The sequence below is a fragment of the Ensifer sp. Root558 genome, assembly GCF_001427045.1.
GTDB lineage: Bacteria > Pseudomonadota > Alphaproteobacteria > Rhizobiales > Rhizobiaceae > Ensifer > Ensifer adhaerens.
Genome location: NZ_LMGC01000037.1, coordinates 1 through 220,241 on the forward strand (window position 1 = coordinate 1; position 220,241 = coordinate 220,241).

Below are 220,241 nucleotides of genomic sequence, written 5' to 3' on the forward strand. Positions count from 1 at the left end.
TCTCCAATGAAAGAACGCAAGGGGCAGAACGCCTTGAGTTGGCGGCTTTCCTTGGGTTCGGTTTTGTTCTGACCGGCCTTTTTTGCCGATCGGCTCAATGGTCTTCGTTCCGCTGGACAGGGCCGTCCTTCGGTTCTGAACCATTCTCCAATGCGTGACCTGATGGCTTGGCTTCGGTCACAGAGTGGCGTTCGGCTCCCGGCTTCCCATTCTCCTTGAGGAGCGCAGCCCGGCACTGCTAGGCTCGCTAGAAAGTCATCAGGACAGTCGGGATTTCATTGACGCGCCTTCCGTGATGATGCTTTCGCCGCGCGGCTCGTAAGCGCGCTGGTCGCGCAGGATCTGGAAGGCGATCGTCAAAAGCTTGCGCGCCATCGCCACACGCGCCTTGTTGGTTCCTCTGATCTTCAGGTGCTCATATTGGGCGCGAAGCTGTGGATCGCTGGCGATCGCCGGGGTGACCGCYTCGACAAAAGCCCAGCGCAGCCACTTGTTGCCCTGCTTGATGATCTTGCCGTGATAGGTCTTGCCGCCGCTCGAATAGGTCGAGGGCACCAGCCCSGCATAGGCGGCCAGCTTCTTCGGGTTGCGGAACCGCGCTATGTCATCGATCTCCGCGTCGATCAGACGGGCGAAGAACTCGCCGATGCCGGGGATCGTCTTCAACAGCCTCACGTTGGGATTGGCCTTGGTCATCGCCCGGATCGTCGCTTCCGACTGCTTGATCCGCTCATYGATGKCGCCAATGAAAGCGAGGCCACGGTCGATCTGGATGCGGTCGATCTCAGAGACGTTGACCTGCGAAAGCTGAATGCGGCCGGCCTTACCAAACAGATCGCCGAGCGTCTTCAGTTGCGCCGTCTGCTCCGGATAGCGATCAAACACCGTGACGATGCGGTTCTTCGTCATCGTGCGCAGCCGCACGTAGAACATCCGCTCCCGCAGGGCGACACGCAGGTCCCGCGACCGCTCGCTTGGCGCCCAGGCTTCCGGCACCAGGTCGGCGCGCAGCAAATGCGCCAGCACGGTCGCATCGATCTTGTCGGTCTTGATCTTGGCGTCGGCGATCGCCTTGACCTTCAACGGGTGGGCGAGAACGACATCATCACAAATGTCGTCGAGCCAGTCGTAGATAACCATCCAGTTGCGCGTCGCCTCGACAACCGCATGGCTGTTTTCGCGGTACCGCTCGAGAAACCCGCCGAGCGACTGGCGATCGTTCTTCACCCGGCCGGAGCGCAGCGTCTTGCCGCTGCTGTCCTGCACCACCAGATGGCTRTAGGATTTGTGGTARTCRACSCCGATATGGTAATCATAGGACGCAGTCATGCTTCCAACTCCCGTGTTGAGATCTCCAAAACCCCAACAGGATAAGCCGAAAGGCCGGAAGCGTGGCTGTCCCTCAATCATCACCTGCATCTCAGTGATCCGTTCTCTCAGCGGACGCGGTCTCTTTCATGCCACCTCCTTCGTTGAAGCATCCTTGCGGCCAAGATATTGAGACGATCTTGGTGAAACGTCCTAAGCCGAAAGGCCGGAAGCGTGGCTGTCCCTCAATCATCACCTGCATCTCAGTGATCCGTTCTCTCAGCGGACGCGGTCTCTTTCATGCCACCTCCTTTCGGTTCTTGTCGCCCGGAGATCTGGCTCTTGCTGATAACCGGCGTGAACCCTGCCTGAGGGTCTCACTCTGAGCCCTGAGGTCAACGCCTCCTTTCGAGCTAGTTGCACTGCTGACGGCCTCGGAAATTAAAGATGAGTACAATACTCATATTTGTTGTGCGCACCGCACGGGCGCGCTAATGAACGCCGGCGCTGCCTCGTCTGCACCGCGCCCTGTCTCTCATCTTCGCTCTGCCGACGGCTCCGGATCGGCCCTGAAACCTATCATGCCAGAGAAATCATCTTCGCATTTGATGCTCGACGACGCGATCGTCGCCTACTACGACGAGCTTTGCGCGATGACGCGGCGGCGTGGTCACCAGGCGGCAACCGCGAACGAGGTCGTTCACGAGCTTTATGTTCGGTTGGTCGATCGGCGCACGCCGCTTGAGGGCAAGTCGTCGCTCAGGGCGTTTCTGCGCCGCGCCTGTGCCAATCTCGGTATCGACCGGCTGCGGCGCGACCGCTTCGAGTTCAAGCTTTTCTCCGGTAGCGAAGAAGACGCTCTGGCTGTCGCCAGCGATATCACTGCGCCTGATGCCAACATCGATCTTCCCCGGCGGCTGGCGATCCTGAAGAGGGCGATCATGGACATGTCGCTGCAGCGGCGGCGCGTCTTTCTCGCAAGCCGCATCGGCAACCTCACCTCGGACGAAATCGCCATGCGCACAGGGATCAGTCGCAACATGGTCGACCGGCATCTGCGCAAGGCCTATCTGCATTGCCTCGACCGGTTGGAGGAGGTGTTGTGACGGCGCGCGACAGGAGGATGCGCGAGCAGGCGGTGGATTGGCTCGTCCGCCTGACGGGTGATCCCGACGGTGAAGCGTTGCAGCTCGCCTTCGAACGCTGGCGCGCGGAGGATCCTGCCCATGCCGAGATTTTTGCGCGCGCTCAAAGGGCGATCGGTGACGCATCGCTCTTGATCCGGCGCGAACCGGAATTCGCCCAAAGGGCGGTGAAGCGGACAGGGACGCGGCGAAAAACCGCAACAGCGCTGGCGGCCATCGTCAGCGTCGGCGCCGGCATTTTTGTTGCGCTCGACGGCGCCCTGTGGATGCAGGCGGACGTCATCGCCGGCAAGGGTGAAAGGCCGATTCTTACCCTTGAGGATGGCTCGACACTGCAGCTCAACGCCCAGTCGGCCGTCGCCTATCAGTTCACTTCCGCCGAGCGGCGGATCGTGCTGCTGCGTGGCGAGGCCTTCGTCCAGGTCGCGGCCGACAGCCAACGGCCCTTTGTCGTTAAGGCCGGAGGCGGCACGACGACGGCACTCGGGACGGCATTCGACGTCAACCTCACCGACGACGGCACCAGCGTCACCGTTCTCGAACACGCCGTATCGGTCGCGACGGACGCGGCAATGCCGCCGCGCCGCGTCGCGGTCAACGAGCAGGTCAGCTACGACCATGACGGCCGGCTCGGCGATGTCACGCCGGTCGATCCATTCGTGGCAGCAGCATGGCGGCAGGGGCGCCTGGTTTTCGAGGAACGCACGATCGCGTCCGTCGTCGAGGAAATCGGGCGCTACGTTCCCGGCAAGATCCTGATCGCCGATGCCGGCGTCGGCGCCAGGCGGGTGTCCGGCAGCTTCGATCTCTCCGATCCCGTCGGCGCATTGCAAGGTCTTGCCGAAGCCTTCGACGTCAAGGTCACCCGGATCGGACGCTACGTCACGATCCTGCGCTAAAAAAATCGAGGACGAGGTGTCCCTGAACCGGCACCTCGTTCGTCCAGAAACCAGACCCCGGCCGTTTCGGCCATCTCTCTGTCTGGAACCATCATGTCATATTCGAATACGACCGGCCGCCGCCGCCAATCCGGAATTCTCAACCTGCTGATGGCAGGCACCGTGTTTGCCCTCACCACCACCATCGCTCTTGCGCAAGATGCGGTGCGGCATCACGTCGACGTACCTGCGGGCAAGCTGACGACGGCCGTCAATCGCCTGGCCTCACAGCTCAAGCTGCAGGTGGTGTTCGACAGCTCGGTCGCCTCAGGGGTCACCACGCCAGGCCTTTCCGGCGAGATGACGGCCGAAGAGGCGCTGGCGCGGTTGCTGAGCGGAACGGGCGTCCGCTATCGTTTCGTCGGCAGCTCGACGGTGAAACTGATGGGTGCGGTGGAAGCCGCGACGCCGGCAGACGGCGAAGGCACGAAGCTCGCGCCCATTGTCGCCCGCGGCGACGCCAAGGACGGTGACCGCGCGCCGAACATCGCGGTCCTTGATGCTGAGGACATCGAAAAGGCCCAGGCATCGAGCCTTCCGGAATTGCTGCAGAAGACGCCCGGCGTGTCGATGGGCGGTGGCGTGCGCATCGAAGGACAAACGCTCGCCATCCGCGGCTTTGCCCGGCAGTCTGACGTGCGGATCATCCTCGACGGCGCGCCGAAGAATTTCGAGAAGTACGACCAGGGCACAGTCTTCATCGAGCCCGAACTGCTCAAGCGCGTCGAGATCGAAAAGGGCGCGACATCGGTGCGCTACGGCAATGGCGGCTTCGGCGGCACGGTGCTGATGGAGACCAAGGACGCGGCTGACATGCTCAGGCCCGGCGAAGAATGGGGCGTCTGGGCCAAGTCCGGTTTCCAGAGTGCCAACAAGCAGTTTCTCGAAACCGGCGCGCTCTACGGAAAGTCGGATTTCGGCGGCCCCATCACCTATGATGGCCTTCTGGCCGGCACATGGCGCAAAAGCGACGACATGCGCGTCGGCGGCGGCGAGGTCTACAACTATTCCAACTCGAAGCTGACCACCCTGCTTGCCAATGTCGGTGCCGCATATGACGGCCACGAGATCAGGGGGACGGTCGCCTACGGCCAAAACGACAATTGGGGACCCGTGGCCGCCATCCGCGGCCAGTCGGCGCCGTCGGACTACAACATCACCCGCTACGGCTACAAGGAAGCGATGCGCCGGCTTCTCACCTGGCGTGAAATCGAGGATTTCACCTCGACGCTTACCTATAGCTATACGGGCGACAGCGACCTGGTGAATTACCGCATGATGGGGAGCTTCTCGTCGACCGGCCAGCATGCGAAGCGGCCCGACATTCCGGGGCTCAACCCCAGCGCATCCGTCGGCGGCTACGAAAACGATGCCACCTACACCGACATCAAGTTCGAAGCGGAGAATACCTCCAACTTCACGCTCGGCGGACTGTCGCACAGCCTGAACTATGGCATTCAGTACCTGGATCATGACCGGGACATCTGGATGTATGACATCGCCAACCGCACCCAGGCGCAGTACAACTACGGCTCCTACGCCCCCTGGTTCATGCCCGAGGGCTCGCAGAAGACCTTTGCCGCTTTCGTTCGCGATCGGATCGGACTGACGGACACGTTTGCCGTGACGCCGGGCCTGCGCTACGACCATGTGCGCTCGAAGGGCGTGCCGAACGAGGCGCCGCGGTTAAACAATCCGCTGGCCGGGCACGACTATTCCGCCGTGTCGCACCAGGGTGTGACGCCGGCGATCAGCCTGTCATGGGAAGCCACGTCGTCGGTGCGGTTCTTTGCCGACTGGGCCTATGCGATGCGGGTGCCCAACATTGACGAAATCTATTCGACCCAGAGCGTGCTTACCAAGGCTTCCGGCACCAGCCGTGATCTGGAGGTCGAGCGTAACAGCACCTTCAACATTGGTGTCGACTTGAGCTTCAACGACGTGCTGACGACCGACGACATGCTGTCGACGCGTATTTCGGTCTACAACAACCACGTCTCCAATCCGGTAACGCGCCGGTTCGGCACGGCCAACCTCGCCGACGTTACCGGCAACGTGCCATTTTACTGGAACACGCCGTCCTACGATATCCGCGGCATCGAGTGGCAGGCGCACTACGAGACCGAGCGTATGTTCGCCGATCTCGGCGTGTCCTGGATGACCGGCGAGCGGACCGGCGCCGTCAACAACGTCTGGGGACCGGACACCTATATCAACGATCTGGCGCCCCTGACCGTGATCGCGACGGCCGGGATCAAGGTACCGGATCAGGACCTCGCCTTCGGCTGGACAGGCACCTTCGTCGACGACCAGAACCGCACGCCCTACAATCAGGGCGGACAGACCTACGCGCGCCCGCCGAGTGCCGGCTATGCGGTGCACGGCCTCTTCCTCGACTGGACGCCGACATCGGGCTTCATGGAGGGTGGCGAAGTGCATCTCGCGGTCGACAATATCTTCGACAAATACTACGAGCCCTATCTCAGCGACGGGATCTCGGCGATGCCCGGCCGCAACTTCAAGATCGCGATCAGCCGCAAGTTCTGACCGGAACATGGACCCGGCCGGCCGGCATGCGGGCCGGCCGAATGTCCTCCTACGCGCCTCCGCGCAGCAGTGGCGCTTGATTGCGGTGCTCCACCCGCCTCTGTCTGTAAAGTTGCGTATAATAGGTTGCGAGCTTGCCAATCCTTGCTTGACAGCCGTCGATTGCCCGTATCTTAATCATGCTCTCAGATTGAGCATGATCAATCCATTCACATGACCTCGATGGTCGACGGGCAGTTTCGCCCCATGATGCCCCCATCTTCGATGGGCCCGGCGTCGTGGGGTTTTTGGTTTTTGGCGGGTACATGAGCGGCGCGGTAAAGATCGGCATCCTCTATTCGACGACCGGGCCCTACGGGACGATGGGCCGCGACTGTCGCGATGGCGCGGAACTGGCGATCGAGGAGATTGCGGCAAGCCATCCAGGCCGGATCGAGCCGGTTTTCATCGATCCGGAAGCCAATATCGACCGTTATCTCGAAGGCGCCAGATCGCTGCTGCGCGACCACGGATGCCGCCACATCATCGGCACCATCACCTCGCTCGCTCGCAAGGAGGTCATTCCGCTTGTCGAAAAGCACGACGGCCTGCTCTGGTACATGTGCCCCTATGAGGGCTTCGAGGCAAACGACAACGTGATCTATACGGGCGGCTGCCCGAACCAGCATTTGCTGCCCTTGCTCGACTATCTGCTGCCGCGTTTCGGCAACCGGCCCTATCTGATCGGCGCAAACTATGTCTGGGGCTGGGAAATGAACCGCCTGGCGCGTGAGCTGGTGGAGGAAGCCGGCGGCGCAATCCTCGGCGAGCGTTACCTGCCGCTCGAGGAAACCGCGGTCGAGCGGATCGTCGCCGAAATCGAGCAGCGCCGGCCGAGCTTCATCCTCAATAATCTCGTCGGTCCTTCCAGCTACGCATTCCACGCGGCGATCCGGGCGCTCGCCGTGCGCGATCCGGGGTTCCGGCCGGAAAACTGCCCGGTCGTCAGCTGCGACCTTCAGGAGTGCGAGCTGACGGATATCGGCCTCGGGGTCGCGACCGGCCAGCTCTGTGCCGCCTCCTATTTCGACACGGTGGTTTCGCCCGACAATGCGGCCTTCAAGCTGCGCGTTGCCAGTCGCTTCGGCCCCGGGCGGCGCATCTCCAGCCTGTTTGCCAGCGCCTATGCCTCCGTCAAGCTTTGCGCCGAGGCGATCATCGAGGCGGGCGTCGACGATCCTGCGACGATCACGCAGCTTGTTTCGGCAGCGGCGCATCAGAGTGTGCTCGGCCCGCTCAGGATCGATCCGCAGACCCACCATGCGGCGTTGCCGTTCCATCTCGGCCGCATCAGCGACGACGGAGGCTTCGACATCGTCACATCGCTGCCGTCAATTGCCGCCGACCCCTATCTGACCGGCCAGCGCAAGCGCAAGGCGCCCCAATTGCGGATCGTCTCATGAGGGAAACACCGAACTTCACCGGCTGGCGTGCGGCAATCCTGCACCGCGAAGACCAGACGACGGAGCGGCTGGTGCGACAGCTCAAGCTCTTCGGCTTCGACGTCACCGTACAATGGCAGCCGCTCGATGCGCGCGACCTGCCCGATATCATCCTCGTCGACGCTGACCAGGGCTGGAGCGGGCTCTTGCCCTGGAAGGACGAACAGGCGCCACGGCCGCTGATCGCCTTGCTCGGCTCGGAAGCACCGGGCCGGGTCGCCTGGGCGATGGGGCAGGGGGTTGCGGCCATCATCGCCAAGCCGGTCGCGTCCTCGGCGGTCTACCCGGCCCTGGTGTTGGCGGTTGGGATCCACGAGGAGCGCCGCGCCGTCGCCGACAAGATCGCCCATCTCGAAGAACGGGTGCGCATGCGCCCGCTCGTTCATGCCGCCGTGCAGAAGATCGGTCAGGCCTGCCATGTCAACGAAGAACAAGCCTATGGAATCCTGCGCAATTGCGCGATGAAAAAGCGCCTGTCGATGGAGCAGATCGCCGGTTCCATCCTCGGCGGTGCCGAGCCCCTGCCGGAGGCCGGTTGATGCAGGTTTTGAAATCCATGTTCAGGCAGCCGGCGGCGCTGTTCGGTCTCGTCGTCGTGGCACTGGTCGTCATGCTCGCTGTGGCCGCTCCGCTGGTTGCCCCCTATAGCCCGGACGAACAGATGTTCGACGGGCTGACGCTCGAAGGCGCGCCGTTGCCGCCGAGTGCTCAGTTCCTGCTCGGTACCGATACGCTCGGCCGCGACCTCTTTTCGCGCCTGCTCTACGGCGCCCGAACTTCGCTCGTCATCGGCCTCGTCGCCAATGGCGTTGCCGTCTCGATCGGGCTCATGATCGGCATTCTCTCGGGCTACATGCGGGGCCTTATCGGCAGCGCACTGATGCGCTTCACCGACCTGATGATGGCCTTTCCGGCGCTGCTGCTGGCGATCGTGCTTGCCGCACTGCTGCGCCCAAGCCTCTGGATCGTCGCCATGGTGATCGCGCTCGTCAACTGGGTCCAGGTCGCCCGCATCGTCTATACCGAGACCCGTGGCTTGGTTGAACGCGACTTCATCCTCGCCGAGCGCTCGCTCGGTGCCGGCCACGGGCGCATCCTGTTTCACCACATCCTGCCGCATCTGGTGCCGACGGCGATCGTCTGGGGCACGCTCGGCATCGCAACCACGGTGCTGCTCGAAGCGACGCTCTCCTTCCTCGGCATCGGCGTCCAGCCGCCGACACCCTCCTGGGGTAACATCATCTTCGAGAGCCAGAGCTATTTCCAGGCCGCGCCCTGGCTGGTGTTCATCCCCGGCGCCGTCATCCTTTTGACCGCGCTCTCCTTCAATCTGGTCGGCGATGCGCTCCGCGATATCCTCGACCCGACGCAACGCGGGAGGGGCTGAGATGGCATTCCTTCTGCTGCGCCGTCTCGTGCAGACCGCGCTCATCCTGCTCGGCGTTGCCGCCATCACCTTCCTGTTGCTCTATGCGCTTCCCGCCGACCCGGCGCGCATGATCGCCGGGCGCAGCGCAACGGCGCAGACGGTCGCCAACATTCGTCGGGAACTCGGGCTCGACCAGCCGCTGCTCGTTCAGTTCTGGAGCTATCTCCAGGGGCTGGTGCAGGGCGATCTCGGTCGCTCCTACGCGCAGAAGACCGATGTCGGTACCTTGATCGCGGCGCGCCTGCCGGCAACGCTGATCCTGATGGCGGCCGGAATTTTCGTCGAAGTCCTGCTCGGCGTGTTTCTCGGTGTCGTCGCGGCCATCCGGCGCGGCGGTTTCGTCGATCGGCTCGTGATGATGGCATCCTTCGTCGGCGTCTCGGCACCGCAATTCGTTGCGGCCCTTTTGCTGCTCTATGTCTTCGCGGTCACGCTCGCCTGGTTCCCGATGAGCGGCTTCGGCAGCTTCGCCCATGTGGTCCTGCCGGCGCTGACGCTCGGCATCCTCGGTGCCGGCTGGTATGCGCGCATGGTGCGCTCGGCGATGATCGACGTCTTGAACCAGGATTATGTGCGCACCGCACGTGCCAAGGGCCTGTCCTCGTTCCGCATCATCTTCCGCCATGCGCTGCCGAACGCGCTTCTACCCGTCATCGCCATGATCGGCATCGATATCGGCCAATTCATGAGTGGGGTCGTTGTCGTCGAGGCCGTCTATGGCTGGCCAGGCATCGGCCAGCTCGCCTGGCAGGCGATCCAGCAGGTCGACATTCCGATCATCATGGGGGTGACGCTCGTCTCGGCGCTCGCGATCGTGCTTGGCAACCTCCTTGCCGACCTCGTCGCGCCGCTCATCGATCCGCGCATCCGCGCCCGCTAATCCGAAACCAACCAAAAAGGGGAACAACAATGTTCAAAAGCTGGCTTCGAACTTCAACCGTCGCTGCGGCACTGCTCGCAGCACCGCTCTCGGCCCTTGCACAGGATGCGCCGAAACAGGGCGGAGATATCGTCATCACCTACAAGGACGATATCGCCACGCTCGATCCCGCCATCGGCTACGACTGGGTCAACTGGTCGATGATCAAGAGCCTGTTCTCGCGCCTGATGGACTACAAGCCGGGTACCACCGAGCTGGTGCCGTCGCTCGCCGAAACCTTCGACGTCGCGCCGGATGGCCTGACCTATACGTTCAAGCTGCGCAAGGGCGTGAAATTCACCAACGGCCGCGAGATCGTCGCCTCGGACGTGAAGTATTCGATCGAACGGGCGGTCGACCCGAAGACGCAGGGGCCGGGCGCCGGTTTCTTCGGCGCGATCAAGGGCTTCGACGATCTCTCGGGCGGCAAGGCGGCGACGCTTGAAGGCATTGAGGCGCCGGATGATGCGACTGTCGTCTTCCACCTGTCGCGCCCGGACGCAACCTTCCTGCACGTGCTCGCCGTCAACTTCGCCTCGGTCGTGCCAAAGGAAGCGGTCGAGGCTGCCGCCGGCGACTTCGGCAAGAAGCCGGTCGGCTCCGGCACCTTCGTCCTTAGGGACTGGACCGTCGGTCAGAGCCTGACCTTCGAGCGCAACCCCGACTATTTCGTCAAGGACATGCCGAATATCGACAAGTTCACGGTCGAGGTCGGCCAGGAGCCGCTGGTGGCGCTGCTGCGACTGCAGAAGGGGGAGGTCGATATTGCCGGGGACGGTATTCCGCCGGCAAAATTCCTCGAAATCAAGAATTCGCCTGAAGGCGCCGAGATTATCGTCGATGGACAGCAGCTCCATACCGGCTATGTCACGCTCAACACCAAGGTGAAGCCCTTCGACGACGTAAAGGTTCGTCAGGCCGTCAATATGGCGATCAACAAGGAGCGTATCACCCGCATCCTCAATGGTCGCGCGACGCCCGCCAACCAGCCGCTGCCGCCGCTGATGCCGGGTTACGACAAGGCGTTCACCGGTTATGACTATGACGTCGAGAAGGCGAAGGCCCTGCTCGCCGAGGCCGGACATGGCGATGGCTTCGAGACGGTGCTCTATTCGACCAACACCGACCCGCAGCCGCGCATCGCCCAGGCGATCCAGCAGGATCTGGCCGCCATCGGCATCAAGGCGGAGGTGCGGGCGCTGGCCCAGGCCAACGTCATTGCCGCCGGCGGCACCGAAGGCGAAGCGCCGATGATCTGGTCGGGTGGTATGGCCTGGATCGCCGACTTCCCGGACCCGTCGAACTTCTACGGCCCGATCCTCGGCTGCTCCGGTGCGGTCCAGGGCGGCTGGAACTGGTCGTGGTACTGCAACGAGGCACTCGACAAGCGCGCCGTTGCCGCCGATTCCATGTCCGATCCGGCAAAGGCGGCCGAGCGACAGGCGGAATGGGGCAAGATCTTCACCGACATTATGGCCGATGCGCCGTGGGTGCCCGTCACCAACGAGCGCCGCGTCGTCGCCAAGTCGCCGCGAATGGGTGGCGAGGGCGAGATCTACGTCGATCCGACCCGGGTCATCAACTACGACGCGATCTTCGTGAAGCAATAAGCGTCGGGCTCTCCGGAGGTCGTCTTCGGGGAGCCTCTTCATGAGTTTGGGAGAGATTTCATGTGCGTTGCCTGCACACACACCATCCATCGCGCCAAGCATCATTTCGGCTGGAACCGCGACTTCGAGCCGACGCTGATCGCCAAGCCCGGTGAGACCATCCATTTCGAATGCCTGGATTCTTCCGGCGGGCAGCTCGGCGCTGGCTCGACGCTCGACACATTGGCCTCGCTCGATTTCGAGAAGATCAATCCGGTGACGGGGCCTGTTTATGTCGAAGGTGCTGCGCCCGGCGACGCGCTGAAGGTGACGATCCGCCGCTTCGTGCCCTCGGGCGTTGGCTGGACGGCCAACATTCCGGGCTTCGGCCTGCTCGCCGATCAGTTCACCGATCCGGCGCTGCACATGTGGTCCTATGATGCGAATACCATGGCGCCGGCGCTCTATGGACCGGGCGGCCGCGTGCCGTTGAAGCCCTTCGCCGGCACGATCGGCGTCGCGCCGGCCGAACCGGGCCTGCATTCGGTGGTGCCGCCGCGCCGGGTCGGCGGCAATCTCGACATTCGCGATCTCACATCGGGCGTCACCCTCTATCTGCCGGTCGAGGTGGAGGGCGCGCTGTTTTCCATCGGCGACACCCACGCAGCCCAGGGCGACGGCGAGGTCTGTGGCACCGCGATCGAGAGCCAGATGGAGGTCGAAGCCACGATCGAGCTCGTCAAGGGTGCCCGTCTCGCCAGCCCGCGGTTCACTACGCCGGGTCCGGTGACCCGTCATCTGGATGCTGCCGGTTACGAGGTGACGACCGGCATCGGCCCGGATCTGATGACCGGCGCGCGCGAAAGCCTGATGCGCATGATCGACCTGCTTGGCGCCGAACACGGCTTGAGTCCGGTCGATGCCTATCTGCTCTGCTCGGTCTGCGGCGACCTCCGCATCAGCGAGATCGTCGACGCTCCGAACTGGGTCGTTTCCTTCTACTTCCCGAGGATCGTCTTTTCGTGACAACGGCAGCACCCGTGCTCGGCATCGATGGCCTCTGCGTCGATGCGCTGACGCCGCAAGGGCCGCGAAGGGTCCTTGATGCCGTCAGCTTCAACCTCATGAGCGGCGAAACGCTGTGCATTGCCGGCGAGAGCGGCTCGGGCAAATCCGTGACTTCGCTTGCTGTCATGGGGCTCCTGCCGAAAGCCTCGCTGCGGATCGCCTCCGGCAGCATCAAGCTCGAAGGGCGCGAACTCTCGAAGCTCTCCAACAGTGCGATGCGCAGCGTGCGCGGCGGCGATGTCGCGATGGTCTTTCAGGAGCCAATGACATCGCTCAATCCCGTGATGTCGATCGGCGAGCAACTGACCGAGGCCATTCGCGAACATCAGGGTTCCGAGGGGGGAACGGCGAGTGCCGTCGCCCTGCGCATGCTGGATGCGGTGCACATCACCGAGCCGGCGCGGCGCATGACGCAATATCCGCACGAGCTTTCCGGCGGCATGCGGCAGCGCGTGATGATCGCGATGGCACTCTCGTGCCGACCCAAGGTGCTGATCGCCGACGAGCCGACGACGGCACTCGACGTTACCGTGCAGGCGCAGATCCTGACGCTGATGAAGGAACTGAAGCGGGAATTCGGCGCTTCGATCGTGCTGATCACCCATGACATGGGCGTGGTCGCGCAGATGGCGGATCGCGTGGTCATCATGCAGCAGGGCCGCATCGTCGAGCAGGGCGACGTGCTGCCGATCTTCCGCTCGCCGCGCGAGCGCTACACGCAGGAGCTATTGGCGGCCGTACCGAGGCTGGGGGCGCATGCCGGCACCGACGGCCCGCCGCGCATCGCCGCAACGGCTGCGGCATCCGTCCCGCGGGCGGCGAGCCCGGTCCTGTCCGTGCGTGACCTCGCTGTCCACTACGGAAAAAAGCCCAGCGGACTGTTGGGCGGAAAGAAGCTGGCCGCCGCCGTCAGCGACGTTTCCTTCGACATCTTCCCCGGTGAGACGCTGGGGCTCGTCGGCGAAAGCGGATCGGGCAAGTCGACCACCGGCAAGGCGGTACTCGGCCTCATTCCATTCGATGGCGATGTGGCGATCGACGGCCAGCAGATCGGCGCGCTGTCGCAACGCCAGATGCGGCCCGTGCGCCGCTCCGCGCAGATGATCTTTCAGGATCCCTATGCCTCGCTCGACCCGCGCATGGCGGTCGGGGCGGCGATCGCCGAGCCGCTGCTCATCCATGGCATCGGCAATCGCAGCGAACGCACGGATCGCGTCGCCGATCTGTTGCGCCGTGTCGGGCTTGGGCCCGATGCCGCCAGCCGCTATCCGCACGAGTTCTCCGGGGGACAGCGGCAGCGCATCTGCATTGCCCGCGCGCTGGCGGTCAATCCGAAGCTTATTGTCGCGGATGAAAGCGTGGCCGCGCTCGATGTGTCAGTGCGGGCACGCGTGCTTGATCTGATGCTCGAACTGCAGGAGACGATGGGTCTTGCCTATCTCTTCGTCTCGCACGACATGGCTGTGATCGAGCGGATGTCGCACCATGTCGCCGTCATGCGCGGCGGCCGCATCGTCGAGATGGGAACGCGCCGCGCCGTGTTCGAGGATCCGCAGGACGCCTACACCCGGGCGCTGATGGCCGCGGTGCCGCTGCCGGACCCGCCGATGCGGAAAAGCGCTTAGAGCGAGACGACAAAACGCGTGCGGTCTCCGCCCGCATCCCCTCTGTTTGAAACAATCCCGATCGCTCACGGCGCGAGGCCTTGCGACAATACGATGCGAGCCGAGAGGCCGCCGGTCGGTCGGTTGCGCAGTTCGAGTTCGGCGCCGGTTCGGTCAAGCGCACGCTCGACGATGCTGAGGCCGAGCCCGCTGCCGGCCGCCGCCTTGAACCGGCCGCGGAAGAAGCGCTCGGTCACGCGCGGCATTTCCTCCTCGGGGATGCCAGGCCCCTCGTCGTCGATCGCGATTGCGAGATGCTGGCCTCGTATCTCGGCGTGGCAAGAGACCATTGCGCCCGGTGGCGAATGGTTGATGGCGTTTTCGAGCAGGTTGCGCGCCGCGAGCCGGAAGAGGTCCGGATCCATATTGATCCTGAGACCGGACATCGCCCCGTCGACGACAACATCGACGCGACGCGCCTGGCCGGCGAGTTCGGTGCGAAGACTTGTCAGCATCTCGCCGACATCAAAACCGGCCGCCGGCCTGCCGCTCTCGGTGGCTTCGACCGAGGCGATATCGAGCAGTTGCCGCACCAGCTTGCCGGTCCGGTCGACACCGGCGACGATCTGGCCGAGCGCCTTCTCGCGGATTTCGCCGTCGTCGCTGGCGAGCGCCACCTGCGCCTGCGTCTTGAGGCCCGCCAGCGGCGTACGCAACTCGTGGGCGGCAAACGCGATGAAATTCTGCTCGCGCTCGCGGGCGCCGGCGACACGGGCAAAAAGGCCGTTCAGCGACTTCAAGACCGGGCTGATCTCGCGCGTCGTGCCGGTGTCCTCGATCGCGTGCAGGTCGGAGGCTTCACGCGCGGCAAGGTCGCCGGCAAGCTTGCGCAGCGGCGCGAGGCCCCGCCCGACGCAGAGCCAGATCAGCACGGCCAGAAGCGGAATGATCAGCAGCGCCGGCAGCAACAGCCCCTTGACCAGGTCGTTGACCAGCCGGTCGCGGATGCGCAGGTTGTCACCGACGAGAACGCGCACGCCGAGGCTCGCATTCTCCACCGCAAAGACACGCCAGGTCTCGCCGTTGATGACGGTTTCGGAAAAGCCCATGGCGTGGGGCGCAAGCGTTGTGTCGGGCGCGCTGTCCGACTTGCCGATCAGAGTTCCGTCCAGCGACCAGATCTGGCAGGAGAGCTGCCGGTCGTAATGCGGGTGCTCCAGCAGCGGGATCCTGATCGCGCTCTGTGCCGGGCGGTTGGCATGGGTGTCGCCTTCTTCCTTCATCATGTCTGGGCTGACGATCAGCGAATTCACCATGCGCGCCGCCTCCATCAGCCGCGCGTCGAGCACGCGCTCGACTTCGGCGCGGGTGCTGAGGAAGATCCAGACGGTGGCCGATAGCCACAGGAGCCCCGTCGTGATCAGGAGGATGGCGAAAAGCCGGGCGCGCAGCGATTGCATCAGCCGGCTCCGCCCAGCCGGTAGCCGATGCCCCGGATGGTTTCGATCAGTCCCGGGCCGAGCTTGTTGCGCAGATGGTGGATGTGCACCTCCACGGCGTTGCTCTCGATTTCCTCCTGCCAGCCGTAGAGTTTGTCTTCCAGCTTGGTCTTGGAGAAGATCACCCCCGGGTGCGACATCAGCGTATGCAGGATGGAATATTCGCGCCGCGAGAGTTGCACCGGCTTGCCCGCCTGTTCCACCGATTGCCTGGCCGGATCGAGCCTGAGCGTCGACCATTCCAGCGCGGCGCTCGCCCGGCCGCTGGAGCGTCGCGCCAGCGCCCGAAGCCTGGCGGCGACCTCGTCGAGGTCGAAGGGTTTGCCGAGATAGTCGTCGGCGCCAGTGTCGAGGCCGGCGACGCGATCGCGCACGGTGTCGCGTGCGGTCAACAGCAGCACCGGAATGTCGCTCTGCCTGGCGCGCAGGTCCCGCAGAATGTCGAGACCGGAGCCGTCGGGCAGCATCAGGTCGAGCACGACCGCGTCGAAGCCGTTGGCGGCAAGCGCCGTCGCGGCCGCATCGCAGGTGCCGACGGCATCGGTGGTGAAGCCCGCCAGCGCCAGGCCGACCTTCAGGCCGTCTCTAAGGATATCGTCGTCTTCGACGATCAGGACTCGCATCGCTACTCCTAACATTTCTGAGAGCGCGATCCTTTAATCGCTCCCTTAAGGCAGCCTTAAGGTAGGACTTCCCTCTGAGGCGGCATTGCAACAATCGAATCGTTGAATGCCCGATATGACCGAAGCACACGAGCCTTCTTCCTCCACGGCCGATCACAAGACCGGCATCACGCTGACCCGCCGCAGCCTTGTCATCGGCGCGGCCTCGCTGATCGTCACCGGCTGCGCGACCGCCCGCCCGACACCGGCGGTGGTGCCGGCAGCCGTCACGCCCGTCCGCCCCTCAGCCGGCCGGACGGTGCCGCCGATGTACTATGCGATGCCCGACGAGCAGTTTCCGATCCCTGAGGTGAAGATCGCCGAGGTCGATCCGAAGTTCTGGCGGCAGGAGGTGGATTATCCGACCAGTGAGCGGCCCGGCACGCTGATCGTCGATACGCCCGCGAAATACCTCTATCACGTGCTGCCGGGCGGGCGGGCGATGCGCTACGGCATCGGCGTCGGGCGCGAGGGCTTTGCCTGGTCGGGCCGGGCGATCGTCGCCTACAAGCGCAAATGGCCGCGCTGGACGCCGCCCGACGAGATGGTCGCGCGTCAGCCGAAACTCCAGCCCTACAGCATCGCCAATGGCGGCATGCCCCCGGGCATCAAGAACCCGCTCGGCGCCCGCGCGCTCTATATCCATAAGGACGGCAAGGACACGCTCTACCGCATCCATGGCAGTCCCGAGGCATTTTCGATCGGCAAGGCGGTCTCTTCCGGCTGCATTCGCCTGCTCAATCAGGATGTCGTCTACCTCCATGATCAGGTCCGCGACGGCAGCACCATCGTCGTCATTCCGGATCCGACCAAGGGCGACATGGCGATCGGTTAGGTGAGGGCAGGCAGCGAGCGCGGGAATTCTGCAACACTTCGAAAACGAGTACCGCCTCGCGCAAGCGATCCACGCCAAAGAAAGATTTTCACCACATTTCGGTCACGGTTCGGCCCAACAGCCTTGGGCCTCCCCTCGGACCTCCCAACCGAAATCTCCAACCCTGGAATTGAATACAGTGTCGATGAATTTGTCCCGCCGGTCGCTGCTCGCGGTGATCGCCAGCTCTGTTTTGAGCGCCTGCACGCAGATCCCGAAACCCGAACCGAAACCGAAGCTGATCGAGCCGATCGGCGGTGATGGCGGCTCGCCGGAAAAGGCGGCGGATGCGGCGGGCGTGCCGACGAAGACCTTCGACTATGCCAGGATCTACGCGCCGGTGAAGGACGAAGGCTACGACGTCCCGGGCATCCAGCACACCGAGATCAAGCCGCAGTTCCTGCGCCAGGAAGTGGCCTATGCCACCAACGAGCCGCCCCATTCGATCGTCGTCGATACCCAGACGATGTTCCTCTACTACGTCCTGCCCGGCGGCCGCGCCATCCGTTACGGCGTCGGTCTTGGTGCGGCCGGCCGCGCCTGGAAGGGGCGTGCCGTCGTGCATTGGAAGCGCAAGTGGCCGCGCTGGACGGTGCCCGACGACATGGTCGCACGCCAGCCGCACCTCAAGAAATACGGCATCGATGCCGGCGGCATGGATCCGGGCCTCGACAATCCGCTCGGCGCCCGCGCCATGTATATCTTCCAGGACGGCCAGGATACGCTTTACCGCATCCACGGCTCGCCGCAGTGGCGCTCGATCGGCAAGAACGCGTCGGCGGGCTGCGTGCGGATGCTGCAGCAGGACGCGATCGATCTCTATGATCGCGTCAGAGGCAAGACGCCGCTGCTCGTCCTGTGATGGGCGACAATCTGGCGTAATTTCTGCGCCCTTGCCGGACGGATTGCCTCAAAGTGGCTGCGGAAGCGGCAGCCCGTCCGGCCCCATCAGCATATAGTCGGGCGACCGCTGCACCGGCTGGGAGTCCGGCAATGGTTGCCCATCCGGCAGGGGCTGCGCGTCCTGCATCGGCTGCGATTGCACCATGCCGCCGCCCGAGAGATCGGTGACGACGATCGGCGTGCCGTTCGGCACGCGGTTGTAGAGATCGACGACGTCCTGGTTGATCATGCGCACGCAGCCCGACGACACCGACTTGCCGATCGTCCACCATTCCGGCGAGCCGTGAATGCGGTAGAGCGTGTCTTCGCCGTTCTGGAAGATGTACATGGCGCGGGCGCCGAGCGGGTTCTTGAGGCCGGGATCCATGCCGCCCGCCTCGATGCTGAATTGCTGCAGCTCGGGCTGGCGCGCCACCATCTCGTTCGGCGGCTTCCAGCGGGGCCATTCGCGCTTGTACTGGATGACGCCGCGCCCGGCCCAGGCGAAACCGGCACGCCCGAGGCCGACGCCGTAGCGCATCGCCTGGCCGCCTTCATAGACCCTATAGAGAAAGTGGCTGCCGACGTCGACGACCAGCGTTCCCGGCTTTTCGCCGGTCGGATCGGCGACCATCTGGCGGTAGAAGCGCGGATCGATCTTCTCGTAGGGAATGGCCGGCAGCGGGTAGGGCTCGTTCGGCTTCTCGCCGTACATGTCGGCCAGGAACGTGTTGGTCTCGGGAACCGGTTCCGGCGCATAGGAGCGCGTCACAGTAGGCCGCGGCGAGGCGCAGCCGGCGAGACCAACGGCCGCCAACCCGGCGGAAAGCTGCAGGAAGGCGCGGCGGCGGAACTCTCTTTCGGGCATGTAATCCTCGATCGTCCTCTATTCGCTACCGGCGATGCAACCGACCTTTTAAGTCAATTGTGCGTCGCCAGCCGACGGAACGATCACAGGCCGGCGTAGGGGTCCGCCAGCGCCGCTTCGGGTCGGCTGATAGGGTACTTAGTTCCCGAGATCTTCGCGGCCAGCTTTTCAGCACCGTTTTTCTCAAGAAGCGCCCGGAAGCTCGGATGCATGCCGCCATCGACATAGGCGTTCAGCGGCGCCGACGTCTGGTTGGTCATCATGCCGGCGAGCTTCGCGTCCTCCGATTGCAGTCGTGCCACCAGTCCGGCATCGGGCGTGGAGATCGCCGCCGGGCAGGCGGCAAGCGGGTCGGACGGTTCGCCATCGGCGAAATCGGTGTTGAAGACGTAGCGGCGGCCGCAGGCCGAAACCTTCGGCTGGCGCTTCGTCGCCTCGAAGATGTCGTAACCCTGCTTGATGTTCTTCCAGAAGTCGAAATTCGGGTCGCCGCGGTGCTTGGCCATGTTCTCCGCCGTCATGCGGAAGGGATAGGCCTGAACCTGGAACGTGCCCTGGCCGCCGGCGAGCGCGCGTTGCACCACGGAATAGATTTCGCCGACACCCTGGTCGGTCATGGCGTAGCAGCCGGACGACGAGCAGGCGCCGTGCACCATCAGCGCTTCACCGGTGTAGCCGAGCGCCGATTCCAGCCGGTTCGGGTAGCCGAGGTTAAACGACAGGAAATATTGCGATTTCGGGTTCAGCATGCCGGCGGAGACGTGGTAGAAGCCCTCCGGCGCCTGGCGGTCGCCCGACTTCATCTTCGGGCCGAGCTTTCCCGACCAGCGGCACATGGGATAGGTCTTCAGCAGCGCGTACTGGCCCTGCTTATTCTGTTTCCAGACTTCGAGTTCGCTTTCCTGCTTGAAGATGCGGATCAACACCGGGCTTTCCGGCTTGCTGCCGTTCTTCGCCATGGCGGCGATCAGCTTGGCCGGGATCGGCGGTGGCTCGCGCACGTCGTCGGCGTCGAGCGCCATGCAGCCGGACAGCGCCAGGGCCATCGCGCCGATCGCCAAGGCATGCCGCATCCGTCGCACCTGCGCGAATATCCTGCCGGCCTGAGGTGTCTCGGAAGAAGGGCTCTTGATCGTCTCGCGCCGCATGCGGGCTCCTGGAAATGCTTCCGCCACCAAGCGTCCTTCGTGTGGCGTGTGTGCCGGCCGGTTGCGTTCGACGCAGTTCGGTTCAGCCTCAAGTTCAGCGATTAAGCGGTGACAGCCCTGGCTGCAAGCCTTTGTCCCTGGTGCTCGCGATCAAAAATTCTTGAACGCGCGCTGCCATAGCTGACCGCCGATTGGGTCGATGTTGAGACAAGATGGTGAATTTTTTCTCAACGCGGGCGCCGGAAAAGTCCCGCTGCGTCAGTCCCGCGGCTCACTGCCGGGCGCATAGACGGTCTTCTGCTTGAAGGCAAAGACGTTGCCGCAGCGGCAGCGCACCATGTGCTTGGCGGGGTCGGGAGAGGTGCGTTCAGTCGAGAAGCCCTTGGGCATCACGTCGATGGTAAAGCCGCGATTGCTGCCCTTGCCTTTGTCGTTTTCCGACGCTTCGGCGAAGCCGGCGGCTCCGCATTTGGCGCATTCCAGCTTTCTCGAATACCGATCCCGCGATGCCATGTTCAATCACACTCGATAGCGCTGCCACATCCGGGCGGCGGCGCTTGGTTGCCCGAAACACCGAACTATAGGAGGCCGCCCGTCGTTTCAAGTTTGCCGGTGACGGGTTTTGGCGGCAACGCCTAACGATAGCCGGTTGCGTCGGCCGGCTTGTTCGCCTCCATCACCTCGCGCATGTAGCGCCAGCAATCGGGCCGCGAGCCGTCGAGATCGGAAAACCCGTAGACCTGCGCCAGCCCGCCGCTCGACAGCGACTGGCCGTTCCAGCGGGACTTGTCCGGATCGGCCGCGAGCGCCGCGATGGCGCGGCCGACGAAACGTGGCGTTTCCGAAATGACGAAGTGCGGCTGGTTCTTTGTGGCGTCCTGCCAGTTGTCTTCACCGACCTCGAAATGTTCGAGCATCATCTCCGACCGCATCCAGCCGGGCGTGATCGAAACCGCGGTTGCGCCGTGCGGCGAAAGGTCCTTGGCGTGGGCCCAGGCCATGCGGTTCGCTGAAACCTTGGCAAGGTCGTAGAACGGCGACAGCCGGTAGTTCTCGGCATTGTATTCGGCGGTGCCGTCGGTCACCTCGACCAAGAGGCCGCCGGGCTTCTCGATCATCAGCGGCAGGGCATAGTGGGCGGTGATCAGGTGCGTATCGACGCCGAGATGCAGGAGCTTCAACCCGTTTTCGAGATTGTGCTCCCAGACCGACTTGTTCCACTCGAACAGCAACTCGCCGCCCCAGACGTCATTGACGAGGATGTCGAGCCGTCCCTGTTCGCTGCGGATGCGCTCGACAAGCGCCTGTACCTGCGCCGGCTGCAGATGGTCGACTTGGGCGGGAATGCCCTTGCCGCCGAGGCTGGTGACGATCTCGGCGGTTTCCTCGATCGTTTCGGGACGCCCGTAATCGGATTGCTGTTGCCGCGTGGTGCGGCCGGTTACGTAAACGGTGGCGCCGGCGGCGCCAAGTTCGGTCGCGATGCCGCGTCCGCCGCCGCGCGTCGCGCCAGCGACGAGGGCGACTTTTGCTTCGAGTGTCATGATTCTTCTCCTTCGCGGCCGCTTGCCGGCTGGCGTTTTCCTGCTCGGGTGATATATAAATGATTGTTCGGTTATAAATGAGAGTCAAGATGCCTCGCCCAAAAACCATGCCTGACGAAGAGCTGCTGGCCGCCGCCTTCGCATTGATGCGGGCCGATGGTCCAGATGGCCTGACCTTCGCGGCGCTGGCTGCACGTACGGGCCTTTCGGGCGCCACGCTGGTGCAGCGCTTCGAGAACAAGGCGAAGCTGATCCAGCGGGCGCTCAGCCAGGCCTGGGACGGGCTGGACGGGCAGACAGCGGAGCTGATTGCGAGCGTGCCGCGGACGCCGGAGGGCGCCATCGCGCTGCTCGTCGGCCTCTCGGGCGATTATGGCGGTATCGACAGCTATGCCGACGACCTCCGGATTCTGCGGGAGGACCTGCGCGATCCGTTGCTCCGTGCCCGCGGCGCAAAGTGGCGCGACGTGCTCTCGGGCGTGCTCGACGAATGCCTCGCCGGCCTTCCCGCTGCGAGCCCGGGGCTCGGTCTGCTGATGGCGTCGCAATGGCAGGGATCCTTGCTCTGGTGGAGCTTCGACCCGCAGGTGCCGGTCACGGCCTTTGTCGAGCAGAGCCTGACGCGCTTCGTCGAAGCTTTTGCGAGACGGCCGGCAGGCTGACAACTGCGGCAGTGGCGTGCTCACCGGTCTGTCAAATCGCCGTGAGATGGCCGTGCGGTGGATGACGGCGGCGCAAGCTGGTCTTAGATGCTGATCCATGATCAGATTTGTCGCAGTCCTCGTTGCCCGCATCGCCACTTTGGCACTCGTCGTCTCAACGCTTGTCGCCTTGCCGGTCGCGGCTCAGACGCCATCGCCGATTTCGGCCTTGCTGGACGAACTGGCCTCACGGTCAGAGCTTGATCCCCTGAAGACCGTGATCGTCGCCCGCGACGGCAAGATCGTCGCTGAGCGTGGTTACGGCCGCAACCGCGTGACGGACTCGACCAACATCAAGTCGGCGTCGAAATCGATCATCTCGGCGCTGGTCGGCATCGCCATCGACAAGCGGCTGCTCGAAGGTCCGGAGCAGAAGATCGCGCCGATCCTGAAGGAGGACCTGCCGGCCTCGCCTGATCCGCGCATCAACGACATCACCATCGGTCATTTGCTTTCGATGCAGGCCGGACTCGGCCGTCTCTCGGGGCCGAACTATGGGCGATGGGTCGCCAGCCGGAACTGGGTGCGCACGGCGCTTGCCCAGCCCTTCGACGACGATCCGGGTGGTGAGATGCTCTATTCCACCGCCTCGACCCATCTGCTTTCGGCGATCCTGACGAAGGTCAGCGGCAAGTCGACCCTGGCGCTCGCGCGCGCGTGGCTGGGGCCGCTCGAGGGCTTCCGCATCGGGGCCTGGGATCGCGATCCGCAAGGCATCTACCTTGGCGGCAACCAGATGGCGATGAGCCCGCGCTCCCTGCTTGCCTTCGGCGAACTCTATCGCAATGGCGGCCGCACGGCGTCAGGCCAGCAACTGGTGTCGGAAGGGTGGGTCGCGGCCTCCTGGCAGCATCGAACCAATTCGCGCTTCTCCGGCGACGAGTACGGTTACGGCTGGTTCGAGCGCCAGATCGCCGGTGAAGAAGTGCATTTCGCCTGGGGTTATGGCGGCCAGATGCTCTACATCGTGCCGAACCTGGATCTGACGGTGGTGATGACATCGGCCGAAAGTGGGCCGTCGGCCCGCAACGGCTACCGCGACGCGCTGCATCTGGTGCTCGGCGAGATCATCACGAACGTAAAGGCCGATCCGGAAACGGACGGGTGACGCGGCTTCGGCGGCGCTGGCTCGACGCCGCTCCGCGCCAAGCCAGCAACGGCTCCACGACGCCGAGCAGGCATTCGATCGCAGCTTCATTCTTCAGCGCCGCCTCAGACGCTTCGAATTCCGCGAGTTCGATGCCGGCGATCTGCTCTTTCGGGATCGCCGCGAAGATGGCGCGCAAGGTCTGCGGATAGAGGCCATCGCCGATCGCATAGGCGGCCGGCACATGCTTCGGCTCGAGCACGTCCCAATCGACATGGATCCAGACCGGCGCATCGCCGATCAACGAAAGGATGACCTCCGGCGTCGCTTCTGTCGGCGAAAGGATGCACACGCCTGCCTGCCGCAGCAAATCCATCTCCGCGGGGTCGATGTCGCGCGCGCCGACGATGACGACCTTTGCCGGGTTCAGCCCGCTGCCGTGGCCGCTCTCCCAGAGCCCGCAGGCGGCAGCCAGCACCATGCCGCCGAGATAGCCGCTTTCGGTGGTCTGCGGCGTGTTGAAATCGCCATGGGCATCGAACCAGAGCAAGACCGCATCGGCGCGTTCCCGCGCGACGACCGGCAGTGTCGCAAGGCTGGCGGAGCAGGTATTGGCGATGAAAAGTGGTTTGTTGCCCCGCGCAAGTGTTGCGGCAATCGCCGCCTGCAAAGCGGCCAGGGTCTCCCCGGCCTCAGGCAGGCTTGCCGACCAGTCGTCTTCCTTTGCCGGTGACGGGCTGCCGATAACGGTCGGCTGCAGCCCGGTGCGCTTGCTCAGCGCTTCGGCCGTCAGGGCCGCCCCGGGGATAGCGCCGGACGTTCTGTCGGCGATGCGTCCCTGGGAGACGACGAGTTTATAAGGCACGGGCATTCTCCTTGCATTTTCGGTGGGCGTTAACGCCGGTATTGGGCGCACCTGCAAAGCCCGCCTGTTTCAGCGTTTTCGAGGGGATCTGTGGGATTGGTTTGAAGGGAAGCCTCGAAGATTCGATATATCTACGTGGATATATCGATATCGCGCCGCGATCGCAATTTCATCGGGGCGAGCGTTGATGCGATTGCCGTGCACAGGGCGACGCGGGTCGCGGCGACCGCCAATGTCGCTCGGCCGTTTGGCGCGGCGCGGGTGCCGCGGAAATTCCAGAGGTGACAGGTGCTTGCCGCAATCTATGTCGCGGCAAGCGATTTCGTTTAAATCGGCAGCTGGTGCACTTAGGCGGCAAAGCCTTCAATGACGATCTTGCCCTTGGCAGCGCCGGTTTCGATGCGGCGATGCGCTTCGCGCAGGTTCGCCGCGTTGATCGGCGACAGCACCTCGGCAAGCGTCGTCTTCAGCCGTCCGGCATCGATCTCGTCGGCGACGAAGCTCAGCAGACGATGCTGTTCGATCATGTCGGCCGTCTGGTGCATCGGGCGGGCGAACATGAACTCCCAATGCAGGCTCGCCGCCTTGGTCTTCATGCCGGCCATCGGCATCGGCACGTCGGTGTTGTCGATCGAAACGATGCCGCCTTGCGGCCGGATCAGCTCGACAGCGTCGTCCCAGTGGCGCATGTCGTTGAAGATGGCGATGTGGTCGACATGGGGAAAGCCGAGCGCGCGGACCTGCGCGACCAGCGGTTCACGGTGGCTGACCACGTGGTCGGCGCCAAGTTCCTTGACCCAGGCGATGGTTTCCGGCCGCGAGGCGGTGGCGATGACGGTGAGGCCGGCGCGCTTTGCCAGCTGGATACCGATCGAGCCGACGCCGCCGGCGCCACCGACGATGAGGATCGACTGGCCGTCGTCGGCGCCGTCCCGGTCGATGCCGAGCCGGTCGAAGAAGGCCTCATAGGCGGTGATCGTCGTCAGCGGCAGGGCGGCCGCTTCCGCAAAGGACAGGCTCTTCGGCTTGCGCCCGACGATGCGCTCATCGACCAGTTGATACTGCTGGTTGGATCCCGATCGAGTCAGGTCGCCGGCGTAGTAGACGGCGTCGCCCGGCTGGAACAGCGTCACATCAGCACCGACGGCCTCGACCACGCCGCTTGCGTCCCAGCCGAGCACGCGCGGCGTTTCCTCGACCTTGTCCTTCGGCGCGCGCATTTTCACGTCGACGGGATTGACCGCGACGGCGCGGACCGCGACCAGGATATCATGCCCTTTGGGCTCCGGCTTCGGGAGCTCGACATCGAGGAAACTCTCCGGGTCGGAAACCGGGAGATAGCGGGTGAGGGCGACAGCTTTCATGAGTTGCTCCTTTGTGGGGTGAAGAGGTGTGATTGCCGCGGTCATGCCACGCGCTCGAGTGCCGGATAGCTAGAGTAGCCTTCGGCGCTGCCGCCGAAAAGCGTGGCCCCGTCGAAGCTTGCGAGCGGCAGCCCGTCTTTCAGTCGGCGCGGCAGGTCCGGATTGGCGATGAACGGGCGGCCGAAGGCGACGATGTCGGCAAGACCGGCGGCAAGGATCGTCTCGGCCTTCTTACGATCATAGCGGCCGGCGACGATGATGCGGCCGGAATAGGTGGCGCGCAGCTCGCGGCGGAAGTCGTCGGGGATGACGGGCGCATCGTCCCAGTCGGCTTCCACCAGATGGATATAGGCAAGGCCGATGCGGTCGATTTCGCCCGCGGCCTTCAGGATCGTCGGGATGATCTCGTCGTCCTTCATGTTGCGCTGGGTGATATAGGGCGACAGCCGGATGCCGACCCGGGAGGCGCCGATCTCGCCGGCGACCGCCTCGGCGACCTCGACCAGGAAGCGGATGCGGTTTTCGGCCGGGCCGCCATAGCGGTCGTCGCGCCGGTTGGACGAGCGGCGCAGGAACTGGTCGATCAGGTAGCCGTTGGCGCCATGGATCTCGACGCCGTCAAAGCCGGCTTCGATGGCGTTGGCCGCCGCCTGGCGGAAATCTTCGACGATGCCGGCGATCTCGCTCAGCTCCAAGGCGCGCGGCAAGGGGCTGTCGACCATCGCGCCGATGCCGGTTTCTGGATCGGCCACCCAGACCTTTGCGTCCGGCGAAATCGCAGACGGTGCGACCGGGCGTCCGCCGTCGTGGAAACTCTCATGGCTCATGCGGCCGACATGCCAGAGTTGCAGCATGATGCGGCCTCCGGCCCGGTGTACGGCGTCGGTGACGAGCCGCCAGCCGGCGATCTGCGCGGGAGAGTGGATGCCGGGTGTAAACGAGTAGCCCTGGCCCTGCGCCGAGATCTGGGTGGCCTCGGTGACGATGAGGCCGGCCGAGGCGCGCTGGGCATAGTACTCGGCCATCAGGGCGTTGGGCACATTGCCCGGCTGGCTGCTTCGCGCCCGCGTCATCGGCGCAAGCGCGATGCGGTTGGGTAGGGTCAAGGACCCGAGCGGGATCGGAGAAAAGAGCGATGGCATGGTGAGATCCTTTGGGAGGGGCAGTCGCATAGCGGCAGGGCCAAGCGCGGGGAAGCACGTCAGTTGATCAGTGCGCCGCCTTCGATGTCGATGACCGAGCCGGTGACGAAGGGATTGTCGATGGCGAAGAGATAGCCGCTGGCGATATCTTCCGGTTGCCCGGCGCGGCCGGCAGGCAGTGTTGCAGCGGCGCGATCGAACATCGCGTCGCGCGCCTCGCCGGCCATGCCGGCATAGGCTTCCGTTCGCGTCAGGCCGGGGCTGACGACATTCACCCGCAGCGGTGCCAATTCCTTGGCCAGCACCTTGGCGGTTGCTTCGAGTGCCGCGTTCATCGCCGTCTTGACGAAGGTGCCCGGCACCGATCGGCGGGCGAGAAAGCCCGAGGTGAAGGTGATCGTACCGCCGGGCCGAATGCTCTTGGCCGCCTCGCGGGCAAGCAGGATCGAGCCCCAGTACTTGACGTCGAAGGCGGCCTTGGCTGCTTCGAGGTCGATATCGACGACGGTGCCGCCCGGCGCCGAGGAGCCAGCCGTGACGATCAGGTGATCGAACGGACCGAGCTGTTGGAAATAGGCGGCCACTGCCGCGGCATCGGCAAGATCGAGACCGGTGGCGCGGCTGGCGATCTCTACCCGACCCCGGCGCTCGGCAAGCGCCTTGGCGACGGCGGCGCCGATACCGCTGGTGCCGCCGATGACGACGGAGACGGTGGTGTCAGTGAAAGTCATGGTCATTCTCCGGAGGAAGAGTGGGAAGGGGTTCGGAAAAGACGGCTTCGAGCAGCGGTCCGCCGGGCGCGCGCAGGAACAGCCGCCGCTCGCCGATGTCGGCAAGGTCCATGGTCGAATAGGGAATGGCGAGCCGGTCGAGCTTGGCGCGGAAGGCGGCGTAGCCTTCGAACCGGAAGCCGACATGATCGATCGCTTCGGCCGCACGCTCGAAGCCCACGCCACGGCTGCCGATGAGGTGGACGATCGGCTTGCCTCCGGCATAGAGCCAGCAGCCGGGGATTCGGCGGATAGCTGCCGGACGCTCGCCGACGGTCAGGTCGAAGACCGTCTCGAAGAACGCGCGTGTGGCGTCGATATCGGTGGTGCGGATGGTGACGTGGTCGATGTGCATGGCGCGTCTCCTTTCGCCAGCAAATTTAGCGCTTGCGGCGCATCCGGATAATTGGCTTATTTCCAAAATTATATTTCGGGGAAAGCGAAAGATGCTGCTGGACAATCTGGCTCTGTTCCTTCTGATCGTCGAAAAGGGCGGGCTTTCCGCCGCCGGCCGCGAGAAGGGGTTGTCGCCAGCCTCCGTCTCCGAGCGGCTGGCAGCACTCGAGGCCCACTATGGCGCCGCACTTCTGAAACGCACGACGCGGGCGATCAGCCTGACGGAGGAGGGCCGCCTGCTGGTGGACGGCGCCCGCCGGCTGCTGGCGGAGGCCGACGAACTGGAGAGCGGCATCCGGTCGGGCACGCGCACGATCTCGGGGCCGGTCCGGCTGAGCGCGCCTGAGGATATGGGGCGGCGCTACATCGTACCGATCCTCGATCGCTTTCTCGCGGAGCACCCCGATGTGACGGTCGATCTCAATCTCACCGACGGTTACCTCGACCTGGTCGGCCAGGGCATGGATTTCGCGATCCGGCACGGCGTGCTGGCCGACAGCACGCTGAGGTCTCGGTCGCTCGGGGAGAACCGGCGCGTCGTCTGTGCGGCGCCGTCCTATCTCGAAGCTATGGGTCGGCCGGAGCATCCCGGCGATCTCTCCCGCCACGACTGCATCGTCATGCGCTTCGGCGCCAATCTCGACCGCGAATGGGCCTTTCAGGTGGATGGCAAGCCGCACAAGGTCATGGTGCGCGGGCGTCGCGTCGCCAATGACGGCGGACTGGTGGGGGCGTGGTGCAGGGCGGGGCGCGGCATCGCCCTGAAGTCGGTGTGGGACATCGCCGAGGACCTGGCCTCCGGCGCGCTGGTCGAGCTTCTCAAGGATTTTGCGGTCGGCGAAACCGGGTTGCAGATCGTCTATCCGCCGGCGAACGTCCAGCCACGCCGGGTGCGGCTGTTGATCGAGCGGATCGCTTCGGAACTCGGTTCGATCGAGACTGTCCTGACGCGCATTGGAGACGCATAGGGCCGGCGACACGTCCGCCCGTGGCCGCTGCCGACGTGGCCGTCGTGCAACAGTACCGCCCCCCGTTTTCCAATGCGGCATGCCAGCGCATTGCGGTCGCGCGCGGCTTCACTTATAAAACATGAGTAACACATTCAACATAAGCGGTGGCGCACGGCGCCACCGCTGGTTCCGGCGGCGGCCGCGCGGCTCCCGCGATGGAGAGGCAGATTGATGACCGATGCGATGGTGCAGGGGCTCCACGAACGGGAAGAGGGCAGGATACGCCGTTTCTTCAGCCGCCGCCTCAGAAGTCGCGAGGATGCCGTCGACGCCACGCAGGAAACGTTCATGCGCATGCTGGAGGCATCGCGCTCGACGCTGATCGAGAACCCGCAAGCCTATCTGTTCCAGGTCGCGCGCTCCGTCGCGCGGGTCGCTGCCGAGCGCACCGCGCGCGAGCAGGCGCTGTTCGTTGCCGACGAGGACGGCATGGAGCATGCCGAAGACAGGCCGATCCAGGATCGCATCGTCAACGCCCGCCAGTGCCTTTTGATCATGGCGCGCACCATCGAGGGGCTTCCGAACCGTTGCCAGCAGGTCTTCATCCTCAGCCGCCTGCACGGCCTCAGCAACGGCGCGATTGCCGATCAGCTCGGCATATCGAGAAACATGGTCGAAAAGCACATCATCCGGGCGCTGCTCGAATGCCGGAAAATGCGCGCCGAGATTATTTTCTGAGCCGACATCAGGCAAAACCATCCATACAACTCTAAGATGATGGGAGCGATTCTTTGGGACCGCCCGAAGGCATTTTCAGTTCGACCGGAAGACAGGAATGAGTGGCGATCGCCAGACAATCGATGACAGCGTTCTGCAAGCGGCTGCCGGCTGGGTTGCGCGAATGCAGTCCGAGGATGCGACCATTATCGACCGCCAGGCATTCGAGCGCTGGCTCGACGAGCATCCGGATCATCGGGCGGCCTACGAAGAACTGCGGGCATTGTGGAGCGATCTCGGCGAGGTACCGATCCCCGAAGGGCGGCTCGGGCAGTTGCGCGCACAGCGCCGCCGCCGCGTCGGTGGCTTTGTCGGGCTCTGTCTTGCCGCAGGCGTCGCGATCCTGTCGCTGGCGACGCCCTATGGCGACCGTTGGCGCGCCGACTACTACACCGGTGTCGGCGAGGTCAGGCGCATCGCGCTGGAGGACGGGACGCAGGTGGACCTCAACACCGACACGGCGCTCGTCGTGCGATATGATCAGGGGCAAAGAAAGGTGCGGCTGCTGCGCGGCGAGGCGTTCTTTGCCGTCGCAAAAAATCCGCAGAGGCCCTTCGTGGTCGAAGACGGCTCGATCAGCGCGACGGCGCTCGGAACCCGCTACTCGGTTGGCGCGACGGGGGCGGACCGAGCGGCCGACGTTAAGGTGGAGGAGGGCCGTGTCGAAGTCGAGGCGGCCGGGCAGAAAGCCATCCTGGGCGCCGGCGAAGCGGCAACGATCGACCGGCAGGGTCGCCTGTTCCTGACGAAGACGGATGTTGCCGCCGGGACGGCCTGGCGCGACGGAAAGCTTGTCTTCTCCCGTCGGCCGCTCCGTGAGGTCCTTTCGACGCTCGAGCGCTACCGCCGCGGCCGGATCCTGCTCATCGACGAAAAGGCCGGCGCGCTCGAAGTGTCGGGCATCTTCGATCTGCACGATACCGACGACGCACTGAGCGTTCTCGAAGCCAGTCTGCCGCTCCGTGTCTTGCGGCTCTCGGGCTTCATGGTCCTCGTCCAGTCGCGTTAGGTTGACGCCGACGGCAAGGCGGTTTCACGCCTTACAAGAATCATTTCTGACAAAAATCGTCCGGTGACGTCAGGAGAACGCGCTCCCCACACTCTTAGTCAGCAGTGGCGGCGCTGCACCTGGTTCGAGGTGGCCCGCCCGGAGTTGGAGTAGGGGATCTCGGATGAGAATTTTGCAGGGTCGTGGATCGCGACGCCGGTCTTTTGCATGCTTGGCGCTCGCCAGTGTTTCTTTCATCGCCTGCGCGAGCGCAGTGCAGGCGCAGGCGACGGCGGCACCGTCCGCGATCACGGCGTCCAAAGCGATCTCCGTTCCCGCGGGCTCCCTTGAAACGGGCATTCTCAAGCTCGGCCGGCAGGCCGACCTGCGCCTGCTCTATCCGAGCGCGCTCACCAGCGGCAAGGTGACCAAGGGCGTTGAAGGCAGGCTCGCGACCGAGGCGGCGGTTGCGCAGCTGCTCGACGGGACCGGGCTTCGCTTCCGCATCGTCAGCGCAACGACCGTGCAGATCTTCGATCCGGCGGACGCGACGATCACCACCGGCGCCGTCGTCAGGGATGGCGCAACGCAACTGGAAAAGATCACCGCGACCGGCGAGCGGACCGGCGCCGAAGGCATCGTCGAGACCGACGGCTACGTGGCGAAATCCGCTAGGATCGCCACCAAGACCGATACGCCGGTCATGCAGACGCCGCAGTCGATGTCGGTGATCAGCCAGAAACAGTTGCAGGACCTGAAGCCCCAGAACCTGATGGAGGCGCTGAATTATACGCCCGGCGCCCGCGTCGGCCAGTACGGCGCCGAGCCGCGCTTCGACGCCTTCAAGGTACGCGGCATCGACCTGACGCTGACCGGAATCTTCCGAGACGGCATGCGCCAGATCGCAAGCCCCAACGGCCTGTTCCGGCTGGAGCCCTATGGCGTCGAGGCAATCGCCACGTTGCGCGGCCCGGCCGCCTCCATCTACGGCGCCAGCTCGTCTGGCGGTATCGTCGATATCGTCTCGAAACGCCCGACCAGCGACCCGCTGCGCGAGGTTGAGGTGCAATACGGTTCCTTCGGTCGCGTGCAGGGCGCCTTTGACGTTTCCGGACCGCTCGACGACGAAGGCACCATGCTCTACCGCATGACCGGTCTTGCGCGCGACGGCCGCACCGAGATCGAGGCGGTGAAGGACGACCGCCTGTTCATCGCGCCCGCTTTCACCTGGCAGCCGGACGAGGGCACCAAGTTCACGCTGCTTGGCGAGTACATGGATTCGACCACCGGCGGCACCTGGGGCTACCTCAACCGCTACGGGCCGGACGGCAAGTCGATCGGCGCGATCCCGACCTATGGCGGCGACGCCCGCTTCAACGATTTCACCCAGAAGCAGGGGCGCATCGGCTACGAGCTGGAGCATGAGCTCACAGACAGCGTCACGCTCTTCCACAAGCTGCGCTACTCCGACATTTCGACGCGGCAGGAATGGGTGTTCGCCAAGTATCCGGGCCTGACCGTCGAGGACAACAGCGGCCTTGCCAGCGACACCTATCTGAAGTTCGACTTCGACACGGGTGCCGCTGCGCACCAGCTGATCGCCGGCATCGACTACAGCTACATGAAGTACACCTCGCAGCAGGGCAGCGGGCCGGATCTCTTCACCGACGACTTCACCTATGTGCCGAAGCTGACTTCGACCCAGAAGCAGTCGCAAAGCGGCATCGGCATCTACATCCAGGACCAGATCGAGTATGAGGCCTGGCGCCTGACGGCGGGCCTGCGCCACGACTGGGTGGACAACAAATATTCCGTCGACGGAAGGCGCTTCAACCGCGACGACAGCGAGACGACAGCGCGCGCCGCCCTTGGCTACGTGCTGCCGAATGGCATGATGCCCTATGTCAGCTACGGGACGGCCTTCGTTTCCAACCCGGGCGTGATCCTCAATCTAGGCGGCACCGATACGCCGGCGATGCCGACGCTCGGCAAGCAATGGGAGGCGGGCGTCAAGTACGAGATCCCCGGCCAGAACGCGACGATTACGGCCGCGGTCTTCAACATCGACCAGGAAAACGCCACCGTCTACGAGACGTCATCGGGTCTCAACCTCCTGCGCCAGCTCGATCTGAAGTCACGCGGATTCGAGCTCGAGGGCACGGCCTCGCTCGACAACGGCTGGAACTTCATCGCGTCCTATTCCTACAACGACGTCGAAATCACCAAGCTGACGTCGGAAACGCTCGGCAACCAGCTGAACTCCTCGCCCTACCACATGTTCTCGCTGTGGGCGGACTACGAGGTGCAGTCCGGACCGCTCGAAGGGCTCGGCGTCGGCGCAGGCGTGCGCTATGTCGGCTCGAGCTTCGGCGACAACGTCCACACGCCGGTCCTCAACAACCAGGCGCGCACATTTGTCGATGCTTCGGTGCGCTACGATCTTGGCGCTGCCAATCCGAACTTCGAGGGCGTGCGGCTTCAGCTCAATGCGACCAACCTCTTCGACGAAGTCGAGCAGCTTTGCACAACGGGCTTCTGCTACTTCGACGAAGGCCGCAAGGTCGTCGCCAGCCTGCGCTACCGCTTCTGATGGCGTCGGAAAAGGCAGTCCAGCCAAGGCCGTCGCCGGCCGCGATCTTCTTCGCGGTCGGTGGGCTCTATGTCGCGCAGAGCGTGATCGGCGGGCTGACGATGCTCGGCCTGCCGGCGGTCTTGCGGACGCAAGGCCTCCCGCTCGACCAGATCGGCCTCGTCTATCTGACGGTGCTGCCCTGGGCGCTGAAGTTCCTCTGGTCGCCGCAGGTGGAGCGTTTCCGCCTGCCGGTGGTCGGTCGCAACCGCTCGGCGGTCATCATTGTCGTCGGCGGCACGCTGTCGGCGCTGATGCTGGCGGTTCTCGGGTTCATCGGCCCGGAGCGGCTCTTCCCCGTTCTCGCCTGCCTCGTGTTCATCGCGCTCTTCACCTCGACCGTCGACATCGCCTGCGACGGTTTTGCGGTCGAGACGCTCGCCGAAGAGCATCACGGTTGGGGCAATGCCGCCCAAGTCGGCGGCTCCTATGTCGGCTCGGCGATCGGTGCCGGCCTGTTCCTCGTGCTCGTCGATCGGCTCGGCTGGGCCCCGGCGGTGTGGATCATGGCCGCCGTCGTGCTGGGGCTCGGTCTGCCTTTCCTGCTCGGGCCCGGTTCGCGCCCGACGAACGAGGCGCGCAGCCACACTCCGTCGCTCAAGGCCGCGCTCGCCCGGCCGGAGGTGCGCAAAGGCCTTCTGCTCGCAGCGATCTATGTGTCCGCGCAGAAATGGGGCCTTGCCATGCTCGGCCCTTTCCTGATCGACTACGGGTTCGATCTCGCCTCTGTCGGTATGCTCAATGGTGTCGGCAGCATGCTCGTCGGCTTCGGTGGGGCCTTGTTCGGCGGTCTGCTCGTGCGCCTGTGCGGTACCGGTGCCGTGCTGATCGGCGCGCTGCTCCTGCAGGTGACGATGCTGGTCGCGTTCGCCTATGTCGGCGCCTCCGGTGATGTCTCGCGACCGCTGGTGATGACGCTTGCGGTCGCCAGTTCCTCCGGCGTCATGGCGATCGGCTTCGTCGCGCTCTATGCACAGTTCATGGGCTGGGCCGATCCGCGCCAGGCGGGCGTAGATTTCACTCTGTTCCAATGCATGGACAGCCTTGTCAGCATGGCCGGGGGCTTGGGCGCCGGCTGGATCGCCGAACGGTTCGGCTATTCCGCCTTCTTTATTTGCGCGGCAGGGGTTTCAACGGTTGCGGTGCCGTTGCTGGCGTTCCTCGTGCGGCCGCCGATGCGGGCCGACGCGCAGCGCGCCTTGCGCTGACGCCGGCGCTACCTGTTGTACACGGGCAAGGGACCGGTTAAGGCGCGGATGCACGTGCTGGCCGGTTGCGGAACTGTCGGCGATAGCTGGCTGGCGAGATGGAGAGGGCGCGGGTGAAATGCTGGCGGAAGGAGACGGTGGAGCCAAAACCCGCCATCTCCGCTACGTGATCGACCGAACAGGAGCCGGTCTCCAGCAGGCGCTGCGCCACCGCCAACCGCTGCGCCAGAACCCATTGCGTGAACGTCGTTCCCGTCTTCTTGCGGAAGTGCCGGGTGAAGCTGCGGAGACTCGTGCCGGCGTGATCGGCCAGCCGTTCGAGCGACAGTTGCTCGTCGAGATGTTCGATCGCCCAGGTAGTCGTCGCTGAGAGCGGGTCGCCGCTGCCGGGGGCAGGGAGCGGCGCTTCGATATATTGCGCCTGGTCGCCGTGACGATGAGGTGCGACGACCAGCCGGCGGGCGATGCGGTTGGCGATCTCGGCGCCGTGGTCGTTGCGCACGATGTGCAGGCAGCAGTCGATCGCCGCGGCCGTTCCGGCGGACGTCAGGATATCGCCCTCGTCGAGATAGAGCGCGTTCCGGTTCAGCGCGACCTGCGGGTAGGCACGCTCGAATTCGTCCGCCCAGGCCCAGTGCGTCGAGGCCGCCCGGCCGTCGAGCAGGCCGGCTTCGGCGAGCACGAAGGTGCCGAGGCAGAGGCCGTCGATCTCGGCACCCAGTTGAGGCAGGCTGGCGTCGATACGCTCGTCATGTCAGGGCTGATGACCCATGCCTGCGTTGCCGGTGCAGCGCGTGATGCCGTGCCGCTCGGCTTCAACGTCATCGTCGCTTCGGATGCCTGCGCCACACGCGATCTCGATACGGGGGAAGGTGACGTCGTTCCGCATGCGCTGCTGCATCGCGCATCGTTGGCGACGATCGATGACACCTTCGGCGATATCCTGACGACCGATCAGGTGCTGGCGCTGGCGCGCCGGTCCTGATTGATCAGCGCAACCGGGCCTGTCTGGAGCGCGCTCTTCTGAGAGGTCGCATTCGGACAGAACGGGTCGCCCGACCTTGCTAGGCGGAACCGCGCAGCATGATCTCGGCGCTCAAGAGAATGCGCTCGTCCTCGGGGAAGGCGCCGCCGTCGTCGGTGGTTTCCCCGAGCTTGAACAAAAGCAGTTCGATCGCCAGACGACCGATCTCGTTGTAGTTCTGCGCCACCGTCGTCAGCGGCGGGCAGGTGTAGCGCGACAGCGGATGGTCGTCGTGGCCGGCAACACGCAAATCCGCATCGGCGTCGCGCCCGACCTTGAGGCCCGACTGGAAGGCGGCGGCAATCACGCCGAAGGCGACGCGGTCGTTGGCGCAAAGCACCGTCCTGGTTGGAAAGCCGCCGGAGCCGAGGATGCGCAGCGTCTCGTCGAAGCCGAATTTTTCGAAATCCCAGGCGGCATTCGGCGTGGTTTCGACCAGTGCCGGCTCCATCTTCAGCTGCTGCATCGCTTCCAGATAGGCGTCGCGCCGGGCCATCGCGTTGTTGTTGACCGGCGGCATGCCGAAGTAGCAGGGCGGGCTGCCGGAGCGGCAAAGATAGTCGACCATCAGACGGAAGCTCTGGCGGTTGTCGGTGCCGACGAAGGACGAGCTGTCGTCGAGTGGCGAGTCCACATAGATCAGCGGAATGCTGGCGCCGAGCGCCGTCAGCGTCCGGTGATGCGACTGCACGCCGAGCGGCGCGATGATGGCGCCGGCGACGTTCATCGACTTGAAGGTCTCGATCGCCCGCTCTTCCATTTCCGGCCGCCCGTCGGAGGAGAGCACGAAGGCAAGGAACCCTGCCTGGTTGGCGATGTGTTCGATCCGGCGCGTCAGCGCCATGTAGAAAGGGTCGGTCGAGTTCGGGACGATGACGCCGAGGATGTTGGTGCGGCGGCGGTTCAGGTTGACGGCGAAGATGTTCGGGCGAAAACCCGACTGCTTGATCGCAGCCTCTATGGCATCGCGGGTCTTCTTGCGGACCGAGCCTGGATCATTGAAGTATTTCGAGACCGTCGGGCGCGACAGGCCGACGAACTCCGAAAAATCCTCCATGGTCTTGATCTGTCTGTCCACGGTCGCTGTGCCCCATATTGTTTTGATTTCGTTTATAGGTTCATTTCGAGGGGATAGGCAGTACCGGCTCGCAAATATTCACCGAACAGAGGGCCGGGCGCTAAGCGCGGCAGGCCTTGAAGTAATCCTCGAGAACCCGATCGACGGCAGCAAGTGCCAGCGGTTTTGCTTGAGCCGCGACTTCACCGTCGCGCACGCGCTCGTAATTGCCGGGGAGATACTGGCTGATCAGCGTTTCCGCGATGACGACGCCGTCAAGCAGTGCCAGAAGTTCTTCGACGGCTGCCGCGACCTTCGGATGCGGCCAGTAATAGCGGATGCGGTCGCTATAGGAGAAGTGCCGCTGCAGCCGCTGGGCCTCCGCCGAGCCGTGGTAATACTTGCCCCAGTTGGCCGGCTCCTCGCGCATCACTTCCTCGGTGACGGCCGCCAGCGTCTGCTTGCGCGCCTCGGGGAAAAGGAAGGCGGCGATCTGGTCGAGGCCGTAGAGTGCCTCGCGCAAAGCGAAGGTCAGGCCCGGGCCGACCTTGAGAATGGCAAAGCCGTCGGAAACGAGATCGCGCAGCGCCTCTGGTGTCTGGTAGTCGGTCGAATGCGCTTCGAAGACGACGCCGTCGAGCTGTTTCAGGCTGGCGCTGAGCTTCGCCGCTTTCGCCCGGTCATAGGCGATCACGTTCTCGTTGCCGAACTCGACGCCCGGCTGGACCACCGCGCCGACGACACGTCCGAAGGCGTCGGCAGCGCCGGCCTTTTCAAACGCCTGGCGATGAATGGAGACAGTTTCGACCGCCGCCTCGGGTGCGGTGACTTCCAGCGTGTCGAGTTCTTCCAGTGCGCCGCCCGGAACCGGCACTTCGGTGCCGATGATGTAGACGGGAGCGGTGTGGTTTTCGCCGCGAATAGCGGCTTCGGCGGCAGCCGCCAGCCGCGCGGCGCGCTCCGCCGTCACCGCATCGGGCAGAGCCACCGGCTCGCCGGCGCAGCCCATGCTGGTATCGAGATGCAGCTTGGTGAAGCCGGCCTTGGCATAGGCTTCGATCATCGTCTCGGCCTTGGCCATGGCCTCTTCGGCCGCAAGGTGTTTCCACGGGTTGGGGCCGAGATGGTCGCCGCCAAGAATGATCTTGTCCTTCGGGAAGGCGACACGATCGGCGATCCCGGCGACGAAGCGGGTGAAATCGGCGGGCGTCATGCCGGTATAGCCGCCGTCCTGGTTGACCTGGTTGCAGGTCGCCTCGATCAAAAGCGCGGCATCTTCCTTCAGCGCCCGAAGCATGGCGGCTTCGATCACCAGCGGGTGGGCCGAGCAGACAGAGGGTATGCCGCGCGGGCCGGGGCGTTCGGACCAGCGGGCGATGTCGATCAGAAGGTTCTGTTGCATGGCGGTCAGCCCTTTTTCGCGGTGATGAAGGTTTCGAGATCGGCGCGCGTCGATGCGCCTTCCATCGGGCCGGAAATCATGACGGCGCGCGCGCCCGAGGCATTGGCGAATTCCAATGCTTCAGCGGGCTTGGCTCCGTTCAGCCAGAAGGTGACGAAGGTCGCGCCGAAGCAGTCGCCGGCGCCGGTCGGGTCGATTTCCTCGACCGCAAAACCCGGATGCGAGAGCGTCGTTTTACGATCGAAATAGCTGGCGCCATCGGCGCCGCGCTTGACGACGACCACCTTGATGCCGGCGGCGAGCAGCTCGGCAATGGCTTCCGCTTCGGTCTTTGCCTGCGTGAACAGGAAGAGTTCCTGTCCGCTCGGCAGGAAGACGTCGGTCTTGGCGAGCACCGCCTGCAGCGCCTCGCGCATGCCCGGGCTGTCGAGGATTTCCGGCCGCAGGTTCGGGTCGAAGGAGACGGTGCCGCCGGCTGATTTGATGATCTCGATCGCGGCGATGATGCTCTCGACCACGCTTGGAGCGTAGAGCGACGAGCCCATCACGTGCAGGTGGCTGCAGGTTCCGACCAGCGCCCGGGTCGCCTCGTCGAGCCGGATCGTGCCGCAGGCACTGTGGCGGATGTTGAAGACGAAGGCGCGGCTGCCGTCGGCGCGGTAGCGCACGAAGGCGCTGCCGGTGGTGCCGAGCGGATCGACCGCGATACCCGAGATGTCGACGCCATCGGCCTTGAGCCGATCAAGGTTGACGTGGCCGAAATCGTCGTTGCCGACGCGCGAGATCATTGCCGCTGCCTGGCCGAGCTTGCCGACCTGGTCAATGAAGATCGCCGGCGCACCCGAGGGGTAGGGGCCGATCAAAGGGGTCGCCTGGCGAAAGCCGTCGCCCTTTTCGGTGGCGATGATCTCCACGAGAATTTCGCCGATCGTCAGTATCTTGTGCATGGGTATGTTCTCTTCGGAAAGATCAGCGCTTTGCCTGCTTGGCGCGGACGTCGAGCCAGACGGCGATCAGGATCACCAGGCCCTTGACGATGAGCTGGTAGAAGTAAGGGACCGACAGCATGTTCATGCCGTTGTTCATGACGCCGATGATGAGCGCGCCGATCAGCGTGCCGACCATGGTGCCGACGCCGCCGGCAAGCGAGGTGCCGCCGAGGACTGCCGCCGCGATCGCGTCGAGCTCGTAGCTCATGCCGGCATTGGTCTGGGCGGAGAACAGGCGGGAGGAGAGAAGCACGCCGCTGATCGCCGCCATCACGCCCGAGATCATGAAGATGGTGATCTTCAGCCGGTCGACCTTGATGCCGGAATAGACCGCTGCCTCGCGATTGCCGCCCGTCAGATAGGCGCGGCGGCCGAAGCTCGTCTTGCTCAAAAGGATGTGGTTGACGAGGAAGAGCACGGCGACGACCCAGATGATGATCGGCAGGCCGAGGAAGCTTTCGGTACCGATGGCGGTCCAGGTCGAGTTCTCGATCATCGCCGGCGCGCCGTTGGTCGGCAGGCTGACCATGCCGCGGTAGATGCCCATGGTCGCGACGGTGACGATGAAGGATGGCAGCAGCAGCTTTGCCGTCAGTACGCCGTTCAGCATGCCCATCAGGGCGCCGGCAAGAAGCGTGATGGCGAGCGCCGGCGCGAAGCCGAGGCCGAAGGCGAAACATTGCGCGCCGACCATGCCCGCAACCGCAATGATCGAGCCGACCGAAAGGTCGATCTCACCAAGCAGGATCACCCAGGTCATGCCGAAGGCGGCGATCGCCACCACGGCCACCTGCTGCAGGATGTTCATGAAGTTGACGACCGACATGAAGCGCGGGTTGAGGAAGGAGAAGATGACGCAGAGCATCACCAACGACAAAAGGATGCCGCCATACTGTTTCAGGGCGCGCAGGAAGGCGGCCTGGAGTTCGGATTGCTGCGTCATGATTTAAATCCCGTTGCGTGCGCCATGATCGTTTCCGGGTTGAGTTCGGCGCCGGAAAGCGTTGCGCCGATGACGCCCTCGTGCATGACGACGACGCGGTCGCTCATTCCCAGCACTTCCGGCAGCTCGGAGGAGATCAGCAGGATCGCCGTCCCCTCGGCCGCCAGCTGGCGGATGATCTTGTAGATTTCGAACTTGGCGCCGACATCGACGCCGCGAGTGGGCTCGTCGAGGATCAGCACCTTGGGCCGGGTCAGCAGCCACTTGGCGAGCACGATCTTCTGCTGGTTGCCGCCGCTGAGCGAACCCGAGGGCGTGTCGAGCGAATGGGTCTTGATCGCCAGCCGGCCGACTTCCTGGGCTGCCGCCGTGCGTTCGGCGCGGCTGCGGGTGAAGCCGAGCGGGCCGGTGAAATCGGAGAGCGCCGCCATCGAGATGTTCCAGCCGACGCTGTGGCTGAGGACCAGGCCCTCTTCCTTGCGGTTTTCGGTGACGAAGCCGATGCCGCGGGCGATTGCCTCTGCCGGCGAGCGGAAGCGGACCGGTTGCCCCTCGAAGCGCACAGTTCCGGTCGCGGCCCTCATGCCGAAGAGCGCGTTCATCACCTCGGAGCGGCCGGAGCCGACGAGGCCGAAGAAGCCGAGGATTTCACCGGGCCGGATGTCGAAGGAGATGTTCTCGAACTCGCCGTCGCGGGTGAGGTCGTCGACGGAGAGAACCGGCGTGGCATCCGGCTTCTGCTCGTGTGCCGCTGGCGGATAAATTTCGTCCATGCGGCGGCCGACCATCAGCGCGATCAGCGTCTCGATGGTGACGTCGTCGCGATCATGGGTGGAGACATATTCACCGTCGCGGATGACCGTGATGTCGTCGCTGAGCCGCATGATCTCTTCCATGCGGTGCGAGATGTAGATGACCGCGACGCCACGGCTCTTCAGCCGCGCGATGATGTCGAAGAGGATCTCGGCTTCGCTGTCGCTGAGCGACGACGTCGGCTCGTCGAGAATGACGACTTTGGCCTCGTGGCTTAAGCCCTTGGCGATCTCGACCAGCTGGCGCTGGGCGATCGAGAGATTGCCGACCTTCTCGCTGACATCGATCGGCAGGCCGAGATCGGCGACGATCGCGCGGGCCCTGACGACCAGTTCCTTGTCGTTGATGAAGCCGAAGCGGCGTGGCTCGCGGGTGGCGAGAATGTTTTCGGCTACCGTCAGATTGCTGCAGAGGCTGAGTTCCTGGAAGACGATGGCAAGACCGAGTGCGGCGGCATCCTGCGGATTGCGCGGCTGGTAGGGGCGCCCATCGAGGGCGATTTCCCCCGAGGTCGCCTCGTGAACCCCTGCGAGGATCTTCATCAGCGTCGATTTGCCGGCGCCGTTTTCGCCGAGCAGCGTGTGCACCCGGCCGCGGCGAACCTTGAGGCGCATGCCCTTCAGCGCCGCGACCTGGCCGAAGGATTTGGTGACGTTGTCGATTTCGAGAATGGTATCGCTGGTCGAACCAAACATGGCGGCCTCCTTCAGGTCAGCCGAGAGCAGCGCCTCCGGCCAGAGGACGGAAACGGACCCTGATGGGTTGCCGCCGCCCCTGAGGTGAGGCGGCGGCTGTCCTGGGAGGACTTACTTCGCGGTGTAGACGCCGGGGACGATCGGCTGTTCGGCCGGCACGGTCTCGCCGGCGGCAACCTTGACGGCGGTGTCGACCGCCTGCTTGCCCATCTGGTCCGGGAACTGTTGGATGACGCCGACCATGACAGGGTTCGTGTCGACGGCGTCGCGCGCTTCCTTCATGCCGTCGAAGCCGATGACCTTGACCTGGGATTCGAGACCCGCAGCCTTGACCGCAACGGCAGCGGCAAGGGCGGCATCGTCGCCGAAGCCGAAGATGCCGGTGATATCAGGATTGGCCTGCAGCATGTTCTGGGCGGCGGCCAATGCTTCGGCGCGGGTGATGCCGGTCTGGATCGCGACGATTTCCATGTCCGGATGCTTGGCGATCGCTTCCTTGAAGCCGTTGACACGGTTTACCACCGACTGGACCGTCGGATAGTCGATGACGGCGACCTTGCCCTTGTTGTCGAGAACCTTGGCCATCAGCTCGCCGGCCTTGACGCCGCCGGTGAAGTTGTCGGTGCCGATATGCGAGGTGACGGTCGCGCCATTTGCCGGAACGTCGACGGTGATCACCTTGATGCCGGCCTTCTCGGCTTTTTCGATCGCAGCGCGCACGCCCTGGCTGTCGACCGGCGAGATGACGATGACGTCGACGCCCTTGACGATGAAGTCTTCGACATCGGCGAGCTGCTTGTTCAGATCCTGGTTGGCGATCGAGACCTCGAGCTTGACGTTCTTGGCTTCAGCCTCGGCTTTCATCGCGTCGGCGAGCTCGATGTAGAACGGGTGCTGCTGGGTCAGAAGCGACGCGCCGATGCCGTCGGCAAAAGCCGAGGAGGCAAGGAGCGACAGCGCCGTGCCGGCGACGAGAGATTTCAGAATGCGGGACATGTTCATGGTTTCCTCCCTGGAAACGGCGCGGGCCTTCTTGTGTCTCAGCCAAGCTGGCGAGGCCCTCCCGCCGCCGTCTTGGTGAGGCCGTAAAAATCATAAAAGTTTTCGCGCGTCAACTTTTAAAAATACACGAACAAAATATTTGGAGCGCAGTGTGGAAATTTCTACGTTGCAGCGGTCGTCCTTTCAGTCCTTTTGCGGGTGGCTTGTCTTTCCGGAGCCTTGCGCCAGATTTCATGACAAACGGCAAAGGAGACGAGCCATGGCTGAGACCGGCAAGACGGCGTTGGTCCGCATTCTTGGGCGGGTGCAAGGCGTCAGCTTCAGGGTCTGGACGCGTGACGAGGCGCGCAAGCTCGGTCTGGTGGGATGGGTTCGAAACGAGGCGGACGGGTCGGTGGCCGCCTTGATCAGCGGCCCGGAGGACGCGGTCACCCTCATGCTCGAGCGCCTGCATGACGGGCCGCCGGCGGCATGGGTTTCGAAGGTCGTTGCCGAATTTGTCGAGCCGCCCGGGCACATCGGTGACTTTCGCATCACCAAATAGGCCGGGATTGGTTTTTAGCGCCGGTTGGCGTTAGGCTGCCGAAACCGTTGACGGCCGGCCATAGGCGCGCAGGAACGTCTTCACCGCCCTGCGGGCGCTGATCTCCAGCTCTGCTTCGCTCGGCGTTTCACCGAAGAGCCCACCCATCTGCAGGTCGGCCTTGATCAGTGCGATGAACTGGCGCGCCGCGAGGTCGAAATCGTCGATGTCGAGCGGGGCGATGTGGGTAAGGCGCGCAAACAGCGCCGCCAGCGCCCGATCGGTCTTGCCGGGTCCTTGCTCCCGCCAGAACTGGAAGAGATGCGGATAGCGGTTGCCCTCGGTCGAGATCAGCTTCTGGATGAACTTGGCGTCCTGGTTGCAATTGCAGTTCTTGTTGAGGCGCACGGCAAATTCGGCCAGGTCTTCCTCGAGGTTATCGGCGTTCTCGGGAAAGGTCGCGAGGATGGAGAAAAGCACGCCGTTCACGCGATCCATGATGTCCTGGATCACCGCCATGAACAGCGTCTCTTTCTCGCGGTAGTGATTGTAGATGGTCTGACGCGAGACACCCGCCGCGACGGCGATTTCGTCGATGCTGGCGCCGGAAAAGCCTTCCCGACAGAAAACATCGGCCGCGGCCTCCAGGATCGAGAGGCGTTTCGCGAATTGCCCTTTCTGGGGGCGAGCGTCAGCCGAGGCCAAATCAAATTTCTTCATGGACCGAAGATAGGCGCCATTGACGATTTAGACAATGCTGTCTAATTTGACATGTGTGTCCAAATTAATGGACGGAATAGTCAGCGCAGGATGCGTATCCCCAACGTTCGATCCTGGCACGACGATGTCTTTGAGTTTCAATCCGGGCGGCAGCGATTTCGGCGCCGCGATTTCTGAAAGTTCATTGCCATGACAACGTCCTTCCTCCGCACGGCGATCGTGCTCGGCCTGATCTCGGCGATCGGCCCCTTTGCAATCGACATGTACCTGCCGGCCCTGCCGTCGATCGGCAAGGACCTGACGGCCGAAAACGGCGTGGTGCAGTTCAGCCTGCTGGCGTTCTTCATCTCCTTTGCCATCTCGCAGCTTGTCTATGGGCCCCTCTCCGATATCTGGGGCCGCAAGGCGCCGCTCTATCTCGGCATCGGCCTCTTCACCGTCGCCAGCATCGGCTGCGCGCTTTCGACCGACATCGAAACCCTGATCGCCTTCCGCTTCCTGCAAGGGATCGGCGGTGCCGCCGGCATGGTCATTCCGCGCGCCGTGGTGCGCGACATGCACACGGGCGTCCAGGCTGCGCGGCTGATGTCGATGCTGATGCTGGTCTTCAGCATTTCGCCGATCCTGGCGCCGCTTGCCGGCAGCGCCGTCATCGGCTTCTACGGTTGGCGCGGCGTGTTCTATGCGGTGACCATCGCCGCCTTCATCGGCCTGATCCTGCTCTCGACGCAATTGCAGGAAACCCGGCCGAAGAAGGATCGTGCCGACAGCAGTATCGCAAGTGCGCTTGCCGCCTATCGCCTGCTTCTCTCCGACCGCAATTTCCTGACGCTCACCTTCATCGGCGGCCTCGGCATTTCCGGGTTCCTGGTCTATCTCGCCAATTCGCCCTTCGTGCTGATCGACCATTATGGGCTGACGCCGACTGAGTACAGCATTGCCTTTTCGATCAATGCCGTGTCGTTCTTCGCTGTGTCGCAGGCGACCGGCTGGCTCGGCGAGCGCTTCGGCCTGGTGCGGGTCATGCATCTTGCCGTCGGCGCGTTCGCGCTGACCACGGTCACGATGTTCATCGTCATGAGCCTCGGTTTCAACCAGTTGCCTGTCATGGCCGCGTTCCTCTTCGTCGGCTATGGCGTGCTCGGCCTGGTTATCCCGACCTCGGCGGTGCTGGCGCTTGAAGACCACGGCGAGATCGCCGGCACGGCCTCGGCACTGATGGGTACGCTGCACTTCGTCACCGCCGCCGTCGCCATGGTGGTTGCGACTATCTTCTTCGACGGAACGGCCCTGCCGATGGCCGGCGCGATCGCCGCTTGCGCCCTTGCCGCCTTCCTGCTGACGCAAGCAACGATCGGCCGCAGCCGGGTGGTCGCGGCAGAGTAGGCGCTGCTATTGCTGAACCAAAAGGCCGGCGAGGATGTCCTCGCCGGCCTTTTGTTGTCAGGTATGACCGAATGGACCGTCCTTAAAAATTCCAGTCCTCGTCCTCGGTCGCCACAGCCTTGCCGATAACGTAGGACGAACCGGAACCGGAGAAGAAGTCGTGGTTCTCGTCGGCATTCGGCGAAAGCGCCGAGAGAATGGCCGGGTTGACCTTGCAGGCTTCCGCCGGAAACAGCGCCTCGTAGCCGAGGTTCATCAGCGCCTTGTTGGCGTTGTAGTGCAGGAACTTCTTCACGTCTTCGGTCAGGCCGACGCCGTCATAGAGCGCCTCGGTGTATTTCGCTTCGTTGTCGTAGAGTTCGAGCAGCAAGTCGAAGGCGAAAACCTTGATCTCCTGGCGGCGTTCCTCGCTCAAGCGCTCCAGCGCGCGCTGGAACTTGTAGCCGATGTAATAGCCGTGCACCGCCTCGTCGCGAATGATCAGCCGGATCATGTCGGCGGTGTTGGTGAGCTTGGCGCGGCTCGACCAGTACATCGGCAGATAGAAGCCGGAATAGAACAGGAAGCTTTCGAGAAAGACGCTCGCGACCTTCTTCTTCAGGGGATCGCCGGAGGCATACTCCGCCATGATCAGCGCGGACTTCTTCTGCAGGAACTCGTTCTCTTCCGACCAGCGATAGGCGTCATCGACATCGGGTGTCAGGCAGAGCGTCGAGAAGATCGAGGAATAGGAGCGGGCATGCACCGCCTCCATGAAGGAGATGTTGGAAAGCACCGCCTCCTCATGTGGGGTGGTCGCATCTTCCATCAGTCGGACGGCGCCGACGCCGTTCTGGATCGTGTCGAGCAAGGTGAGGCCGGTGAAGACGCGGATGGTGAGTGTCTGCTCCTCCGGCTTCAGCGTTGCCCAGGAGGGAATGTCGTTGGAAAGCGGCACCTTCTCCGGCAGCCAGAAATTGCCGGTCAGACGGTTCCAGACCTCCAGGTCCTTGTCGTCTTCGATGCGGTTCCAGTTGATGGCGCGGATGCGGCTTGCGGGTTTGGTGTGCATGTTCATGTCGTTGAACCTTTGTGATCGTGTATGCCTCATCGCGCGGTGAGGGGCCGTTACTGGAATGCGAGGTTACAGCGCGCAGGAAACGCAGCCCTGGACCTGCGTACCCTCGAGCGCCATCTGCCGAAGGCGGATGTAGTAGATGGTCTTGATGCCCTTCTTCCAGGCATGGATCTGAGCACGGTTGATGTCGCGGGTCGTTGCCGTGTCGCGGAAGAACAGGGTCAGCGACAGGCCCTGGTCGACGTGCTGGGTGGCGGCCGCATAGGTGTCGATGATCTTCTCCGGCCCGATCTCGTAGGCGTCCTGGTAATATTCGAGATTGTCGTTGGTCATGAAGGCGGCCGGATAGTAGACGCGGCCGATCTTGCCTTCCTTGCGGATCTCGATCTTCGAGACGATCGGGTGGATCGAGGAAGTGGAGTGGTTGATGTAGGAGATCGAGCCCGTCGGCGGCACGGCCTGGAGGTTCTGGTTGTAGAGGCCGCCAGCTATCACCGCCCGTTTCAACTCCAGCCAGTCTTCCTGCGTCGGGATGGAGATGCCGGCTTCCTCGAACAGGCCCTTCACCTTTTCGGTCGCCGGCAGCCATTCGGTCTCGGTGTATTTGTCGAAATAGTCACCCGACGCGTATTTCGAGTTTTCGAAGCCGGCGAAGCTCTTGCCCTTCTCGACCGCCAGCCGGTTCGACGCGCGGATGGCGTGATAGGTCACCGTGTAGAAATAGATGTTGGTGAAATCGATGCCTTCCTCGGAGCCATAATAAATGCGCTCGCGGGCGAGATAGCCGTGCAGGTTCATCTGCCCGAGGCCGATCGCGTGGCTGTCGTCGTTGCCCTTTTCGATCGAGGGCACGGACGAGATGTGGCTCATTTCGGAGACGGCGGTGAGGGCGCGGATCGAGGTTTCGATCGTCTGGCCAAAATCCGGGCTGGCCATGGCAGCGGCAATGTTCAGCGAACCGAGATTGCAGGAGATGTCCTTGCCCATGTGCTTGTAGGAGAGGTCGTCGTTGAACTCGCTCGCTTCGCTCACCTGCAGGATTTCCGAGCAGAGATTGCTCATGGTGATGCGCCCGGCGATCGGGTTTGCCCGGTTCACCGTGTCCTCGAACATGATGTAGGGATAACCGCTCTCGAACTGGATCTCGGCGATGATCTGGAAGAAGTCGCGCGCCTTGATCTTGCGCTTGCGGATGCGGGCATCCTCGACCATCTCGCGGTACTTCTCGGTCACCGAAATCTCGGTGAGGGGCACGCCATAGACCTGCTCCACGTCATAGGGTGAGAACAGATACATGTCCTCGTTGTTGCGGGCGAGCTCGAAGGTGATGTCGGGGATGACGACGCCGAGCGACAGCGTCTTGATGCGGATCTTCTCGTCGGCGTTTTCGCGCTTGGTATCGAGGAAGCGCATGATGTCGGGGTGGTGGGCGTGCAGGTAGACAGCACCGGCTCCCTGGCGCGCGCCCAGTTGGTTGGCGTAAGAGAAACTGTCTTCGAGCAGCTTCATGACCGGGATGACGCCGGATGACTGGTTCTCGATCTGCTTGATCGGCGCGCCCATCTCGCGGATGTTGGTGAGCGACAGCGCCACGCCGCCACCGCGCTTGGAAAGCTGCAGCGCCGAATTGATGGCGCGGCCGATACTCTCCATGTTGTCCTCGATCCGGAGCAAAAAGCAGGAGACGAGCTCGCCGCGGCTCTTCTTGCCGGCGTTGAGGAAAGTCGGCGTTGCCGGCTGGAAGCGGCCGGAGATGATCTCGTCGACGAGATCGCGGGCAAGCCCTTCGTTGCCGCGCGCCAAGGCCATCGCCACCATGCAGACACGGTCTTCGTAGCGCTCCAGGTAGCGCTTTCCGTCGAAGGTCTTCAGCGTATAGGACGTGTAGTATTTGAACGCCCCGAGGAAGGTCGGAAAGCGGAACTTCTTTGAATAGGCATGATCGTAGAGATCGCGCACGAAGTTGAAGGAATACTGGTCCAGCACTTCCTGCTCGTAATAGCCCTCGGTCACCAGATAATCGAGTTTTTCCCGGAGGTTATGGAAGAACACCGTGTTCTGGTTGACGTGCTGGAGGAAGTACTGTTTCGCCGCCTGCCGGTCCTTGTCGAGCTGGATCCGTCCCTCTTCGTCATAGAGGTTCAGCATTGCGTTCAGCGCATGATAGTCGAGCGCTGCTTCCGTCGCCTTCAAGGGGCGTTCGAGTGTCGTGACGTCCAAAATCGTTCCATCCCGTTTTTGACATTGGCGACGTCCTCGTCGGTCCCGAGCAGCTCGAACCGGTAGAGATAGGGTACCCGGCACTTGGCCGAAATCACGTCGCCGGCGATCCCGTAGGTCGCGCCGAAATTGCTGTTGCCCGCTGCGATCACGCCGCGGATGTGAGAGCGGTTGCCCGCGTCGTTCAAGAAGTGGATGACCTGCTTCGGCACCGCCCCGCGGCCATCGTCGCCGCAATAGGTCGGCACGATCAGCACATAGGGCTCTGCGACCGTAAGTGTGTCCTTACCTTCCCTGAGCGGTATGCGTGCGGCGCGATGGCCGAGCTTTTCGACGAAGCGATGGGTGTTTTCCGAGCGACTGGAAAAATAGACGATCAGGCCCATCGCCCGCGTCCTTCAGGAAAGCGCGCTGATCATGTCCGGGCGGAAACCCGCCCAATGCCGCTCGCCGGCGACGACGACCGGGACCTGCCGATAGCCAAGACCCTGCACCAGCGCGAATGCATCGGAATCCTCGGAGATATCGACGATGCGATAATCGATGCCTTGGCGGTCGAGCGCACGGGTTGTGGCGGTGCATTGGACGCAGGCTGGTTTGCTGTAGACGGTGATCGACATGGGTTCCTCGTAGGGTCTGGCAAATGGGCGCAAAAAGTCGTCGGATCGCGCGAACGCGAACCGTGGTGTTGGCGATTGGACACGAAACATCGCTCCCCGGTCGACTCGACCGGAGTTGACGTCGTCAAGCTGGCCCAAGGTCGGTTACGCAACCGGGCCGGCTCGTTTTGGTGGGGCGCTCAGGAATTCCGCGGATGCGGGTTTTCAAGGCGCGGCCTTTCAATCAGGCGCGCAACAACGCGCACCCGTCCGCAGAAGGTGGATCTGAACTGGAAGAAACTGGCATGACTTCACCCCGAAGATTTCGACGGGCTGCCGGGGAGACGTCGAGACGATCGGGCAGGCTCATCCTGCCACGCACTCAACCCCTCCGGACACCCCGCCCGTGGACGTTTGGTGATCGAGGCAGGTCTCCTGGCTTACGGGTCAAAGCTTCCATCCCGACCTTCCCGAGGCCTCATGCCTCAGTGGTCCAAATCCGGACAGTCGCTCGCCGTCTACAGTTGCGGGGGCAGCTACGGCATAGCCTCAGCGGAAACCCGCCGGCGCACCGTATTCCCGTCTTAGCTCCCAATCCTTGCGAATCGGAAGAACCTCGAACACTAGATATAGTAGTTCATCGCAAATCTACGTCAATAGGTGTGAGGTGCCGGACGGCCCGTGCGGAGGGTCTTTTCTTTTGCAGTGTGGATAACGGAGAGTAAACGGCGCTTTGAACCGGCTCTCCGTCGGGGGCTTCGTCTCGCCGCCGAAACGGCAACAAGCGCCGCAGCGCTCGCAGGGTTTTGGGGAGAAATTTCGATGGAGCCATCACGCGGGCCGGATGCTGCACTAGGCGATCCAGGCCCGTCGCGTCTCGGCACTCGCTCAATCGCAGAGCAGGATGCTGACGTCCTTGTTTTTGCCGGGTTGCGCACGCGGCGAGACTGCCATGGCCCGTGGCTTGCTCGCGCCCTTGCAGCCTGCCGAGGTTTGCGGCACGGATGAGGCCTCTTCCTTGGGCCAGTGCCACGGATCGGCTGTATCGCCGATGCGCGGGCGAATGTGCTCCTGGTCCCGCGTCAAGCCGATATCCCGGAGCTGGAACTCGTTGAAGGTATCGATGGCAACGGAGGGGCTGAGGGTCTTATCGGCCCAGTTCAGAACATAGTAAATCGTTGATCGCATTGCGCTAAGCATTGCTATCCTCACTTCTCTAAAAGGTCGTGTGTTCGCGAAAAAAGTGAGGGTTTTTGCCGTTTCGCGCAAAGCGATTTCTCGCATGCTGGCATAAAGAATGCTTATCTCAGTTCCATGAGCAAGATTCCTCCCATGAGTGCGGTGCGCGCTTTTGAGGCCGCCGCCAGGCACCTGAGTTTCACCCGCGCCGCCGAAGAGCTCAGCATGACGCAGGCGGCCGTCAGCTATCAGATCCGGCTGTTGGAAGATCGCATCGGCGCGCCGCTGTTCGTCCGGCTTCCGCGCGAGGTGCGATTGACTGGCGCCGGGCGGCAGTTGGCGCCGAAGGTGACCGAAGCGATCGATCTCTTAGGGGCAGCCTTCTCGGAGATCGCCGACAAGACCGAGCATCACCTGCACATCTCCGTGCTCCCGACCGTCGTTTCGAGCTGGCTCGGCCAGCGCCTCGCCTCGTTTCAGACCGCGCATCCCAATATCAGCATCAGGGTGCACATGTCGACCGAGCTGGTCGACTTCAAGCGCGACGCCGTCGATCTCGCGGTGCGCAGCGGCGCCGGCGACTGGCCGGGCAACGATGTCTTTCCTTTGTTTCCGCTCGATTACGTGCCTGTCTGCAGGCCCTCCTTCCTGGAGAAGCACCAGCTCAAGGAGCCCGCCGACGTTCTGAGGGTCCGGCGTTTCGGCAACGCCAGCTGGTGGCGGCGATGGATGATCGAAACCGGCGTCGAACCGCCGGCAAGCAACGGCACCGAATTGATCTTCGACGTCCAGGCGATGGATGTCGCCACAATCCTGGCGGATCACGGCATTGCGATTGCCGTCTCAACCTTCCTGATGGATGAACTGAAGAGCGGCAGGCTCATCCGGCCGTTCGAGCACGTGGTGCGCGACGGCCGCGCCTATTGGCTCGTCTATCCGCAAAGCACCAGGCGGCAGAAGAAGATCCAGGCTTTTCGCGACTGGGTCGTTGCCGAAGCCGATGCGTCGAATGCGATGCTTGCCACCGTGATGGAGGTGTCAAGGTCGCTTCATCCAGGGGGCAGCGCAAGCGCGCTCACCAAGCCGGAATAGGATTTGCTGAGCGGGGCTGCGTAGGAGCCGCGCTTGCTCGTCGAAAGCCCCTGAGACACCAGTGCTTCCGCCTGCTTGACCGCGGCCGACACGCCGTCGATGACCGGCACGCCGTAGTCGGCCTGGAGCATGCGGGCGAGATCCGCCATGCCGGCGCAACCGAGCACGATTGCCTCGGCGCCGTCCTGATGAAGCGCCAGTTCGATCTCGCTCCGCAGCTTGGCAAGGGCGTTCGAGGACTTGTCCTCCAGTTCAAGCACGGGAATATCGGCGGCGCGCACCTTCGCCCGGCCCGCCATGCCGTAGTGCCGGGTCAGGTTTTCGATCAGCACCCGCGAACGTTCCAGCGTCGTCACGACGGTGAAGCGCTGCGCCACCATGGCTGCGGTTGCGACAGCGGATTCGCATAAGCCCACCACCGGCATGCGGGCTAGCGCGCGCGCCGCCTCAAGCCCCGTATCGTCGAAGCAGGCGATGACGGCGGCGTCCGCGCCCGCGGCTTCGCCGTCACGGATCTCCGCGAGCAGGCCCGGAAGCGCAATCGCACCGTCATAATGCCCTTCGATCGAGACCGGACCGGATTTCGATGTGCGGGCGAGGATTTCCGTGTGGGGTTCGGCGACCGCCCGCGCAGCAGTCGCTGCCTTTGAGGTCATCGAGGCGGTGGTGTTGGGATTGACGATCAGAATGCGCATTGGTCCTAGCTCAGCTTTGCCTGGCGGCGCCGCAGCATCAGTATGACAGCCAGCGCGACTAGGATGATGGTGAAGGAGAAGAGGGTTGTGACCGTGCCGAGCGCATAAAGTACCGGCGTCGTCACGTTCGTCGTCATGCCGTAGATCTCGAGCGGCAGGGTGTTGTAGCTGCCTGATGTCATCAGCGTGCGGGCGAACTCGTCATAGGAGAGCGTGAAGCCGAAGAGACCGACGCCGATCAGGCTCGGGGCGATCATCGGCAAAAGCACATGGCGAAAGGTCTGCCACGCCGTCGCGCCGAGATCGCGAGCGGCCTCTTCATAGGCCGGCGAAAACCGGTTGAAGACCGCAAACATGATGAGCACGCCGAAGGGCAGCGTCCAGGTCAGATGCGCGCCGAAGCCGGAGGAATACCAGCCGGGTTTCAGGCCGAACTGCTGGAAGACGACGCCGATGCCGAGCGAGATGATTATCGACGGCACCACGAGACTGGCGACAGTCAGATAGAACAGCGCGGTCGCGCCGCGGAAGCGCCGGCGGAAGGCGAGGCCCGCAAGCAGGGCGACGACGACATTGACCACCATGACCATCAGCCCCAGCGTGAAGGACCGGCGGAACGAAGCGCCGAAATCACCGACCGCCTGCCTTTCGAACAGATTGTAGAACCAGTGCACGGAGACGCCGTTCAGCGGAAAAGTGAGACCGCCGTCCGGCCCCTGGAAGGCGAGGATCAGCACCGCCGAGAGCGGGCCGTAGAGGAACAGCACGAACAGGGTGAAGAAGGCTGCAAGCAGGTAGAATTCCTTGCCGCGTTTCTCGTGAGGCATGTCAAAGCTCCTTGCGAATGTCTACGACGCGTAGGATGGCGGCGACCATCAGGAGAACGACGATCAGAAGAACCACCGCGTTGGCGGCGGCGGCCGGATACTGCAAGAGCGACATCTGGTTCTTCATCATCAGCGCCACCGAGGCGCTCTGGCCGCCGGACATGACCTGCACGGTCGAGAAATCCGCCATGACGAGGGTGACGACAAAGATCGAGCCGATGGCGATGCCGGGCTTGGCGAGCGGCAGAATGACGTTCCAGAGGATCTGGAAGCCGGAGGCGCCGCAGTCTCGGGCCGCTTCGATCAACGATCGGTCGATGCGCATCAGCGTGTTGAAGATCGGCGTCACCATGAACAGCGTGTTGAGATGGACCATGGCGAGCACCACGGCAAAATCGGAATAGAGCAGCCACTCGATCGGCTGTGGGATGAGGCCGAGCTCGATCAGGGCAGAGTTCACAAGACCGTTGCGGCCGAGCACCGGGATCCAGGAAATCATGCGGATGATGTTCGACGTCAGGAACGGCACGGTGCAGACGAGGAAGAGCACCATCTGCATGGTGGTGGTACGAACATGGAATGCGAGGAAATACGCTACCCAGAAGCCGATCGCGAGGGTCAGTGCCCAGACGAGAACGGTGAATTTCAGCGTGTTGAGATAGGTCTTCCACGTCACCCAGGAGCCAAGCGTGTCGGCGTAGTTCATCGTCAGGAAGTCCGGGTAGAGACCGGCAAAATCATAATCCCAGAAGCTGACGACGACGATCGTCAGGATGGGCAACACGAAGAAGAAGCCGAGGATCAGCGTCAGCGGCAGCGCCTGGATGTAGGAGGCAAGCGCGCGGGGAATGGCGGGGCGACGGGGCGCCGTCTCTGTTCCGATCTCCCCTGACTGCGAAGTGGCTATTGTCGCCATTGTTGGTCCTCTCTTCGATTTTTGGACGAGGGGGTGCCCCTTATCCGCGCGGTGAGGCATTGCCCCTAGTCCGCCTGCCGGCACCTTCTCCCCGCAGGCGGGAGAAGGGATATGCCGCACCGCCTCACAAACATCTGGACCGCAGGTGTGGCACGTCCCCTCTCCGCGCGAGCGGGGAGAGGGTTAGGGTGAGGGGCAAGACCGCTGCGGGCGCAGTCGTACCCGTGCCTGCGACTACGCCGCGATGAATTCGTTCCAGCGCTTGATCATGTAACGGTCCTCGTCCATGACCGAGTTCCAGCAGGCAACTTTACCCATGCGCTGTTCGAACGATCCGCCGTCGCGGACGGCGCCGGCCTTTTCCATCACCTTGCCCTCCGGCGAGAGGATGTCGCCCTTGGCGGGCTTGCCCTCCACCCAATAGCCCCACTCGTCCTCGGACATGAAACCCTTGGCGGTTTCCATCGCGGCGGAATAGTAGCCTTGGCGGTTGAGATAGGCGCCGACCCAGCCCGACAGATACCAATTGATGTATTCGTAGGCCGCATCGAGCTGCGCGCCCTGAAGATGGGCGGCAAGGCCGAGTCCGCCGCCCCAGGCGCGATAGCCTTCCTTCAGCGGCTGGTACTTGCAGGCAATGCCCTTGGAGCGCACGGCGGCGACGGCCGGCGACCACATGGACTGGATGACGACTTCGCCAGAGGCCATCAGGTTGACGCTCTCGTCGAAGGATTTCCAGAAGGCACGGAACTGGCCGTCCTGCTTGGCCTTGATCAGGAACTCGATCGTCTTGTCGATCTCGTCCATGGTCATGTTGCCTTTATCGGCATATTTGATGTTACCCATCGCCTCCATGATCATTGCCGCATCCATGATGCCGATCGAGGGGATGTTGAGGATCGCGGTCTTTCCCTTGAAGGCCGGGTCCATGATGTCGGCCCAGGTCGAGATTTCGCGGCCGACGAGATCGGGGCGAATGCCGAGCGTGTCGGCGTTGTAGATCGTCGGGATCAGGGTCATCCAGTCGGTCGGCGACTTGGCGAAGGTCTTGGAATCCTGGGCGTCAACAAATCCAACGGTGTGCGGCGCGGTGCCTTGCGCGACGACGCTTTCGGGCTTCAGCTTGCCGTCTATGAACAGCGGCACAATCTTGTCGAAGTACTTGATCTTCTTGACGTCCATCGGCTGTATCACGCCGGCTGGGAAGACCTTCTTGGCGATCCAGTATTCGATGTCGGCGATGTCGTAGGAATCGGGCTGCGTTACCGCCCGCTGCGCGGCGGCGTCGGAATCGGTCGCCGTCATCTCCAGCGTGATGCCGAGGTCTTGCTTACACTTCTCGGCGATCGCGTTGATGTTTGAAACGCCGGTGCCGAACTGCCGCAGCGTGATTGGATTTTGCGCCCAGATCGTTGGGAAGCCGGTGATCACACCGGATCCGGCGATCGCGCCGACGGCAGCAACGCCGGTCTTGAGCAGCGAACGCCGTGTTAGGCCGCTCGCAGGTTTCTCGGTCTTGGTTTCAGTCGTCATGTGCAGTTCCCCTTCTTGTGATGGTTGATTAGCTCATGCGGAAAGTTGGCCGAGGGGGACGACGTCCTCCAGGGTCCAACTCAGCGACACCGCGTCGCCGACCGCGACCGGCTTCCTGAAATGGTCGGCGTCGCTGACGATAACCGTGAAGTCGTCGCTGCCGGCGCCGGTGGCGGTGAGCTTCACCGAGGCGCCGCGATATTCGATGTTGGAGACCACCGCCTGGAAGCCGAGGCCCTTCTCACTGGGCGGGGCGAGCCGCACGCGATCGGTGCGGATGCCGATGTCTATCGGCCGACCCACCTGCTGGGCGATATCGCGCACCGTAAAGACCTGGCCCCCGGCCGTCTCCATTTCGACGACGTTGTCGCTGATCGCCCGGACTTTTCCGGAGAGAACGTTGTGGTCGCCCATGAAGCGGGCGACGAAGGCGGTGGCCGGCCGCTCGAACACCGTGCGGGGTGCTGCCGCCTGCTCAATCCGGCCGTTGTTCATGACGACGATCAGATCGGCGAGCGCCATTGCCTCTTCCTGGCTGTGGGTGACGTGTACGAAGGTGATGCCGAGTGTCTTCTGCAGCTTCTTCAGTTCGGCGCGCATGCGGATCTTCAGGAACGGGTCGAGCGCCGAGAGTGGCTCGTCGAGCAACAGCGCCTCCGGCTCGGTGATCAGCGCGCGGGCAAGCGCCACGCGCTGCTGCTGGCCTCCGGAAAGCTGGGCCGGGCGCCTGGTGCCGTAGGCCTCCATCTGCATCAGCTTCAGTATGTCGAGCGCCTTGGCGCGTCTGATGTCACGGGTGACGCCCTTCATCTTCAGGCTGAAGGCGACGTTGTCGATGAGGTCGAGATGAGGGAAGAGCGCATAGGACTGAAACATCATCGCCGTGCTGCGCCTGGCCGGCGGAAAATCCGTGACGACGATATTGCCGAGCCTGAGATCGCCTGAGGAAATGCTCTCATGGCCGGCGATCATACGCAGCGTCGAAGTTTTGCCGCAGCCGGACGGGCCAAGGAAGCAACAGTAGCTGCCGGCAGGGATCTTCAGGCTGATGGAATGCACGGCCGTGGTCGCGCCATACATCTTGGAAACGGAAACGATATCGATCTCTGCGGCTTTCGACATGAGGCTTTCTCCTTGCAACAAGAAGAAGCATCAATCGTGCCAAATTCGATCGTCGTGCCTAAGGCTATGTTTTATAGCGAGAATGGCCGTTTTTTGTGCCGGATTGTGTCGTTCACGGCGTAGGGCGACTGCCCATGATTTGGGCTTTTTGTCGTCAATATGCGCAAATTATTGTATACGATAACGTAAAATTTTGAGCACAACGATCGCGGCGGCTCCACCGGGGTGGGCAAGGGCGAATTTCGCGACCTATTGGCATTCCCGAAGATGACGCTTTCATGGAGAAACTGAAAATCAGCTGAGAACGGCTGTTACCAAACTGACATGGCGGCTCCCTAAAGACTGCGGCCAACCGCAGAGAAGGGAAGTATCAGCCCTTCGACGCGGATACCGCAAGCCATCGTCGGAGGCCCGTTTCCATGAAAATCGTCCAGATCAGCGACACCCATCTCAGCCCCGCCAAAAGCCACTTCAACGGCAATTGGGAACCGGTTCGCGCCTGGATCGAGGCGGTGGCACCCGATCTCGTCATCCACACCGGCGACGTCACCATCGATGGCGCCGACCACGAGGACGACATCACCTTCTCGCTCGATCTGATCGGCCAGCTCTCGATGCCGGTGCTGATCGTTCCCGGCAATCACGATGTCGGCCATCTGCCGGGTTCGCACCAGCCGGTGGATCCAGTTCGGCTTGCCCGCTGGCGCCGGCTCGCCGGTCCGGACTACTGGGGCCGCGACCATGGCGACTGGCGGCTGCTCGGCCTCAACAGCCTGCTGATCGGCTTCGAGGACGAAGAAGAAGACAGGCAGTTTACCTGGCTGGAGGAACAGTTGCTCAGCCGCGACGGCCGCCGGGTGGCCGTCTTTGCCCACAAGCCGCTCTTCGTCGACGATCCGGGCGAAGGCGACACCGGCTACTGGGGCATCCGTCCGCGCCAGCGCCAACGCCTGTTTGATCTTTTCGCCGAAGCCGAGGTGGCGCTGCATGCAAGCGGCCACCTGCACTGGGCCTGGACGGGCAAGCACGCCGGGACGTCGCTCGTCTGGGCGCCGCCGACCTCCTTCATCATTGATACGCTGGAACGGCCGATGCCGGGCGAGCGGCTGGTCGGCGCCGTCGTACACGAGTTTAGCGAAGTCAACGTCAAAAGCGAGATCATCGCGGTGCCGGGACTGACCAGCCACCTGCTCGATCCGATCGTCGAAGAGGTCTACCCGCTGGCGGCCAAGAAGACGGTCCGTGTGGAGGCCGCGCAATGAGCGTGCTTTCGCTAGAGGGTATCACCAAGTCCTATGGCGGCAACGCGATCCTGAAGGGGGTTAGCCTGCAGGCGGAGGCGGGTGAGTTCATCGCGCTCGTTGGTCCTTCCGGCTGCGGCAAGAGCACGCTGTTGCGCATCGTCGCCGGTCTCGATCATGGCGACGGCGGCGAGATCGTCATCGGCGGCCGCAGTGTCGCGCGCATGGCGGCGGCCGATCGCAATGTCGCGATGGTCTTCCAGTCCTATGCCCTCTATCCGCACCTGACGGCGGGCGAGAACATCGCCGTGCCGCTTGCGATGCGGCGGCTGACAGCGGCGCAGCGCCTGCCTGTGATCGGCAATCTGATGCCGGGGCAGAAGCAGATCCGCAGCGATATCCAGCGCCAGGTCAAGGAAATGGCGCTGGCGCTGAAGATTGATCACCTGCTCGACCGCAAGCCCGGCCAGATGTCCGGCGGCCAGCGCCAGCGCGTGGCGCTCGCCCGCGCCATGGTGCGCCGCCCGGCCGTCTTCCTGATGGACGAGCCGCTCTCCAATCTCGATGCCAACCTGCGCGTCCACGCCCGCGGCGAGATCGTCGATCTCCACCGCCGCGCCGGCGTGCCGACGCTCTATGTCACCCACGACCAGTCGGAAGCCCTGTCGATGGCGGATCGAGTGGCAGTGATGATCGGCGGCAATCTCTTGCAACTGGCGACCCCGAAGGAGATCTACGACAACCCCTCCCATATCGAGGTCGCACGCTTCCTCGGCCAGCCGAAGATCAACGTGCTGGAGACCCGCACGGATACGGCGAGCATCGTGCGCTTCGGCGATCTGGTGCTTCTGGCAAGCCGCGGACAGGCGCCGGATGCTTCAGTGAAGCTCGCAATCCGCCCGGAATTCGTGCGCTTCCATGCGGCAAGCGCCGGCCGGTTGAGCGCGCGGGTCGAGCGTATGGAGTTCCTCGGCTCTGAGGTAATCGTTCACGCCCGCCTCGATGCGATCGGCGAGCTGGTCACTGCCAAGTCAGCACCTGCCGAGGCCGCGGCGCTCGCGATCGGTCAGCCCGTTGACGTCGAGTTCATGCCGGAACGGGCGATGCTGTTCGACGGCGAGGGCACCCGGCTGCCAGCCGAGCGGGTCGCTATCGCCGCGACGCTGGAGAAGATCCATGGCTAAGGCGGGTTCCAATCGGGATACGGCGGCAGGGGCGGCGGATTTCGTGGATACCGCCCTCTGCCCTGCCGGGCATCTCCCCCACAAGGGGGGAGATCGGCTGGAGACAATGCCTCAGCATTCATCTCTGCGAGACGGTGTCCAGCCGACGCAGCGGCTGCGGACCCAAACGGCGATCGATGCCGCGACCACCGATCCCGATCGCCGCGAGGCCCGCATTGCCTGGCTGTTAGCGCTGCCGGCCATCACGCTGCTCGTCCTCTTCATCCTTTTACCAACCGCGGCGGTGATCGTTCTCGGTTTCACCGATTTCGAGCTCGGCTACGGCAGCTTCCGCTTTGTCGGCTTCGAGAACTATGCCGAACTCTTCAGCGACCGCACCTTCCGGCGCTCGCTCTGGAATACCACCATCTACACCGCGATCGTCACACCGGTTTCGATCGTGCTGGCGCTGGCGATCGCCATGCTGATCGAGGCGGAAACCAAGGGGCGGGCGTTCTTCCGCACGGTCTATTTCCTGCCGGTGGCCTCGCTGCTCGTCGCCATGGCGACGGTCTGGCAGTTCCTGTTTCACCCGACCATCGGCCCGATCAACACCTTCTTGGCCGTTTTCGGCATTGCCGGCCCCAACTGGCTCGGGGCCTCCGGCACGGTGCTCTATGGTCTGTCGATCATCGGCATCTGGCAGTCGGTCGGCTTCAACATGGTGCTGTTCCTCGCCGGTCTCACCGCCATCCCGCGCGAGCTCTATGCCGCAGCGGAAGTCGACGGCGCCAAGACCTGGTTCGATCGTTTCCGGCTGGTGACCTGGCCGATGCTCGGGCCGACGACGCTGTTCGTCACCACCATCAGCATCATCAACTCAGTGAAGGTGTTCGAGACGGTGAAGACGCTGACCGAGGGCGGTCCGAACAAGGCGTCGGAGGTGCTGCTCTTCACCATCTACCAGGAGGGCTTCGTCTATCTGCGCGTCGGCTATGCCTCGGCCATGACCGTCGTCTTCCTCGCCATCCTCGTCGTCCTGATGTTCCTGCAGTACCGCGTGCTCGACCGGAAGGTTCACTACGCATGACCAACACCATCTCCGTCACCCGCCTCATTCGCCTCGCCGTTCTCTCGTTTGGCGCGCTCATCTTCCTCGCGCCCTACATCTTCATGGTCTCGACCGCCGGCAAGGCTCAGAGCGAGATCTTCTCCTCGTCGCTGTCGCTGATCCCTGAGCAGTGGTCCTATATCGAGAACTTTTCCAAGGCGCTGTCGCGCGTCTCGATGACGACCCTGCTCTTCAACGGCGTTGTCGTCTGCGCGCTGATCTTCGTCATCCAGATCGTCGTCGCCATCCCTTGCGCCTATGCCATGGCGAAGCTGAAGTTTCGGGCGGCCCGCACCATGATGGTGCTGGTCATGCTCGGCCTCCTGGTGCCGATCCACGCAACCGCGCTGCCCATTTACGTGGCCTTCGACAGGTTGTCGGTGCTGAACAGCTACGCAGCGCTAGTGGCGCCGTTCTCGATCTCGGTGTTCGCGATCTTCCTCTTCCTGCAGTTTTTCCGCGCCATGCCCGACGATCTGATCGATGCGGCACGCCTCGACGGTATGTCTGAAGCCGGCATCGTCGCGCGCGTCATCGTGCCAAACGCCTGGCCGGCGATCACCGCCTTTGCAATCTTCTCGGTCGTCGCCCACTGGAACGATCTCTTCTGGCCGCTGATCGTCGTCACCAACCAGGACTATGCGACCCCGCCACTCGGCCTTCTCTACTTCCGCGCCGCAGAAGCCGGCGACGACTACGGCGCGCTGATGGCCGCGACCCTCATCATCACCCTTCCCCTCGTGACCGCGTTTCTGCTGGCGCAGAAGCGTTTTGTCGAGGGCATTACCATGACCGGTCTCAAAGGCTGAACGGTCCAACCTGGAGCGCAACCCATGACACATCTGAGACAGCTTTTCACCGCGGCTGCCGCATCGCTAATCCTCGCAGCCCCCGCCAACGCCGAGACCCAGCTGACGGTGCATTATCCGATGCCCGGCTTCTTCAAGGACGTGATGGATACGATCTCGAAGAAGTTCATGGAAGAAAACCCGGATATCAAGATCACCTTCGCCAATCCGTCGGCGACCTATGAGGAAGGCATCCAGACGATCATGCGTCAGGCCGGAACGGCCGAGATGCCCGATCTCACCTTCATCGGCCTCAACCGCCTGCGCATGGTCAACGAGCGCGACGTCCCCGTTGATCTCGGCCCGTTCATCGCCAAGGACGGCAACATGGCCGAGCAGGGCTTTTCCGAAAACATCCTGAAGCTCGCCCAGGTGGGCGGCAAGCAGGTGGGCCTTGCCTTCGCCACCTCCAACCCGATCATGTATTACAACGCCGATCTCGTGCGCAAAGCCGGCGGCGACCCGGAAAACCCGCCGAAGACCTGGGACGAGGTCATTGCGCTTGGGGGCAAGATCAAGGCGCTTGGCGACGGCAACGAGGGCATCGATTTCCGCTGGCAGGGCGATGACTGGATGTTCTCCGCGCTGCTCTTCGGCGCCGGCGGCGAGATGCTGAGCGAAGACGAAAGCAAGGTTGCCTTCAACGGTCCCGAAGGTGAGAAGGCCGTCGAAGTGCTCGACCGCATGGTCAAGGAAGGCGGTCTGCCGGTTTTGACCAAGCAGGCCGGCGAGCAGGCCTTCGTTGCCGGCAAGGTCGGTTTCGCCTTCCAGACGACGGGTGCGCTGCGCAACACCATCAAGAATGTCGGCGACAAGTTCGACCTGCGCACTGCCCATATCCCGCTCATCGACCCGGCAAAGGGCAAGCTGCCGACCGGCGGCAACGCCGTCGTTATCCTGACGCGCGACGCCGAAAAGCAGGAAGCCGCCTGGAAGTTCGCGAAGTTCGCAGCCGGCCCCTATGGCGCCTCGGTTGTCGTTCCCGGCACCGGCTATGTGCCGAACAACGAGCTGGCCGCCAAGTCGCCTGAGTATCTCGCCAACTTCTACAAGGAAAACCCGCTGTTCCGCGCGGGTCTCGAGCAGATGGCGCTGATGCGCCCCTGGTATGCCTTCCCCGGTAGCAACGGGGTGAAGGTGACGCAGACGATCGTCGAGAACCTGTCGCGCATCGTCGAGCAGCAGGCCTCGCCGAAGGAAGCGCTGGACGAGGCCGCGGCCGAAGTCGAAAGCCTGCTGCCGCGCAGCTGATCCTGTAACCAAATCGATCGACGCCGCCCCGAAGGAAACTTCGAGGCGGTGTTTTCGTGTTTGCTCACGCGAGGTGGCGAACAGTCCCGCCTGCGTAGAGTCGGCAGTCGAGATTGAGATGGCGGCAGCCCGACGCATTCTCGGCCATATCGAGCAACAGAGCCGCCGCTGCGAGCCCCATGTCGCCGTCGGGCATCGAGATGGTGGTGAGTGTTGGCGTCATCAGCCGGCCAAGCGCGATGCCGTCGAAGCCGGCGACGGAGACATCGTCAGGCACGGAAAGGCCTTCACGCCGTAGCGCTGCTATCACGCCGAGCGCCAGCAGATCGTTGGAAGCGATGATTGCGGTCGGGCGGTGCTGCGCAAGAACCGTCGCGAGGTCGAGGTTTTCATAGCCGTCGACGAAGGGGATCTCGACCGCCTCCATCGGCCGGGCGCCGGCTTCCTGCATAGCGGCCAAATAGCCGTCATAGCGCAGGCGCGCCCGGTCGGATGAACGGAAGTGGCCGGAGACGACGAGGATGCGGCGGTGACCGTGGTCGAGGATGTGGCGGGTGAGATCGAAACCGGCCCGGTAATTGTCGACGGTGACGGCGGCAGCGAAACGTGCGACCGGCCGGTTGTTGAGAAGCACCGTCGGCGGCAGCGCCGCCGAAAGCGCCTCGCTGGTCTTGGCGTCGCAGAGCGTCAGGATCAGACCGGTCGGCCGCTGTTCGAGCAGCGAGCGCACGGCGCGCGCCTCGAGTGCGGGATCATAATTGGATTGGGCGATCAGCACGCCATGGTTCGCCGCCTGCAAACGGTGCTGGATGCCGCCGAGCGAGGCGGCAAACACCGGGTTGGTGACGCTTGGCACCAGCACGCCGACGACGGGCTGGCTGCGGTTGGTGGCGCGTCCCGTGGCCGGCGACGGCCGGTAGCCGAGTTCGGCCGCCGCCCGGCGCACGCGACGCACCATCTCGTCGCTGACGGGACCTTCGCCCTTGAGCGCCCGCGATACGGTTGCCAGCGAGCAGCCGGCATGAAAGGCGATCTGTTGCAGGGTAACCATGATCGCGCTCTAACGGGTCTGCGTGACAGCTGATTGAAGGCCCGGACCCGAGGTTTTCCACGTCGCGCGTGAATTATTATTCATGCTGTGAATTATATTGACAGAAGCTGAGTCCGCGGCTTAAATCGCAATCGTCGGAAGTCGAGGAGGAGTTCCGGCGAACTCATACATTCAGCGGCCGCAAACAAACGGCCCTATCGGTTTTTGGGAGGGGCTTCGGCCTCGAGGAGGACGCGTGCGCAAATTTCTCAGCACGACCGCTCTGGCGGTCATTGCAGCTTCGTTTTGGGCAGGTTCGGCAAGCGCCGAAACGGCGAACCCGTTTCGCTGCCAGCCCGGCGAAAAATACGTCATGAACGTCATGGTATCCGGCGTCGAATACTGGTTCCCGGTCTATGAAATGTTCAAGCAGGCCGGCCAGCAGTTCGGCTGCGAGACCGAATATACCGGCACGCCGGAATATGACGTCAACAAGCAGATCGCCACTTTCGACCAGGCGCTTGCCCAGAACCCGGCCGGCATTCTGGTGCACCCGATGAACTCCGATCCGTTCATCGAGCCGATCAACCGGGCGATCGATCAGGGCACGGCAGTCGTCACCTTCGCTGCGGACTCGCCGCTGTCGAAGCGCGTCTCCTTCATCACCTCGGACAACACCCGCGAAGGCATCTATGCCGCCGACGCGATTGCCGAGAAGATGGGCGGCAAGGGCGAATATGCCGTTCTTGAAAACCCCGGCCAGGACAACCACGACAAGCGCATTACCGCCTTCGTCAATCGCATGGCCGAGAAGTGGCCCGACATGAAACTCGTCGGTCGCGCCGCCTCGAACCAGGATCCGAACAAGGCCTATCAGGGTCTGATGAGCCTCATCCAGGCCAATCCGAACCTCGGCGCCGTGTTCATGCCGGAAGCCAACTCCGCGATCGGTGCGGCCCAGGCCAGCAAGGAAAGCGGCGGCAAGGTCCTCGTCATGTGCGCCGACGTCAACGCCAACATCCTCGATATGATCAAGGCCGGCGAAGTCTTCGGTTCGATCAACCCGAACCAGGGCATGCAGGGCTATATGGGCTTCATGCTCCTGTGGATGGCGAAGCACCCGGAACTGATCGATCCGATGAACGACGCCAAGCGTTCCGGCTTCAACCCGATGAGCATCCCCTTCGTCGACAACGGCCTTTCGATCGTTACCGCCGAAAATGCCGATGACTTCTACTGGGACAAGTACCTGAAGCGTCGTGGCACCAAGGGCATCGACGAGTAAGATTGTGAATTGGCTGCCCGGTCGTTTCCGGGCAGCCAGGACTGCGGGTGGAGGACAGCATGACAGCACAACCGGTTCTGGAGGTCCGGCGCGTCACCAAGCATTTCGGTGCGGTGAAGGCGCTGACGGAGGTGGATTTTCGCCTCGAGCGGGGAGAGATCCACGCACTCTGCGGCGAAAACGGCGCAGGCAAATCCACGCTGATGAACATCATTGCCGGTGTGCTGCAGCCGAATGACGGCGAGGTGCTGGTGGATGGAGCGTCCGTGAAAATCGCCTCGCCGGCGACCGCCCAGACGCTCGGCATCGGCCTCGTCCACCAGGAAATCGCGCTCTGCCCGGATGCGACGGTGGCGGAAAACATGTTCATGGCGGCCACCAACCGCCGGCGCTCGCCGCTGATGAATTACGGCGCGCTCGAACGCGAAGCCCAGGTAGTGATGAACCGGCTGGCGCCGATCGACGTCCGGCGCAAGGTCGCCGACCTCGCCATTTCCAGCCAGCAGCTGGTCGAGATTGCCAAGGCGCTGACGCTCGACTGCCGCGTACTGATCCTCGATGAGCCGACCGCGGCGCTGACGGAAGCCGAAGCGCAGGCGCTGTTCGCCATCATCCGCGACCTGAAGGCCGCGGGCATATCGATCATCTATATCAGCCACCGCATGGCCGAGATTTTTTCGCTCTGCGACCGCGTCACCGTGTTTCGTGATGGCCGCCATGTGGTCACCGAGAAGATCGCCGACGTGACTGCTGATGATGTCGTACGCCGCATGGTCGGCCGCGAGATCAGCCAGCTCTATCCGCAAAAGCAGGCGCCGGAGGCGCGGACGGACGAGACCATTCTCTCTGTGCGTGGCTTGAGCGATGGCGACCGCATCGACACCGTCTCCTTCGATCTGAAGCGGGGCGAAATTCTTGGAATCGGCGGTTTGATCGGCTCCGGTCGTACCGAGATCGCCGAAGCGATCTGCGGTCTGAGGGCCAAGTCGAAGGGCGACATTACGCTGCGCGGAAAGCCGCAGCGCATCGGCAACTACCGCGACGCGGTCGATGCCGGCATCGTCTATCTCTCGGAGGATCGCAAGGGCTCCGGCGTCTTCGTCGACCTGTCGATCGCGCAGAATATTTCGGTGCTTGATCTGAAGACGCTGACCGGGCCGCTCGGATTGCTGAATTCCAGGGCCGAGGCCGATCTCGCCCGCGATTTCGTCCGCCGGCTCGGCGTGCGCATGGGCGGCATCGATATGCCGGTCTCGTCGCTCTCGGGCGGCAACCAGCAGAAGGTGGCGATTGCCAAGCAGCTCGCCGTTCGCCCGCAAGTGATCCTGATGGACGAGCCGACGCGCGGCATCGATGTAGGCGCCAAATCCGAAATCCACCGGCTGCTGCGCGAGCTTGCAGAAACCGGCATCGGCATTGTCGTGATCTCGTCGGAACTGCCGGAGCTGCTCGGGCTTTGCGACCGGGTTCTGGTCGTGCGCGAAGGCGCGATCGCCGGCGAGCTTGATGACAGAGAAATGAGCGAGGAGGCGGTGATCCGCCTGGCCTCAGGGGTGACGCAAACGGCCGAGGCTGGCCGGATGGTGGATCATGTCGCCTGAAAGAACTGATAGAGCCGGGGAGGCGGAAATGGCTGTTGATACGATGGTTGCAACGCATGCGCAGGCGCCCGCCTGGAAACGCATCGGCACGATGCGTGAGGCGGGGCTGATCGCGATCATCCTGGCGCTCGGTATCATCATGAGCTTTGCCTCGCCGCATTTTCTCACCTTCGGCAACATGCGCGCCATGCTGATGAGCTTCTCGGTCGAAGGAATCGTCGTCGTCGGCATGACGATCCTGTTGATCGTCGGCGGCATCGACCTCGCCGTCGGCTCGGTCGTCTGCTTCGCCATGGTGCTGGCCGGTTCGCTGTTTCTCGCCGGTGTCGATCCCTGGACGGCCTCGCTGGTCGGCATCCTCGCCAGCAGCATGATCGGCATGATCATGGGCTTCTTCGTCACCGTCGTCGGGCTCAATCATTTCATCACGTCGCTGGCGGCGATGGTGATCGTGCGCGGCCTCTGCCTCGTCATCACCAAGGGCACGCCGCTGTCGCTCTTCACGCTGCCGGTGTCGTTCAAGGCGGTCGGGCAGGGCACCTTCCACGGCGTGCCCTATGTCATCCTGATCTTCGTCGCCGTCGTCGTGCTCTTCGACTTCCTGCTGCGCCGGGCGACCGCCTTCCGCAAGGTCTTCTATACCGGCAGCAACGAGAAGGCAGCGCTCTATTCGGGCATCAAGACCAAGCAGGTGAAGTTCTGGGTGACGGTGCTTTGCTCGACGCTCGCAGGTGTCGCCGGCGTCATCTACATGTCGCGCTTCGGCGCCGCGACGCCCACCTTCGGGGTCGGTATGGAGCTCAACATCATCGCTGCGGCGGTCATCGGCGGCGCCTCGCTCAACGGCGGCTCGGGCACGATCCTCGGCGCCATCCTCGGTATCGCTCTTCTCTCGGTTGTCACCAGCTCGTTGATCCTGCTCGACGTCTCCGTCTATTGGCAGGACATGATCAAGGGGTGCATTCTCTTGGCTGCCGTTTCCATCGACCACCTGCTGCACAAGCGGAAGGCAGCCTGACCATGCCGATTGCCAAACCCATTTTGTCCCAGGCCTCAAGTGCGCGAGAAGAACTCGTCGTCGCGCGGCAGATGCATCAGGCGCTCGTCCTGCATTTCCTCGAAGGACTGACCCAGTCGCAGATCGCCGATCGGCTCGGCATCTCGCAGCCGACCGTTAACCGGCTGATCAAGCGCGGCCGTCAGCTTGGCCTGGTCGAGATCAAGATCAAGTCGCCGATCGAGCCCTTGGTCGACATGGAAGAGCAGTTGCTTGCGATCGGCGGCATCCGCCGGGCGATCGTCGTGCCGACCGTTTCCGACAATCAGCAGACCGCCCTCCAGGCGGTCGGCGAGGCGGCAGCCCGGCTGCTGCTCGAAGAGATCGGCGATGGCGACACGATCTGCATCACCGGCGGCAAGGGTGTCAGTGCCGTCGTCGCGGGGCTGCAGGCGCCGCGCCGCTTCGATGTCGAGGTAATCCCCGGTACCGGCTGCGTCCAGGGCAAGCACTATACGGATGTGAACCACGTCTCGACGATGATGGCCGACAGGCTCGGCGGGCGGTCTTTCCAGATCCACGCGCCGCTCTTTGCCGACAGTGCCGCCGAGCGGGCGATGCTGATCAACATGCGCTCGGTGGCGGATGTCTTCGGGAGGGCGCGCGAAGCGAAGGTGGCGGTGGTCGGCATCGGTTCGATCCTTTCGGACGATTCGAGCTACTACGACCTGCATCCGTCTTCGAGCACGGACCGAGCGGCAATCGAGCGCTCTGGCGCAAGCTGCGAACTTCTCGCCCATCTGCTCGATGATGAGGGACGTGTCTGTGACTACAGCCTCAACCGGTCGCTGGTCTCGCTGACGCTCGAAGAATTCGCCTCGATCCCGACGAAGATCGGCGTGGCAAGTGGACCGAACAAGGCCGGACCGATCCTCAGCGTCATGCGGGGACACCACCTCGACACGCTGGTGACGGACGAGGCGACCGGCGAGCGCGTGCTCGCCATGGCAAGCGAAAAGGGACTTCTGGCATGAGCGGGGATCAATTGATGCGGGAGATCGGCCGATCGGGCGTGAAGGCTTCGGCCGTCGGGCTCGGCACCTGGGCGATCGGCGGCTGGATGTGGGGCGGCACGGACGAGCGGGAATCGATCGCGGCGATCCAGGCCTCGCTGGACGCCGGTGTGACGCTGATCGATACGGCGCCGGCCTATGGCCTCGGCCGCTCGGAAGAGATCGTCGGCAAGGCTTTGGCCGGCCGCCGCGACAAGGCAATCATCGCCACCAAGTGCGGGCTCGTCTGGCATACGGACAAGGGCAAGCACTTCTTCGACCAGGACGGCAAGCCGGTGCACCGCTACCTCGGCCGAGATGCGATCCATCACGAGGTCGAGCAGAGCCTGAAGCGGCTCGACACCGATTACATCGACCTCTACATCACCCATTGGCAGGACCCGACGACGCCGATCGAGGAGACCATGGCCGCGCTCGAAGAGCTGCGCCAGGCGGGCAAGATCCGGGCGATCGGCGCCAGCAATGTCGGCCGTAGCGACCTTGAACAGTACATCGCGATCGGCGGGCTCGACGCGATCCAGGAACGCTTCAGCATGATCGATCGCGAGATCGAGGCGGAGCTTTTGCCGCTGACGCGGCGCAACGGCGTCGCCACGCTCAGCTACTCGTCGTTGGCGCTCGGCCTTCTCTCCGGCGGCATCGGACCGGAGCGGGTGTTTTCAGGCGACGACCAGCGGCGCGACAATCCGCGCTTCTCGGTCGGCAACCGCGAAAAGGTCGCGGCCTTTGCCAAGGCCATCCAGCCGGTCGCAGAAAAGCATGGCGCGACAATCGCCCAGATCGTCATTGCCTGGACGCTCTGCCAGGAGGGCGTGACTTTCGCGCTCTGCGGCGCACGCAATCCGGCGCAAGCGCTCGACAATGCAAGGGCCGGGACGATCCGGCTCGATCACGATGATCTCGCGGGGATCGACGCGGCCATCGCGGCGACGCTCGTCAACATGGACAGCTAACGGACTGCCATCATGAACCGGGAAGAGATTTTCAACGGGCTCCCCAAGAGCCCGAAGGTGGACGTGTGCGTCCTCGGCGGCGGCATCAACGGCCTCAGCGTCTTTCGTGAACTGGCGCTGCAGGGGGTGAACGTGCTGCTCGTCGAGAAGCACGACTACTGTTCGGGCGCGAGTGCGGCGCTGTCACGCATGGTGCATGGCGGTCTTCGCTATCTGGAAAATGGCGAGTTCAGCCTGGTCAGGGAATCGCTGGTCGAACGCGATCGGCTGCTGAAGAACGCGCCGCATTACGTGGCGCCGCTGCCCACGACCGTGCCGATCTTCGACATCTTCTCGGGCCTTGCCAATGGCGCGGTTCGCTTCCTGGGATTGACGCGGCGGCCAAGCCGCCGTGGCGCCGTCGCCGTCAAGATGGGCCTTGGCATCTATGATTTCCTGACGCGCAAGCGGGCGCTGATGCCGAAGCATGCCTTCCGAGGGCGGCGCACGACGCTTGCACGCTGGCCGGCGCTCAATCCCGACATCAAGAGTTCCGCGACCTATTACGACGCCTGGGTCAGCCAGCCGGAACGTCTCGGCATCGAGCTGTTGAAGGACGGGCTTGCCGCCGGTTCTCACGCGCAGGCGCTGAACTACGCCGAACTGACGCTGGCCGCACCCGGACGCTACGAACTGAAGGACGATGTCACCGGCGCGGTCGCTGCGATCGAGCCCGGCCTCATCATCAACGCCACCGGCGGCTGGATCGATATCGCCAACGGCGCACTGTTTCCCGCAACGTCGAAGCCGGCCCCGTTGATGGGCGGCACCAAGGGCTCGCATCTGATCATCGACAATGCCCAACTCATGGAAGCGCTTAACGGCCACATGATCTATTACGAGAACGAGGATGGCCGCATCTGCATCCTCTTTCCCTATCTCGGCAAGGTGCTGGTGGGCTCGACGGACATTCGTGTCGATGATCCCGAAACCGTGCGCTGCGAAGCCGACGAGCGCGACTACATCCTGCAGTCGCTCGCCTTCGTCCTGCCAGACATCCGGATCAGGCCGGAAGAGGTGGTGTTCCAGTTCTCGGGCGTACGGCCGCTGCCGGCGAGCCAGGACAGCTTCACCGGTCGCATCCCGCGCGACCATTTCTGCACCTTCGTGGAGGGTGTTGAGGGCGGTCCGCCGGTGCTCTGCATGATCGGCGGCAAATGGACGACGTTCCGCTCCTTCGGCGAAATGGCGGCCGACCTCACCCTGGAACGGCTCGGAAAACAGCGCCATGTCAGCACCGGAGAACGTGCCATCGGTGGCGGGCAAGACTATCCCTCCGATCGCGACCGATGGGTCGATGATGTTGCGGCAGCCACCGGGCTTTCGCGGGAGCGCATGCAAGTGCTTTTCGTCCGCTATGGAACGGGCGCGCGAGACGTTGCCGATCTCATCGCCGCCGGCGCTGACCATGCCTTGCCGCATCGGGATTACTCCGCGCGCGAGCTGCAATACCTGATCCGCAGCGAAGCCGTCGAACATCTCGAGGACCTGCTGCTGCGCCGCACGACGCTTGCAATCACCGGCGAGCTCTCGCTCGACATGGTGGATGCGGTGCTCGCCGTGCTTGCCATCGAAAAGCAATGGTTGCCGCCGCGTGTCGCGGTCGAGCGTAAGCGATTTCTTGCCCTTCTCGTCGAGCGCCATGGCGTCGACGAGGAAACCCTATCCGTACGGAACGAACAAAGGAGTGCATTATGCGAAACAACAGCAAGGTCCGGATGAACCGTCTGTTCGGCGGTGGACGTTGCCTCGACGTCGCGATCGATCATGGCGTCTGCAACGAACCCTCCTTCCTCAATGGTCTTGAAGACATGTCAGCCGTGGTCAAGGCGCTGGTCGCGGCCGCACCGGATGCGATCCAGATGAATTTTGGCCAGGCGGATCTGTTGCAGGAGGTGCCGGGCAAGGACAAGCCGGCGTTGGTCATGCGTCTCGACATGGGCAACCCCTATAACCGCATCCGCCACCGGCACATGTGGGCCGTGTTGCAGAACGAGGCCGAACCGTTGATCGGCGCGCTGGCGATGGACGCGGCCTGCGTCGTCGTCAACCTCTTCATGCTGCCGGACGAGCCCGATCTCTTCCGCCAATGCGTCGCCAACATCTCGCGCGTGCGGGCCGATTGCGACAAGTACGGCATGCCGTTGATGATCGAGCCCTTGGTGATGCAGCCGGTGACCGAGCACGGCGGCTACATGGTCGATGGCGACGCCGAGAAGATCGTGACGCTGACCCGGCTTGCGCGCGAGATGGGCGCTGACATCGTCAAGGCGGACCCGACCACCAATGCCGAGGATTTCCACCGGGTCGTCGAGGCGGCGCGCTGCCCCGTTCTCGTGCGTGGCGGCGGCAAGGAGGACTTGCGCAACGTCTTCGACAAGTCGGCGGCCTTGATGCGTCAGGGCGCAATGGGCATGGTCTATGGGCGCAACATCTACCAGCACGCCAATCCGAGCGCCGTTGTGCGCGGCCTGATGGCGATCATCCATGAGGATGTAAGCGGCGAAGAAGCCTACGCGCTCTACCAGCGCGGTTGAAATCGCTCAGCCGGAACCGCTTCACCAGCGATGCTCCGGCGCAAGAGGAACGCTGCCGCTATGAGGACACCGGTGGCGTTCCGGCAAATGGATTAAGGACCTTGGGGAGGGGTTCGGCAATGGGTAAGTATCTGCTCGGGATCGACGCCGGGAACACTGTGATCAAGACGGTACTTTTCGATCGTGACGGCAACGAGATCGCGATGGCCGCGGAAGAAGGGCACAGCCATGTGCCGATGCCCGGCCATGTCGAGCGCGGGCTTGGCGAACTGTGGAGCCATGCCAAGGTGGTGATCCGCGCCTGCATCGAGCGCGCCGGCATCGATGCCAGCGAGATCGCGGCGATCGGTTGCGCCGGGCACGGCAACGGTCTCTACGCGCTCGATCGAGACGGAGAACCGCTTGTCGGCATCCAGTCGCTCGACACTCGCGCCGCCGGCCTCGCCGAGGAGTGGCAGGCCGCAGGCGTCGGCGAGCGAACCTATCCGATCGCCGGGCAGAAGCCCTGGCCATCACAAACGCCGACCCTGCTTGCCTGGCTGAAGCGCCATCGGCCTGACCAGTTTGAAAAAATCGGCACGGTGTTTCTCTGCAAGGACTTCGTCATCAATCGCCTGACCGGCGCGCGCGTCAGCGACGTCTCGGACATGAGCGGCGCGGGCCTGCTCGATGTCGCCGGAAGGCGTTACGATGCGGCATTAATGAAGGCCTATGGCCTCGGCGAAGACATGGACCTGCTGCCCGATCTCGCCGAAAGCGCCGATATCGTCGGACGCGTTACCGAGGAAGCGGCGGCGCAGACGGGTCTGGCTGCCGGCACACCCGTTGTCGGTGGGCTCTTCGACGTGGTCGCTTCGGCAATCGGCTCGGGCGTCACCCGCACCGGTGCTGCCTCGATCATCGCCGGCACCTGGAGCATCAACCAGGTGATCATCGACCAGCCTGATCTCTCACGTCCGCTCTTCATGTCCTCGACCTTCGATCGCAAGCGCTACATGGCGATCGAGGCGAGTGCCACGTCGGCGGCCAATCTGGAATGGCTGGTGCGCGAGCTCTTCCCGCACGACGGCAAGGATGGCCGGTCGCCCTTCGATCTCTGCTGCCAGCTGGCAGCCGAGGTCACGCCGGCCTCTGATGACCCGCTCTACCATCCGTTTCTCTATGGCGCTCAGCAGGACGGCAACGCGCGCGCTGGCTTCTACGGCGTCGCCGGCTGGCACGGCAAGGGTCATCTGGTCCGCGCGGTGCTTGAAGGCGTCGCCTTCGGCCATCGCCAGCATATCGCGGCGTTGCGCGCGGCTGGGGCTCGCTTCGAGGAGGCGGTGCTTTCGGGTGGCGGATCGCGCAGCCTGATCTGGCAGCAGATCTTCGCCGACGTGCTTGACGTGCCGGTGACGGTCGCCCGTTCACGCGAGACCGGCGCGCTCGGCGCCGCGATTACGGCTGGCGCCGGCATCGGCCTTTTCGCCGATATCTCCGCCGGTGCTGCGGCGATGGTCAAGACCGAACGCCACTACCGTCCAAACCCTGCACTTGCCGCGCATTATGACAGGCGCTTTGCGCTTTACGGCGAGATCGCCGCTGCCATGGCGCCGATCTGGCGCCGGCTTGCAACGCCCGAGCGATCGGCGCGGGAAGCGGCGGAGTGATCAGGGCAGGGGCATCGGTCTGTCGGGGCGCTGCTGGGAGGAACGTTGCAGCGCCGCCGCAAACCGTCTGACCCGTCAGAAACGCATGTTGATGCCGGCCTTGATGACGTGGCTGTTGATGTCTTTCTCGCTGGAGCCTGAGCTCGTGTGGGTGCGGACATCTGGCGTCGTGATGTAGTTGTATTCGAGCTTGGCGGAGAGGCCGCCGGCAAAGGCCTGTTCCACGCCGGCGCCGAGCAGGTAGCCGCCCTTGAAGCCGACGTCGTTACGCACGTCGCCGCCCTTCTTGTAGCTGGTCATGGCGTAACCGGCCGTGCCGTAGACGAGCGTCTGGTCGAAGGTGAGACCCGCCTTCGCCTTGATGGCGCCGCGCCATTTCTCCTTGAGCTTGCCGCCGTTGACCTTGTGCTCGGTGTCGCCGAGATAGGAGCCTTCGATTTCCGCCCCGACGATGCCGGGGCCGGCCTGCATGTTGTAGCCGGCCTGAACGCCGAGCGCGACGCCATTGCGGTCGGCGAACGGGTTGGGGCTGCCGGTAAAGCCAAGGCCGCCATGGGCACCGACATAGGCGCCGCTCCAGCTGAAGGCCGGCGGGTCCTGATAGGTGGGGGCGGAGAAATCAGCCGCCTGGGACGGCTGTGCGCCGCAGAGGGCGAGAAGGGTAAGACCCGACCAGATGGAAAACTTGCTGGACTGCCGCATTTTCTTGCTCCGTGCATAGGAAACGCGCCTTGATGGCGCTTGCGTCCTCCCATGTGCGCTTCACCCTTGGGGTGGGATGGCGATGTTTGGACGGTACACGGCCTTTGTCGGCCCCACGGATTGCACCAACATTGCGCAACTTGTCTAAGTTACTGATTTTGTTGTTAGTTATCTGTTAACCATACGCCGACTGAGGAAAATCCTAGCCGGCAGGCAAGGTGATGCGGAAGCAGGCGCCACCCTTGGGATCATCGACCACCGAGATGTGACCCTTGTGGCGGCCGATGATCTCGCTGACCAGATGCAAGCCGAGGCCGGCGCCATGGTCCCGCGGCTGCAGGCGGTGGAAGGGCTCGAAGATCCGGGCCCGTTCCCGTTCCGGAATGCCGGGACCTTCGTCGGTGACCTCGATCACGCCGCCGCGCTCCACCCGGATCGTGATCAGGCCGCCGGCGTGTTCGATGGCGTTGCGCACGAGGTTGGTGACCGCCCGCTCGATCGCGCCGGTATCGCCGCGCACGACGACGCGCTCCGTGCCCGGAGCGAAGGAAAGGTCGCAGCCGGCCGAAAGCGCAAGCGGGGCGAGGTCGGCCGTCACGTCGCGGCAGAGCGAAACCAGGTCGAGCTGCCCGAAATCCGTGCCGTCGCGATCGATGCGTTCGAGATCGAGCAACTGTTCGGCAAGGCCGGCAATGCGGTTGGAATCGATCAGCAGGCGGTTCCGGAGCGGGCCGGCCTCCATGCTTTCCAGGCGCGTGTGCAGGATCGCAACCGGGGTTCGAAGCTCGTGTGCCGCGTCGAGGATAAAGCGCTGGCGGCGCTCGTACCCCTCATCGAGCCGCTGCAGTGCGCCGTTGAACGCCTCAACGAGCGGTCGCACTTCGCCGGGGATGCGATGATCGGGCAGCCGGGCACCGCGGCGCTCGACATCGATCGTCTTTGCCTGGTCGACCACTTCGGCAAGACCGGCAAAGGCGCGCCTTACGATGATCGGGATCGCGAAGGCCGGGATCAGCACCACGATCAAGACGATCGGCAAAAGCAGAAGGTTTGCCAGGATGAACACCGCGAAGGACGCGCTCCAGAGCCGCCCTCCACCGGCAAGCACCGTATAGGTGCCGTTGTCCGTGGTCACCGAGCGCACGATCGACGAGAGGGTATAGGGCTCGATGCTGTCACGCATATCGCCAAAGGCGATGCGGTCGAGGTGCTCGCCGATGCTGCGATAGGCGTCCGGCACCGGTCCGCTGCGGATCATGTCGCCGCGTTCGTTCCGTGCGACGAACCAGAAATCGGCGGACTCGGCCCGCATGGCAAGCAGTTGCGGTGTCTCCACCAGCGTCAGCCCACCGACGGGATCCGGCCGGATTGCCCCGGCCGCGATCGACGCGGCGTCGGCGTCGAGGAACTTGCCGCCGAGATCGGCGCGCGTCAGCAAGGCCATGAAGCCGGCGATGACCGCCATCAACAGCAGCACCTGAAAGGTCAGGATCTGCCAGATCAGGCGCTTCTTCAGCGAGTTGGTGGAAGCGTTCGTCATGGAGAGGGTCTCAGAAGGTAGCCAACGCCGCGGATGCTGTGAATTTCAACGCCGGCACCGGTTTCCGAGAGCTTGCGGCGCAACCGCGAAACATGCGCGTCGAGAGAATTGGACTGGATTTCGTCGTCATAGCCATAGACGGATTCCTCCAGAGTCGAACGCTGCACCGTGCGCCCCTGCCGGCGCGCCAAAGCCTCCAGCACCAGCAGTTCCCGCCGCGGCAGGTCCAGCACCCGGCCGTCGACACGAGCCTGTCTGCCTTCGAAATCGAAGATCAGTTGGCCGATGCGGGCGGTGATCGGCGCAATATCAGGTGAACGTCGCATCAGGGCACGGATGCGCGCCAGCAACTCCTCCACGGCGAACGGCTTGGCGAGATAGTCGTCGGCGCCCATGTCGAGGCCCCTGACCCGTTCGTCGATGGCGCTGCGCGCCGTCAGCACGATTACCGGGATTCCCGATCGTAGCGCACGCACCCGCGGGATCAGAGACAGGCCATCGCCGTCGGGCAGTTGCCGGTCGAGGATGATGCCGTCGTGAACCTGGCTGGCCAGCGCCGCCATCGCATGGTCGATCGACGGTGCATGGTCGAGGATCATGTCATAGCGGCTGAGTGCGGCACTGAGTGCTGCCGCCATTTCCAGCTCATCCTCGACAAGGAGCAGGCGCATTGAATATCTCCGAATCCGATAGGCGTGTCTCGTTCACGTCTGGTGGACGAGGATTGCAACAACGTTGCGGCCTTTCGCTGCCTTTCTAGCGGCGAGAACGGGAGCCCGGCAATGCAGAGCGGCCGAGGCTTACCGTATTCGGATGGGACGGAGAGAATAGCCGCGCATTTGCGGGGCGAGCGATCGGACAAGAGCCCTCAAAAATTGCCTTGCGCGGCAGCGCGGGGCGGGCGCTGCCGCGCAAGGCGCAGATCGTCAAACGATGTGTCGCTGCGCAAGGGTACGCAGCGGCACGGGACCGGCCATGGGCCGGCCAAATGACGGAGGTCAGGCGACGGCCATGATCCGCTGGAACGCATCATAGGCCGCAAGCACCGTTTCCTTCTGAGCCTCATGGCCGGCAATGAAGGCATCGCCGTAGATTGTCTCATCCGGGTACTCGGTGATCAGCGTCAGCGGTGCCGTGTGGCGGTCGTCGACGGAGATCATGCAGGGGAAGCCGTTGATGATGCGGAAACCGGTCTCGCCGGCATGCGTCTCGTAAAGCGCGATCTGGGCGTCGTTGTAGGCGAGCAGGCCCGGAACGGCCGCAAGTCGCTCGGTGACTTCCGCGATCAGCTGTTCGGCGCGCGCTTCCCATTCGGCGTGGTGGCGCATGATCAGGAAGAAGCCCTTAGGCAGGGTCCACATGGCAAAACCGCGCGGCACGTAGCCCGAAAGCGGCCGCGTCCACTCATGCGAAGGATAGCCGTGCAGGTTGACGTGCAGCTGCGCGCCGGTCAGCCGCTCCGCCTCCTTACGGATCTCGCGCTCGTTGAGTGCTGCACCGGTGCGGTATTCGAGATCGTCGCCAAGGGCGGTGTAGCGGGCGGCATGGTGCATGTGCAGCGGGTTGTCGATGCGCAGCCGCTGGTGCACGGCATAGCCGTCGGGGTTTTCGAGCGGCGAGATGGTGAAGTGGCTACCGGTGCGGGCGGCGAGCGCCTGGGCGGCGCGAAGCACGCCGACGATGCCGGTCGTCTCGTTCGGATGCTGTCCGCCGCTGATCATGACCGGCGCATCGCTTCCCTTGTGATAGCGGGCCTTCACCGGCCGGCCGGCACGCGACCTGGCCTCGAAGGGCTGGCCGTCGATCGCGGCGAGTTCGGCATGGATCTGCGCCACCGCCAGCGGTGCCTCGGCGGTGTCGAGCGGCAGGGTTTCGCCTTCGACATCCGTCGCCTGCAGCGGCCGCGCCTTGACGACGACGGTGGGCTTCCCGACGCCGAAGACGATCTCCGGCACGATCTGGCCGGGCTTCAGGCCGCGGTCGCCGAGCGGGCGACCGGACTTCTTCTGGAAGACTTCGAGCAGCGAGAAATAGAAGTCCTCGTGCAGCGCTTCGCGAAGGCTGATGACTTCCTCGCCGACGGGCAGGCGGAAGTCGGTGATCGGCAGGGTCACGCGGATGTTGAGCTCTTCGAAATAGGGCTCGCTGTCACCCCAGGCATGATCGGAGATCGCCTGCATCGTGCCGGCAAAAAGCCGCTCATAGTCGGTATCGAGGTGGCATTCGCGATGCTTGTCGCAGCCCTCGTCGAGGCGGATCCAGCCGGTCGGCGACAAAAGCGTCTCGCCGATGAAATCGGTGTGGATGCGGTTCGGTGCGAATACGGCGTGGTTTTCCTGGCGCCCGTCACGGAAGGTAAGCGTGACGTCATAGATGAATGCCTTGGCGCTGCCTGCCTCGAAGCGGATCTCGGCATCGCCGACGAGGGCTGCGAGCGGATAGGCTTCGAGCAGGAAACGGTTCTGAGGCGCGCCCTCATGCTGGGGATAGCGGACGACGACGCTTGCGAGGGCTGCGCGATCCACTTCTTCCAGGAAGAAATGCAACAGCGGCTTGTAGGCGCTCCTGAGCGCCGCCTTGACGCCGAAGCTTGCAAGCTTCTGTTCGGCAGCCTTGCGGCTGGCAGCATCGTCGAACAACCAGGCTTCGAGCTTGGTTCCGCGGGCGGCCTCCTTGCCGTAGGTGGTCAGAAGCGTGTCGAGGGTGCGCTCGAAGGCGCCTTCGAAAATCGTCGTCATCGTGAAGTTCTACCGGTTGGGTCGAGGCTGTCACGCAGCCAGTCGCCGAGAAGATTGAGGCCGAGAACGGTGAGCAGGATCGCAAGGCCCGGGAAGACGCTGACCCACCAGGCGTTCTGCAGGTAGGTGCGGCCGTCGGCCAGCATGCCGCCCCAGCTCGGGATCAGCGGATCGACGCCGAGGCCGAGGAAGGTGAGGCTGCTTTCGAGCAGGATGTTGTTGGCGACGTTGAGCGTCATCAGCACGATCACCGGGCCGATCAGGTTCGGCAACAGGTGCTGGAACAGGATCCTGTAATCGCGCACGCCGATGGCTCGGGCCGACTGGATGAACTCGCGCTCGCGCAGCGACAGGACCGAGCCGCGCACGAGGCGCGCATATTGCACCCACTGCGAGACGATCAGCAGGATGATGGTGTTGCCAAGCCCGCCGCCGACGATGGCGATGAAGGTGATCGCGAGCAGGATGAAGGGGAGCGCCAGCTGCACATCGGCAAAGCGCATGACGATCATGTCCCAGAAGCCGCGATAGTAGCCGGAGACAAGCCCCATGACCACGCCGACGACGACGGCGCCGGCAACCGACGTCAGGCCGACGAGCAGCGAGATCTTGCCGCCGGCAACCACGCGAGCCAGCACGTCGCGGCCAAGCGGGTCGGTGCCGAGCGGATGGGCCCAATTGACGAAGGGCGGCGTCAGCCGCGCCATCAGGTCGATCTTGTCGACGCCGCCGGGAAAGAGCACGCCAGAGAAGAGAACGGCGAGGCAGATGCCGCCGGTGAGCAGCGCTCCGAGGATGAATTCGAGGTTGCGGAAGCGGGCGAAGCGGGTGCTGGAAGCCTTTGACGACATCGGCTCACTCCGTCCGGATGCGCGGATCGACGAGGCCATAGGCGATGTCGACCAGAAGATTGACGAACACGATCATCAGCGAAAGCACGGTTATGACCGCCTGAAGCACGGGGTAATCGCGCGAGGCGACCGCGTCGAAGGCGAGCGTGCCCATGCCCGGCCAGTTGAACACCAGCTCGACGACGACGATGCCGCCGAGCAGGCCGCCGAACTGCAGGCCGAAATAGGTGATCAGCGGGATCGCGCAGTTACGAAGTGCGTGCTTGTAGAGCACCTTGCTTTCGCTGAGGCCCTTGGCGCGCGCGACCATGATGTATTGCGACTGCAAGGTTTCCAGCATCGCGGTGCGCACCAGGCGCACATTGGTCGCCGTCAGGATGATGCCCATGGTCAGCGCCGGCATGATGAAGCTTGCAAAACCGTCCATGCCGCTTGGCGGCAGCCATTTGAGGACGATCGAGAACAACAGGACCAGCATGATCGCAAGCCAGAAGTTCGGGAAGGAAAGCCCGACGAGCGACAGAATGCGGATTGTCTGGTCGGCCCACTTGCCGCGGGCGACGGCGGCGCGGATGCCGAGCGGAATGGAAATCGCGATCGAGACGATCAGCGAGGCGAAGGCGAGCAGCATGGTCGCCGGCAGCGCAGAGGCGATCAGCTGCGAAACAGGCGTACCGCCCATGAAGGAGCGGCCGAAATCGAGCCTGAACATGCCCGTGATGAAATCGGCATATTGCGCCAGGAACGGCTGGTTAAGGCCGAGCCCCTCGCGGATGCGCACGAGGTCGGCCTCGGTGACGCTGCCAGCGCCCTGCGCCAGCATTAGCGCGGGGTCACCGGTGAACCGGATGGCATAGGAGACGGTCAGTGTCACGACGAACACGACGAAGACCGCCTGCAGAAAACGTTTGATCAGAAATCCGGCCAAGTGACCCGCCCTTTTGGAAAAATGGTCCGCCGCCTCAAGCGTGAGGCGGCGGACCGGCCTGTATTACTCGACCGTCACGTCCGTCAGCCGCAGGCGGCTATCCGGCACCGGCGTGAAGTTCTTGACGCGCTTGCTCACGCCGAAGATGGCGTTGAGGTTATAGAGCGGCATTTCGAGCGAACGGTCTGCGGCGTAGTTGGCGATCTGCTTGAGGATCTCCTCGCGCTTTGCCTGGTCGGTGATCGAACGCTGCGACTCGAGCAGCTTGTCGAGTTCCGCGTCCTTGTCGTACGGGTTCCACTTTTCGCCCGAGTGGTACATCGAGTAGGCGGTGTTGTCGTAGTCGAGCGTCCAGCCGCCCCAGGACTGCTGGAACAGCGCGCCGGTCTTGCCGGCCGGGATGATGTCGTTCAAGAGAACGTTGGTTTCATAGGGCTTGATCGTCGCGTTGATGCCGATCAGCTGCAGGTAGCTTGCGATAGCCTGCACGACCTCGTTGAAGGTCGCGTCGTTACCGCGAACGTCGATCTGCACGGAAGCGCCCGGCGCAACGCCGGCTTCCTTCAGAAGCGCCTTTGCCTGTTCCGGATCGTACGGCAGCGGCTTCATCGCCGGGTCGAAGCCGAAGGAGAGCTTGCCCTGGAAACTGGCGATCGGATCCGCCTGGCCGGCGAGGATCGACTGGATGATGGTGTCGCGGTCGACGCCGAGGATCAGCGCCTTGCGGACCTTCGGATCCTTGGTGATGCCGTCGCGCGTGTTGAATCGCAGCGCGTAGACCGTCGGGCCGGCGCTGGAGACGATCTCCAGATTGCTGTCGCCCTGGATCGTCGGGATCATGCCGATCGGAATGGTCGGCGGGATGACGAGATCGACGCGGCCGGCCTGCAGCTCGGCAACGGCGGTCGCCGGCTCCGAAATGAAGCGGTAGTTGAGGTTGGAAAGCTTCGGCGCGCCGCCCCAATGATCTGCGAAGGCTTCGAGCTTGATGCCGACCTTCGGCTCGTAGGAGACGAACTTGAACGGGCCGGTGCCAACAGGATGGGCGTTGAAGTAGTCCTCACCTTTTTCCTGGATGTACTTCGGCGGCACGATCATCGCGCCATAGCCGGCGAGCTTCGTGAGAAGCACCGGATCCGGCGTCTTCAGGACGAGGTCGACCGTCTTTTCGTCGACGATCTCGACCTTTTCGATCACGGCATAGTTGGACTTCTGCGGACCCTTGGAGCCTTCTTCGCCGAGCAGGCGGTCGAAGGTGAACTTCACCGCTTCCGCGTTGAAGGGCTCACCGTTGTGGAACTTGACGCCCTCGCGCAGCGTGAAGCGCAGGCGTTTGCCGCCGTCGAGCTCTTCCCAAGCAGTAGCAAGGCCGGGCACGAGCTTCAGATCCGGACCGCGATAGGTCAGGCCGTCATAGATATTGGTGGCAACCGACGCCCAGTTGACGAGGAAGGTGTCGACCGGGTCCCAGCTTCCCGGATCCTGCGGCGAAGATACCGTCAGCGTGCCGGCGGCAAAGGCCGGGGCTGCGGTCATGAAACTGCCCGCCATCGCAAGGGCGATGAAAGCGGCGTGGATCCCCTTTTTGTTGATCATTTACTCACTCCTGTTTCGACAGCCTTCCTGAGAAGAGAAAGCGGCTCACGCACCCTTGGCCACGTAATGGCCAGGGGCGATTTCTTTGCGCGGCAGCACCGCGGGTTCGTCGCCGACGCGGCGGATCGGGCTCGGGATCTCGCCCTCCAGCATGGCGCGCTCGCGACCCTTGCCGGGCTCGGCGACGGGCACCGCGGAAAGCAGCCGGCGAGTATAGGGATGGGACGGCGTCTCGAAGACCTGCTGGCGGCTGCCGAACTCCATGACCTGGCCGAGATAGAGCACGGCGACGCGGTGGCTCATGCGTTCGACCACCGCCATGTCATGGCTGATGAAGAGATAGGCGAGGCCCTCCTGTTCCTGCAGCTCCATGAACAGGTTGATGATCTGCGCCTGGATCGAGACGTCGAGAGCCGACAGCGCCTCGTCGGCGATGATCAGCTTGGGACGGGAGGCAAGCGCGCGCGCAATGCAGACGCGCTGGCGCTGGCCGCCGGAGAATTCGTGCGGATAGCGCTTGGCGTGAGCTGGCGTCAGTCCGACGCGCTCCAGCAATTCATGCACGCGCTTTTCGATGTCCTTTTCACCGAGGATCAGGCCGTGGGTGCGGATAGGTTCGGCGATCGAGAAGCCCACGGTCTTGCGCGGGTCGAGCGAGGCGAAGGGATCCTGGAAGATGTACTGGATTTCCTGCTTCAGCCGCTGCCGCTCGGCATAGCTCATGGCCGAGACCGGGCGACCGCCAAAGAGGATCTCGCCCGAGGTTGCGTTCTGCAGTTGCTGGATCGTGCGACCGATCGTCGACTTGCCCGAGCCGCTCTCGCCGACCAGCGCCAGCGTTTCACCCGGGAAAATGTCGAAGCTGACGTTTTCGATGGCGTGCACGCGGTGCGTCGCCTTGCCGAAAAGGTTCTTGCGCACGTCGAAGCGGGTGACGAGATCACGCACCGAAAGGATCGGTGCCGCGTCGTAGCGGGCGGTGCGCTGGATATGGGTTTCGCCGACGCGCTTCGGTTCGCCGTCGATCATCATGGTCAGAGGCAGGCGCTTCGGGAATTCCTCGCCGGTCATGCTGCCGAGTTTCGGCACGGCGGAAAGCAGCGTCTGGGTATAGGGGTGCTTGGGGCTTGCGAAGATCTCGCCGACCGGACCTTCCTCGACCTTGCGGCCCTTCCACATGACGACGACGTCGTCGGCCATTTCGGCGACGACACCCATGTCATGGGTGATGAAGATCACCGCCATGCCGAGTTCTTTCTGGAGGTCGCGGATGATCGTCAGGATCTGCGCCTGGATGGTGACGTCGAGCGCCGTCGTCGGCTCGTCGGCGATCAGCAGTTTCGGCCGGCAGGCAAGCGCCATGGCGATCATGACGCGCTGGCGCATGCCGCCGGAAAGCTGGTGCGGATAGCGGCCGATCAGTTCTGCAGAATCAGGAAGGCGCACCATGTCGAGCAGGCGGCGCGTCTCGACGAGCGCTTCGGCCTTGGTCATCTTCTCGTGCAGCATCAACACTTCGGCGACCTGGTCGCCGATGGTAAAGACCGGGTTCAAGGACGTCATCGGCTCCTGGAAGATCATGGCGATCTCCTTGCCGCGGATCGCGCGCATGGTCTTCTGCGGGGCGCTCGTCAGATCGATTTCGCCGTCCTTGCCGCGAAACAGGATGCGGCCGGTCGGAAACTGGCCGCCCATCATGTCCGAGAGCCGCATGATCGACAGCGACGTCACCGATTTGCCGGAGCCGGATTCTCCCACGATTGCGAGCGTCCGGCCGGGCGTCACCGTGAAGCTCAGGTCTTCGACGACAGGATTGCCGTTGAAGGCGACGGAAAGCTTCTCAACGGCGAGCAGGGGCGCAGGCGTATCGACGGTCACGCGGTCTTCCTTGTTACAATGTGGTCGCGGCGCGCGCGGACTGTTCATAGGCGCCCGACATGAAACGCAGGACGGCGGCGATCTCGGAAAGCGTCTCCTCGGAAGGACGCGCTTTGGCGGTGGAGGAGACCAGCAGCCGCTCGCGAATTTTTGCGTAGCGCGTGCAGGCGTCCGACCCCTTGTCGGTGATGAGGATGGTCTTTTCCTTGCCTTCCTTGCCCGTCGTCACGAGGCCTGCGGCTTCGAGCTTGCGGATGGCATAGGTCGCGACATGGGTGTCCTCGATGTCGAGCACGAGACAGATGTCGGCGAGCTTCTTGCCGCGATCGCGGTGGCGGATCGTGTGCAGGATCAGGATCTCGATCGGGGAAAGACCGGATACGCCGGCGGCCGCCATGCAGCGCATCATCCAGCGATGAAAGGCATGCGACGCGAGGATCAACCCGTATTCGACCTCGGAGAGGCCGGGAGAGCCGCCTTCAGCAAGGTGCGCGGAGGAAACGATCGGGCCGATGGCCGCGACCGGCTTTAGATGTTCGGGCAGGGCATTTTCGGCCCATTCCCGTCCTTCGAAGCTATCCTCCGACTTCTTCGTCATTCAGCTCTTCCTCATCTTGACGATTTTATGTCATCATTTTATCGACATTTTGTCAACGAACTGCTTTGATGAATTTCCGGGCTTGCACAATGAAGCGGCTCGCGAATGAGAGGGATGGACAATGAGCGCACGCGAAACCGGCAGCTGGGACTTCTGGATCGACCGTGGCGGCACCTTCACCGATGTCATCGGTCGCGACCCGCACGGGAACCTGCATGCCCGCAAGGTGCTGTCCGAAAATCCGGAAGCCTATCGCGACGCCGCTGTGCAAGGCATCCGCCTGCATCTCGGCCTTGCGACCGGTGCACCGATCCCGACCGGCCTCATCGGCGAAGTGCGCATGGGCACGACGGTCGCCACCAACGCGCTGCTCGAGCGCAAGGGCGAGCCCCTGGCTCTCGTGACGACCAAGGGCTTTCGCGATGCGCTGAAGATCGGCTACCAGGAACGCAAGAAGATCTTCGCGACCGAAATCATCAAGCCGGAAGCGCTCTACCAGGATATCGTCGAACTCGACGAGCGCGTGCTGGCCGACTGTATTGTCGAGCAGCCGCTCGACGAGGCGAAGGCGCGCGCGGCCCTCGAAGACCTGAAGGGCAAGGGCTACAAGGCCGTCGCCATCGTCTTCATGCATGCCTACAAGTATCCGGAGCACGAGGCGGCCGTTGCCCGCATCGCCCGCGAACTCGGCTTCGAGCAGGTCTCCGTCAGCCACGAAGTCTCGCCGCTGATCAAATATGTCGGCCGCGGTGATACCACCGTCATCGACGCCTATCTCTCCCCGGTTCTGCGCCGCTACGTCGCCCAGGTCTCCGGCGAACTCGATATTGCCCGTACCGGCGCACGCGTCATGTTCATGATGTCCTCCGGCGGCCTGACGGCGGCTGAAATGTTCCAGGGCAAGGATGCGATCCTCTCCGGCCCGGCCGGCGGTGTCGTCGGCCTCGCCAAGACCGGCGAAGCCGCGGGCTTCGATCGCGTCATCGGCTTTGACATGGGTGGTACCTCGACCGACGTCGCCCATTTCGATGGTGAATATGAGCGGGCGTTCGAGACCGAAGTTGCAGGCGTGCGCGTGCGTGCACCGATGATGCTGATCCACACGGTTGCCGCCGGCGGCGGATCGATCCTGCACTTCGACGGCGAACGTTTCCGCGTCGGCCCGGATTCGGCCGGCGCCAACCCGGGCCCCGCCTGCTACCGCAATGGCGGTCCGCTTGCTGTCACCGATGCGAATGTCATGCTCGGCAAGCTGATGCCGGATTTCTTCCCGGCGCTGTTCGGCCCGAACCAGGACGAACGTCTCGACGTCGAGACCGTGCGTGGCCGTTTTGTTGCCATGGCGACCGAGATCGGCGATGGCCGCAGCCCCGAGGATGTGGCCGACGGCTTCATCCGCATTGCCGTTGCCAACATGGTCGAGGCGATCAAGAAGATTTCCGTGCAGCGCGGTTATGACGTGACGCGCTATGCGTTGAGCTGCTTCGGCGGCGCCGGCGGCCAGCACGCGTGCCTCGTTGCCGACCAGCTCGGCATGAAGAGCATTCTCGTGCATCCGATGTCCGGCCTGCTTTCGGCCTATGGCATGGGACTTGCCGATATCCGCTCGACTCGCCAGAAGGCGCTCGGCGTCGCGCTCGACGACAAGGCGCCGGCAGCCCTCAGCACGCTGGGCGCCGAGCTGGAAGTCGATTGCCTCGGCGAACTGGAAGCACAAGGAATTGCCCGCGACGAAATTCGCACCCATCTGCGCGCCCATATCCGCTATGCCGGCACCGACACGGTGCTTGCGGTCGACGCGACCTTCCCCGCGCATGACGACATCGCCCGCCTGCGCGCCGAGTTCGAAGAGCTGCACAAGCGCCGCTTCGGCTTCGTCGCCGACAACAAGGCGTTGGTGATCGACGCCGTCGAAGTCGAGACGGTCGGCGGTGGTGCTGCCCAGATGGAACGCGAAGGCGCGTCCGTCACCTCAGGCACACCAGACATCTCGCGCCGCACTCAGTTCTATTCGCAAGGCCAGTTCCACGATGCGCCGGTCCTGCTGCGCGCTGAACTGAGCCCCGGCCAGCGGCTCGACGGTCCGGCGGTCATCATCGAGCCGAACCAGACCGTCGTCGTCGAGGACGGCTGGCAGGCGGAACTGACGGCGAAAGACCACATCGTGCTGCGCCGCGTGAAGGCGCTGCAGCAGCAGAGCGCGATCGGCACCCATGCCGATCCGGTCATGCTGGAGATCTTCAATAATCTCTTCATGTCGATCGCCGAGCAGATGGGCGTGACGCTGCAGAACACCGCCTATTCGGTCAACATCAAGGAACGGCTCGATTTCTCCTGCGCCGTCTTCGACAACCGCGGCAACCTCGTCGCCAATGCGCCGCACATGCCGGTGCATCTGGGTTCCATGGACGCTTCGGTCGCGACCGCGATCCGCGAGAACCCGGTGATCAAGCCCGGCGACGTGTTCCTGATCAACGCGCCCTATAACGGCGGCACGCACCTGCCTGACCTCACCGTCTGCACGCCCGTCTTCGACGACGCCGGACGCGAGATCCGCTTCTGGGTCGCCAGCCGCGGCCACCATGCGGATATCGGCGGCATTTCGCCGGGCTCGATGTCACCGCTTGCCACCAACATCGAGGAGGAGGGCGTCTACATCGACAACTTCAAGCTCATCGATGCAGGTCGCTTCTGCGAGGCCGAGCTTGAAGCGCTTCTGAATGGCGCGCGCTATCCGGTGCGCAACATCCTTCAGAACGTCAACGACCTGAAGGCTCAAGTGGCGGCCAACGAAAAGGGCGTCGCCGAACTCAAGAAGATGATCGCCCAGTTCGGCGAAGACGTGGTCGAGGCCTATATGGGCCACGTCCAGGACAATGCTGCTGAGAGCGTGCGCCGTGTGCTTGACCAGTTGCCAGACGGCGAATTCTCCTACGAGATGGACCAGGGCTGCAGCATCGTCGTCAAGATCACGGTCGACCGCGACAAGCGCGAGGCGACCGTCGATTTCACCGGCACGTCGGAGCAGCGCGGCGACAACTTCAATGCGCCGGCGCCTGTCACCCGCGCCGCCGTACTCTATGTCTTCCGCGTGCTGGTCGAGGCCGACATTCCGATGAATGCCGGCTGCCTGCGGCCGATCCACATCGTCATCCCCGAGGGTACGATGCTGACGCCGCGCTATCCGGCGGCCGTCGTTGCCGGCAACGTCGAGGTCAGCCAGGCCGTGACGAACTGCCTGTTCGGCGCGGTCCAGAGCCAGGCCGGCGCGCAAGGGACGATGAACAACCTGACCTTCGGCAACGACAATTATCAGTATTACGAGACGATCTGCTCCGGCGCGCCGGCGGGTCCCGGCTACAACGGTGCCGATGCGGTTCATACGCACATGACCAACTCGCGGCTCACCGATCCGGAAATCCTCGAAACCCGCTTCCCGGTGGTGCTCGAAGACTTCCACATTCGCGTCGGTTCCGGTGGCCGCGGCCAGTGGCACGCCGGAAACGGCACGAAGCGCACGATCCGGGCGCGGGAAACGCTCGACTTCGCGATCCTCTCCGGCCATCGCCGCGTCGCACCCTTCGGCATCAAGGGCGGAAGCCCGGGTGAACTCGGCCGCAACCTCGTGCGCCGCAATGACGGCCGGACGGAGGAACTGTCGGGCTGCGCCCATACGGTTCTCGAAGCTGGCGAAGCCTTTACCGTCGTGACGCCGACCGGCGGTGGATACGGCCGGTCATAGGCCGGAAAGACTGGAATCTCCCAAGACTGCTGCGGTGGTCTGCGGGCGGGCGAGCGATCGTCCGCCCGTTTTTCGTTCCGGCATATGCACAACAACTATTGCTGCATATGCGAAAAGACGCGATCGCTTTTTTAACCCGAATTTAAATTCGAAATTACTAAGTACTTATTGGTCAGTGCGCGCCCCAGTTCCTCCCCTTGCGGGGCCGCAAACATCCGGTCCTCCTCCCGCCGGTTTGGCTGACCATGTCCCCTCCCATCAGCGCGATTGCGACATCACAGGAGTCACGGCAGTGACGTTCAAGAACCTTTCGATTTTGACCAAGGTCGGCCTTGTGGTCGTGGTCATGGGCATATCCTCCATTCTGATCGCGCTTGCCGGTGCGCGTGGTCTTTCCTCGCTCGGTGCGACGATCGTCGATGTCGGCGCGCGTGAGGAAGCAGCGCGCGAGGCAATGGACCTGCGCGTCGACATCATCGCCATCAGCCGCATGACCTATCAGCTCGCCGCCGCCCCGGAGAACGCCGCCGACTTCGGCGCGGAAACCGAAAAGCGTGCGACCGAAATGCTCGGCCGCCTGACCAAGATCGAGGCGGTCGCCGACGATGCCGAAGACAAGCTGCTGAATGACATCCGCCTGACGCTCAACAGCTACTTCGACGAGATCCGCGCCATGGTCGCCGTCGCCGCCGAGAAGGGCGGAGATGCCGGTGCCGTCAAGGCCGCACTCGACAAGGCGCTCGAAGCGCAAAAGACCGTGACGGCAACAGTCAAGACCTACAGCACCTATTCCGGCGAAGCGCTTTCCGCCGCTCGTGAAGAGGCGCTGAATTCCTCGTCCGTCGCCATGACAATCCTCGCCGCGGCCGCTGCGGCCTGCGTGCTCTTCGGCGTCGGCGTCAGCCTCGTCGTTGCCCGCCGCGGCATCGTCATGCCGGTCCGTGACCTGACCTCGACCATGAGCGAACTTGCCGACGGAAAACTGGATGGAGATGCGACGGACGTTTCCCGCCAGGACGAGATCGGCGAGATGGCCCGTGCCGTCGAAGTCTTCCGCAAGAACGGCATCGCCATGCGCGCGATGAAGGCGCAGGAAGCGGCCCTCCATGCGCGCAGCAGCGACCTGCAGTCCAACATCAGCGTCGTCGTCGCCTCTGCCGTTGCCGGCGATTTCACCGGCCGCATCACCAAGGACTATGAAAACGACGACCTCAACCGCTTCGCATCGAGCGTCAACGAGCTCGTCTCCAGCGTCGACCAGACCGTCACCGAAGTCCGCCGCGTGATTGCGGCGCTTGCCGACGCCGACCTGACGCAGAACATGCGCGGCGAATTCCACGGTGCCTTCGCCGAGCTACAGACGAACGTCAACCAGACGATGGTGACGCTGCGGTCGACCATGCAGAACGTGCGCACCGCGGCCAGCACCATCAACGACAACTCCGCCGAACTGAGCTCGGCTGCCAATGATCTGTCGAAGCGCACGGAACAGCAGGCGGCAGCGCTTGAGGAAACCGCAGCGGCGCTCGACGAAATCACCTCGACCGTGCGCACCGCCTCGGAGCGGGCGAATGAGGCGCATGAGATGGTGCGCGCCACCAAGGAAAGCGCCGGCCGTTCCGGCGCGATCGTGCGCAGCGCCGTCGATGCCATGGGCCGCATCGAGGGTTCGTCCAACCGCATCAACCAGATCATCTCGGTCATCGACGAAATCGCCTTCCAGACGAACCTGCTGGCGCTCAATGCCGGCGTCGAAGCGGCACGCGCGGGCGAAGCCGGCCGCGGTTTTGCCGTCGTCGCCCAGGAAGTGCGCGAGCTGGCGCAACGCTCGGCCAACGCCGCCAAGGAAATCAAGACGCTGATCCACAGCTCGGCGTCGGAAGTCGAAAACGGCGTGGCGCTGGTGCGCTCGACCGGCGAGGCGCTGCTGGAGATCGAGACACTGGTCAACAATGTCAGCGGCCACGTCAACACGATCGCGACGGCGGCGCGCGAGCAGGCGACCGCACTGCAGGAGATCAACACCTCCGTCAACCACATGGACCAGATGACCCAGCAGAACGCGGCGATGGTGGAAGAGACGACAGCCGCCAGCGGCACGCTCGCCGAAGAGAGCCGTCAGTTGCGCACGATGCTGGCGAAGTTCAAGCTGGAAGGTGCTGCAGCCCGCGAAGGCTGGAGCCGCGCCGCCTGATCGAGCGGCGTAATCGCCACGACTTCAAGTGAAGTTCTTGCTGCGGCGGCACTGTCGTTTCTGCACCCCGTGTTGACGGGGACGGGGACAACAGTGCCGCCGAGCATATTGAAGCGCGAGACCGTTTCCCCATCTTTTGCGCCTGAAAATCCAGGCGCTCCTGCGCCTTCTTCCCGATTTGCTGGGAAGCATGCCTGTTAGCCGCTATTCTGGAACGCAGACGTGTGAGTCGTTAATTTGCGGGACAACCGAATGACGCAGCAGTTCGACCTCTTTGTTTCGGACGAGGCAACTTCCAAAAAGGCGGGCGGTGGACCGGCGGTCAAGCGGGCATCGCTGACCGAGGACGATATGGTCCGCCACCTTCAGGCCACGGGTCGCTATCGCCTGTTGCAGCGGCTTGTGCCGCGCGCTGTGGTGCCTGTTGCGCGTCCCGGCTTCCCCCTGCATGGCGTCATTCTCGATACCGAAACCACAGGGCTCAACCATCGCAAGGATGAGATCATCGAGATCGGCCTGATCGCCTTTACCTTCGATGAGAAGGGAAACCTGGGAGACGTGACTGGCGTTTTCGGCGGCTTGCGCCAGCCGTCCAATCCGATCCCTGCGGAAATCACTCGTCTTACCGGCATCACCAACGAGATGGTCGCGGGAAAGACGATCGACCTCGACGAAGTGCGGGCGCTGATGGAAAAGGCCGACCTTGTCATCGCCCACAATGCCGGCTTCGACCGTCCCTTCTGCGAGGCCTTCTCGCCCGTTTTCGCAGGAAAGGCATGGGCCTGTTCCGTCTCCGAGATCGATTGGTCTTCCCGCGGCTTCGAAGGCACCAAGCTCGGTTACCTGATCGGGCAGGCCGGTTACTTCCACGACGGCCACCGGGCGGTCGACGACTGTTTCGCTTTGCTCGAAGTCCTTGCCAAGGATGGCGGCTCCGGCAGCACGCCCTTTGCCGAACTCTGCGAGGCTAGCCAGCGATCACGCGTCCGCATTTTTGCGGAAAACAGCCCCTTCGACATGAAGGATCATCTGAAAGCTCGCGGCTACCGCTGGTCTGACGGAAGCGACGGCCGTCCGAAATCCTGGTGGGTCGAAGTCGCCGAAACCGCACTTGAAGACGAACTCGGCTACCTCCGCTCGGAGATCTATCGCTGGAAGGAAGCCGATCCGCCGATCAAGCGCTTGACCGCTTTCGATCGCTTCCGGGCCTGACACGCGAACGAGCCGCTGCGGCCGACAGGGCAAGCCCTTGGGTGACGCGGGCGTCGCTCGATTAAAACATCCTTTTCCCTCCGATCTTTGCATGACGCGGCCCACCGATCATAGCGCAGGCGCCAGGCTGAGGCTGTCCTGCGCCGGACGCGGGCTGACGGCCCGCTACGCCCCGATTTGCCTGTCTTTCCACATCTGGCAAACAACGCCCGGTTTACCGTTAACCGCTGAATTCACGCACAAAAAGCGTGGACGCCCGACCGAATCCGACTATACGTGCGCAGACTTGACTTTGAAATTCAAGTTTTATGCTGTTGTTATAGTTGATGTTTCAATGTCGATGTTCGCAATCTCGTCCAGTTTTGAGAGTGCTCCCAAGCGTGGGATGACCCGCGCTCGCCGACACTTTGTCTGGCAGCCAGTCTGCATGGGCGCAACCGAACGCGCCGTGACCGAAGGGCCGGTTACGCACCCGCTTTGCCGAAGCGAACTGCTGCGCACGAGACCCGTCTGTCGGTCGAAATAGCCGCAACTGAACGCAATGTCCGGGGCTCGCCCTGCACCGTTGTTCAACGGGCAAGGCGCGTGCGTCGCGTTCTGAGCGGCGGCTGGGTTCGGCCGGCGACAGTGGCGGATACGGAATTCACCTTAATCGAAGTTACCGGGGTAAGAGAATGGCAAGGGGCAGGTTCAATTCGGTTTCGCGTCGGCGAGCCAAAGTCGTGCTGGCGGGCGTGTCGCTGCTGGCAATGTCCGCCGTGGCGGCGTCGTCCCAGGAGGCACGCAAGACCAACCGGGTCGAAAGCCCGGCCCAGGCTGAACGCAGTTCGGGCGGCGCGACGCAGCTGGCCCCCATCGTGGCCGTCGGGCAAGCGGGCGGTCAGCCGCCTGAGACCGGCACCATCGGCCAGCCGTCAGCTCCCTATGCGGGCGGTCAGATGGCGACCGGTGCGCGGCTTGGCGCGCTCGGCAACCGTCCTGTCAAGGAAACCCCGTTCAGCGTCACCAGCTACACGGATAAGCTGATCCGCGATCAGCAGGCGCGAACGGTCGCCGATGTCACCCTCAACGATCCCTCGGTACGCATGGATGCGCCGGCGTTCAGCGAGCGTGATTCGTTCTTCATTCGCGGCTTCTCGGTCACCAATCTGGATACGGCCTATGACGGCCTCTTCTACATCACCAACCCGCGCCGCAGCCCCCTTGAGGGTATCGAGCGCGTCGAGGTCCTGAAAGGCCCGAGCGCGCTGGTCAACGGCGGCGTCGGCCGCGTCGGTGGGACTATCAATCTGGTGCCCAAGCGCGCCACCGACGAGCCGCTGACGCGACTGACGACCACCTATATGTCGGACTCGCAATTGTGGTCGCACCTCGATGTCGGTCGCCGTTTCGGGCCCGAGGGCGAATGGGGCGTCCGTTTCAACGGTTCCTATCGTGGCGGCGACACGGCGCTTGACCACAACGAAAACGAGATCGGCGTGCTGTCGCTCGGGCTCGACTATCGCGGCGATCGGGTGCGTGCCTCGCTCGACCTCAATCATTCCAAGCAGAACATCAATGCGCCGGCCTCGCTGTTCAACGCGGCAGCGCCGGGCATCAAGATCCCGGAAGCGCCGGACGGCCGGATCAACACGTCCAACCCGTTCGAATACCATGACAGTGAACACAATATGGTCGCTGGCCGCGTCGAGTTCGACGTGCTGGAGAACACCACTGTTTACGCCGCCGGCGGCATCAGCCGCTACCGCGAGGACTTCCTGAGCACGTCCTACACCATTCAAAATCCCAATGGCGATGCGCTGGCCGAGTTCGGCTACAATCCGCAGGAGATCCAGGGGGTCTCGGGTGAGGTTGGTCTCCGCTCGGAGTTCGATACCGGACCCGTCGGTCACCAGCTCAGCGTTTCTGTGAGCCGAGCGCTCAACGAGAACAACCGCGGCTACTTCCATCCGGGCAGGCTCGGCTTCAGAAGCTACATGACCAACATCTACAATCCGATCTATGTGCCGAGCGATTGGGTCAATACGGGCGGGCTTCCGCGCTCGAACGACCTGCATGCGTTTTCGGACCTGCTCGCGACCAGCGTCGCGATCTCCGATACGCTTTCCTTTGCCGAAGACCGTTTCCAGCTGACGGTCGGCGGGCGCTATCAGGAAATGCGTGTACGAGGGTACAATACGCGTCCCGGCGCCGTGCCGCTCGGTCAACAGACCTACTATTACGAGGAAGGCCGGTTCAGCCCTGCCGTCGCGGCACTCGTAAACGTCACCGACAGCTTCTCTGTCTACGGCAACTACGTGGAAGCTCTGACCGAAGGGCCGTCAGCGCCGTCCAACGCTCTGAACAGCGACCAGATTTTCCCTCCTGTTGTCAGCAAGCAGAAGGAAATCGGCTTCAAATACGACCTCGGCGAAGTAATGCTCGGCGCAGCGCTGTTCGAGATCAGGCAGCCAAACGGTTTGACAACCGGCGGCGTCTTCGCCGTCGACGGCCTGCAGGTGAACCGTGGCATCGAGCTTTCAGCCTATGGCGAACCGGTTGACGGCGTTCGCTTGCTTGGTGGCATCACCTTCATGGACGCCAAGCTCGATAAGGCAGAGAACTCGAGAACAGGAGAGCGGTTCGATGGCAACCGTGTGCCCGGCGTCCCGACGACCGCGATCAGCCTCTATGGTGAATACGACACACCCTGGGTCGAGGACCTGACGCTCACCGGTCGCCTCGTTTATACCGGCAGCACCTACTACGACCAGAGGAACACGCAGAAGGTCTCGGACTGGACGCGGGTCGATCTCGGTGCGCGTTACTCCTTCGAGCGTGAAAATGCTAAGCCGGTGGAAATCCGGGCGACCGTCCAGAACGTGTTCGACGAGAACTACTGGGCCTCGTCCGCCCGTGGCTTCCTTGCCGCCGGCGCGCCGCGCACCTTCATGGTGTCGACTGCGTTTGAATTCTGAGCCAGAGGAGCTTCAGTCACAAAAAGAAACGGCCGGCATTCTGCCGGCCGTTTCTCGTTTCGGGGGGCGTGCCGATCAGGCTTCCGGCGAATAACCGAAGACGACGGCCGGGTTTTCCGCGGTCTCGACCCAGACGCTCTTCGTCTGTGTATAGGCCATCAGTGCATCACGGCCGGAGGAGCGGCCATAGCCGGAGCGGCCGAAGCCGCCGAAGGGCGACATGACACTGATCGTCTTGTAGCCGTTGATCCAGAAGGTCCCGGCCCGCACCCTTGAAGCGACCCGGTGTGCGCGGCCGACATCACGGGTCCAAACGGCGCCTGCCAGGCCGTACGGGTTGTCGTTGGCGAGGGTGACCGCCTCGTCCTCGTCGTCGAAGACGGTGACGCCGACGACCGGGCCGAAGACCTCTTCGCGGGCGATCGTCATGTCCGGCTTGACGTTGTCGAGAATGGTCGGCGCGAAATAGAAGCCGCCGGAGGCTTGAAGAGAAGCCGGCTTGGCGCCGCCGGTTGCAAGCGTTGCACCTTCGGCAACGCCCTGGCGCACCATTTCCTCGATCTTCGCCCATTGTCGTGCATTGTTGATCGGGCCGATCTGCGTGCTGTCGAGATAGGGATCGCCGACGGGGATGCGCGCGGCAGCCTCGGCATAACGCTCGACGAACTGCTGGTGCACCGAGCGATGCACGAGCAGGCGTGAGCCGGCAACGCAGCTCTGGCCGGCGCCAGAGAAGATCGCCGATTGGGCGCCGACGATGGCGCGGTCGATATCGGCATCGGCAAAGACGATGTTGCCGGACTTGCCGCCGAGTTCGAGGATACAGGGCACGACGTTCTTCGCAGCCGCTGCCGCAATGGCCGAACCGGCAAGCGCCGAGCCGACGAAGACGACGAGTGCCGTTTTCGGATGGGCGACCATCGCCTGGCCCGCCGTTACGCCCTGGCCGGCGATGACGTTGACGAGGCCACGGGGCGCGCCGCCCGCCTCGCAGAGCGCACCGAGCACGAGCGTGCTGAGCGGCGTCAGTTCCGACGGCTTGATGACGACGCCGTTGCCGGCGCAGATCGCAGGCGCAATCTGCCATCCGCCGGTAAAGAGCGGCGCGTTCCAAGGGGTGATCTGGGCGACGACGCCAACCGGCTCGTTGCGGGTATAGTTCAGATGCGAGGTCGGGACCGGGATGACCTCGCCGTGCAGCTTGTCGCACCAGCCGGCATAATATTCGAACATCTCGGCGACCCGGACAGCCTCGCCACGGATGTCGCGGATCGGCCGGCCGGCCGAGCGGCTTTCGAGCTCGGCAATCTCGCCGGCGCGCTCGCGGATCTTGCGGGCGATCTCGTTCATCACCCGGCCGCGCGCCGAAGCGGTCATCGAGATCCATTCGCGCTGGGCGCGCGCTGCCGCCTGCATGGCGGCGTCGACGATATCAGCGCCGGCGTCCTTGAAGGTGGCGAAGACTTCGCCGGTCGCCGGATCGGTGAGCGCCTGCTCGTCGCCGGAACCGGGCACCAGCGTGCCGTCGACATAGCTGCCGATCTCGGTGCCGGGAATGATGCCGTGGAACAGCGCCCGGATGCGCTCGGCCTTGGCGGGCATGGTCATGTCGTTCATCGTCGTTCCCTTCAAGTCTCAGTTGTCGTTGGCCACCGGGCGGAAGGCGCCCATGCGGGTGAAGTCCTCGGCGTTTTCGAGCGGGCTCTCGGCCCAGAGCTTGGCGACCGCGCCCGAGAGCGGCAGATCGGCGCCGGTGCGGGCCGCAAGCTCGCTGGCAAGCCGCACGTCCTTGCGCATCAGGCCCATGGTGAAGCCGCTGTCGAAGCGGCCGTTCATCACCCAGGTCGGGAAATGCACCTCGCTGATCATCGATTTGCCGGAGGCGGCGTTGAGCACCTTCAGCGCCTCGTCCGCATCGAGCCCGGCGGCAAGCGCCAGCTTCAGCCCTTCGCCCGTCGTCACCATATGGGCGGCGGCGAGCAGGTTGTTGACGAGCTTGGCGACGTTGCCGGCGCCGCTCGGGCCGACATGCAGGGCCTTGGCCGACATCGCGTCGATCACCGGGCCGGCAAGGGCGACGTCCGCGTCACTGCCACCGATCATCATCGTCAGCTTGCCGCTTGCGGCACCTGCCGGACCGCCGGAGACCGGCGCGTCGATGAAGCCGTGGCCGAGGCCGGCAAGGGCTGCTGCGAGATCGCGCGAGACATCCGGCTCGGAGGTCGAGGTGTCGATGATGACGACGCGGCGGCCGGCCGCCTTCAGCGCTTCTAGATTGGCCTCGACGACGGCTGCCACGTCCTTGGCGGTTGGCAGCGAGAAGACGATGAAGTTGGTGTCGAAGAAGACGTCAGTCAGAGCCTCGACCGGGGTCACCCCGCCTTCGGCGGCAAGCGTGCGCCGGGCCCCGGAGAGGTCGAAGCCCTTGACGACAAACCCTTTGCCGGCGAGCGTCGTCGCCATGCCGAGACCCATGGCGCCCAAACCCGCCACGCCCACTGTCGTTCGTTCCGCCGTCATGATCCGCTTACCCTCGTATGATCAGAATGATCCGGCGAAGGTGGCATGCGGGCTGGCGAGCGGGTAGACGGCGCGCCTGGTACAATGCGTTGCTGGCGTGGCAACGTCTGCTCGACCGTCGGTGATGGGACAGACGAGCGTTAGCGGCGCGCGGTTTTCATGGAGCCGAGGACGGTCTTCTAAGTCTGGAAGGACTGCATTTCGCGCGCGAGGTGCTGGCCGAGTTTTTCGACCGACAGCGGCAGGCGGCGGTGCGCCCGCACCATCAGATGCGCACTCGCCTCGCTCAGCAGCGGATCGGCGAGGTCGATCGCCTGCATGGACCCGCGCGCGATTTCCACGGTTACGGACGTGCGCGGCAGGAAGGTGACGCCAAGGCTTGCTGCAACGAAGCGGCGGAGCACCTCGATCGAATGGGTTTCGAGCAACGGCGCCAGCGCCAGCCCCGCATCCGCCGCCACCCGCGCCACCAGTTGTGTCACGCCATTGCCCTTGCCGAGCAGCGCGCACGGGAAGGCGAGGCAATCGGCAAGTTTCAGGTCGCTGCGCTCGGACAGGGGATGGCCCGCCGGCACGATGACGCAGAGCGGCTGGCGCGCAATCGCCAGCGCCCGGATGCGCGGTTCGGTCAGGGGATTGTAGGCGATGCCGATGTCGGCGTCGCTGTTGGCGATGGCGTCGACGACGTCTTCGGTGCTGCCGAGTTCGACGATGTAGCGCACATAGGAATATGCCTTTGAGAACGACGAGAGCCCGTGCTCCACCAGGTCGGCCATGAAACCTTCGCCGCAGCGGATGCGGATGCGGGTCTGCTGCACGCCGCGGATCTGGTCGAGCTGCTCGGCAAGCAGCCCGTTGTCCTCGAGCACGCGTTTGCCGTGTTCGAGCACCAGTTCACCGGCGTCGGTCAGGACCGTGCCGCGGGCGGTGCGCTCGAAGAGGGACAGGCCGATGTCGCGTTCAGTATCGGCGATCTGGCGGCTGACGACCGATGGCGCCAGCCCCATATGCTCCGCAGCGCCCCGGATCGAACCGATGCGCGCAACCGCCATAAAGATCCTGAGCGCTTTCGCGTCGAGTACGTCCATGGTGGTCATGGATGCGACGGAATCCCCTTGGGGTCAACGACCAAGCGAGGTCGCGATCAGGCGTGTCCAGAGGTTTACGCCCTGGCCGATGATCGCATCGTTGAAATCGTAGTGCGGCGAGTGCAGGCCGGGGTTAACGCCCTCGCGTCTTGCGCCGAGCCAGAGATAGCAGCCGGGACGTTCGTCGAGCATGAAGGCGAAGTCCTCGGCCGCCATGCTTGGTGGCGCGTCGATGACCGTCAAGGCCGGGTCTGCCGCGGCGACCGAGCGTGCGAGCGCGGCGGCTGCGGGATCGTTGATCGTCGCCGGATAGCGGCGCTGATAATCGAGCTCGGCCGTGCAGCCGAGCCCTTCGGCAAGGGCCGAAACGAGCGAGCGCATCCGGTTTTCGAGCGTGTCACCGACCGCCTTGTCGAACCAGCGCGTGGTGCCGCGGATCACGGCTTTTTCCGGGATCACGTTCCAGGCGTCGCCGCCGTGGATCTGTGTGACGGAGACGACGGCCGCTTCGAGTGGCGAGACGTTACGGCTGGCAATCGTCTGCAAGGCCGTGACGATCTGGGCGCTAGCGACGAGCGGGTCAGCACCCTCATGCGGCATCGCCCCATGGGCGCCGCGACCGGTGATGGTGATTTCGAAGACCCCGAAGGCGGCCATCATCGCGTCGTCGCGGGCCACCACCGAGCCGACGTCGAGCGCCGGCCAGTTGTGCAGCGCATAGACGGCATCGGCCGGGAAATCACGGAAGAGGCCATCGGCGACCATGACGCGGGCACCGCCCTCGGCCTCTTCGGCCGGCTGGAAGATGAAATGCACGGTGCCGTCGAAGTCCATCTCGCTCGCCTGCCGGGCGGCGGCCAGCAGCATGGCGACGTGGCCGTCGTGGCCGCAGGCGTGCATCTTGCCCGTCGTCTTCGAGGCGTAGGCAGCGCCGCTCGTCTCGATGATCGGCAGCGCGTCCATGTCGGCGCGAATGGCGATCGATCGGTTCGATGTGCCACGCCTGAGCGTGCCGACAAGCCCGGTGCCGCCATAACCGTCCTTCACGGCAATGCCCCATTCGGCAAGCCGGCCGGCGATGAAGGCCGCGGTCTGGCGTTCCTCGAAGGCAAGCTCGGGATGGGCATGCAGGTGATGACGCCAGCGGATCGTTTCCTCGATGCGCTCGGGGCTGATGTCGTGGCGTGTCATGGCGTGCGTCCTGTCGTTTGAGGGGATGGCCGGCCGCAGAGCGGCCGACCTGTTTCTCTTACACAATTCCGGACGGAAAACCGCTTCCTGGAATTGCGTGCCGCGTTACTGGCCGAGACGCAGGAAGAGATCGGCGACGACGACCGAGCCCATATAGGTGCCGACCATCACGCAGATCGCGACGATGACGATCTTCCAGCCCGAGCGGCGGGCGATCGCGAACTCGTTCGCCGTCAAGGCAAGGCCGCCATAGGCAAGCGCCGGGGTCGCCAATGCGAGGAAGTTGAGGTGCTCGACCTGTTCGCTGACCCAGGCTGCACCCGGAACGCCCGGGATGGTGATGAGGATCGCGATCAGCGAAACCCAGGCGACGCTTGGCAGGTAGAAGGGCACGAAGCGGGCGAGCGCCAGGCCGACGATACAGGCGGCATATAGCGTCGCCATGCCCGGCAATGCGGTGAGCGGCGACGTTCCGGTGCCGACCCAGTTGGCGACAAGGCCGATCGCACAGGCGATGATCAGCAGGCCGGCATGGCCGATCACGTCGAGCTTGCGTTCGTCCTCGGGGTTCAGCGGGAGATCGTCGGCGTAGTTGGCGGAGGTGTTCTGGTTGGTCATGGTTCTCTTTCCCGGTCAGGCTGCGGTGCGACGCTCGGATGGGCGCGCCTTGTTGTAGAGCCACTCCGTCAACGGCAGCGCCACGAACATGCCGACATAGAGGCCGGTGGCATAGGTCAGGATGTTGCTGGCGGCGGCGAGCGCGAGAATGATGTCCTTCTGGTCCGGCACCGCCGCGACAAGACCGCCGGTGCAGGCCGCCAGCATCGAGCCGGAGCCGACGCCGCAGGACATGGCGAGCGCACGCACGTCGAAGATGCCGAGGCCGTGAACGATCGGCGGCATGATGGCGAAGACGAAGGTGCCGATCAGCGTGCCGGTCGCATAAACGCCCATGGCGCCGGCACCTTCCGGCGAGTTGAGGCCATATTTGTCGGCGATCAGCGCGATGTTCGGCTCGCGGTCGATCGAATAGGTGGCGCCGACGGCTTCACGACCCATCTTTAGAAGGAACACTGCGACCGGGAAGGCGACGATGATCGTGCCGAGATTGCCGAGCTCCTGCAGAACCAGCGCCGGGCCGGCCTCGATGATCTGCGAAATCTGCGGGCCGACCGTCGTTCCGAACTTGGCGATGAACGGCATGATGGCAACGGTGATCATCGCGCCGGAAAGCTTGACCGCATCGCGCGACAGGAACTTGCCGGTCGCCTTGAAAATGGCCGGATTGAAGGCGATGCCAAGCGCGAAGGCGTAAAGGATCGGCAGGAAGATGACGGTGCCGATACCGATCGGCAGACGCTGAATGCCGATCAGCTCGGAGGCGATGACGATCGCCAGCACAAAGATATGCAGATAGAGCGCGCCCGAGGCGGCTCCGGTTTTCCCGGTCATGATGTTCTCCTCTGGTTGGGAGCCAGTTGTTGTTCTTTGCCCAGCGTTCAGAGTAGGCGGTGAGGGCAAATTGCGGCTAGCCGGCCGGCAAGCAACGAAGTGTTGCGATTTGAGCAACGGGCGGGCCGCTGTTCGGGCGGCCATTGGGATCAATCCCGCAGCGCCTTCATGTCATGGCGTCATTCCTGCAGTTCATTCCAGTTGGCGCAACGACGAATCGTCACCGCCTCTGCCCTTGCTGTCGCACAGCGGGGAGGGGGAACCAAGCACTATTGGCTTCTCTCGGTGAGACACTTTCCGAAGTCTATTCTGCCCGCGCCCGACGCTTTCCGTTATCTCCTTGATCCTCCCGGCGGCGGAAAACGAAACCGCACAAAATTCCCTGAAAATGCCCATTGAAATCGATTACATTTTCTGGCTTCATGGTTTTCGCAAGATTTGGGAGGATCTGATGAAGAAATTTATCGCCGCAGCGCTTGGCGCTGTCGCAACCATTGCCATTTCCGCTTCTTTCGCCAATGCCGAGACCTTCAAGATCGGCCTGTCCAACGGCTGGGTCGGCAGCGAATGGCGCACGCAGATGATCGACGAGGCCAAGGAGGCCGCGGCGAAGTGGAAAGAGAAGGGCGTCGACGTCGAAGTCTCCGTCCAGAGCGCCAATGTCGACGTGCCCGGGCAGATCGCGCATGTGCGCAACTTCATCGCCGAGGGCGTGAATGCCATCATCATCAACCCCAACAGCCCGACGGCCTTCGATCCGATCTTCGCCCAGGCGAAGGAAGCCGGCATCCTGGTGATCGCGACGGACGCCGAGGTTTCCTCGCCGGATGCGACCTATGTCGGCATCGACCAGACGGCCTGGGGCGCTGCCGGCGCCAAGTGGCTGGCTGACACGCTCGGCGGCAAGGGCAAGGTGGTCGCCATCAACGGCGTCGCCGGCCATCCGGCCAATGAAATGCGCGTCGCCGGCTACAAGAGTGTCTTCAAGGATTATCCGGACCTGCAGGTGGTCAACGAGGTCAACGCCAATTGGGATCAGGCCCAGGGCCAGCAGGCGATGCAGAACATCCTTGCAACCTATCCTGATATCAACGGCGTCGTTGTTCAGGACGGCATGGCGGCCGGCGCCTGGAAGTCGATCATGGATGCGGGCAAGACCAGCCAGATCGCCGCAACCGGCGAAATCCGCAAGGACTTCATCGACCTCTGGGTCAAGGACAAGCTGAATTCCGGCGCGACCGTCAACCCGCCGGGCGTCATGGCAAGCGCGCTCAACGTTGCGGTGCTGATGCTGCAGGGCAAGGAACTGAAGGAGCCGGCAACGGCTGGCCAGTACAAGAACGCCATGTATCTGCCGATCCCGTTCATCGACAGCAAGAACCTTGGCGACGCCGCCAAGCAACTCGACGGCAAGCCGGGCTATTACTCCTACACCAACGCGCTTTCGATCGACGACGCCACGGCGTTGTTCAAGTAAGTTCGGGTTTCGCCGGGCGACTCTTGTCTTGAGCCGCCCGGCGACCGATGCCGCCGATGGCCACCGACCAAGGCCGATCGGGCGTGAAAGATTGCTGCAGTGGAGCCGGTGCCGAGCGCGAGCATCCCTGAAGATGCGGCAAGCAACCAAATGGACGACAGCCGATGTCGAAACTGAGACTGAACGGCGTGAGCAAGGCTTACGGCGCAACGCTGGCGCTACGCCGCGGCGACCTTGAGATCGCTGCCGGCGAAGTGCATGTGCTGATGGGCTCCAACGGCTCCGGCAAGAGCACGCTGTGCAAGATCATCGCCGGCAGCGTGCGGCCGGATGGCGGCCAGATCCTGATCAACGACAAGCGCGTGACGATCTCCGGGCCGCAAGCCGCACGCGCCGCCGGCATCGGCATTTTCTACCAGGAACTCAGCCTCGCCAGCCACCGGTCGGTCGAGGAAAACATCTGCCTTTCCGCCCTGCCGGTGAAGGCCGGCCTCTTCATCGACCGGGCGGCAATGAAGGCGCGCGCGGCGCGCTACATCGCCTTGTTCTCGGAGGTCTCCGGCGAAGGTTTCCACGCGGAGGCCCTGGTCGGCAACCTCCGGGCGGACCAGCGGCAACTGGTGGAGATCATGAAGGCGCTCGCCAGCGAAGCGCCGATCCTGATCTTCGACGAGCCGACCTCCGCACTTGACCGCGCCCAGGTCGATCGCTTCTTCGAGATCCTGCGCGATCTCAAAGGCCAGGGTCGCGGTATCATCTTCATCTCGCACCGTATGGACGAAATCACCGCGATCGGCGATCGCGTGACGATCATCCGCGACGGCGAGACCATCGAGACGTTGAAACTCTCCGAGACCGACCCGGCAACGGTCATCCGGCTGATGGTCGGCGGCGCCAGCGACATGCCGGCTGCAAGGTCATCGGCACCAGCGGTGGTGGAAACTGGCGCGCAGACGGCGATCTCCGTACGTAGCCTCTCGGGCAAGGGCTTTCGCGATGTCAGCTTCGAGGTGGCAAAGGGCGAGATCCTCGGGCTCGGCGGGCTGCACGGGCAGGGGCAATCGGCGCTGCTGCGGGCCATCTTCGGCGCAAGCACCGTTTCATCCGGCGAGGTGACGATCGGCGGCGAACGCTATGATGCCAAAAGCCCGCGCGACGCCATTCGCCGTGGCTGCGCCTATGTCTCCGGCGACCGCGGTCGCGACGGCGTCATCAGCGGCCGTCCGATCATAGAGAACGTCACGCCGATCCATTATCTTCGCGACCGGCTGATGCTCGCGCGGCCCTCGAGCCTCAAAAACAAGGCGATGCCGGCGCTCGAAGCGATGCACACCAAGTTTGCGAGCCTCTTCCATCCGATCAATTCGCTTTCCGGCGGCAACCAGCAGAAAGTGATCATCGCCCGATGGCTGATCGATCGGCCCGACGTGCTGCTGCTCGACGACCCGACCAAGGGCATCGACCTCCAGGCCAAGGCCGATCTCTTTGCGCTCATTCGCCAGCTTGCGGCCGAAGGCCTCGGCATCCTGCTCTATTCGTCCGAGGACGCCGAGCTGCTCGGCAACGCCAACCGTATCCTCGTCTTCAACGGCGGCTCGGTGACACGCGAGCTGATCGGTGACGATCGCACCCGCTACAATCTCTACCAGGCTGCATACGAGGCCGCATGATGACATCGACCGCGACAGACATTTCCTCTCCAAGGAGCGGTGGGCTGCGCTCCTGGCTCGAGCGCTACCCCTTCCTGCCGGCACTGGTCATCCTCATCGTGCTGCTGGCGCTGAACGGCCTCTTTTCACCCAACAGCCTGAGCTACCGCTCGCTGACGGGTCTGCTCAGCACCTATATGGCGCTGATCATGCTGGCGATCGCGCAGACATATGTCGTCTCCGCCGGCGATATCGATCTTTCCGCCGGCGCGACGCTGTCGCTGGTCAATGTCGCGATCGTCGTCCTGATGGAGCGCTGGGGCGGCGGCGCCGGTGCCGTGCTGCTCGCACTTGCGCTCGGCGTCCTCATCGGACTTGCCTGCGGGCTGGTCAACGGACTGGTCGTCGCAGCACTTCGGCTGCAGGCGATCGTCGCCACCTTTGCGACCAGCATCTTCTTCACCGGGCTGGCGCTCTATGTCATGCCCGTTGCCGGTACGCCGGCGCCGGCACTGTTCTGGCGCACCTATGGCGGCCGCCTCTTGGGCCTGCCCTTCGTCTTCTACGTGCTCGCGGCGCTGGCTGTCCTGCTTTACTTCCTGTCGCGCACGCGCATCGTCACCGAACTGCTGGCCGTCGGTGACGACCAGCAGGCCGCCTATCAGACCGGGCTTCCGGTCGTCGCCGTCCGCATCAAGGGCTACCTTCTGTGCGGGCTGTTCTCGGCGCTTGCCGCTTTCTGCCTCACGGGTGATACAGCGAGCGGCGATCCGCTGGTCGGCGGCAAGATGACGCTCTACAGCGTCGCCGCCGTCGTGCTTGGCGGCAGTGCGCTTGCCGGCGGCTGGACGACGGTGGTCGGCTCTCTGCTCGGCGCCCTGACGATCGGCCTCGTCAATTCCCTGGTCTTCTTCATGGGCACGCCGTCGGAATGGCAGAACTTCGTCCAGGGCCTCGCCATTCTGATCGTCTTGATGGCCGGCGTGCTCGCCGGTCGGAGGGCACGCGCATGAGCTCGGTTACGTCGTTCTTCAAACAGCCGCTGGTCGTGGCGCTCATCCTCATCGTCGCGCTGCTCTATCTTGGCCAAAGCCTGTCGCCGGGGTTTGCCTCGGCCGATCAGATCCTGCGGCTCTTGATCGTCGCCTCGCTGCTCGGCATCGTCGCCGCCGGCCAGAACGTCGTCATTCTCGGCGGCCGCGAGGGCATTGACCTCTCCGTGGGTGGCGTCGTGTCGCTCTCGGCGATCATCGCCGGCAATGTCATGAACGGTGCCGATGGCGGCATCCTGCCGGCGGTGCTCGCCTGCCTGGCGGCTGGCGCCTTCTTCGGCCTTTTGAACGGCCTCGGCGTCACGCTTCTGCGCATCCCGCCGCTGGTGATGACACTCGGCATGCTGGGCGTGCTGCAGGGCCTGCTGGTGGTCATCCGCCAGGGCATTCCCTCGGGTCGCGCCGCGCCCGGCCTCTCCGCCTTCGTGACCCAGCCGCTGGCGCTCGGCATTCCCGGCATCATCTGGCTCTGGATCGTGATCGGCCTGTTCATGGCCTTCATGCTGAACCGCACCGTCTTCGGTCATCGGATCTACGCGATCGGCTCCAACGAGCACGCGGCCTATATGGCCGGCGTGCCGGTTCGGCTCATGCGCATCGGTCTCTTCATGATCTCGGGCATGTTCGCCGCGATCGCCGGGCTCTGCCTGCTCGGTTATTCCGGATCGTCCTTCGCCAATGTCGGCGAGCAATACATGCTGTCGTCGATCATCGCGGTCGTCTTTGGCGGCACGTCGCTTGCCGGCGGCAAGGGCGGTTACACCGGGACCATGGCCGGCGCGCTGCTGCTTGTCATCCTCCAGGGCATCCTGACGACGGTGAACATCGACGAGTCCGGCCGTCAGATGGTGTTCGGCGCGACGCTGCTGCTGCTCATGCTGTTCTACGGCCGCGGGAGGGCGATGCGCGCATGAGCGACCGGCCGAAGATCAAAGATATCGCAGAACGCGCCGGTGTCTCGGTTGCGACCGTTTCGCGGGCACTGAGCGGCTCGTCGCTGGTGACGGACGAGACACGCCAGCGCATCAACGCGCTGGCGCGCGAGCTCAACTACCGCCCGAATGTCAGCGCCCGCAACTTGCGAACGCGCCGGTCGATGTCGGTACTGCTTGTCGTGCGCGACGTCGGCAACCCCTTCTACCTCGAGATCCTGAAGGGCGTGGAGGCGACGGCGCGCGAGGCCGGTTACGCCGTCCTCATGGGCAACACCGAGAACGACCCGGACCGCGAGGTCGAGTATTTCAACATGCTGCGCGACGGCCATGCCGACGGCATGATCCTGATGACCGGCAAGCTGCCGCCGCCTGAGCCGGGCGAAAGCGCCGATCTCTCGCATCTGCCTGTCGTTATCGCGCTCGAAATGATCGAGGGGTCCGGCTTCCCGCATGTGCAGATCGACAACGTCGCCGCCGCTGAGGCTGCGGTCGACCATCTGATCGCGCTCGGCCATCGCCGCATCGCCCATATCGCTGGTCCCCTGCCGGAGGTCATGGCGCTCCACCGCCGCGACGGCTATAGGGCCGCCATGAAAGCGGCCGGCCTTGCGATCCCCGAGGGGTACGAGGTGCGCGGCGACTACCTGCTCGAAAGCGGCGAGGCCTGTGCCTCGGACCTTTTCGCCCTGCCGGAGCCGCCGACCGCGATTTTCGCCGCCAACGACGAGATGGCCTACGGCGCAATCCATGCGCTACGGCGGCTTGGCCGCGACGTGCCCGGCGACGTCTCGGTCGTCGGCTTCGACGATCTCTATCTCAGCAAGGCCTTCTATCCGCCGCTGACGACCGTCAGCCAGCCGCGCGCCGACATCGGTCGCACGGCGATGTCGCAGCTTCTCAACGTCCTCTCGGATGGTGACGTCGCCGCAGAGCCGGCCATCGTCCTGCCGACCACGCTCAACATCCGTGGCAGCACCGCGCCGCCACGTAAATAGCCGGAGGTGGGACGAGGAAAGCCGCGTGCGGTTTTCCGCCCGCACCCCGCCGTTACCAAAATCGATAAATGGGAGAAGAGAATGACACAGCTACCGAAGCAGACGCTGCGCGTGGGTTTCGTCGGATCGGGCTTCATCGCCCATTTCCATCTGAAATCGATGATCGGCGTGCGTAATGTCGAGGTCACCGGCGTCTTCAGCCGCAAGGCCGAGAACCGCGAGAAATTTGCAAATGAGGTCGAGGCGCTTGGTCTCGGCAGCTGCCGCACGCATGAAAGCCTGGAAGCGCTGCTGACCGCCGATGACGTCGACGCGGTCTGGATCCTTTCGCCCAACTACACCCGCATCGACGTCATGCGTTCGCTGCACAAGGCCGTCAAGGACGGCCGCAGCAAGGTCTTCGCCGTTGCCTGCGAAAAGCCGCTTGCCCGCACGGTTGCCGAAGCCCGCGAGATGCTGTCGCTGGCCGAGGATGCCGGCCTCAACCACGGTTATCTGGAAAACCAGGTTTTCTGCACGCCGGTGCTGCGTGGCAAGGAAATCATCTGGCGGCGCGCGGCGACGACCACCGGGCGCCCCTATCTGGCGCGCGCGGCCGAGGAACATTCCGGCCCGCACGAACCCTGGTTCTGGCAGGGCGACAAGCAGGGCGGCGGCGTGCTTTCGGACATGATGTGCCACAGCGTCGAGGTCGCGCGCTACCTGCTGACGGCGCCCGGTGCGCCGCGCAATTCGCTGAAGATCAAGGCGGTAAACGGCACCGTCGCCAACCTCAAATGGACGCGTCCCCACTATGCCGAACAACTGCGCAATCGCTTCGGCAACGAGGTCGATTATCGCAACCGGCCGTCCGAGGATTTTGCCCGCGCCACGGTGACGCTCGAAGACCAGGACGGCAACGAGCTGATGATCGAGGCGACCACCTCCTGGGCCTATGTCGGCGCCGGCTTGCGCATCCAGCTCGAATTGCTCGGACCGGAATATGCGCTCGAATACAATTCGCTCTCTACCGGCCTGAAGATCTTCATGTCGCGCGAGGTCAAGGGCTCGGAGGGCGAGGATCTCGTCGAAAAGCAGAATGCCGAGCAGGGCCTGATGCCGGTGCTCGAGGACGAGGCCGGCGTCTACGGCTATACCGACGAAAACCGCCACATGGTCGAGTGCTTCCGCAAGGGCGAAAAGCCGCTCGAAACCTTCGAGGACGGCCTTGCTGTCGTCGAGATGCTGATGGGGCTTTACCGGTCGGCAGAAATCAACGCGACGCTCAACTTCCCGGCGCCGGAGCTCGAACATTACGTGCCGGTCGTCGCGCGCCGGGGTGCCTGACGACTGAAGTTCAGGCCCGCGCGGTCGAGGCCGTGAGGCCGAGTTTGCGGAGCAATTGGGCGGCGGAGGCAATGACCGTCTTCGCCGGCCCGCCCGCAACGAGGGCGGTCGGCGTAGACGCCTGCGCGTAGAGCCCCCCATAATTATACGCTTTCCTCCATGATCCCGGTTGACGGGGATCAATGTCGCCGGGTGCGCATTTGCCTAGGCTGACTCAGTTCTTAAGTCCGGTCGCGAGGAGGAAACGCGATGACATACAAGACAATTCTCGCCGTGGTCGGCGTCGATCATTCCGCAGACGATCTGCGTGCCGCGGCACAGGTCTGCGCTTCGGCAAACGCTCACCTCTCCCTGTTGATCGTCAAGCTCGCCGCTTCTCCGCCGATCGGCGATTTTGCCGCCGCCATCTCGATTGACTGGCTGAACGAACGTCAGCGCGAGGTCGACAAGCTCGAATCCTGCGTGGCAAGCGCAACCGACGTTCTCACCCGGGAAGGCATCTCGTTCAGCGTCGAAACGAAATACACCGAGGCTGCCTGGGCCGATGACGAGATCGGCGAGCGCGCACGCTATGCCGACCTGACGCTCGTGGGCGACGGCCTGATGCTGGACCCGGAGCTACGGTCGCGCACCATCGACGGGACGCTGTTCAACTCCGCGCGACCGGTCCTCGTCCTGCCCAAGGGCAAGCCCGCGCGGCTTGATCCGAGGACGGTGGTGCTTGCCTGGAACTCCCGGCTGGAAGCGGCCCGTGCGGTACGCGAAGCGCTCGACCTGCTGAAGGGCGCCAAGATCGTCCACGTGACGATGGTCGACCCGCGTTCCGCCTACGGCAAGAACGGCGAGGAACCCGGTGCCGATATCGCCGGCTACCTTGCCCGGCATGGCGTTTCGGTTTCCGTCGAGCGGCTGCCGAGCGGCGGGCATCGGGTCGATGACGTGATCAATCGCTTCGCTTCCGACGTGGCCGCCGATCTGATCGTCATGGGCGCCTATGGCCACTCCAGAATGCGTGAACGCGTCTTCGGCGGCGTCACCCGCTCGATGCTCGAAAACGCAGTGGTACCCGTGCTGATGGCCCATTGACAGGCACGGCCGAGCGCGCAGCCATCTGACTGCGCGCCGACGGTCATCAACCCACAGTGGCTGCCCGCCCGGTCACCTCATCGATCTCGATTTCGAAGAAGAGATGCGGCGAGGCGCCGGTAATTGCCTGATCGCCGGGCTTCAGACCGCCCGGTTCCCACCAGTTCACGCGCTGTTCGAGAAGCGACCAGGCGTTCATGCGCTCGCGATGCCATTGTTTCGTATCCGGCAGTTCCTGATAGCGGCCGTAGATGACGACGCTTCGCCAGTCCTTCCGGTCCGTTGCCGTGTCCATTTGAATGCAGACGCGGGGAGTGGCCCGCATCCAGTCGATCTTCTGCCCGGGCATCGAAAAGCCGTAGAGCCTGTTGGCGGCAAAAGCATATTGGATGGGCACGACATAGGGCTGGCCATCCCGGACGCACCCGAGGCGGGCGATGTGGTTCTCGGCGACGAGGTCGATGCATTCCTGCCGCGACATTTCCCTGATCAACATGAAACTCTCCTTTTGAAAGAGGTCATCTGGCACCAGTCTCTGCCTGTCAGGAGAACAGGCATTGATCTCGCTCAATTCGGGCTTTCGGGCCTCCAGCGCCGAAAATTGTCGGGCACGAGCGGAATAAACCGCCCGACACCCCGTTTGCCCTCCCACGAAATCAGCCCGGTGGCTTTCGTGCGGCGCGGTTGCCGCGCGAGCCTGGGCCAGCAAAAAGGGAGCGTAGCTATGACCATCAGCCCGGTGATCGCTTCGGAAAAAGACCTCGTCACCCTGAAAGCGGCGGTAGCCGAACGCATTGACGGCCATATGCCGGTGAGCCAGGTGCGCCTGCTCGTCGGCGCAATGCTCGTCGCCTTTGCCGCCGTCCTGATCTTTCTCGCGGCTGACGGCCTGGCGCTGCCGATGCGCCTTTCGCTGATGGTGTTTGCGACGACGCTGATCTGCTGGACGATCTTCGACCTGCCGGAAACGCCGGTGGCGCTTGCCGGGGCGGCGGCTTTGGCCGTGACCGGCGCCGTCGGCGAAAAGGCGGTTTATGCCGCGCTTGGCAACGACATTGTCTGGCTGATGATGGCGGCATCGGTGATTGCGGCGGTGCTGCAGGCATCCGGTCTCGTTGAGCGGCTCGCCTTCCGGCTGCTTGCCCGTTTCCGCGACGTCAGCCGGCTGTTCTGGGTGGTGACGCTGACGATCTTCGTGACTGCCTTCGTCATCCCCTCGACCTCGGCACGGGCGGCGATCTTCATGCCCGTCTTTCTGGGGCTCGCCTCGACCATCGGCCGCCCTGGCGTCACCCGTGCGCTGGCGCTCCTGTTCCCGTCGGTGATCCTGCTTTCGGCGGCCGCCTCGCTGACCGGCGCTGGCGCCCATCTCGTCGCCGTCGATTTCATTCGCCGCAGCGGCGGCGAAGCGCCGGGCTTCGTCGGCTGGGCCTTGCTTGCAGCGCCCTTCGCGCTGCTGACGAGCCTCCTTGCCTGCGGCCTGATCCTGCGCTTCTTCCTCGACGATGCCGACTGGAACTGGCGCCTCGACCTGCCGGCCGCGCCTACGGAGAAACGTCCGTTTTCGGCGCGCGACAAGGCAATCCTTGCCGTGACCGCTGCGATCGTCGCAGCACTCGCGACCTCGGACCTGCACGGCATCGCGCTGCCGGTGGTGGCACTCGTCGGGGCTCTTGTCCTTGCGTCTGAAAGGATCTCCGGCATGCCGTTTCGCAAGGCGCTGAAGGGTGTCGAGTGGAACCTGCTTCTGTTTCTTGCCGGCACGCTCGTCATCGGCGAAGCGCTGCTGTCGACCGGCACGGCGACGGAACTTGCCGATCGCCTGATCGGTGCCTTCGGCCAGATCGGCAAGCCGCCGGCGTGGCTGGTCGTGCTTCTCGCCATTGCGGTCGCGACCTTTGCCCATATCGTCCTTGCCTCGCGAACGGCTCGCGCGACAGTGCTCATTCCGGCCGTTGCGCTGCCACTGGCGGGCTTCGGGGTCAGCCCCGCCAGCCTCATCATGGTCACAGCCATAGGTAGTGGCTTCTGCCAGACGCTGATGGTTTCGGCGAAGCCCGTAGCGCTGTTCGGAGGTATGGAACCACCAGCTTTCAGCCCTTCCGATCTCCTGCGCTTGGCCTTGATGCTGGCGCTCCCGTTCATCGCGTTGCTTGCCCTGTTCGCGCTTGTGATCTGGCCTGCAGTCGGGTTGGAAACATGACGATAAGCATCTGATATAATGTCATTTTAAGAGCCGAAGCGTCTGTCGCTTCGGCTCTTTTCTTTTTCTTTTCGTAAAAGAAAGAATTCTGCATTTCGGCCGGAATAAACGTGGCGAGCTGCCGTTTCTCCCTTGCATCCGCATTGTCACAAAAGTGCAAGGAGATTGTCACATGTCACTTACCATTCTGGTTGCACCGTCCGGTTTCAAGGAAAGCCTGTCGGCGGAAGAAGCTGCCGACTGCATCGAGAAGGGCGTGCTGCGCGCCTGCCCGAGCGCCGAAGTCCTCAAGGTGCCCATGGTCGACGGCGGTGAAGGTTTCACCAAGGCGCTCGTCGCTATCACCGGCGGCAGCCTGCACGAACTGACCGTGACCGGCCCGCTCGGCGAACCCGTCGCCTCGCATTTCGGTTTCCTCGGCGGGCAGTCCGAACGCACGGCCGTCATCGAAATGGCCGCGGCCGCCGGTTTGCGACTGGTCCCGCGCGATCGCCGCAACCCCTGCCTCACCACCAGCTACGGCGTCGGTGAGTTGATCCGGGCAGCCCTCGACGCCGGCGCCCGCCGTATCCTGCTTGGCTGCGGCGATAGCGGCATCAACGATGGCGGCGCCGGCATGGCCGCAGCCTTGGGCGTGAAGCTGCTCGACCGGGAGGGCAATCCGCTTGTGCCCGGCGGCGCGTCGCTTGCGTCGCTCGCGCGCATCGACATTTCGGGCCGCGATCCGCGCCTTGCCGAGGTTCGCATCGACGCGGCCGTCAACTGGCACAATGTGCTGCTCGGCGCACGCGGCGTTGCCCGTGTGTTCGGGCCGCAGAAGGGCGCAACGCCGGAGCAGGTGGAACTGCTCGCGGCGGCGATGGAGACCTATGCCGCCGCCATTCAGGCGACGACCGGCATCGCTGTTGGCGACGCCCCGGGAGCGGGCGCATCCGGCGGGCTCGGGGCGGCGGTCATGGGGCTGCTCGGCGGCGCGCTGCATCCGCGCTACGACATCGTCATGCGCTACCTCGAACTCGACGACATGATCGCCAGGGCCGATCTTGTGATCACCGCCGAAGGCAGCCTCGACGGCCAGACGCCGTTCGGCAAGGTGCCGGCCGAGGTCGGGCACAGGGCCAAGGAGGCGGGCCGCCCCGTGATCGCTCTCGCCGGTACGATCGGCAAGGGCGTGACCCTCAATTTCGAGCACGGCATCGACGCTTTCGCCTCGATCCTGAAGGCGCCCTGCACCCTCGACGATGCCATCAACGCCGCGCCGAAACTGCTCGTTCGTGCGGCTGAAGATGCCGTGCGCATGGTGCGCGTCGGAATGCTGCTCAACGAACGCGGACTGGCTGCCTGACAAAACGGCCACACTCTGGCGGGACGGCGGCGCTGCCGCCTCCCGCCGGAGCCGCGCGGCGGCTACCGTCATGCAATCGCCAAGGTTGTCCTCTCAGTCTTCGTAAACGCAGGACGGATCACGAGGGCCAAACGTAAAATGTCAAATGGATGGGAGGAGTCGGCGGCTGCCTGGATTTCCGGGCTGGGCGCCGAGGGGGATTTTGCGCGGCGCTTCGTCCTCGATGCGCCCATGCTCGAAAGGGCGCGGCAAAGCGGGGCAAGGGCTGTCCTCGATGTCGGGTGCGGCGAGGGGCGGTTCTGCCGGCTGCTTTCGGCGGAGGGGCTGAGCACCGTCGGCATCGATCCCGCCGGGTCGCTCGTTAGTCAGGCGAGGCGTCTGCATCCGGATGGTGACTATCGCATCGCACAGGCCGAAGGACTGCCTTTCGCGGAGAAGACTTTCGATCTGGTCGTTGCCTATCTCAGCCTCATCGACATCGCCGATCTGGATGCGGCGGTTGGCGAGATGAACCGGGTTCTCCGCCCGGGCGGTCATCTGCTGATCGCGAACCTGACCAGCTTTTACAGCGCCAGCAACCCGACCGGCTGGCGCGATGGCGGCGATGGCAAGCGCAGTTTCATGATCGACCACTACATGGATGAACGGTCCGATTGGATCGGCTGGGGCGATCTTCGGGTCATGAACTGGCACCGGCCGCTCAGCACCTACATGTCGCTGTTGCTGGGAGCGGGCCTGCAGTTGCGCTATTTCGACGAACCACTGCCGCGTGGCGGCGAACCGGAACAAAGGGACCTCTTTAGAAGGGTCCCCCCGTTCCTGGTCATGGATTGGCAAAAGCCGTAGTTCAGTGCCGCCCGCTCGACGCTGCTACGAGCGGCAGAGCTCGCGGGCATTGAGAACGCCCCAGCCGAACACGGGATCCTTGCCCGGCGCGCCGAGGTCCTGCGCCGTCTCCGTGACGAGTTTTGCAACTTCCTGGGCCGACAGCGACGGATGCGAGGCCCTGAGAATGGCGGAGGCAGCCGTGACGAAGGGGGCGGCAAAGGATGTGCCGGTCTTGGGCGCTGCCCCCTCGATCGACGCAGCCGTCCAGACACTCGTGCCGAGTGCTGCGACATCGATATGGTCGCCGCGCCCGGCGCGGCGATAGGGCTTGAAGTTGCGGTCGACCGCGGTGACCGCGATCGTCGCCGGATAGGCGGCCGGATAGACGGGTTTAGCCCGCGGGCCGTCATTGCCGGCCGCCGCCACCTGGATGATGTTTCGCTCGGCTACGAGCGCGACGGTCTTTTCGAGCAGCAGATTGTGTGGCCCGGAGAGGCTCATATTGATGACCGTGACCTTGCGCGAGGCCAGGAGATCGATGGCGCGCACGAGATCGTAGGTCTCGGCGATATCGCTCTCGCCGCCCTTTCGCTGGAAGGCGTCGACGGCGATCAGGTGGGCATTGCCGAGCAGCCCCGGCGCGCGACTGTCCTTCCGTCCGGCAATGAGAGCTGCGACCGCAGTCCCGTGCTGGCGGCCGGATTCCGGCGCCTCTTCCTCCGCCAGCCTGACGATGTCGAGCCTGACATCCTTTAGTGAGGGATGGGCGGGGTTGATCGCCGTGTCGATCAGCCCGATCGGGCCGGCAGCCGTGCACGCGGCGCTGGCGTCGGGCCAGCCGATGGCGGTGCGGACGAGCGCGCAACCGCCGTCGGCGCAGGGAGCCGGTGAGGCGGTGCCTTCGTTCGGCTCGAAATAATGGTTGAGATCGGCGATTGCTCCGGGCGTCGCATCCGCGACCTGCCGGAGGGCATCCTCGAGCGTCATGCCGCGGGGGGCGCCGAGCTTGACGATCTCTGTCGTCGAAAGCCCGAACGGCTCTCGTGCACGCACTGTGAAGCCGCTTTCCGCAAGGCGCTGGATGGCGGCATCGTTGAGACCGAGCGCGATGATTTCACCGGGAACATGGGTTGCCCGGCGCGCTGCCGGACGCTGGCGCACGACGCGGCGCTCCGGCGTTCCGCGGAAGAGATCGAGCAGATTGCCGCCTCCCCGCCAGGTGTTGCTTGAGTCGCGATCGCCTGAGCCGCGGGACGAACCGCCACCGCCACCATCGTCATCGTCGTCGTCCGCCTGGGCCTGACTGATTGAGGCAAAGCGAACGGTTGAATTGCCATCGTTACTACCGCCAAAGGAGAGATCCCCAGCACCGGTTGCCAGGCCGCACAACGACAGGACGGTCAGTCGAAACAGCCGTTTTTTCAAGGTTTTCTCCTTGTGTAGCGGCATCCGAAAACGAAAGCTTACCGTGAACGGACGGACCATAAGTGGTGACTTTCGGGTGTAGTTCCCATAACGCTCAACGGATGAATGGACAAATTATTCCACCGGTGACGAAGGGTAGCGCCAAAAGGAACGCCCGATGACGGATCCGACCATCGTCTTCGGCGAGCGCCTGGTCGCGTTTCTGCCGAACCTGCGCCGCTTTGCCATTTCGCTTTGCCGGTCGCGCGACGTGGCCGACGATCTGGTGCAGGCGGCCTGCGAAAAGGCGCTTGCCGGTTCGGACCGCTTCGAGGAAGGCACGCGCTTTGACGCCTGGATGTTCCGCATCCTGCGCAACCTCTGGATCGACCAGCTGCGCCGGCAGAAGACCGCCGGCCCGACGGAGGAGATCGAGGCGCAGGCCGAACTCGCCGTTCCTTCGGGCGAGGCCGGGAGCGAGGCGCGCATGGCGCTGAAGAGCGTGGCGGCTGCGATCGACGGCCTGGTGCTCGAACAGCGCGAGGTACTGATCCTCACCTGCGTCGAGGAGCTTTCCTACAAGGAGGCAGCCGAGGTTCTCGGCATTCCGATCGGAACCGTCATGAGCAGGCTCGCCCGGGCGCGTAAAAATCTTGCGGAGGCAACGGGAATAGAACCGCCGGTCGCGCGTTCACAGGACATGAGAGGCGGGACAAGATGAGCGACACGGAATTCAGCGATGAAATCTTGATGGCGTTCGCCGACGGCGAACTCGACGAGGAGACGATGCGCCGTGTCGAGGCGGCGCTGGAAACGGACGACGAATTGATGGCGCGCGTAGCGATGTTCATGGAAACACGCGCCGCCGCAAGCGAGGCGCTGAAGCCAGTGCTCGACGAGCCGGTGCCGGATGAACTGGTCGCTAAGGTGCGGGCCATGGCGGCGGCCGCAGGCGACGCAGCGCGCGCGGCGGACGCACCGGCTGCAGCCGGCGATAACGTCGTGGCCTTCCGGCGCCCTGCGGATCAGCCGGCGTCGCCGAACGGCAGCCCCTCGCGGTTTCTGATGGCGATGGCAGCGTCGCTGCTGGTGGTCGTCGGCGGCGCTGGCGGCTACCTGCTTCGCGGCGGTGGGCTGGCGGATCCAGGCGGGGTGCCGGGCGCGATGCAGGTGGCCGGCACCGTCGGCCCGGCGCTCTCCGCCATCCTCGACAAGGCGGCTTCGGGAGACGAAGTCGCCCTTGGTGAAGGGCAGGGGACGGTCCGGCTGGTATCGGCCTTCGAGCTCGGCTCGGGGCAGCTCTGCCGCGAATACGAACTCGCCCAGCCCGGTGAGCCCGGTCTGGTGTCGGTCGCCTGCCGCAAGGCGTCGACCTGGCAGACGCGGCTCGCCGTCACTAGGCCGGAAGGCGGAGACGGCTATGCGCCCGCCTCTTCGCTTGAGACCGTCGATGCTTTTCTGACGTCGATCGGCGCCGGGCAGCCGCTCGACGCGGACGCCGAGAAGAAGGCGCTCGGGGGCTCGAAGTAGGCGGAGAATTCCGCCGTCGGGCAATCGCTGCGCGCTTCCGGCTTTATCCTAGAGCGGAACCGAAAGCCCGACCTTCACCGGATCCATCGTCACGAAGGTGCGGAAGCGCTTGATGTTCGCATTGCCGAAGAACATGCGCCGGGTGAAGGCCTCGTAGTCGGCCATGGTCGGCACGATGACGACGAGCATGAAGTCGACGTCGCCGGTGACATAGTAGCATTGCTGCACCTCGGGTGCCGCCGTGAATGCCGCCTTGGCCGCATCGAGCAGGGCGATCTGCTCGCTTTCGACCTCCACCTCCACCAGGATCGTCAGCGCCTGATTGACGCTGACCGGGTCGATCAGCGCGACTTTGGCGCGGATGACGCCGGTTTCTTCCATGCGCTTGATCCGCCGCTGGACGGCGGGCGCCGACAGATTGACCGCCTCGCCGATCTGGCGCTGCGGCGTCGTATTGTCCTTCTGCAGGATGGCGAGAATCGCAAGATCGAAGCGATCCAGTTCGACCTGTGGCTTTTTCGACGGGGCCATCCAGTGCCTTTCGGTTCCTGCTCTCCGGGCGCTGAAGGTGGAACCCCACGTCACGGCACCCCATTCGCTTTACAAACTTGCATCCGCGCCGGCTATTTAGAGCGCATTTCTCGGCAGCGATGAAATAGATTTTCGTGGTCTACGGAGATTGCACCATGTTTCTCGCCAATACCCATGCCGATTTCGGCCACTCGCTACTGCCCGCGGATGCCGACATGCTGTCGCTTGCCGCCACCGCCCGTGTCGAGCAGCAGCTTGCGCGCCGCCCCGACCATCGGCCGACGCCGCTTCATGCCTTGCCCGCTTTGGCGGACGAACTCGGTATTGCCGGCATCTTCGTCAAGGACGAAGGCCATCGCCTGGGTCTCGGCAGTTTCAAGGCGCTTGGCGGTTCCTATGCGGTGATCCGGCTGGTGGTCGAGGAGGCAGAACGGCGTCTCGGTCGCAGCATCGATCTCGACGATCTCGACCGGCCAGAGGTTCGGGCAATTGCCGCCGCCCAGACCTTCGGCTGCGCCACCGATGGCAATCACGGCCGCTCGGTTGCCATGGGCGCCCGGCTTGTCGGCGCGAAAGCGGTGATCTTCGTGCACGGAGGCGTCAGCGAAACGCGCATCGAGGCGATCGCGGCCTATGGCGCGGAGATCGTCCGCGTTGCCGGGACCTACGACGATTCCGTCCGGGAGGCCGCGCGGGTCTGTGACGAAAATGGCTGGACCGTCGTCTCGGACACCACCTGGCCGGGCTACGAATACATTCCCGGCCTGGTGATGCAGGGCTACACGGCGCTGCTGAGCGAGGCGCTGCGGCAGATGGAAGAGCCTCCGACGCATGTGTTCGTGCAGGCGGGCGTTGGCGGCATTGCGGCGGCGACCGCGGGGCATCTGGCGCTACGTTATGGCGCGGAGCGTCCACGTTTCGTCGTCGTCGATCCGGCGCGCGCCGCCTGCCTCTACGAAAGCGCCAGAGCCGGACATCCGGTCAAGGTGGCGCATGGCGAGCCGACGATCATGGCGATGCTCGAATGCTACGAGCCGTCGCTTGTCGCCTGGCGTATCCTGTCGCGCGTCGCCGATGCCTTCATGACCGTCGACGAGGAGGATGCCGTTTCGGTGATGAACCGGCTTGCGCGGCCGACAGGCTCTGACCCGGCGATCGTGTCCGGCGAAAGCGGCGGCGTCGGCCTGGCCGGGCTGCTTTCGGTTGCCCGCGATCCAGCGCTGCGGGAAACGCTCGGACTGACCGCGCAGTCGCGCGTCTTCGTCATCAATACCGAGGGTGCGACGGACCCAGAGCGTTATGCTGCCCTGGTCGGCCTGTCGCCCGAGACCGTCGCCAACACATCGAACGAAAGAGGATGACCATGGCGGGAATGGATTTTGACCGGCTTGTGAAGGACATGACCGCCTGGCGCCGCGACCTGCACGCGCACCCGGAATTCGGTTTCGAGGAACAACGCACCTCATCCTTCGTTGCGGCAAAGCTCAGGGAATTCGGGCTCGACGAGGTGGTGGAAGGTGTCGGTGGTACCGGCGTCGTCGGTCGGCTGAAACGCGGCAGCGGCAACCGCGCCATAGCGCTTCGGGCCGACATGGATGCGCTGCGGATACCGGAACAGGGAGAGCTTCCCTATCGCTCGACGAAGCCCGGCACCATGCATGCCTGCGGCCATGACGGTCACACGGCCATGCTGCTTGGCGCCGCCAAGATGCTCGCCGAAGACGGCGGCTTCGATGGTACCGCATGCTTTATCTTCCAGCCGGCCGAGGAGTGGGGCAAGGGCGCGCTGGCGATGCTCGACGACGGACTGATGGAACGTTTTCCCTTCGACGAAATCTACGGCCTGCACAACATGCCGGGGCTGCCGGTCGGCCGTTTCGAAACCCGCGTCGGCGCCATCATGTCGGCGGAGGACAATTTCGAGATCGTGCTCAAAGGCGTCGGCGGGCACGCGGCGCGGCCGCACTGGGGCAACGAGACGCTGGTCGCCGCCTGCGCCACCGTCGTCAATCTGCAGACGATCGTGTCGCGCCGCCTCTCGCCGACGGATATCGGTGTCGTTTCGGTCACCGAGCTTTTGACCGACGGCACGCGCAACGCGCTGCCCGGTCTCGCCCGCATCCTCGGCGATGCCCGCAGCTTCCGCCCGGAGGTCAGCGCCAAGATCGAAGCGGAGATGCGGGTGATCGCCAAGGGTACGGCGGATGCCTATGGCTGCGAGGTCGAGGTCAACTACACGCGCGAGTTCGTGCCACTGATCAATGACCCGGCCCTGACCGGCCACGCCTTTGCCGCAGCAGAAACGGTGTTCGGGACCGGGAATGTCGCAACGGCCGCCGAGCCGATGACCGGCTCGGAGGATTTCGCACGCTTCCTTGAGCACGTTCCGGGCTGCTTCGTCTTCATCGGCAATGGCGAGACATCGGCGCCGCTGCACAATCCGCGTTACGACTTCAACGACGACGCCCTGATCTTCGGCGCGCGTTATCACGCCGAGATTATCCGGCAGAGACTGGCGTTGGCTGATAGCCGGCCATGAACCAAAATCCGCATGAAAGCAGGAATAACATGTCATTTCCTTCCATCGACGCCGCGCGCCTCTTCGGGCGCATCCGCGAGCTTGGCGAAATCGGTCGCGATGCAGAAGGGCGACTGACCCGGCTGGCCGGCTCCGACAACGACAAGGCCGGCCGCAACCGCCTCGTCGCCTGGATCGAGGCGGCGGGCCTCGATGTGGCCGTGGATCAGATTGGTAACATCTTCGGCATCTGGCGCAGCGAGGAGAACAGCGGCGAAGCGCCGATCATGCTCGGCTCGCACATCGATACGGTCATCAATGCCGGCATCTATGACGGATGTTACGGCGTACTCGCCGCGCTCGAAGTAATCGAGACGCTGAAGGACCGTGGCGTGACGCCGGCCCGACCGATCGTCGTTGCCGCCTTTACCAATGAGGAGGGCGTGCGTTTTGCGCCCGACATGCTCGGCTCGCTCGTCTATGCCGGCGGCCTGCCGCTGGACGCAGCGCTCGCGACCATCGGCACGGATGGCTCGTCGCTGGGCGAGGAACTCGAGCGGATTGGCTATGCCGGCAACATCGAGCCGGGGTTCCTCAAGCCCCACGCCTATGTCGAGCTCCATATCGAGCAGGGGCCGGTGCTGCAGCGCGAGGGCTTTTCGATCGGTGCCGTCGAGAACCTGCAGGGCATTTCCTGGCAGCGCGTGACGATCGATGGCGTCGCCAACCATGCCGGCACCACGCCGATGGCAATGCGTTCCGACGCCGGTCTCGCGGCCGCCCGTGTCGGCCTCTTCCTGCGCGAGCATATTGCCCGGTCGAACGCGCCGAGTGTCGCGACCATTGGCACCATGCGTTTCGAGCCCGACGCGATCAACGTCATCCCATCGCGTGCCGCCTTCACCGTCGATCTGCGCGATCCGGACGAGGATCGGCTGCAGGCGCTCGAAGCGGCGCTTGCGGACTTTCTGGTGCGCATCGGCGCGGAAGAGGGGGTAACGATCTCGGTCGAGCGGCTGGCACGCTTCCAGCCGGTCGCCTTCGATCAGGGCATCGTCGCAGCGGTCGAGGCTTCGGCGAAGGCGCGAGGCCTCAAGAGCCGGCGCATGACCTCGGGCGCCGGTCATGATGCCCAGATGATCGCCCGCATCGCGCCGACGGCGATGATCTTCGTTCCGAGCCGCGACGGCATCAGCCATAATCCGCGCGAACACACGGAGCCGGATGATCTGGTCGCCGGCGCCAACGTGCTGCTCGATGTGGTCGAGCGGATGGTGAGTGGTCGCTAGAGGGCTATAGGGCTATAGGGACGTTGCGCGTTCGTTGATCGAACGGGATCGATAGCGCGCCTCCCGCTGCTCCGTCATGCCAGGGCTTGGCCCAAGCATCCAGGCGCAGACGCTTCTATGTCTGCGATAAACAGCACACGGCATCCTTCGGCGCGACGAAGCAGACATCTCTTCAGGGCTCTGTTCTGGTGTGACCCGCGCTTTTGCGGGATCCCGCATCGCTCTTCTGCCGGGTGGAAGACTCTGGCCCGCTCCCCTCGGGAGGCTCTTCCGGTGTCCGGCGAAAAAGATTGAGGAAACTGCTGCCGCCGTGCCATACGCTGCCGGTTGGTCCGTAATCCCGCCCGTCGCGCGATGAGGATGAGTGGCGCTCGCTGTCTCCGCCGCTCAGGCCGCTTCCGTCGATGACGCCGCCTCCACCGCCAGCCCCGGTCCCGCCGGGCTCGCCGCCCACGCCGCTACCATCGCCGGAGCCCCAATCGCCGCCACCCTCTGTGCCGTTGCTTCCGCCGCTCCCGACGTTTTCGCTACCTTGGTCGCTGCCGCCCGCGGCACCTTCACCATTCGTGCCGCCGGCATCGGCGTCGTCCGCATGGGCAGCGGAAATCCAGGAAAGGCCCGCGGCAAAGCCCCGGTCACCGTTGAGGCGCGGCAGATCTCCGCCGAATGCTGCAAGGGCTCCTATGGACAAGGCCGTCAGTCTCAACAGGCATGTCCTCAAGTCATTCTCCTTGTGCAAACGGCGTTCTTGCGTCGTCCTGCAGGACTTTTGCGCGGGTACAGTTCGGCTGCCCGCCGCGAATGAATTTCGCCGACAGCGACTTTTGCGTGCGCCTTGCATATCGTTCAATCGATGTGGGGACAAGCTATTGGGGGGACGGGCGACACGGAGCGCAAGGTGCGGGCCTCTGGCGGCGGCCACGACATACAGATGATCGCCCTCATCGCTGAGGCGTCGCGAGAGGGACAGAGGACGTTGCATGTTTGTTGATTGAACGGGGTCGTTGGCGCGCCTCCCACCCTCCGTCATGCTCGGCTCAAGCCCAAGCATGACGGAGGAGGAGAGCCTTGGCGATCGCCGCTTCCGCTTCCGAGGCGGGAGGCGCAGCCCTGAGTGAACTGAAGGGGCCGTGACTGGCCCCTTCAACGAATCTCTGTCGTCTACTCGGCCGCGCCAGCCGCCCCTTCCACCGGCATATAGAGGTCGCCGCCCTCGCGGTATTTCGCGGCCATTGCCTCCAGGCCTTCCTTCTGCGCTTCTGCGCGGATGTCGTGCGAGATCCGCATCGAGCAGAATTTCGGGCCGCACATGGAGCAGAAATGCGCGACCTTGTGCGCTTCCTTCGGCAGTGTCTCGTCGTGGAAGTTACGGGCCGTCTCCGGGTCGAGCGAGAGGTTGAACTGGTCCTCCCAGCGGAATTCGAAGCGCGCGCGCGACAGCGCGTCGTCGCGCACCTGGGCGGCCGGATGGCCCTTGGCGAGATCGGCGGCATGGGCGGCGATCTTGTAGGTGATGACGCCGACCTTGACGTCGTTGCGATCGGGAAGACCGAGATGCTCCTTCGGCGTGACGTAGCAGAGCATGGCGGTGCCGAACCAGCCGATCATCGCCGCGCCGATGCCCGACGTGATGTGGTCGTAGCCGGGCGCAATGTCCGTCGTCAGCGGTCCGAGCGTGTAGAACGGCGCCTCGCCGCAGACGGCGAGTTGCTTGTCCATGTTCTCCTTGATCTTGTGCATCGGCACGTGGCCGGGGCCTTCGATCATCACCTGACAATCCTTGGCCCAGGCGATCTTGGTGAGCTCGCCGAGCGTTTCGAGTTCGGCGAATTGTGCCGCGTCGTTGGCATCGGCGATCGAGCCGGGGCGCAGGCCGTCGCCGAGCGAGAAGGAGACGTCATAGGCGCGGCAGATGTCGCAGATTTCCTCGAAATGCTCGTAAAGGAAGCTCTCGCGATGGTGATGCAGACACCACTTGGCCATGATCGAGCCGCCGCGCGAAACGATGCCGGTGACGCGATCGACGGTGAGCGGGATGTAGTGCAGCCGGACGCCGGCATGGATGGTGAAATAGTCGACGCCCTGTTCGGCCTGCTCGATCAGCGTGTCGCGATAGACTTCCCAGGTGAGGTCCTCGGCAATGCCGTTGACCTTTTCCAGCGCCTGGTAAAGCGGCACGGTGCCGATCGGAACCGGCGAGTTGCGGATGATCCATTCGCGGATGTTGTGAATGTTGCGGCCGGTCGAAAGGTCCATGACGGTGTCGGCGCCCCAGCGCGTCGCCCAGACCATCTTTTCGACCTCTTCCGCCATCGACGAGGTGACGGCGGAGTTGCCGATATTGGCGTTGATCTTCACCAGAAAATTCCGGCCGATAATCATCGGCTCGGATTCCGGGTGATTGATGTTGGCAGGCAGGATCGCCCGGCCGCTGGCGATTTCCTGGCGCACGAATTCGGGTGTCACGTGATCGGGGATGTGGGCGCCGAAGCTCTCGCCGTCGCGGACTTTCGCACGCGCCGCGTCGCGGCCGAGATTTTCGCGGATCGCCACGAACTCCATTTCCGGCGTGATGATGCCGGCGCGGGCATAGGCAAGCTGGGTCACTGCGCGGCCGCCCGTGGCCTTCAGCGGCGCATGCTGGAACGGGAAGGTCGGTGTCAGCCTGTCGCCGCTCACAAAGCCGTTGTCCTCGGGGCGGACCACGCGTCCCTCATAGGTTTCCACATCGCCGCGGTCGACGATCCAGTTGCGGCGCAGCCGCGGCAGGCCGTCCTCGATGCGGATCTCGGCGTCGTCGGCGGTGTAGGCGCCGGAGGAATCATAGACCGTAACCGGTTGCTCGCCCGACGTCGGGTGGAGCGCAATCTCGCGCATCGGCACGCGGATATCCGGATGAAGCACGCCCGGCTTGTGGATCTTGCGGGAGGCCGGAAGCGGTCCTTGCGTGACCGTGAGGGCTGCGGGTTTGGTGGCAATATTCATGACGAGGCTCCAAGTTTGCAATTGGAGACCCAGTTCTGATGCCGGAAAGATGAAAGACGCTCCGCCAGATGCTGGACGCACGGAATCCTGGCTTCGATATCTGCACCGTCCCTACGCCAGTATGAACTGGATCAGGTTCAACGGGTCACTGCGCCACAGCCGGCAAGCCGGCCATCCAGCAGAATCTCAGCCCCTTGCGGGACCCCCCTGGTGAATGCCTAGATCATAGCCATCGATCGGCCCGGGTCGTCAAGCGTGAATTCGCCTGCCGACAAAGATGCACCTATTGCGTGTGGTGACGGATTCGGGTTTGACGCTAGCGGCCGGCCTTTTCCGGTGCGGCCCGCTCGGCGTAATCGGCACGGTTGATGCCGTGGCGCTGGAGCTTGTCGTAGAATGTCTTGCGCGGAATGCCGAGCGCCTCGATCGTCGCCTTGACGTCGCCGCGCTGAGCCCGCAACACCTCTTTCAGGATCTCCGCCTCGTAGCGTTCGAGCCGTTCCGGGAGCGCAAATCCAGGCTGTTCGGCGGGCGCAATCGGCTGTCCCAGCGGACCTTCGACACCAAGCGCCACGCGTTCTGCAAAGTGCGAGAGCTCGCGCACATTGCCCGGCCAGGCATGCGTCATCAGATGTCTCTGCACGGCCGATGTGACCACAGGCGCGTCGCGCTTGAAGCGCTCGGCCGCCCGGGTCAGGAAGTGCGAGAAGAGCAGCGGGATATCGTCTCGGCGTTCGCGCAGCGGTGGGATCGACAGCGTTACGACATTCAATCTAAAGTAGAGGTCTTCCCGGAAATCGCCGCGCTGCGCCGGGTCGCCAAGATCGATTTTGGCAGCCGCGATGACGCGGATATCGACCGGACGAACCTGGTTGGTGCCAAGCGGCGTGATTTCGCGCGCTTCCAGAACGCGCAGCATCTTCACTTGAGTCGCCGGTGGCATCGCCTCGATCTCGTCGAGGAACAGCGTGCCGCCGCTCGCATGCTCGATCCGGCCGATGCGCTTCTTCAAGGCGCCGGTGAAGGCGCCCTGTTCGTGGCCGAAGAGTTCGCTTTCGATCACCGTTTCGGGCAGCGCCCCGCAATTCAGCGCCACGAAGTTGCCGTTGCGGCGTCGGCTCCAATTGTGGAGCAGCGTCGCCACCACCTCCTTGCCGCTGCCCGTCTCGCCGGCGACGAGCACGTCGACATCGGTATCGGCAATGTGCCGGATCGTCTGGCGCAAACGTTCCATGACCGGCGTCTGGCCGATCAGCGGCAGGCTGTCGCCGGCCGTCTCGGCGGCCCGTTTCAGCGCGCGGTTTTCCATCACGAGCCGGCGTTTTTCCAGCGCGCGATGCACGCTCTGCACCAGCCGGTCGGCGGCAAAGGGTTTGGGGATGAAGTCGTAGACGCCATCCTGCAGCGCCTGCACTGCCATCGGGATGTCGCCATGGCCGGTCACCAGGATCACCGGCAGATCCGCGTCGAAAGCTTCGATGCGGCGGAAGAAGGCGAGGCCGTCGATGCCCGGCATGCGGATATCGCTGACGACGACTCCGTCGAAATTCGCATCCAGCGTCTTCAACGCTTCGGCAGCGCTGGCAAAAGGGGTAACGGCGAGGCCGGCGAGTTCCAGCGTCTGCGTCATCGCCTTGCGCAGATGGTTGTCGTCGTCGACGAGATAGACGGTCGGCTGCATCGCTCAGGCCCTCTTCAGGCGAACCGTGAAGACGGTGCCCCTGTCGCTGGTTTCGACGGTGATATCGCCGCCATAGTCGGCGACGATCTCCTTGGAGATGGCAAGGCCGAGGCCGAGCCCTTCATCCTTCGAGGTGTTGAACGGCGTGAACAGATCCTCGTGGATGTGCAGGGGAATGCCTGGGCCGTTATCGGCAACGACGAGCAAAACCGTCCCGGACGGGCTGTCCTCGCAGCGCACGCGGATCTCGGCGTCGCTGCGCGTGCCGAGCGCTTCCAGGGCATTTTGCAAAAGGTTGATCAGCACCTGCTCGAGCCGGATGCGGCTGCCGAGGACGCTGAGGCCATTTTCCGGGAGGTCGATGACGATCGAATCCATGCGGCCGGCAAAGCGGCTGCGCAGCAGCATCATCGCCCCCTCGATCACGTCGCGCATGGGCGTCGGCTCGGCGACGAAGCGGCCCTTGCGAGCGAAGCTTCTGAGTTCGTCGGTGATGGTGCCGACCCGATCGGTCAGTTCGGCGATGCTGACAAGGTTCTCGACCGCGGTCTGCTGCTGGCCGCGTTCGAGGAAGGTGCGGGCGTTGTCGGCATAGGCGCGGATGGTCGCGACCGGCTGGTTGATCTCGTGGGCGACGCCGGCCGCCACCTGGCCAAGGATCGCCAGCCGGTTCGCCTGAACCAGTTCCTGCTGCACCGCCTGCAGCTTCTCGCCGGTACGCCGGTGGTCGGCGATCTCCGTTTCGAGATGATCGCGGGCAAGGCTGAGGTCATGTGTGCGCTCCGCCACGCGGGTCTCCAGCTCGTCGCGCGCGGCGCGATCGCGCGCAGACACCAGTGCCAGCGTCTGGCGGCGGCGCAGGAGGACCGCGGTAAAAGCGAGCAGCGGTGCGAGGAGGGCCAGGGCAATCAGCCGGGCCTCGCGGGTTGCCGCCGAGATCGCGCCATCGAGCGGTGCTAGCTGCTCCAGCCGCCAGCTGGTGGTCGGAACCATGGTTTCGACCCGGAGGAACCGACGTTCGCTGTCGCCCGGCAACAGTGCGCGCAACTCGCTGGAGCCATCGCTGGTCGGCTCGATGTCGCGGAAGGGCAGCGGCAGCAGCGAGGCATCGCCAAATTGCAGGCTGTCGCGGATGGCGGCGACGCGGTCGCGTGGAATTGTTCTGGTCGTCATGAAGCGCCAGGAGGGGAAGCTGGTGATCAGCACGATGCCGCGCCGGTCGGTGACGTAGACCGGCTTGCCGGAGGCGAGCCATTCGGCTTCCACATCGTCGAATTCGAGCTTGGCGACGACGACGCCGATCGGGCCGTCAGGACCCTGGACCCGACGCGAAATGTAGAGGCCCGGCCGCTTGCTGACGTTGCCCATGGCGAAATGCTCGGCCTTGCCGTCGCGCATCGCCATGCGGAAATATTCGCGGAAGGCATAGTCGTTGCCGACGAAACTCGTCGGCTCGCGCCAGTTGCTGGCAGCGACGGCGACGCCATCAGGGCCGATCACGTAGATGACAGCGGCGTCCGTGTTGGTCGCCAGCGCCTGCAGCTTCTCGTTCAGCCGTTGCAGCGCCTCTGTGCCGCGGGTCGAAAGGGCTGCCATCACCTCGACATCGTCGGCCAGCACCAGCGGCGTCGAGCGTTGGCGTTCGAGTACGGCGCGCAGCAGCGAGGCCTTCAGATTGGCATCGATCCGGCTTTGGGCATCGACAGTTTCGAGCGCCTGGCTTCGGCCGTACTCGCCGGCAAGCAGGAGCGCGGCGACAAGCAGCGCGACGGCAAGGCCGGCAAAGACCAGCCAGGTGCGGCGCATCGACTGGTCGAGATCTGCCGGATTGAGGGGGGCGGACAGGGCGTTGAACATGGCCCAATTGTGCATTTTTTCGCTCAGTCTTCCAGACGGCTTGTGCGGAAATCCGCTCAACTCTTTGTGCGCACCGAGCCGCCTGCACAAAACATCCTCATCAATTCAAAGGCTTGGTTCCTGCCGCGGCCAACTGGCACGACCGTTGCAAATGACATCCTCATGACAGCCCGCGCTGTCGCGCATCGGAAATTGACCCGGGAGGCCCGGCATGACGCCGGACTGGGTCCAGTGGAGGATCTCATGATTATCGAACAATCCGCGGAACCGCGCGGCAAGACACCTTTCTATCGCCATCTCTATGTCCAGGTTCTGGTTGCGATCGCCGCCGGCATCCTGCTCGGCCATTTCTATCCGTCGCTCGGCACCGAGCTGAAGCCGCTCGGCGACGCCTTCATCCGTCTCGTCAAGATGATCATCGCGCCGGTCATCTTCCTGACAGTCGCGACCGGCATCGCCGGCATGACCGATCTTGCCAAGGTCGGCCGCGTCGCCGGCAAGGCGATGATCTATTTCCTCACGTTTTCGACGCTCGCGCTGATCATCGGCCTGATCGTCGCCAATGTCGTCCAGCCGGGCGCCGGCATGCACATCGATCCGGCCTCGCTCGACGTCAAGGCGGTGACCACCTATGCCGAAAAGGCGCATGAGCAGACGATCACCGGCTTCCTGATGGGCATCATCCCGACGACGCTCGTCGGCGCCTTTGCCGATGGCGACATCCTGCAGGTGTTGTTCATCTCCGTGCTCTTCGGTCTGTCGCTTGCCATGGTCGGCAAGAAGGCTGAGCCCGTCGTCGACTTCCTGCACGCGCTGACGCTGCCGGTCTTCAAGCTCGTCGGCATCCTGATGAAGGCCGCCCCGATCGGCGCCTTTGGCGCGATGGCGTTTACCATCGGCAAATACGGCGTCGGCTCGATCGCCAACCTGGCGATGCTGATCGGCACCTTCTACATCACGTCCTTCCTCTTCGTGTTCGTCGTTCTTGGCGCGGTCGCCCGCTACAATGGCTTCTCGATCGTTGCGCTGATCCGTTACATCAAGGAAGAACTGCTCCTGGTGCTCGGCACGTCCTCGTCGGAAGCCGCTCTTCCGGGTCTGATGAGCAAGATGGAAAAGGCCGGCTGCAAGCGCTCGGTCGTTGGTCTGGTCATCCCGACCGGCTATTCCTTCAACCTCGACGGCACCAACATCTACATGACGCTGGCCGCGCTCTTCATCGCCCAGGCGATGGATATCCCGCTGTCGCTCGGCGATCAGGTGCTGCTGCTTCTCGTCGCGATGTTGAGCTCCAAGGGTGCTGCCGGCATCACCGGCGCCGGTTTCATCACGCTGGCTGCGACGCTTTCGGTCGTCCCGGCGGTGCCGGTCGCCGGCATGGCGCTGATCCTCGGCATCGACCGCTTCATGTCGGAATGCCGCGCGCTCACCAACTTCGTCGGCAATGCGGTCGCCACGATCGTCGTTGCGAAGTGGGAAGGCGAACTGGATGAAGCGCAGATGGCCGCGGTCCTTGGCGGCCGTGCGCCGGAGGCGCTGCCGCAGCCGGCCTTGCAGCCGGCGGAATAAGTTTGCCTCCCAAGGCATGACTGCAAAAAAGCAGTCCGAACGCGGTCCGTGGCAACACGGGCCGCGTCGTCGTTTGCGGCTATTGGCCGCTCAGCGTCATCTTCGATGTGTCCGGCGCGCCAGCGTTCAAGAAGCCGATGAACTCCCGGAGCATCGGCACCCGACGCGGACGGAAGCTCTCCTCCGTCGTGCTGACATCGACGATGCGGTCGACGCGGAACTTGCGGTAACCTTCTCGAAGGCAGCACCAGGCGAGAAGCACCAGAACCCGTTCCAGATAGACGATGGCAAGCGGCAAAACCTGCCGGTCGGTCCGCTGCCCCAAGGCATCCACATAGCCGATGATGACGGCGCGTTCCTGCCAGGAGGCTTCGCGCAGCAGGGAGACATCGACGGGTGGCGGCCCTCTCCTGCCGAAGCGATAGACCTGCGAGACCGCATGAAGCGCCTGGCGTTGCAACCGATCGGGCAGTGTCGCCGTTATCTTGGAAAGGACGGCGCGTGCCGCCGCGGCAAGATCCGGCTCGCCCATGTGATGCACCTCGGCAAGGCCGAGCACCAGCGCCTCGATCTCCAGGCGGGTAAAGGTTTGCGGCGGCAAGGCGATATCCTCCGTCAGCCGGTAGCCGAAGCCGCGCTCGCCATCGATGACGGCGCCGGCGGCGCGCAGGCTGTCGATGTCCCGATAGAGCGAGCGCAACGACACGCCGGTTTCCTCGGCAAGGCGGGCCGCCGTTGCCGGGGAGGGGAGTGTGCGCAGCGCCTGGAGCAGGCGGAACAGACGATCACTACGGGCCATGGCTGAAAGATAGACGAACCCTACTGACGAAAACTGGCAGTTGGCCGACTGTATAAGATCCGCATCGTCAAACGCAACCGAGGATCCAGACTATGCTGACACTCTTTCACGCCCCGCGCTCGCGCTCGTCGCGCATCATCACCCTGCTTCGCGAACTCGATGCTCTCGACAAGGTGGAAGTCGAGATCGTCGACATCACTCGCGGTGACGGCAGCGGTCGAAAGGATCCGGCGAACCCGCACCCGGAGGGTAAGGTGCCGCTGCTCGTTCATGACGGTGTGGTGCTCTGGGAAACCATTGCGATCATCCAATACCTGACCGACCTCTTCCCGGAAAAGAGGATGGCGCCGCATGTTGGCGATCCGCAGCGTGGCCGTTATCTCAGCTGGCTTGCCTGGTATGCCGGTGTGGTCGAGCCGGTGCTGATCGCGCAAGCCGCGGGGGTTTCGCACCCCTATTTCGACGCCACCTTCCGCGGCCCGACAGAGATGGCGGCACGCCTGGAAAACGCGTTGAAGGACAGTCCCTATCTGATGGGCGAGCACTACTCGGCGGCCGACCTGCTCTTGCATTCGCCCTTCGCCTGGTATCCCGCGGCAACACCGGATAGCGCCGTCATCAAGGACTGGGTCGAGCGCTGTGGCGCGCGGCCGTCGCTACAATGGACCGCGGATTTCGATGCCCGGGTGGCAGCGGTAGCCTGACGGCGCCGGCAACGCGCCAACTCCGCCCCGGTTCCGGTCCGAAGGGGGCATAGTGGCCCAAGGCTATTTTCGCTTGAGATTGATCTCGCTCGTGACGATCCGCTTGCCGGAAGCGGGATCGACGTCGATCGTCTTCAACTGCATCCCGTTGGTGCCGACCTTGCGTAAGGTCAGGTCGGCACTGCGGTCGCCATTGACTTCCTTCGCCCATCGAATGGTGAGGTTGATCGCATCGCCGCGTCGTGTGCCGTTGAGCCCGGCGCGGCCGCCGCGGGGGCCGAGATAGGAGCCGCTATAGGTGGACCCGGTAAAGCGCAGCTTCGCGTCGATGGATCGCGAGATCAGCAGCATGCCGCGGCAGACGCCCTCCATCGATAGAGCCGCGTCGCTCGCCTTGGAACTGAAGTTGCAGGAAATGTTCATCGGCGACATGTGAGCACGGATGCGCACCGTTCCGGTGCCTGCCCAGTTGCCGCCAAGGGTCTTCAAGAACGCGCCCTCGTCTGCCCGTGAGGCACTCGTGGACGGCAAGATGAGTGCGGCCATCAGGAGCCATCGCCACATGCCTTGCACCTCCCATTTGCGTGGATGCTGCAACACCCCGTTGCCGCACATGAGCGTCAACGCAACATGTGGCGGCGAAGTTCCTCATTGGCTTCTTTATCTGGCCGGATCTTACGATCGATCAACAATCGGGCACGCATCCGGGCAGCCATCAAAATGTGATCCCTGGCGCTGTTTTATCAGATTTGCCTGCACGTGCGCTGCTGTTTTCAATTCCCCGTATTAACGTTGATCTCTGAAACAGCGTCTCGTCGTCCCCATCCGTAAAAACGGGTAAAGACTTCGTTACCTTGTAAGTATAGACCTCGATCTGCGCTGTCTGTCCGATTTAGCTATTGGCCACCGGGGCGGGAGGGGGACTGGTTTATGTTCGGTGTTACGCGCTTTTTGCCTTTTTCAACCGATCCGGGTGCCCGGGTCCGCCTAAAGGCACCCGCCAGCCACCGGTTCATTTCACGCGGTCGCAAGCAACGAACAGCGGTTACGCTGTCTGGAGACTGCCCGTGACGGCGCGATCCGAATGTGTCCGATCCCCGGACGGCGAAACGCCGTTCACGCCTGAGCGGTTCGTCGGCGATCCGCTCTTTGGGGAGGCGTTGCGTCAGGCGGCCCTTCATATGGTTGCGATCCATGACGCCGCTCCGCGCATCGTGCGCTACACCGCCAGCCTGAGAAAATGGCTGCTCACCCAGGCCATCCTGACGCTGCATTTCGAGCGTCTGACCGACCCATCCCGCCCCGAACTGACGGCGGCAAGGCTGATCGACTTTATCGCCGGCAACAACGTAGCCAGCAAGAACACGGCAGCGGCGCACCTGGCCGAGATGCGCAACTATCGACTGCTTCTCGATGCGGAACAGGGCGGCGACAAGCGGATCAGGCCCCTGATCCTTTCCGATGTCGCCGAGGGCCTGATCCGGCAGTGGTTCGAGGGGCACCTTTCGTCGCTCGACAGGCTCGACGAGGGAACAAGGCTGGCGCAGTCGCAAACCGAGCCGACCTTGATGCATCATGCGCTCCCGCGTGCGATGCGGCGGCTCATCGCGGATCGCACCTGGTGCGACCCACCCGAAAGCATCGCCGCTTTCGTCTCGACGGAGTCGGGCAGCAACATCCTGCACGACCTGGTGGCGCGGCTGCCGACGGGCGTCCTGCCCGATCAGCGGATTTGGATCGGGCCCCTGAAGCCAGGTGAGATCTCCAGCCGCTACATCATCTCGCGCACCCATGCGCAAAGGGTTTTCGCGCGTGCCGGTGATCTCGGCGTTCTCGGCTGGGAGAGTTCCGGCAGCCGCGGTCCGCTCTGGATTTCGCGTGACCTGGTCGACGATTACCGCCATTGGCAAGCGGTCAAGTTTGCCGCACTCGATGAAGCCTTCGCCTGGGCAGCGTTGCAGGCAAGGTGAACGGCGGGCGCGGCCTGAGCGCGTGCAGATTGCTGCTTGCGATGCGTGCCGGTCGGCTGTCGCTTTCAGCAGGTGCTGACCCGCCCATGACGCTGGACGTGCGGCAGCAAGAAGCGGGACGGAAATCGGACCGCAGCCTGCCTACAGACTGTGCAGAACCTGCGTCGCCTTCACCGCGGCAGACGCCCGGTTCTCGACGCCGAGCTTCACATAGATCTGCTCCAGATGCTTGGTGACCGTGCGCGCGCTCAAGCCGAGGATCTCGCCGATGTCGCGGTTCGCCTTGCCCTTGGCGATCCACAGCAGCACCTCCGATTCCCTTGGGGTCAATGCGAAGTGCTGGCGCAACACCGCATCGTCGGAGCGGCGGTTTTCGGCGGTGAGGCGGAAGAGATGTTCATTCGGGCCGATCGAGCCGAGGAAGGATATCTGCAGGGACGACTGCTTGGGCTGGTCGAGCGTGAAGGTGCCGTCGTCGGGCGCTCCGGTGCGCAGGCGGTTTGCCATCCAGCCCGCGATGCGCCGGGTGACGATCGCCATGCCATCGTCGCGGCCGGTTGCGGCGTTGACGAGACGCGTCGCCTGCGGCGTCGACCAGCAGACGCTTCCGTCGCTGCGCACCGCGAGCAGATGGCGGCCGGCCGCGTCAAGTGCGACCCGTGCGCTCTGGGCCGAACGCGCGTTCGAGAGATGGACGCGAATGCGCGCCCTCAGCTCATCGATGTTGATCGGCTTGGTCAGATAGTCGACGCCGCCGGCCTCGAGCGCACGCACCACATGTTCGGTCTCGGTCAGCCCGGTCATGAACAGCACCGGCGTCTGGCCGACGGCGGCGTTGCCCTTGAGGCGTCGGCAGGTCTCGAAGCCATCGATCCCGGGCATGACGGCATCGAGCAGAATGACGTCGGGCGTGATGCGCTCGGCGATCGAAAGGGCGGCGCTGCCGGAGGTCGCGATCAGCACGGAAAAGCCGGATTGCTCCAGCGCTTCCGTCAAGAAACCAAGCGCCTCCGGGGAATCGTCGACGAGAAGCACGATGTCGCGGCGGTCGTTGGCCTCAGCCATGGGCGTCGTCTCCGTTGGCTGCGTTGTTCTTGAGGAAAGCGTCGTAGCCCGAGAGGTCGAAGGCCTGCACATAGGCGCGGGCGGCCTCAGCGAAGGGCTGGTGCTCGGGCTGCAGGGCAATCTCCGTCAGTTTGGCTTCGATGCCCCTGACATAGCCGATCTCTCCAAGGCGGATCAGCTCTTCCACGTGATAGGCGTCGGGGCGCGTCAACGGTTCGGCCGCCGGCGACGGGTGTGCTTGCTTCTCCTCTCCCTCGTGAACCCAAGTGAGGCCAAGGTGCACGGCGAGCTTGTCGGCGAGTTGCCCGACGGGGAAGGGCTTGGCGAGCGTGTCGTTGTGGCCGCGGAATGCTCCGGTCGCCGAGCCATCGCCGATATTGGCCGAAAGCATGATGATCGGCGCGATCTGCCCGCCCTGGCGCAGCCGCTCGACAAGCTCCCAGCCGCTCATGCCCGGCATCGAGATATCGATCAGGAAGAGGTCGGCGCCGAGGTCTTGAAGCAGCGCCAGACAATCGGCTCCGGACGCGGCCGTCAGCACCGTGAAGTCCATCGGCACGAGGATCTCGCGCATGAGGTCGCGATGGTCGGCATTGTCGTCGACGATGACGATGGTGCGGCGCGGGCCGAGATAGGAGGTGATACGGCGCGGGGCTGCGGGAGGTAGCGGACGATCTACCGCCGACAGCATCAGCCGGACGCGGAAGGTGGTGCCTTGCCCAGGCGTGCTGGTGACTGCGATTTCGCCGCCGAGCGTCTGCGTCAGGAGCCGCGTGATCGTCAGGCCGAGGCCGAGGCCCGGCATACTACCGAGATGTTCGGCCTCGCCGCGCTGGAACGGATCGAAGATGCGCGGCAAATCCTTGTCGGCAATGCCGCGGCCGCTGTCGGCAATCGTGAAGGTCGCCACCTGGCTGCGATAGGCGACATCCAGGCGGATGCCGCCACGCTCGGTGAACTTCAATGCGTTGGATAGGAGATTGACGAGGATCTGCCGCAGGCGCTTTTCGTCGGTCTTCACATGGCGTGGCAGGCCGCTAGCGCGCTCGTGCTCGAAGCTGATGCCCTTGGCCAATGCCTGCGGCCGAAACATTTCGACGATCTGGTCGAGGAAATCGTGAATGTTGATCTCATTGGAGTAGACCTGCAGCTTGCCGGCCTCGATCTTCGAGATATCCAAGAGGCCGTCAATCAGGCCGGAAAGATGGTCGGCGCTGCGCTTGATCACCTTGATCGCGCCCTGACGCGCCGGGGGGATCGTCTCGTCGCGCTCCAGAACCTGGGCGTAGCCGAGCACGGCGTTGAGAGGCGTGCGAAGCTCATGGCTGAGGCCGACGACATAGCGGCTCTTGGCGCGGTTGGCTGCTTCCGCTGTTTCCTTTGCCTGCTGGAGTGCGGCGTCGGTCTTCTTGTGGGCGGCGATTTCCTTCAGAAGCAGGGTGTTCTGGCGCGAGGATTCTTCTTCGGCGACGACGCGGCTGTCATGGGCGAGCACGTAGAACCAGGAGACGATACCAGCGAGCACGGCAAAGACGAAGAAGACGACGGCGACCGTGCGCTCGACGACCGCAGCGATCTCGGGAGATGTGCCGGCGGTCTGGTGGGCGATCATCGCGAGGATGAGGCCGATGCCGGCGATCGACAGCACCGCAGAGATCGCGTAGCGGCCGAGCCGCGTCGCGAGCTTTTCCGTGACGGTGCGTGGAAGCAACGTGGTCGCGACGGTCGCGACCTGGGCGTTGAAGCGGGCCTTCGGCTTGCACATGTCGTGGCAGCGGCTGTCGAGCGAGCAGCAGAGCGAGCAGATCGGCGCTGCATAGGCGGGGCACCAGGCCATGTCCTCCGGCTCGAACGGATGCTCGCAGATCGAGCAGGTGATGTCCATCCGGTTGGCCCAGCTCCTGCGCGGCTTGCGCGCGAGATAGAACTTGCCGTCGGTGCCCCAGGCAATCAGCGGCGAGGCGATGAAGGCGACGACCAGCGCGATGTATGGCGCGAGCGAGGCGGCAATCTCGCCGAAGGCACCGAAATGCGCTGTCAGCGCCACGGTCGCCGAGATCGCCATCGCGCCGAGACCCACAGGGTTGATGTCGTAGAGATGGGCGCGCTTGAACTCGATGCCGGGAGGCGACAGGCCGAGCGGCTTGTTGACGAAAAGATCGGCCGAAATCGTGCAAAGCCAGGCCATGGCGATAATGGAGAAGACGCCGAGTGTTTCCTCAAGCAGCCGGTAGATGCCGAGCTCCATCAAAAGGAGCGCGATGGCGACGTTGAAGACCAGCCAGACGACCCGGCCCGGATGGCTGTGGGTGAGCCGCGAGAAGAAGTTCGACCAGGCGAGCGACCCGGCATAGGCGTTCATGACGTTGATCTTCAACTGCGACACGACGACGAAGGCGACCATCAGGAGAAGTGCTGCCGTATCGGAGGGGATCATGTAGCCGAAGGCGGTGTAGTACATCTGCGCCGGATCGGCGGCTTTGGTCGAAGGCACACCGGCAGAAAGCGCCAGCACCACCAGGAACGAGCCGGCGAGCAGTTTGGGCGCGCCGACGATCACCCAGCCGGAACCGGCGAGAAAGACGGCGATGCGGTGGTGCAGCTTGCGCTGTCCGTCCGGCGGCAGGAAGCGCAGGAAGTCGACCTGTTCGCCGATCTGCGCCATCAGCGCGAAGATGACGGCAGAGGCCGCACCGAATTCGACGAGGTCAAAAGGCGCGAAGGTACCCGGAGGACCCGAGGCGTGATGCATGCCCGCATAGGCGAGCCAGGCGCCGACCTTCTCCCAATCGGCAAAGGCGATGAAGACGAAGGGCAGGACGTTGAGCACGATCCAGAACGGCTGCGTGATCAACTGGAACTTGCTGATCAGCCGCACGCCATGGGTGACGAGCGGGATCACGACGACGGCGCTCAGGATGTAGCCGATCCAGAGCGGTATGCCGAGCGCCAGTTCGAGTGCGCCCGACATGATCGAGGCCTCGATCGCAAAGAGGATGAAGGTGAAGCTGGCATAAATCAGCGAGGTCACCGTCGAGCCGATATAGCCGAAGCTGGCGCCGCGGGTGAGCAGATCGATGTCGACACCGTGGCGGATCGCATAGCGGCTGATCGGCAGGCCCACGGTCAGGATCATCAGGCTGGCGACGACGATCGCAACGATCGCATTGGTGGTGCCATAGGACATGGTGATGGCGCCACCGATCGCTTCCAGCGCCAGAAAGGAGATCGCGCCTATGGCGGTCTGGGAAATGCGTTCGGAAGAGAAGCGCCGGGCGCTCTTGGCGGTGAAGCGCAGCGCATAGTCTTCAAGCGTCTGGTTGGCGACCCAACGATTGTATTCCCGCCGGACGGGAATGATGCGCTGGCGTGCCGCCATGGGGGTCCTAACGTGCTGTCGCGGTAGTCTCTGCCTTTTTTCTTAGCACGGAAATTTTCTGCTTAAAATTGCTGCAATCGTAAAATGTGTCGGTAAAGCGGAAAATATGAGCGTGCCGAAATCGGATGCCCCATACTTTGAGAATGAGATCAGTTGCGGAGTGCAGCGGCCGTCAGTTGGGCCGGCAATAGATCGGATTGCTGATGGCCCGGCGGATCGTCTGTTTCGAGAGATCGTCCTCCGAGAGCGCCCAGGGCAAATTTTTGCCGTGGAGGGCCTCCCGGAATGTCTCGACGATCGCGCTCCGGTTGGCGGCCGCGGCGATTTCGGTCCGCAGGAACCGATCGGGCGAACCGGCATAGTGGGCGGTCCAGTCGTCAGCTTCGATGGTCTCTTCACCGACGATGCCGGAAGCGTCTAGCCACAGCAGCCGGTCGCCCTTGGCGCCGCGAGCCAAGGCCTCTGCGGTCACTGGGCCAACCACGGTCGATCCCATCGGTTGGCCGTTGGCGATCAGTTCGAGATGCGGGCCGGTGGGGCTTTCCGTCACGTAGCCGTGGCCCGATCTCATCGTGGCGAGCACGGCGTCTTCGGAGAGTTCATTGAGCCAGAGCACCGTCGTCGGGCGGGCGAGCACCAGCGGTCCCTCCGGCAATAGCCGCGCCGGTTGGTGGAAGTCGCTGCCGCCGATGGCGGAGATCTTCAGGCCCGAGGCGAGGCGCTGCTGGTAGCGCTCGAGCGACACCCAGTTCCAGGCGAGCCAATGGGATTGCCAGACCTCCATGCAGTCGATCTCAGGCAGTTCGTAGTCCCAGGGGATGGTCGGCTTGTCGTGGTTGACCGAGAGCAGGCCGCCGCGCTCATGCACCATGCTCGCGAGCGTGCGGGCATGCTCCGGCTTCGTCATGCGAAAATCGACCCAATCGTCGACGCCGAAGACATTGGCGTGGCCGACGGCGGTGGTGATTTCCATGGCGCGGATGAAGATGAGGTCGGCGGAGGAATGCGGATGGAAGTAGCGCCGCTGGGTGATGGTGTTGTGGTCGGCGACCGCAAGAAAATCGAGACCCGCCTGTTTGGCGGCGGCGTGCAGCAGTTCGGGCGAGCCAGCCGCATCCGAGTGGAAGGTGTGGCAGTGCAGATCGCCGCGATACCATCCGGACTGTTTGCGCACGGGGAACGTTCTTTCCGGCTGCGGCACGATGGAGCGCGGGCTTCTGTCGAAATCGACCGTCACGCGAATCTCGGCGCCTTCTTCGGGGATCTTGTAGAGGCCGAGCATCACCTTCCACTGGCCGGGCGGCATCTCGCCGTGAATGTAGCCGGGCGTGGCGTCGTCGGTAGCGATGAAGAAACGGTCACGCGCGCCACCGCTCCAGCCGCGAAAACCCTGGCCGGTCGGATACTCGGTCGCCCGCGGATCAAGCGCGCCGAGATCGATGATGCATGCCTCTGACTTCGGATAGCTGAGCGTCGCGTCGATGCGCGTTACACCTTCGGGCACCTCGAAGGGCAGATAGAAATAGGGATCGGCCGCCTGATGCTTACGGGTGATGCGCACGGCAAATTCCTGCATGGCGGCCTCAGCGCTCGTCTGCCGCGGGAATGCGGGCGCTGCTGTCATCGAAGAGGGTGATGTGCCTGGCGTCGAAGGCGAGATGGACTGAGGTTCCGACCTTGATCTCGTCGTCGGTGAAGATGCGCGCGGTGACGCGACCGTTGTCGCCGCGCTCCAACGTGACGAGGCTCTCCGGCCCCATGTTCTCGTTGGCGAAGAGTTCGCCGGAAACCACGTTCAGGTCGCCTGCGGCCGCGATACGCAAATGTTCGGGGCGGACACCGAGTGTCATCCTGGCTGATTTCGCCGCCTTGGCGATGGCGTCGGTGAGCGCGATCGGTGCGAGCTTCAGGCCATCGGCGCGCAGGTGCAGGGCGCCATCGCCGATGGATGCTTCGACGGGGACGAGGTTCATCGGCGGATTGCCGACGAAGTTGGCGACGAAGGTCGTTGCGGGCCGGCGGTAAATCTCGATCGGCGGCGCGAACTGCACGATCCGGCCCTTGTCCATGACGGCGATGCGGGTTGCGAGCGCCATGGCTTCGGCCTGGTCGTGCGTGACATAGACGGCGGTCATGCCCATGTCGCGCTGCAGGTGGTTGAGGAAGCCGCGCGCTTCGAGCCGCAGCTTGGCATCGAGGTTCGAAAGCGGTTCGTCGAAAAGATAGACCTCGCTCGGATAGACGAGCGCACGTGCCAGCGACGTGCGCTGCTGCTGGCCGCCGGAGATCTGGCTCGGCAGCCGCTTCATCAGGTCGCCGATCTTGAGGACGTCGGCCACTTCCTTGGCGCGGGCGTGGCGCTTGGTCTCCTGCTCGCCGCGCACCTTCAAGGGATAGGCGATGTTGTCGGCGATGTTCATGTGCGGGTAGAGCGCATAGTCCTGAAAGACCATGGAGATGCCGCGGTCCTTCGGATGCAGGTAGGTGACGTCGCGGCCGCCGATCATCACCCGGCCAGAGGTTGGCGTTTCGAGACCTGCGATCATGCGCAGGCTCGTCGTCTTGCCGCAGCCCGACGGACCGAGCAGGCAGATGAACTCGCCGTCGGCGATCTGGAAGCTGATGTCGGGCACGGCGACGAAGGCGCCGAAGGTCTTGGAGATGTTCTGGAATTCGACAGAGGCCATGACGGGTTTCCGATTACGACTTGATGCCACCAAAGAACCGGAAACCGAATTTCCAATTCACGAAGAGATAGAGGGCGATGACCGGCAGCGAATAGATCAGCGAATAGGCGGCCAGCAGCGTGACGATCGGCGTGCCGGCTTCCGAGTAGAAGGAGTAGATGGCGACGGATGCCGGCATCAGCTTGTCGCTGCGCAACAGGATGAAGGGGATGAGGAAGCTGCCCCAGATGTTGACGAAGGCCCAGACGACAACCACGACGATGCCCGGCCGGATGACCGGCAGCGCCACATCGAAGAACGCCTGGAGCGGAGAGGCGCCGGCGACCATCGCGCTCTCCTCATAGGAGCGCGGGATGGCGTCGATGAAATCGCGAAGAATGAACATCGCTGTCGGCAACAGCCCGCCGGCAAAGACGAGAATGACGGCAAGATGGGTGTCGATCAGGCCTGCCGCGGAGATGATGAGGAAAATCGGCACCATCGCCGCCGAGCCTGAAACGACCGACGAGAAGAGCAGCAGGATATAGGTGACGGCGCCCTTGCCCGGGATCGGTGAGCGCGAGAGGGCATAGGCCGCAAGCGTCGCCGCCGCGCCGACCAGCACCACGCCGCCCGCCGCCTGGATGAGACTGTTCAGCAGCGCCTGCATCGCGAAGGTGTTCTGGAAGACGGTGGCAAAATTCGAAAGCGTGAAGGGCGAGGGGATGGCAAGGCCGAGTTCGGCACGGGCATTGAAGGGTGCAAAGATGAACCAGACGAGCGGCAGTGCGAAGATCGTTCCGAGGAAGGTGGCGGCGGCGGCAAAGATCGCGCGCCGCACGAAGATGTTCTGAGTCTTCTGCATCATTCCGCCTCCACCGGCTTCTTGTGGGCAAGGCGAAGATAGATGAGCGCGAAGGCGAGATTGATCAGCATGATGACCACGCCGACGGCAGCGCCCTTGCCGAACTCGAAATCCTTGAACGCGATGCGGTAGGTGTAAATCGACAGGATCTCGGTGCGATAGGACGGCCCGCCATGGGTGAGCAGGAACGGCGTGAAGACGTTGAAGGTCCACATGGTGATGAGGATGAGGTCGGTGACGACATGGCCGCGGATCAGCGGCAGCGCGATGTCGCGCAGCTTCTGCCACGAGGTGGCGCCGGCGACATCGGCTGCCTGGAAGTAACTCGGCGGGATCGACTGGAAGGCCGAGTTGAACAGCATCATCGAGAAGGCGGCGCCCCGCCAGGTGTTGAAAAACACGATCACCCAGAACGGTTGTTGCAGCAGCCAGTCGCCCGGCGGCAGACCGAGGCCGCGCAGGATCATGTTGAGCGTGCCGTTGTCATAGTCGAGGAAGGCGAACCAGGCAAAGCCGATCACCACCTCCGGCAGGATCCAGGCGGCGATGACCGCGGTCTGCAGGAAGGATTTGAGCGTCGGCGTGACCGTCTGGCTGAGCCAGGCGAGCAGCAGCCCGAGCAGCGCCTGGCCGATCAGCGCCGAGAGCAGCACGAACTGGATCGTCAGGATCAGCGAAAAGCCGAACTGGCCGCGGGTAAAGAAGGTCGCCGGATTGAAGAGCGCGAAATAGTTCTGCAGGCCGACGAAATCGGGGTCGACGGCCGTGCGGCCGAGCAGTGTGCGGTTGGTGAAGGAAACGAAAATCACCCAGAAGAAGGGAACGATGACGAAGACCCCGACGAGGGCCGTGGCCGGTGCCAGAAAAATCGCGCCGGCGCGCGTCGAAAGCAGGGAGAATTTCTTCATGCGCGTTTCATGCCCATATCCTGGATCGGGAGCCCGGCCACGGATGGCAGCCGGGCGCTCTGTCGTTGGATCGAAGCGGGAGGGGGCCTCGTTGCGGCCGCATCCCGCATTGGCTTTAGAGCGTGCTGACGGTGTTTTCTTCACCGACGATGGCGATGACGGCCGCCTTGTACTGGGCCATCGCGTCCTCAGGCGAGAGCTCGCCGGAAACGACGCTTTCGGTCATGCGCTGGATCTCGGTCGAGACCTTGTTGTAATTGGCGTCGTTCGGACGGGCCGTGGTGATCGGCAGCAGCGTCGTTGCCGTTTCCGTCAGGAACGGCGAGTTCGGGATCGCCACGTCGTCGCGGATGCGGATGGCGGGCTGGATTTCCTGGAACGCGTCGAGCTGCTCCTTGCTGTTCATGAACGAGAGCAGCGCCCAGGATTCGGCAGGCGCGTCCGTATGCGGATTGATGACGAAGCCGGTGCCGCCGGACATCGTGACGAAATCCTGGCCGCGTAAGCCCTTTCCGGGTGCTGCGGCGGGCATCTTCTTCCAGGTCATGGTGTTGTCGCGATCGGCGACGGCGAATTCGGCGCCGGGCGCTGTGACCGAGCGATAGAACCAGTCGCCCTCGACGAGCATCGCCGTCTTGCCATCGCGGAAATTGGCGAAGGTGCGGTTGCGGCCGTCGGCAAGCAGCTGCGCGCGCTGGTCGCCGAGCTTGTCGTCGACATAGATGGTCTTGTAGAGCTTCAGCGTGTCGAGGATGCCCTGGCTCGAAACGATATATTTGCCGCTGTCGTCGGTGACCTGTTCGCCGGTGCCGAGCAGCGCCATCCAGTAGCCCTGCATCGTGGTCGCCTCGCCCATGGAGACGCCGGCGTTGAGCTGCAACGGGAAGCTGTCGGGGGCGGCCGCCTTGATCTTGCGGGCGGCGTCGAGCAACTCATCCCAGGACTTCGGCTGCCAGCTGTCGGCATCGAGCCCAGCCGATTTGAAGAGGTCCTTGCGCACGAAGATCATGCGGGCGTCGGTGCCGAGCGCGATGCCATAGGGCTTGCCCTGGTAGCTCATCAGCGCCTTGGTGCCGTCGGAGATATGCTGCCAGCCCTCCCACTTCGGAACGTCTGGGCCGGCCACTTCCTCGAGCGACTTCAGGAGATTGCCCTGGACGAAGCTCGGGATCAGGAAGCCGTCGAAGCCGGAGACATCAGGGCCGGCGCCGGTGGAGAAATCGAGCGCGAGCTGCTGCGTCAGCTGCTCGTCCTCGCCGCCGAACTGGGTGAGCTTGACGGTGACGTCCTTGCCTTCGGCCTTCATCTTCTCGGTAAAGGCCGGAATGACCTTCTTTTCGATCCACTCGGCCATGCCGCTGTTTACGCCGCCGATGATGCAGCGGCAGGTGATGTTGAGTTCGGTGGCGCTCACTGGTGCTGCAAAGGCGATGGCCGCGGCTGCGCCGAGCAATAGGGAATGAAACCTGGTACGCATGTTTTCTCCTCCCGGTCGATCCACTCAAGGACCTATGTGTCTGGCTGCGACAGTCCGTCCCTCCTCCAGGTCCGGCGTCTCGACGACGGTCAAGAATGAACACGCTTTCATCTTTGTCAACATGGATCATGTGTTCCGTTGGTAAAAATCGGCGGAATACCTATTCCGCTTGACGAAATCGTCGCGTTGCTCTCTTTTGTGAATGAACACGTTTTCATTTTGTGACGGATAGATGAACGAGCGCGCCGACAAGAAAGCTGCCCGAGCCACCGCAGACCAGGTGGCGCGCGAGGCCAATGTTTCCCGTGTGGCGGTCTCGCGGGCCTTCAATCCGAATGCGTCGCTGAAGCCGGAAAAGCGCGACCGCATCCTGCAGGTGGCGCGGGAGCTGAACTACACGCCCGACATGGCGGCACGCTCGCTGGTGACCGGTCGCTCGCATCTCGTCGGCATGATCGTGCCCGACGTCTGCAGCCCCTGGGAGAGCCAGGAGATCGACGCGTTGACGACGGCGCTGCAGGCGGAGGGCTTCGCGACGCTGCTCTTCAAGGCCAAGGCTGATTTCAGCATGGATCCGCGCCTGCTCACCTACATGCGCGGCTTCAATCCGGATTCCGTGATCGCCTTTACCGAGAACATCCTGCCCGATGTGCTCTGCGGCTTTCTCGACCGCGCGGTGCCGATCTACGTGATCTACGACGACGTGAAGCAGTTTGCAGGCGCCGCATCCGGTACGCTCTATGACCGCCTGCTCGTCCGGCAGAAAAACGGCATCGAGCAGGCGGTGGCCCTGCTTCAGGGCTATGGCGCGCGCCGCATCGCCTATCTCGGCGGCAAGGCGCAGTCGCTCGCCAATGCCGAGCGCGAGCGCACACTGAAGGAGACGCTCGCGGAGCGCGGCATGGATGCGCCGATCGTGCTTGCCGGCGATTACACCTACGACACCGCCTACCAGGCGACGCTCGATCTGTTCCGCATCGGCGAAGGTGCCGATGCGATCTTTGCGGCCAATGACGTCGGCGCCTTCGGCGCGATCGACGCGCTGCGCCACGAGCTCGGGCTTTCCGTGCCTGAGGACGTCAAGGTCGTCGGTTTCGACGACATCCCGCAGGCGCACTGGAAGAGCTACAACCTCACCACCGTGCGCATCGACCTCGAAGAGCGCGTGCGTGCGCTCGTCCGCCTCATCCTGATGCGGCTTCGTGCGCCCGATGCCGAGCCGTTTACCGAGACACTCAACACCCGCCTGATCGTGCGGGGCACCGTCGGCTGAAGGTAGCGAACATGACCGAAAAACGCATCCACGTCGTCTTCAAGACCCATCTCGACATCGGCTTTACCGATCACGCCGAGAAGATCCGAAAGCAGTATCACGAGCGCTTCATCCCGCAGGCGATCGAGACCGGCGCGCACTTCTACAACGAGAACCCGCACGAGCCGCTGTTCGTCTGGACGACGGGCGCCTGGCTGATCTGGGATCACCTGAATTCTCGCTCGAAGGAAGAGGTCGCCCGCCTTGAGCAGGCGATCGAGCGCGGCCTGATCCGCTGGCACGCGCTGCCCTTCACCACCCATACGGAGCTGATGTCGCCGGATCTTTTCAAGGCGGGGCTTTCCTATGCTCAGGAGCTGGACCATCGCTTCGGTCTGAAGACGATCGCCGCCAAGATGACCGATGTGCCCGGCCATACGCTCGGCATGGTGCCGCTGCTGGCCGAAGCCGGCGTGCGCTTCCTGCATATCGGCGTGAACTCCGCTTCGCCGCCGCCGGAAATCCCGGATATTTTTCGCTGGCGAGCGGCGGGCGGCGAGGAAATCGTCGTCATGTACCAGCGCTCCTATGGCGAGACCTATTTCCCCGAGGGTCTCTCCGACGGCTTGAGCTTCGCCCATACCAGCGACAACATCGGCCCGCAGAGCGTGTCGCAGACGGCCGAAGCCTATCGCGAGATCCTGAAACACGAGCCAGGTGCCGCCGTGCGCGCGGCGACACTGGAGGACTACGGCAAGCTTATTTGGGAGGCGCGCGAGCGTTTCCCGGTGGTGGAAAAGGAACTCGGCGACAGCTGGATCCACGGCAGCGGCACCGATCCGGAAAAGATCGCCCGCTATCTGGCGCTGCAGCGGCTTTACGACCAATTTGCCGGCGAGCGGATGACCACAAGCCGCCAGGCCTTCGGCCGCAAGCTGGCGCTGGTCGCCGAACACACCTGCGGCGTCGACATCAAATCCTTCCTGCGCGACGAGAAGGCCTGGGCACGCCCCGCCTTCGAGGCGGCGCGAAAGACTGATCCTCGCTTCCACTATACCGAAGCGTCCTGGGCGGAGCAGCGGGCCTATCTCGACCAGGCGGTTGCAGAGCTGGACGGCGAGGATGCGGTCCGCGCCGAGGCGGCCCTTGCCGAGATTGCCGTTCCATCACGGCCCGAGGCGACCGAGGCTGCTACGCGGCTCGATGTCGGCGGCTGGATCATCGAGCTTGATCCGGTAACCGGCGACGTTTCCGCGCTGACTGCGCCCGACGGTCGGACGGTCCGTGGCGCCAACGGTTCGCTGATCGCCTATCGCTACGAAAGCTATGACGCCGGCGACGTTCGCCGCCACATGGATACGTACCTTACACATTGGATGGATTGGGCGGTGCTCGACCACGACAAGCCTGGGCTTGCGAAGGTTGCGGAAGCGCGCTCGCAGGCCTACGCGCCCAAGCTCTACGGCACGACCGCAACATCCGTCCTTGCAGTCATGCCGGCAGAAGCGGTGGAGCAATTGGGCGCGCCTGCCGAAATCGCCATCGAATTTTCCGCCGGCAAGGACGGGCCCGATGTCCGGCTGTCCCTCTATGGCAAGAACGCCAACCGTATGCCGGAAGCGAGTTTTCTGTCGTTCACGCCCGAGGGACGTTCCGCCTGGGATGTGTGCAAGATGGGGCACTGGCACGCCACCGACAATTTCGCCCGCGCGGGCGGTGCACAGCTGCAGGCGGTCACGGCGGTGAGGGGGCGCTCGGAACCGGGCGTCGAGCTGATGGTCGAAAACCTCGACACGGCGCTGGTGGCGCCGCAGTCCTGGCCGTTCATGGCCTTCTGCAAGGACCTGCCTGACTATTCCGCCGGTGTCCGCTTCAACATCCACAACAACAAATGGGGCACCAACTTCCCCATGTGGTGGGGCGGTGATTTCACCACGCGCTTCAAGCTTAGCTTCAGCGGTCGGTGATCGTCAGCGGCTGCGGAGCGACGGAAGGCTCGTCCTCGTTCGGGTGGGCTGAGCCGGTCTCCCGGTGAAGACACCAGATGTCGACCGGAAGGCGACGACCTGGCAGCACGACCGCCTCGTGCGATATCCATGCGGCTTCAGGTGCTGGAGCTTGAAGCCGGCACATCAACGAGGCGGAGACGACAAGCGGCACCTGCAGCGTCTTGGTCATGGATTCCAGGCGCTGGGCCACGTTGACGGCGTCGCCGATGACGGTGAACTCGCTGTGGCAGCCGCTGTCGAGAACGCCGCCGACGACCGTGCCATAGTGCAGGCCGATGCCGGCATCGAGGGCCGGGTGGTTGTTGCGCGCGTTGTGGTTCTTCCAATCCGTGAGGATGTCGACGAGATCGAGCGCGCAGGCAAGTGCCCTGTCGGCGTCGTCTTCCTTCGGTCTCGGCTGGCCGAAGACCGCCATCACCCCATCGCCGATGAACTTGTCGACGGTGCCGCCGTGTTCGAAGATCGTCTGCGAGACGAGTTGGCGATATTCGGCGAGCACGAAGGCGAGCTCAGGCGCCGGTGCCGCCTCGGCAAAACGGGTGAAATCACGCAGGTCCACGAACATGATCGCGGCGCTGCGTCGCTCCAGCCCGAGCACATCGCCTTTCTCCTGCAGGGCGGAAACGACTAGCGGCGAGAAGAAGCGCGAGAGATTTTGTCGCCGCTGGTCGGCCTTCAAGGCTTCCTTGCGCGTCCGGTCGTGGTCGCGCGCAAGAAGATAGATGGCAAAGGCGGTGAAGCCGAAGCTCACGGTCAGGCCGAGATCCTGGTTGAAGAATGCCCCGAGCAGCGAAAGCGGTCCGGAGGCATCGTGCCTTGCAGCCGTCATCGCCAGCATCGTCACCCAGGCTATGAGCACGATGGCGGAAAAGAGGAGGACCAGGCGTCGCTCCAGCTTGAGTCCGACATGGACGAGCAGGATGAAGGCGACGACGAGGCTGGTCGTCGTCAGATTGTGGTTCGCTGTCACCGGGCCGGCCAGAATATGGGCGTAGAGCAGCAGCGCGACCAAGAGCGCATCGAGAACGACGAAGAGGGTCGTCAGCCAGGAGCGGCCGGGCAGATAGCGCGCCGTTGCCACCGACGCCACGCTGATGGCGAGATAGCTGACGACGACGACCGCGTGCATGCGTTCCGCGCCCGCGTTGCCGCCGAGCAGCAGACTTGCCAGCAGGATTGCGAAAGCAACGAAGCGCAGGGTGAGCGAACGCTTCTCCCGGGCCGTATCCCAATGCGGATGAAGTGAGGACGTCATGTCTTTCGGCATTCCCCCTGCGTCGACGGCCGGCGATAGCCGCTCTGCTACCAGTCGATTCGCGTCGAATATGTGGCGTGGCCGCAAGCCCGCTGACCTGCGGCCAGATTAGGTTCTAGGGCTTCCAACGATGGGAAGGTCAAGAAAGATACCATCGCTGCGCTGCAGCCGCCCGCGACCAGGTTATCAATCGCGTTCCTCTTTGCCCCCGGCGCCTACGTAGAATGACGTATGTGCAGTGCAGCGTGGCCGTCCGATGATCCCCTTAAGCAGCGGCCAGAAGCACCGAAAGGCCAGTTGCTCCAGAACGAGAGGGGTTCCATCAGATGACTATCAAGACAAGCGTGACCGGCGCATTCCTAGCCGCCATCCTGTCGACGACGGCTTTCAGCGGCGCTTTCGCCGCTGACGACACGATCAAGGTCGGCATCCTGCATTCGCTTTCCGGCACCATGGCGATCTCCGAGACGACGCTGAAGGACGCCATGCTGATGCTGATCGACGAGCAGAACAAGAAGGGCGGCCTGCTCGGCAAGAAGCTCGAGGCCGTCGTCGTCGATCCCGCGTCCGACTGGCCGCTCTTTGCTGAAAAGGCGCGCGAACTGGTTTCGGTCGACAAAGTCTCGGCGGTCTTCGGCTGCTGGACCTCGGTATCGCGCAAGTCGGTTCTGCCGGTGTTCGAGGAGTTGAACTCGATCCTTTTCTATCCCGTCCAGTATGAGGGCGAGGAAAGCCAGCGCAACGTCTTCTACACCGGGGCGGCGCCGAACCAGCAGGCGATCCCGGCCGTCGACTATCTGATGGAAAACGAGAGCGTCGAGCGTTGGGTGCTCGCGGGCACCGACTATGTCTATCCACGCACGACCAACAAGATCCTCGAAGCTTATCTGATCTCCAAGGGCGTGAAGCCCGAGGACATCATGATCAACTACACGCCCTTCGGTCATTCCGATTGGCAGACCATCGTTTCTGACATCAAGAAGTTCGGCTCGGCCGGCAAGAAGACCGCCGTGGTCTCGACCATCAATGGCGACGCCAACGTGCCGTTCTACAAGGAACTGGCGAACCAGGGCGTCAAGGCGGAGGATATTCCGGTCGTCGCCTTCTCGGTCGGCGAAGAGGAACTCGCCGGGCTCGATACCACGCCGCTCGTGGGGCATCTGGCGGCCTGGAACTATTTCCAGTCGGTCGACACACCCGCCAATGCCGAGTTCATCAAGACCTGGAAGGCCTATACCAAGAACGACAAGCGCGTGACCAACGATCCGATGGAAGCGCATTACATCGGCTTCAACATGTGGCTGAAGGCGGTCGAAAAGGCCGGCACGACCGATACGGACGCCGTTCTCGACGCGATGATCGGCGTCTCCGTCCCCAATCTTTCGGGCGGCTACTCGACGATGATGCCGAACCACCACATTACCAAGCCGGTGCTGATCGGCGAGATCCAGGGCGACGGCCAGTTCGAGACCGTCTGGGAAACACCCGGCCTCGTCGTCGGCGACGAATGGTCCGATTATCTGCCGGACTCCAAGGACCTGATCTCCGATTGGCGCGCGCCGATGTCCTGCGGCAACTTCAACGTCGCCACCGGCAAGTGCGGCGGCAAGGGTTCCTGATTTCATCACCTAGTCATAGACCGGGCGGCTTGCCGCCCGGACAGTGATTGCATGACGAAAACTTGAGGCAAGCATGCCCTTCGTTCGGCGGCGCGCACGAGCGAAGGGAGCTTGCTTGGGCTATGACGGGTTTGTGCATGCGCCGCATGACCGACCCGGATGAGGGGGCCATGTACCGAATTCTGCAGATCCTGTTCGTTGCGCTGTGTCTGGTGATATCGGCCCATGTGGTCGGTTCTCGCGCAGCCGAAGACCTCGGCCCGCTGATCGATCAGCTGGGCAGCGCTAAGCTTTCCGAAATGGACGACCACATAACGGCGCTGGCCAAGACCGGCGACGCGAAGGTCATTCCGGTGCTTGAGGCGCTGGGCGAGGGGGAACTTTATCAGCGCAAGTCCGACGGCAAGGTCTTTCTGGTCAAGGCGCAGGGCGCAGACCTGCTGCTCGTCGATCCCGTGACCGGGGCTGACGCCGGAGCGGCACCGAAGGCGGCGATGCAGAAGGTCAAGGTCAACAATGCGGTGCGTCGCGCGGTTCGCAGCGCGCTCGGAGGTCTCACGCTCTTCAGCGACGATACCAGTGCGCGCATAAAGGCGGCGCAATCCATGCTGCAGACGCCGAATGCCGATGCGCTCGAGGCGATCGAAACGGCGATCGCGGCCGAGAAAGACGGGACCGTGCGCAAGGTTCTCGATGAGGCCCGCGCGGTGACGCTGCTCGTCTCGGATCGCCCGGACGATCAGAAGCGTCAGGCGATCGCGCTGCTTGCCGAAGGTAACGGGCGAAACGGCCTTGCCGTTCTGACCTCCGCTCTGGCCACAGCCGATGCTTCCCTTAAACCCGATATCGAGGCCGCGATCGCCCGGATCGAGCAGACCCAGGCCTTCTGGAGCGCCGGCCAGAACATTTGGTACGGCCTGTCGCTCGGCTCGGTCCTCTTGCTGGCGGCGATCGGCCTTGCCATCACCTTCGGCGTCATGGGCATCATCAACATGGCCCATGGCGAGATGGTCATGCTCGGCGCCTACACGACCTTCCTGGTGCAGGAGGTGGTGCGCAATTCCTATCCTGACCTCTTCGACTGGTCGCTGGCGATCGCGCTGCCGCTCGCCTTTCTCGTGACCGGCGCGGTTGGCCTTGCAATCGAGCGCGGCGTCATCCGCTTTCTCTACGGGCGACCGCTCGAAACGCTGCTTGCCACCTGGGGCATCTCGCTGATCCTGCAGCAGGCGGTGCGCTCGATCTTCGGGCCGACCAATCGAGAGGTCGGCAATCCCTCGTGGATGTCCGGCGCCTTCGAGTTTGGCGGGCTGACCATCACCTGGAACCGCCTGTGGATCATCGTTTTCGCGCTGGCGGTATTTGCGGCGCTGCTGTTCCTGCTCAAGAGGACGTCGATGGGCCTTAAGATGCGGGCCGTAACCCAGAACCGGCGCATGGCGTCGTCGATGGGCATCCGCACCCCCTGGGTGGACGCGCTCACCTTCGCGCTCGGCTCCGGCATCGCCGGCATGGCGGGCGTGGCGCTCTCGCAGATCGACAACGTCTCGCCCAATCTCGGCCAGGGCTACATCATCGACAGCTTCATGGTCGTCGTCTTCGGCGGCGTCGGCAATCTCTGGGGCACGCTCGTCGGCGCCTTCTCGCTCGGCATCCTCAACAAGTTCCTGGAACCCTATGCCGGCGCGGTGCTCGGCAAAATCCTCGTGCTGGTGCTGATCATCCTCTTCATCCAGAAGAAACCGCGCGGCCTCTTCGCGCTCAAGGGAAGGGCGGTGGAAGCATGATCACGTCATTTCTGATGCGGTCGTTCGACCGCAGCATTCTGATCGCCGTTGCGATCCTTGTCGGCCTCGCCATGCTTGTCCCGGCGCTCAACCTTTTGACCGCGCCCGATCATCCACTGCACGTGCCGACCTATCTTGTGTCGCTGTTCGGCAAGTACCTGACCTATGCGCTGCTGGCGCTGGCGCTCGATCTCGTCTGGGGTTTCTGCGGCATCCTTTCTCTCGGGCATGCGGCTTTCTTCGCGCTCGGCGGTTACGCCATGGGCATGTACCTGATGCGCCAGATCGGGGCGCGCGGCTCCTATGGTAACCCGCTGCTGCCGGATTTCATGGTGTTCCTCAACTGGAAGGAGCTGCCGTGGTTCTGGCATGGCTTCGACATGTTCTGGTTTGCCGCGCTCATGGTGGTCCTTGTCCCGGGGCTGCTCGCCTTCGTCTTCGGCTGGTTCGCCTTCCGCTCGCGGGTCAACGGCGTCTATCTCTCGATCATCACTCAGGCGATGACCTACGCGCTGCTGCTTGCGTTCTTCCGCAACGACATGGGCTTCGGCGGCAACAACGGCCTCACCGACTTCAAGGACATCCTCGGCTTCAACATCCAGGCTAACGGCACGCGTGCCGCCTTGTTCGCTGCCTCGGCGCTGATGCTGGCGCTCTGCCTGATCCTGACGTCGGCGATCGTGCGTTCCAAGTACGGCAAGGTGCTCGTGGCAGTCCGCGACGCGGAAAGCCGGACGCGCTTCCTCGGCTACCGGGTCGAGCACATCAAGCTCTTTGCCTTCACCCTATCGGCGATGATGGCCGGCATTGCCGGCGCGCTCTATGTGCCCCAGGTCGGCATCATCAATCCCGGCGAGTTCGAGCCCGGCAATTCGATCGAAGTGGTGATCTGGACGGCGGTCGGCGGGCGCGGCACGCTGATTGGCCCGATCGTCGGCGCCATTCTCGTCAATGGCGGCAAGAGCATCTTCACCGCAGCGTTCCCGGAATTCTGGCTCTTTGCGCTTGGCGGCCTCTTCGTGCTCGTCACCCTGTTCCTGCCGAAGGGCGTCGTCGGAACGGCTGGSGCGTACTTCGCCCGCCGGCGTGCGGAGCGTCAGACGCGGGCGGCTGAAACACCGGACAATCTGGCCGTTGAACCCATGGCGGCGGAGTAACGACATGAACCAGACAATCGGGCAGACCAAGCCGACCAGCCTTCTCTATCTCGACGGCGTCTCCGTCTCCTTCGACGGCTTCAAGGCGTTGAATGCGCTCTCCTTCGTCATCGAACCCGGCGAGCTACGAGCGATCATCGGCCCGAACGGCGCCGGGAAGACGACGATGATGGACATCATCACCGGCAAGACGCGGCCGGACGAGGGGCAGGTGTTCTTCAAGGGCGAGATCGACCTGTCGAAAAAGGACGAGGCGGAGATCGCTTCGCTCGGCATCGGCCGCAAATTCCAGAAGCCGACGGTGTTTGAAAGCCACACGGTCTGGGACAATCTCGAGCTGGCGCTCAACCGCAAGCGCGGCGTGTTTCCGACACTCTTTTACCGACTGACGGCAGCGGACAAGGCTCGGATCGAGGAGATCCTTGCGACCATCCGCATGTCGTCGCGCAGCAGCGATCTCGCCGCCAACCTTTCGCACGGGCAGAAGCAATGGCTGGAGATCGGCATGCTGCTTGCCCAGGAGCCGGAACTGCTGCTGGTCGACGAACCGGTCGCCGGCATGACCGACGCGGAAACTGCCGAGACAGCCATCCTGCTGAAGGAGATCGCCAAGACCCGATCGGTCGTGGTTGTCGAGCACGACATGGGCTTCATCCGTGAACTCGGCGTCAAGGTCACCTGCCTTGCTGAAGGGGCGGTGCTGGCGGAAGGCTCGATCGACTTTGTCAGCAGCGATCCGAAGGTGATCGAGAACTACCTTGGCCGGTGATGACCCACACCGAAAATCCAAACGGAGGGCGCGCCATGCTCAGCGTCGAAAACGTCAATCTTCACTACGGCGCCGCGCAGGCGCTGCGAAACGTGTCGATCACGGCCGAGATGGGCAAGATCACCTGCGTGCTCGGGCGCAATGGCGTCGGCAAGTCGAGCCTGCTTCGGGCGATCACCGGTCAGCATCCGGTCAGCGCCGGCGCGATCGACTTCAACGGCGCAGCACTCGCCGGCATGGCGCCCTATCGGCGGGCAAAAGAAGGCATCGGCTACGTCCCCCAGGGGCGTGAAATCTTCCCGCTGCTGACGGTCAAGGAGAACCTGGAGACCGGCTATGCGCCCCTGAAGCGCGGCGACCGCTCGATACCCGAGGACGTCTTCAACCTCTTTCCGGTGTTGCGCTCGATGCTTGGTCGCCGTGGCGGCGACCTCTCCGGCGGTCAGCAGCAGCAACTGGCGATCGGCCGAGCGCTGGTGACGCGACCGAAGATCCTTGTGCTCGACGAGCCGACCGAAGGCATCCAGCCCTCGATCATCAAGGATATCGGCCGGGCTATCCGCTATCTCAGGGATTCGACCGGCATGGCGATCCTCTTGGTCGAGCAGTATCTCGATTTCTGTCGCGAACTCGCCGACCACGTCTACATCCTCGATCGGGGCGCTGTGGTCCACGAGGGCGCAGCCGAAACGCTGGACACATCAGAGGCGCGCCGCCATCTGACGGTGTGATCGCATCCTGAACAGTTACACCTGCGGTGCTCCGGCGTCGGGTTTCGCGGCGTCCGAGGCAAGCGACTGCTGGCTCTTGAGGCAAAGCCACCTTCTCAAGGGAGCGGAAATTCTCCCCCTGCCATAAAAGCGCCTTCTAAAATCACTAAATCTATGCAGTAACTGACGTATTTTATTGAGAATGGTGCAGTTTGGGTGTAGGACATCCTAAGCGAAAGAGTGCGGCCGTCACAACCCGTTACCCCCGGTAAATGCCGCGGGAAGGGGCGTTGTGGCGGCTTTCCTTGTTCAGGAAAGTGAAGTGACATGTTGACCAAAAAAGGAAAATACGGGCTCAAGGCCCTTGTCGACCTGGCTCAACTGGAGCCCGGAGAGACCGCCTTCATCACCGAGATCGCCACGCGGAACAATATTCCGAAAAAGTTCCTGGACGCGATCCTGCTCGAACTGCGCAATGCCGGCATCCTGCGCTCGAAGAAGGGCCCGGGCGGCGGCTATTCGCTCTCCCGGCCAGCCTCCGACATCCGCATCGGCCAGGTCATCCGCACGCTAGACGGTCCCCTGGCGCCGATCCGCTGCGCCAGCCGCACCGCGTTCGAGGCCTGCGACGACTGTGCCGATCCGGTCAACTGTCATGTGCGCAAGTCGATGAGCAACGTTCGCGACGCGATCGCCTCGATCCTCGACAACATGACGCTGGAGCAGTTCGCCGCCAACGACAACGCGTCCGAGATCGTCGCCTTGAGGGACGCGGAGGCTGGCTAACCTTCGCGCAAAGGCCCGCTGTGGGGCCTGCGATCGCAAGATGCCGCTTGAGAACTGCAGCGTCACAGCTTTCTGATGATCGCGGCGGCTGCAGGCGGCGCTATGATTTCGAGCAGGCCGCAGCAATCGCGCCTTGCCGACATGGATGCGGGTTGCGCCCGGCTCGAGCGCACGCAGGATTTCCTTCGCCGCATAGGCCGCGCTGACCTTGCCCTTTCCCCGCCCTGATGTCATCGGGGTATCGACGAGCGGCAGCACCACATCAACCACTTTGACTGCGCCTGCCTGGTGCTGGACGGAAAGTGCATCCGAAAACATGCGCAGCCCCGCCTTGGTGGCGCTGTAGACCGCCGACGTCGATTTCGGATAACGGGCGAGTGCTGAGCCGACATTGACGATGACGAAGGGGCGCCCGGGCGTCTTCGGCAGAAGCAGCCGCGACAGCAGCATCGGCGCGACGAGATTGGTATCGACTTCGTCCGCGATTTGTCCGGCGTCGTAATGCGGGTTGTCGAATCGGACATTGTGCTGGATGGCCGCGTTGTTGATGAGACCGTCGATCGGATCGCCCGCCATCTTGGCTCCGCAGGCGATGGTTGCGGCCCGATTGCAGAGATCGAGCACCCGCGTTTCGATCCTCCGGTTTCGCAGCGTCAAGTCCTCCAGTCGCTCCCGGTCGCGGCCAAGTGCTAAGACATTGTGCCCTCTCGCGGCCAGTTGCAGTGCGATCTCCCTGCCGATTCCCGAGCTTGCCCCGGTGACGACGTAGCGTGCCATGTGATCTATTTCCCGTTGTTGCGCAGTCGAATCTGCAACGGGAGGACGGGGATGGCATTAACCGAAGTTAAGCGCGGAGAGGGCGCTGCGATTTCGCTGTTCGAGCGCATCGCCCGGCATCCGCTGGCGCAGGCGGAGCGACTGGCCGAGGCGATGCAGGTGCGCAGCGTGGGGGCTGGCGAAGCGATCTTCCATCAGGATGAGCCGCATCCCTATGTCTATGTGATCGAGCGCGGCCTGGTGAAGCTCACCTATCTGCGTGCCAATGGCGAGGAGTGGATCAAGTCCTTCGCCATCGAAGGGCGGTTCTTTGCGAGCCTCTCGGCGCTGGTGCCCGCCGGGCGGGCGAGCTTTTCGGCAATTGCGGTCGAGGAGAGCCGCCTCGAGAAAATTCCGTTCGTGACGCTGCAGGCGCTGGCCGACACCGACCTTGGCTGGTCGCGGATGATCCGAAGTGCGCTGATGATGCTTGCCGAGCGCAAGGAGCGCCGTGAACGCCAGTTCCTGACGCTTGATCCCGAGGAGCGCTATCGCGCACTGCTCGTCGAGGAACCGGAGGTGGTCGCACGGGTGCCGCAGAAGGACCTCGCCGGCTATCTCGGCATCACCCCGGTCGGCCTCAGCCGCATCGCCAAGCGAGTGCGGGGGGAGGCCGACACCAGGCTTAACCCGGGTTAATGCGCGGCATCCGACAAGGAGCGATACCAGGCACCGTTGCAACAACGGAGGCGCGACTTGACCAAACAGAAAGCGGCATCGGATTTCCTGCTCTTCCTCAGATCCTGGGCGGCTAGACCGCTGGAGGTCGCGGCGATCGCGCCTTCGAGCAGACGGCTGGCGGTCGCCATGACCACCGAGATCGGACCGCTCTCCGGCAATGTGCTCGAACTTGGGCCTGGCACCGGAGCCTTCACGCGGGCACTGCTTCGCAACGGCGTTTACGAGGACAATCTCATCCTGGTGGAGCGCAATCCGGCTTTCGCTATGCTGCTGCGGGAGCGGTTCCCGAGCGCGACGCTGATCGAGGGCGACGCCCAGCACCTGGCCCTGCCGGCGGTGAAGTCCGTCGGGGCGGCGATCAGCGGCCTGCCACTTCTGTCCATGCCGGCGCAGACCGTGCGGGCGATCCTCGCCTCGGTCTTTCATCACCTTGCCGAGGATGGAAGCCTGTTCCAGTTCACCTATGGACCGCGATGCCCGATCTCGCTCCAGGTTCTGGGCGAGCTTGGGCTCAAGGCCTCCTTTCGGCGCTGGGTGCCGCTCAACCTGCCGCCTGCCAGCGTCTATCGCATTTCCCGGAATAGTGCCTGAGCGCGATGGCCCCGTTTCCCGCCGGCGCGTGGGCGGCACCGGGTGACAGGTAAGACTTTCTCGGGCTTCCGCCCAAGTCAAAATCCATTTGCTGTCATTGTCTATAGAATAAGTTCATTATTACGCCTCAACCAAGGAGAGGCGGATGAGCAACGTACACTTCCTCAGAGAACCGGCGCCGGTGAACGCCGAACATGACGAAAGGCGACGGGAGCTTTTTGCCCGCGCCGAGGCGCTGTCAACCGATCTTGCCCGTCGGGGCGCCGAACTCGACCGGGTGGGCGCGCCGCCGCGCGAGGAGATCGAGGCGCTCCGCCAGGCTGGTCTGTTGACGGCGTTGCATTCGCCGGAGATCGGTGGGGCCGGCTTGAGCTGGATCGACGGGCTGCGGCTGGTGCGCGTCGTCGCGCGCGGCGAAAGCTCGATCGGGCAATTGCTGGGCTACCACTACGTCAACAGCCAATACGTCTATTGGGCCGCCGCCGATCCCCGGCAAGCCTGGGTGCTGGGCGCCGAAACGGTCGAGCGGCAGCTCTACTGGGGTGCAGCCGTCAACCCGCGCGACCCCGGCCTGACGCTCGAGCGGCGCGGCGCGCACTACGTCTTGAACGGCCGCAAGACGTTTTCGACCGGCGCGCATGTCTCCGACCGCATCAACGTCAATGCCACGCTCGACGGCAAGATCGCCAATTTCGTCGTGCCCACCGACCGTCCCGGCTATATCGCGAACGACGACTGGGACAATATCGGCCAGCGCCTGTCGGACAGCGGCAGCGTCGAGTTCCGCGACTTTCCGGTTTATGGGCGAGACTTCATCCAGGCGCTTGCCGAACCCTTAGATCCGCCACCGGTGCAGGCGACCTTCAACACGCCGCTGATCCAGCTCGTCTTCGTCAATTTCTATCTCGGCACGGCGCAGGGGGCGCTGGCAGCAGCGCTCGACTACGTCCGCAGCACAACGCGTCCCTGGGTGACGTCCGGCGTCGAGCGTGCCGGCGACGACCCCTATATCCTTGAGGCGATCGGCGAGCTCCAGACGAACCTGAAGGCGTCGGTTGCGCTGGCCGATGCGGCTGCGGCAGCGGTCGAAGCGGCCTTGTCCGAGGGCAGCTCGGTAACGGCCGAGGCGCGGGGCGCGGCGGCGATCGAGGCCTATGCGGCCAAGGTGCATTCCACCCACGTGGCGCTCGACGTGACGGCAAGGGTGTTCGAATTGATGGGCGCGCGCGCCACGGCTGGGCACTATCGCTTCGACCGCTACTGGCGCAATGTCCGCACCCACACGCTGCATGACCCGGTCGCCTACAAGGCGCGCGAGGTCGGCGACTTTGCGCTCAACGGTCGGATCCCGCCGGTAAGCCTCTATAGCTGAACCTGACGCATAGGGTGACTGTGCGTAGAAAAACGCCGCCTGAACAAAGGTTCCGGCGGCGTTTCTTTGATGTCTTCGCTTAAGCGGAGGCCGCGATCGCCTGCCGCTGGCCGGCGAGGTCGCGATAGCCGGCGCCCGGATGCGGCGCCGCAAGCCTCGGACCGGCCCCGAAGAGCTTTTCGCGGAGCGTGCCTTCGCGGTAGCCGGTCTTGTAGACGCCGCGCCTTTGCAGTTCCGGCACCAGCAGCTCGACGGCGTCTTCGAAGGTCCCGGGCGTGATGGCATAGGCAAGGTTGAAGCCGTCGACATCGGTCTCCTCGACCCATTCCTGCAGGAGATCGGCGACCGTCGAGGGCGAGCCGACGAAGACGGGGCCGAAGCCGCCGATACCCACCCAGTCGGCCATTTCGCGCACGGTCCACACCCGATCCGGGTCGATGGTCGTAAAGGTCTCGACGGCCGATTGCACCGCGTTGGTGTAACGGTGGCGAAGCGGCTCGTCCGGGGCGAACTGGCCGAAATCGATGCCTGTCCAGCCGGAGATCAGCGCCAGGGCACCCTCGTAGGACACGTGGCTGCGGTATTCGTCGAACTTCTTCTTCGCCTCCGCGTCGGTTTCGCCGAGGATCACCGTCTGCAGATTGAAGGCGAGGATTTCGCGTGGGTTGCGGCCGGCGCGCGCGGCTGCCTCGCGGACATTGGCGACATAGCGCTTCAATACGGTTTTGGATGGCGCGGCGACGAAGATGCATTCGGCGTGCGCCCCGGCAAAGTCCTTGCCGCGGCTCGAAGAGCCGGCCTGGTAGAGCACGGGCGTGCGCTGCGGCGACGGTTCGCTCAGGTGAATGCCGGGAACAGTGAAGTGGCGGCCGTGATGGTTGATCGGATGCACCTTTTCCGGATGGGTGAAGATACCGCTTGCCCGATCGCGCACGATGGCGCCGTCCTCCCAGCTTCCTTCCCAGAGCTTGTAGCAGACCTCCAGATATTCCTCGGCGAGATCATAGCGGTCGTCGTGGCGCGCCTGCTGCGCCTGGCCGATGTTGAGCGCGCCGCTGTTGAGGTAGGAGGTGACGATGTTCCAGCCGACACGCCCCCGGGTCAGATGGTCGAGCGTCGAGATGCGGCGGGCGAAGGTATAGGGATGCTCGAAGGAGAGCGACGCCGTCAGCCCGAAGCCGAGATGCTCGGTCTCGTAGGCCATGGTCGGCACCAGTTGCAGCGGGTCGTTGACCGGGACCTGGGCCGAATGCCGAAGGGCTGCATCCGCATTGCCGTTCAGCACGTCATAGACGCCCAGCACGTCGGCGATGAACAGGCCGTCGAACTTGCCGCGCTCGAGCGTTTTTGCCAGATGCACCCAGTAATCGAGATCCTTGTAGCGCCAGGACTGGTCGCGCGGATGGGTCCAGAGCCCTGGCGACTGGTGGCCGACGCAGTTCATGTCAAAGGCATTCAGCCGGATTTCGCGGCTCATGGGGCTCTCCTTCGGGCAAGGTTGGGCGTTGCCCAAAGCGCCGGTCACGCCTCGGGACGATCGCGCGCGGTCGATGGGCTCAGAGTGCGCCGTTCTTCGGCGGCTTGATGCCGTTCAGGTGGTAGTTGCCGACAACGTGATGCTTCCAGCGCACCGGGTCGTGCAGCGTGTGGGTGCGGGCGTTTCGCCAATGGCGGTCGAGGTTGAGGCCGATCTTCGTCGATGCGGTGCCGGCGAGTTCGAAGAGCGTGTTGCTCGCTTCCAAGGCGATTTCGGTCGTCAGGACCTTTGCCGCGGCAACGGCAAGCGTCGCTTCGATCACGCTTTCCTCGGTACCGTTGATCTGGGCGACGTCGACCTTTTTGCCGGCACGCTCCACCGTGGCCGTTGCCGCCTCCAGGCGGATGGCAAGCTGGCCGATGCGGGCGATCGTCAACGGATCGTCGGCCGCCCGTTCGGCGCCACTGTCCATCCAGGGGCGCGCATGATTGCGGACAAAGTCGAGGGTTTCGGCAAAGGCTGCCCGGGCAATGCCGAGATCGATGCCGGCATGGATGATCTGGCCGACGCTACCGATCGTCGTCGGCCTTTCGAAGCCGCGGTGATGGCGCACCACCGCATCGGCGGCCACATAGACGTTCTGCAGCACGGTCGTGCCGCTGCCGGTCGTGCGCTGGCCGAAGCCGTCCCAGTCGTCGATGATCTGCAAGCCCTCCGCGCCGCGCGGCACGAAGGCCATGGTCAGCTTGTCGTTCGGATCAAGGGCGAAGATGACGATCCATTCGGCAAACAACACGCCGGTCGAATAATATTTGCGCCCGTTCAGACGGAAGCCGGGGCCGTCGCAGGAAAGCCGGGTCTCATAGTCGCCGACGGTTTTCGTGCCACGCTCCGAAAGGGCGTTGCCGAAACGGTCGCCGGCAAGCGCCCGGCCGAAGAAAAAGGCCTTTTGCTCCTCGGTGCCATCGGTACGCAGCGCCTCGAGAATGTAGAAATGGTTCTGCGGGATCTGGCCGATCGAGGAATCCGCTTCCGAAAGGATGGCGGTGACTTCGGCAAGAACGGCATTGGAGACGTCTATGCCGTCATACTCCGGCGGCACGGTGATCGCCAGCAGGCCGGATTGGGCGAGCGCATCGAGCTCGTCGAAGGGCAGAATGCGATCCGTGTCCCGCTCGTTGGCACTCCCTGCAAATTCCGCCGCCAGCTCACGCGCGATCGACAGCGCTTCCTCTTCGCTTTCGATCCGGTGCGCCGGGGCTCTAGTTTTCTCGGAAAGCCGCGAGATCGTTCCCATGTGACTGCTCCCTGTCGATTGAGGTGCATATCAGTGAATTATCTGGCCTGATCGGGTAAGATAGTATATTCTATAGAAATTATCGATTTGAGTATTTCGTTTCGGCCTTGATGGCGACTTGGTGTTTACCTTCGGGTCGGGATGGGTAAGATCGATTCGGGGGAAGGCCAGGGAAGAGGACCCTGGTGACGGTCGGCGGCGTGTATGCTCACCGATTTCCCGCCAAAATTGACTGCGGCTCAGGGAACCATCGCCCGATTTGTGCATTTGCCTCATCGCCTGCAGTTTGACCCGTCGTGTGGCCCCAGAGTATCGGCCACCCGGCACGAACACAAACATATGCTGACAGAATTGGCCATTCGCGTTTCCCGGCCTTAACCACTGAAGGAGACACAAATGACGAATTTCCTGCCTGCTCTCCATGAAGGGCACGCCTCCATCACGCTGCAGAACCTGTTTCGTGATGCTCTGGAGGCCTATGATGACTGGGGCGCCAACATGCCCGAGCCCATCGTTGCGTTCGAAGGCAAGCGCATTCCCATCAGCGAGGTCTTCGACTGGATGAAACCTTGCAGCGACATCATGCCGGCAAACCTCATCGGCATCGTAACCGACCGACTGAACAAGCCGTGGAGCGGTGAAGGGCCGCTCGACGCCATGACCGTCTCGACGGCCGCGCGTGTCATGTCGGTGCTGACGCGGCGGCAGCTGCGCAGCTTCGGTCGCGGCTCGATCGAGATCTTCGCCGACCGCTTCAACCATCCGGTCCACGCCAGCGCGTGAGACCGGTGACCTCAGAGGAGCGCGCGTGCGCGCTCCTCGTTCCCGGCGGGTATCCGTCACGGATTTCCCCGCACCTTGCCGACCCCTTCCTTGAAGCATCGCCTTCCCGTAAACACGAGGGGAGAGCAAGCGGATGTTCGAGCGGACCGGGGGCGGCGTGAATTTTCGACAATTGGAAGTGCTGCGCACGCTGTTGGCGACCGGATCGACGATTGCGGCCGCCAAGACGATGGGGCTCAGCCAGTCCGGCGTCAGCCGGCTGTTGCAGCAGCTCGAGGAAGAGCTGTCGCTGACGCTTTTTGCCCGTGACAAGGGCCGGCTGATTGCGACGCCCGAGGCGATGAAGCTCGCCGAGGATGCGGAGCATATCTTGCTCGGCATCGACCGGTTCACCAATCTGGCGCAGGACCTGCGCAGCGGCGCAGTCGGCCCAGAGGTCGTGCGCATCGGCCTGCCGAACAGCATGTCCGAGACCTTCGCCCCGGCGATGCTCGCCGACTATGCCAAGGATTTTCCCGGCGTGCGCGTCGAAACCTTCTTCGACACGACCGTTGCGATCGCCCGCCTCGTCGAGCAGCGCATCATCGATTTCGGCTTCCTGCGTTATGAGGGGCAGCTGAGCGCCGGTCTCGAAATGCAGCCGGTCGCAACCGGCCTCAGCGTCTGCGTCATGGAAAAGGGGCACACGCTTTCGCAGCACGAAACCGTGACGCCGAAGGAACTGCGCGGCGTGCCCTTGATCCTGATCGGCCGCCGCCGGCCGACGCGGGTCATGCTCGACGAGATCTTCCGCAAGGCCGGCGTGCCGCAAAAGGTCAAGATCGAGACCCACAGCAACAGCTCGGCCTGCGCCTACGCGGCCTACGGCCTTGGGGTCGCGATCATCAGCAGCTTCTTTGCCAATCTGCACCGGCACCTACCGATCGAGATCCGTCCGTTTTCGCCGCACCTCACCCAGGATTTCGGCGTCGCGACGGCGGCTGGCGTACCGCTGTCGCTTGCAGCCCAAGCCATGATTGACTGCCTCAAAAGGCAGGTCGCCGCTTCGCAGCAGCCGTGAGACAATGGCCTCAAGGTTGCGGCCATTGGCAATGGGACGGGCGCGACACTACATTGCCGGCCGATACGAACATTAGAGCGGATAAGATCATGTTTCAGGCAGCCACCATCGACACAGGCGACAAGCGCGCTTTCTATGCGGAGTTGGCCCAGCAGCTCGAATCGCTGCTTCATGGCGAGCCGAACCTGATCGCCAACGCGGCCAATACGTCGGCGCTGATGTTCCAGACCATGCCGAGCCTCAATTGGGCGGGGTTTTATTTCCTCGAAACCGACGACGAACTCGTGCTGGGACCGTTCCAGGGCAAGCCTGCCTGTGTGCGCATCGCCGTCGGCCGCGGGGTCTGCGGAACGGCCGTCAAGGAAGACCGCTCGATCCTTGTGGAAGACGTCCATGCCTTTCCGGGGCACATCGCCTGCGATGCGGCCTCGCGCTCGGAACTCGTGGTTCCGGTGCGGCGTGACGGCCGGGTGATCGGCGTCATCGATCTCGACAGCCCGGAGCCTGCACGCTTCGACCGCGACGACCAGATCGGCATCGAAAAACTTGCGGCGATCTTCGCAGCGGCAATTGCATAGGGCCGCCGCCGTGGATGATCTGGCAAGGACTGACAGGCTTTTGCTTCGGGCCGCACCATGACGGATGCGGCTCAGCCTGTCGATGTCGAAACGCATGCGCGCGTGGCCCGCAAGATCGACATCGTCGTCATCGGCGCCGGGCAGGCGGGATTGTCTTCGGCCTATCACCTGGGCCGGCTCGGGCTGGCGCCTCACAGGCAATATGTCGTCATCGACCGGTCGCCGCAGCCGGGCGGGGCCTGGCAGTTTCGCTGGCCGTCGCTGACCTTGAATACGGTCAACGGTATTCACGATCTTCCCGGCATGAGATTTTCCGAAGCGGTCGATACCAGCAAGGGCGAGGTTCACGCGGCCGTCGCCGTGCCGCAGTATTACGGCGCCTATGAGAAGGCATTCGGTCTGCCGGTCCGCCGGCCGGTGGCCGTCAAGGTCGTGTGTGACCGGGGCGAGCGCTTCAGGGTCGAGACGGACGACGGGGCTTATGCTGCCCGCGGCATCATCAACGCGACCGGCACCTGGGAGGCCCCCTATATCCCGCCCTATCCGGGAGCGGAGCGCTTCAAGGGGCACCAGCTGCACACGAAGGATTATCAGTCGGCAGCGCAATTCGCGGGGCAGCATGTGCTGGTCGTCGGCGGCGGCATCTCCGCCATCCAGCTGCTCGATGAAATATCGCAGGTGACATCGACCACGTGGGTAACGCGGGAGGAGCCGGCCTTCCGCGACGAACCGTTTACGCCAGAGGTTGGACGCGCCGCCGTAGCCATGGTCGAGGACCGGGTTCGCCGCGGCCTGCCGCCGGGCTCGGTCGTCTCGGTGACGGGCATTCCGGTGACACCTGCGATCATGGCCGCACGTGCACGCGGCGCGCTCGAGCGCCAGCCGATGTTTGCCGAAATGACCGAAAACGGCGTGCGCTGGTCCGACGGGCGCGAACTGGCCGTCGACGTCATCCTCTGGAGCACCGGCTTCAGAAGCGCGCTCGATCACCTGGCGCCGCTGCAACTGCGCAATGCTGACGGCGGTATCCTGATGACCGGTCGGCTGGCGACTCAGGTGGCAAAAGACCCGCGCATCCATCTCGTCGGCTACGGGCCGTCGGCTTCCACCATCGGTGCGAACCGGGCAGGAGGCGCTGCCGCCCGCGAACTGGCCGATTTTCTTCATCTGACCTGAGGAAGCCGGCGCGATCGCGCCGGCTTCCTCGCCAGCGAGCAGCCGGGCAGCGCCCACCCGGTCGCGATGAAGTTGCATGCCCTTTTCATAGAGGTATGACATTTACTCATAATATTGCGCGATTTTTTCCAATCGATCATAGTCCCTGCAACAAGAGAGCCGACGGGCAGGAGAATCGCGGTAACGCGTGCGGCCTGCCTCAGTACGGGGAACCCATGATCAAATTCATTCTCAATCGTCTCGTGATGGCGATACCGACGATCGTGATCGTCTCGGTTGCCGTCTTCACGCTTATCCGCCTCATTCCCGGTGATCCGGCAGCGCTGATGCTCGGCGATATGGCCGAACCGCAGCAGATTGCCGCGTTGCGCGCGGAGCTCGGTCTCGACCGCAGCATCCCGGAGCAATTCGTCATCTGGGCCGGCAACATCCTCTCCGGCGATTTCGGCACCTCGATCGTCACCGGCGAGCCGGTGCTGCATCTGGTCGTCAGCCGCTTCTTCGTCAGCGCCGAAATCGTCGTCATCGCCGTGCTTCTCGCGAGCCTGATCGCGGTTCCGGCCGGCGTCATCGCCGCCTGGCGGCAGAACAGCCTGACCGACCTGGCGCTTGTCGGTTCGGCGACCGTGCTTCTGTCGATCCCAACCTTCTGGCTCGGTCTTCTCTTGCTGCTCGCCTTCGGCCTGAAGCTCGGCTGGCTGCCGGTGCTTGGCTACGTGCCGATCTCGGAGAACTGGAAGGCCGGCCTTCTCTATCTGGTGCTGCCGGTCATGACGCTTGTCATCCACGAGATGGGCGTGATCATCCGCATGGCCCGCGCCTCTACGCTCGAAGTGTTGCGGCTCGATTACATCACCCATGCCCGCGCCAAGGGGCTTTCGGAAAGTGCCGTTCTCTGGCGCCACGCCTTCAAGAACGCCTTCGGCCCGACCTGGACGATGATTGGCCTGATCCTCGGCAACCTGCTTGGCGGCATCGCCGTCATCGAGACGGTGTTCACCATTCCGGGTCTCGGCCGCCTGATGGTCGATGCGATCTTCCAGCGCGACTATCCGGTGATCCAGGGCTGCCTGCTGCTCGTCGCCTTCTCCTATGTCGTCGTCAATCTGGTGGTCGACCTCCTCTATCCTCTCTTCGATCCGCGGGTGGTGGCAGAATGAGAAAGCTCACTTTCAACGGCGCCATCGGCGGCGGCCTGATCGGCCTGCTGGTCATCACCGCCCTCACCGGCCTTTTCTGGACGCCTTATGATCCGATGGCGCTCGGCTTCACCGCGCGGCTTGCCGCACCCGGTGCAGCGCACTGGCTCGGCACCGACGAGTTCGGCCGCGATGTCGCCAGCCGCCTGATGGTCGGCGCCCGTGCCAGCGTCTGGATCGGCTTCCTGACCGTCACCTTCGCCGTCGTCTTCGGCACCTTCATCGGCATCGTCAGCGGCTATGCGCGCGGCTGGGTCGATGGCGTGATCATGGCGATCAACAACGCCCTCCTGGCCTTTCCCGGCATCCTGCTGGCGCTCGGCCTGCTCGCCGTCTTCGGCGCCAACCAGTACGGCATCATCTTCGCGCTCGGCATCGCCTATACGCCGTCAATGGCCCGCGTGGTGCGCGGAGCGGTGCTGTCGCTGCGCGAACGCGAATTCATCGAGGCGTCGCGGGTGATGGGCAATGGCGAGATTTATACGATGCTGCGCCATATCCTGCCGAACTGCGTCGCGCCGATCACGGTGCTTGCCACCTCGATGTTCGGCTGGGCGATCCTCTCGGAAAGCGCGCTTTCCTTCCTCGGTCTCGGCGTGCCGCCACCGGCACCCACCTGGGGAAACATGCTCGCCGCCGGCCGCCCCTTCATCGAACAGGCCGTCTGGCTCGGTTTCTTCCCCGGTCTCTGCATCGCTCTCACTTTGCTCGGCATCAACCTTCTGGGCGACGCGCTACGCGACCGTCTCGACCCCCGCATGCGAGGCCTGAAATGACCGGCAATCCTCTTCTCAGTGTCCAGCGCCTTTCGCTTGCCGTCACTCACTCCGGCAACCAGGTAGTGAAGAACGTCAGCTTTGACGTCGCGCCCGGCGAAATCGTCGGCATCGTCGGCGAAAGCGGCTCCGGCAAGACACTGGCGACACGCGCGATCATCGGGCTCATTCCGCCGGCCGTCCGCCGTATCGGCGGCACGATCCTCTACCGGGGTAAGGATGTGCTCGGCATGAAGGACCGGGATCTCCGCCAGCTTCGCGGCGGGGAGGTCGGCGTCGTCTTCCAGGAGCCGATGACCTCGCTCAACCCGTCGATGACCATCGGCCGGCAGCTCGAGGAAGGGCTGATCCTGCACACAAAGATGTCGGTCGAGGAGCGCCGCACGGCGATCCTCTCGATGCTTGGTCGCGTCGGCATACGCGAGCCGGAGCGGGCGTTGACCGCCTATCCGCACGAGTTCTCCGGCGGCATGCGCCAGCGCATCATGCTCGCCTCGGTGATGCTGTTGAAGCCAGCCTTGCTGATCGCAGACGAGCCGACGACCGCGCTCGATGCCGTCGTCCAGCGCGACGTCATGGAGCTGATGGTCGAGTTGACCCAGGCCGAGGGCACTGCAGTGCTGCTCATCAGCCACGACCTGCCGATGGTCGCCCGCTACACCAACCGTTTCGTGGTGATGGAAAAGGGCGTCGTCGTCGAGCAGGGGCTGACCGAGGAGATCCTGCAAGCACCGCAGCATCCCTATACCCGCAAGCTGCTTTCGTCGCTGCCGTTCCGTGGTGCTGCGCGTGAGCTCGACATGACCCGCACGCCGATGGTTTCGGCGCGCAATATTGTCGTCGAGTATCCCGGCCGCAAGGGTCTCTTCCGCAGGCACGAGCCGAAGCGCGCGCTGCACGGCGTCAGCGTCGATATCCATGTCGGCGAGGTCGTGGCACTGGTCGGCGGTTCCGGCTCTGGCAAGACGACGCTCGGCCGCACCATCGCAGGCCTCGTCCAGCAGGCCGAAGGCGACATCCTGTTCCAGGGCCGCGAGCGCAGCGCCGACTGGCGCGATTATAGGCTGAACTGCCAGATGGTCTTCCAGGATCCCTATTCGTCGCTCGATCCGCGCATGACCATTCAGGCGCTCGTCGAGGAAGCGCTGCGGCTGGTGCCGGACCTCGATACGCCGGCCAAGCGTCGCCGTGCGCTCGAAACGCTTGAGGAAGTCGGGCTCAGCGCCGATTTCGCCAATCGCTATCCGCATGAGCTCTCGGGCGGCCAGCGCCAGCGTGTGGCTATCGCCCGCGCCATCGCACGGCGGCCAAAATTCCTGATCGCCGACGAGCCGGTGTCGGCGCTCGACGTAACCGTTCGCGCGCAGGTGCTGGAACTCTTCTCGAACCTGCAGAAGCGCTACGGCTTCTCGTGCCTGTTCATCAGCCACGACCTCGGCGTCGTCGAGCAGGTCGCCGACCGCGTCATCGTCATGCAGGACGGGCGCATCATCGAAGAAGGCGACCGCGACCGGATCTTCGATGCGCCGAAGGATGCCTATACCCGCAAGCTGCTTTCGGCGATCCCGGCGCTCGATCTCAACCAGAGCGGTGGCGTCACCCTCAAATGGCGGCTGGAGGCCTGAGATGAGCACGGAAATCAAGACCGGTGCGATCGCGGCCGAACTCCACGCGATCGCCGACGCGGAGCCCTTCGTCACCCGCTTCCTCGTGCGCAATCTCCAGACCGGTGAAACCATCGGCCGTGGCGAGGGTGAGGAAACACCATCTGCCAGCACCCGCAAAACCTCGATCATGATGGCGGCGCTGAAGGCGGTGGCAGAAGGCCGGCTTCATCTTGACGAGCGCATCACCTACGAAGCACGGCTCGCCCAGGAAGTGGCGAGCGGCATGTTCCGCTACCTGACGCCTGGAATCGTCATTTCGCTGCGCGACGCGATCGTCGGCATGATGGTTCTGAGCGACAATGTCTGCACCAAGATGGTGTTCGAGCGGCTGACGCTTGAAGAGGTCGACGGCTATTGCAAGGCGCTCGGCATGGTGGGCACGCACCATCGCTTCCTCATTCCGCCGCTGGCGCTCAAACCCGATCATTCGCTGGCCGACGTCACGACGACGACGGCTGCCGACCAGGTGATGCTGCTGGAACTGATCCTCGCCGCCGAGCACGATGCCGCTGCTGCCGCCAGGCTTGGCATCACGGTCGAGCTCGCCGCCTTCGCTGTGCAGACGCTAAAGAACCAGGTTTTGCGCTATGGCATCCGCTCGCGGCTGCCCTTCGATACGGTCGCCGCCTGCAAGGGTGGTCGCGGCAAACGCGGCCGCATGGATGCCGGCGTCGTCTATCGCGACGGCAAGCCGCTCTATGCGATCGCCGCCTTCACCGACGGCGTACCCGCGCTGATGCCCGACGGCACGCCCGGCTACACCATCGCGCTCGAAACCATCGGCAAGCTGTCACAGGCCTGCTGGCGCGCCTTTTGAACCGACAACACCAACAATCAGAAAAGAGAGAGGAACCATGAAAACCATACTTCTTGCCGGAACCATGCTGATGAGCGCGATCGCGCTCGGCCATGCGCGTGACCTGACGGTCGCCCAGAGCTCGGACATCCGCAGCAACGAGCCCGGCGTCAACCGCGACGGCAACACCGACTCGGTGATCTTCCACATCGTCGAAGGTCTGGTCGGCTACGCCGAGAACGGCGAAGTGAAGCCGCTGCTCGCGAAAAGCTTCGAGGTTTCGCCCGATGGCCTGACCTATACGTTCAAGCTGCGCGACGACGTGAAGTTCCACAACGATAAGGCGCTGACCGCGGAAGACGTGGTCTGGAACTGGAACCGCTACATGAAGCCGGAGACCAAGTGGACCTGCGCCAGCGACTTCGACGGCAGCAAGTCGATCAAGGTGACGAGCGTCGCCGCAGCCGACGCCTCCACCGTCACCATGAGTATCGAGAAGCCTTCGGCCGTCTTTCTCGGCCTGATGGCCCGGCCCGAATGCGGCTACACCGGCATCGTCTCCCAAGATTCCGTCGGCGCAGACGGCGCTTACACTGCGCCCATCGGCACCGGCCCGTTCAAGTGGGCGGAATGGAAGAAGGGCGAATATGTCCGGCTCGAAAAGAACGCCGACTACGTCTCACCCGCCAATGACGGCAAGCCCGATGGCATGGTCGGCTCGAAGCGGCCGCTCGTCGACGGCATCAAGTTCATGGTGATCCCGGACGCCTCGACCGTGAAGACCGGCCTGCTTTCGGGCGCGCTCGACACCGCCGAAGTCTCGGCCGATCTCATTGCCGAGTTCAAGGACAGCGACACGATGCAACTCATCGTCAAGCGCAACAACGGCAAGAACCTGCTTTACTTCCAGACCCGCGACAAGATCCTGAGCAACGTTGCGGTTCGCCGCGCCATGGCCGAAGCGCTCGACCTCGACCAGCTCGTCGCCGCTGTTTCTAACGGCACCGGCGAAGCCAGCGCATCGATGGTCTCGGCCGACTCGATCTTCTACTCCGACGTCCAGAAGAAGAAGATCCCGATGGATCTCGAAAAAGCGAAGAAGAACCTGGCTGATGCCGGCTACAACGGCGAGCCGATCACCATCATCGCCAACAAGCGCGGCAACGTGCCGAGCTTCCCCGCTGCCGTCGTCGCCCAGGCGATGATGCAGCAGGCGGGCCTCAACGTGCAGATCGAAGTGCTCGACTACGCGACCCAGGTCGATCGCCGCCGCTCCGGCAACTATCAGGTGATCTCGCAGTCGGTGTCACCGCGTCTCGATCCGGCGCTGATGTACAGCTTCTATGTCGGCAACAAGGACAAGAACGCCTCGCTGATGTGGGACAACCCAAAGGCGATCGAACTGATGAAGGCGGCCTATGTCGAGGCCGACCAGGCCAAGCGCCAGGCGATCTTCGACGAGTTCCACCAGCTGATGCTCGACGAAGTCCCCGGCATCTTCATGTACGACATGGTCGACATCTGGGGCGCCACCAAGAAGCTGCACGGCCAGCCGGTCTGGCAGTCCAACACCCGCCTCTGGGAAGTGACGCTCGACGACTGATGCGGGCGTAGTCCTTTCTCTCCAGCGGATGGCGGCCGTTTGTCGCCCTCCGCACCTCCTTAGACAAAACTGCTGATGCGACCGCGCCCCGCGCCGTCGCAAAAGGATGATTGATGCCAAATCCAACCGCCCGGACCGCCCTTGTCGACACGATCGAAGCGCTGAAGCCCGAATTCGCCGCAATGAGCGACACGATCTGGGACCATGCGGAACTGAGTTTTCATGAGGAAAAGTCGGTAGCGACGCAGATCGCCATGCTGGAGAAGCATGGGTTTCGCGTGTCGCGCGGACTGGCGGACATCGATACCGCCTTCGTCGGCGAGAGCGGGCAGGGCCTGCCGGTGATCGCCTTTCTTGGTGAGTTCGACGCGCTTGCGGGTCTGAGCCAGGTGGCCGGCGTCGCCGAGGCGAAAGCGCTCACTGAGGGCGGTACGGGCCATGGTTGCGGTCACAATCTGCTCGGCACGGGTTCGCTGCTCGCTGCCGTCGCGCTTGCCCGCTACCTCAAGGAAAACGACTTGCCGGGTACGGTGCGCTATTACGGCTGCCCCGGCGAGGAGGGCGGTTCCGGCAAGACCTTCATGGCACGCGCCGGCATCTTCGCTGATGTCGATACGGCGCTGACCTGGCACCCGGCACCCTTCAACGGCGTACGCTCGACCAACAATCTCGCCGTTCTTGAAATCTATTACCGCTTCAAGGGCGTCGCCGCGCACGCATCGAACGGTGCCCATCTCGGCCGCAGCGCGCTCGACGCGCTGGAACTGATGAATGTCGGCGTCAACTTCCTGAGGGAGCATATGCCGCAGGATTGCCGCGTGCACTATGCGATCACCGATGCCGGCGGCAAGGCGGCAAACGTCGTCCAGGCCCGCGCCGAGGCGCTCTATCTCGTGCGGGCGCCGCAGATGCCGGAGGCCTTAGCGCTCGCTGCCCGCATCGACAAGATCGCCAAGGGGGCGGCGATGATGACCGAAACCGAGGTCGAGATCGTCTTTGACCGGGCGGCGACCAACCTGCTGCCCAACATCGCGCTGGAAACGGCGATCCACGACAACATGGTGGCGCTCGGGCCGGTTCCCTTCGACGAGGCCGATATCGCCTTTGCCAAGGACATCCAGAAGACGCTGACGCAGGAAGCAATCTCGAGCAGCATCCGGCTTTACCAAATCAAGGGCGATGTTTTTGCGAACAGCCGCATGGACGGTTCGACCGGTCTGCATCTCGGCCTTCGCGATTTCGAGGGCCAGTCGCATTTCCGCGCCGGCTCGACCGATGTCGGCGACGTCAGCTGGATCACGCCGACCGCGCAATGCTGGGCGCCCGCCTGGGCGATCGGCACGGCGCCGCACACCTGGCAGGTGGTGGCGCAGGGCAAGAGCCCGGCCGCCCACAAGGCTTTCGCCCACGCGGCAAAATCACTGGCCACGACCGGCCTCGACCTGATCCTCGATGCCGATCTTTTGGCACGGGCAAAGGCCGAGTGGCGTGAAAAGACCGAGGGCAAGCCCTACCAATGCCCGATCCCGGATCATATCGGTCCGAAACTCTGAAATCATTTTTTCGATGCCTGCAAACGCCCGCGCCACCCCGCGGGCGTTTCGTTTTGTCGGCGTCCGGAACGTCTGCCCGGCGAGTGCACGCGCCTTTGAATGGCGCCAGACTCTTGACGCGAATCGCAGGCTCCGGCATCTCTGTTACGGAGTTTTCCGAATAAGTGCCGATTGGCCGTAGTTGAATTGAATCTCTGTTAGCGTGATGTGGCGCCGTTGGGCCGCTGACGCGCGCAAGGAGTATGGCAGAATGAATATGACGGCAACCCAGGCAAGACAGGACGCGGGTCACTCCCAGGCACGCCGTCCGGCCGACGAAGCGATCGCGGCCGATGCCCGCGCGCTTTCCGAACAGTTGAAGGCGATGCGCGAGCGCCTGTTCGCGCCGACGGCGATGAAGACATTGCGCAGCTTCACCTCGGGCGAGGCGGCCAAGCTGATCGGCGTTTCTGACGGCTATCTGCGCCAGCTCTCGCTTGCCGGTGAAGGCCCGCAGCCCGATACCGGGCTTGGCGGCCGCCGCTCCTATTCACTCTCCGACATCAATGCGCTTCGCCGGCACTTGGCCGAACAGGCGCTTGCCAAGGGCAATGCCGCCAAGGCGCGCAGCTATCTCAAGTGGCGCGATGCGGAAGCGGGCGAACACCTGCAGGTGATCTCGGTCACCAACTTCAAGGGCGGCTCCGGCAAGACCACATCGTCGGTGCATATCGCGCAATATCTGGCGTTGACCGGCCACCGCGTGCTCGCCGTCGACCTCGACCCGCAGGCCTCGCTGTCCGCACTCTTCGGTTACCAGCCGGAACTCGACCTTACCGGCAACGACACGCTCTATGGCGCGATCCGCTACGACGCCGAGGCGCGGCCGTTGAAGGACATCATCCGCAAGACCTATTTCGACGGCCTCGATCTCGTGCCGGGAAATCTCGAGCTGCAGGAGTTCGAGCACACGACGCCGCAGGCACTGAGCGCCCGTCACAATGGTACGGACGCTGGCCCGCTGTTCTTCGCCCGCGTGCAGGCCGCCCTTGCGAGCGTTGCCGACGACTATGACGTCGTCATCATCGACTGCCCGCCGCAGCTCGGCTATCTGACGCTGTCGGCGCTTTGCGCCTCGACGTCCGTCGTCGTCACCGTGCATCCGCAGATGCTCGACGTCGCCTCGATGAACCAGTTTCTCTACATGACGTCGGACCTCCTGAGCGTCGTGCGCGAGGCCGGTGGCGAACTCAACTTCGACTTCCTTCGCTACCTCGTCACCCGCTTCGAGCCGAACGACGGGCCGCAGGCCCAGATTGTCGGCTTCATGCGTTCGCTCTTCGGCGACCGGGTGTTGACCTCGGCCATGGTGAAGTCCACCGCGGTTTCCGATGCCGGCCTGACGAAGCAGACGCTCTACGAGGTCGGACGCGAGAATTTTACCCGCGCCACCTATGACCGCGCGATCGAATCGCTGAACGCCGTCAACGGCGAGATCGAAACGCTCATTCACGCGGCCTGGGGGCGCTGACCGACATGGCTGGCAACCGCAAGAACGAACTGCGCGCACTCTTTTCCGGCAATGTCGCCCCGGCGGCGCCTGCCGCGGAAGCGGATGACAAGGCGCCCGCCGCACCAAGCGTGCAGCCGGCAAAGCCAGTCGTGGTCCCCGCCGCCCAAGCCGACGTGCCGCGGGCCGCCTCCGGCGCGATCAAGGCCATGGGGCTTTCGCTTGGGAGTATCACCCGCGAGGCGGAAGAGGCCCGCGCGCTGCGCGAGGCCCTGCATCAGGGCGAGCGCGTCGTCGAGCTTGATCCGGAGCTGATCGATGCGTCTTTCGTCGGCGACCGCCTGACCGACGGCGAGACCGACGATCCGGAATTCCTGGCGCTCGCCGACAGTATCCGCGACAGCGGCCAGCAGTCGCCGATCCTCGTGCGCCCGCACCCGCAGAAGCAAGGCCGCTACCAGACCGCCTACGGCCATCGTCGTCTCAATGCCGTGCGCAGCCTCGGCATCAAGGTCAAGGCCATCGTCCGGCCGCTGACTGACGACGAGCTGGTGCTGGCACAGGGCAAGGAAAACGCCGAGCGGCGCAACCTGTCCTTCATCGAGCGTGCCATGTTTGCGTCGGCGCTCGCCGACCGCGGCTTCGACCGGAAGGTGATCGGCGAGGCGCTCGCCGTGCAAAAGAGCGAGCTGTCGCGCCTCCTGCAGGTGGCCGAAGGCGTGCCGCCGGCGATTGCCCGCGCGATCGGCCCGGCACCGAAGGTCGGCCGCGAACGCTGGATGGCCTTCGGCGCGCTGCTTGAGGACATGGTGACCGTCGAACTGGCGCAGGAGGAGTGCCGCTCGCGCCGCTTCCTCGAAGCCGAAAGCGACCAGCGGTTCCAGATCGTCTTCGCGCGCCTGTCGCGCAAACCGAAGCCGGACGCAGCGGCCAAGCCGGAGACGCTGGTCGACGCCGGCGGACGCGCGTTTGCCAAGCTCAAGCGCGACGGCAAGAATGCCCGCATCGAGTTCTCAGTCGATGTCGATCCAGCCTTCATCGACGAGGTCGTCGAACTGCTTGCCAAGCAGCATGCGGTGTTCGCGGCGGGCCGCGAAGGCTGAACGAAGTCTGCCCTTCTGAAAGTTCCAATCGGGCCTGCGTGACGCTCTCACGCAGGCCCGATTCGTTTTCCCGGCGGAGCCGATGGTAGGCCGCCGCGAGCATCCCCGTGCGATCGCCGCTGTCGCCCCCATCCAAGAAATATTTTCGGCCGTGTGAGGCCGGCGACGGGATGTCGCGGCGGCCTTGGGACGTCGGGCATTGCCGTTGCATGGAGCCCACAGAAAGGCAGCAATCGACCACGGATCCCGGTTCGAAACGGGGCGTTGGAAGGGACTTGTTAACCTTCATTTCCTATCGCTTAGAAGGCCCCGCGGCGATGTCTCTAGCTCTTCCAGGACCCATGCGTATTCCCAGGACAAACTTCTCACAGGCTGCTTTGCATGATGCAAACCAGGCGGATTATTTCGATGGTCCGCAGGATGATGCGTTGAGCGGTATGCCCACCCATGAGGCGGAACCCGCCGACCCCTATCAGTTGTACGAGGCGCCGGCGGCGCCTCGCCGGCCGGCGAACCAGCAGGCTGAAACCACGAGCCGTGCGACCCGCCTTTATGGGCAGGGTTCCGCCTACGCTCCTGCACAGGTGACGTCGACGATGAGCGAACCCTTGCCGACCCTTTCGGAGATTGCCGGCCACTACGGCGATTCCACCTGGGAGAGCCATTTCTTCCTGGCGCCGAACGTGCGCTTCACCCGCACGCCCGAGCGCGAATTCATGAAGCGACGCGCGCCGCAGGTCGAAGAAGGCGATACGGCAACCGAAGTCGAAGAGGCGATCGTCGCGGTGGCGGGGGAGCCTGCTGCGGTCTTGGTGGAAACCGTTGAGCCCGTCGCGACGGCCACGGTCGAGCCGGTACAGACGGAAGCTTCGGCCGTTGCTGCTGACGAGGCGCCGCTGGCCGAGGTCGCGCTGCCGTCCTACAGCCCGTCCGAACTGTTGCGCATGCTGACCAACCAGTTGCCCACTTGGACCGCCGCGCAAAACACGATCGAGCCGGCCATGCTCGCGCGTGTCGAAGCTCCGGCCGACGAGGGCGTAGCCCTTGCGCCCGTTCTGACGACGCAGATCGCCGTTTCCGCGCCGGTCGCCGAAGTCCAACCCGCGCCCGCTCAGGCAGGCGACGCTTCCGTCGATCAGGGCGCTGCGCATTCTGTCTTCCTGTCGGATTTCGCCTTCTTCGAATTCGGCCCGGCCGACGATGCTGAGGTTGCCGGCACGGACGCCACCCATCCGAAACCCTTTGTCGAGACGCCAGCCCCGGTTGCGATGACGCCCGCCATCGTTCCCGTCGCCGTTGCGCCTATTGCGGTCACGCCGCCAGCGCCCGTGCGCCCGGTTGAAATCCGCCGTATGCCGCCGACGGCGATCACCTCGCTGTTCCGCGTTGTCGATGTCCGCGGCGCAAAGCCGGAGGATGTGCCAGCGCAGCAACCGCCCACCGCCGCCGCTGAGGCCGTTGCCGACGCTGCGCCGGCACCCGTTGCCGTGGCTGAAGAACCGGTGACTGTAGCCGCCGCTGAAATCATTGACGCCGCACCGGTCGAAATCGAACAGCCGGCGCCGGTTGCCACGAAGGCGGCCATCACCATGCCGGCGCAGGTCACGCGCGCGCCCAGCAATATGCCGGCGATCGGCTCGACCGACCGCGCGCCGAGCGCCGACGGCTACGAGTTCCCATCCGAGGAACTGCTGCAGGAAGCGCCCGTCGGTCAGGGCTTCTTCATGACGCAGGAGCAGCTGGAACAGAATGCCGGCCTGCTTGAAAGCGTGCTCGAAGATTTCGGCGTCAAGGGTGAAATCATCCATGTTCGCCCCGGCCCGGTCGTCACGCTCTATGAATTCGAGCCGGCGCCCGGTGTGAAATCGTCGCGCGTCATCAACCTTGCCGACGATATCGCCCGCTCCATGTCGGCGCTTTCGGCCCGCGTCGCGGTCGTGCCCGGCCGCAACGTCATCGGTATCGAACTGCCGAATGCCACCCGCGAGACCGTCTATTTCCGCGAGCTGATCGAATCTGTCGATTTCCGCAAGACCGGCTACAAGCTGGCGCTTTGCCTGGGCAAGACGATCGGCGGCGAGCCTGTCATCGCAGAGCTTGCGAAGATGCCGCATCTGCTCGTCGCCGGCACCACCGGCTCGGGCAAGTCGGTCGCGATCAACACCATGATCCTGTCGCTGCTCTATCGGTTGAGCCCGGATCAGTGCCGCCTGATCATGGTCGATCCGAAGATGCTCGAACTCTCCGTCTATGACGGCATCCCGCATCTGCTCACCCCCGTCGTTACCGACCCCAAGAAGGCGGTCATGGCGCTGAAGTGGGCCGTTCGCGAGATGGAAGACCGCTACCGCAAGATGTCGCGGCTCGGTGTGCGCAATATCGACGGCTACAACCAGCGCGCCGCCGCTGCCCGTGAAAAGGGCGAACCGGTGATGTGCACGGTGCAGACCGGTTTCGAAAAGGGCACCGGCGAGCCGCTGTTCGAACAGCAGGAAATGGACCTGGCGCCGATGCCTTACATCGTCGTCATCGTCGACGAGATGGCCGACCTGATGATGGTCGCCGGCAAGGAAATCGAAGGCGCGATCCAGCGGCTGGCGCAGATGGCGCGTGCTGCCGGTATCCACCTGATCATGGCGACGCAGCGTCCTTCGGTCGATGTCATCACCGGCACGATCAAGGCGAACTTCCCGACCCGCATCTCGTTCCAGGTGACGTCGAAGATCGACAGCCGCACGATCCTTGGCGAGCAGGGGGCCGAGCAGCTGCTCGGCCAGGGCGACATGCTGCACATGCAGGGCGGCGGACGTATAGCCCGTGTCCATGGCCCGTTCGTTTCGGATCTTGAGGTTGAACACGTCGTCGCACATCTGAAGACGCAGGGACGCCCGGAATATCTCGACACCGTCACGGCGGAAGAAGAGGAAGAAGAGCCGCAGGAAGAGACCCCGGTCTTCGACAAGAGCGCGCTTGCGTCGGAAGACGGCAACGAACTCTACGACCAGGCCGTCAAGGTGGTCCTGCGCGACAAGAAGTGCTCGACCTCCTACATCCAGCGTCGCCTTGGCGTCGGCTACAACCGTGCGGCCTCGCTGGTCGAGCGCATGGAAAAGGAAGGCCTCGTCGGGTCGGCGAACCACGTCGGCAAGCGCGAGATCATCTACGGCAACCGCGACCATATGAGCTCGCCCGACAACGACGACATGGATTGATACCGGGCGTAGCCCCAGGCCAGGATTTCGAGCCGTCGCTGACAGGTTGTTGGCGGCGGCTTTTCTATCTTCAAGTTGCTGGTAGTGTCGCCTGCACCAGGAGCGGTCGTGACCCTTCCGGCCCTAATGTCGCGCATGGGATGATCTGATCGGTGCAAGCAGTAAAGCATCGTCGCAATGAGACACCGATCTGGCCAAGCCTGACGCTTGCTCTCATCCTTCATGCGCTCGTCGTGTTGGCGCTTTTCCTCCTCCCGTCACCGCGGCCACCTGTTCCGAGCCCGGACGAGGGGATCGCCGTTCAGATACTGGAATTGCCGCTCCCACGCCCTGAGGTGGTGCAGCCCGTGCTCGGACCGCAAGATGCGCCGCCCGTCGCGCATTCCGTCCCGGAGACGGCGCCTGCCGCGGAAACAGCCACGCTGCCGCCAGCTGCCCAGCCGATGGTGCAAGCGAAGCGGTTCTTCTCGGCGGCGATACTGGCTGATCCACGCAGCAGACAGGCGCTGGAAGGGCTGTCACAGCTCGCCGCCGATGAACAGATTGTCCAGCTCTGCAATCTCGAGGCGATGGAGCAGGTTCATCGCTGGCGCGTTGACTTTACCCCCGACCTGCTCGTCGCCTACGCCACGTCGGATATCGTTTTGGCTGGGCGGAACCTCCGTGCGGATGGCGCCGCCTTTCGCAGCAAGGGTCGCTGGTTCAATATCAAGTTTGGCTGCGCCGTGGCGCCGGATATCAAAAGCGTCGCCGCATTTGAGTTTCAGGTTGGTGACGAAATTCCGGAAAGTGAGTGGGAGGCAAATTTCCTCTCCGCTGGCGCCGCAGGCCACTGATCGTGGCCATCGATCGAAGTCCGTTCCCTGCGCCCTTTGGCGAAGGACGTGACGAGAAGCAGGCTGCGGAGCCGGATCACGCCGGGGCCGTTCCGCCTTTGGCGTGGCCTGCGCGGCAGCAGTGCTTCAGTTGCTTGCCAGATCCGCAGGGGCAGGGGTCGTTGCCGCGCAGTTGCAGACGACCAACAAGCGGCAAGAGCGCTGCGGAGGGAAGGAGGCCCGCCATCAGGATTGCCAGCCTGGCGGAAATGCCGGGAATGACCAGCCGCCGCCGGGCCTTGAAGCCGTGCCAGGCACTTCTTGCCACGTATTCCGGAGTGGCTTTCGGGAGCGCTTTGAACAAGGCAGCCCTGTTGGCGCCGGATTTTTCGAGGAACTCGGTCGATACCGGTCCCGGCGCAACGCAGGTCACGGTTACGCCCGTCCTTCGCGTCTCCTGGTATAGCGCCTCGGAGAACGAACGAACGAAGGCTTTGCTCGCATAATACATTGCCATGTACGGGCCGGGCGTAAAACTCGCGACCGAGGCTAGATTGATGACGCCGCCGCGGCCGCGCGCGACCATGCCCGGCAACAGGTGCAAAGTCAGGGCCGCAAGCGCACGCACATTGACGTCGATCATACCAATCTGGTCGGCAATCGGCAAAGCGGTCGCCGCGCCCCGCAGGCCATAGCCGGCACTGTTGACAAGAACGTCGCAGACGAGGCCTTCGCGCGAAAGAAATTCGTCGAGAATGCGCGTGGCATCGGGCGCGGCAAGATCGACCGGCAGGGAGAATGCCTCGCCGCCCGCCTGTTCGATCGCGGCTTGCACGACGTGCAAGCTTTCGATGGATCGCGCGACCAGAACGACCGGCGCGCCGTCTCGTGCGGCAAGCTCTGCAATTGCCCTGCCTATGCCCCGGGACGCTCCGACAACGACAATGGCGGGTCGTGGTGACTGCTGCGATGTCATGCCGATGGCTCCGGCGTAGCGATTGGCGGCTGGTCGAGTTCGGAAAGCTCTGCCACCTCGTCGGCGATTTCGCCGTTCAATATTTCCTCGAAACGAGCCAGGGCTCGCGCGACATTGGCGCCGTCCATGACACGGTGGTCATAGTGGATCCTGACCGTGACCGATCCGTCGTCACCGATCGGCCCATAGTTGAAGATGGTCGTCAAAGGCGTCAGCGGATTGAGCGACTCCGCACCCAGGCCGGAATAGACCGACAATTGGAAGGTGCCGAAGCGGTGGCCGCGCTGGCGCCCCATGTTCAGGCTGAGCCACATCAGCAGCCGCCGCAACGGCGCGGGCAGGCGTGCAATCTTCAACGCCCGCCGGAATTCCCTGATCTCGAGCACGGGGCGGGACCGGGCCTCCTGGAGCAGGGCGCTCAATTCGGCAAGGGACCGCCTCTCGGGTTGCTTGATCGTGCTGAGAAGGACGACCCGTTCGCCTTCGTGCTCGCGCTCGTGCGCCACGGACGCGATGCTTCCGGGATACTCATAGAGTTGCGGTCTCGGAAGCTTGACATAAGCCCGGCGAAACTCGGGCGTCTCCATCGAGAGTAACCCGTAACCCTTGAGAAATAACACCATCCACGAAGGCCGGTCAGGTCGGCCTGCCCGGGCTTTGTGCAACGCGCTGATGTCCATCTGCCGTTGCACCGTGACCCGCGGCACGCCGATGGAAAATCGCATCAGATCGCCGACGAGGCGTCGTGCGGCGGAAAGCTTGATCGGTCGGCCGCGCATAGTGCCACCTCTAATAGATATAGGGTATAATTCGCTTCGTCCTGTCCATGTAAGCGCGATATTCGGGCCCGAAGAATTCCAGCATCAGGCGCTCCTCCTTGCTTACACGCAGGAAGAAAAGCACAGCGAAGCCAAGGACACCCAAGAGGCCAGCCACCCAGTTCGACAGCAGAAACAGCTGGCCAACGCCCATGAGCAGGAAACTGGTGTACATCGGATGGCGCACGAGGGCGTAAGGGCCCCCGCAGATCAACTGATGTTTTTCGCGAATTTCCAGCGAGATCGACCAGTTTCGGCCGAGTTCCTTGTGGGTGCGGCGGAACGTCCATAGAGCCAAGGCGAAGATGACGCCGCCAAGACCCACCGACCATGGGCGCCCCGTATAGTCGGCGAAAGCGGGGATTCCCGTTGCAACATACAATCCGGGCAAAATCGCAAGGCCCGCCAACGCAGCGGCCAGACCGATCGTATCGCTCGCCGAGCGACGACTGCTCATCACCCGCACGCGCTTTGCCCGGCGCTCAAAGGGATAACGGATAACGTACCAGGCAATGATGCCTATGACCCAGACGATTTCGCCAATGGAAGCGACAGACATGTTCACGTTGTTTCACTCAAGCTCTTTTGCTGCAGGGTTCGATCACCGAAGCGGCAAGCGTAGGTGAGACTGCCACGCGCCGCCTCGACCTGACAAGGTACCGAAACGTCGACGGCCAGCCGATACCCATAATCAGCAGCCGAGGGTGGTGATGGCAGCCGATGATGGCGCAAGCGGTCCTTGTTGACCGTTCGGAGGGGTGCGCGTGTTCTTTCAGCCTATCCGCCGTTCATCTCGCGTAGTCTCGTGATGAACTGCTGGGGCCTGAGCCAGATGCCTGGTGTCTTGTAGCCCATGGAGCGGGCGATGTCGGCGACGAAAGCGTTGCAGTTGTAGATTGACGCCTGCCAGAAGCGGGCTTCGGACTTGAGCTTTCGGATCTTGGCAACGACGTCGCGATACTCCGCTTCCGTCAACATGACGCGCCAGCTCGCGGACCTGTACTGTTCCTCCAGATCACCGTCACTGGCGCCAGTTTCGGCCGGCACCGGCAAAACGTGACCAATTACATAGGGAGCGGTATCGTTTGTCGCTGGGGCAAGCCCCGCAACTTCTGGATTGACAATTGCTCCAGACTTGCTGAGCCGGCCAAAAATTACGTAGGAGTGACCGTAACTGAGGGCATAACGAGAGCGGAACTCAATGAAATAGCCCTGATCGCGCTGTTGTGACGTTGTGCCCGCGTAGCTTGAGACGAATCGCGGCTGAGGGCCCTTGTCCTGCGATTGACACGACGTAACCGCGATTGCGGCCAGGACGGCGAACGAAATACGACCTCGTGAACGAGTCATTTCTGCGCGATGTCTCCCAAATTCTGATCAGGCTGCGAAGGTGCGACTGGTGGATTTCGATTCGCGCCGCGAAATGTGGCCAAGCCGGCCACGGTCAGACAGGACGGGAAGGACTGTGAGGTCCTCCCCGAACTAAGGTCAGTGACTATTTGTAAACGGGCGCTGGTTCTTCAGCCACCGGTGGTGGCGCCTTGCCTTTGCCTTTACCGATTGTCCCGCAAGCGGCGAGGCTGGCCACGGAAAGCAACGCAACTGTCACGATTAGAATTCGGCTCATCAATATTTCCTTTCCTCTGTTGTCGGAATGGTTATTCGAAGGCTACATTCATAGTATTACCGGCAATTCGAGATTCGTCCTAGTGCAGAAATAACACGCTCGTTGGTCGGTTTATCGTTACCGAAGTTTAAATAATCCATCAAAGCGTGCTGGGCCCTACTCCAATGTCAAACTCAGATAGAGTACGGCTTCAAATGATCAATACCGAAGTTCCAATCGGTGTCCGTGCGTATAGGTCGACGATGTCCTCGTTGGTGAGGCGGATGCAGCCGTTGGAAACGGCTTGTCCTATTGTCCAGGGCGCATTTGTACCGTGGAGCCGGAACTTGGTGTCCTGTCCATTGCGATAAAGGTATAGAGCCGACGCCCCTAGCGGGTTGTGAGGGCCGCCTGTAACGCCACCGGCGTATTGCGCCAATTCCGGCTTGCGTCGGATCATGCTTGCCGTCGGTGTCCATGTCGGCCATTCCGCCTTTCGACCGACAACTGCCCGCCCCTTGAGGGTCAGGCCTTCTTCTCCGACGCCGATTCCGTAGCGCATCGCCCATCCACCACTTTCGATCGAGTAGAGGTAGCGTTGCGATGTGTCGACAAGGATCGTTCCGGCCGGCTCGTTGCCGTCATATCGGACGTGCCGTTTTCGGTAGCGACGATCAACGCCCGGGGTGCCGCCGTATAGGGACGGAAAGGAGACGCCTTGCCAAGTTGAACTGCATCCCGCCAACAAGCCAAGGCTGCCGATTAACAGGAGTCTCCGTGTAATGCGGTGATTGTCCATCTTTACCTGCTGAGAAAAATGGTACGCCCCGAATCTTTCTAGCATTACAATATTGCCTGGCCAAGTTCCAATGAATCAAGTGAGGCTTGCAAGCAGATAATCAGATGACGCTTAATATTTTTTCTGCGTCCCAGGGGATGAACGAAAAGGATTGTATATCTGGAACGAGAGGATGGGTGTGATGCATGGATTGGATTAAAATTTGCTGCGATTCTTGTGTGTAGTTGCATCAGCCAGGTTGGAAGATCGGGGCCCGATGTGCGCCCATGAAATGACTTGCGATGTCGTGCACGCTCGACGGGTCGAAACATGTAAATTAGGAATGGCAGCATGAATTTAGGCTTCGCTGGCAAGGTAGCGCTCGTGACTGGCGCGGGTTCGGGAATTGGCGCAGCCGTGTGTCGGCAACTCGCTGCCGAGGGGGCAGAAGTGGTGGCTGCCGACGTCGACGCTGAGGGCGCGCGCAACATCGTTGCGGAGCTTCGCGCGAAGGGGGGCGCAGCCCACGACGTTGCCGTCGATGTTGCTGACGCTGCCGCCGTGGAAAAGCTGGTTGCCTTCGCTGTTAAGACCTGCGGCGGTCTGCATCTGGCGGTCAACAATGCCGGCGTCGATGGGGTCCGCAAGGCGACCGCCGACTATCCAGTTGATGGCTGGCACGCATTGATGAATGTGAACCTGCACGGCGTCTTCTATTGTATGAAGTACGAGATCGCGGCCATGGTCGCTCAGGGCGGGGGTGCCATCGTCAATACCTCTTCCATTCTGGGCGCTGTCGCTCTGCCGGCCGCAGCCGCCTACACGGCCGCCAAGCATGCAGTGGTTGGGCTGACGAAGGCTGCTGCAATCGAATATGCCCGAACGGGAATTCGTATCAATGCCGTGGCGCCTGGTTGGATCGACACGCCGCTCTCGGCGGAAAATGCTGACGTGGCAAAAAACAGGCGCATGATGTCTCTGCAGCCGATGGGTCGTCTCGGTACGCCGGATGAGGTTGCTGCCCTGATCTGTTTCCTGTTGTCGGAGCAGGCGAGTTTCATCACCGGGAGCGTTCATCTCGTTGACGGCGCCTACACCGCTCACTAACGGGCGGCGTATTCACTCTTTAGATCACCTCCCTATGGTTCTAGGCACGTAGATGCGCGCGTCCGGCATCGCGCTGCGGCTTGTTGCGACGCGAAAATAAAAACGTTTTTATTTTCCTTGAAAACGTTTTTATTGGCTGTTACCTCTATGTTCAGGAGAGGTCGACGCCTGGGAGGGTGCATGGCGACTGAGATGCACAGGGCGCGGCGCGCGCCGACGCCGACGATCAAGACCCTGGCCGAGATGACGGGCTATTCCATCGCAACGATCTCGAAGGCCTTGCGCGAATCTCCCGTGGTCGCGCCGGCGACCAGAGACATCATCTACAAGGCAGCCCGTGAGGTCGGCTATCAGGCCAACGCCCGCGGCATGGCGCTTCGCACCGGCAAGAGCTTTCAGGCCGCCGTACTGATGCCGGTGACCGCGGCACGCGACTATGAATGGGACGGCGTCGAATACACCCAGACCCTGAGTGGCATCAGCCAGGCACTCGATGGCACCGACTACCGCATGTCGGTGCACGTGATCCGCGACGCGGCCGATGGCGCGGACGCGGCGCGCCGCATCGTCGATCAGGGGCTAGCCGATGGCCTGATCTTCTCCGGTATTCTCGCCGATGACCCGCGCATCGACCTGCTCGTCGCTGAGGATTTCCCCTTCGTCTCGATGGGGCGTTGCCGCGGGGATCTCGACTATGCCCATGTCGACATCGACAACGAATGGGCAGCGCATGCGGCGACCGCGCGGCTGATCGCCGGCGGCCACCGGCGGATCGCGCTCGTCAATCCGGAGCGGCGGCTTTCCTACGCGCTCGACAGGATCGACGGTTTCGTCCGGGCGTTTCGCGAGGCCGGCCTGGAAGCCCCGATGGATCTGATTGCCGAAGGCGACCTCTCGACCCATTTCGGCCGGCAGACGGTGATCGATTTCCTGCAGCTCGACGACGCTCCGACCGCCTTCGTCTGCATCAACGAATCCACCACGCTCGGCGTGCTCTCGGGGCTCGGCAGCCTCGGACGCCAGGTCGGCGTCGATGTTGACGTCATCGCCTATGACGACATCAACGTCAGCGCCTACTTCACGCCGCCGATCACGACTTTCTATCAACCGATCGAGGTGCTCGGTCGCACGCTCGGGCAATTCCTGCTGCGCCGTATGGAGGGGGAGGACCCTGGGGTGTTGCGGCAGGTCTTCAGGCCGACACTGATCGCGCGCCAGCCCGATAATCTCGGTGGCCGCCTGATCCAAAGTTAATCATCCAAGGAGGAGAACCATGAAGAAACTGATGATTGCCCTGGCTGTAGCAGCCCTTGCTTCGAGCGTGTCCCACGCCGCCGATCTCGGCGGCAAACTGCTGAAGGTCGGATCCGACACGACCTCGCCGCCGATGGAGAGCATCGATCCGGCAACCGGACAGGTGGTCGGTTTCGATGTCGACGTGGTCAATGCCGTCTGCGCCAAGATCAACTGCCAGGCCGAATTCATCACGACCGGCTGGGACGGCATCTTCGCAGCCCTCGACCAGGGCAGCTTCGACCTCGTCGCCTCCGGCGTCTCGATCACCGAGGAACGCAAGAAGGCGATGGACTTCTCCGATCCCTACATCGTCAACAGCCAGGCTGTGCTGATGCGCGCTGACGACCAGGGCATCACACTCGACGCCTTCAAGGACGCCGGCAGAAAGCTCTCCGCCCAGGCAAACACGACGGACGCCCAGGTCGCCGAAAGCGTCGTCGGCAAAGAGAACGTCGCCGCTTACGACACGTTCAGTGCCGCCATCATCGCGTTGAAAAACAAGGATGTCGACGGCGTCGTCATCAACGGCGCCAATGCGGCTGCCTACGAGCGCGAGTTCGCCGGCGAGCTCGTCGTTGCAATCAAGGACCTCGAATCCGATCCGCTCGGCCTCGTCTTCCGCAAGGGCGACGAGAATGTTGCGGCTTTCAACGAAGGCCTGAAGATGATCAAGGACGACGGCACGCTCGACCAGCTGATCAGCAAATACTGGGGCCTTAAGTAAGCCCAGAGTGCCAATCGGGCCCGGAGCATGCTCCGGGTCCTCCGTCTGTCTAATCTATGCCCCCGGAGGAATGAATGTCGTTCCTGAGAAGCGTGCGTCCGAGCAATCTGATCATCCTGACCGCGCTGCCCTTCATCATCTATCTGTTTATTTCCTCCGGCGACTATCAGCGCTCGCTGCGGGCGATCCTCGGTGTCGAAAACGGTTCGTCGGCCTTCGTGCCTGGCTTTCTGGCGCTGGCGATCGCATTTACTTCGGGCATCGCGGTGCTCGTATTCTCGCGCGCCAAGGCGCCGCGTCCGCGCCTCGCCAATGTGGCGGCGCTGCTCAATCTCGCTGCCGCCGCCGTTCTCGTTATCGGCCACAGTATCCATCCCTTCATCGCGTCCGTCGTCGCCAATGGCGTCGATCCGTTCAAGTCGACATTGATCGCAAAGGGCGTGACGCCGCGGCAATTGACCGAGGCTGCGGATCTCATGGTGCAGGGCGTCGAGGCCTGGCTGTTTCCCGCCTATCTGGGGGTCACGCTGATTGGTCTTGGTCTTCATTTCTGGAGCAGACGTCCCGATGCTCCTCCTGACGGAAGGTCGCGCCGCATCGCGCGCTGGATCATCGGCCTCGTCAACGGTGCGGGTCTCGTCTTCATCTTCTTCTTCGCCCATATCGCCTTTGCGGCCGGTGTGGCGACCACCATCCGCGCGGCGATCGCAGCTTATATCCTGGCGGCGCTCATGGGCCTTGTCTGGGTTGGGCTGTTGCAACTGCACTCGACGGTGAGGACCAGCCTCTATTTTGCGATCGCCACCCTGGTGCTGGCGGTTGCGGCCGGCTGGTTCCTCATGCAGCCGCGCGACACCTACGTGCTCGCCGGCACGCTGGACGGCAAGGTCGGCATCATCACCAATACGCCGGCGGGGCTCATCAGCGCCGTGCGTTTCGGTCAGTATGACGGCGCGCCGCAGACGGAAACGCCGGTCCGCACCTTCGTCGGCCCGACCGAGGCGCTGGCGTCGATCGCCAAGGGCGAGGGCGTTTCCGGGGCCTTGCTGCCGGCTGCCTCCGCTCCGGCAGACATGCCGGTCCTGTGGAAGACCGAGGCGCTCAACGACCGCGACCGTGCCGCCGGTGTCACCGTCGCCGTGCTTGCGATCATCCTTGGCCTTCTCACTTTCGGCGGCTATCTGCACCAGCGCCATCCTCTGGCGATCGGCTCGGAGTTCATCGTCGATACGATCCGCGGCATTCCGATGCTGGTGATCGTGCTTTATGTCGGCCTGCCCTTGAGCGGGGCGTTGAAGGACGCGACGCAAGGGGTGCTCGACCCGCCAAACCTGATGCGCGGCATCGTCGCGATGGCACTCGCCTATTCGGCCTATCTCGCCGAAATCTTCCGCTCGGGCATCAATGCGATCCCGGTCGGCCAGGTCGAAGCGGCGCGCAGCATCGGCCTCAACCGTTGGCAGACGGCGCGTCTCGTCGTGCTGCCGCAGGCTTTCCGCATCATCATCCCGCCGCTTGGCAACGAACTGATCGCGATCCTCAAGGACACGTCGCTGCTGTCGATCCTGTCGATCCGCGACATCACCCAGCGCATGCGGGAGTTCCAGTCGGCAAGCTTCCTGCCGTTCGCGCCCTATAACTCGGCGGCGATCTTCTACATCTTCCTGACGTTGGCGGCGGCCAGCCTCGTCAACATGATCGAGCGGAAATATGACATCAAGCACCGCTAGGCTCCGCACGGTTCTGATCACGGGCGCCTCCCGCGGGCTCGGCGCAGAACTCGCGCGGCTTTACGCCGAAGACGGCTGGCGGGTGATCGCCTGCCAGCGGGGACCGGCCTCAAGCGAAGGTTCGGCGGATCGGTTGGCGCTGGACGTTGCCGATCCCGCTTCCATCGACGCTCTCGGACAGTGTATCGAGGGCGTCGCGATCGATCTGCTGATCAACAATGCGGCCGTGCGCGGCGATACCGGCGGCCTCGCGACGCTTGAACCGGGCGATTTTCTCGACGTTATGCGCATCAATGCGCTGGCGCCGCTGCTGGTGACGCGGGCGCTCCTTGCGAACCTGCGCGCCGGCGAACATCGCGTCGTCGCCAATATCAGCAGCCGCGCCGGCTCCCTTGCCGAAGGCACGCTCGACGATGATGACGGCGACTATGCCTATCGCTGCTCCAAGGCGGCCCTGAACATGGCGACGGTCAAGCTGGCGCAAGATCTGAAGGGCGACGGGATTTCCGTCGTCTCGCTGCATCCTGGTTGGGTGCAGACGGATATGGGCGGCAGCGAAGCCGTCGTTTCGGTGGCGACAAGTGCTGACGGGCTGAAGGCGATCATCGACGGCACAGGTTTGGCCGATAGCGGCAGTTTCCGCGCCTATGACGGGCGCCGGGTTTCGTGGTGACAGGACAGTGAAATGGCAGACAGAGATTTGAGAACCGAGCAGGAACTGGCAACGATCCGGATCTGGCTCATTGAGACCTACGGCATCGAGGCAAGCCTCTCGCCGCTGCCGGGCGAGCACGATCTCAACTATCGTGTCTCTGCTGCCGATGGTCAGGAGTATCTGTTGAAGCTGCACGCCGCCAGCGATGCGGACGAACTCGAGATGCAGATTGCGGTGCTCGAACACATCGCCGCCAAGGATTCGGGGCTGCCGATCTCACGGACGTTTCGCGATCGCTCGGGTGGCGTCACCAGCAAGATCGAACTTCGAGGCCCGCGCACCGCACGGCTGCTCGCCTGGCTGCCCGGCGATATCTGGGCGAAGGCGCCGCTTCGCCACATGGCGAGCGCCGAAAGCCTCGGGCGCCTGCTCGCCGGTCTTGACCGCGGCCTCGAAGATTTCTCCCATGCGGGCGCCAAGCGGCTCTATGCCTGGGACATCGGCCGCGCCGACATGCACGCTTGCCATGTGGAACTGATCGACGGCGCCGACAAGCGGGAAGCGGTTCAGGCGATCCTCGAGCACTTTTCTTCGACGGTCCTTCCGCGTCTTGCCTCCTGCCCGAAGCAGGTCATTCACAACGACGCCAACGACTACAACGTGCTGCTCGACAAGGATGGCGTTGTCAGCGGCTTGCTCGACTTCGGTGATATGGTCGAGACCTGGCGCGTGATCGAGATCGCCGTCGCCTCTGCCTATGCGCTGATCGGGTCTCCCGATCCGGTCGGCACGGTTGCAGCCCTTGCCGGCGCCTACCATCAGGTCAATCTGCTAAGCGAGGCGGAAGTCGAACTGGTCTTCGATCTGGTCAAGACCCGCTACGCCGTCAGCATGTGCATGGCGGCAAAGCAGATCCGGGACAATCCTGAGAATACCTATCTGCTCGTCAGCCAGGAGGATGTCTGGCGCGAGCTCAATCGCCTGCAGGGCGAAAACCGCGCAATCGCCATCGCGCGCATCCGCGATGCCTGCGGCTTTGCGCCGATCCCGCATGCCGCTGCCGTGGTTCGCTGGCTCGAAAAGAACGCGCATGACTTCGCGCCGATCGTTCGGCCCTCGGTCAAAAAACCGAAGGTGACGGTGTTCGATTTCTCCGCCGCCGGCCCGGAGGCCGCGCGATGGTCAAGCCTCGATGCGGCGGAAGCTGAAGCCCGCATCATGGCCCAGATCGCCAGCGAAGGCGCCGCCTTCGGCATCGGCCTCTACGGCGAGGATCGCGGGATCTACCAGGGCGACGCCTATGAGACCGCGATCGAAGGCGCGCGGCGCTCGGTGCATCTCGGCGTCGACATCTTCGCGCCGGCGGGCGAGCCGGTCTCGGCACCCTTCGCCGGCAAGGTCGCCTACATACACGACGACGCGGTTGCCTTTGGTTTCGGTCCGACCGTACTTCTCGAGCACGAGGTCGAAGGCGGTCTGCGCTTCTGGACGCTCTACGGTCATCTTTCGCGCAACAGCGTTGCCAAGCTCGCCAAGGGGCAGGCGATCGCCAAGGGCGAGGTTTTTGCCGCCTTCGGTTCCGCTGACGAAAACGGCAACTGGGCGCCGCATCTGCATTTCCAGATCGTCACCGATCATCTCGGTCTCGCCGGACAGATGCATGGCGTCGGCGTGCGCGATCAATGGCAGGTCTGGCGCGAAGTGAGCCCGGACCCGAGCGTCGTGCTTGGCCTTTCGGTGCCGGTCTCTGTGATCGTCCCGCGCGACAAGGCCTTTCTTGTGCGTGAACGCCATCGTCGCATTGGTCGGTCGCTGAGCATCGCCTATAGCGCGACACCCTTGAAGATCGTCGGTGGCGAAGGCGCGTATCTGATCGACGAGGACGGCACGCGCTGGCTCGACATGGTCAACAATGTCTGCCACGTCGGCCATTGCCACCCGCGCGTCGTCAAGGCCGCACAGGCGCAGATGCAGCGGCTGAACACCAATTCGCGCTACCTGCACGATTCGCTGGTCGAATATTCCCGCAGGCTCGCCGCGCAGTTTCCGGATCCGCTCAACGTCTGCTTCTTCGTCAATTCCGGCAGCGAGGCGAACGACCTGGCGATCCGGCTGGCGCGCGCCTATACCGGCAATCGCGACATCATCACCGTCGACCACGCCTATCACGGCCACCTGTCGAGCCTGATCGACGTCAGCCCCTACAAGTTCGCCGGCAAGGGCGGGGAAGGGCAGGCGTTGCATGTGAAGGTCGCCGAGATGCCGGACCTCTATCGCGGGCGCTATCGCTATGGTGACGCGGATGCGGGCCGGAAATATGCCGAGGATGTGCGCAGCCAGGTTGCGGTTCTTGCTGCCGATGGTCGCCGCCCGGCGCTTTTCTTCAGCGAAGGCATTCTTGGGACCGGTGGGCAATTGTCGCTTCCGGAAAGGTATCTGCGCGAAGCCTATGCGCATGTGCGCGCCGCCGGCGGCCTCTGCCTCGCCGACGAGGTGCAGGTGGGCTTCGGCCGCGTGGGTAGCCACATGTGGGCGCATGAACTCCAGGGCGTCGTGCCTGACATCGTCACCATGGGCAAGCCAATAGGCAACGGCCACCCGATGGCGGCCGTCGTCACGACCGAAGCGATCGCCGCCTCCTTTGCCAACGGCATGGAGTATTTCAACACCTTCGGCGGCAATCCGGTCTCGGCCGAGATCGGCCTTGCCGTGCTCGATGTCATCCGCGACGAGCGGCTAATGAACCATTGCCGCGTCGTCGGTGACAGGCTGATGGACGGGGCGCGGACGCTCGCCGGCAAACACGCGATCATCGGTGATGTCAGAGGCCACGGCCTCTTCAACGGCATCGAACTGGTGCGCGACCGCGAGACGCTGGAGCCGGCAGCGCGCGAGCTTGATTTCGTCATTGCCGAGATGAAGCGCAAGCACCGCATTCTCTTGAGCAGCGAGGGACCGCACCACAATGTGCTGAAGGTGAAGCCGCCGGCGCCCTTCAGCGCCGAGGATTGCGACCGCTTCCTCAATGCGCTGGACGATACGCTTCAGCGTCTAAGCGTCTGAGACAAAAGACCAAAAACGGCCGCCTCCGGGCGGCCGTTGTGTCATTGCTCTCTGCTCTCAACAGCAAAATCGGATCGATGCGATTTTCCGCTTTACAAGAAAGTTAAACGTTTTTATCGTGCATATAAACGTTTAACTTGGTGCTGCAACTCGGCCGTTGGCCGCAGCAGTGCTCCGCCGGCAGGGAGGGCCCGTTGGCAGCGATCCGCATCGACAATTTGCGCAAAGGCTTTGGTTCGCTCGAAGTCTTGAAGGGTATCAACCTCGATATCGCCGACGGCGAGTTCGTCTGCTTCCTCGGTCCGTCCGGCTGCGGCAAGAGCACGCTGCTGCGCTCGATCGCCGGCCTCGAGGATCTCGACGGCGGCTCGATCCATCTCGGCGATCGCGATATCACCGACGTCGCTTCGGCCAAGCGCGACATCGCCATGGTCTTCCAGAACTACGCGCTTTATCCGCACATGAACGTGCGCAAGAACCTGTCCTTCGGTCTGGCGCTGAACGGCATGAAACGCGACGAGATCGACCGCCGCGTCGAGAGCGCTGCCGACATCCTGCGCATCAAGGAACTGCTCGCCCGCAAGCCGCGCCAGCTTTCCGGCGGCCAGCGCCAGCGCGTGGCGATCGGCCGCGCGATCGTGCGTGAGCCAAAGCTCTTCCTGCTCGACGAGCCGCTGTCGAACCTCGACGCGGGCCTGCGCGTCACCATGCGCGTCGAACTTGCGGCGCTGCATGAACGTCTCGGCGTGACGATGATCTATGTGACCCATGACCAGGTGGAAGCGATGACGCTTTCCGATCGTGTCGTTGTGCTCGACAAAGGCAAGGTCAGCCAGTTCGGTACGCCGCTCGAACTCTTCTACCAGCCGGCCAACCTGTTCGTCGCCGGCTTCATCGGCTCGCCGCGCATGAACTTCGTGACCACCGAAGTGACGTCGCAGGTCGATACGGCGGTGACGCTCAACGGCGGTGGTCTCGCCCATCCGCTCACGCTCGAAATGCTCTCGGCCGCACCGGTCGCCAAGCCCAAGTCGGTGACGCTCGGCATTCGCCCGGACAAGATCGAGCTGGTGTCGGCCGAGGAGGGTCACCTCGTCGGCGACGTGCGCCTCGTCGAGCGGCTCGGCACGGAAAGCCACGTCCATATCAGCCTTCAGTATGGTGGCGACATGACTGCGGTCGTGCGCGGCACGCATCCGGTTTCCGCCCGCGAGCGCGTGCATCTGCGTCTGCCGGCCGAGCATTGCCATCTGTTCGACGGCGATGGCCAGTCGGTTGCCCGACGTCTCGATGGCGAGACGCAGGCGCTCATCAATCAGGAAAAGGCAAAGCGGGTCGCGTAACCCGAAGGAGGAGGAGAAACATGCTCAACAGGAAGTCGATCATCGGCTCGCTGATGGTTCTGGCAATAGCTGGAACCGCCACGGCTCGCGCAGAAGAGACCTTGCGCTTTGCGACCTGGGATACGGACGAAAGCCTGGCGATCCAGCAGGAAATCGCCAAGAAGTTCGAGGAAAAGCATCCAGGCGTGAAGGTTCAGGTCGAACCTTATGCCGACGGTTACGATCAGAAGCTGATCGCCGCCTTCGGCGCCGGCAACCCGCCTGACGTCATGTATATGTGGAACTTTCCGCAATATTACACGTCGCTGAAGCCGCTCGACGATCTGATCGCCAAGGATGCGGCCGAGATCAAGCCGGACGATTTCCCGAAGGGCCTGATGAACACGGTTCGTGTCGAGGGCAAGACCTACGGCATGCCGTCGGGCTTCACCACCCAGGTGGTGTTCTACAACAAGGACATGTTCGCCAAGGCCGGCGTCGAGGAACCGAAGGACGGCTGGACCTGGGACGACCTGCGCGCCAAGGCTGCCAAGTTCCGCGACGAGCCAAACAAGGTCTATGGCTTTGCCGTCGACGCCAAGCCCGACCCTTATGATTTCGAGCAGTTCCTCTGGTCGAACGGCACCAAGTACATTTCCGACGATGGCAAAAAGATCGACGGCTACATGAACAGCGACGCCGCCGCCCAGGTCCTCGACATGTTCGGCGACATGGCCAAGAAGCAGGAAGCGATCACGCTGAACCTCGGTGACGACACGTCGGGCAGCACGCTGTTCAAGGGCGGCAAGATCGCCATGTTCCAGAGCGCCATGTGGTCGAAGTCCGGCATCGATGCATCCGGCATCAAGTATGGCGTAGCACCACTGCCGAAGTTTGGCGACAAGACCGCCCACTCGGCGCTCGGCGTTTCGGCGATCTCGATCGCCAAGGATGCGGCCCATCCGGACCTCGCCTGGGAATTCGTCAAGTTCTTCTCCTCGCCGGAAGCGGTTGCCATGCGCATCAACGACCTGCCGGTGCGCACCAGCGTTGCGGAAGAAAAGGGCATGACCAAGGACCCGATCTACAAGCCGTTCTTCGACATTCTCGCGACCTCCAACACCGAAACCCATGCGTTCCTGAAGAACGCCAACTGGGGCAAGGTCCAGGACAATCTCGCTCGCGCCATCGAGGCGACGATGATCGACCAGGGCAATGCCAAGCAGCATCTCGACGAGGCGGTTGCCCGCTCGAAGCGGCTGATCAAGTAAGACAAGGGAGCCCGGGGAGATGGACATGACCTATGCAACAGCCGCAGTGCCGGCCGCGGCCAAGCGCAAGCGCTCGGCCTTCGCCCGCCACATCGCGGCCTATCTGTTCATTTCCCCGTGGATCCTCGGGTTTCTGTTCTTCACGCTTGGCCCGCTCGTCTTCTCGTTGACGATGAGCTTCTACGACTGGCCCGTCGTTGGTGAACGCACGTTCGTCGGGCTCGAAAACTACCGTTCCATGCTGTTCGAGGATCCGCAGTTCTGGGAAAGCCTCTGGATTACGGTCAAGTTTGCGGCAATCTATGTGCCGTTCAACATCGTCATGTCGTTCCTGCTGGCGCTGATGTTGCATAACATCACCTTCGCCAGCGGCTTCTTCCGCACCGCCTTCTACCTGCCGAGCGTCATTTCCGGCGTCGCGCTGGTGACGATCTGGAGCTGGATCTACAGCCGGGAATACGGGCTCTTGAACTTCATGCTCTCCTTCGTCGGCATCGACGGGCCGAACTGGCTCGGCGATCCGAACCTGGCGATCGTCGCCATCATCATCGCCAGCCTCTGGGGGCTCGGCGGCACGATGCTGATCCTCTTGACGGGCCTGAAAGCCATCCCGAAGGAGCTCTACGAGGCCGCAACCGTTTCGGGCGTTCCCGGCTGGGCGCAGATGCTCTTCATCACCCTGCCGATGCTCGGGCCGATGCTGCTCTTCACCTTCATCACCTCGATCATCTCGGCCTTCCAGCAGCTGACGATCGCGCTGCTTCTGACCAAGGGCGGACCGCTCGGCTCCACCTATTTCTTCGCCATGTACATCTACGACAACGCCTTCAAGTATTTCGACATGGGCTATGCCGCCGCCGGCTCCTGGGTGATGTTCATCATCGTGCTCCTGCTCAGCCTCGGCGTCATGCGCTGGTCGGCTGCCTGGGTCTATTACGAAGGCGAAGTTCGCCAGAACGATGGAGAGCACAATGCGTAAGACGCTGCTCTATTCCGCGCTCATCCTGCTCTCGGCGCTGTTCATCGCGCCGTTCTACTGGACCTTCATGACGGCGATCAAAAGCTCCGCCGAGCTCTACCAGTTCCCGCCAGTCTTCTGGCCGTCGGAATGGCACTGGGAGAACTTTGCCGCCGCCTGGAACAAGCAGCCCTTCGGCACCTACCTCACCAATTCGGTGATCGTCGTCGTGCTGTCGACGATCGGCCAGCTGATCTCGTCGTCGCTGGTTGCCTATGGCTTTGCCCGCTTCCGCTTCCCCGGCCGCGACCCGCTGTTCATCCTGCTGCTCGCCACCATGATGATCCCGTGGGACGTGAAGATGATCCCGCTCTACATGGAGTTCAACCTGCTCGGCTGGATCAACACGCTGAAGCCCTTGATCGTGCCCGCCTATTTCGCCGATGCTTTCTTCGTCTTCCTTTTGCGCCAGTACATCATGACTGTGCCCATGGAGATCGACGAAGCCGCCCGCATGGATGGCGCCAACGCTTTTGACATCTACTGGCGCATCCATCTGCCGCTAATGATGCCGGCGCTGGTGCTGGTCGGCACCTTCCACTTCATGAATGCCTGGAACGACTATCTCGGCCCGTTGATCTTCCTCAACGACCAGTCGAAATACACCCTCACGCTCGGCCTCTCCATGTTCAAGGGCCTGCACGAGGTGGACGTGACCTCGATCGCCGCGATCACGGTCATCCTCTGCCTGCCGCCGCTCGCCCTCTTCTTCGTCGCCCAGCGCTACATCATGGATGGCGCAGTCGGCTCGTCGGTGAAGGGATAACGGCATGCTGTTCGACATCGATACCGTGCCCTTCAGCCGCAGGGGCCGGTTCCTGACGCTCTCGATGATGCGCGTGCCGGGCCGCGACGGCGAGCGGGCACTTTATCTCCGCCACGTGGCAGGCGGCGACGAGCGGCCATCGCTCGGTCGCCTCTGCCGCGTGGAATTTCTCGATGCGGAAGGCAGGGCCGTGGCCCCGGTGCTCGTGCTTTCACCCGAACGACTCGACGCACGCGTCGGTGACGGCGAAGTCACCTTCGTCATCGGCGACGGGGAGCGGCTGCACATATCCGGCAGACAAGCCGGCGTACGCTTTCATCTCGAAGGCTCGCGTTACGATTATGTCTACCGCACGCCGAACGGAGAGGATTGCCTCGTCGCTGCGGTCGAAAACGTCAAGTTCATCCCGCGGGCGCTCACCGGCGACCTGAAGGTCACCGGCGCCTGGCAGCGCGATCATTCCGAAGACGTGTCCTTCGCCTTTTCGGGGACCGGTGCCTTCGAGGGCAATGTCGACTTCTTCCGCACCGTGCCGCCGGCTGATCGGCCCGGTCGGTTCGCCGAGGCGCTTTCGGATGCGAAGGCAGAATTCTCTGTGTGGCACGCACGCGTTCCCGGAGGTGTTGACGGCCAGGGCGAGGCGCATCGGCTGGCAAGCTATCTGCTCTGGGCGAACGGCGTGCCGGCCGGTGGCGCGTTGACGCGGCCGGCGATCTACATGTCCAAGAACCACATGATCAACATCTGGAGCTGGGACAACGCCTTTTCGGCGCTGGGCGTTGCGGCCTTCGATCAGGATCTCGCCTTCGATCAGTTCGCAGCAATCTTCGACCACCAGGACGCCTCCGGCCTGCTGCCGGATTACATCAACGACCGCGACGTGCTCTTTGCCTTCACCAAGCCGCCGGTGCACGGTTGGGCGGTGTCGCTGATCGCAGCTGCCAATCCGGGCTTCCTGACAGCGGAGCGCAAGTCCTACCTGCGCGACGCCATCGGCCGACAGGTCGATTACTGGCTGACCCATGGACGCAAGGATGCCACGAGCCTGCCGTCCTATTTCCACGGCAACGACAGCGGCTGGGACAACGCCACCTTCTTTGCCGAAGGCGGCCCGGTGATCTCGCCGGATCTGCCGGTTTTCCTGATCCTTGCCTGCGAGGCATTGGCCGAGCTTCTTGAAGACGATCGAGAACGCCGGGCGATGTGGCGGCAGAAGGCAGACGAGCTGCAGGCGCTGCTGTTCGACCGCCTCTGGACCGGCGAGACCTTTGGCGCCCGGCTCGCTGCGGATCCGGAGCGGATCTTGCCGGGCGAAAACCTCATCCAGTTCATGCCCCTGCTGCTTGGTTCGCGGCTGACGCCCGACATGCGCGAGAAGCTTGTCGCGCGGCTCGTCGCCGGCGGTTTCATCACCGAATGGGGCCCGGCGACGGAAAGCCCGAAGAGTTCCTTCTACGAAGACGACGGTTACTGGCGCGGGCCGATTTGGGCGCCGACCACACTGCTTCTCTGGGATGGACTGCGCCGGCAAGGGAAGATTGAGCTCGCGCGCGAAGTCGCGGAAAAGTTCTGTTCACTTGCGAGCAAAAGCGGTATGGCCGAAAACTTCGACGCGCGCTCGGGGAGGGGCCTTCGCGATCGCGCATTCGCCTGGACATCCGCAGTCTATCTTGTGCTGGCAGCATCGCTCAGCGCTGACAACCCGTGACGAGCAGAACCGCCATGCAGAGACCGACGATCAAGACCATTGCGCAGGAGACGGGGCTTTCCATCGCCACCGTTTCCAAGGCCCTGAAGCATTCGCCTCAGGTTCGTCCGGAGACGCGCGCGATCGTGATCGAAGCGGCGGAACGCGTCGGCTACGAACTGAACATGCATGGCGTGCAGTTACGCACCGGCAAGACCTATCAGGTCGCAGCCATCATGACCGCGCCGGGTCCGAAGCAGAACGAATGGGAAGGCGTCGAATACGCCCAGCTCCTGAGCGGCATTTCCTGGGCGCTGGAAGACAGTCCCTATCGCGTCTCGCTCTATGCGGTCCGCAATTTCGAGGAGAGCCAGGCGGTCATCAAGCAGATCGTTTCGCTGAAGAAGGCCGACGGCATCATCATCTCGGGCACCCGCGCCGACGATCCCCGCATCCGCACGATGCAGGCGGCCGATTTCCCCTTCGTCACCTATGGCACCAGCATTCACAATGCGCCGCATGCCTATGTCGATGCCGACAACGAGCAGATGATCCGGGTGTCGATGGCGCGGCTCACCGAGCGCGGTCATCGCCGCATCGCGCTGCTCAACCCGCTCTCGGACTTAAGCTACGGCATCACCCGGCACGAAGCCTACAGGCATGCGCTTGATGTCGCGGGGCTTCCCTATGATCCGGCGCTCGTCGCCCATGGCCGTCTGACGCCGGCTTTCGGCCGCGAGAACGTGCTGACCATGTCGGAGCTCGGCAACCCGCCGACCGCCTATATCTGCGCCAATGAAGCCTCCGCGCTCGGCGCCTTCTCGGGCTTCCACGAGCGCGGGCTGGTGCATGGCCGCGATGCGGTGATCAACGCCACAGACGATCTCAACGTCAGCCAGTATTTCGCGCCGCCGATCACCACCTATTACCTGCCGATCAGTGAACCGAGCAGCCTGCTCGGCGCCTATATCCTCAGGCGCATGGAGGGTGAGCCGCCGGAAGCGCTGCAGACGCTGCTCATGCCGAACCTGATCGAGCGTTGCGACGACCGCTTGAACCCGAACCGTTGACGAATTTCACGCCCGCTCAGGGCGCTCATTCATGCCCTTGAATATAAACGTTTATATTCCAGGGCGCACAGACAAAACCCGAGGTCGGACCCAACCGGCCGTAAGACATGACGAAGGACCGGAACCCGTGCACATGCCCCTGACGAGATCGAACCGCTTCAACGCCAAGGAACAGCAGACGGACATGCTGGAACTCGGCGTCTGCTACTATCCGGAGCAGTGGCCGAGCGAAAAATGGGAAGAGGATGCCCGCCGCATGGTCGAGCTCGGCCTTGCCTGGGTGCGGATCGGCGAATTCGCCTGGGCGAAGATCGAGCCCCGCTCCGGCGAATTCCACTGGGAGTGGCTGGATGACGCGATCGAGGTGCTCGGCAAGGCCGGTCTTAAGGTCATTCTGGGAACACCGACCGCCGCACCGCCGAAGTGGCTGATCGACCGCTACCCGGACATCCTGCCCGTCGACGTCAAGGGTGTGGTGCGCAAGTTCGGCGCCCGCCGTCACTACTGCTTCTCCAGCCGCCGCTACCGCATCGAGGCGGCGCGGATTTCCGAAGCCATGGCCGAGCGCTACGGCAAAAACGCCTTCGTCCATGCCTGGCAAACCGATAACGAGTATGGCGACCACGACACGATCTACAGCTATTCCGACGAGGCGCTGCGCGCCTTCCGCGAATGGCTTGAGGCCCGCTATGGCACGGTCGAGGAGCTGAACCGCGCCTGGGGTACGGCCTTCTGGGCGATGAACTATCTGAGCTTCGACGAGGTCGAGCTTCCGAACAACCTCGTCGAAGAGCCGAGCCCGACCCATATCGTCGACTACATCCGCTTCTCCTCAGACCAGGTGAAGAGCTTCAACAAGGCGCAGGTCGACATCATCCGCAAGCACTCGCCGGGCCGTCCGGTGACGCACAACTTCATGTCGCAGAACACCGACTTCGACCATTACAAGGTCGGCGAGGACATCGATATCGCGTCGTGGGACGTCTATCCGATGGGTGGCCTGCTCAATGGCCGTCTGTCCTCGGAAGACAAGGGCCGGTATCTGCGCGTCGGCGATCCCGACCAGCCGGCCTTCAACCACGATCTCTACCGGGCCGTCGGCAACGGTCGTGTCTGGGTGATGGAGCAGCAGCCGGGCCCGGTAAACTGGGCCTCGCACAATCAGTCGCCGGCCGACGGCATGGTCCGGCTCTGGACGTGGCTCGCCTATGCCCATGGCGTCGACATGGTGTCCTATTTCCGCTGGCGCCAGGTGCCGTTTGCGCAGGAACAGTTCCATGCCGGCCTGCTGCTTCCGAACAGCGAGGCGGACCAGGGTTATCTCGAAGTCGCGCAGGTGGCCGATGAGATGAAGCGCTTGCCGAAGGGCGAGCGCCGCGAGAAGGCGAAAGTCGCGATCCTGCTCGACTACAATTCGCGCTGGGCGACCCGGGCGCTGCCGCAGGGCCGCACCTATCTGGCTTCGCAGATCGCGCTCGACTGGTATTCGACCGTCGCCCGCCTCGGCGTCGATGTCGACATCATCGGCCAGCACTCGGACCTCGAAGGCTACCAGCTGGTGCTGGCACCCGACCTCGTGATCCCCGAACAGGCCTTCGTTCAAAAGCTTGCGGCGTCGGGTGCCAAGGTGCTTTTCGGACCGCGCAGTGGCAGCAAGACCGAGGACATGCATATTCCGGAGGGCCTGCCGCCGGGTCCGCTCGCCGCGCTGATCGACGTCAGCGTCGCGCGTGTCGAGTCGCTGCCGGAATTCCACGGCGAGAGTGTGCTTTACGGCAACGAGACCTATCCGGCCGGCGTCTGGCGCGAGACGGTTCGCACCAACGAAACCGTGCTTGCGACCTTCGAGGGCGACTATCGCAATGGCGCTCCGGCGCTCGTCGGCAACGACAAGGCACGCTACATGGCAACGGGTGCACGCGGCGAGCTCCTGGACAAGGTGATTGGCGATGCGCTCGGCTGGGCTTCGGTCGAGGCGCTCGCCGATCTTGGCGATCTGCGCATCACCCGCCGCGGCAAGCTCACTTTCGCCTTCAACTACGGCAAGACGGCCGTGGACGTGCCGGCGTCTGCGGGCGCAACCTTCCATGTCGGTGGCCGCAAGCTCGGCCCGGTCGACGTCGCGATCTGGTCGGAGTGATCGGAAGGCAGATTATCGCCCGCCGACCGACGCAGCACCCAAAAGCAAAGAGCCCGGCCTTGGAAAAAGGCCGGGCTCTTTGCGTTTCATACGGTACTTTTTCCGTGGTCAGACCCGTTCTAGCGCCACGGCGATGCCCTGGCCGACGCCGATGCACATGGTCGACAGCGAATAGCGCCCGCCGGTCTCGTGCAGTTCGAGTGCCGCCGTGCCGGTGATGCGGGCGCCAGACATGCCGAGGGGGTGGCCGAGTGAGATCGCGCCGCCGTTGCGGTTAACGCGCGGGTCGTCGTCGGCAATGCTGAGATCGCGAAGCGTGGCGAGCCCTTGCGAGGCGAAGGCCTCGTTGAGTTCGATCACGTCGAATTGCGCCTGCGTGAGCCCGAGGCGGGCCATCAGCTTCTTCGATGCCGGAGCCGGGCCGAAGCCCATGATGCGCGGCGGTACGCCGGCGGTAGCCCCACCGAGGATGCGGGCGATCGGCCTGAGGCCGTATTTCTTCGCTGCCGCTTCCGAGGCGATGATCAGGGCCGTTGCGCCATCGTTGACGCCGGAGGCGTTGCCGGCGGTCACCGTGCCGCCTTCTTGTCTGAAGGGCGTGCCGAGCTTGGCAAGCGCTTCCATGGTCGTTGCGCGGGGGTGCTCGTCGCGATCGACGATAACGGGCTCGCCCTTGCGCTGCGGGATCGTCACCGAAACGATCTCTTTCGCCAGCCGGCCATTGGCCTGCGCGGCCGCTGCCTTTGCCTGGCTGCGCACAGCAAACGCATCCTGGTCTTCGCGGCTGACGTGAAAGTCAGCCGCGACGTTCTCGCCCGTCTCTGGCATGGAATCGACGCCATATTGCTTCTTCATCAGGGGATTGATGAAGCGCCAGCCGATGGTCGTGTCGTAGATTTCGGCGTTGCGCGAAAAGGCGGCATCGGCCTTCGGCATCACGAAGGGCGCGCGTGACATGCTCTCGACGCCACCGGCGATCATCAGCTCGGCTTCGCCCGATTTGATGGCGCGGGCTGCCGTGATGACCGCATCCATGCCGGAGCCGCAAAGCCGGTTGATCGTCGTGCCGGAGACGCCGACCGGCAGGCCGGCCAGGAGCAGCGACATGCGCGCGACGTTGCGGTTGTCCTCGCCCGCCTGGTTGGCGCAGCCGAAGATCACGTCGTCGACGGCGTCCCAGTCGACATCGGCATTACGCTCCATCAGAGCGCGAAGTGGGACCGCACCGAGGTCGTCGGCCCTGACCGATGAGAGTGAGCCGCCGAACCGGCCGATCGGGGTGCGGATGTAGTCGCAGATGAAAGCCTCGGCCATCACGCAGCCTCCTTGTCGCCCTGATGCGCCTTCTTGGTGCGAGCGTTGATGTCACGAAGGGTCTTGAGTTCGAGTTCGGACGGGGCCGGCGTCTCGATCACTTCCTCGGCGAACCTGATCGCCCAGCCGCAATTCTCGACGATCTGCTCGCGCGTGACGCCGGGATGGATCGAAACGACGGTCAGTTCCTTGGTTTGCGGATGCGGCTCCAGGATGCAGAGGTCGGTGATGACGCGCGTCGGTCCCTTGGTCTTCATGCCCAACCGTTCGCGGTGGTCGCCGCCGTCGCCGTGGCCCATGGAGGTAATGAAGGGCAGCTTCTCGACGAAGCCGCGCCTGGAGAGCGCCATGGTGATGAAGATGCGGCCGCAATTGGAGGCAATCTCCGGAGCGCCGCCACCACCGGGCAGACGCACCTTGGGGTGGTCATAGGGGCCGACGACCGTGGTGTTGAGGTTCGCGAACTTGTCGATCTGGGCGCCACCGAGGAAGCCTGTCGTGATACGCCCGCCCTGCAGCCAGTAGCGGAACATCTCCGGCACCGACACGGTGAAAAGGGCCGTGTCGCAGAGTTCGCCGTCGCCGATCGAAAGCGGCAGCACATCCGGCTTGGTGCCGACCGTGCCGCTCTCGTAGATCAGCGTGATATCGGGTGCATGCGTCAGCCGCGCGACGTTGCAGGCGGCCGAGGGCGCGCCGATGCCAACGAAGCAGACGTCGTCGTTGGAAAGCGTCCGGGAAGCGGCGATGGTCATCATTTCGGTAGGGGTGAAGTCGCTCATTCTATCCTCCCTCAGGCCGCTTTTGCCGGTTTGTTGCCGGCATGCTTGGCGAAATCTTCCGGCCCGGCGTCGAGCACGTTTTCCTTGATCCAGGCGGTGAAGCTATCGCGGTCGCGGGCGATCTCGTCCCAGCCGATGTAGAAGGCGTTGGAGCGCGGATAGTAACCGTGCGCATAGGACGGGAAGGCGCCACCCGGAACGTGGGCAACCGATGTGACGGCCCAGCTCGGCAGTACGAGGGAATTGGGCGACGGAGGGTCGAGTTCGTCGACGATCTCCTCGACCGTGACGATCGCGCGCTTGGCGGCAAGAACCGCCTCCTTCTGCACGCCGACGATGCCTTCGATCAGCACGTTGCCCTTCCTGTCGGCGCGCTGGGCGTGGATGATCGTGACGTCAGGGCGGATCGCCGGTACGGCCGCAAGCACTTCGCCGGTAAACGGGCAGGTGACCGACTTGATGTTGGGGTTTACCTTCGGCAGGTCGGCGCCGATGTAACCACGCAGCGTCGCAAACGGCAGGTTGGCGGCACCCGCCTCATAGGCGTTGGCCATCGCCGCGTGGGAATGCTCTTCGATCTCCAGCGGCCGCGGCCACTGGTTTTCGACGGCGTCGCGGAAGCGATGTAGCGAGCCGACGCCGGGATTGCCGCCCCAGGAAAACTTCATGCCACGCGCCGCACCCACGCCAATCAGCTGGTCATAGAGAATGTCCGGCGTCATGCGCACCAGATAGAGGTCCTTGCGACCCTGGCGGATCACCTCATGCCCCGCGGCATAGGGGATCAGATGGGTGAAGCCTTCCATGGCGACGGTGTCGCCATCCCTGACATTGTCGCCGACAGCCTCGGCGAGCGAAACGATCTTCGCCATGTTTCCTCTCTTGGTCTCAGTGATCTGTTCGTGGCCTTCGTCGCCCCACGGGCAGCCGGCGCCTTCCTCTTCCGGATGCCAATAAGCGCCGATCGAAACGCTCGGTCAAATATTTTGTGCGATATTTGACTTTTGTTCGTATATCGCACAAAATCGTTGGCGATGATTTGGGAGGCAAGGATGCGTGAAACGGACTTCGTCAGCGGCTTTGCGCGCGGGTTGGCAGTGATCGAAGCCTTCGATGAAACCCGGCCGAAACTGTCGATCGCCGAGGCGTCAAAGATTACCGGGCTTGACCGGGCGACGGTGCGCCGGTCGCTGCTGACCCTCTCCGAGCTCGGCTATGCAGACTATGACGGCAAGTTCTTCGCGCTGACGCCGAAGATCCTGCGCGTTGGCCATGCCTATCTCTCGGCAACGCCGCTGCCGACGATCATCCAACCTTATCTCGACCAATTGTCCGACCGCGCCGGGCAGAGCGCCTCGGCCTCGGTCTTGGATGGAACCGAGATCGTCTACATCGCCCGCGCCTCGCAAAAGCGGGTGATGTCGATCAACCTGACGACGGGGTCGCGCCTGCCGGCCTATTGCGCCTCCATGGGGCGGGTATGGCTCGCGGCACTGCCGGAGCATGAGGCACGAGAGATCCTTTCCCGATCGAACCTCAAGACAAACACGCCCTATACGAAGACCGATCCGGAGGACCTGATCGCCGAGTTTCGCCGTGTGCGCGACCAGGGCTATGCGCTGATTGATCAGGAACTGGAACTCGGTCTCTGTTCGATCGCAGTGCCGCTCGAAAACGACCGCGGCCGGATCGTTGCGGCGCTGAACATCGGCGCGCCGGCAGCCCACGTGGCCGCAGCGGAGATGGTCGAGCGTTACCTGCCGCTGCTCAAGGAAACGCAAGCGGCGCTCCGGCTGGTGCTGAGATAACAACTTTTGAAGCTGCGCTTGACCTTCCGCCGTCGCGCCCTTCTTACTTTCGCTTGGCGAGTGAATTCGGGGTTGGGGAGGAGAGCATCATGACCGACGACGCGCATCCGCCGGAAACCAAGCTCACGACGACGAAGCGGCGCTGGGCCGCCGATGGCAAGTTCCTGACGGGGCGGATCGTGCGCCCCGAGGACGAGCGCCTTCCGCCCGGGCAACATCTGGTCAAGGACTGGCCGGTGCTCGACCTCGGCCAGCAGCCGATCATCCGGACGGAAAGCTGGCGGCTCGATATCACCGGTCACGTCGAGCATCCCCTGTCGCTCGACTGGGCCGCCTTCAAGGCTTTGCCGCAGAGCGACCGTCTCTCCGACATGCATTGCGTGACGACGTGGTCGCGCTACGACAACCGCTGGCAAGGCGTGACCACACATGATCTGCTCGACCAGGTGATGCCGAAGGCCGAGGCGAGCCATGTCATGCTGACGAGTTATGACGGCTACACCACGAACATGCCGCTTGCGGATTTCGCCTCCGAAGACGCGATCCTTGCGACCGACTGGGAGGGCCAACCGATCGGCCGCACCCATGGCGGACCGATGCGGCTCGTCGTTCCACATCTTTATCTGTGGAAGAGTGCCAAGTGGCTGACGCGTATCGATTTTCGCGAAGGCGACATGCCCGGCTTCTGGGAGCGGAACGGCTACCACATGCGCGGCGACCCGTGGCGCGAAGAGCGCTATTCGGACGACTGATCGGGGCCTGTGAAGGCTTGACGATCACCGCCCAACGCGTCCGGGTCCAGAAGCGATTGCAGCCCCGCAAGCTGGTAGCGCCAGAAGAGCGAAATGGCCGACTGGATAGACGGGGCGTCGCTGTATTCGCTGAGCGTATCGGCAATGGTGTCCAGCGTTCGAGTGAAGGTTCGCTCGAGCATGAAACCCATCAAAGGCGTCAGGGCTTGCTCGCCGCCCTTGTCGGTCAGGTAGCCGGAAGCCAGCCGCACCATCTCCCGGATCATCAGCTTGCGGACATGGGCGTAGCGCGTCCCATCGGCCCCGCGAAGCAGGATCAGCACCACGAGCCGCTGGTCGATCCAGAAGGACAGCAGCGCCCGGGCACGTTCGGATCCGGAAGCATCGGCCTGCAGCCAATCGCCGATCGATCGCAGTTCTCGTACACGGGCGCGCAGCAAGCGCAACAATCGCCCGGCGAGCGCCGGTGTCACGATCTCATAAAACAGCGCTTCCTTGTCGGCGACGTACTTGTAGATGTTGCTCGAACTCGTACCCGCCCGTTCCGCCACATCGGCCAGCCGGGCCTTTTCGAACCCTTGCTCGGCAAACACCGCTGCCGCTGCCGCAAGCAGACGCTCGCGCACTTCCTGCTTCAGGCGCTGGGGCATGCGAGCCTTTCTGCAAGCTCGGTGAGCCTTGGTTGCCAGGGGGCAGCTTCTTCCAGCTGGAAGGCGAGTGAGAAGAGCAGCGCGTCCTCGCCCGTTGCTGCAGCGAAATGGCAGCCGACCGGCAGCCCCTCGCGCGACCAGCAAAGCGGCACCGACATGGCGGGCCATCCGGCAAAGGACGCCACATTGGTGAAGCCGGCGAGGCGTTCCGTAAACGCGATGAGTTGGTCTGCATCCTCGGTCGGTCCTTGCGTCCCCAGCGGAAAGGCCGTGAAGGGGACGGTGGGCGAAAGCAGCACGTCATAGCCGGAGATCGTCTGATTTGCGCTCGCCTCGGCCCTCTTCGTCGCGCCGATCGCCTCCATGATTGCCGCCTCCGGCAGCCGCCTCGAGCGGCGGACGAGCTCGACCGTGTAGGGCTCGAACAAGGTCTCGTCGAAGGCGCCGCCCATTGCGGCCGCGACCTGGTCGAACAGGCCGGACAGAACGATCCCGGTCAGATTGAAAAAGGCGCGGCTGGTTTCCTGCGCGTTGACGTCAGGCCCCGCGCATTCGACGACCTCGTGCCCCAAAACCGTGCACAACGTGATCGCCGCGTTGAGCGCGTCCTCGACCGCTTCAGACACGCCGCGCCCGAAAACATCATGGCGATAGACGCCAATGCGCAGCCGCTTCTGCGGGCCGCGGCGCATATCGTCGATCGCAGGCATTGGCCGCGCCAGGTCCTGCCGCTCGGTCGCCGCCAGCCACGCGGCGCTGTCGCGCACGGAACGGCTGACGCAATGGTCGCTGATCAGCCGCGCCGTCGGCATCGCCGGCGGCAGGCCGGCATTCACCGTGCGGTCCCGGCTCGGCTTGAAACCGAATAGCCCGCAGAACGAGGAGGGGCCACGGATCGAGCCGCCGCCGTCGGACGCGTGGGCGATCGGCACCATGCTGGAGGCAACGGCCGCCACCGCGCCGCCGGACGAGCCGCCGGTCGAAAGGGCAAAATTCCAGGGGTTGCGCGTCGCGCCATGGGCGAGGGTTTCGGTGGTGCCGAGCAGGCCGAACTCCGATGTGGTCGTCTTTCCAAGAACGATCAGACCGGCCGTGTCGATCGCGTCCGTGTAATCCGATCCGGCTGGGGCGGGCTGTCCCTTGAAGAGGCGAGAGCCGAAGCCGGCCTGATGGCCGGGATAGGCAAGCAGATCCTTGAGCAGGGTCGGTACGCCCGGGAACGGCATGTCCGCGTGCGGCCGAAGAGCTCCGGCGCACTTGCGCGCGTGGTCGAAATTCGCGGATGCAAGGGCGTTGACGTGCGGCTCGACCCGCTCGATGCGCCGGATGGCGGCATCGACGAGTTCGAGCGGCGAGGCTTGGCCCGTCGAGACGAGACGCGCCTGTTCCGTTGCGTCCAGCGCGGAAAAGTCGTCCGTTTCCTGTTGCGAAAATTCGGGATTGGGGGCGCGCATCTGTCCAGCTTCCATTGACGATGAAAAGAGAATGCTGGATTCTCTTTTCATCGTCAATGAGCGGTTGCATCCGCAAGCGACTGATTGCATCTTCCCGTCTCCTGCAATGCTGGTGCAACCCACCCCCCGCAAAGCTCGTGCAACGTTTCAACAAAGGACGTTGTCGATGCGCCTGGCCATTTTACCGATGTGGATGATCCTCTTCAGCGCGAGCCCGAGCCATGCCGAAGAAAAGGGAATGTGGATTGCGGACAATCCGTATCGGACCGTGCAGCCTTTGTACGATCCCTGTCGTGATGGTCGGCTAAGTGATGGAACGCCGCGAACCTGCGCCGAGATCAGACGCATGTACCGGCATGGACGAGGCGGCTGGTCCGAGCAGGACCATCGCCTGGATGCATGCAGCAACGGACGCGTCAGCGACGGTCGGCCGCGCACATGCCGGGAACTGCTTGAATGGATGGAGCATCGTTGATGAAGGCAGAGCGCAGAGCCACCGTGTCGAGGCTCGGACAGGTTTTCAGATTAGTGCTTGGGTATCTGTCCTGGCCGCTGGTGCTTTTCGGTGGACTGCTCGGCGCCTACTACGCGTTCGCGAGCGCAGAGCCTATGGTCGGATTCGTGGCGGTCTATGCGGCTGCCGTCTTCATCTTGTTTCTTCTCGAACGCTACATTCCCTACGAGCGGGGCTGGCTGCAATCGGATGGCGAAACGGTGAACGATATCGGCCACACGCTGGCGACGAAGGGCCTGCTGCAGGCGGCTGGCCTGATCGCCGCCGTCTTTCCCATGTATGCCGCCAACATCCTGCAGCCGCTCGCAGCGCTCAAGTTTGGTCTCTGGCCATCGGATTGGCCGATGGTGTTTCAGGTGGCTATCGCCGTGGTCGTTGCCGAATTCGGCCTCTATTGGTCGCATCGGATCGCCCACGAAAAGCTGTTCTTCTGGCGGTTTCACGCGCTGCATCACAGCGTCGTTCGGCTCTGGGTCATCAATACCGGCCGCTTCCACGTGGCCGATTCGCTGTTCAAGATCGCCATGAGCCAGATCCCGCTCTATTGCCTGGGCGCTCCGTTGCACGTTTTCTGGTGGCTCGGCGCGGTCACGGCCTTCATGGGCATTCTTACCCATTGCAACGTCGACATGCGCACCGGCCCCTTCGACTATCTCTTCAGCACGCCGCGGCTGCACCGCTGGCATCACTCGAAGGACCTTCGCGAAGGCAACATGAACTACGGCGAGAACGTCGTGGTCTGGGACCTTTTGTTCGGCACGTACTACAACCCTGACCGTCCGTCCTCCACTAACATCGGCATCAAAGGCCAGATCGCCCAAGGCTTCCTGGCACAACTGGCGCAGCCCTTCACCAAGAACGGCGTTCGCGAAATCCTCGGCCTCCCGAAGAAAAACTGAAAATGCGACAGCATGCCCGGTGTTGAACCGGGCATGCTGCGCAATAACTAGGCCGCAAAGGCCGGCTTGCGTGCGCCGATCCTTAAGACGTAGTAGATCGCCCCGCCGATGGCGACGCCGAAGAACCAGCCATAGATTCCCCACCAGGCGGGCAGGATGTTGGTGAAGGTCGGCAGGATCGAGGAGAACAGCGCGCCGATGGCAAAGGCGATAAAGGCGCTGCCGTGCCAGCCGCCCTGGAAGCGGAACTCGCCCTCCTCGTGATAGAGTGCTTCGACATTCAGCTGGCCGCGGCGGATCAAATAATAATCCACCATCATCACCCCGAAGATCGGCCCCATCGTCGAGCCGATGAAGTTGACGAAATGCGCAGCCCCCGTTTCCCAAGGGGCGAACGGATAGAGGATCAGCGCAATCAGCGCCGCAATGTAGCCGCCGCGCTTGAAGTTGATCTGCCGCGGAAAGACGTTGGCAAAGTCGAAGGCCGGCGACACGAAGTTCGCCACCACGTTGATGCCGAGCGTCGCGACGGCGAAGGTAAGGGCTGCAAGCAGCGCCAGGAACCAGCTGTCGAATTTCGCCGAAATCTGGTCCGGATGCAGCAGCACTTCGCCATAGACGGCAAAGGCGGCGGTCGTCGTCACGCCGGCGACCAGGCAGAAGGCGAGCAGGTTGATCGGCAGGCCCCAGAGATTGCCCTTGCGTAGCGTCTTCACGTCGGTTGCATAGCGCGAGAAGTCGCAGAAGTTCAGATAGAGCGCTGCGAAGTAGGTGATCCAGGTGGCGGCGACCGCGGCCAGCGCCGGGAAGCTGCCGGGCTCCCACGGAACGCCTGCGTCCTTGGTCTTTTCGACGAGCACGTCGCGCGGGATTTCCGAACCGAACGAGAACGTCCCTGATTTGACGATCAGGTAGACGGCAAGGATCAGCATCATGATCCAGACGGCCGGGCCTGCCCAATCCTGGAATTTGCGAACGGTCTCCATGCCGCGCTGGATGATAAGCAATTGCAGCGACCAGACGACGACGTAGCAGATGACCTCAAGCGTCGAGTGGCCGAGCATGTGGCTGTTTTGATGGAAGGCCAGCATGCTTTCGTTGCGAATGAGAAGCGCCACGATCGCGCCGGAGGCAGCCGCTGTCTGGGCGCCGTACCAGAAACAGGCGACGACGGCGCGCACCAGCGCCGGAACGTTGGCGCCGAAGGTACCGAAGGAGGCGCGGGCGAGAACGGGGAAGGGCACGCCGGTGCGTACGCCCGCATTGCCGACAAGGCTCATCAGGAAGAAGATCACCAGCGAGCCGATGCCGATCGCGATGACGAAGTTTATGAAGCTGCCGCAGAGCAGGAACAGGCTTGCTGCGAGGTAGTATCCCCACAGGCTATGCACGTCGGATGTCCACACATTGAAGATGCTGAAAGCGCCCCACCGGCGCTCCTCGGCCGGTGCCAGATCCTCGTTGTACAACGAGGGCGACGGATCGCGTACTGCCATGTCTTCCTCCGTATTTCCTCCGGATCCCCCTCGGACCCGATCTTGATTCTGCTCCCGTTTTGAGTCGTTGCAAAAAGCTTTTTGGATCGTCGAGGTGGGGATGCAGTGGCACCGAACGTGACAAAGCGGCCTCGCAGAACTGCGATCGGCAGCCGCGAAAGGTCGCGTATATCCCATTGACATATCCTGTGGCTGAAACCATCTTGGATATATTCAAGGTATATCCCGGAGGCGACAATGTCGGAACAGGGCGCAGTTTTTCTCACCAATCGTAGTCAGGCGATCCGGCTGCCGAGGGCCGTAGCGCTTCCGGAGGACGTCAAACGCGTCGATATCGTCGCGGTGGGGCGAACGCGCATCATTACACCCGCAGGCGAGGCCTGGGACAGTTGGTTCGACGGCGAGCTCGTCACAGCCGATTTCATGGTGCAGAGAGAGCAGCCGGAGGCCCAGGAACGCGAGCCACTCTGATGTTGAAATACATGCTCGACACCAATATCTGCATCTACACGGTCAAGAACCGGCCGCAGCAGGTTCGTGAGGCGTTCAACAGGCATCACGGCCAACTGTGCATCAGCTCGGTCAGCCTGATGGAGTTGATCTACGGCGCGGAAAGATCCGCAATGCCCGAGCGTAACCTATCGGTCATAGAGGGGTTTGCCGCGCGTCTTGAGGTTCTCAACTACGATCAGGCGGCAGCCAGCCATACCGGACAGTTGCGCGCCGAACTCGCCCGCAGTGGCACGCCGATAGGGCCTTACGATCAGTTGATCGCGGGTCATGCACGGTCTCAAGGCTTGATCCTCGTGACCAACAACCGGCGGGAGTTCGATCGTGTGCCCGGCTTGCGAGTCGAGGACTGGACCGCGGCGCCCTGACCCCGCCTTCCTACGCACCGAGCCTGTCTCGTTCCGCAAGCCGCCAGGCGCGGGGCGTCACGCCCGTCTGGCGCAGGAAAAAGCGGGAGAAATACGCGGGGTCTGCGAAGCCGAGGCGGAAGCTGATTTCCTGGACGTTGGCGCGGGTGAAAACGAGCTCGCGCTTTGCTTCGCCGACGAGCTTTCGCGAAATCATCTCGTGCGCGCTGAGGCCGGCAACGGCGCGCGTGATCCGGTTGAGATGGGTTTGCGACAGGCCAAGTTCGCGGGCATAGGCGGCGGCCGGCCAATGCGAGCGGAGGTGCTGCTGCAAAAGCGCTTGGAAGCGCTGGACCCGCCGCTCGTTTTCACTCTGGCTGCTGTCATCCCGGTCGTCGCTCGTCTCGTCGAGACGGGCCGTCAGCGTCAGCGCGGCGGTCAGGTAGGCGTCCAGAAGATCGGCGCGGTTGCCACGGCTGGTTTCCCATTCCCTGGCAAGACGTGTGAGGGTTGCTGCGATGTAGGCAGCATCTTCGCCGCCGTCGAGCCGGATCAGGTGCGGGATGGCGAGCCAGGCGCCAAGGCGGCTGCGCTCGCCGGGCGCTGTCTTCAAGTGCGAAGCGAGGATGGTGAAGACGAAGCCGTCGATGTCGCGCGAGAAGCGGAAGCCGTGGCTTAGCGCCGGCGGAACGGTAATGACCATCGGCGGTTCGATCATGTTGACTGCGTTGCCAAAGACCGCATCGCCGGAGCCGCTGGCAATGTACAAGATCTGAAAGAAGCTCTCGTGCCGGTGCAGCCCGATCTCCCAGTGGTAGAGGCTGCTTCGTGACGGAATAGTTTCGCAATGCAGCCAGAAATCCGGCCGTTCTCCGGTCTTTTCGCCGTAGAGTTCGTAGGTCGGAACCGTCTTCCTCATGCAGCACATCCTGAAGCCATGTTCGATTTGTGCAATTTCATGGCGGATTTGTCCATTGAGAGCGAAGCCGGCCCGGCGCAGATTTTGCCAAAAGACAATTCTGACAAAGAGCAATTCCGGAGGAGAGCATGCGCACCAAGGTGGTCATCATCGGGTCGGGCCCGTCAGGGCTTTTGCTCGGGCAATTGCTGATGGAAGCGGGCATCGACAATGTCATTGTCGACCGTGTCAGCAAGGACTACATCCTGGGGCGCGTGCGCGCCGGCGTGCTGGAGGAAGGCACGGTCGGCCTGATGGATCGCGCTCAAGCCGGGGCGCGCATGCATCAGGAGGGCCTGCCGCATGACGGCTTCTCGCTCGCCTTCGATGGCCGCGATCACCGCATCGATCTCAGGCAACTGACCGGGGGCAAGCGCGTCATGGTTTATGGCCAGACGGAGCTGACGCGCGACTTGATGGAGCATCGCGAGCGCTCAGGGGCTGTCACGATCTACGAGGCGGCCAATGTCCAACCGCATGATTTCGACGGTCATCTGCCCTATGTGACCTTCGAGAAGGATGGCACGGCGCAGAGCATCGACTGCGACTTCATCGCCGGCTGCGACGGCTTTCACGGGATCAGCCGCAAGTCGGTACCGGAAAAGGCGCTCAAGACCTTCGAGAAGGTCTATCCCTTCGGCTGGCTCGGCATTCTCGCCGACGTGCCGCCGGTCGACCACGAACTGATCTATGCCAACCATCCGCGCGGTTTCGCGCTTTGCTCGATGCGTTCGACGACGCGCAGCCGCTACTACATCCAGTGCGCGGTGAGCGAAAAGATCGAGGATTGGTCGGACACGCGCTTCTGGGACGAACTTCGCCGGCGGCTGCCGTCGCATCATGCCGAAGCAATGGTAACGGGACCGTCCTTTGAAAAATCAATCGCGCCGCTGCGCTCTTTCGTTGCCGAGCCGATGCGTTTCGGCCGGCTGTTCCTGGTTGGCGATGCCGCCCATATCGTGCCGCCGACGGGCGCGAAGGGTCTGAACCTTGCCGCCAGCGACGTGCATTATCTCTTCGAGGGGCTGCTCGAACACTATCAGGATCGCTCGAATGCCGGCATCGACGCTTACTCTGCGCGGGCGCTGGCGCGTGTCTGGAAGGCCGTGCGCTTCTCCTGGTGGATGACGACGATGCTGCACCGTTTTCCGAATACCGGTGATTTCGACCAGCGCATCCAGGAAGCCGAACTCGACTACCTCACCCATTCGGTGGCGGCAGAAACGGCGCTGGCGGAGAACTATGTCGGCTTGCCCTACTGAGCGGCGGCGGTGCGGTCGGCCCATTCGCCTCTAAGCATGCCGTAGATCGCTGTGTCCCACCTGGCATCCCCGACCTTTGCGGAAGAGCGTCTAACGCCCTCCTCGTAAAAGCCGAGGCTGCGGTAGGTGCGGATCGCCGCCTCGTTGAACGTGTAGACGTTGAGCTCCAGCCGCTCGAAGGCGGGGTCGGCGAAAAAGCGGCGGGTCACTTCGCTGAGGAAAGGCTGGGCGAGGCCCTGGCCGCGCATGCGTGGATTGATGGCAACCCGGGCGAGGCGGCCGACGCCGTTTGCCCAGTCGAGCGCTACCTGCGCATGGCCGGCGAGCTTGCCGTCGACGACGCCTGCAAACATCAAGCGCTCAGGTTCGGCACCTTTGGTTCCGGCGAGCATCGCTTCGAGCTGTGCCGCTTCCAGCGGAAAGGCGAGGCCGGGGCCGCCCCATTGCACCAGCGCCTCCAGGCTCGAAAACCAGTCGAGCATCTCGGGAATGTGTGCTTCGGAAAATGCGTCAACGAGGAGGGGAGCGGACGGCATGGTTCACCATTCTGTCGGGGCCACAATCTCGGCTGTGGAGCGGGGCTTGTAAAGCCGCGAATTCCGACGCGCCGCCGACAGGGCCTCAGTTCGCTTCCATCGCCAGCCGCATATCCTGCACCGTGGCGCGGGTCGCCTCGACATAGGCGTCGACCAGGTGGCGGTTTCTCGTTTCGCGGAGCCAGCAGAGGCTGAGATCCGACGCAATGCTGGGGAGAAACGGCTTGATTGTCAGCCGGTCGCGCTGGCCAAAGGCGAACACCGGATCGACGATGGCGATCCCCAGTCCGTTGGCGACCATTTCGCATACCGCCGGCGCAAGGGTCGCATCCATGATGTAGTTCAACCGCGTGCCATAGACATCGAGCGTGCTTTCGATCTTTTGCCGGATGCGGTTGTCCGCTGCAAAGCCGATATAGGGCTCGCCGTGGATATCGGCGGGCACGATCTCCTGTTTCGCAGCGAAGCGATGGTCGCGCGGCGCAATGCAGACGAGGTCTCCGCCGCGCAAGGGAACGCACTCGATATAGGGGTTGTCCGTATTGCGGTTGATGAGGCCGATATCGACCTGCTTGGATAGCAGCCATTCGACGATGAACTGCGAACTGCGGATCACCACCGAGATGTAGGCGTCGCCATGCCCGGCAAGAAAGCGCTTGTTGGTGTCGCTGATGAAGAGGCCGGAAAGCGCCGGCATCACACCGACCGAGATCTGCCCCAGTTCCTCGCGCCGGATCAGGTCGACGGCGCGCTCGATCTGCTTGATGCCGGCGAAGACACGATCGATCTCCTTGTAGAGCCGCATGCCATGCTCCGAAGGAATGAGCCGCCCCTTGATGCGGTCGAAGAGTTCAAGCTCCGTATCTTCTTCCAGATGCGCCAGGAGCTTGCTCACGGCGGGTTGCGAGATATGCAGCACTTCCGCGGCACGGCTGACCGTGCCGCATTCGATCACGGCTTTAAGAGCCTCGATTTGTCGCAGGTTCGGTGCGCGCTTCATTTCATAACTTCATTCGGGGCAAACTTGCCCATACCCTAGCTTTGCGCGCGGAGGTTGACAATCCGGCCGACCAAGACCCCCGCAAAATATCGCCGTTTGCCGTGCCGGCTTAAATTCTGGGCTATAACCTTTTGGAATGGATGCAGGCTCAAAAACAATTAGACGGACCAAATTTGCTGCGCCAATCTTTATGCAGGCTGCAACTGGATCGATCCGGCTGCGCGATCGGCGACGGGATCAGAAGCGCGTATGCGCGCTCTGGCGCCATCAAGTCACGCTGGGAGGCGAGAGGAGAAACAAATGATTATCGGGCAGAAGATCAATCGCAGGAACGCGCTCAAGCTGTTGGGGGCAGGCGGTGCAACGGTGCTCACCGCGCCTTACCTCATCCGGTCGGCGCGTGCTGAGAGCTCGGTTCTCAACATCACCACCTATGACAAGTTCCTGCCGCAGGATTTCATCGAGCAGTTCCAGAAGGACACAGGCATCGAGGTTCGCATCCGCCTGACCGACGACCAGGGCAAGCAGTACAACCTGCTGACGGCGGAAGGCGCAAACCCGACCACGGACATCGTGACGGTCGCCGGCCACCGCTACGGCCAGTTCATCGGCTCCAAGCTGGTGCAGGCGCTGGATACGGCAAAGCTGCGTAATTGGGCGAACCTCAACCCCGCCTATCAGGACGCCGCCTGGGCGCGCTTCGAGGGCAACCTTTGGGGATTGCCGATCCTTGCCGGCTACGAAGGCCTCGTGCGCAACACCGACTACGTGTCGGAGGCCGACAGCTGGGGCATCATGTTCGACGAGAAGTACGAAGGCCTGACCGCCTATATGGCGGGCGACTTCATGTCGATCACCATGAAGTATCTGGGCCATGACGGCGACTTCGTCACCTACACCGACAAGGTCGAGGAGGCCCAGAAGGCCGCCAGCCAAGCGCGCGACCACCTGATCAAGCACAAGCACATGGTTCGCAAATACTACGATGCGGCCAGCGAAGTGCAGCAGATGTTCATCAACGAGGACATCCATCTGGCGCAGGCCTGGTCGGGCCCGGCTGCCAAGCTGATCATGGACGGCGTGCCGGTCAAGCTCTCCGTGCCGAAGGAAGGCACCTACGGCTTCTGCTACACGCTGGACATCGTCAACAACGCGCCGAACGCCGAGAACGCCTACAAGCTGTTCGACGCGATCCTGGCGAACCCCGAGGTCGGGGCGGCGATGACGCGCACCTCCGGCTTCAGCTCGACGATATCGGGTGTCGACAAGCTGCTCGACGAGAGGGAGCGGCTGGCATCGACCCTGCCGCAGGACGAGCTCGAGCGCGTCACCTTCTTCAGCTCGCTCAACCGCTCGATGAAGAACGAGATCATCGATCGCGCCGTCGCCGAACTGAAAGCGGCCTAAGCAATCGCATTGCGATGACTGACTGACTGACCTCGCCGTGGCGGCGGGGTCAGAACGGTGACGCATGTTCTGCCAACGCCCGTCGGGTCGCGGACAAGCTTTGGGATAATTCAATGGCCGTGGGAACACATACGGCAGGTGGCGGTCTCCCCGTCCGTGCTGCGCACATGAAATACTCGACCGGTGTCTCGAGGGTGATCAACTCACCGCTCTATCGCTACACCTTGGGCGCGGTCGCCGAGTGGCGATACGGACGCATCCTGCTTTTGGCCGGCGTGCCGGTCGTCTGGATGCTGATGATGCATATCGGCCCCATCTACGAGATGCTGCGCATCAGCCTCCTGTCCAGCTATCCGCCGCAGCCGGGCGTCGAGGCCGAATTCACGTTCGACAACTACGCGCTCTTCTTCAGCGAAAAGCTCTACTGGATGCCGCTGCTGCGCAGCTTCATCTATGCCTCCATCGCAACGGCCGTCACTCTGGTCGTGGTCTATCCGGTTGCCTATTACGTGGCGAAGGTGGTTGCGACCGGCAACAGGTCACGGGCGCTGCTCCTGCTCTTGGCCCCGTTCTGGGCCGGCGAGATCATCCGCATCTTCTCGGTCATCATGCTTCTCGCCAATCGCGGTGCCGTTAACGTGCTGCTCAGGGAAATCGGGCTGACCGAGCGTCCGATCCAGATGCTCTACACCTCGTTTTCGATCAGCTTCGGCCTCGTCTACATGGTCTGCCTTTACATGCTGCTGCCGCTCTATTCGGCGATCGAGAAGATCCCGAAGTCGCTGCTCGATGCCTCAGCCGATCTCGGGGCAGGGCCGTTCACGCGCTTTCGCCGCATCATCCTGCCGCTGTCGCGCGACGGCATCGTGTCGGGATGCTCGCTGGTCTTCCTCACCTGCATGGGCGTGTTTGCCGCTCCCATTCTCCTCGGCGGGCCGACCACCAGCATGTTCTCCGAAACGATCAGCAGCTTCTTCCACGGCGCCAGCAGCCGTTGGCCGGCCGGTGCCGCCTTCGCGATGGTCATGCTTGCCGCATCCCTCGTCACTGTCGGTCTGTTCATGCGGTTCGTCGGCGGCTCGAAGCAAAGGACATTCTGATGCGCGCCCTGTTTCACGATTGGCCCGGGCTGGCCCTCAAGTCCTTCTACTGGCTGTTTGTCCTGTACCTGTTTCTGCCGCTCTCGCTGATGGTGGCGGTCAGCTTCAAGGATGCGAGCTTCATTTCGTTTCCGCTCGGAAACCTGACGATCGACTGGTATGCCAAGGTCATTCAGGACAAGCAGTTCCTGGACGCCTGTCTCTACACCATCATGATCGCCGCGGCGACGACCGCCATCGCGACGGTAATCGGTGTCTGGATCGCGATGCTGATCGGGTCGCTGCGCGGGGCCACTCAATACGTGGCCTTTGCGGTGGCCTGCCTACCGGCCGTGGTGCCGGGCATGATCTCGGCGATTTCGCTGCGCATCTTCATCACCACCATCGATCTGCCGACGGGCACGGTCGCCATCATCCTCGGCCACGTCGTCCACGCCGTGCCTTTCGTGGTGGTCATGGTGCTGACGCGGCTGCGCTCGATGCCGGGCAATCTGGTCGATGCCGCGCGCGATCTCGGTGCCGACAGCATCGTCACCTTCTTCCGCGTCACGCTTCCCTATCTGGGACCGGCCATCTTCGGCGGCATGATCTTCTGCCTGCTGCTGTCGAGCGACGACTTCGTCCGCACCTTCTTCCTCGGCGGCTATCGCCCGACGCTGCCGATGCTGATCTTCGCCCGGGTGCAGTCCGGCATGTCTCCGGAGATCAACGTCATGGCGACGCTCGTCCTGGTCGTGACGGCCGTGGTCGGGCTCTACGCAGAATATCTCACACGTCGTTCGAGGATCCGCTGATGCAACCGGTTGTTCAGTTTGAAAATATCCGCAAGAGCTTCGGCAGCTTTGTCGCCGTCGATAATCTCAATCTCAACATCGAGCGCGGCAAGTTCGTCACCCTGCTCGGCCCCTCCGGCTGCGGCAAGTCGACAACGCTGCGCATGCTGGGCGGATTTGAAACGCCGACCGAGGGCCGCATCCTGCTTTCCGGCCGCGACGTGACAATGGTTCCGCCGAACCGGCGCAACGTCAACATCGTGTTCCAGGATTACGCGCTGTTCCCGCACATGTCGGTCGCGAAGAACATCGCCTTCGGCCTGGAGTTGAAGGGCGTCGACAACCGCCAGATCCAGAGGCGCGTATCGGAGCTTCTGGAGCTCGTGCAGCTGCAGGATTTTGCCGGCCGCCTTCCGTCCGAGCTGTCGGGCGGCCAGCGCCAGCGTGTCGCGCTGATGCGCGCTTTGGCGCCCGATCCCGACGTTCTGCTTCTGGACGAGCCGCTTTCCGCCCTCGACGCCAAGCTTCGCCAGACGATGCAGATCGAGCTCAAGGCGATCCAGGAGCAGACCGGCAAGACCTTCATGTTCGTGACCCACGATCAGGAGGAAGCGCTGACCATGTCGGACACGATCGTGGTCATGAACAATGGCCGGATCGAGCAGATGGGCGACCCGGCGACCCTCTACAAGCGCCCCGGTTCCGCCTTCGTGGCGACCTTCCTCGGCGAAACCAATCTGTTGCATTCCGACGTCGTCGGCACTGACGCCGGCGAAGCGGCGGTGCGGTGGAACGGCATGACGATCAGGGCGTCGGCCGGCGCGCTTTCTCCCAAGGCGGGCGACGCGATCTATGTCGTCCTGCGGCCGGAAGCGATCCAATGTTCGGCGCAGGAGCCGGGTGTCGCCAACCGGGTAAAGGGGCGCATCCGCCAGCGCGTTTTCAAGGGCAACCACACATCGCTCAAGGTTGAGATCGGCGAGGGGCATCTGCTCAACGCGCTCGTTCATCCGAGCGAGGTGGAAGGCCTCAGCCGCGACGACATCTGGGTCGGCTGGTCGTCCGAAGCGACGACGCTCATCCCCGCCCGAAACGCGGCTTAGCCGCAACACCTCGACAGCGGGCGCCCAGCTGCGCCCGTTACCCGATATCAATGAAAGTGGAAAACGACATGCGCGTAGGTATCGCAGGTGCTGGCTCTATTGCCTTCGGCACCGCTGCACTTCTTGAAAAACTGGGACACAAGGCAACGCTCTGGTCGCCGTCCGGCACCGGGACTGTGGCACTTGCCGACGGAAAGAGCCTGACGGCCGAGGGTGCCATCCAAGGCACCTTCCTTCCGGCCGTTGCCGAGAGTGCGGAAGATCTCGTCCACGATACCGATGCGATCCTCATCGCGCTGCCGGCCTATGGTCACCGCTTCGTGCTGGACGCAATCGCGCCGCATCTGACTGCCGGACAAGTGGTGATCTTCAGCTCGCACACCTCGTTCGGAGCGCTTTATCTCTCGTCGCTTCTGGCAGCACGCGGCATCACCTTGCCGATCGTTGCCTGGGGCACGACGATCGTCAGCGGCCGGAAGCTCGGCCCTGCGCTGGTGCAGGTGAACACCATCCGCAAGCAGGTCGACCTCGCGACCGTTCCGGCATCGGAAAGTGCGCGCGGCCATGCGGTTTGCACGGCGCTTTTCGGCGAACATTTTGTCGACCGCGGCAGCCTGCTGGCGATCGCGCTTTCGAACCTCAATCCGCAAAACCACCTCGGGATCGCGCTCGGCAACATGTCGCGCATGGAGCGTGGCGAGACCTGGGTCCAGGCCCAGAACGTCACCCCCAATATCGGTCGTCTCCTGGAGACGCTCGACCTCGAACGCCTGGCCGTCGCCGAGAAGCTGCAGCTGAAGGTGCGCGACATTTTTCAGCATTTCCACCTGTCGTTCCATGTGCCGGTCAGCACGATCTCGCAGATGAACCAGGAAATGCATGAGGCCGGACATAACGGCACGGGTCCTGCGACGGCCGACAGCCGCTACGTGACGGAGGATGTTCCCTTCGGTCTGGTCGTCACTGCGCAGCTCGCGCGCCTTGCCGGATGCCCGGCAGACCTGCACGAGGCCGGTATCCGCATCTTCTCGGCCATGTACGGCCGGGACTTCGAAGGCGAGAACGACCTCCTTCCGGAACTGGGTCTTGAGCGATTGGATCTCGAAGGTCTCGATGCCCTGTGCCGCACTGGCTTCCCGCCTGTCGTCGCTGTCGATCGAGCCGAGGGACGTGTCTGAATGAGTGATCGCTTCCTCACCCATCTCCGTTCAGAACTCGAAGGCCTGAAGACGGCTGGGTTGTACAAGTCGGAGCGTGTGATCACCTCGAAGCAGGCAGGTGAGATCAAGGTCGCCTCGGGCGAGCGGGTGCTCAACTTCTGCGCCAACAACTATCTCGGCCTTGCCGACAGTGAAGAGCTGGCCGAGGCCGGCAAGCAGGCGCTCGACCGTTACGGTTACGGCATGGCCTCGGTGCGTTTCATCTGCGGCACGCAGGAGGAACACAAACAGCTGGAGGCACGCATTTCGTCCTTCCTCGGCCTGGAAGACACGATCCTCTATTCCTCCTGTTTCGACGCCAATGGCGGCCTGTTCGAGACGCTGCTCGGCGAAGAGGACGCGATCATCTCCGATGCGCTCAACCACGCCTCGANGGCCTTGCCGACAGTGAAGAGCTGGCCGAGGCCGGCAAGCAGGCGCTCGACCGTTACGGTTACGGCATGGCCTCGGTGCGTTTCATCTGCGGCACGCAGGAGGAGCATAAACAGCTGGAGGCACGCATTTCGTCCTTCCTCGGGCTGGAAGACACGATCCTCTATTCCTCCTGTTTCGATGCCAATGGCGGCCTGTTCGAAACGCTGCTCGGCGAAGAGGATGCGATCATCTCCGATGCGCTCAACCACGCCTCGATCATCGACGGCGTGCGGCTGTCGAAGGCCAGGCGCTTCCGCTACGCCAACAACGACATGGCGGCGCTGGAGGAGGAG

General features: G+C 63.5%; 190 protein-coding genes, 1 pseudogene and 2 riboswitches. Of the genes and pseudogenes, 111 read left to right on the top strand and 80 right to left on the bottom strand.

The annotated features are described in order from the left end of the window. Nucleotides 1-258 precede the first annotated feature (258 nt). Complete coding sequence (locus ASD63_RS31070; protein ID WP_060530380.1) at nt 259-1,329, bottom strand: IS110 family transposase; 1,071 nt, start codon at nt 1,327-1,329, stop codon at nt 259-261. Between the two features lie 560 nt (nt 1,330-1,889). On the opposite strand from ASD63_RS31070, the gene ASD63_RS31075 reads away from it, so the two are divergent. From ASD63_RS31075 to ASD63_RS31120, 10 genes are all read left to right on the top strand, one after another. Next, entirely contained in the window at nt 1,890-2,414 is a 525-nt protein-coding gene (locus tag ASD63_RS31075; RefSeq protein WP_034805426.1) for a sigma-70 family RNA polymerase sigma factor, read from the top strand. Beyond that, on the top strand, nt 2,411-3,352 hold the full coding sequence (locus tag ASD63_RS31080; protein ID WP_156624206.1) for a FecR family protein: 942 nt from the start codon (nt 2,411-2,413) through the stop codon (nt 3,350-3,352). Before ASD63_RS31075 ends, ASD63_RS31080 begins: the two co-directional genes overlap by 4 nt. A 93-nt stretch (nt 3,353-3,445) precedes the next feature. Next, complete coding sequence (locus ASD63_RS31085; protein WP_177235707.1) at nt 3,446-5,938, top strand: TonB-dependent receptor; 2,493 nt, start codon at nt 3,446-3,448, stop codon at nt 5,936-5,938. Between the two features lie 305 nt (nt 5,939-6,243). Continuing rightward, nucleotides 6,244-7,380: a transporter substrate-binding protein gene (locus ASD63_RS31090; protein WP_060521916.1), complete on the top strand. Its 1,137-nt coding sequence runs from the start codon at nt 6,244-6,246 to the stop codon at nt 7,378-7,380. Then, nucleotides 7,377-7,958 carry an ANTAR domain-containing protein gene (locus tag ASD63_RS31095; protein ID WP_060530382.1) on the top strand — a complete coding sequence of 194 codons (582 nt, stop codon included), beginning with the start codon at nt 7,377-7,379 and terminating at the stop codon, nt 7,956-7,958. Before ASD63_RS31090 ends, ASD63_RS31095 begins: the two co-directional genes overlap by 4 nt. Beyond that, entirely contained in the window at nt 7,958-8,806 is an 849-nt protein-coding gene (locus ASD63_RS31100; protein ID WP_060530383.1) for an ABC transporter permease, read from the top strand. The genes ASD63_RS31095 and ASD63_RS31100 overlap by 1 nt, the downstream gene beginning before the upstream one ends. Nucleotide 8,807: 1 nt before the next feature. Continuing rightward, nucleotides 8,808-9,728: an ABC transporter permease gene (locus ASD63_RS31105; protein WP_034805440.1), complete on the top strand. Its 921-nt coding sequence runs from the start codon at nt 8,808-8,810 to the stop codon at nt 9,726-9,728. 29 nt (nt 9,729-9,757) lie between these two features. Next, nucleotides 9,758-11,377, top strand: a complete 1,620-nt coding sequence (locus tag ASD63_RS31110; RefSeq protein ID WP_060530384.1) for an ABC transporter substrate-binding protein — start codon at nt 9,758-9,760, stop codon at nt 11,375-11,377. A gap of 60 nt (nt 11,378-11,437) precedes the next feature. After that, nucleotides 11,438-12,382: an acetamidase/formamidase family protein gene (locus tag ASD63_RS31115; protein WP_060521920.1), complete on the top strand. Its 945-nt coding sequence runs from the start codon at nt 11,438-11,440 to the stop codon at nt 12,380-12,382. Beyond that, nucleotides 12,379-14,049 (top strand): ABC transporter ATP-binding protein, encoded by a 1,671-nt coding sequence (locus ASD63_RS31120; RefSeq protein WP_060530385.1) that lies wholly within the window; start codon nt 12,379-12,381, stop codon nt 14,047-14,049. The genes ASD63_RS31115 and ASD63_RS31120 overlap by 4 nt, the downstream gene beginning before the upstream one ends. Before the next feature lie 65 nt (nt 14,050-14,114). On the opposite strand, the gene ASD63_RS31125 is transcribed toward ASD63_RS31120, so the two are convergent. Together ASD63_RS31125 and ASD63_RS31130 are read right to left on the bottom strand one after the other, a co-directional pair. Next, the gene (locus ASD63_RS31125; RefSeq protein WP_060530386.1) at nt 14,115-15,488 is read right to left on the bottom strand and encodes an ATP-binding protein; all 1,374 of its coding nucleotides are present in this window, start codon (nt 15,486-15,488) and stop codon (nt 14,115-14,117) included. Then, complete coding sequence (locus ASD63_RS31130; protein WP_034805456.1) at nt 15,488-16,150, bottom strand: response regulator transcription factor; 663 nt, start codon at nt 16,148-16,150, stop codon at nt 15,488-15,490. The genes ASD63_RS31125 and ASD63_RS31130 overlap by 1 nt, the downstream gene beginning before the upstream one ends. Nucleotides 16,151-16,265: 115 nt before the next feature. On the opposite strand from ASD63_RS31130, the gene ASD63_RS31135 reads away from it, so the two are divergent. Next, nucleotides 16,266-17,024, top strand: coding sequence for a L,D-transpeptidase (locus tag ASD63_RS31135; protein ID WP_060522069.1), 759 nt, complete (start codon nt 16,266-16,268; stop codon nt 17,022-17,024). A gap of 184 nt (nt 17,025-17,208) precedes the next feature. Further along, nucleotides 17,209-17,925 (top strand): L,D-transpeptidase, encoded by a 717-nt coding sequence (locus tag ASD63_RS31140; RefSeq protein ID WP_060530387.1) that lies wholly within the window; start codon nt 17,209-17,211, stop codon nt 17,923-17,925. Between the two features lie 48 nt (nt 17,926-17,973). Here the strand turns inward: ASD63_RS31140 and ASD63_RS31145 are convergent, their stop codons facing one another. From ASD63_RS31145 to ASD63_RS31160, 4 genes are all read right to left on the bottom strand, one after another. Further along, complete coding sequence (locus ASD63_RS31145; RefSeq protein WP_082566580.1) at nt 17,974-18,813, bottom strand: L,D-transpeptidase; 840 nt, start codon at nt 18,811-18,813, stop codon at nt 17,974-17,976. Between the two features lie 83 nt (nt 18,814-18,896). Beyond that, nucleotides 18,897-19,886, bottom strand: a complete 990-nt coding sequence (locus ASD63_RS31150; protein ID WP_060530479.1) for a murein L,D-transpeptidase family protein — start codon at nt 19,884-19,886, stop codon at nt 18,897-18,899. A 333-nt stretch (nt 19,887-20,219) separates the two neighbouring features. Further along, the gene (locus tag ASD63_RS31155) at nt 20,220-20,474 is read right to left on the bottom strand and encodes a hypothetical protein (RefSeq protein ID WP_034805462.1); all 255 of its coding nucleotides are present in this window, start codon (nt 20,472-20,474) and stop codon (nt 20,220-20,222) included. 122 nt (nt 20,475-20,596) lie between these two features. Further along, the gene (locus ASD63_RS31160) at nt 20,597-21,505 is read right to left on the bottom strand and encodes an SDR family oxidoreductase (RefSeq protein WP_060530388.1); all 909 of its coding nucleotides are present in this window, start codon (nt 21,503-21,505) and stop codon (nt 20,597-20,599) included. 89 nt (nt 21,506-21,594) lie between these two features. On the opposite strand from ASD63_RS31160, the gene ASD63_RS31165 reads away from it, so the two are divergent. Together ASD63_RS31165 and ASD63_RS31170 are read left to right on the top strand one after the other, a co-directional pair. Continuing rightward, complete coding sequence (locus tag ASD63_RS31165) at nt 21,595-22,167, top strand: TetR family transcriptional regulator (protein WP_060530389.1); 573 nt, start codon at nt 21,595-21,597, stop codon at nt 22,165-22,167. 97 nt (nt 22,168-22,264) lie between these two features. Beyond that, nucleotides 22,265-23,314 carry a serine hydrolase gene (locus ASD63_RS31170; protein ID WP_060530390.1) on the top strand — a complete coding sequence of 350 codons (1,050 nt, stop codon included), beginning with the start codon at nt 22,265-22,267 and terminating at the stop codon, nt 23,312-23,314. Here ASD63_RS31170 and ASD63_RS31175 read toward each other — a convergent pair. The 5 genes from ASD63_RS31175 to ASD63_RS31195 form a co-directional block, all read right to left on the bottom strand. Further along, the gene (locus tag ASD63_RS31175) at nt 23,277-24,158 is read right to left on the bottom strand and encodes an arginase family protein (RefSeq protein WP_200953560.1); all 882 of its coding nucleotides are present in this window, start codon (nt 24,156-24,158) and stop codon (nt 23,277-23,279) included. The two genes, ASD63_RS31170 and ASD63_RS31175, sit on opposite strands and share 38 nt — an antisense overlap. A 347-nt stretch (nt 24,159-24,505) precedes the next feature. Then, complete coding sequence (locus tag ASD63_RS31180) at nt 24,506-25,522, bottom strand: zinc-binding alcohol dehydrogenase family protein (RefSeq protein ID WP_060530392.1); 1,017 nt, start codon at nt 25,520-25,522, stop codon at nt 24,506-24,508. Between the two features lie 41 nt (nt 25,523-25,563). After that, the gene (locus ASD63_RS31185) at nt 25,564-26,664 is read right to left on the bottom strand and encodes an alkene reductase (protein WP_060530393.1); all 1,101 of its coding nucleotides are present in this window, start codon (nt 26,662-26,664) and stop codon (nt 25,564-25,566) included. A gap of 59 nt (nt 26,665-26,723) precedes the next feature. Further along, a complete protein-coding gene (locus tag ASD63_RS31190; RefSeq protein ID WP_060530394.1) occupies nt 26,724-27,395 on the bottom strand; it encodes an SDR family oxidoreductase in 672 nt (223 codons plus the stop codon). Next, nucleotides 27,382-27,789, bottom strand: coding sequence for a glyoxalase (locus ASD63_RS31195; protein WP_060530395.1), 408 nt, complete (start codon nt 27,787-27,789; stop codon nt 27,382-27,384). Before ASD63_RS31195 ends, ASD63_RS31190 begins: the two co-directional genes overlap by 14 nt. Nucleotides 27,790-27,880: 91 nt before the next feature. Between ASD63_RS31195 and ASD63_RS31200 the strand changes: the two genes are divergently transcribed. The 5 genes from ASD63_RS31200 to ASD63_RS31220 all read left to right on the top strand — a co-directional run bounded on the left by ASD63_RS31200 (nt 27,881) and on the right by ASD63_RS31220 (nt 34,382). Further along, the gene (locus ASD63_RS31200) at nt 27,881-28,798 is read left to right on the top strand and encodes a LysR family transcriptional regulator (protein WP_060530396.1); all 918 of its coding nucleotides are present in this window, start codon (nt 27,881-27,883) and stop codon (nt 28,796-28,798) included. A gap of 213 nt (nt 28,799-29,011) precedes the next feature. Then, nucleotides 29,012-29,518, top strand: coding sequence for a sigma-70 family RNA polymerase sigma factor (locus tag ASD63_RS31205; RefSeq protein WP_060530397.1), 507 nt, complete (start codon nt 29,012-29,014; stop codon nt 29,516-29,518). A 97-nt stretch (nt 29,519-29,615) separates the two neighbouring features. Then, a complete protein-coding gene (locus ASD63_RS31210) occupies nt 29,616-30,566 on the top strand; it encodes a FecR family protein (protein WP_060530398.1) in 951 nt (316 codons plus the stop codon). A 337-nt stretch (nt 30,567-30,903) separates the two neighbouring features. Beyond that, a complete protein-coding gene (locus ASD63_RS31215; protein WP_348272620.1) occupies nt 30,904-33,135 on the top strand; it encodes a TonB-dependent siderophore receptor in 2,232 nt (743 codons plus the stop codon). Next, nucleotides 33,135-34,382, top strand: coding sequence for an MFS transporter (locus tag ASD63_RS31220; protein ID WP_034805508.1), 1,248 nt, complete (start codon nt 33,135-33,137; stop codon nt 34,380-34,382). Before ASD63_RS31215 ends, ASD63_RS31220 begins: the two co-directional genes overlap by 1 nt. 37 nt (nt 34,383-34,419) lie before the next feature. Here ASD63_RS31220 and ASD63_RS31225 read toward each other — a convergent pair whose 3' ends face one another. Then, entirely contained in the window at nt 34,420-35,064 is a 645-nt protein-coding gene (locus tag ASD63_RS31225; RefSeq protein WP_082573038.1) for a helix-turn-helix domain-containing protein, read from the bottom strand. On the opposite strand from ASD63_RS31225, the gene ASD63_RS35820 reads away from it, so the two are divergent. Further along, nucleotides 35,017-35,367 carry an isochorismatase family protein gene (locus tag ASD63_RS35820; RefSeq protein WP_244495305.1) on the top strand — a complete coding sequence of 117 codons (351 nt, stop codon included), beginning with the start codon at nt 35,017-35,019 and terminating at the stop codon, nt 35,365-35,367. The two genes, ASD63_RS31225 and ASD63_RS35820, sit on opposite strands and share 48 nt — an antisense overlap. Before the next feature lie 79 nt (nt 35,368-35,446). Here ASD63_RS35820 and ASD63_RS31235 read toward each other — a convergent pair whose 3' ends face one another. The 6 genes from ASD63_RS31235 to ASD63_RS31260 form a co-directional block, all read right to left on the bottom strand. Further along, complete coding sequence (locus ASD63_RS31235) at nt 35,447-36,463, bottom strand: LacI family DNA-binding transcriptional regulator (RefSeq protein WP_034805926.1); 1,017 nt, start codon at nt 36,461-36,463, stop codon at nt 35,447-35,449. A gap of 121 nt (nt 36,464-36,584) precedes the next feature. Next, on the bottom strand, nt 36,585-37,865 hold the full coding sequence (locus tag ASD63_RS31240; protein ID WP_051659703.1) for a D-tagatose-bisphosphate aldolase, class II, non-catalytic subunit: 1,281 nt from the start codon (nt 37,863-37,865) through the stop codon (nt 36,585-36,587). A gap of 5 nt (nt 37,866-37,870) precedes the next feature. Next, nucleotides 37,871-38,812 carry a sugar kinase gene (locus tag ASD63_RS31245; protein ID WP_060530399.1) on the bottom strand — a complete coding sequence of 314 codons (942 nt, stop codon included), beginning with the start codon at nt 38,810-38,812 and terminating at the stop codon, nt 37,871-37,873. A gap of 22 nt (nt 38,813-38,834) precedes the next feature. Further along, the gene (locus ASD63_RS31250) at nt 38,835-39,797 is read right to left on the bottom strand and encodes an ABC transporter permease (RefSeq protein ID WP_034805523.1); all 963 of its coding nucleotides are present in this window, start codon (nt 39,795-39,797) and stop codon (nt 38,835-38,837) included. After that, on the bottom strand, nt 39,794-41,305 hold the full coding sequence (locus ASD63_RS31255; protein WP_034805526.1) for a sugar ABC transporter ATP-binding protein: 1,512 nt from the start codon (nt 41,303-41,305) through the stop codon (nt 39,794-39,796). Before ASD63_RS31255 ends, ASD63_RS31250 begins: the two co-directional genes overlap by 4 nt. A gap of 111 nt (nt 41,306-41,416) precedes the next feature. Further along, on the bottom strand, nt 41,417-42,307 hold the full coding sequence (locus ASD63_RS31260) for a substrate-binding domain-containing protein (protein ID WP_034805529.1): 891 nt from the start codon (nt 42,305-42,307) through the stop codon (nt 41,417-41,419). 259 nt (nt 42,308-42,566) lie between these two features. Here ASD63_RS31260 and ASD63_RS31265 point away from each other — a divergent pair, with 259 nt between their 5' ends. Further along, nucleotides 42,567-42,851 (top strand): acylphosphatase, encoded by a 285-nt coding sequence (locus ASD63_RS31265; protein WP_060530400.1) that lies wholly within the window; start codon nt 42,567-42,569, stop codon nt 42,849-42,851. Between the two features lie 30 nt (nt 42,852-42,881). Here ASD63_RS31265 and ASD63_RS31270 read toward each other — a convergent pair whose 3' ends face one another. Then, on the bottom strand, nt 42,882-43,550 hold the full coding sequence (locus ASD63_RS31270) for a TetR/AcrR family transcriptional regulator (protein WP_060530401.1): 669 nt from the start codon (nt 43,548-43,550) through the stop codon (nt 42,882-42,884). A gap of 189 nt (nt 43,551-43,739) precedes the next feature. Here ASD63_RS31270 and ASD63_RS31275 point away from each other — a divergent pair, with 189 nt between their 5' ends. Further along, entirely contained in the window at nt 43,740-44,936 is a 1,197-nt protein-coding gene (locus ASD63_RS31275) for a multidrug effflux MFS transporter (RefSeq protein WP_060530402.1), read from the top strand. A gap of 82 nt (nt 44,937-45,018) precedes the next feature. Here ASD63_RS31275 and nrdF read toward each other — a convergent pair whose 3' ends face one another. From nrdF to ASD63_RS31300, 5 genes are all read right to left on the bottom strand, one after another. Then, nucleotides 45,019-45,993, bottom strand: coding sequence for a class 1b ribonucleoside-diphosphate reductase subunit beta (gene nrdF / locus ASD63_RS31280; RefSeq protein WP_034805549.1), 975 nt, complete (start codon nt 45,991-45,993; stop codon nt 45,019-45,021). 66 nt (nt 45,994-46,059) lie between these two features. Then, entirely contained in the window at nt 46,060-48,213 is a 2,154-nt protein-coding gene (gene nrdE, locus ASD63_RS31285) for a class 1b ribonucleoside-diphosphate reductase subunit alpha (protein ID WP_060530403.1), read from the bottom strand. After that, the gene (gene nrdI, locus ASD63_RS31290) at nt 48,183-48,599 is read right to left on the bottom strand and encodes a class Ib ribonucleoside-diphosphate reductase assembly flavoprotein NrdI (RefSeq protein ID WP_034805554.1); all 417 of its coding nucleotides are present in this window, start codon (nt 48,597-48,599) and stop codon (nt 48,183-48,185) included. Before nrdI ends, nrdE begins: the two co-directional genes overlap by 31 nt. A gap of 12 nt (nt 48,600-48,611) precedes the next feature. Beyond that, entirely contained in the window at nt 48,612-48,833 is a 222-nt protein-coding gene (nrdH, locus tag ASD63_RS31295) for a glutaredoxin-like protein NrdH (protein WP_034805557.1), read from the bottom strand. A gap of 386 nt (nt 48,834-49,219) precedes the next feature. Continuing rightward, nucleotides 49,220-49,446, bottom strand: a riboswitch (cobalamin riboswitch). A gap of 254 nt (nt 49,447-49,700) precedes the next feature. Further along, on the bottom strand, nt 49,701-50,000 hold the full coding sequence (locus ASD63_RS31300; RefSeq protein ID WP_156553075.1) for a hypothetical protein: 300 nt from the start codon (nt 49,998-50,000) through the stop codon (nt 49,701-49,703). 144 nt (nt 50,001-50,144) lie between these two features. Between ASD63_RS31300 and ASD63_RS31305 the strand changes: the two genes are divergently transcribed. Then, a complete protein-coding gene (locus ASD63_RS31305; RefSeq protein ID WP_060530404.1) occupies nt 50,145-51,083 on the top strand; it encodes a LysR substrate-binding domain-containing protein in 939 nt (312 codons plus the stop codon). Here the strand turns inward: ASD63_RS31305 and ASD63_RS31310 are convergent. The 5 genes from ASD63_RS31310 to ASD63_RS31330 form a co-directional block, all read right to left on the bottom strand. Next, nucleotides 51,041-51,778 (bottom strand): aspartate/glutamate racemase family protein, encoded by a 738-nt coding sequence (locus tag ASD63_RS31310; protein ID WP_034805563.1) that lies wholly within the window; start codon nt 51,776-51,778, stop codon nt 51,041-51,043. The two genes, ASD63_RS31305 and ASD63_RS31310, sit on opposite strands and share 43 nt — an antisense overlap. 5 nt (nt 51,779-51,783) lie before the next feature. After that, nucleotides 51,784-52,605 (bottom strand): ABC transporter permease, encoded by an 822-nt coding sequence (locus tag ASD63_RS31315; RefSeq protein ID WP_034805566.1) that lies wholly within the window; start codon nt 52,603-52,605, stop codon nt 51,784-51,786. Nucleotide 52,606: 1 nt separating this feature from the next. Beyond that, nucleotides 52,607-53,521 (bottom strand): ABC transporter permease, encoded by a 915-nt coding sequence (locus tag ASD63_RS31320; RefSeq protein WP_034805568.1) that lies wholly within the window; start codon nt 53,519-53,521, stop codon nt 52,607-52,609. Nucleotides 53,522-53,755: 234 nt separating this feature from the next. Continuing rightward, nucleotides 53,756-55,054, bottom strand: coding sequence for a PotD/PotF family extracellular solute-binding protein (locus tag ASD63_RS31325; RefSeq protein ID WP_034805570.1), 1,299 nt, complete (start codon nt 55,052-55,054; stop codon nt 53,756-53,758). A gap of 33 nt (nt 55,055-55,087) precedes the next feature. After that, entirely contained in the window at nt 55,088-56,176 is a 1,089-nt protein-coding gene (locus ASD63_RS31330) for an ABC transporter ATP-binding protein (RefSeq protein ID WP_034805571.1), read from the bottom strand. 419 nt (nt 56,177-56,595) lie between these two features. Between ASD63_RS31330 and ASD63_RS31335 the strand changes: the two genes are divergently transcribed. The 5 genes from ASD63_RS31335 (at nt 56,596) to ASD63_RS31355 (ending at nt 61,790) form a co-directional block, all read left to right on the top strand. Further along, nucleotides 56,596-57,438, top strand: coding sequence for a metallophosphoesterase (locus ASD63_RS31335; RefSeq protein ID WP_034805572.1), 843 nt, complete (start codon nt 56,596-56,598; stop codon nt 57,436-57,438). Continuing rightward, nucleotides 57,435-58,601, top strand: coding sequence for an ABC transporter ATP-binding protein (locus ASD63_RS31340; RefSeq protein ID WP_060530405.1), 1,167 nt, complete (start codon nt 57,435-57,437; stop codon nt 58,599-58,601). Before ASD63_RS31335 ends, ASD63_RS31340 begins: the two co-directional genes overlap by 4 nt. A gap of 106 nt (nt 58,602-58,707) precedes the next feature. Further along, nucleotides 58,708-59,670 carry a sugar ABC transporter permease gene (locus ASD63_RS31345; protein WP_082573041.1) on the top strand — a complete coding sequence of 321 codons (963 nt, stop codon included), beginning with the start codon at nt 58,708-58,710 and terminating at the stop codon, nt 59,668-59,670. Further along, nucleotides 59,667-60,500 (top strand): carbohydrate ABC transporter permease, encoded by an 834-nt coding sequence (locus ASD63_RS31350; protein WP_060530406.1) that lies wholly within the window; start codon nt 59,667-59,669, stop codon nt 60,498-60,500. The genes ASD63_RS31345 and ASD63_RS31350 overlap by 4 nt, the downstream gene beginning before the upstream one ends. A 24-nt stretch (nt 60,501-60,524) precedes the next feature. Beyond that, on the top strand, nt 60,525-61,790 hold the full coding sequence (locus tag ASD63_RS31355) for an ABC transporter substrate-binding protein (protein ID WP_060530407.1): 1,266 nt from the start codon (nt 60,525-60,527) through the stop codon (nt 61,788-61,790). A 64-nt stretch (nt 61,791-61,854) separates the two neighbouring features. On the opposite strand, the gene ASD63_RS31360 is transcribed toward ASD63_RS31355, so the two are convergent. Beyond that, nucleotides 61,855-62,841, bottom strand: coding sequence for a substrate-binding domain-containing protein (locus ASD63_RS31360; RefSeq protein WP_060521959.1), 987 nt, complete (start codon nt 62,839-62,841; stop codon nt 61,855-61,857). A gap of 235 nt (nt 62,842-63,076) precedes the next feature. On the opposite strand from ASD63_RS31360, the gene ASD63_RS31365 reads away from it, so the two are divergent. The 8 genes from ASD63_RS31365 to ASD63_RS31400 all read left to right on the top strand — a co-directional run bounded on the left by ASD63_RS31365 (nt 63,077) and on the right by ASD63_RS31400 (nt 72,954). Next, entirely contained in the window at nt 63,077-64,105 is a 1,029-nt protein-coding gene (locus ASD63_RS31365; RefSeq protein ID WP_034805587.1) for a substrate-binding domain-containing protein, read from the top strand. Nucleotides 64,106-64,164: 59 nt separating this feature from the next. Continuing rightward, a complete protein-coding gene (locus ASD63_RS31370; RefSeq protein ID WP_034805590.1) occupies nt 64,165-65,706 on the top strand; it encodes a sugar ABC transporter ATP-binding protein in 1,542 nt (513 codons plus the stop codon). A gap of 28 nt (nt 65,707-65,734) precedes the next feature. Next, nucleotides 65,735-66,724: an ABC transporter permease gene (locus tag ASD63_RS31375; RefSeq protein WP_034805593.1), complete on the top strand. Its 990-nt coding sequence runs from the start codon at nt 65,735-65,737 to the stop codon at nt 66,722-66,724. 2 nt (nt 66,725-66,726) lie between these two features. Then, nucleotides 66,727-67,737: a sugar-binding transcriptional regulator gene (locus ASD63_RS31380; protein ID WP_034805596.1), complete on the top strand. Its 1,011-nt coding sequence runs from the start codon at nt 66,727-66,729 to the stop codon at nt 67,735-67,737. Then, the gene (locus ASD63_RS31385; RefSeq protein ID WP_034805599.1) at nt 67,734-68,729 is read left to right on the top strand and encodes an aldo/keto reductase; all 996 of its coding nucleotides are present in this window, start codon (nt 67,734-67,736) and stop codon (nt 68,727-68,729) included. Before ASD63_RS31380 ends, ASD63_RS31385 begins: the two co-directional genes overlap by 4 nt. 12 nt (nt 68,730-68,741) lie before the next feature. After that, the gene (locus ASD63_RS31390; RefSeq protein ID WP_060530408.1) at nt 68,742-70,490 is read left to right on the top strand and encodes a glycerol-3-phosphate dehydrogenase/oxidase; all 1,749 of its coding nucleotides are present in this window, start codon (nt 68,742-68,744) and stop codon (nt 70,488-70,490) included. Beyond that, the gene (locus tag ASD63_RS31395) at nt 70,487-71,305 is read left to right on the top strand and encodes an aldolase (protein WP_180316482.1); all 819 of its coding nucleotides are present in this window, start codon (nt 70,487-70,489) and stop codon (nt 71,303-71,305) included. The genes ASD63_RS31390 and ASD63_RS31395 overlap by 4 nt, the downstream gene beginning before the upstream one ends. 119 nt (nt 71,306-71,424) lie before the next feature. Beyond that, nucleotides 71,425-72,954 (top strand): FGGY-family carbohydrate kinase, encoded by a 1,530-nt coding sequence (locus tag ASD63_RS31400; protein WP_060530409.1) that lies wholly within the window; start codon nt 71,425-71,427, stop codon nt 72,952-72,954. Nucleotides 72,955-73,029: 75 nt separating this feature from the next. Here ASD63_RS31400 and ASD63_RS31405 read toward each other — a convergent pair whose 3' ends face one another. From ASD63_RS31405 to ASD63_RS31445, 9 genes are all read right to left on the bottom strand, one after another. Further along, nucleotides 73,030-73,656 (bottom strand): outer membrane protein, encoded by a 627-nt coding sequence (locus ASD63_RS31405; protein ID WP_051659706.1) that lies wholly within the window; start codon nt 73,654-73,656, stop codon nt 73,030-73,032. Between the two features lie 202 nt (nt 73,657-73,858). Further along, nucleotides 73,859-75,196 carry a HAMP domain-containing sensor histidine kinase gene (locus ASD63_RS31410; protein WP_034805611.1) on the bottom strand — a complete coding sequence of 446 codons (1,338 nt, stop codon included), beginning with the start codon at nt 75,194-75,196 and terminating at the stop codon, nt 73,859-73,861. Continuing rightward, nucleotides 75,193-75,867: a response regulator transcription factor gene (locus ASD63_RS31415; RefSeq protein WP_034805614.1), complete on the bottom strand. Its 675-nt coding sequence runs from the start codon at nt 75,865-75,867 to the stop codon at nt 75,193-75,195. Before ASD63_RS31415 ends, ASD63_RS31410 begins: the two co-directional genes overlap by 4 nt. 327 nt (nt 75,868-76,194) lie before the next feature. Next, entirely contained in the window at nt 76,195-77,934 is a 1,740-nt protein-coding gene (locus tag ASD63_RS31420; RefSeq protein ID WP_060530410.1) for a M14 family metallopeptidase, read from the bottom strand. Beyond that, nucleotides 77,931-78,785 (bottom strand): ABC transporter permease, encoded by an 855-nt coding sequence (locus ASD63_RS31425; protein ID WP_034805620.1) that lies wholly within the window; start codon nt 78,783-78,785, stop codon nt 77,931-77,933. Before ASD63_RS31425 ends, ASD63_RS31420 begins: the two co-directional genes overlap by 4 nt. A gap of 4 nt (nt 78,786-78,789) precedes the next feature. Next, complete coding sequence (locus ASD63_RS31430; RefSeq protein WP_034805623.1) at nt 78,790-79,713, bottom strand: ABC transporter permease; 924 nt, start codon at nt 79,711-79,713, stop codon at nt 78,790-78,792. A gap of 63 nt (nt 79,714-79,776) precedes the next feature. After that, complete coding sequence (locus ASD63_RS31435) at nt 79,777-81,309, bottom strand: ABC transporter substrate-binding protein (RefSeq protein WP_060521971.1); 1,533 nt, start codon at nt 81,307-81,309, stop codon at nt 79,777-79,779. A 45-nt stretch (nt 81,310-81,354) separates the two neighbouring features. After that, entirely contained in the window at nt 81,355-83,187 is a 1,833-nt protein-coding gene (locus ASD63_RS31440) for a dipeptide ABC transporter ATP-binding protein (protein ID WP_034805626.1), read from the bottom strand. A 13-nt stretch (nt 83,188-83,200) separates the two neighbouring features. Further along, a complete protein-coding gene (locus ASD63_RS31445) occupies nt 83,201-83,785 on the bottom strand; it encodes a winged helix DNA-binding protein (RefSeq protein WP_034805630.1) in 585 nt (194 codons plus the stop codon). 121 nt (nt 83,786-83,906) lie between these two features. On the opposite strand from ASD63_RS31445, the gene ASD63_RS31450 reads away from it, so the two are divergent. From ASD63_RS31450 to ASD63_RS31465, 4 genes are all read left to right on the top strand, one after another. Beyond that, on the top strand, nt 83,907-87,527 hold the full coding sequence (locus tag ASD63_RS31450) for a hydantoinase B/oxoprolinase family protein (RefSeq protein ID WP_060530411.1): 3,621 nt from the start codon (nt 83,907-83,909) through the stop codon (nt 87,525-87,527). Nucleotides 87,528-87,819: 292 nt separating this feature from the next. Continuing rightward, nucleotides 87,820-89,721: a methyl-accepting chemotaxis protein gene (locus ASD63_RS31455; RefSeq protein ID WP_060530412.1), complete on the top strand. Its 1,902-nt coding sequence runs from the start codon at nt 87,820-87,822 to the stop codon at nt 89,719-89,721. A 252-nt stretch (nt 89,722-89,973) separates the two neighbouring features. After that, nucleotides 89,974-90,933 carry a 3'-5' exonuclease gene (locus ASD63_RS31460; RefSeq protein ID WP_060530413.1) on the top strand — a complete coding sequence of 320 codons (960 nt, stop codon included), beginning with the start codon at nt 89,974-89,976 and terminating at the stop codon, nt 90,931-90,933. Nucleotides 90,934-91,682: 749 nt separating this feature from the next. Further along, nucleotides 91,683-93,890 carry a TonB-dependent siderophore receptor gene (locus ASD63_RS31465; protein WP_060530482.1) on the top strand — a complete coding sequence of 736 codons (2,208 nt, stop codon included), beginning with the start codon at nt 91,683-91,685 and terminating at the stop codon, nt 93,888-93,890. Nucleotides 93,891-93,965: 75 nt separating this feature from the next. On the opposite strand, the gene ASD63_RS31470 is transcribed toward ASD63_RS31465, so the two are convergent. The 6 genes from ASD63_RS31470 to ASD63_RS31495 all read right to left on the bottom strand — a co-directional run bounded on the left by ASD63_RS31470 (nt 93,966) and on the right by ASD63_RS31495 (nt 100,141). Beyond that, nucleotides 93,966-95,492: an aldehyde dehydrogenase family protein gene (locus ASD63_RS31470; protein WP_234852681.1), complete on the bottom strand. Its 1,527-nt coding sequence runs from the start codon at nt 95,490-95,492 to the stop codon at nt 93,966-93,968. A gap of 33 nt (nt 95,493-95,525) precedes the next feature. Further along, nucleotides 95,526-96,410: an NAD(P)-dependent oxidoreductase gene (locus ASD63_RS31475; protein WP_060530415.1), complete on the bottom strand. Its 885-nt coding sequence runs from the start codon at nt 96,408-96,410 to the stop codon at nt 95,526-95,528. Nucleotides 96,411-96,589: 179 nt separating this feature from the next. Continuing rightward, nucleotides 96,590-97,507, bottom strand: coding sequence for a LysR family transcriptional regulator (locus ASD63_RS31480; RefSeq protein WP_244497293.1), 918 nt, complete (start codon nt 97,505-97,507; stop codon nt 96,590-96,592). 24 nt (nt 97,508-97,531) lie between these two features. Beyond that, nucleotides 97,532-98,689 carry a M20 aminoacylase family protein gene (locus tag ASD63_RS31485; RefSeq protein WP_060530416.1) on the bottom strand — a complete coding sequence of 386 codons (1,158 nt, stop codon included), beginning with the start codon at nt 98,687-98,689 and terminating at the stop codon, nt 97,532-97,534. 105 nt (nt 98,690-98,794) lie between these two features. Then, a complete protein-coding gene (locus tag ASD63_RS31490; RefSeq protein WP_034805654.1) occupies nt 98,795-99,307 on the bottom strand; it encodes a hypothetical protein in 513 nt (170 codons plus the stop codon). 15 nt (nt 99,308-99,322) lie between these two features. Further along, nucleotides 99,323-100,141, bottom strand: a complete 819-nt coding sequence (locus ASD63_RS31495) for a DUF3100 domain-containing protein (protein ID WP_034805657.1) — start codon at nt 100,139-100,141, stop codon at nt 99,323-99,325. A gap of 451 nt (nt 100,142-100,592) precedes the next feature. Here ASD63_RS31495 and ASD63_RS31500 point away from each other — a divergent pair, with 451 nt between their 5' ends. The 7 genes from ASD63_RS31500 to ASD63_RS31530 all read left to right on the top strand — a co-directional run bounded on the left by ASD63_RS31500 (nt 100,593) and on the right by ASD63_RS31530 (nt 108,661). Further along, complete coding sequence (locus tag ASD63_RS31500) at nt 100,593-101,618, top strand: ABC transporter substrate-binding protein (protein ID WP_034805952.1); 1,026 nt, start codon at nt 100,593-100,595, stop codon at nt 101,616-101,618. 164 nt (nt 101,619-101,782) lie between these two features. Further along, nucleotides 101,783-103,288, top strand: coding sequence for a sugar ABC transporter ATP-binding protein (locus tag ASD63_RS31505; protein ID WP_034805659.1), 1,506 nt, complete (start codon nt 101,783-101,785; stop codon nt 103,286-103,288). Next, nucleotides 103,288-104,280, top strand: a complete 993-nt coding sequence (locus ASD63_RS31510) for an ABC transporter permease (protein ID WP_034805955.1) — start codon at nt 103,288-103,290, stop codon at nt 104,278-104,280. The genes ASD63_RS31505 and ASD63_RS31510 overlap by 1 nt, the downstream gene beginning before the upstream one ends. Continuing rightward, on the top strand, nt 104,277-105,233 hold the full coding sequence (locus ASD63_RS31515) for an ABC transporter permease (protein WP_034805661.1): 957 nt from the start codon (nt 104,277-104,279) through the stop codon (nt 105,231-105,233). The genes ASD63_RS31510 and ASD63_RS31515 overlap by 4 nt, the downstream gene beginning before the upstream one ends. After that, nucleotides 105,230-106,249 carry a LacI family DNA-binding transcriptional regulator gene (locus ASD63_RS31520; RefSeq protein WP_060530417.1) on the top strand — a complete coding sequence of 340 codons (1,020 nt, stop codon included), beginning with the start codon at nt 105,230-105,232 and terminating at the stop codon, nt 106,247-106,249. The genes ASD63_RS31515 and ASD63_RS31520 overlap by 4 nt, the downstream gene beginning before the upstream one ends. 81 nt (nt 106,250-106,330) lie before the next feature. After that, nucleotides 106,331-107,575 (top strand): Gfo/Idh/MocA family oxidoreductase, encoded by a 1,245-nt coding sequence (locus ASD63_RS31525; RefSeq protein ID WP_034805665.1) that lies wholly within the window; start codon nt 106,331-106,333, stop codon nt 107,573-107,575. A gap of 249 nt (nt 107,576-107,824) precedes the next feature. Beyond that, the gene (locus ASD63_RS31530; RefSeq protein WP_034805667.1) at nt 107,825-108,661 is read left to right on the top strand and encodes a universal stress protein; all 837 of its coding nucleotides are present in this window, start codon (nt 107,825-107,827) and stop codon (nt 108,659-108,661) included. A 46-nt stretch (nt 108,662-108,707) separates the two neighbouring features. Here ASD63_RS31530 and ASD63_RS31535 read toward each other — a convergent pair whose 3' ends face one another. Beyond that, nucleotides 108,708-109,157, bottom strand: a complete 450-nt coding sequence (locus ASD63_RS31535) for a pyridoxamine 5'-phosphate oxidase family protein (protein ID WP_034805669.1) — start codon at nt 109,155-109,157, stop codon at nt 108,708-108,710. 228 nt (nt 109,158-109,385) lie between these two features. Here ASD63_RS31535 and ASD63_RS31540 point away from each other — a divergent pair, with 228 nt between their 5' ends. From ASD63_RS31540 to ASD63_RS31550, 3 genes are all read left to right on the top strand, one after another. After that, entirely contained in the window at nt 109,386-110,864 is a 1,479-nt protein-coding gene (locus ASD63_RS31540) for an SLC13 family permease (RefSeq protein WP_244497294.1), read from the top strand. A gap of 172 nt (nt 110,865-111,036) precedes the next feature. Next, complete coding sequence (locus ASD63_RS31545; RefSeq protein ID WP_060530418.1) at nt 111,037-112,209, top strand: glycerate kinase; 1,173 nt, start codon at nt 111,037-111,039, stop codon at nt 112,207-112,209. 138 nt (nt 112,210-112,347) lie between these two features. Further along, nucleotides 112,348-113,055, top strand: coding sequence for a class I SAM-dependent methyltransferase (locus tag ASD63_RS31550; RefSeq protein WP_060530419.1), 708 nt, complete (start codon nt 112,348-112,350; stop codon nt 113,053-113,055). Nucleotides 113,056-113,079: 24 nt separating this feature from the next. On the opposite strand, the gene ASD63_RS31555 is transcribed toward ASD63_RS31550, so the two are convergent. Beyond that, complete coding sequence (locus ASD63_RS31555; RefSeq protein ID WP_244497295.1) at nt 113,080-114,462, bottom strand: S8 family serine peptidase; 1,383 nt, start codon at nt 114,460-114,462, stop codon at nt 113,080-113,082. A 157-nt stretch (nt 114,463-114,619) separates the two neighbouring features. Here ASD63_RS31555 and ASD63_RS31560 point away from each other — a divergent pair, with 157 nt between their 5' ends. Together ASD63_RS31560 and ASD63_RS31565 are read left to right on the top strand one after the other, a co-directional pair. Further along, the gene (locus tag ASD63_RS31560) at nt 114,620-115,162 is read left to right on the top strand and encodes an RNA polymerase sigma factor (RefSeq protein WP_034805673.1); all 543 of its coding nucleotides are present in this window, start codon (nt 114,620-114,622) and stop codon (nt 115,160-115,162) included. Next, nucleotides 115,159-115,971 carry a zf-HC2 domain-containing protein gene (locus ASD63_RS31565; protein ID WP_060530420.1) on the top strand — a complete coding sequence of 271 codons (813 nt, stop codon included), beginning with the start codon at nt 115,159-115,161 and terminating at the stop codon, nt 115,969-115,971. The genes ASD63_RS31560 and ASD63_RS31565 overlap by 4 nt, the downstream gene beginning before the upstream one ends. A gap of 48 nt (nt 115,972-116,019) precedes the next feature. Here ASD63_RS31565 and ASD63_RS31570 read toward each other — a convergent pair whose 3' ends face one another. After that, entirely contained in the window at nt 116,020-116,502 is a 483-nt protein-coding gene (locus tag ASD63_RS31570; RefSeq protein ID WP_060530421.1) for an Lrp/AsnC family transcriptional regulator, read from the bottom strand. Nucleotides 116,503-116,657: 155 nt separating this feature from the next. Between ASD63_RS31570 and ASD63_RS31575 the strand changes: the two genes are divergently transcribed. From ASD63_RS31575 to ASD63_RS31585, 3 genes are read left to right on the top strand one after another with little or no spacing between them, the layout of a single operon-like run. Next, a complete protein-coding gene (locus tag ASD63_RS31575; RefSeq protein WP_060530422.1) occupies nt 116,658-117,863 on the top strand; it encodes a diaminopropionate ammonia-lyase in 1,206 nt (401 codons plus the stop codon). Nucleotides 117,864-117,865: 2 nt separating this feature from the next. Beyond that, nucleotides 117,866-119,041 carry a M20 aminoacylase family protein gene (locus tag ASD63_RS31580; protein WP_060530423.1) on the top strand — a complete coding sequence of 392 codons (1,176 nt, stop codon included), beginning with the start codon at nt 117,866-117,868 and terminating at the stop codon, nt 119,039-119,041. Nucleotides 119,042-119,070: 29 nt separating this feature from the next. Beyond that, a complete protein-coding gene (locus tag ASD63_RS31585; protein WP_060530424.1) occupies nt 119,071-120,309 on the top strand; it encodes a Zn-dependent hydrolase in 1,239 nt (412 codons plus the stop codon). A gap of 172 nt (nt 120,310-120,481) precedes the next feature. On the opposite strand, the gene ASD63_RS36690 is transcribed toward ASD63_RS31585, so the two are convergent. The 4 genes from ASD63_RS36690 to ASD63_RS31605 all read right to left on the bottom strand — a co-directional run bounded on the left by ASD63_RS36690 (nt 120,482) and on the right by ASD63_RS31605 (nt 126,832). Next, a complete protein-coding gene (locus tag ASD63_RS36690) occupies nt 120,482-121,015 on the bottom strand; it encodes a hypothetical protein (RefSeq protein WP_090296833.1) in 534 nt (177 codons plus the stop codon). 455 nt (nt 121,016-121,470) lie between these two features. Then, nucleotides 121,471-123,294 (bottom strand): phosphomethylpyrimidine synthase ThiC, encoded by a 1,824-nt coding sequence (thiC, locus tag ASD63_RS31595; RefSeq protein ID WP_034805694.1) that lies wholly within the window; start codon nt 123,292-123,294, stop codon nt 121,471-121,473. 90 nt (nt 123,295-123,384) lie between these two features. Further along, a riboswitch (TPP riboswitch) is annotated at nt 123,385-123,513 on the bottom strand. 97 nt (nt 123,514-123,610) lie between these two features. Beyond that, a complete protein-coding gene (locus ASD63_RS31600; protein WP_060530426.1) occupies nt 123,611-124,975 on the bottom strand; it encodes a sigma-54 dependent transcriptional regulator in 1,365 nt (454 codons plus the stop codon). 3 nt (nt 124,976-124,978) lie between these two features. Beyond that, on the bottom strand, nt 124,979-126,832 hold the full coding sequence (locus tag ASD63_RS31605) for an ATP-binding protein (RefSeq protein ID WP_244497297.1): 1,854 nt from the start codon (nt 126,830-126,832) through the stop codon (nt 124,979-124,981). Nucleotides 126,833-127,075: 243 nt separating this feature from the next. Between ASD63_RS31605 and ASD63_RS31610 the strand changes: the two genes are divergently transcribed. Further along, nucleotides 127,076-128,401 (top strand): dicarboxylate/amino acid:cation symporter, encoded by a 1,326-nt coding sequence (locus ASD63_RS31610; RefSeq protein ID WP_034805703.1) that lies wholly within the window; start codon nt 127,076-127,078, stop codon nt 128,399-128,401. A 79-nt stretch (nt 128,402-128,480) separates the two neighbouring features. Here the strand turns inward: ASD63_RS31610 and ASD63_RS31615 are convergent, their stop codons facing one another. Next, entirely contained in the window at nt 128,481-129,200 is a 720-nt protein-coding gene (locus ASD63_RS31615) for a YafY family protein (RefSeq protein WP_060530428.1), read from the bottom strand. Between the two features lie 92 nt (nt 129,201-129,292). Between ASD63_RS31615 and ASD63_RS31620 the strand changes: the two genes are divergently transcribed. Beyond that, nucleotides 129,293-129,904 (top strand): glutathione S-transferase family protein, encoded by a 612-nt coding sequence (locus tag ASD63_RS31620; protein ID WP_034805722.1) that lies wholly within the window; start codon nt 129,293-129,295, stop codon nt 129,902-129,904. Between the two features lie 63 nt (nt 129,905-129,967). Here ASD63_RS31620 and ASD63_RS31625 read toward each other — a convergent pair whose 3' ends face one another. Continuing rightward, complete coding sequence (locus ASD63_RS31625) at nt 129,968-130,468, bottom strand: hypothetical protein (RefSeq protein ID WP_034805724.1); 501 nt, start codon at nt 130,466-130,468, stop codon at nt 129,968-129,970. Nucleotides 130,469-130,536: 68 nt separating this feature from the next. Here ASD63_RS31625 and ASD63_RS35895 point away from each other — a divergent pair, with 68 nt between their 5' ends. Then, nucleotides 130,537-130,707, top strand: a complete 171-nt coding sequence (locus ASD63_RS35895) for a hypothetical protein (RefSeq protein WP_159415784.1) — start codon at nt 130,537-130,539, stop codon at nt 130,705-130,707. A gap of 264 nt (nt 130,708-130,971) precedes the next feature. Continuing rightward, nucleotides 130,972-131,874 carry a hypothetical protein gene (locus ASD63_RS31630; protein WP_060530429.1) on the top strand — a complete coding sequence of 301 codons (903 nt, stop codon included), beginning with the start codon at nt 130,972-130,974 and terminating at the stop codon, nt 131,872-131,874. A gap of 141 nt (nt 131,875-132,015) precedes the next feature. On the opposite strand, the gene ASD63_RS31635 is transcribed toward ASD63_RS31630, so the two are convergent. From ASD63_RS31635 to ASD63_RS31665, 7 genes are all read right to left on the bottom strand, one after another. Continuing rightward, entirely contained in the window at nt 132,016-132,939 is a 924-nt protein-coding gene (locus ASD63_RS31635; protein ID WP_060530430.1) for a response regulator transcription factor, read from the bottom strand. Further along, nucleotides 132,932-136,318: an ATP-binding protein gene (locus ASD63_RS31640; RefSeq protein WP_034805730.1), complete on the bottom strand. Its 3,387-nt coding sequence runs from the start codon at nt 136,316-136,318 to the stop codon at nt 132,932-132,934. The genes ASD63_RS31635 and ASD63_RS31640 overlap by 8 nt, the downstream gene beginning before the upstream one ends. 172 nt (nt 136,319-136,490) lie before the next feature. Continuing rightward, nucleotides 136,491-137,894, bottom strand: coding sequence for a CehA/McbA family metallohydrolase (locus ASD63_RS31645; protein WP_060530431.1), 1,404 nt, complete (start codon nt 137,892-137,894; stop codon nt 136,491-136,493). Between the two features lie 7 nt (nt 137,895-137,901). Next, complete coding sequence (locus tag ASD63_RS31650) at nt 137,902-139,005, bottom strand: ABC transporter ATP-binding protein (RefSeq protein ID WP_029742803.1); 1,104 nt, start codon at nt 139,003-139,005, stop codon at nt 137,902-137,904. 13 nt (nt 139,006-139,018) lie between these two features. Further along, the gene (locus ASD63_RS31655; RefSeq protein WP_029742802.1) at nt 139,019-139,849 is read right to left on the bottom strand and encodes a carbohydrate ABC transporter permease; all 831 of its coding nucleotides are present in this window, start codon (nt 139,847-139,849) and stop codon (nt 139,019-139,021) included. Continuing rightward, nucleotides 139,849-140,757, bottom strand: coding sequence for a sugar ABC transporter permease (locus ASD63_RS31660; RefSeq protein ID WP_060530432.1), 909 nt, complete (start codon nt 140,755-140,757; stop codon nt 139,849-139,851). The genes ASD63_RS31655 and ASD63_RS31660 overlap by 1 nt, the downstream gene beginning before the upstream one ends. 115 nt (nt 140,758-140,872) lie before the next feature. After that, entirely contained in the window at nt 140,873-142,234 is a 1,362-nt protein-coding gene (locus ASD63_RS31665; protein WP_029742799.1) for an extracellular solute-binding protein, read from the bottom strand. A gap of 232 nt (nt 142,235-142,466) precedes the next feature. Between ASD63_RS31665 and ASD63_RS31670 the strand changes: the two genes are divergently transcribed. Together ASD63_RS31670 and ASD63_RS31675 are read left to right on the top strand one after the other, a co-directional pair. Continuing rightward, nucleotides 142,467-143,507 (top strand): LacI family DNA-binding transcriptional regulator, encoded by a 1,041-nt coding sequence (locus tag ASD63_RS31670; RefSeq protein WP_029742798.1) that lies wholly within the window; start codon nt 142,467-142,469, stop codon nt 143,505-143,507. A gap of 11 nt (nt 143,508-143,518) precedes the next feature. Next, nucleotides 143,519-145,453 (top strand): DUF5054 domain-containing protein, encoded by a 1,935-nt coding sequence (locus tag ASD63_RS31675; RefSeq protein WP_060530433.1) that lies wholly within the window; start codon nt 143,519-143,521, stop codon nt 145,451-145,453. On the opposite strand, the gene ASD63_RS31680 is transcribed toward ASD63_RS31675, so the two are convergent. Then, nucleotides 145,440-146,750 (bottom strand): adenylate/guanylate cyclase domain-containing protein, encoded by a 1,311-nt coding sequence (locus ASD63_RS31680; RefSeq protein WP_060522005.1) that lies wholly within the window; start codon nt 146,748-146,750, stop codon nt 145,440-145,442. The two genes, ASD63_RS31675 and ASD63_RS31680, sit on opposite strands and share 14 nt — an antisense overlap. Before the next feature lie 326 nt (nt 146,751-147,076). Here ASD63_RS31680 and urtA point away from each other — a divergent pair, with 326 nt between their 5' ends. From urtA to ASD63_RS31730, 9 genes are all read left to right on the top strand, one after another. Next, entirely contained in the window at nt 147,077-148,369 is a 1,293-nt protein-coding gene (gene urtA / locus ASD63_RS31685) for an urea ABC transporter substrate-binding protein (protein ID WP_060522006.1), read from the top strand. 170 nt (nt 148,370-148,539) lie between these two features. After that, nucleotides 148,540-150,156: an urea ABC transporter permease subunit UrtB gene (urtB, locus tag ASD63_RS31690; protein ID WP_060530434.1), complete on the top strand. Its 1,617-nt coding sequence runs from the start codon at nt 148,540-148,542 to the stop codon at nt 150,154-150,156. After that, on the top strand, nt 150,153-151,313 hold the full coding sequence (gene urtC, locus ASD63_RS31695) for an urea ABC transporter permease subunit UrtC (protein ID WP_034805744.1): 1,161 nt from the start codon (nt 150,153-150,155) through the stop codon (nt 151,311-151,313). The genes urtB and urtC overlap by 4 nt, the downstream gene beginning before the upstream one ends. Nucleotides 151,314-151,317: 4 nt before the next feature. After that, entirely contained in the window at nt 151,318-152,082 is a 765-nt protein-coding gene (gene urtD, locus ASD63_RS31700) for an urea ABC transporter ATP-binding protein UrtD (RefSeq protein ID WP_060530435.1), read from the top strand. A gap of 35 nt (nt 152,083-152,117) precedes the next feature. Beyond that, complete coding sequence (urtE, locus tag ASD63_RS31705; protein WP_029742910.1) at nt 152,118-152,813, top strand: urea ABC transporter ATP-binding subunit UrtE; 696 nt, start codon at nt 152,118-152,120, stop codon at nt 152,811-152,813. A gap of 306 nt (nt 152,814-153,119) precedes the next feature. Then, a complete protein-coding gene (locus ASD63_RS31710) occupies nt 153,120-153,578 on the top strand; it encodes an Rrf2 family transcriptional regulator (RefSeq protein ID WP_029742909.1) in 459 nt (152 codons plus the stop codon). A gap of 828 nt (nt 153,579-154,406) precedes the next feature. Then, nucleotides 154,407-155,033: a Crp/Fnr family transcriptional regulator gene (locus tag ASD63_RS31720; protein WP_049811029.1), complete on the top strand. Its 627-nt coding sequence runs from the start codon at nt 154,407-154,409 to the stop codon at nt 155,031-155,033. A gap of 57 nt (nt 155,034-155,090) precedes the next feature. Continuing rightward, complete coding sequence (locus ASD63_RS31725; RefSeq protein WP_060530437.1) at nt 155,091-155,666, top strand: methyltransferase domain-containing protein; 576 nt, start codon at nt 155,091-155,093, stop codon at nt 155,664-155,666. 145 nt (nt 155,667-155,811) lie between these two features. Then, the gene (locus tag ASD63_RS31730) at nt 155,812-157,038 is read left to right on the top strand and encodes an acyl-CoA dehydrogenase family protein (protein WP_060530438.1); all 1,227 of its coding nucleotides are present in this window, start codon (nt 155,812-155,814) and stop codon (nt 157,036-157,038) included. A gap of 79 nt (nt 157,039-157,117) precedes the next feature. On the opposite strand, the gene ASD63_RS31735 is transcribed toward ASD63_RS31730, so the two are convergent. Both ASD63_RS31735 and ASD63_RS31740 read right to left on the bottom strand, forming a co-directional pair. Continuing rightward, nucleotides 157,118-158,515, bottom strand: a complete 1,398-nt coding sequence (locus tag ASD63_RS31735; protein ID WP_060530439.1) for an LLM class flavin-dependent oxidoreductase — start codon at nt 158,513-158,515, stop codon at nt 157,118-157,120. A gap of 79 nt (nt 158,516-158,594) precedes the next feature. Then, nucleotides 158,595-159,812 (bottom strand): SfnB family sulfur acquisition oxidoreductase, encoded by a 1,218-nt coding sequence (locus ASD63_RS31740; RefSeq protein ID WP_060530440.1) that lies wholly within the window; start codon nt 159,810-159,812, stop codon nt 158,595-158,597. Nucleotides 159,813-160,208: 396 nt separating this feature from the next. Between ASD63_RS31740 and ASD63_RS31745 the strand changes: the two genes are divergently transcribed. The 14 genes from ASD63_RS31745 (at nt 160,209) to ASD63_RS36430 (ending at nt 177,643) form a co-directional block, all read left to right on the top strand. Next, the gene (locus ASD63_RS31745; protein WP_034805768.1) at nt 160,209-160,595 is read left to right on the top strand and encodes a hypothetical protein; all 387 of its coding nucleotides are present in this window, start codon (nt 160,209-160,211) and stop codon (nt 160,593-160,595) included. Between the two features lie 157 nt (nt 160,596-160,752). Next, nucleotides 160,753-161,655 carry a LysR family transcriptional regulator gene (locus ASD63_RS31750; RefSeq protein ID WP_034805970.1) on the top strand — a complete coding sequence of 301 codons (903 nt, stop codon included), beginning with the start codon at nt 160,753-160,755 and terminating at the stop codon, nt 161,653-161,655. Nucleotides 161,656-161,744: 89 nt separating this feature from the next. Then, entirely contained in the window at nt 161,745-162,233 is a 489-nt protein-coding gene (locus ASD63_RS31755; RefSeq protein WP_034805770.1) for a GAF domain-containing protein, read from the top strand. A 57-nt stretch (nt 162,234-162,290) separates the two neighbouring features. Then, nucleotides 162,291-163,409: an NAD(P)-binding domain-containing protein gene (locus ASD63_RS31760; RefSeq protein ID WP_060530441.1), complete on the top strand. Its 1,119-nt coding sequence runs from the start codon at nt 162,291-162,293 to the stop codon at nt 163,407-163,409. A gap of 215 nt (nt 163,410-163,624) precedes the next feature. Next, complete coding sequence (locus ASD63_RS31765; protein ID WP_034805773.1) at nt 163,625-164,569, top strand: ABC transporter permease; 945 nt, start codon at nt 163,625-163,627, stop codon at nt 164,567-164,569. Next, complete coding sequence (locus tag ASD63_RS31770; RefSeq protein ID WP_060530442.1) at nt 164,566-165,384, top strand: ABC transporter permease; 819 nt, start codon at nt 164,566-164,568, stop codon at nt 165,382-165,384. Before ASD63_RS31765 ends, ASD63_RS31770 begins: the two co-directional genes overlap by 4 nt. Then, nucleotides 165,381-167,009, top strand: coding sequence for an ABC transporter ATP-binding protein (locus ASD63_RS31775; protein ID WP_060530443.1), 1,629 nt, complete (start codon nt 165,381-165,383; stop codon nt 167,007-167,009). The genes ASD63_RS31770 and ASD63_RS31775 overlap by 4 nt, the downstream gene beginning before the upstream one ends. 1 nt (nt 167,010) lies before the next feature. Then, the gene (locus tag ASD63_RS31780; protein ID WP_060530444.1) at nt 167,011-167,868 is read left to right on the top strand and encodes a serine hydrolase; all 858 of its coding nucleotides are present in this window, start codon (nt 167,011-167,013) and stop codon (nt 167,866-167,868) included. Between the two features lie 37 nt (nt 167,869-167,905). Beyond that, a complete protein-coding gene (locus ASD63_RS31785) occupies nt 167,906-169,450 on the top strand; it encodes an ABC transporter substrate-binding protein (RefSeq protein ID WP_060530445.1) in 1,545 nt (514 codons plus the stop codon). Between the two features lie 113 nt (nt 169,451-169,563). After that, on the top strand, nt 169,564-171,003 hold the full coding sequence (locus ASD63_RS31790; protein WP_060530446.1) for a M20 family metallopeptidase: 1,440 nt from the start codon (nt 169,564-169,566) through the stop codon (nt 171,001-171,003). A gap of 250 nt (nt 171,004-171,253) precedes the next feature. Then, a complete protein-coding gene (gene repA / locus ASD63_RS31795; RefSeq protein WP_034805794.1) occupies nt 171,254-172,513 on the top strand; it encodes a plasmid partitioning protein RepA in 1,260 nt (419 codons plus the stop codon). Nucleotides 172,514-172,518: 5 nt separating this feature from the next. Beyond that, on the top strand, nt 172,519-173,595 hold the full coding sequence (gene repB, locus ASD63_RS31800) for a plasmid partitioning protein RepB (RefSeq protein ID WP_060530447.1): 1,077 nt from the start codon (nt 172,519-172,521) through the stop codon (nt 173,593-173,595). Nucleotides 173,596-173,936: 341 nt separating this feature from the next. Beyond that, on the top strand, nt 173,937-176,807 hold the full coding sequence (locus tag ASD63_RS31805) for a DNA translocase FtsK (RefSeq protein ID WP_060530448.1): 2,871 nt from the start codon (nt 173,937-173,939) through the stop codon (nt 176,805-176,807). A gap of 152 nt (nt 176,808-176,959) precedes the next feature. After that, complete coding sequence (locus tag ASD63_RS36430; protein WP_234824449.1) at nt 176,960-177,643, top strand: DUF930 domain-containing protein; 684 nt, start codon at nt 176,960-176,962, stop codon at nt 177,641-177,643. A 76-nt stretch (nt 177,644-177,719) separates the two neighbouring features. Here the strand turns inward: ASD63_RS36430 and ASD63_RS31815 are convergent, their stop codons facing one another. The 6 genes from ASD63_RS31815 to ASD63_RS31835 form a co-directional block, all read right to left on the bottom strand. Further along, a complete protein-coding gene (locus ASD63_RS31815; protein ID WP_060530449.1) occupies nt 177,720-178,598 on the bottom strand; it encodes an SDR family NAD(P)-dependent oxidoreductase in 879 nt (292 codons plus the stop codon). Then, complete coding sequence (locus tag ASD63_RS31820; protein ID WP_051659711.1) at nt 178,595-179,377, bottom strand: hypothetical protein; 783 nt, start codon at nt 179,375-179,377, stop codon at nt 178,595-178,597. Before ASD63_RS31820 ends, ASD63_RS31815 begins: the two co-directional genes overlap by 4 nt. Nucleotides 179,378-179,387: 10 nt before the next feature. Further along, nucleotides 179,388-179,975, bottom strand: a complete 588-nt coding sequence (locus tag ASD63_RS31825; RefSeq protein WP_060530450.1) for a protein-S-isoprenylcysteine O-methyltransferase — start codon at nt 179,973-179,975, stop codon at nt 179,388-179,390. 218 nt (nt 179,976-180,193) lie between these two features. After that, a complete protein-coding gene (locus ASD63_RS31830) occupies nt 180,194-180,766 on the bottom strand; it encodes a hypothetical protein (RefSeq protein WP_060530451.1) in 573 nt (190 codons plus the stop codon). 145 nt (nt 180,767-180,911) lie between these two features. Next, a complete protein-coding gene (locus ASD63_RS36435; RefSeq protein ID WP_077963089.1) occupies nt 180,912-181,043 on the bottom strand; it encodes an ABC transporter in 132 nt (43 codons plus the stop codon). A 190-nt stretch (nt 181,044-181,233) separates the two neighbouring features. Continuing rightward, entirely contained in the window at nt 181,234-181,821 is a 588-nt protein-coding gene (locus ASD63_RS31835; protein WP_060530487.1) for a L,D-transpeptidase, read from the bottom strand. A gap of 330 nt (nt 181,822-182,151) precedes the next feature. Between ASD63_RS31835 and ASD63_RS31840 the strand changes: the two genes are divergently transcribed. From ASD63_RS31840 to ASD63_RS31900, 13 genes and pseudogenes are all read left to right on the top strand, one after another. Next, nucleotides 182,152-182,907: an SDR family oxidoreductase gene (locus tag ASD63_RS31840; protein ID WP_034805810.1), complete on the top strand. Its 756-nt coding sequence runs from the start codon at nt 182,152-182,154 to the stop codon at nt 182,905-182,907. Between the two features lie 180 nt (nt 182,908-183,087). After that, nucleotides 183,088-184,161, top strand: coding sequence for a LacI family DNA-binding transcriptional regulator (locus ASD63_RS31845; protein ID WP_060530452.1), 1,074 nt, complete (start codon nt 183,088-183,090; stop codon nt 184,159-184,161). A 19-nt stretch (nt 184,162-184,180) separates the two neighbouring features. Further along, entirely contained in the window at nt 184,181-184,927 is a 747-nt protein-coding gene (locus tag ASD63_RS31850) for a transporter substrate-binding domain-containing protein (RefSeq protein WP_060522032.1), read from the top strand. Between the two features lie 74 nt (nt 184,928-185,001). Beyond that, entirely contained in the window at nt 185,002-186,657 is a 1,656-nt protein-coding gene (locus tag ASD63_RS31855; RefSeq protein ID WP_060530453.1) for an amino acid ABC transporter permease, read from the top strand. Then, nucleotides 186,638-187,330, top strand: coding sequence for an SDR family oxidoreductase (locus tag ASD63_RS31860; protein WP_060530454.1), 693 nt, complete (start codon nt 186,638-186,640; stop codon nt 187,328-187,330). Before ASD63_RS31855 ends, ASD63_RS31860 begins: the two co-directional genes overlap by 20 nt. Nucleotides 187,331-187,342: 12 nt before the next feature. Further along, nucleotides 187,343-190,375: an aminotransferase class III-fold pyridoxal phosphate-dependent enzyme gene (locus tag ASD63_RS31865; protein WP_060530455.1), complete on the top strand. Its 3,033-nt coding sequence runs from the start codon at nt 187,343-187,345 to the stop codon at nt 190,373-190,375. A 194-nt stretch (nt 190,376-190,569) separates the two neighbouring features. Then, nucleotides 190,570-191,743: pseudogene (ugpC, locus tag ASD63_RS31870) on the top strand (sn-glycerol-3-phosphate ABC transporter ATP-binding protein UgpC); the annotation flags it as partial. Next, nucleotides 191,739-192,968 (top strand): sugar ABC transporter substrate-binding protein, encoded by a 1,230-nt coding sequence (locus ASD63_RS31875; RefSeq protein WP_060530457.1) that lies wholly within the window; start codon nt 191,739-191,741, stop codon nt 192,966-192,968. The pseudogene ugpC and the gene ASD63_RS31875, both read left to right, overlap by 5 nt. Before the next feature lie 25 nt (nt 192,969-192,993). Continuing rightward, the gene (locus tag ASD63_RS31880) at nt 192,994-193,947 is read left to right on the top strand and encodes a sugar ABC transporter permease (protein WP_244497296.1); all 954 of its coding nucleotides are present in this window, start codon (nt 192,994-192,996) and stop codon (nt 193,945-193,947) included. After that, nucleotides 193,940-194,752 carry a carbohydrate ABC transporter permease gene (locus ASD63_RS31885; protein ID WP_034805833.1) on the top strand — a complete coding sequence of 271 codons (813 nt, stop codon included), beginning with the start codon at nt 193,940-193,942 and terminating at the stop codon, nt 194,750-194,752. The genes ASD63_RS31880 and ASD63_RS31885 overlap by 8 nt, the downstream gene beginning before the upstream one ends. 4 nt (nt 194,753-194,756) lie before the next feature. Beyond that, the gene (locus ASD63_RS31890) at nt 194,757-196,460 is read left to right on the top strand and encodes a trehalase family glycosidase (RefSeq protein ID WP_060530459.1); all 1,704 of its coding nucleotides are present in this window, start codon (nt 194,757-194,759) and stop codon (nt 196,458-196,460) included. 14 nt (nt 196,461-196,474) lie between these two features. Beyond that, the gene (locus tag ASD63_RS31895) at nt 196,475-197,509 is read left to right on the top strand and encodes a LacI family DNA-binding transcriptional regulator (RefSeq protein ID WP_034805837.1); all 1,035 of its coding nucleotides are present in this window, start codon (nt 196,475-196,477) and stop codon (nt 197,507-197,509) included. A gap of 127 nt (nt 197,510-197,636) precedes the next feature. Continuing rightward, nucleotides 197,637-199,649, top strand: a complete 2,013-nt coding sequence (locus ASD63_RS31900; protein WP_060530460.1) for a beta-galactosidase — start codon at nt 197,637-197,639, stop codon at nt 199,647-199,649. 108 nt (nt 199,650-199,757) lie between these two features. Here ASD63_RS31900 and pcaF read toward each other — a convergent pair whose 3' ends face one another. The 3 genes from pcaF to ASD63_RS31915 are packed head-to-tail and all read right to left on the bottom strand — an operon-like array spanning nt 199,758 to nt 202,617. Then, nucleotides 199,758-200,963, bottom strand: a complete 1,206-nt coding sequence (gene pcaF / locus ASD63_RS31905; protein WP_060530461.1) for a 3-oxoadipyl-CoA thiolase — start codon at nt 200,961-200,963, stop codon at nt 199,758-199,760. Next, nucleotides 200,963-201,745 carry a CoA-transferase subunit beta gene (locus tag ASD63_RS31910; RefSeq protein ID WP_060530462.1) on the bottom strand — a complete coding sequence of 261 codons (783 nt, stop codon included), beginning with the start codon at nt 201,743-201,745 and terminating at the stop codon, nt 200,963-200,965. The genes pcaF and ASD63_RS31910 overlap by 1 nt, the downstream gene beginning before the upstream one ends. A gap of 11 nt (nt 201,746-201,756) precedes the next feature. Next, nucleotides 201,757-202,617, bottom strand: a complete 861-nt coding sequence (locus ASD63_RS31915; RefSeq protein ID WP_060530463.1) for a CoA transferase subunit A — start codon at nt 202,615-202,617, stop codon at nt 201,757-201,759. Between the two features lie 180 nt (nt 202,618-202,797). Here ASD63_RS31915 and ASD63_RS31920 point away from each other — a divergent pair, with 180 nt between their 5' ends. Together ASD63_RS31920 and ASD63_RS31925 are read left to right on the top strand one after the other, a co-directional pair. Beyond that, nucleotides 202,798-203,553 (top strand): IclR family transcriptional regulator, encoded by a 756-nt coding sequence (locus ASD63_RS31920; RefSeq protein WP_060530464.1) that lies wholly within the window; start codon nt 202,798-202,800, stop codon nt 203,551-203,553. A gap of 89 nt (nt 203,554-203,642) precedes the next feature. Next, nucleotides 203,643-204,305 carry a sulfite oxidase-like oxidoreductase gene (locus ASD63_RS31925; protein ID WP_060530465.1) on the top strand — a complete coding sequence of 221 codons (663 nt, stop codon included), beginning with the start codon at nt 203,643-203,645 and terminating at the stop codon, nt 204,303-204,305. Here the strand turns inward: ASD63_RS31925 and ASD63_RS31930 are convergent. Both ASD63_RS31930 and ASD63_RS31935 read right to left on the bottom strand, forming a co-directional pair. Next, nucleotides 204,290-204,955, bottom strand: a complete 666-nt coding sequence (locus ASD63_RS31930; RefSeq protein WP_060530466.1) for a TetR/AcrR family transcriptional regulator — start codon at nt 204,953-204,955, stop codon at nt 204,290-204,292. The genes ASD63_RS31925 and ASD63_RS31930 overlap by 16 nt on opposite strands. Then, nucleotides 204,940-206,409, bottom strand: a complete 1,470-nt coding sequence (locus ASD63_RS31935; RefSeq protein WP_060530488.1) for an amidase family protein — start codon at nt 206,407-206,409, stop codon at nt 204,940-204,942. The genes ASD63_RS31930 and ASD63_RS31935 overlap by 16 nt, the downstream gene beginning before the upstream one ends. A 31-nt stretch (nt 206,410-206,440) precedes the next feature. Between ASD63_RS31935 and ASD63_RS31940 the strand changes: the two genes are divergently transcribed. Both ASD63_RS31940 and ASD63_RS31945 read left to right on the top strand, forming a co-directional pair. Beyond that, the gene (locus ASD63_RS31940; protein WP_060530467.1) at nt 206,441-206,884 is read left to right on the top strand and encodes a hypothetical protein; all 444 of its coding nucleotides are present in this window, start codon (nt 206,441-206,443) and stop codon (nt 206,882-206,884) included. Next, nucleotides 206,884-207,822 carry a sterol desaturase family protein gene (locus ASD63_RS31945; protein ID WP_060530468.1) on the top strand — a complete coding sequence of 313 codons (939 nt, stop codon included), beginning with the start codon at nt 206,884-206,886 and terminating at the stop codon, nt 207,820-207,822. The genes ASD63_RS31940 and ASD63_RS31945 overlap by 1 nt, the downstream gene beginning before the upstream one ends. Nucleotides 207,823-207,869: 47 nt before the next feature. Here the strand turns inward: ASD63_RS31945 and ASD63_RS31950 are convergent, their stop codons facing one another. Next, nucleotides 207,870-209,318: an NCS1 family nucleobase:cation symporter-1 gene (locus ASD63_RS31950; RefSeq protein WP_060530469.1), complete on the bottom strand. Its 1,449-nt coding sequence runs from the start codon at nt 209,316-209,318 to the stop codon at nt 207,870-207,872. Nucleotides 209,319-209,555: 237 nt separating this feature from the next. On the opposite strand from ASD63_RS31950, the gene vapB reads away from it, so the two are divergent. Together vapB and vapC are read left to right on the top strand one after the other, a co-directional pair. Continuing rightward, nucleotides 209,556-209,789: a type II toxin-antitoxin system VapB family antitoxin gene (vapB, locus tag ASD63_RS31955; protein ID WP_034805861.1), complete on the top strand. Its 234-nt coding sequence runs from the start codon at nt 209,556-209,558 to the stop codon at nt 209,787-209,789. Then, entirely contained in the window at nt 209,789-210,196 is a 408-nt protein-coding gene (gene vapC / locus ASD63_RS31960; protein WP_060530470.1) for a tRNA(fMet)-specific endonuclease VapC, read from the top strand. The genes vapB and vapC overlap by 1 nt, the downstream gene beginning before the upstream one ends. A 10-nt stretch (nt 210,197-210,206) precedes the next feature. Here the strand turns inward: vapC and ASD63_RS31965 are convergent, their stop codons facing one another. Beyond that, nucleotides 210,207-211,094: a helix-turn-helix domain-containing protein gene (locus tag ASD63_RS31965; protein ID WP_060530471.1), complete on the bottom strand. Its 888-nt coding sequence runs from the start codon at nt 211,092-211,094 to the stop codon at nt 210,207-210,209. Between the two features lie 128 nt (nt 211,095-211,222). On the opposite strand from ASD63_RS31965, the gene pobA reads away from it, so the two are divergent. Then, nucleotides 211,223-212,395 carry a 4-hydroxybenzoate 3-monooxygenase gene (gene pobA, locus ASD63_RS31970; protein WP_060530472.1) on the top strand — a complete coding sequence of 391 codons (1,173 nt, stop codon included), beginning with the start codon at nt 211,223-211,225 and terminating at the stop codon, nt 212,393-212,395. Here pobA and ASD63_RS31975 read toward each other — a convergent pair. Together ASD63_RS31975 and ASD63_RS31980 are read right to left on the bottom strand one after the other, a co-directional pair. Next, complete coding sequence (locus ASD63_RS31975) at nt 212,389-212,931, bottom strand: GNAT family protein (RefSeq protein ID WP_060530473.1); 543 nt, start codon at nt 212,929-212,931, stop codon at nt 212,389-212,391. The genes pobA and ASD63_RS31975 overlap by 7 nt on opposite strands. A gap of 85 nt (nt 212,932-213,016) precedes the next feature. Next, the gene (locus ASD63_RS31980; protein ID WP_034805874.1) at nt 213,017-213,931 is read right to left on the bottom strand and encodes a LysR substrate-binding domain-containing protein; all 915 of its coding nucleotides are present in this window, start codon (nt 213,929-213,931) and stop codon (nt 213,017-213,019) included. Nucleotides 213,932-214,231: 300 nt separating this feature from the next. Here ASD63_RS31980 and ASD63_RS31985 point away from each other — a divergent pair, with 300 nt between their 5' ends. The 7 genes from ASD63_RS31985 to ASD63_RS32010 all read left to right on the top strand — a co-directional run. Continuing rightward, entirely contained in the window at nt 214,232-215,338 is a 1,107-nt protein-coding gene (locus ASD63_RS31985) for an extracellular solute-binding protein (protein ID WP_060530474.1), read from the top strand. A gap of 113 nt (nt 215,339-215,451) precedes the next feature. Beyond that, nucleotides 215,452-216,438 (top strand): ABC transporter permease, encoded by a 987-nt coding sequence (locus tag ASD63_RS31990; protein WP_060530475.1) that lies wholly within the window; start codon nt 215,452-215,454, stop codon nt 216,436-216,438. Then, on the top strand, nt 216,438-217,232 hold the full coding sequence (locus ASD63_RS31995; RefSeq protein ID WP_060530476.1) for an ABC transporter permease: 795 nt from the start codon (nt 216,438-216,440) through the stop codon (nt 217,230-217,232). Before ASD63_RS31990 ends, ASD63_RS31995 begins: the two co-directional genes overlap by 1 nt. Next, complete coding sequence (locus ASD63_RS32000) at nt 217,232-218,314, top strand: ABC transporter ATP-binding protein (protein ID WP_060530477.1); 1,083 nt, start codon at nt 217,232-217,234, stop codon at nt 218,312-218,314. Before ASD63_RS31995 ends, ASD63_RS32000 begins: the two co-directional genes overlap by 1 nt. A gap of 68 nt (nt 218,315-218,382) precedes the next feature. Beyond that, entirely contained in the window at nt 218,383-219,492 is a 1,110-nt protein-coding gene (locus tag ASD63_RS32005; RefSeq protein WP_200953562.1) for an NAD/NADP-dependent octopine/nopaline dehydrogenase family protein, read from the top strand. Further along, the coding region (locus ASD63_RS34670; RefSeq protein ID WP_156624209.1) for an aminotransferase class I/II-fold pyridoxal phosphate-dependent enzyme at nt 219,493-219,907 on the top strand (415 nt) is incomplete at its 3' end. A 22-nt stretch (nt 219,908-219,929) separates the two neighbouring features. Next, a partial coding sequence (locus ASD63_RS32010) for an aminotransferase class I/II-fold pyridoxal phosphate-dependent enzyme (RefSeq protein WP_280138320.1) occupies nt 219,930-220,241 on the top strand: 312 nt, incomplete at its 3' end.

Bases quoted from the DNA above. Each gene is read 5' to 3' on its own strand.
- repA (WP_034805794.1), top strand. From the start codon at position 171,254: ATGAATATGACGGCAACCCAGGCAAGACAGGACGCGGGTCACTCCCAG.
- nrdF (WP_034805549.1), bottom strand. From the start codon at position 45,993: ATGAACATGCACACCAAACCCGCAAGCCGCATCCGCGCCATCAACTGG.
- ASD63_RS31320 (WP_034805568.1), bottom strand. From the start codon at position 53,521: ATGGCGACAATAGCCACTTCGCAGTCAGGGGAGATCGGAACAGAGACG.
- ASD63_RS31600 (WP_060530426.1), bottom strand. From the start codon at position 124,975: ATGCAGCCGACCGTCTATCTCGTCGACGACGACAACCATCTGCGCAAG.
- ASD63_RS31655 (WP_029742802.1), bottom strand. From the start codon at position 139,849: ATGCAGAAGACTCAGAACATCTTCGTGCGGCGCGCGATCTTTGCCGCC.
- ASD63_RS31895 (WP_034805837.1), top strand. From the start codon at position 196,475: ATGCAGAGACCGACGATCAAGACCATTGCGCAGGAGACGGGGCTTTCC.
- ASD63_RS31570 (WP_060530421.1), bottom strand. From the start codon at position 116,502: ATGGCCCCGTCGAAAAAGCCACAGGTCGAACTGGATCGCTTCGATCTT.
- ASD63_RS31945 (WP_060530468.1), top strand. From the start codon at position 206,884: ATGAAGGCAGAGCGCAGAGCCACCGTGTCGAGGCTCGGACAGGTTTTC.
- ASD63_RS31640 (WP_034805730.1), bottom strand. From the start codon at position 136,318: ATGGCGGCACGCCAGCGCATCATTCCCGTCCGGCGGGAATACAATCGT.
- ASD63_RS31610 (WP_034805703.1), top strand. From the start codon at position 127,076: ATGATTATCGAACAATCCGCGGAACCGCGCGGCAAGACACCTTTCTAT.
- ASD63_RS31190 (WP_060530394.1), bottom strand. From the start codon at position 27,395: ATGACTTTCACTGACACCACCGTCTCCGTCGTCATCGGCGGCACCAGC.
- nrdI (WP_034805554.1), bottom strand. From the start codon at position 48,599: ATGGGCCTGATCGTCTATTTTTCCAGTCGCTCGGAAAACACCCATCGC.
- vapB (WP_034805861.1), top strand. From the start codon at position 209,556: ATGTCGGAACAGGGCGCAGTTTTTCTCACCAATCGTAGTCAGGCGATC.
- ASD63_RS31550 (WP_060530419.1), top strand. From the start codon at position 112,348: ATGTCAAATGGATGGGAGGAGTCGGCGGCTGCCTGGATTTCCGGGCTG.
- ASD63_RS31745 (WP_034805768.1), top strand. From the start codon at position 160,209: ATGACGAATTTCCTGCCTGCTCTCCATGAAGGGCACGCCTCCATCACG.
- ASD63_RS31210 (WP_060530398.1), top strand. From the start codon at position 29,616: ATGAGTGGCGATCGCCAGACAATCGATGACAGCGTTCTGCAAGCGGCT.
- ASD63_RS31770 (WP_060530442.1), top strand. From the start codon at position 164,566: ATGAGAAAGCTCACTTTCAACGGCGCCATCGGCGGCGGCCTGATCGGC.
- ASD63_RS31075 (WP_034805426.1), top strand. From the start codon at position 1,890: ATGCCAGAGAAATCATCTTCGCATTTGATGCTCGACGACGCGATCGTC.
- ASD63_RS31710 (WP_029742909.1), top strand. From the start codon at position 153,120: ATGTTGACCAAAAAAGGAAAATACGGGCTCAAGGCCCTTGTCGACCTG.
- ASD63_RS31805 (WP_060530448.1), top strand. From the start codon at position 173,937: ATGCGTATTCCCAGGACAAACTTCTCACAGGCTGCTTTGCATGATGCA.
- ASD63_RS31085 (WP_177235707.1), top strand. From the start codon at position 3,446: ATGTCATATTCGAATACGACCGGCCGCCGCCGCCAATCCGGAATTCTC.
- ASD63_RS31535 (WP_034805669.1), bottom strand. From the start codon at position 109,157: ATGTTGATCAGGGAAATGTCGCGGCAGGAATGCATCGACCTCGTCGCC.
- ASD63_RS31720 (WP_049811029.1), top strand. From the start codon at position 154,407: ATGGCATTAACCGAAGTTAAGCGCGGAGAGGGCGCTGCGATTTCGCTG.
- ASD63_RS31530 (WP_034805667.1), top strand. From the start codon at position 107,825: ATGACATACAAGACAATTCTCGCCGTGGTCGGCGTCGATCATTCCGCA.
- ASD63_RS31825 (WP_060530450.1), bottom strand. From the start codon at position 179,975: ATGTCTGTCGCTTCCATTGGCGAAATCGTCTGGGTCATAGGCATCATT.
- ASD63_RS31350 (WP_060530406.1), top strand. From the start codon at position 59,667: ATGACCAACACCATCTCCGTCACCCGCCTCATTCGCCTCGCCGTTCTC.
- ASD63_RS31860 (WP_060530454.1), top strand. From the start codon at position 186,638: ATGACATCAAGCACCGCTAGGCTCCGCACGGTTCTGATCACGGGCGCC.
- ASD63_RS31880 (WP_244497296.1), top strand. From the start codon at position 192,994: ATGACCTATGCAACAGCCGCAGTGCCGGCCGCGGCCAAGCGCAAGCGC.
- ASD63_RS31250 (WP_034805523.1), bottom strand. From the start codon at position 39,797: ATGACGCAGCAATCCGAACTCCAGGCCGCCTTCCTGCGCGCCCTGAAA.
- ASD63_RS31205 (WP_060530397.1), top strand. From the start codon at position 29,012: ATGACCGATGCGATGGTGCAGGGGCTCCACGAACGGGAAGAGGGCAGG.
- ASD63_RS31470 (WP_234852681.1), bottom strand. From the start codon at position 95,492: ATGCCCGCCAAGGCCGAGCGCATCCGGGCGCTGTTCCACGGCATCATT.
- ASD63_RS31340 (WP_060530405.1), top strand. From the start codon at position 57,435: ATGAGCGTGCTTTCGCTAGAGGGTATCACCAAGTCCTATGGCGGCAAC.
- ASD63_RS31475 (WP_060530415.1), bottom strand. From the start codon at position 96,410: ATGACGGCGGAACGAACGACAGTGGGCGTGGCGGGTTTGGGCGCCATG.
- ASD63_RS31105 (WP_034805440.1), top strand. From the start codon at position 8,808: ATGGCATTCCTTCTGCTGCGCCGTCTCGTGCAGACCGCGCTCATCCTG.
- repB (WP_060530447.1), top strand. From the start codon at position 172,519: ATGGCTGGCAACCGCAAGAACGAACTGCGCGCACTCTTTTCCGGCAAT.
- ASD63_RS31925 (WP_060530465.1), top strand. From the start codon at position 203,643: ATGACCGACGACGCGCATCCGCCGGAAACCAAGCTCACGACGACGAAG.
- ASD63_RS31275 (WP_060530402.1), top strand. From the start codon at position 43,740: ATGACAACGTCCTTCCTCCGCACGGCGATCGTGCTCGGCCTGATCTCG.
- ASD63_RS31585 (WP_060530424.1), top strand. From the start codon at position 119,071: ATGTCATTTCCTTCCATCGACGCCGCGCGCCTCTTCGGGCGCATCCGC.
- ASD63_RS31890 (WP_060530459.1), top strand. From the start codon at position 194,757: ATGCTGTTCGACATCGATACCGTGCCCTTCAGCCGCAGGGGCCGGTTC.
- ASD63_RS31830 (WP_060530451.1), bottom strand. From the start codon at position 180,766: ATGACTCGTTCACGAGGTCGTATTTCGTTCGCCGTCCTGGCCGCAATC.
- ASD63_RS31985 (WP_060530474.1), top strand. From the start codon at position 214,232: ATGATTATCGGGCAGAAGATCAATCGCAGGAACGCGCTCAAGCTGTTG.
- ASD63_RS31835 (WP_060530487.1), bottom strand. From the start codon at position 181,821: ATGGACAATCACCGCATTACACGGAGACTCCTGTTAATCGGCAGCCTT.
- ASD63_RS31785 (WP_060530445.1), top strand. From the start codon at position 167,906: ATGAAAACCATACTTCTTGCCGGAACCATGCTGATGAGCGCGATCGCG.
- ASD63_RS31775 (WP_060530443.1), top strand. From the start codon at position 165,381: ATGACCGGCAATCCTCTTCTCAGTGTCCAGCGCCTTTCGCTTGCCGTC.
- ASD63_RS31560 (WP_034805673.1), top strand. From the start codon at position 114,620: ATGACGGATCCGACCATCGTCTTCGGCGAGCGCCTGGTCGCGTTTCTG.
- ASD63_RS31185 (WP_060530393.1), bottom strand. From the start codon at position 26,664: ATGCCATCGCTCTTTTCTCCGATCCCGCTCGGGTCCTTGACCCTACCC.
- ASD63_RS31360 (WP_060521959.1), bottom strand. From the start codon at position 62,841: ATGGTTACCCTGCAACAGATCGCCTTTCATGCCGGCTGCTCGCTGGCA.
- ASD63_RS31385 (WP_034805599.1), top strand. From the start codon at position 67,734: ATGAGCGGGGATCAATTGATGCGGGAGATCGGCCGATCGGGCGTGAAG.
- ASD63_RS31670 (WP_029742798.1), top strand. From the start codon at position 142,467: ATGAACGAGCGCGCCGACAAGAAAGCTGCCCGAGCCACCGCAGACCAG.
- ASD63_RS31940 (WP_060530467.1), top strand. From the start codon at position 206,441: ATGCTGGATTCTCTTTTCATCGTCAATGAGCGGTTGCATCCGCAAGCG.
- ASD63_RS31760 (WP_060530441.1), top strand. From the start codon at position 162,291: ATGACGGATGCGGCTCAGCCTGTCGATGTCGAAACGCATGCGCGCGTG.
- ASD63_RS31790 (WP_060530446.1), top strand. From the start codon at position 169,564: ATGCCAAATCCAACCGCCCGGACCGCCCTTGTCGACACGATCGAAGCG.
- ASD63_RS31330 (WP_034805571.1), bottom strand. From the start codon at position 56,176: ATGTCGAAAGCCGCAGAGATCGATATCGTTTCCGTTTCCAAGATGTAT.
- ASD63_RS31525 (WP_034805665.1), top strand. From the start codon at position 106,331: ATGACACAGCTACCGAAGCAGACGCTGCGCGTGGGTTTCGTCGGATCG.
- urtD (WP_060530435.1), top strand. From the start codon at position 151,318: ATGAACCAGACAATCGGGCAGACCAAGCCGACCAGCCTTCTCTATCTC.
- ASD63_RS31415 (WP_034805614.1), bottom strand. From the start codon at position 75,867: ATGCGCCTGCTCCTTGTCGAGGATGAGCTGGAAATGGCGGCAGCACTC.
- ASD63_RS31375 (WP_034805593.1), top strand. From the start codon at position 65,735: ATGGCTGTTGATACGATGGTTGCAACGCATGCGCAGGCGCCCGCCTGG.
- ASD63_RS31850 (WP_060522032.1), top strand. From the start codon at position 184,181: ATGAAGAAACTGATGATTGCCCTGGCTGTAGCAGCCCTTGCTTCGAGC.
- ASD63_RS31910 (WP_060530462.1), bottom strand. From the start codon at position 201,745: ATGAGCGACTTCACCCCTACCGAAATGATGACCATCGCCGCTTCCCGG.
- ASD63_RS31620 (WP_034805722.1), top strand. From the start codon at position 129,293: ATGCTGACACTCTTTCACGCCCCGCGCTCGCGCTCGTCGCGCATCATC.
- ASD63_RS31110 (WP_060530384.1), top strand. From the start codon at position 9,758: ATGTTCAAAAGCTGGCTTCGAACTTCAACCGTCGCTGCGGCACTGCTC.
- ASD63_RS31680 (WP_060522005.1), bottom strand. From the start codon at position 146,750: ATGACGTCCTCACTTCATCCGCATTGGGATACGGCCCGGGAGAAGCGT.
- ASD63_RS31500 (WP_034805952.1), top strand. From the start codon at position 100,593: ATGAAGAAATTTATCGCCGCAGCGCTTGGCGCTGTCGCAACCATTGCC.
- ASD63_RS31730 (WP_060530438.1), top strand. From the start codon at position 155,812: ATGAGCAACGTACACTTCCTCAGAGAACCGGCGCCGGTGAACGCCGAA.
- ASD63_RS31885 (WP_034805833.1), top strand. From the start codon at position 193,940: ATGCGTAAGACGCTGCTCTATTCCGCGCTCATCCTGCTCTCGGCGCTG.
- ASD63_RS31125 (WP_060530386.1), bottom strand. From the start codon at position 15,488: ATGCAATCGCTGCGCGCCCGGCTTTTCGCCATCCTCCTGATCACGACG.
- ASD63_RS31165 (WP_060530389.1), top strand. From the start codon at position 21,595: ATGCCTCGCCCAAAAACCATGCCTGACGAAGAGCTGCTGGCCGCCGCC.
- ASD63_RS31965 (WP_060530471.1), bottom strand. From the start codon at position 211,094: ATGAGGAAGACGGTTCCGACCTACGAACTCTACGGCGAAAAGACCGGA.
- ASD63_RS31255 (WP_034805526.1), bottom strand. From the start codon at position 41,305: ATGTTTGGTTCGACCAGCGATACCATTCTCGAAATCGACAACGTCACC.
- ASD63_RS31820 (WP_051659711.1), bottom strand. From the start codon at position 179,377: ATGCGCGGCCGACCGATCAAGCTTTCCGCCGCACGACGCCTCGTCGGC.
- ASD63_RS31935 (WP_060530488.1), bottom strand. From the start codon at position 206,409: ATGCGCGCCCCCAATCCCGAATTTTCGCAACAGGAAACGGACGACTTT.
- ASD63_RS31845 (WP_060530452.1), top strand. From the start codon at position 183,088: ATGGCGACTGAGATGCACAGGGCGCGGCGCGCGCCGACGCCGACGATC.
- ASD63_RS31160 (WP_060530388.1), bottom strand. From the start codon at position 21,505: ATGACACTCGAAGCAAAAGTCGCCCTCGTCGCTGGCGCGACGCGCGGC.
- ASD63_RS31095 (WP_060530382.1), top strand. From the start codon at position 7,377: ATGAGGGAAACACCGAACTTCACCGGCTGGCGTGCGGCAATCCTGCAC.
- ASD63_RS31450 (WP_060530411.1), top strand. From the start codon at position 83,907: ATGAGCGCACGCGAAACCGGCAGCTGGGACTTCTGGATCGACCGTGGC.
- ASD63_RS31400 (WP_060530409.1), top strand. From the start codon at position 71,425: ATGGGTAAGTATCTGCTCGGGATCGACGCCGGGAACACTGTGATCAAG.
- ASD63_RS31605 (WP_244497297.1), bottom strand. From the start codon at position 126,832: ATGTTCAACGCCCTGTCCGCCCCCCTCAATCCGGCAGATCTCGACCAG.
- ASD63_RS32005 (WP_200953562.1), top strand. From the start codon at position 218,383: ATGCGCGTAGGTATCGCAGGTGCTGGCTCTATTGCCTTCGGCACCGCT.
- ASD63_RS31195 (WP_060530395.1), bottom strand. From the start codon at position 27,789: ATGCACATCGACCACGTCACCATCCGCACCACCGATATCGACGCCACA.
- ASD63_RS31345 (WP_082573041.1), top strand. From the start codon at position 58,708: ATGCCTCAGCATTCATCTCTGCGAGACGGTGTCCAGCCGACGCAGCGG.
- ASD63_RS31495 (WP_034805657.1), bottom strand. From the start codon at position 100,141: ATGACCGGGAAAACCGGAGCCGCCTCGGGCGCGCTCTATCTGCATATC.
- ASD63_RS31520 (WP_060530417.1), top strand. From the start codon at position 105,230: ATGAGCGACCGGCCGAAGATCAAAGATATCGCAGAACGCGCCGGTGTC.
- ASD63_RS31310 (WP_034805563.1), bottom strand. From the start codon at position 51,778: ATGCGCATTCTGATCGTCAATCCCAACACCACCGCCTCGATGACCTCA.
- ASD63_RS31575 (WP_060530422.1), top strand. From the start codon at position 116,658: ATGTTTCTCGCCAATACCCATGCCGATTTCGGCCACTCGCTACTGCCC.
- ASD63_RS31150 (WP_060530479.1), bottom strand. From the start codon at position 19,886: ATGCGGCATGCCTTGGCGATCGGCGCGATGGCCCTGGCGCTGTCCGGC.
- ASD63_RS31755 (WP_034805770.1), top strand. From the start codon at position 161,745: ATGTTTCAGGCAGCCACCATCGACACAGGCGACAAGCGCGCTTTCTAT.
- vapC (WP_060530470.1), top strand. From the start codon at position 209,789: ATGTTGAAATACATGCTCGACACCAATATCTGCATCTACACGGTCAAG.
- ASD63_RS31485 (WP_060530416.1), bottom strand. From the start codon at position 98,689: ATGACACGCCACGACATCAGCCCCGAGCGCATCGAGGAAACGATCCGC.
- ASD63_RS31265 (WP_060530400.1), top strand. From the start codon at position 42,567: ATGGCTGAGACCGGCAAGACGGCGTTGGTCCGCATTCTTGGGCGGGTG.
- ASD63_RS31270 (WP_060530401.1), bottom strand. From the start codon at position 43,550: ATGAAGAAATTTGATTTGGCCTCGGCTGACGCTCGCCCCCAGAAAGGG.
- urtE (WP_029742910.1), top strand. From the start codon at position 152,118: ATGCTCAGCGTCGAAAACGTCAATCTTCACTACGGCGCCGCGCAGGCG.
- ASD63_RS31635 (WP_060530430.1), bottom strand. From the start codon at position 132,939: ATGGCTGAGGCCAACGACCGCCGCGACATCGTGCTTCTCGTCGACGAT.
- ASD63_RS31130 (WP_034805456.1), bottom strand. From the start codon at position 16,150: ATGCGAGTCCTGATCGTCGAAGACGACGATATCCTTAGAGACGGCCTG.
- ASD63_RS31355 (WP_060530407.1), top strand. From the start codon at position 60,525: ATGACACATCTGAGACAGCTTTTCACCGCGGCTGCCGCATCGCTAATC.
- ASD63_RS31100 (WP_060530383.1), top strand. From the start codon at position 7,958: ATGCAGGTTTTGAAATCCATGTTCAGGCAGCCGGCGGCGCTGTTCGGT.
- ASD63_RS31580 (WP_060530423.1), top strand. From the start codon at position 117,866: ATGGCGGGAATGGATTTTGACCGGCTTGTGAAGGACATGACCGCCTGG.
- ASD63_RS31245 (WP_060530399.1), bottom strand. From the start codon at position 38,812: ATGCACAAGATACTGACGATCGGCGAAATTCTCGTGGAGATCATCGCC.
- ASD63_RS31510 (WP_034805955.1), top strand. From the start codon at position 103,288: ATGACATCGACCGCGACAGACATTTCCTCTCCAAGGAGCGGTGGGCTG.
- nrdH (WP_034805557.1), bottom strand. From the start codon at position 48,833: ATGTCGATCACCGTCTACAGCAAACCAGCCTGCGTCCAATGCACCGCC.
- ASD63_RS31540 (WP_244497294.1), top strand. From the start codon at position 109,386: ATGACCATCAGCCCGGTGATCGCTTCGGAAAAAGACCTCGTCACCCTG.
- ASD63_RS31660 (WP_060530432.1), bottom strand. From the start codon at position 140,757: ATGAAGAAATTCTCCCTGCTTTCGACGCGCGCCGGCGCGATTTTTCTG.
- ASD63_RS31815 (WP_060530449.1), bottom strand. From the start codon at position 178,598: ATGACATCGCAGCAGTCACCACGACCCGCCATTGTCGTTGTCGGAGCG.
- ASD63_RS31260 (WP_034805529.1), bottom strand. From the start codon at position 42,307: ATGAACATGTCCCGCATTCTGAAATCTCTCGTCGCCGGCACGGCGCTG.
- ASD63_RS31735 (WP_060530439.1), bottom strand. From the start codon at position 158,515: ATGAGCCGCGAAATCCGGCTGAATGCCTTTGACATGAACTGCGTCGGC.
- ASD63_RS31410 (WP_034805611.1), bottom strand. From the start codon at position 75,196: ATGACGAACGCTTCCACCAACTCGCTGAAGAAGCGCCTGATCTGGCAG.
- ASD63_RS31505 (WP_034805659.1), top strand. From the start codon at position 101,783: ATGTCGAAACTGAGACTGAACGGCGTGAGCAAGGCTTACGGCGCAACG.
- ASD63_RS31975 (WP_060530473.1), bottom strand. From the start codon at position 212,931: ATGCCGTCCGCTCCCCTCCTCGTTGACGCATTTTCCGAAGCACACATT.
- urtA (WP_060522006.1), top strand. From the start codon at position 147,077: ATGACTATCAAGACAAGCGTGACCGGCGCATTCCTAGCCGCCATCCTG.
- ASD63_RS31370 (WP_034805590.1), top strand. From the start codon at position 64,165: ATGACAGCACAACCGGTTCTGGAGGTCCGGCGCGTCACCAAGCATTTC.
- ASD63_RS31315 (WP_034805566.1), bottom strand. From the start codon at position 52,605: ATGCCTCACGAGAAACGCGGCAAGGAATTCTACCTGCTTGCAGCCTTC.
- ASD63_RS31950 (WP_060530469.1), bottom strand. From the start codon at position 209,318: ATGGCAGTACGCGATCCGTCGCCCTCGTTGTACAACGAGGATCTGGCA.
- ASD63_RS31140 (WP_060530387.1), top strand. From the start codon at position 17,209: ATGAATTTGTCCCGCCGGTCGCTGCTCGCGGTGATCGCCAGCTCTGTT.
- ASD63_RS31645 (WP_060530431.1), bottom strand. From the start codon at position 137,894: ATGCAGGAATTTGCCGTGCGCATCACCCGTAAGCATCAGGCGGCCGAT.
- ASD63_RS31220 (WP_034805508.1), top strand. From the start codon at position 33,135: ATGGCGTCGGAAAAGGCAGTCCAGCCAAGGCCGTCGCCGGCCGCGATC.
- ASD63_RS31380 (WP_034805596.1), top strand. From the start codon at position 66,727: ATGCCGATTGCCAAACCCATTTTGTCCCAGGCCTCAAGTGCGCGAGAA.
- ASD63_RS32000 (WP_060530477.1), top strand. From the start codon at position 217,232: ATGCAACCGGTTGTTCAGTTTGAAAATATCCGCAAGAGCTTCGGCAGC.
- urtB (WP_060530434.1), top strand. From the start codon at position 148,540: ATGTACCGAATTCTGCAGATCCTGTTCGTTGCGCTGTGTCTGGTGATA.
- ASD63_RS31990 (WP_060530475.1), top strand. From the start codon at position 215,452: ATGGCCGTGGGAACACATACGGCAGGTGGCGGTCTCCCCGTCCGTGCT.
- ASD63_RS31145 (WP_082566580.1), bottom strand. From the start codon at position 18,813: ATGCCCGAAAGAGAGTTCCGCCGCCGCGCCTTCCTGCAGCTTTCCGCC.
- ASD63_RS31135 (WP_060522069.1), top strand. From the start codon at position 16,266: ATGACCGAAGCACACGAGCCTTCTTCCTCCACGGCCGATCACAAGACC.
- ASD63_RS31915 (WP_060530463.1), bottom strand. From the start codon at position 202,617: ATGGCGAAGATCGTTTCGCTCGCCGAGGCTGTCGGCGACAATGTCAGG.
- ASD63_RS31565 (WP_060530420.1), top strand. From the start codon at position 115,159: ATGAGCGACACGGAATTCAGCGATGAAATCTTGATGGCGTTCGCCGAC.
- ASD63_RS31305 (WP_060530404.1), top strand. From the start codon at position 50,145: ATGAGTGCGGTGCGCGCTTTTGAGGCCGCCGCCAGGCACCTGAGTTTC.
- ASD63_RS31435 (WP_060521971.1), bottom strand. From the start codon at position 81,309: ATGATCAACAAAAAGGGGATCCACGCCGCTTTCATCGCCCTTGCGATG.
- ASD63_RS31155 (WP_034805462.1), bottom strand. From the start codon at position 20,474: ATGGCATCGCGGGATCGGTATTCGAGAAAGCTGGAATGCGCCAAATGC.
- ASD63_RS31445 (WP_034805630.1), bottom strand. From the start codon at position 83,785: ATGACGAAGAAGTCGGAGGATAGCTTCGAAGGACGGGAATGGGCCGAA.
- ASD63_RS31675 (WP_060530433.1), top strand. From the start codon at position 143,519: ATGACCGAAAAACGCATCCACGTCGTCTTCAAGACCCATCTCGACATC.
- ASD63_RS31855 (WP_060530453.1), top strand. From the start codon at position 185,002: ATGTCGTTCCTGAGAAGCGTGCGTCCGAGCAATCTGATCATCCTGACC.
- ASD63_RS31480 (WP_244497293.1), bottom strand. From the start codon at position 97,507: ATGACCACCATGGACGTACTCGACGCGAAAGCGCTCAGGATCTTTATG.
- ASD63_RS31240 (WP_051659703.1), bottom strand. From the start codon at position 37,865: ATGCAACAGAACCTTCTGATCGACATCGCCCGCTGGTCCGAACGCCCC.
- ASD63_RS31325 (WP_034805570.1), bottom strand. From the start codon at position 55,054: ATGACGACTGAAACCAAGACCGAGAAACCTGCGAGCGGCCTAACACGG.
- ASD63_RS31740 (WP_060530440.1), bottom strand. From the start codon at position 159,812: ATGGGAACGATCTCGCGGCTTTCCGAGAAAACTAGAGCCCCGGCGCAC.
- ASD63_RS31335 (WP_034805572.1), top strand. From the start codon at position 56,596: ATGAAAATCGTCCAGATCAGCGACACCCATCTCAGCCCCGCCAAAAGC.
- thiC (WP_034805694.1), bottom strand. From the start codon at position 123,294: ATGAATATTGCCACCAAACCCGCAGCCCTCACGGTCACGCAAGGACCG.
- ASD63_RS31980 (WP_034805874.1), bottom strand. From the start codon at position 213,931: ATGAAGCGCGCACCGAACCTGCGACAAATCGAGGCTCTTAAAGCCGTG.
- ASD63_RS31650 (WP_029742803.1), bottom strand. From the start codon at position 139,005: ATGGCCTCTGTCGAATTCCAGAACATCTCCAAGACCTTCGGCGCCTTC.
- ASD63_RS31090 (WP_060521916.1), top strand. From the start codon at position 6,244: ATGAGCGGCGCGGTAAAGATCGGCATCCTCTATTCGACGACCGGGCCC.
- ASD63_RS31300 (WP_156553075.1), bottom strand. From the start codon at position 50,000: ATGCGATCAACGATTTACTATGTTCTGAACTGGGCCGATAAGACCCTC.
- ASD63_RS31765 (WP_034805773.1), top strand. From the start codon at position 163,625: ATGATCAAATTCATTCTCAATCGTCTCGTGATGGCGATACCGACGATC.
- ASD63_RS31170 (WP_060530390.1), top strand. From the start codon at position 22,265: ATGATCAGATTTGTCGCAGTCCTCGTTGCCCGCATCGCCACTTTGGCA.
- ASD63_RS31395 (WP_180316482.1), top strand. From the start codon at position 70,487: ATGAACCGTCTGTTCGGCGGTGGACGTTGCCTCGACGTCGCGATCGAT.
- ASD63_RS31490 (WP_034805654.1), bottom strand. From the start codon at position 99,307: ATGACCAACCAGAACACCTCCGCCAACTACGCCGACGATCTCCCGCTG.
- ASD63_RS31515 (WP_034805661.1), top strand. From the start codon at position 104,277: ATGAGCTCGGTTACGTCGTTCTTCAAACAGCCGCTGGTCGTGGCGCTC.
- ASD63_RS31425 (WP_034805620.1), bottom strand. From the start codon at position 78,785: ATGTCGTCAAAGGCTTCCAGCACCCGCTTCGCCCGCTTCCGCAACCTC.
- pobA (WP_060530472.1), top strand. From the start codon at position 211,223: ATGCGCACCAAGGTGGTCATCATCGGGTCGGGCCCGTCAGGGCTTTTG.
- ASD63_RS31180 (WP_060530392.1), bottom strand. From the start codon at position 25,522: ATGAAAGCTGTCGCCCTCACCCGCTATCTCCCGGTTTCCGACCCGGAG.
- ASD63_RS31625 (WP_034805724.1), bottom strand. From the start codon at position 130,468: ATGTGGCGATGGCTCCTGATGGCCGCACTCATCTTGCCGTCCACGAGT.
- ASD63_RS31405 (WP_051659706.1), bottom strand. From the start codon at position 73,656: ATGCGGCAGTCCAGCAAGTTTTCCATCTGGTCGGGTCTTACCCTTCTC.
- ASD63_RS31780 (WP_060530444.1), top strand. From the start codon at position 167,011: ATGAGCACGGAAATCAAGACCGGTGCGATCGCGGCCGAACTCCACGCG.
- ASD63_RS31390 (WP_060530408.1), top strand. From the start codon at position 68,742: ATGAACCGGGAAGAGATTTTCAACGGGCTCCCCAAGAGCCCGAAGGTG.
- ASD63_RS31460 (WP_060530413.1), top strand. From the start codon at position 89,974: ATGACGCAGCAGTTCGACCTCTTTGTTTCGGACGAGGCAACTTCCAAA.
- ASD63_RS31465 (WP_060530482.1), top strand. From the start codon at position 91,683: ATGTCCGCCGTGGCGGCGTCGTCCCAGGAGGCACGCAAGACCAACCGG.
- ASD63_RS31665 (WP_029742799.1), bottom strand. From the start codon at position 142,234: ATGCGTACCAGGTTTCATTCCCTATTGCTCGGCGCAGCCGCGGCCATC.
- ASD63_RS31235 (WP_034805926.1), bottom strand. From the start codon at position 36,463: ATGGAGGATTTTTCGGAGTTCGTCGGCCTGTCGCGCCCGACGGTCTCG.
- ASD63_RS31920 (WP_060530464.1), top strand. From the start codon at position 202,798: ATGCGTGAAACGGACTTCGTCAGCGGCTTTGCGCGCGGGTTGGCAGTG.
- ASD63_RS31840 (WP_034805810.1), top strand. From the start codon at position 182,152: ATGAATTTAGGCTTCGCTGGCAAGGTAGCGCTCGTGACTGGCGCGGGT.
- ASD63_RS31200 (WP_060530396.1), top strand. From the start codon at position 27,881: ATGCTGCTGGACAATCTGGCTCTGTTCCTTCTGATCGTCGAAAAGGGC.
- ASD63_RS31615 (WP_060530428.1), bottom strand. From the start codon at position 129,200: ATGGCCCGTAGTGATCGTCTGTTCCGCCTGCTCCAGGCGCTGCGCACA.
- ASD63_RS31420 (WP_060530410.1), bottom strand. From the start codon at position 77,934: ATGACGACGATTTTCGAAGGCGCCTTCGAGCGCACCCTCGACACGCTT.
- ASD63_RS36435 (WP_077963089.1), bottom strand. From the start codon at position 181,043: ATGAGCCGAATTCTAATCGTGACAGTTGCGTTGCTTTCCGTGGCCAGC.
- ASD63_RS31875 (WP_060530457.1), top strand. From the start codon at position 191,739: ATGCTCAACAGGAAGTCGATCATCGGCTCGCTGATGGTTCTGGCAATA.
- ASD63_RS31545 (WP_060530418.1), top strand. From the start codon at position 111,037: ATGTCACTTACCATTCTGGTTGCACCGTCCGGTTTCAAGGAAAGCCTG.
- ASD63_RS31865 (WP_060530455.1), top strand. From the start codon at position 187,343: ATGGCAGACAGAGATTTGAGAACCGAGCAGGAACTGGCAACGATCCGG.
- ASD63_RS31930 (WP_060530466.1), bottom strand. From the start codon at position 204,955: ATGCCCCAGCGCCTGAAGCAGGAAGTGCGCGAGCGTCTGCTTGCGGCA.
- pcaF (WP_060530461.1), bottom strand. From the start codon at position 200,963: ATGGCCGAGGCTTTCATCTGCGACTACATCCGCACCCCGATCGGCCGG.
- ASD63_RS31115 (WP_060521920.1), top strand. From the start codon at position 11,438: ATGTGCGTTGCCTGCACACACACCATCCATCGCGCCAAGCATCATTTC.
- ASD63_RS31995 (WP_060530476.1), top strand. From the start codon at position 216,438: ATGCGCGCCCTGTTTCACGATTGGCCCGGGCTGGCCCTCAAGTCCTTC.